The sequence below is a fragment of the Cupriavidus sp. WGlv3 genome (assembly GCF_023952475.1).
In the GTDB taxonomy this organism is placed as follows: domain Bacteria; phylum Pseudomonadota; class Gammaproteobacteria; order Burkholderiales; family Burkholderiaceae; genus Cupriavidus; species Cupriavidus phytorum.
This window is the reverse complement of sequence record NZ_JALHRX010000004.1, coordinates 1-225,991: the sequence shown is the minus strand read 5'-3', so window position 1 is coordinate 225,991 and position 225,991 is coordinate 1. Positions and strand designations below refer to the sequence as shown.

The following is a 225,991-nucleotide window of genomic DNA, read 5'->3' as shown; positions in this document are numbered from 1 at the left end:
TGGCATCCGGCCGTTCGGTAGGCGTTCGCGCCAGTTGGGCTGGCCCTCCAGGTTGGCGCCATGGCATGCAGCGCATTGCTGTGCGTAGATCTTGCGACCCTGCGCGACGCTGACCGCGTCGGTGGCATCGATGCGCAGCTGCCGCATATCGCCTGTCTTGCTGGCATTGGATGGCGTATCGAGATACCGCCTGGTCTGCAGTGCAACGGCAGTGGCAATCACACCACCGAGCACAAGCAGCGCCACGATCCGCCAGCGGGGCTTGCCTGATTTGTTCATGTCGCGCCTGGACCAATAAGCTTCATCACTACACCTGACTCCTGACAAAAACTAGGGTCACCCCGTATCCACCCGTATCCGCCTTACGAAGCAGCGTTCCTGAGACGCAGCGCATTGGCGATGACCGAGGCCGAACTCAGGCTCATCGCCAGCGCAGCAATCATCGGCGACAGCAACAGGCCGGTCACGGGATACAACACGCCGGCCGCCAGCGGCACGCCGAGGGCGTTGTAAATGAACGCAAAACCGAGATTCTGCTTCATGTTTCGAATGGTCGCGTGCGACAGTTGGCGGGCGCGGGCAATGCCGCGTAAATCCCCCTTGACCAGCGTAACCTGGGCGCTGTTCATCGCGACGTCGGTGCCGGTGCCCATGGCGATACCCACATCGGCCTTCGCCAGCGCCGGCGCGTCATTGATGCCGTCGCCGGCCATGGCGACCACCGCGCCGGACTGCTGCAGGGAACTGACAAGTTCGAGCTTGTCGGCCGGCTTGACCTCGCCGTGGAATTCGTCCACGCCAAGTTTTGCGGCCACGGCCCTGGCGGTTGCGATGCCGTCTCCGGTCGCCATGACGACACGGATGCCTTCATCCCGAAGACGCGCCAGCGCCTCGGGCGTGGTGGTCTTGACCGGGTCGGAGACGGCGAGCAGGCCCGCAAGCTTGCTGTCGACGGCGAGATACATGACGCTGGCGCCTTGCCCACGCAATGCGTCCGCCTGCGCAACCAGCGCTTCGGTGGCAACGCCCTCGGCTTCCATGAGCGCGGTGTTTCCGATCGCGATCTTCCTGCCGCCCAACGTGCCCCTTACGCCAATCCCCGAACTCGACTCGAAGCTTTCCGGCTTGTCCAGCGGCAGGCCTCGACTACGGGCTGCGTCGACGATCGCGGCGGCAAGTGGGTGTTCGCTGCCTTGATCCACGCTGGCAGCCAGCCGCAGCACGTCTTCCTCGGTAAAGCCATTGGCGCCGATCGCGCGCTCGAATACCGGCCTGCCTTCGGTAAGCGTCCCGGTCTTATCTACAATCAGGGTATCGACCTTGCGCAGGTTCTCGATTGCCGCGGCGTCGCGGAATAGCACGCCGCCGGACGCCCCCTTCCCGCTTGCCACCATGATCGACATCGGCGTAGCCAGGCCCAGCGCGCAAGGACAGGCGATGATCAGCACGGCGACGGCATTGATCAGGCCGAACACCCAGCTCGGCTCGGGACCGAACAGTCCCCATGCGACAAAGGTCAGCACCGCGATGCCGATGACGCTGACGACAAAGACGCCGGCGACCTTGTCCGCCATCCGCTGCATCGGCGCCTTCGACCGCTGCGCCTGCGCCACCATCTGCACAATCTGCGACAGCACGGTCTGCGAGCCGACCTTTTCGGACTGGATCACCAGGCTGCCCGATGTGTTCATGGTGGCACCGATGACACGGTCGCCGGCGCGCTTGGTGGTGGGAATCGGCTCGCCGGTGATCATCGACTCGTCGACGGCGCTGGTGCCTTCGGTCACGACACCGTCGACCGGCACTTTCTCGCCGGGCCGCACGCGCAGCAGGTCGCCGACATGCACATGGGCCAGGGGTACGTCTTCCTCGATCCCGCCCGCACCGATGCGTCTTGCAGTCTTGGGCGCCAGCCCGAGCAGCGACTTGATGGCGGCCGAGGTCTGGGAGCGGGCCTTCAGTTCAAGCAACTGCCCCAGCAAGGTGAGGGAGATGATCACTGCCGCGGCCTCGAAGTAGACGCCGATGCGGCCATGCTCGGCGAACGCCTGCGGAAAGGCGCCGGGCATGATGGTCGCGACGACACTGTAGAGATAGGCAGCGCCGGTGCCGATCCCGATCAACGTCCACATGTTCGGACTGCGGTTGACGATCGACTGGAAAAACCGCACGAAGAACGGCCGACCTGCCCACAGCACCACCGGCGTCGATAGGACAAGCTCGACCCAGCTCTGCGTTGAGACTTCCATCCATCCAAGGCGATGCCCGAACATCGCCAGCACGAACACCACCCCGGTAAGCGGGAGCGTCCACCAGAAGCGGCGACGAAAATCCACCAGTTCCGGGTTGTCGCCCTCGTCCAGTTCCGGCAACAACGGTTCCAGCGTCATGCCGCACTTCGGGCAATTACCCGGATGATCCTGGCGGATCTCGGGATGCATCGGGCAGGTATAGATCGTGCCCTCGGCGGGAGGCTGCGCCACGGCTGGCTCGGTCCCGGTGCCGGACTGCTCATGAACATGGTGATGCGCATGTTCGTGATGATGGGCTTGGTCATCCTGCGCGCCACCGTGGCGTCCAGGCATCTTGGCATCGCGGTCGCTGCTCGTCCTGTTCATCCTGGTTCCCTTGGTTGTTGGGCCTGCCATCACGGGGGAGTCCGCCATCGCGCCCAAAGACGGCAGCTTAGGCCTTCCCATGGTAGTAAGGTCAAGGACGGCCAGGGCGAAAACCAGCGGCCGTACCGGTCCAAGGTACGGGGCCGTCCCTCACCAGGACGTTACGCAACCATTACATCCCGGTAAGGTGCAACGAGCGTTGTCGGTCGGGTCTTCGCTGTCGTCGACGGCACCAGGGGCCACGCGGCAATGATGGAACAGACCGACGACAAGCTCCTCCAACCGGCCTATGCCGCAAGCAGCCAAACGCTGCTACCATTCCGGCAACCCCAGGTTCTCAAGTGCGTACTACTTTCCGTCGGCTCTGGCTGGCCGCCTTCCTGCTGAGCGCTTTCCTGACAGTGCAACTGGCAGCGGCGGCGTATGCCTGCGAGGGCAGCCGGTATTCGCTGAGCGCGACGGAAGAGATGGCGAGCATGACCGAAGCCTGCCCCGACATGGCAATGGAACGCGCCGGGCCTGGCGTACATGACGGGCTATGCCAGGAGCATTGCCAGCTCGGCTCGAAGTCGGCCGACCATGCCACGCCTCAGATTCCCGCCTTCCATCCGGTGCTGGTCAATGTCGTGGTGCCCGCGCCGATACCGGTCCTGGCACATCGCCTGGCCGCTTCCCGCGATGCGATTCCCCGGGCGCCGCCACGCCCCCTCCCCATCCTTCACTGCTGTTTCCGAACGTAGCCTCCGCAGCAACGCCTGTTGTCGTGCCCTGAGCCATCGGCTCCAGGGTGGTCGTTGCTTTGCGGAGGCTTTATGCATTTGCACTTATCCACCAAGTGCGGGCGCCGGCTGGCGCTCGCGCTCATGCTGCTTGCCGTGATCCGTCCGGCATGGGCGGAGTCCGCGCCAGCCCTTTCCCTGCAGGAAGCGCTCGCGCTCGCCGCGGCGCGTTCGGCCGATGCCGAGACCTCGCGCTCGGCAGTCCAGTCAGCCATCGAGATGGCTGTGGCCGGCAGGCAGATGCCCGACCCGGTCCTGAAGGTCGGCGTCAACAACGTCCCGGCGAATGGCCCGGACCGGTTCTCGCTGGGCACCGATTCGATGACCATGAGGTCGGTCAGCCTCATGCAGGAATTCACACGCCCGGCGAAGCGCCAGGCCCGCGCCGAGCGCTTCGAGGCCGAGGCGTCTTCGGCCGAGGCGCAACGTATGGTGGCGCTGGCCAACGTGCAACGCGGCACCGCCACGGCGTGGCTGGATCGCTGGTACGCTGAGCGCGCTCACGCGGTACTGGCCGAACAGGCGCAATCGATCCAGCTGTTGATCGATGCGGCACAGGCCGCCTATCGCGGCAACCGCGGCTCACGCGCCGAGATCCTGGCCGCCCGGATCGAATCGCAGCAACTGCAGGATCGCGAAGACGAAGCCCGCGCCGCGGTCGCCTCGTCCCGGGCGATGCTGCGCCGCTGGGTCGGCGAGGCGGCGGCGTTGCCGCTGGCCGAGCGCCCCGCGCTCGATGCTCCGGCCTGGCTCGATACCCTGGATGGTGCCGGCGCCACGCACCTGCCAGACATCGCTGCCGCGCAGGCGCAAGCTGGCGTGGCCGAGGCCGAGAGCCGCGTCGCGCGCGAGAACAAGGTGCCGGATGTCAGCGTCGAGCTGATGTACAGCCAGCGCGGTCCCGCCTACTCGAACATGGTGTCGCTGAACGTCTCGCTGCCGCTGCCGTGGGACCAGGAACATCGCCAGGACCGCGAACTGGCCGCCAGGCTGGCGCAGGCCAACGCTGCGCGGGCGCAAGCCGAATCGGTACGCCGTGGCCTGGTCGCACAGCTGCGCGGCAAGCAGGCCGAACTGCAGCTGAACCAGACGCGCCTGGAGCGCTATCGCCATACCACCTTGCCACTGGCGCAGGCACAAACCGAGGCGGCCCTGAGCGCCTATCGCACTGGCGCCGGCAGCCTGGCCGCCGTGGCGGAGGCCAGCCGCAAGGCGCTCGAGCTCTCGCTCGAACGGCTCAGGCTGGAGGCAGCGACCGCCAGGCTGTGGGCCGAGCTCACTTTCCTGATGCCGTTGCCGACTGCCGCGCAAGCCATGCCGTCGCAAGGAGCCCGACCATGAAGCAGACCACGATGGCACGGACCCTGGTGGTCCTGCTCGTGCTGGCGAGTGCAGGCGGTGCCTATTATCTCGGCCATCAACAGGGACGCCGGCAGATCGCTGCGACCGACACGCCGGCCCGCAGCGCCGGCGGGGCGAACCTGAAGGCCGGCGATATCGATCCGGGCACGGGCAAGCGCATCCTCTACTGGCATGATCCGATGGTGCCGGGCCAGCGCTTCGACAAGCCCGGCAAGTCGCCCTTCATGGATATGCCGTTGTCGCCCGTGTACGAGGAAGCGGGTGGCGGCGCGACCGTCACCGTTGACAGCCGGGTGACCCAGAACCTTGGCGTTCGCACGGCAGAAGTCAAGACGGGCCGGCTGGACTCCGCCCTCGAAGTGCCGGGCAATGTCGCGATCAACGAGCGCGGCATCGAAGTGCTGCAGGCCCGTACCAGCGGGTTCGTCGAACACGCGTATGCCCGGACGACGCTGGATCCGGTTCGCAAAGGCCAGCCACTGGCGCAGATCTACTCGCCGGAATGGGTCACCGCGCAAGAGGAATACCTGGCGGTGACGCGCATGGGCACAAGCCTGCACGGCGATTTGCGCGAGGCCGCGATTGCCCGCATGCGGCAGGCCGGCATGACCGAGCAACACATCCGCCTGGTGCAGGACACCGGCAGACTGCAGCCGCGGCTTGCCATCACCAGTCCGGTGGACGGGATCGTCACCGAGATCGGCGCGCGCGACGGCATGACGGTCTCTCCCGGCACCACGCTGTTTCGCCTTGCCGGCCTGGCAACAGTATGGGTGCTGGCCGAAGTGCCGGAGACCCATGTTTCACGGCTACGGCCGGGACAGGCGGTGTCGGCGGTCGCGGCCGCGCTGCCGGGACAGGCGCTGACCGGCAAGGTCGACGCCATCCTGCCGGACATCAACCCCGGCACCCGTACTGTCAGGGTGCGGATCGAACTACAGAACCAGGGCCGTCAGCTGATGCCAGGCATGTTCGTGACGGCCCGCTTCGAGGCCGCAGCTGGCCCGGATCGGCTGCTAGTCCCCACCGAGTCGCTGATCCGCACCGGCACCCGCACCATCGTCATGGTGGAAACCGGTCCGGGCGGGTTCAGCCCGGTCGAGGTCAAGACTGGCGCAGCTTCCGGCGGACAGACCGAAGTGCTCGAGGGCCTCGAAGCCGGACAGAAGGTCGTGGTCTCCGGCCAGTTCCTGCTCGATTCCGAAGCCAGCCTGCGCGGCGCCACGCAGCGCATGACCGCGGCACCAGCCGCGCCGGCAGGCGCCGCCGCAGGCCCGGAGCACGAAGGCACCGGACGCGTGGAGGCGGTCAGCGCGGACAGCATGACGATTTCCCACGAGCCGATCCCGTCGGCCAGTTGGGGCGCCATGACCATGGACTTTGCCGCACCCGCTTCCGGCATGCCACAAGGATTCAAGCCCGGCGACCGTATCCGCTTCCGCTTTCAGCTGGACCGCGACGGTGCGGCGACGTTGTCATCGGTGGAACGCGCAGCTTCTGCCCCGGGAGCCAAGCCATGATCGCCCGGCTGATCCTGGCTTCGATCCGCAACCGCTTCCTGGTGCTGCTGGCCACGGTCATGCTGACCGCGTGGGGCTTGTGGGCCGCGCGCAGCACGCCGCTCGACGCGCTGCCGGACCTGTCTGACGTGCAGGTGATCATCCGCACGCCGTTTCCCGGCCAGGCCCCGCAGATCGTCGAAAACCAGGTCACCTATCCGTTGACCACGACGATGCTGTCCGTGCCTGGCGCCAGGACCGTGCGCGGCTATTCGTTCTTCGGTGACTCCTATGTCTATGTGTTGTTCGAGGATGGCACCGATCTCTACTGGGCGCGCTCGCGCGTGCTGGAATACCTGAACCAGGTGCAATCCCGGCTGCCCGCCGCTGCCAGGCCGGCCCTTGGCCCGGACGCGACCGGCGTAGGCTGGATCTACGAGTACGCCCTGGTCGACCGGACCGGACAGCACGACCTCGGCCAGTTGCGCGCATTGCAGGACTGGTTCCTGCGCTTCGAGCTCAAGTCGCTGCCCAATGTGGCCGAAGTCGCGTCGCTCGGCGGCATGGTCAGGCAGTACCAGATTGTCCTGATGCCGGACCGGCTGCGGGCCTATAACCTGTCGCAGGGCAAGGTGCTGGCGGCGCTCAAGGGGGCGAACCAGGAAACCGGCGGATCGGTGCTGGAGCTGGGCGAAGCCGAATACATGGTGCGCGCCAGCGGCTACCTGAAGACGCTCGATGACTTCCGCCAGATTCCGCTGCTCACCAGCGAGGCCGGCATCCCGGTACGGCTGGGAGACGTCGCCACGATTCAGCTCGGCCCGGAAATGCGGCGCGGCATCGCGGAACTCGACGGCCAGGGCGAGGTCGCGGGCGGCGTCATCGTGATGCGCTCCGGCAAGAATGCGCTGGAGACCATCGACGCGGTCAAGGCCAGGCTCGCCTCCTTGCAAACGAGCTTGCCCAAGGGGGTTGAGGTGGTGACCACCTATGATCGCTCAGCGCTGATCGAGCGTGCGGTGGATAACCTGACGGGCAAGCTCATCGAAGAATTCATCGTGGTGGCGCTGGTGTGCCTGGTGTTCCTGTTTCACTTGCGGTCCGCGCTGGTGGCCATTGTCTCGCTGCCGCTCGGCGTGCTGGCCGCGTTCCTGGTGATGCGCTACCAGGGCGTGAACGCCAACATCATGTCGCTTGGCGGTATCGCCATCGCCATTGGTGCAATGGTCGATGCGGCGGTGGTGATGATCGAGAACGCCCACAAGCACCTGGAACGCTGGCATGCCGACAACCCCGGACGAGAACTGAGCGCACAGGAGCATTGGCGCGTCACTGGCGAGTCCGCAGCGGAAGTGGGCCCGGCGCTGTTCTTCTCGCTGCTGATCATCACGCTCTCATTCATCCCCGTGTTCACGCTGGAAGCGCAGGAGGGGCGGCTGTTCTCGCCGCTGGCGTTTACCAAGACCTATTCCATGGCGGCTGCGGCCGGCCTGTCGGTCACGCTGGTGCCCGTCCTGATGGGCTACATGATTCGCGGCAGGATTCCTTCGGAACAGGCCAATCCGCTCAGCCGTTGGCTGATCCGCGGCTACCAGCCCTTGCTTGCCAGAGTGCTCTCCTACCCCAAGACCACCATTGCGATCGCGGCACTGCTGCTGGCGGCAACCGCCTGGCCCATCATGCGCATCGGCGGAGAGTTCATGCCGCCGCTCGATGAGGGAGACCTGCTGTACATGCCGTCGGCACTGCCGGGTCTCTCCGCCGGCAAGGCGGCGCAGCTATTGCAGCAGACCGATCGGCTGATCAAGACCGTGCCTGAGGTTGCGACAGTATTCGGCAAGGCAGGTCGCGCCGATACCGCCACCGACCCGGCGCCCATCGAGATGTTCGAAACCACCATCCAGTTCAAGCCGCGCGACCAGTGGCGCGCGGGCATGACGACCGACAAGCTGGTGGAGGAACTGGATCGCGTGGTCAGGGTGCCGGGCTTGTCAAACGTCTGGGTGCCACCGATACGCAACCGCATCGACATGCTCGCCACGGGGATCAAGAGCCCGGTCGGCATCAAGGTGGCCGGCACGGACCTGAAAGAGATCGACCGGCTCGCCACAAGGATAGAAGAGTCGGTCAGGACGGTACCCGGGGTTACCTCGGCGCTGGCCGAACGTCTCACCGGCGGCCGCTATATCGATGTGGATATCGACCGTGGCGCCGCTGGCCGGTACGGTCTCAACATCGAGGACGTGCAGAGTATCGTGTCATCCGCGATCGGGGGCGAGAATGTCGGTGAAGTGGTCGACGGACTGGCGCGCTTCCCGATCAACGTTCGCTATCCGCGCGACTATCGTGACTCCATCAAGCAATTGCGTGCCCTGCCCATCGTCACGGACAAGGGTCTGCAGATCACGCTTGCGGACGTGGCGCGCATCGAGGTCGTGCAAGGCCCGCCGATGTTGCGCAGCGAGAATGCGCGCTTGTCCGGCTGGATCTATGTCGACATTCGCGGACGGGATCTCCGTTCAGCCGTGCGCGAGATGCAGGCCGTGGTGGCAAAGGCGGTGCCGATGACCGCGGGGTATTCGCTGAGCTGGTCAGGACAATTCGAGTACCTGGAACGGGCAACGGCCAGGCTCAAGCTGGTGGTGCCGTTCACGCTGCTGATCATCTTCGTGCTGCTCTATCTGATTTTCGGCCGCCTCGATGAGGCGCTGCTGATCATGGGCACGTTGCCACTCTCCCTGATTGGTGGCTTCTGGCTGCTTTATCTGCTGGGCTACAACCTCTCCGTGGCTGGCGTCGTCGGCTTCATTGCGCTGGCCGGCGTGGCGGCGGAGTTCGGTGTCATCATGCTGCTCTATCTGAAACAAGCCTGGAGCCAACGCGAAAGCCGTGGCGAAACCACGCAGTCGGCACTTCTCGACGCGATCCAGGAAGGGGCGGTGCAGCGCGTGCGCCCCAAGGCCATGACGGTCGCGGTAATCCTCGGCGGCCTGATCCCCATCATGTGGTCGCATGGCACGGGCTCGGAAGTGATGCAGCGCATTGCCGCACCGATGGTCGGCGGCATGGTGACTGCCCCATTGCTGTCCTTGTTCGTCGTGCCGGCGGTGTATTGGCTGATGCGCCGACGGCCGACCCGAGTTCCCCCTGTCCCTACCCACCCTTCACTTCAGGACGAATCGCAATGAACCCCGGCAAGACTCTCGCACTCGCGCTCACCATCGTCGCCGCCTCGACCGCCTCCACCGCATTCGCAGCGGGATCCAAGGACGGCCACAATATGCACGGCATGGACAGCCAGGCACCCGCCGCGTCAAAGCACGCCTCCCAGCCTGTGCCAGCCGAGATCAGGAAGATCGATGCGTCGGCCGGCAAGGTGACGCTCAAGCACGGCCCCATCGAGAACCTCGGCATGTCCGCCATGACCATGGCGTTCCCGGTCAAGGACCGCGCCTCGCTGAAGAACTTCAAGGAAGGCGACGCGGTTGCCGTCACGTTCGATACGGTCGACGGCAAGCCGACCGTCATCGACATGCAGCGCAAGTAGGCGCCTTCGCAATGTTGTTCAGTTAGCGGTATCAGACACAACCGTCATTCCCGCGCGGGCGGGAACGACGGTGGTCAGCTGAACGGCCTTAGTGGACCGACCCGGGCTGCAGTTCGACCTTGATCCAGCCAGGCTGGCGCTGGTCGAAGGCCTGGTAGGCCTCGATCGCCGAGGTCATCGGCTCGCGCCGCGTCAGGATGGCGGCCGGGTCGACCGCACCGGTGCGCACCAGTTCGACCAGCCGGGGGATATAGGCGCGGTGGTTGCAGTTGCCCATGCGCACCGTCAGGTTCTTGTTCATCGCCGCGCCGATCGGGAAACTGCGGTCGGTGGGCGGATACACGCCGATGATCGACAGCGTGCCGGCCTTGGCCAGCGCGCGGATGGCCCAGTCCAGCGCCTGCGCCGGCGCGTCGCCCGGGACCCAGTTGCCCTGCTCCGTGGGATGGGCGTGTGGCGCGAGGCGGGCGGCCTCCTGCTCGCTTTCCGGAATGGACGGATCCTGCGCCGCCGGACCCTGGTGCGCGTGCATGGCATCGACGCCGACCGCATCGATGGCCCGGTCCACGCCGATGCCACCGGTCAGTTCCACGATGGTCTGCACGGGATCTTCGGCATCGAAGTTCACCACCTCGGCGCCTTGCGCGCGCGCCATGTCGAGCCGGTCCGCCACCGCGTCCACGGCGAAGATGCGGCCAGCGCCCATCAGCTTCGCCGACGCGATCACGAACTGCCCCACCGGGCCGCAGCCGAACACCGCCACCGTGTGGCCGGGATGGATGCTGGCGAGGTCAGCGCCGAAATAGCCCGTCGGGAAGATGTCGGAGAGCATGATCGCCTGCTCGTCGCTGATGTTGTCCGGCAGCTTGACCAGGTTGACGTGGGCGAACGGCACCCGTGCCTTCTCGGCCTGCAGCCCCTGGAACGGGCCGGTCTGCTCGGGCCCGCCATAGAAGGCGGTGCCGGCCTGCTTGCCGTGCGGGTTGGCGTTGTCGCACTGGGCGTAGTAGCCGGCGCGGCAGTACGAGCAATAGCCGCAGGCGATGGTGGACGGGATCACGACCCGGTCGCCCACGCTGAGGTTGCGCACGCCGTCGCCGAGGGCCTCGACCACGCCCACGCCTTCGTGGCCCAGCACCGTGCCCGGCGCCAGCCCTTCCACGGTGCCGCGCACAAAGTGCAGGTCGGTGCCGCAAATGGCACTGGCGGTCAGGCGCACGATGGCGTCGGTGTCCTGCTCGATCACCGGCTCCGGCACGTCATCCAGCCGGATGTCACCGATGCCGTGAAATACAACCGCTTTCATGGTGTCCTCCACATGAAGCCGGAGCCACCTCCGGCGAGGTCAGTCGGAGTACCGCCGCTGCAAGGAACATTCCCAACGGCTCGGCCCTGCGCCGGCTCAGGGAACGGAGGCCGGGAGCGCACGCCTGGCAATTTCTGCTACGCGCCTTGCAATCCATTCCGGCGCGCGTAGCCACCCGTGGGCAGGCCAGCGGACACGCCGCGCCGTCGGGATGGCGTGCCACGGGCTGCGGCAACCAGGCGGACAGATATGACTTGGGCATGTCGATTGCTAAATCCCACCTGACGTCCTCAAGCTGGCGCACATTACCAAGGAGACACCCATCATGAAGCTGTACTACGCTCCCGGCGCATGTTCCCTGGCGCCACATATCATCCTCATAGAGACCGGCCTTCCCTTCTCCACCGAGCGCGTCGACTTGCGCGCCGAGCCGCACAAAACCGAGAGCGGCACCGACTACAAGACCATCAATGCCAAGGGCTATGTGCCAACGCTGGAGCTCGAGAAAGGCGACCGGCTAACCGAGGCGGCCGTGGTGGTCCAGTACATCGCCGACCAGGCCCCTGAAAAAGGCCTTGCTCCGGCGTGCAATACGCTGGAGCGCTATCGCTTGCAGGAATGGCTGAACTTCATCTCGTCCGAACTGCACAAGGGCTTTGGGCCGTTCTGGAAACCCGGCACGCCGCAGGAGCAGAAAGAGGCGACGTGGGCGCGCCTGTCACAGCGGTTCGACTGGCTGGCTCCGCAGCTTGCGGACAAGGATTACCTGATGGGGGAGTTCAGTGTCGCGGATGCCTACCTGTTCACCATCCTGAGATGGCCGGAGCATTTCAAGTTGTCGCTTGAGCGCTGGCCTGCGTTGCAAGAGTATCGGCAGAGGGTTGGGGAGCGGCCGGCGGTAAAGAAGGCGTTGGAGGATGAGGGGATTGGGTGACCATTGGTGGCGGGAGTACCAGGCCCGGCGCCGCACGCCAGACCTGTGACAGGGTCTCTCCTAGAATTTGTGCCGGAGCCCCACCGCGGCGCCGACCATCGCGCTTTGGCCATTGGCAAGGGCGTAGCTGTTCCCCAGTGAAAGGCTGCTTGCAAAGAAGAATCCGGCCGACTCCATCCCGACACCTGCGTGCCTGGCATAAGCCGTGGTCAGATAGAGATCCGTCCGTTTGGATAACGCATAGTTCGCGAGCAAGGAAATTTGCCAGGGATTGGCAGCGGTGGCATTGCCAAACTGATTTCTGACGTTGTCGTAGTTGTACTCCAGCGTCAACATTATGGACGGCGTCACCTGGTAGTTGCCGCCGATCCAGTAGAAGTCGTCGCGAAAGAACACGGCCCCGTTCTGGTTCTTGTTCTCTCCCCAGCGGTAGCCCGCCATGATTTTCGCCGGTCCCACCGTGTAGCTGGCGGCGACGGCGACCTTCCTGATGGTGCCGTTGCCGGCATTGCCAGGTGCCGCTGCGGGCGCGATGGTGGGATTGAACTGGTCATAGGCAATCGCCGAACTGAACGCGCCCGTGTTGTAGACAAAGCCGACGCCATAGGCGGTGTCGCGCCGGAAGCTGCCGGGCACTTCGCCATTGCCGCCGAGGATGATCGGCGCGCCGACGGTGGGCGGCAAGGCGACGCCCGTGCCGAACGACCAGTGCGCCAGCATGGCCACCGGCCCGAATGCCGCGCTGTACTTGACGGTGTTGTCCTCGCGGAAATTTGGGCCAGCCATCGCCACGACGGGCTCATACTGGGTCGAATAGGATGCCGGCACGAAATTGGCCATGGCCTCGAACAAGGCAGTATATTGGCGGCCAAGCGAAAGTTGCCCGTACTGGCCCTGTAACCCGACATAGGCCTGCCGCCCGAAGAACCGGTTCTGCTGCGTGGTGCCGGTGTCGAGGTTAAAGCCGCTCTCCAGCACGAACATCGCCTTCATGCCGCCACCGATTGCCTCCGCCCCGCGCAAGCCCCAGCGCGATCCGGATACGCCGCCCGAATTCATCCGATAAGCGTGCTGCGCCGGCCCCGGGTCGAACCCGTTGGCCGCCGTCGGCACTGCGCCCAGATGGTTGACGAATTCCACATTCATGTCCGCGACCCCATACAGGGTGACGCCGGATTGCGCGTTGGAATTGCCGGATACCAAGGCGCCGGCAGTAGCCAGCACGAGCTGTCGCCCTTTGCGCCTGGCAAAGTCCTTCATGGAAGTCTCCTCAATTTGTTTGATAAGGGCCGGCTGTTCCGGATCGCGCAAGCGGGTCTTGCGAATCGTTCCCGTGGCGGCCGTGTTGCGAGGATTCGGGACCTAATCAGCGACGCGCCGGATCACCGGCGGCTTCCATGTGCCATCCAGCGCCGTGGGGCCGGGCAGGTAGAGGCGCAGGTTCATGGAAAAATTGCCCGTTGCCGGCGTGGGCAACCAGTTGGACTCGGCGCCCTTGGGCGGGTCGCGCTGGATCAGCAGGTCCAGCGAGCCATCGGCGTTGTACTTGAGCGGGTCTCGATCGCCGATGGCGAAGCGGTGGATCGGATTGGCGGCAAATAACTGGCGATGGGTGTACATCGTCAGGGACCAGAAGCTGCGCGCGGGCGGCAACTGCGCCTTGTCAAAGTGGATCACGTACCTTTCCGCACTGTCCAGGGGCTTGCCATCGGCGTCCGTCATCGCGAGCGGGTAAACGGCGTCTTCGACGGTGTTGGCTCCGAGGCCGGCAAAGGCGATCACCGCACGGCGCAGATAGTCGGTACCGTAGGTGCCAATCGGATTGCCGATCATCCTCCAGCCGTTGCTGACGGCACCGGAGCGCGGCAGCGCCTGCGTCATTTGCTGGCGTGCCTGCGCCGGAGCGGCCTGAAGCGCCGCTTGCACGTCCAAGGCCAGACGGTTCATATCGAAGTCCTGTCCTGGCACCAATCCCAGCCCCGCCATGCGATCGAGAATGGGATAGTCGTTCGCGTGCGGCGGGTTGCGCTTCATCAGCTCGGCGAACATGCCGAAGTAGCGCGCGGCGTCCATCCTCGCCACCTGTTCCACCGGTGCGCTCATGTCCTGCCGCGGGTTCGTCCTGGCCTTCGGTGGCTCATAGCCGCGCCGGCCCCAGGCACTGAGCGGCCTGGCATGGAGGCCGGCCTGGAATTTGTGCACGGCGGCGTAGTCGGCGCTGCCATTGGTCTGCGTTCGGCCGATCATCCAGCCTACGGCCGTCGGCGAGATATAGGCCGGCATGCCAGCGGGCAGTTTGCCCTGCCAGCGCGGGCCGACAATGGCAAACTGCCGCGGGCCGTTACCGGTGGTGCGTGAGCCGGGAGAGGTAAAGACATCCGTCCACATGTCCAGGATCGGCAGCAGATAGTAACGGCCACCGGAGTCCGGCACGGAAATGATGAGCGGCTCGCGAGAGACGTCATACCAGAGCGACGAGTAGAGCGTGTCCGCATTCGGGCGCACCACGGCGTCGAACTTGTCGTCCGGGAAGGCGGGCACATGCGCGAACTGGTTCATGGGCGCGCGGATGCCGCCCCGGGGATCCGGCGCCGCGACGTTGGTCGAGACCCGTCGCGTCACTTCCATCAGCACCATCGGATAAGCATAGAGATAGGCCTCGATGGCAATCTCCTGTGCCTCGGCCAGGCCGTGCGGTGCAGCGCCTGCGCTGCCCTGGAGCGCGGCCATGCCAAGCAGCGCGGCCAGGGCGCGCCGCAACCAGGCAATATGAGTCAGGGTCGGCATGTCTCCTCCTGTTTGAGCCGGGACGATGTGTTGTTGTCGGTGCGCGGATCAGCCCTCGAAGGTGGACAAGTCCCTGGGCTGGATGTCGTTGGCCTTGCAGTAGCCGAGGTAGCGGTCCATCGATGTTTTCCAGTTCTCGACCGCGATAATGTTGTCCTTGTCGTCGAGGTACAGCAGCTCGCCCGAGACGATATTGAAGGTGATGATGTCCGGGCCCTCGGCATACGCCGCCTGAGGCGTATGCCGCGTCGAGGCGGTCTCGTACACCACGCTGCCGGGGTGGGCGGTCCAGTCGTGCTCCTTGTAGCGCCAGCTTCCCTGGACGGTGTAGACAATGACCGTGCCGGTATGGTGGTGGCGCGGCATCTCCATGCCGGCAGGCGCCTTCAGCAGCGTAATGGTTTCCCCCCGTACCGGATCGATCTTGAAGTACTTGATCATCACGTCGTTGCTATACGGCGCAAACGGCATCCACGGCGTATCGTTGCCGTCCAGGCAACCGGTGTTGATGGATTCGAACAGCATGGCCTGTCTCCTGTCGTGCCGCATCCGGGACGGATCCGGCTGATTCAGGCTCCCATTCTGGGGATGCAGACCCGCTGCTGACTTGTCATTTTCAGACAGGGACCTATCATTTTCAGACGCGGCATTGCGCCGATCTCAAGCCTTTTATCCCCTCCCCTTCCAAGATGAAAGCCGCTGCCCGCCCTCTGCTACCGGCCCGCTATTTTTTGCTGTTGGGTGACTACTTCAAGTCCGCCGGCACCTCGCTAGACGAACTGGCGCGCGCAGCGGAAATTGACCCGGACCGCTTCCGCGACACGGACTTCGGACTCAACTCGCAACAGATCGAGCGCCTGCTGGCAGAAGCGGTACGCGCCACCGGACGTAGCGACCTCGGCTTCGAGTGGGGATGCCGCCTGAAGCTGAACTCGCACGATATCCTCGGCTATGCCATGCTCTCGTGCACCACGCTGGACCAGGTGCTGCGGCTGTGCTCGCGCTACTACCAGCTCCTGACGCGGATGTTCAGGATGAGCTACCAGCGCAGCGGCGACCGCGCGGAAGTCATCTTCCGGCCGGCCCTGCCCATGGGCCGGGACACGCTGAACCTGCTCCAGGAGACCATTGCCGTGTCGGCGCACCTGCAATGCAAGTCCTTGCTGCGCAACCCGTCGGCGGTCTACGACATCTACATGGCCATGGAAACGCCACCGCATGCGGCACGCTATCGCGAACTGTCGCCCGCGCGCGTGCATTTTGGCGCGTCGCCACTGCCCGAGATCCGCATGGTCGCCGATACCTGGAGCCTGGACGCGCCGCTGCCGATGGCCGATGCCCACGCGGTGCGCATGGCAGAGCAGCGCTGCCGCACGCTGCTGCAGCGGTATAGCGAGCAGGGCAACTGGACCGGATGGGTGGTGATGATGCTGACCGAAGCCGAGGACAGCCAGCCGACGCTGGAGGAACTTGCCGGGCTGCTCGGCATCTCGGCGCGCACGCTGGACCGCTACCTGAAGAAGGAGGCCAGCAGCTTCCGCGACCTCGCCATCGACGTCCGGAACGGACGCGCGCAGAAGCTGCTGCGCGAAGGGCAATTGCCGATTTCGCAAATTGCCTACCGCCTCGGATTCACCGATGTGGCTAACTTCAGCCGGGCCTTTCGGCGGGCCAATGGGGTCAGTCCTTCGGATTATCGTGGCGGCGACGGAGGCGGGCGGTCGTCGTGACCGCACCGACAAGCGGCGCCACCGCGGCGCAGCGTCGGCATCGTAATCTGTTGCCGCTCGGACTGTGGCGCAATGGGCGCGATTTCACATTTGCAACAACCTTGGCAGCCGCCGGTCTGCAGGCTCTTGTGCGATCTTAGAAGGCCAGCGAATGTGTTACGAGGGAAAGTCATGGTGTCTCCTTGAATATGGCTTGTATGGTGCAGCCGGGTGGTCAGAAGCGGAATGGCCTTTTGCGCACCATCGTCGCGCCTTCTGCTTACCAGCCTTGGTCCGGCTGACTGACGCCATAGACTTCCGAATCTAGCGGCTCGCTAGACGCGAGAATGTCTCGCACGTGACATTGCCGAACGCTACGTCCCCTGCTCGCGCCGTGGAATGCAGCTACTGCTGACACTGGTTCTGCCCAAGGATTCTGATCACGGCCCTGGCGAGGGCCGGCGAAGGCGGCTTGCCCTGATCCGGTGGCATAATTGGCTCAGCGTTATCGGTGACTTCGCACTTTCCTGGCGCGAGCAGAGCGACGAGTAGCCTGGCATGGAAGATCTTCTGAATCCCCAGCGTGTTCGCATCCGGCGCCGCGGCGCCGACAAGCATCCGCTTATTCTTAAAGCTGCGCGGGACCTCGTTTCACGGTCGGGATTTCGCGAGGCACAGATGACGGCCATCGCTGATGCCGCGGGCATCGCCATTGGCACGCTTTACCGCTACTTTCCCTCCAAGACCGAGCTCATGGTCGAAGTCGTCAAGACTACGGCGCAACGGGAAGTAGATGTGGTCGCAGGCATCGCCATGGGCGACGGAACTGCGTGCGAGCGGCTGGGTGCAGCCGCCTGGACCTTCGCCAGTCGTGCCTTGCGAGGTCGCCGACTCGCGCACGCGCTGGTTGCGGAGCCGGTCGAGCCCGACGTGGAGTCTGCAAGGCTGACCTATCACCGTGCGTTGTCCAGGGTATTCAAGACGATCATCGAACAGGGGGTTGCCGACGGCGAGTTTCCAGCCCAGGATGCTGCTGCCTCGGCTGACTGCATCGTCGGCTGCCTGTTCGAAGGGCTCGTGGCGCCGCTGAGCTCCGAAACCCGACTCGATACCGCGCCGTTGATCCCTCAGGCGGCAAGCATTATCACTTTCTGCCTTCGCGGTGTATCTGGTCGCCCTTTGAGTTTCCCGCCTTAAGAATTCAGCGTTCGCGGCTCATGCAACCAGTGCGACACTCCTTTCTTACAAAATGAACCACTGTTTCACTTAAGGCGACCGATGACGTGCATGGTTTGCGTCTCATACGCCTCAATTCTATGAGATAACTCCCTTTATTGAGTACATGCCCTACCTAGGTCGTCCTTGACAGATGATGGGGTGAGCCGTAGCCTTAAGTGAAATTATGATTTCACTTAAGCGCGACAGCCTCACCGCGCTGAGTGCAAGGAGACACGAATGGCCACGCCAAGGCCCGAGATGGCCGCGGAGATCCAACAGCGGGTCAAGGACCGCTACGCCGCCCATGCCTATCCGCGGCAAGTTCATTTCGTTGCCGAAAACACCCAGCGGCAAGATCCAGCGGTTCGTCCTGCGCAAGTGGCGGAAGAACGCAGTGCCGGCGGATTTTCCGGCGTCGCGGTCGTGATCGTGACTGCAGGCAGCGCCCGGCTGTCGGCACGCCTCTCCCATCAAGAAAGGAGGTTTCATGCAAATGATGTCGAACCCGCATCGGCAGCGATCCATTAGCCCAGAATTTCTCCAGCGCACCCGAACTTCCCGCTCCGCCTCGCTAGAATCCTTGGTCGAAAGCTCGACATGGTTTGCTGGCTTGACGGCCGAGGAACAAGCCAGAGTGCAGGCCGACATCTACGAGCGCCAATATCCCGCCGGCGGAGTCGCCTGTCATCGTGGGGATCCGGCCGATCACTGGCTGGCCGTCATCGAAGGCATGGTGAAGGTCGACACTGCCTCGGCTTGCGGACGGGCCATCACGTTCGCCAGCGTCCCAGCCGGATCATGGTTTGGTGAGGGGGCGGTCCTGAAGAGCGAGCCGCGCCCATATTCGGTCGTTGCGATCAAGGAGAGCCGCGTGGCCTTTGTGCCCCGCGCGACTTTCCTTTGGCTGCTTGAACGCAATCCCGCCTTCAGCCGCTATGTCATCGACCAGCTCAATGCCCGGTGCGGCTACTACGTTGGCCTGGTCCACAACCTCCGCCTGCATGAAGCAGCAGCTCGCGTCGCATTCTGCCTGGCCGAACTGTTTCACCAGCAACTCTACCCGTCCACCGACCGGACACTGAGCTTGTCTCAGGAGGAAGTCGGCCGTCTGTCCGGCCTGTCAAGGCAGAACACCAATCGGGCGCTTCGCGAACTGGCCGAGGCCGGCATGCTTGCCATAGAGTATGGTTCCATACAGATCCTCGATCTCGAAGGGCTGCGGCAGTTCGCCCACATCGGTGACTGAAGACTGTCGCAGGGGTTCCCGTGACGCGCACTGGAAAATGTCGGCGCGCCACGTTGCCATGGATGGCATCAGACGAGCTCGACAGCCATAGCGGTAGCCTCACCGCCCCCGATACAGAGACTTGCAATACCTCGCTTCCCACCGATTCTTCGAAGCGCACCAAGCAGCGTGACGAGAATTCGCGCACCCGAAGCGCCGATAGGATGTCCCAATGCGCACGCCCCGCCGTGGGCGTTCACCTGATCCCGATCCAACCCGAGATCATGAATAGCCGCCATTGCGACCACTGCGAAGGCCTCGTTGATTTCCCACAGATCGACATCGGCGGTCGCCCATCCGGTGCGATCCAGGAGCCTGCGAATGGCATCAATCGGCGCCGTCGCGAACTTGGCGGGCTCCTGGGCATGGCTAGCATGACCGACGATCCTCGCGAGGGGGCGTACGCCCATGCGCTCGGCGACGGACTGGCGGGTAAGCACCAGAGCCGCTGCACCGTCCGAAATCGAACTGGAGTTTGCCGGTGTCACGGTGCCATCCTGCCTGAAAGCAGGCCTCAGCGTAGGAATGCGGCTCAGGTCGGCCTTGCGCGGCTGCTCGTCTTCCCGGACCGTCACACTGCTCTTGCGCCCAGCGACGGTTAGCGGCACGGTCTCCCAGGCAAAGTGCCCCGCCTGAATCGCCGCCTGCGCGCGCAGCGTCGAAAGAACCGCCCACTCGTCCTGTGCATCCCGGCTGAAGCGATAGGCGTCGGCGCAATCTTCCGCAAACGTTCCCATCAACCTGCCACGCGTATCATCGCCATAGTGGTCCTCGAGGCCATCGAAGAACATGTGGTCAATGAGCTTGCCGTGGCCAAGCCTGTATCCAGCACGCGCTTTCGGCAACAAGTAAGGAGCGTTCGACATCGACTCCATGCCGCCTGCGACCATGAGGTCGTTCGATCCAGCGACAAGAAGGTCATGGGCTAACATCACCGACTTCATACCCGAACCGCAGACCTTGCTGATCGTCGCGCATGGCACGCCAAGCGGCAGGCCTGCGTTGATGGACGCCTGCCGCGCAGGGGCTTGCCCAAGTCCGGCGGGAAGGACACATCCCATCAGCAGTTCCTGGACCGACGCAGGATCGACCTTTGCCCGCTCCACGGCGGCCTGGATGGCAGCGGCGCCCAGCTCCGGCGCTGTCAACGATGCCAACTCGCCGTGGAAGCCACCGATCGGTGTGCGGGCCGCGGACAGGATCACCACGGGATCGCTTGTGTTCGTCATGCCAATCTCCTCATTTTGCCGCCATGCGGATTGCGCCATCGAGACGAATCACTTCGCCGTTCAGATATGGACTGTTGATGATGTGTTTCACGAGGTCTGCAAACTCCGTTGGCCGTCCCATACGCTGGGGGAATGGCACGGCCTCACCAAGCGCCTTTTGCACTTCCGTCGGCATCCCCAGCAGCATCGGCGTCTCCATGATCCCCGGCGCGATAGTCATGACCCGGATGCCGAAGCGCGCCAACTCGCGCGCCAGCGGCAACGTCATGGCGACGATGGCGCCCTTCGAGGCGGCGTAGGCGGTCTGCCCAACCTGGCCATCGAATGCGGCAATGGAAGCCGTGTTGACGATGACGCCCCGCTCGCCATCCGCCAGCGCCTCCTGACCGGCCATGATCTCGGCCCCAAGTCGCAGCACGTTGAAGGTGCCACCGACGTTGATGCGCATGGTCCGGCTGAACGAAGCCATGGCATGCACCCCGCTCTTGCCAATGACTTTCTCGGCGGGCGCAACGCCAGCGCAGTTGATGACGCCACGCAGTGCGCCCAATCGCGTGGCGAAGGCGTACATGCCTTGCACACTATCTTCATCCGTGACATCAGCCCGCACGAAGGCACCGCCTGATGCTTTGGCGACAGCTTGGCCGGCCTCCGCATCGCGGTCCACGATCACCACTTTCGCGCCATTTTCGGCAAGGGCTTGGACCGTGGCGGCGCCCAGCCCGGAGCCGCCGCCCGTCACTACAAAAACATTGTCCTGAATCTTCATATCGGTAACGGTGGTTTAGTGATGAGTGGACGCCTGCACCTCCAGCGAGGAGAGCGAACTATCTTGTTTCGTCTGCACGGAGGCACTGCGGCGGTGGTCGACCAACATGACGGCAAGCGTTCCAATCGCGCCTGCAATACCGATCGCGAGAAAGTTCTGCTCAAGCGGCAGCTTCATAGCGACAAGCATCCCAATCAGCACCGGTGCCACGATGGCGCCAAGACGGCCAATTCCCGAGGCGAAGCCGACGCCTGTCGACCGAATGGAGCCGGGGTAAAACTCGCCAGCGTAGGCGTACGCGAGCAACTGCGTACCGAGCGTTGATGCGCCGACGACGAAGACAAGAGCGAAGAGCAGTTCGGTAGCCTTCGTGTATCCCATGAGGGTGAGCGACACCGCACCGGTCGCGTAGAAGGCCACCAGCACATGCTTGATGTTGAACTTGTCGCCCAGCCACCCACCGCCAATTGCCCCGCATGCTGCGCCGATGTTGAACACCAGCACAAAGTTCAGCGCGGATCCGAGGCTGTAGCCAGACATCGCCATCAGCTTAGTCAGCCACGAGCTGAGCGAATAGACCATGAAAAGCCCGGTGAAGAACGCCGTCCACAGCATGACAGTGCTCAGCGCACGGCCATTGGCGAACAATGCCTTGACGGGAGCATTGGACGCCAACGCTTCCTCAGGTACAACAACACGATCGTCATCGGCGATGCGTAGCTCCGGTGCGATCTTCTGTACAACACGCCGGAGTTCCTTCTGCCGACTCTTCTTGGCAAGGAAAGCCATCGATTCCGGCATCGTCCACAGGATGAGCGGAATGAAGAGCACCGGTAGGCCCGCTACCAAGAACACGGCCTGCCATCCGTAGGCGCCGATGAGCTGCTTGCTGGTCAGGGCGACCAGAATGCCGCCGATGGAATAACCGGCAAATACGATCGTCACCAATCTCGCCCGCATCTTGCCGGGGGCAAATTCTCCCATCTGGGCCGTGACTACCGGCAGGACACCGCCAATCCCCAACCCGGCGAGAAAGCGCATCACGCTGAAACTGATCGGATCGCTGCTCAAGCCTGCAGCGGCAGTGAACACGCTGAACAGCCCCACGCAGATGCAAATCGACAGCTTGCGACCAATCTTGTCGCCAAGCGTCCCCAGGTAGATAGCGCCCAGCATCATGCCGAACAGAGCCGAACTGGCCATGAATCCAGCCTTGGTGCCGTCCACGCCCATTTCCTTCATGATCGAAGGAAGTGCCGCGCCGACGACCGCCAAGTCATAGCCATCGAGCACGAGAATCAGCACACACCAAAACAGGATGATGCCGTGAAACCCGGAGAACCGGGCGGTCTCCGCAACCTTTTGCACATCGATATCTTTTCTCATCGTCTCCTCCATTCGTGATGGATCAAGTCATTGTTGTGAAAATTTCGCTCATGCGTGTTCCAGGCCGTGGAAGGTGGTGAAGCTAGACGCCGGCTCACGCTCGGACACGAGCGTGTTTTCCACGCGGCTCTCGTCTGCGTAGCCAAGGCTCATTCCCACCAGGAACTTCTCGGTTGGCGGCAACGAAAGCTGTTGTTCGATGATCGTGTGGTACTTCATGAACGCTGCCTGCGGGCAGGTGCTTAACCCGTGCGCACGGGCGACCACCATGATGTTTTGAAGGAACATCCCGTAGTCAAGCAGGCTGCCCTCGCTCATCACTCGCTCCACGGTGAAGAGCAATCCGACCGGCGCATCGAAGAACAGGTAATTGCGGCCGTGCTGCTGCTGCATCCGCGACTTGTTGCCTTTTTCGATGCCAAGCAGCCCGTATAGCTGCCATCCCAATGCACGGCGACGGTCCACATACGGCGAGACCCACTGCTCCGGGTAGTAGTCCCATTCATCGGAATGGCTGGTGGAAAGCGCAGGATCGTCATCGACGCGCTGGATCGCTTCGCAAAGGCGTCCCTTTGCCTCTCCGGCAACCACGTGGACCCTCCACGGTTGAATATTGACGCCTGTTGCGGCGTAGCGAGCCACGTCGAGGATCGCTTCAATCGTTTCGATCGGGACCGTCTTCTGCAGGAAGGCCCGCACGCTACGGCGGGTGACGATGGCCCACTCCACGGCTTGACGAATCGTTGCCAACTCGACAGGCGGCGTCGCTAATCTGTTTGCTTCCACTTTCGCATCCCCTTCTCACTAGCTCACAACGAGCGTGTGGGAAGGAGCGTAGTGCCGGCCCAGATTCCTCACTGTCACGTAGCCGACAATCGCGTCAGATGGCTGCGGATACTTTGAGCAAGGCATTGTCCTGTGCATGACATTGTTTGCTCGCCATGAGCGGTATCGTTAGCCCCTTAAGATCAATCGCTGGTGGAGCACTCGCGCCGGCCTCGAGAACCTGCAGGAGACAACTCATGGACACGAACATCTACCAAGTCGGACTGGCGCGGAAATCCGCGAACCACGTGCCGCTCACGCCCCTCCACTTTATTGACCGGTGTGCCGAGCAGTATCCGGACCGCGCCGCCATCATCCATGGCCCGCTTCGTCAATCCTGGAAGGTGACAAGGGAGCGTTGCAGGCAACTCGCCAGCGCGCTCGTCAAGCGCGGCATCGGCCGCGGCGACACGGTGTCGATCCTCGCGCCCAATACGCCCGCAATGGTTGAAGCCCATCACGGCATTCCGCTCAGCGGTGCCGTGCTGAATGCGATCAACTGCCGCCTGGATGCCGACGGTCTTCGGTTCATCATCAAGCACGGGGAATGCAAAGTGTTGTTCGTGGACCGCGAATTCTCCGCACTAGCTGCCGACGCCTTGCAAGGCATGCCGAATGCACCGCTGGTGATCGACATTGCCGACGCGCTAGCGCCGGCAGGTGAACCGATCGGCGCAATGGAGTATGAGCAATTCCTGCGCGAAGGCGACACCGACTTCCCCGGAGTCTGGCCCGAGGACGAGTGGGACGCGATCGCGCTGAACTATACGTCCGGCACGACCTCCGACCCCAAGGGCGTGGTGCCCAGTCATCGCGGCGCATATCTTATGAGCATGTTGCAGCTGACAGACTGGGGAATGCCGCGCGCGCCGAAGTACCTGTGGACGCTCCCCATGTTCCATGCGAACGGCTGGTGTTTTTCATGGGCCATCACGGCGGCCGCCGGGACCCACGTTTGCCTGCGCAAGGTAACCGCGGCCAACATCTTCCGTGCCATCGAGGCATATGGTGTCGACCATTTCTGCGCCGCACCGATCGTGCTTGCGTCACTTGCCACCGCGACGCAGGAGGAGCGCCGTCCCTTCTCGCACGTTGTGCGCATCCGCACCGCCGGTTCTCCGCCGCCTGCAAGCGTACTCAAGGCAGTGATCGAGCAAGGCTTTGACGTCGAGCACGTGTATGGCATCACCGAAGCGTCAGGAACGCCGGTGAGTTCGTACGCGAATCCCGCATGGAATGAAAAATCCGGGGATGAGAAGGCCCGCCTGATGGCCCGCCAGGGTAACCGCGCCGCTGGCCTCGAAGGCCTCCGTGTGGCCGACCCGGAGACGATGGAATCGGTTCCCTGGGATGGCACGACACAGGGCGAATTGCTCCTGCGCGGCAACATCGTGATGAAAGGCTACCTGAAGAACCCCGAGGCCACCGACGCGGCTTTCGCAGGTGGGTGGTTCCACACCGGTGACCTCGCGGTCGTGCATCCGGACGGGTACGTCCATATTACCGATCGGTCGAAGGACGTGATTATTTCAGGCGGAGAGAACATTTCTTCGGTTGAGGTGGAGGACGTCCTCCACCAGCATCCCGCCGTGCTGATTGCTGCGGTCGTGGCACAAGCGCATCCCAAATGGGGCGAGTCGCCGTGCGCGTTCATCGAACTCAAGAACGGTGTGGCAGCGCCGACGGAGGCTGAGATCATTGCGTTCTGCCGCAGCCGTCTGGCCCATTACAAATGCCCGACAAGGGTCGTGTATGGGGCGTTGCCCAAGACGGGAACCGGGAAGATTCAGAAGTATCGCTTGCGTGCGTTAGCGGGCAGCCGGGAAGCGATCACGGAACTGGCTTCCAATCACACAGATTGAGAGCGCTGTCCGCGATCTACGATAGTTAGCTGCGTCTATTCGGAGCATCAGTTATTCGCCATCTGGCCGGCATGACTGATGCAGATTTTCCCGAAATTTTGGCCAGTAGCCAGGTAATCCATGGCGTCTCGCAATGCTTCGAACGGAAATACTATCGACGACCGGACGCAGTCGTTTTCTGGCAATATGTGCCGCCATGGATTCGAAGTCCGCCCGGCTTCCGACGGTAATGCCTTGTAGCCGAACATGGCGCGTTACAACCTGGCCGAGGGGAATCTTGGGTTTGGAGCCAGAGAGCACGCCGATCATGCTGATGGTGCCCCCGTGCGAACTGCACGCAGCGACTGCTCGAGCGTCCCCACTCCTCCGACTTCGATGACGTGAGCCACCCCAGCTCCGTCCGTCATTGCTTTGACGGACCGTCCCCATTACAGATCCGTGGTGTAGTTGATGGTCTCATCCGCACCGAGCTCTCGTGCCCGCGCCAGCTTCTTGTCACTCGACGAAGTGATGATCACATGCGCACCCAGCGACTTGGCGAACTGCAAGGCGAAGAGAGAAACGCCTCCGTGCCCGGAACAGGACCTTGTCGTCCCCTTCAGTCGCCCTTCTGTTACCAAATCACGCCACGAAGTGACAGCCGCCGTGGGCAATGTGGCCGCCGCTCAGGTGCGAAGGGACATGACAAACGCCTTCGGCGGGCACGACCATGTAGTCGCTCATGGTTCCATCCTGTTCGCAACCCAGGCTTGAAAGCATGCTTTCGTTGCTTGGCGCGCCCGCTATCCAGGTCTGGTAGAAGACCGGACAGGCGCGATCACCCAGCCCCACTCGCGAAACGCCATCGCCAATGGCGTCTACGTCCCCAACGCCGTCGCTGAGCAGAATCAAGGGAAGCTCCTGCATTCGCTTGCCATATCCACGCTGCGGGATAATGAGGTCGCGATAGTTCAAACGCTGCGGCACATCTTCAGCCGCACCTGTCCCGGTCCGGGAGTCGGCAGTGGGCGCGTGATCATCTGAACATGCTCCATAGACCAGCCGTTCTCTACTTGAAATGCGTGCATCGGCTTCTCCTCCTTGTGCTAGCCATTGAGCAAGTCGCCGGAGTCACCTAAACAATATTGCACACATGGGCGATCGCCAGAAGGCGTTGTCTAAACGAAATCTGGCCACGGCATTCGGATCATCAGCAATGTAGCCGAATATCCCGGATATTCCCAGGCCGATCAGGGCGTCTCCTGTACGGCACTGACCGCGTTAGGAGGCGCCGAGGCGTTGCCCGCCTAGTGCGCTGTGGGACTACATTCGTGAAGTAGCCGAAGCGAATGAGGACTTTTTACTCGGTCGCAGTCGACCGCAACATGGGTGACGTGATTTCTTTTCTCTAAGCCCGCCATCCATGTTGATGTCAAAAAGAATATGGTCAGCCGCACATGCATCTGGAACTACTTGCCGCGGCGTCAGGGGTGGGCACTAAATACCCCGGTTACCCCGGTAAGTCGAGTAGCACAAGGGAATCTCACGCCCTCATAGAACCGAACATGAGCGTCGGACGGATTCGGTCTGTAAAAGGGCGGTGTTCATTCCATCTCTTTTGCTTTTGGAATGACCGAAACTGGCGTCATACCGGCCGCCCGAACGTGGCGGGTCGGATGTCTCAGATGGGTCGATTCCGGTCACTGTCGCCGCAGAGAGCAAACCATCCCTACGGCAGGCGATTATGGTCTCTCTGGCGATTGTTTACTCGCATCGATACTGGGACATCTGCGCACCGGCTCGCTGTACAGCCTCGGATGCTTGCTGGATCTGGGCGAAATTATTGGTGAGCATTGCCCGCTCGGAATGCGTGACCGCTGCGCGGTAGGACTGGCGCAGTGACGGGCACATGATGCTTGATGCTAGTCGCTTTTGCCCCTCCGGGTCGAAGATCGAAGACGGTTCAGCCCGGTATTCTGCGTTTCGCTGGCCGATGGACTTCCTCACCACCTCAGTCTTTGCGTCGTGCTGACAAGGGGCGTCCTGCAACGTGACATGCCCGGCGGCGCTTCGACATTGATATATGGTTTGGCTTGCTGCATTTGTGGCCAAGGCGAACATCGCGAGCGTCAGATATCTCCGCATGGCTGACCTCAAGCCATAGGTGTACGCACGACACGCAGCTTTCGTTCGTCTTCTGCCACTGAAGGGCCAACGCCCTTGACGGGCTGAGGCGGGACAACACTGATGTAGTCACTGAGGATAGTGCTCAGATCCACATCTTTGGACTTGTAGCGCATGATTGGAATGCCGGCCGATGCGAGAACGTCATTCTTTTGCTTGTCGCGCTTCTGGGCTCTCGCGCTACTGTGCGAGGCGCCGTCAAGTTCGATGACATAGAGGGGTCGCATCGTCTGGCGCTCGCATACGAGGTAGTCGACATACTTCTGAGCGAAGAGATTCCTGGCGGCGTGTGACCTTCTTTTATGCTCAAAAAACGCGGACATGGCGACCTGCGGAAAGACGTGCGTATCTCTTAGCGCGGCGGTCAGTCGCTCGTAGAGCTGTATCTCATCCTGCCGCAAAAATGGAGACCTGCGTCCAAAGCGAAAATCCCCGGATGAACTTCTGTTGGTCGCTGCCGACTTCAGCATCGCCAGAAGCACGACGGCAACTGCAAAAAAGAACACCAGCCCTAGCATCGCTTTCACACGACCCTCCTAGCTTATTGTTTTTCGCGATGCTAAGCGGTCAGGCAAGCTGAAAGCACCCCTCCATAGGAGGGCTCACTTGGGTGAGATGCGCCAGCCGGTTTTTACCGCGCTTGACGGATCTTGTCAGCGCGTCAAAACGCGCACTGCAGAGGCGGCGTCTCACATGGAATACCGTCGCCATCGCCATCCATCTTCACCGACGGACAGTTCTTCAGGTAAAAGCGGGCTTCCGCGCAGGAAGCCATCTGGCTGCAGTGTTGCTTGCCCTCGCAGCGGAATACTGGTTCCGGCGTTGTTGCCACAACGGAAACCGCGACGGGTTGTGGCTCGGCGTCGGCCACTGGATTCTTGAGCGGCGCGTGCGTTTTGTAGTAGAGAAAAGCCGCCGCGGCAGCTCCGACGAGGAGCAAGCTCTTGTACATGTTGACCCCACCCTTCTTTTTCTTATTCGAAACGCAAGGATGCCACAGTTGCGGACTCTATCCGAACGCCAGCATTCGCCCCGCCAGAATTACCGTAGCCCACAGTCCAAGCGACAGCAGCCCGGCGAACCGGGCATGGCGTCCATTCGACTGCCGGAACGACGCCAACTGCAAGACTATTGCATTGAGCGCCGCCGCGCCCATCAACACCAACTTGGCGGCGAACCATGGATTCGACTGATATTCGCGCGCCGCTGGAGCAAACAGCAGCAGGCCTGTGAGCGCAGCGAGCACGAAGCCGCCAAGCGATAGCGGCACCAGCGTCTCGCGCACTGTTGCCTCCTCGAGCCGCAGCAATCCCCCGGCCAGCCGCAGATCGACGACCGCGATGGTTCCGAAGAGCAGGCCAATTCCTAGCAGATGCAGCCAGCTGACCAACGGATAGGCCCACGTCGATGCGCGCAGCGCCACCACTGGTTGCCATGTCTCGATTGCTGCGAACAGAGCGTCCCACGTTTCCATGTCGTCTTTTCCGCTCAGCCGCGCGGCGTACCGCTGCATCCTGCGGGCAGCACGACCGATTGCTGGCGCACGCCAACGCCGTCCAGAACGATCAACGCGGGTCGCGCGACATGGCGGTCGTTGCAGGAAGGAAACCCGATGGCCTCGAGCCGGTCGCCGGGTCGAGGCTCGCGCGGCATGCCCCATCGTTCGAGCCGGTTGATCGGCGCCAGGTCTAGGGTCCAACGGCCGGGCGGGGCCGATGCGCGCACTGCCGCCAGCGTTTTGGCGAAGTCCAGTTCGGCGAGTTCTGGCGGGATGGGCAAAGTATTCCAGTTACGCGGCAAGGTAACGGCTTCGACTTCGATTGTCACCTGCGGATGCGGGTTGCGCCATGTCACCGTCACCACGCGCCCCGAGAAGTAGAGAGGCGTGGCAGTGTCGTAGTAGCCCCAACCGTGATGCGCCAGTGCAGGCCATCCGAGCGTCATCGCGACGCTCGACACCGCTATCGCCACCCATCGGGTCATGGTTCGCTTCATTTCGATACCTCCTCGACTCGTTGTGGTGACGATAGCCCTCGCCAATCCATGCATCAATAACCGAAAATGGCATCATTCGATACGAAATGAGGTATCAATGGAATTCCAGCAACTGAAGCTTTTCCTGGCCCTTGCCGAAACCCTGCATTTCGGCCGTGCTGCGCAGCAGGTCGGCATGGCACAACCGCATCTGAGCCGCGCGATTGTCAGGCTGGAAGAGGAAATCGGCGTGCGCCTGTTCGACCGCACCAGCCGCCGTGTCGCCCTGACGGCCGCCGGCGAGTGCTTGCGCGAGGAAGCCATCGCCCTGCTACAAGCGCAGCGGCGTGCGCAGGAGCTTGCACGCACTGTGGGACAGCAACGACGGAGCCTGCGCATAGCTTATGTGTCGGCCGCGCTGTATCTGGCGTTGCCTGCGGCGCTGCGGACGCTGTCAGGCGGACAGGAACGGGTCGAGTTTGCGCTGCAGGAAGCGACTACCAATGAACAGCTGTCCCTGCTCGCGGCCGGTGAGATCGATCTGGGTATTGGGCACCCGCCCTTCGAAACGCATGCGCGCCTGGACAGTGTTTTGCTCTCGAATGACCACTTCGACGCCGTGCTGCCTGCTGACCACCGCCTCGCCAACCAGGCCGCCATCTCTTTTGCCGATCTGTCCAGCGAGTCTCTGGTGTTGTTTCCGGAGGCGCAGGGGCCGGCATTATATGCAGCGATACGCGATCGTTGCCGTCTCGCGGGCCATGCAATGCGGGTGGCAGCGACCGCGCCTCGTCTGCACGGACAGTTATCGCTGGTTGCCGCGGGCCTGGGCATCGGGCTCGCCCCAACGCAGTCACGCAGCCTGTCTGTGGCAGACACGGTCCGCATGCCGATCAAGCCTTATCCCGCCGCGCTGGTGCTGACACTGACGGCCCTCTACGATCCGCGTTCGCGTCATCCGGCATTGCCGCTCGCGTTGACGGCCTTGCGGCGCGGCGTCGCGGCAGGTAAGCGGTCCCGTTGATACGGTGACGGGCCATTGTTGACTGGTCGTTCAAAAACCTTCACACTGGCGTTATTGAACAATCGTTCCATAACCGGCGAATGGGTGTCGCATGGCTAGGCCAAGGACGTTCGACGAAGACGTTGTGATCGCCCGCGCGGCGGAGGTTTTCGGTCGTATTGGCTACAACGCCTGCTCGGTCGATAACCTGGTGGAGGCAACGGCGTTACAGCGAGGCAGCCTGTACAAGGCATTTGGGTCCAAGCGCGGTTTATTCGAAAAGGTACTGGAGCGAGCCCTTGTCGGCGAATGGTATCGGGACCCGGCCGTGCTCGACCTGCTCATCACCGCCCTGCGCGAACTCGCGCCAACAGATCTGCCGATCGCCGCCCGTTGCCGCGACGCCTTGCAGACCTATGGAGAGAATGCTGCCGAACTGCTCGGCGCGCGTCTGCTCGATCATCTGCCCACCCACGATCCCAACAAGGAGTAGCGATGCCTCGACTCGAATTAACCGACCGCGAACTCGTTGTCCACCTGACACCATGGGAATCGATCTGGTCGCTGCGCCGCGGCTTTCGCGTGCCGCTTGCGCATGTTCGCGGCGCTACCGAAGACAATGGCTTCGATGGCAGAGCGCTAGGCCTGCGCCTTCCAGGCACCTACTTCCCGGGCCTGATCGCCGCCGGCACGTTTATCAAAGGCGGCGACAGGCAGTTCGTCTACACCTCGCGCAAGCTGCAGACCATCGTGATCGAACTGGCCCGACATGACTGGGCCCGCCTGGTGATCGGAGTGCCCGACGCGCGCGCCGAGGCAGCGCGGATTAACGCTGCGGTCGCTAGACGCCATTAGCGCCACACTTTGGCTTGCAGGAGCGGCGTGCCGGGCACCATCCGCCACTACTGCCGCCCGAGCATCAAATCCAGGTTCTGCACCGCAGCCCCCGATGCCCCTTTACCAAGGTTGTCGAACACCGCGGCCAGCAGCACATGACCGTTTTCGGCATTGTGAAAAACGCCCAGCTGCATATCGTTCGTACCGTTCAGCGCTTGCGGATCCAGATGTGTCAGCGCGCCCGATTCATGCAGCGGCAAGACCCGTACATGAGTAGCCTCCGCATAATGCCGCGCAAGGCAGTCGTGTAACGTCGCGCCATCCACCCTAGGTGCCAGCTGCCGCAACGCCAGCGGCACCGTCAGCACGATGCCCTGGCGGAACGATCCGTACGCCGGGACGAAAATGGGACGCTGCGCAAGGCCGGCGTGCTGCTGGATCTCGGGCGCGTGCTTGTGCGCGAGTGGCAGGCCATAGACCTGGTATGCAGGCGCATTGGCAGTTCCCGGCCCCTCATATTCCTCCACGCCGGCACGCCCGCGTCCGGAGTAGCCGGATACCGCATGGATGCTGATCGGGTAAGCGGCCGGTATCAGCCCGGCCTGTGCCAGCGGACGCAGCAGGCCAACGGCACCGGTCGGATAGCAACCGGGATTGGTGACCCGAGATGCGTTCGCAATCTGCTCGGCCTGCCCCGGCGCCATTTCCGGAAAACCGTAAGTCCAGCCCGGCTGTGTGCGATGCGCGGAACTGGCGTCGATCACCCGGACGGCAGGATTGACAATCGCGCCCACTGCCTCGCGCGCGGCGGCGTCCGGCAAGCAGAGGATGGCGATGTCGCAGGCGTTGATGGCCTCGGCGCGGCGCCGCGCATCCTTTCGCTCCGTAGCGGCAAGGGTGAATAGCCGGATGTCGGTCCGGTGGCGCAGCCGCTCGTGGATCTGCAGCCCGGTGGTGCCTTGGTCGCCGTCGATGAAAACTACGGGAGAGCTCATAGGTGGATGACTCCGCTGACTGTGGGGGTGAACAGGTAAAACCGAGCCCCTATGTTGCGCGGGCGACTAGAATAGGGAAAGTTGAATTTCATAACGACAACATTCATCTTTCCTGAATCCGAACTTCGTCATGCGAGAGATCAGCCTGGACCGCTTGCGCACCCTGGTCGCCGTTGCGGACCGTGGTTCCTTTGCCGATGCGGCGCGCGCCTTGCACCTGGCGCCGCCGACGGTCAGCCTCCACATCGCCGAACTCGAAGACCGCATTGGGGCTCCGCTGCTGCTGCGCAAGCGCGGCCATGTGGGGCCGACGCCGATCGGCGCGGTGCTGGTGGAGCGCGCGCGCCGGCTGCTGGGGGACGCGGAGCAGGCGCTGGACGATATCCAACGCCAGGTAGACGGGCTCGAAGGGCGTGCGCGACTCGGCGCGTCCACGGGCGTGATCGCGCACCTGCTGCCGCAAGCGCTGGAGGTCCTGCGCGAGCACCATCCCGCTCTCGACATCCAGATTGCCGTGCATACTTCGGAAGAAACCCTGTCCCGGCTGGTGGATGGAACGCTGGATATCGGGGTGGTCGCGCTGCCTCAGCCTCCGGTGGCCGGACTGGTGATAAAGCCCTGGCGCCGCGACCCGGTGATGGCCTTTGTGCCGGCGCACTGGCGCTGTCCGGCCCGCGTTACGCCGGAATGGCTCGCCGCCCAACCGCTCATTCTCAATGACGCGACCACGCGCCTGTCGCGCCTGACTACGGAGTGGTTCGCGGCCGCAGGGCACCATCCCGCGCCGCGCATTCAGCTCAACTACAACGATGCGATCAAGAGCCTGGTAGCGGCAGGTTATGGTGTAGCGCTGTTGCCGCATGAGGCCACCACCCCATTGCCCGACAGTCGCATTGTCATGCGTCCGCTGCGGCCAGCGTTGTGGCGACGGCTCGGTATTGCCTATCGTGCGGGGTACGTCGAGCGTTCCACGCAACACGTACTGGATGTGTTGTGGGACTTGCGCTTGCCGTAGGAACGAACGCCGGTCCTCCCCCTTCTCCGCCCGCCAGTAACGCCGCAGCATCTCAGTCTTAAATTAAGTTCATATTGCCTGCCCCGTCGCCGCTGACTAGTATTCTGAGACAAAAAACAAAGGGGGGCTTCCATGCGGCCAATTCAGGTTTCCCTCGCAGGCAGGCGACGCTCCGGCAACTGGTTGCATGCACAGGACTGCCCCGGCCTGACTATCCTCTCCGACGCGTTCACGGCGTCACGCCGCCGACGGCCTCATCGCTACCGACACCCCCAGCCCGCCGCCTGATCCAGGCCGGCAGCTCCGCGGCGCATGGCATGCGCGGATAGCGCGCCCCGCACCGCAGCCCCGCTGCCGATGATCTCCCTTTGTGCGGGGGCAAGATGCGCGTAGTGCTGTATCACGACGATCGTGCCAGGCTCGAGCGCGATTTGCACGAGCATGGACTACCGGACCACCTGCTGCTGGACGAGGACGCCCGCGGCATGCTGGCGGTACTGGTGGTGGCCGACGGCAATCGTGTCACCGAGGCCGCGCAGCGCTGGCTGCGCGCCGAGCCGCGCGCCGACGCCTTTATCGCCGGATGCACCGCCGCCACCCGTTGCCATTGCATTCCCGAGGCATGGTGGCCCACCACCCTCTGCGACCTGGTCTGCGCGCCGGACCATGACGCGTTGCTCACCGAACTGGCCTCGCGGCTGCGCCGCCTGGCCGAGGTCGAGGACGTGCTGGATGCGCAGTGGTTGCGCGAGCGCGCCGTCGGCAACTCGCCGGCATGGCGCGCCACCTTGCGCGCGGTGGCGCAGGTGGGCCGCTATGGCCGCGGCACCTGCCTGCTGCTGGGCGAAAGCGGCTGCGGCAAGGAATTGCTGGCGCGGCTGATCCACGATCTCGATCCGGAGCGCCATCACGCGCCGTTCGTGGTGGTGGACTGCACCACGCTGAGCCCGGAGCTGTCGGGCAGCGAGCTGTTCGGCCACGCCAAGGGCGCCTTCACCCATGCCGTCTCGGCACGCGACGGTGCGGTGGCGATGGCGGATGGCGGCACGTTGTTCCTGGATGAAGTGGGAGAGCTGCAGCTGCCGTTGCAGGCGCGCCTGCTGCGCGTGATCCAGGAACGCATGTACAAGCGCGTGGGCGAAGACACCTGGCGCAAGTCGGATTTCCGGCTGACGTGCGCGACCAACCGCGACCTCGAGGCGGAGGTACAGGCCGGCCGGTTTCGCAGCGACCTGTATTTCCGCATTACCCAGTGGACCGTGCGCGCGCCCTCGCTGGCCGAGCGCCGCGAGGATATCCCGCTGCTGGTGCGGCATTTCCTGGCGCAGAGCCTGGCCGGCACCGGGCCGGGCCTGCCGCTCGTGATGCCGGAGGTCATGCATTACCTGGCGACGCGCGACTACCAGGGCAATGTGCGCGAACTGCGCAATGTGGTGTCGCGCCTGGCCGAGCGCCAGCGCGGCTTCCAGGTGATCAGCACCGGCGGGCTCGACGGCCCCGTGCCGGGGACCGAGCTTGCGGCGGACATCGTCAACCCCTGGCCGGAAGCGCTGCGACATGCCATCGAAGGCGCACTCGACGCCGGGCTCGGCCTGAAGCATATCGGCCAGATCGCCGAATCCATGGCGGTGCAGGTGGCCGAGAGCCGCCATGGCTGCACCAGCCGCGCGGCGGAATTGCTGCAGGTCACGCCGCGGGCGCTGCAGTTGCGGCGGCAAGTGCGGCCCGCGCCGTCGGCGTGATGCACTGGCCGCTGCGCGCATTTTTTCTGAGAGACGTTGGCGGCGGCAACGCAACCCGCGCCAGCAGCCGCAACGCATTACCGCCCGCCATGCGCGCGAATGCCTCCGGCGTGGGACGCAAGGCGCGCAGCTTGGCCAGCTCCAGGCCGGGGTGCAGCCACGGGCCGTCGGAACCGAACAGCAGCTTGCCAGGGCCGGCTCGCCGGAACGCTTCCTCCAGCACGTCGAAGCGCCGCACGCCCGAGGTATCGGCAAACAGGTTGGGATAGCGCGCGATCAGGTCCACCACTTGCCGCTGCGCCGCCCAGTCGTCGGCAAAGCTGCCCAGGTGCGCGAACACGAACGCCACTTCGGGATGGGTCTGTGCCAGCAGGCGCAGCGCGCCGGTCTCGCCGCCGGGGTCGTACAGCACCGGCAGCCGCCAGCGGCGCGCGGCATCGCAGACCTGCCGGTGGATCGGGGCATCGTGCCGGTGCACCTTGATGCCGCGCAGGCCGAGCCGCAGTACCGCTTCCTCGATCATGCGATGCACGCGGTGCCGGTCGCGTTCGGCGTGGATCATGGCAAAGCCGGTGAAGCGCGCGGGATCGACGCGTGCCAGCGCCGCCACGTCGCGGTTGCCGCGCACGTAGTCCGACTGGAACACCGGCAACAGCACCGAATGCGCGATGCCGGCCTGCCGCGCGCGCCGGACATAGTCGGCCAGCGGCGCGGTGGTGTCCCACGGGCCCGTCATGCCGTCGCCCTGTCCGGCATGGACATGGAAATCGACGATCATCGCGACAGCTCGAAGCGCTGGCCGGGGCCGTAGCTCAGGTCATTGCCGGCGGCGAGGATGCCGGCCGGGACCAGGTTGCGGATCGACAGGCCGCTGCCGACGTTGACCGTGCCGCGCAGCTTGTCATTGGCCAGCGCGAAGCCCTTGTTGGCAAGCGTGCGCACGATGGCGTGCTCGACCGCCGCGCGCTCGCCGGCGCTGGCCACGTTGGCCGTCCATACCGTCAGCGGCGGCGCGCAAGTGCACGAGGCGCCGGCGCGCGCGCTGCCCTGGCGTGCGTGGTACCAGCCATGCACGCCCAGCCGCGCTGGCAGGCTGGCTGCCGTGCCGACATAGACTGGCGTCGCGCCGCGCTGGAACAGGTAGACGCCACCACCGCGCGTGGCGCGCGCGGCGGCGTCCAGGCTGGGCCAGCGCCGCCATTGCAGCGTCACGTTGGCGGATTTGGGCTCGGACTCGAACACCAGTTCGGCAAGCGTGGGCTCGATCTCGTACCGGCTTGCCGGCGCGCGCCACCGGTCCAGGCTGAGCCCCACCAGCGACAGGCGCCCCGCCTGGCGCCGGGCCAGCAGGCAGGCGCGGCAGCAAGCCCCGCCATGCGCGCCGCCGCTATCCAGCCGGCTCTCGTACCGCGCCGTGCCGCGGCGCGACGGCGTGCCGATGCGCCGTGCACGGGCCACCAACTGGCGCAGGTCGGTCAGCAGTGCCTGCGGCGGCGTGCCGGCCGGGTAGCGGCGCACCTCCGCCAGCAGCCGCAGCAGCCGGCGCATGCGCCATGGCGCCAGTTCCAGTGTTTCACCTTCCGCAGTCTTGAACATGGAGGCTCTCCCGATAGGCCGGCGGCGCACGCCCGCGCGGCGCGGCCGGCTGGCCCGCCAGCGCGGCAAGCGCCGCCAGCAGGCCGTCAATCTCTTGCGGCGCATGGCTGGCACGCACCACCACCGCCACCGCGCAGCGCCCTTCGGCCTGCCGCAGCAACGCGGTGCGGAAGCCCGCGGCGCGCAGCCCCGCGTGCAGCGCGCTCGTGCGCCCGGCAGACCCCAGCCGCAACTGCTGCATGGGGTGCAGCGGCACGCTGATTTGCAGGTCCGGCAAGCGGTGCTGCGCCAGCCAGCGCAAACCCCGCCGCAGGCGCCGCACGCGCTCGAGCAACGCCGCCCGCAGCGCGTCGCCATCGCAACCGTTGCGTGCCAGCGCGTTCAGGCCGGCCAGCAGCGCGGCCTGCGAGGCAGCGCTGCAATGAGCCTGGGTCGGGCCGTCGCGGGCGATCTCGCCCACCAGCGCGGCGGGGCCGCACAACGTGGCTAGCGGCGCGCCGAAGGCCTTGGCCCACGATGCCAGCAGCAGCACCGGCTCGGCGGGCCCCAGGCCGGCGTAGCGCAGCAGCCCGCCACCGCCGCTGCCCCATGGTCGTCCCGGGCCGGGTTGCGCGCCGGCCAGGCCCAGCAGCTGCGTGTGGTCGACCACCACCAGGCCGCCACGCTCGCGCACCAGCGCGAGATAGCGGCGCAGCGCCACCGGCGCGCCTTCACGGCGCGTGCCGTCGGTCACCACCGCGGGCGGACGGGTGCCGGTGCCCTGGCGCAGTCGCCGCGCCAGGTCGGCCAGGTCGGCATGGCGGAACAGCGTGACCGGGGCGCCGAGTCCGCGCACCCGCTCGAGCCCCCAGCGCATCACCGGATAGAGGGTGTCATCCGCCACCAGCGCATGCGTGCGCCCGAGCCGGTCGAACAGGTCGAGCGACAGGTGCAGCGTCGACGGCCCGGCCAGGCCCGCCTCGCAACCCTGCAGCGCCGCCGCCTGCGCCGCCAGCGTGCCGGCCAGCGGCGACACCGCCAGCGCGGCAGGCGTGCCGGTCGTGAGCGCTGCATAGCTGCCCAGTTGCGCGGCGGGATGCGACATGCCCAGGTAGAGCACCGACGTGAAATCGATCATGGCCGCCTGCCTCTCCTCTCCCCTGTCCTGGCTATCCCTGCCGTTCCCGCTGGGCCACGCTCAGGCCACCCGCGCACCCCGGTGCTCTTGCAGCCGGCGCAGCAGGTGCATGCCCGGCACCTGCACGTCGACCGGCTCGGCGCCGATGTCCACGCCGGTGACGGCCCGGTACGAGTGGATATAGGTCTGGATCTCGGGGCGGAAATACGCTGCCCAGTTCGCCGCGTTGGACGGATCGGTGACCGAATTCCAGTCGCTCCAGCGGATCGACGACACGATCTGTTCGCCGGTGGTGGCCAGCTGCCAGAACTGGTAGGTATTGGTATCGCCCCAACCCTGCAGCTTGCGCATGCTTTCCACCGAGTGCATCCACGGCTCCGGGTACGCGATCATCGAGCGCCGCGGCAGGAACTCGCGGAACTCCGGCCGCGCCAGGATCCACTGCTGCATCATCATCTCGATGCGCGAGGTGGTCGGCAGGTCGCCGAACTGGTTATGCGCGCCCTCCGACAGGATCAGGTGCACCTCGCGCAGTGCGTTCAGCAACGGGAAGCCATCCGGCACCACGGTGGTATCGTCCGCCTGCCGGAAGAACGGCACGCACAGGTTCAGCAGCGTATGGAACGCGCCCAGGAACTTGCTGCGGCTGTCGGCCGGCTGGATGCGCGGCACCGCGCGCCCGAACAGGCGGAAGCCATACTCGTGCAGGTATTCGGCCGCGCGCCGCTCGATCGGCAGGCGATGCTGCTCATCCTGTACCCAGCCCCAGATGATGTTGCTCACCGGCCGCAGCGGATCCAGCTCGAGCTGGTTGAGCGGATCCCTGGGCCCGCCGGACAGATTCTGGAAGCGGCGCGAGATGGCGTTCATGGTCTGCACCAGCTGCAGTTCCTCCATCCAGTAGCTCCAGATCAGTTCGATCAGCGGCGGCGCGCTCAGCTTGGCCGAGATGTCGTTGTTCCAGTGCTGCAGCCACAGGCAGCCGTCGCCGCACGGGCCATCGTCGCGCGGCACCAGTTCGCGCGAGCTCGACAGCGGCTCGCCGAGATGGCCGGCGGGATGTGTTGCGGCATGCGAAGCGGGATGTTCGGCCGCACCGGAGCGCGCGAACGACTCGCGCATGTCGTCGACGGTGCGCCCCGCGTCGGTGCCCTGCAGGCCCTGCACCACGCGCTCCAGGTAAGGCAGCGTCGGCGAGGCGCCCTTGCCGAAATACTGGCCGGCGATCTCCTCCACCTGCGCCGGCTCCAGGTTCAGCCCGAGCCGGTCATTGGCCAGATGGATCGCGGCGACGTCGGTCCTGAGCAGCCGGGCGATGGTGCCGCTGTCGCGCGCGGACGGCACCACCGCGCCCCACGTCACCACGAAGGCCTCGGTGGCCACCTTCAGGGCGCGATAGGCATCGGTATCCGAGAATGGCAGGAAGCGGCGCCGGCTCAGCCGCGCGGCTTCGTCGTACAGCGCCGGGCCGCCGGGTGCGCCCGGGCGCGCCGGCAGCGGGCTGGTGCCGAAGAACAGCAGGTCCACCTGGCGTGCGTAGTTGTCCCAGCTCAGCATGTCGGCGTTGCGCTTGATCAGCAGCCACAGCGCCCAGTCCGCCGTCAGGTCGCGCGAGGTGCGCTTGAGGCTGATTGCCGGCTCGCGGTAGTCCTTTGCTCCCACCGGGCCGGACCGCGCCCCGATCGGGTCGAACCCGGCGGCGCTGGTATCGTCGCCTTGCGGTTCGGCATCGTCACCGGCGTCAGGATGCGGCGGTGCCTTCAGCCGGCCCGTCACGGTGACCTCGCGCCGGCCGCCCAGCTTGGCCGCGGCGGCGAACAGCATCTCGTCCGGAATGCCCAGCGCCGCCAGCTTGCGCATGGTGTGCGCCACCTCGCCGAGCGCCGCGGGCAGCCCCTCTTCCTTTTGGCCCCAGGCGTCCGAGGGCCCGACGCGGATCTCCAGCCTGGTTTCGCTGCCAGGCTTGAGACGCAGCTGCTCCATCTCGCGCGGCTCGCCTTCGCGGGCGTAGACCGCCAGCTTCAGGTATTTGTGGCCTTCGGTCAGCCTGGTGAAGTCATAGTGCCAGTCACCGTCGGTATTGCCTGTCGGCACCAGCGCGTACTCCACGCGACCCGACTCCGTGTTCGTGTTCATCACGTTCTCCTTCAGCAAATCACGCGTAGGCCGCGACTGGCATGCGCAGCGGCTGCCGTCGCTGGTTGAGCGCCTCGCTCAGCTGCGCGCTGCCGGCGCTCCAGGGCAGATAGCCGGCCAGTGCCCAGCGCTGCAGCAAGGCCGAGATGGTGCGCAACTCGACGTCGGGCGCGAGCAGGCCGCTGTAGCGGGCCTGCCCGAGCACCGCGAACGCCAGCGTCGGGGTATCGGCCAGGTACTGGTGCGGGCGCGACCGCACCAGGCGCCACAGCCGCAACAGGTTGGCGGGATCGCGGCCGGGCAGCCGCAGCGCCTGGCCCAGCGTGCGCCCGCCCAGCCGCGGCGCGCGCAACGCGAGCAGCCTGGCCACGAACGCCGGGATCGACTGGTCCAGCTGCGCGAACGCGCGCCGTTGCGCGGCGCTCATCTGCCAGCGCGGATAGAGCCGTTCCCACACCTGCTCTAGCGCATCCCATTGCGGGTGCGGATACAACGCCCGGCCCATCGCCACCGACAGCTTCACGCGGATCCACGGCGCCGGGTGCGGGTCGTCCAGGTTGATACGCAGCACGAAGGCGCGCGGCAGGCTGACCACGCTCATCAGCCCGCAGGTGGCGGTAATGCCCACCCGCGACACCGCCCACAGGTCGGCGACGATCTCGCTGATCCAGCGCTCCCAGGCGCGCCAGACTTGCGGCGGCGCCGTCGCTGCAGGTATCCCGCCAGGTGTTGCCCCGGCGCCGCCGGACACCAGCCGCAGCCGCCGCTGGCCGTCGCCTGCGGCGGCACGGCGGTACGCATTGGCCAGGTCCAGCAGCGCCGCCGCCTGGTGCCCCACCTCGTGGAACAGTGACGCCGCCAGGCCGGTGCCGACCATGCGCTCGCGCGGCATGCGGATCACCGCCACCGGATTGGCGCCGCCACCAGGCAGGCGCGTGCGCGCCCGCCGGATCGCGCCGCCATGGCCGCGCTCGACATAACAGATCACCTGCGGCAGGTCGATGACCACGCCGGGCTGCCGCAGCCCGTCGCGCGCGGCCACATCCAGCCCCGCCAGCCAGACGCCGGTGCCATGCTGGCTGCGTTGCGTCAGCACTTCGGCAAAGATCTCGAAATGCGTCAGTGCGGCATGGAAATACAGCTTGAGCATGGCGTAGCGCCGCTGTGCGCGCGCCACCGCGGCGGGCTCGGGCCGCGCGGCGCGCAGCGCGCCAAGGAAGCGCCCGATGCGCCGGCGCAGCTGGTGCCGCGCCGCCTGCATATGGCGCTCGATGGCGCCCATGGCTTCGTCGCTGATATTGGCGGCGGGGACCATCGGCATCTGCAGCGCGTAGGGCAGCTGCGCGTCCAGGCGGGCGCGGATGCCGAGCACCTCCTGTTCCAGCAACCGCAGGGCGTTGGCGCAAGCGTTCATGACGGCGGCCTCGGAGTGGAATCGCGAATGTCGAAAGCAGACGGTGGATGTTCAGAACATCGGCCGTGGCGGTGCCAGGTACAGGATCAGCGCGCGCCCGTTGCGCGAGCGCCGCCACTGCCCGCCCATCGGCAGCGCCGCCGCGCCCAGGCCGCCTTGCGCGGCCACCCCGTTGCCGCATGACGGGCACGGCGCCGTACCACCGTTGGCATAGCCCGCATACGGAGCGCGCACCGCCGCGGCCAGGCTGGCCACCGGCTGCGCCCCGGCAGCGCCGTTGGCCGCCGGCCCGAAGATCGGCGCCGTGCCCATCTGCCGCGCCGCCGCCACGCCGTTCTGCGAAATCGTGCGCATGGCGGGCAGCAGGCCCGGCGCGACCTGGCGCGCGGCCTGCAGGAACGCCGCGCGCGCGGCGCGCGACGGCGGCACGTTGCGCGGCATGGTCAGCAGGTTGCGGGTTGCCTGCTGGCCGATGCGCACCACGCGGCGCGCCACCTCGAACTCGCGGTCCTCGTTGCTCAGGCCCTCGAGCTCGAGGCCGAGCGCGCTGCCGGCCATGCTGGCCAGCTTGCCGCCGATCGCGCCGCCCGCGCCGGGCACCACCAGGTTGCCGAGCGCGCTGCCCACCACCGGCAGCGCCGCCTTGGCCGCCGAACGCAGGATGCCGCCCAGCGCCTTGCCCGCCGACGACCTGGCAAAACTGCTGGCGGCACGTCCCACCGAACGCACCAGGCCGCCCAGGAACTGCTCCATTTCCTGTTCGCTGTTGACGGCCAGCAGCTCCGCCGCCAGTTCCATCTCCTGCATCTCGCCGGAGACCTCTTGCTCGAACTCGTTCTCGAATTCCCCCTCGCCCTCGAATTCGCCTTCGAACTCGGTCGCCATGCCGCCGAGTTCCTGGCCCAGCTCGCCCGCCTCCATCAGCTCCGAGGCCAGCTCCTGTTCGAGCTCGTTGTAGCCGGTGCCCCAACCGCCCGGCCTGGAAGTCCCGATATCGTGCATTTGCAGCTCCTTTCAGGTTAGGTTGGCGAGCCGCAGCGGAACTCGCGTGCCCTCCTTGTGCAGGCGGCGTGCCAGCGCGCACAGAACGTCTAAGTCCCTGAAAAGGCGAGATATTGGGAAAGTCCCCGGCGGCCGGCGGCGAACCGCGCTTCGCGCGGGGCCGGCCTGGGGTGCGGGATCAGGCGAAGCAGGCTTCGCTGCCCGGGCGCAGCCCGGAATGCAGGATGGGCGCGATCCTCCCGTCGGGTGCGGCGTGACCTGCCCCACGCCTTCGCCGGCTTCACGCCGTCTGCTGTCTGCGCAGAAGATGGCGGCGGGAGACCATGCCCCCGCCGCCGGTCCCGCCTACTTGATGCAGGCGAGGTTCACGGCAAGGCCACCCCAGTCGGTAGCCTGGTTGTTGTCGACCTGTACCTGCAGCTTGTCGCCATGGGTGACCGTCCCGGCCAGCGCCTCCTTGCTGCAGTTCTGCAGGCCATTGGTGATCTTGCAGCTCAGGTCGCTGACCTGTGCGAGCACGACCGAAGCCCCGGAACCGGTCACCTTGTGCACCGAGATGTCGAGCGTGCCCTGCACCTTGCCCAGCGTGCTCGCCGTGAGCGTGACGCGCGTGCAATCGTAGGGAATCACGACCCCGAAGTCCGACGGCAACGCTACCGCCCCGCCGGCGCCGGTCATGGCATAGCGGCCGCGGCTGAGCGTATCCGGCACGTTGAAGTTGCCGTTGTAGACGGTGCCGTTTGCCATGGTCACACCCGTCGTTGGCCACTTGCCGCCCTGCTTGGGCCCGTACATCGTCCACGTGGTGGTATCGAAATAGAAGTCGCCGTCCACGCCGATGTCGTCGGTCGGTGCGCCGCTGCCGTACAGGACATGGCCGCCATTGCCGACCGTGGTGCCACCGGTACCGCCCGTGCCACCGCTGCCGCCTGGCTGGCTGACCAGCGAGACGCCGGCCGGCCAGACACCGTCAGCCTTTGGCCCGTACAGCGTCCAGGTGCTGGTGTCGAGGTAGTAGTCGCCGTTGTTGCCGAGGCTGTTCGCCGGCGCGCCGGTTCCCGACAGCACCGTGCCGCCGCTGGGTGGCGGCGTGCCGGTGGCGCTGCCGAGCGGCACGCCCGCCGGCCACGTGCCGTTGGCCTTGGGGCCGAACAGCGTCGAGGTCGAGGTGTTGATGTAGTAATCGCCGTTGTTGCCGACGCTGTCGGTCGGATCGACCGAGCCGGACAGGATGGTGCTCCCCGCCGCACCGGTATTGCCGCCGGGACCCGCCAGCGAAACCCCTGCGGGCCACACGCCATTGGCCTTGGGCCCGAACATCATCCACGTCACGGTGTTCAGGTAATAGTCCCCGTCCTTGCCGATCTCGGGCCCGGGATCGGTGGTGCCGGACAGCATGGCACTGGTGGTCGCCGCGGCCGGAGCGGGCGACGACGGCGCGGCAGGTGCGGGGTTGGCGGGCGATGTGCCTGGCGAAGTCCCCGGGCTGGCGGTGGCGCTGGTAGAGGCCGATTCGCCCCCTCCGCCACCGCCGCAGCCGGCGAGCGTGATGACAAGGCAGGCGAATGGCACGGCGGCCAGCTTGATGTGGGCGTTTTTCATGGGCTCCCCTTCCTCGGACTCTGCGGTCGTAAAGGTCGACGGCTGCGAAGGCGCCATCGATGAACCCAATCTAGTTGGCGGGAATGGAATGGAAAATCGGCTCGAAGGATGACCCACCAGATCGATGCGATGCCTTTGCGCACTGGTGGCCCTGCACTGCGTCAGCGCTTGCGCAAGGTGTTCGCCGCCACCGCGCGAAGCGAGGAATGAGCGGCGCCACGTTCGCGCGGGAAACCCGCAAAACCTTGTGTGGCAAGGCGCGCCGGCCATCCACATGCCGCTGGCCGAGCGCTGCGGGCGCTAGCCAGGAATGCAAGGCTGACGTTGGAGAAAAGGTCCAGGCTCGCTGGAAATTCTGGCCAACCCAGCGGCAAGCCGGGCCCGTGAGGACGACCGGAAAAAAGTATGTATCCGGGTTGAAACGCGAAGCCGGCTACCCGTGAACAGGGCCAGACTGGTGAATCCAGGATCAGGTTCCGGAACGCCTGGACGGCTTCCGACCGGCTCCGGCACGAATGCCTGCCGCGATGAAGGTCACCAGGTATTCCGACTTGCGCAACACATCGCCGGCCTTGGCCTTGCCGCCGGAAATGCGTTCGATACGACTGTCGAACACGCTCATCACAAGAGACCCAACGGCAAACAGATAGGCCCAGTACGCATAGCCGGAAGTGTTGCCGGGCAGCGCCTTGCGGATCGCCTCGACGAATTCCATGGCAAAGGGGTCGAAGTAGTCGGCAACAATGCCACGCTCCGCTGCCTTCGGATCGGACGCCTCGCGCGCGACCAGCTTGGCGTAGGCAATACCGGCCTCGGTGTTCTGTATCCGCATGACCGGCTGCACGAAGGCCCGCACAAGATGCTCGACCGGATCCTCGCCGCTTCGGCAAGGCTCGCGCAGCGCCGCCAGCCTTGCCTCGAACAGGGTCTTGCGCCGTTCAAAGAGCGCGCGGTACAGGTTGCGCTTGGTCTCGAAGTGGTAAACGATCAACGGCAAGCCCACTTCCGCCGCCGCGGCGATATCCCGCATGGACACGCCGTCGAAGCCGCCTTCGGCAAAGAGGCGCTCGGCTGCATCCAGCACGCGTTCGCGCTTGCTCGCTTCCGCGATGGGCGGCGCCTGCACTGCCTTGCGTGCCCGGCCCTGCGTCGGCGCTGTCGATTTCCGCGCTGTCCTGCCTTCCATACTGCCTCCGCGATAAAGACGCGCCATTGTAGCCAACCTTGCTGTGGCCCTTGCCGGTCCGCGTTTACCCTAGTACAGCGCTGGACTGTACGAGCGTACAGTCCGCTCTGTCGATACACTGAACGCTCGTACAGTCAGTGTGTGTAGCAAGCGCCTCGTCGGCATCGGCCGGGAGATACCTGGACCGACCCTCGATGGCCGCCGAGCTCCGCGCCCCCCCCCCCCTTGTTTGCTGTTTCTCCGCAAAGGATCTGCCACCATGACACGCCGCTTCGTCGACCTCTCGATCTACCTCGAAAACGATGTCGTCTCCGACCCGCCCGGCTATGGCCCCCAGATCGAGTACCTGTCGCATCGTTCCACCGCCGAGCAGGTCACGGCGTTCTTCCCCGGGCTGAAGGCTGCCGATTTGCCGGATGGCGAGGGATGGGCGATCGAGCGCGTCCGGCTCAATACCCACAATGGCACGCACCTGGATGCGCCCTATCACTTCCACAGCACCATGAACGAGTCATTGGGGCAGCGCGAGCGCGCCATCACCATCGACGAGGTGCCGCTGGAGTGGTGCTTCCAGCCCGGCGTGAAGCTGGACTTCACCGGGTTCGACGACGGCTATGTGGTCACCGCCGGCGACGTCGAGGCCGAACTTGCCCGCATCGGGCACGCGCTCAGGCCACTGGAAATCGTGGTGGTCAATACCCGCGCGGGCAGCCGCTACGGCCACTCCGACTATGTCTCGAGCGGCTGTGGCATGGGCCTGGATGCGACCATGTACCTGCTCGAGCGCGGCGTGCGCCTGACCGGCACCGACGCATGGAGCTGGGATGCGCCGTTCGTGCACACGGCCGGCCGGTATGCCGCAACCAGGGATGCGTCGCTGATCTGGGAAGGACACAAGGCGGGGCGCAACATTGGCTATTGCCACCTGGAAAAGCTGCACAACCTGGAGAGCCTGCCGCCCGATGGCTTCTACATCTCCTGCTTCCCCCACAAGATCCGGGGCGCTTCGGCCGGGTGGACCCGCGCTGTCGCCATTTTCGACGATGCGCTGCATGCGGGCTGATACCACGATGGAACTGAACCACACCCATGATGCTTCGCGCAGAAGCTGGCTGGATTCCGCCAACGCCGCCGGCTGCGATTTTCCGCTGCAGAACCTGCCGCTCTGCATATTCCGGCGACATGGCAGCGCCGAAGCCTGGCGTGGCGGCGTGGCGATCGGCGACCAGATCGTCGACCTGGCTGCCTTGCACGGATCCGGCTGCCTGCGGGACCTTGCCGCGCAGGCGGCGCACGCCGCCGTGGCGCCGACCCTGAATGCACTGATGGAGCTCGGCCCGGGCGCGTGGCAAGCCTTGCGCCACGGACTTTTCGCGCTGCTGGCGGCAACCAGTCCGGATGCACCGCACGCACGCCGGACGCTGGTGCCGCAGGCCGCGGCCGAATTCGCGGTACCGGTACGGATCGGCGACTACACGGACTTCTATACTTCGCTCGACCATGCGGTGAACTGCAGCCGCCAGCTCGGCCTCGAGGTGACCCCCAACTTCGACTGGCTGCCGGTGGCCTATCACGGCAGGGTATCGTCCATCGGCGTCAGCGGCCAGCAGGTCTTTCGCCCGAGCGGGCAATACCGCCTGGATGCGGATGGCGTGCCCGCGTATGGTCCCTGCCAGCGGCTCGACTACGAACTGGAAGTGGGCGCCGTGATCGGCACCGGCAACGAACGTGGCAGGCCCATCCCGCTGGCCAACGCGCAGCAGCACATCTTCGGCCTGTGCCTGCTCAATGACTGGTCGGCGCGCGACATCCAGGCCTGGGAAATGCAACCGCTTGGGCCCTTCCTTGCCAAGAACTTCGCCACCACGTTGTCGCCCTGGCTGGTCACGCTGGAAGCCCTGCTGCCTTACCGTACGGCCTGGACGCGCGCGCCCGGGCGGCCACAGCCGCTCGACTACCTGCGCGCCGAAGACAACGCCGCCACCGGCGCTTTCGATATCCGGCTGGAGGTCTCCCTGCTCAGCGCGCGCCAGCTGGCACAGGGGCTGCAGCCGCGCACGCTGAGCCAGACCAGCTTCCGTCACCAGTACTGGACGCTCGGCCAGATGATTGCCCACCATACCAGCGGCGGCTGCAACCTGCAGCCAGGCGACCTGCTGGGCAGCGGCACGATCTCCGGGCCCACGCGTGGCGAGGCGGGCGCGCTGATCGAGCTGACAGCATCCGGGACGCAACCCGCAGACATCGGCCACGGCGAACAACGCGGCTTCCTCGAGGATGGCGATACCGTGGTGTTCCGCGGCTGGTGCGAGCGGGAGGGTTTCGTGCGGATCGGCTTCGGCGTCAACCACGGCACCGTGCTGCCGGCCCCGGTGCCCGACTGACGGTATCCGCAGCGTTGGACCAGGTTAATGGAACGGGTCGCAGCACCAGCATCGGCGCTGGCAGGCTGGACCGACGAGGAGACAGACATGCAGATCGATTGGGATGTCGAGATCACGATGGACGATGGCGTGGTGCTTCGCGCCGACGTCTATCGCCCGGACGAGGCCGGACGCTACCCTGCCTTGATGTCGTACGGACCCTATGGCAAGGGCCTGTCGTTCGCCGAGGGCTACCCCGCCCAGTGGCAGTCGCTGACGACCGAGCATCCGGAAATCCTGAGGGGCAGCAGCGGCAAATATGCGAACTGGGAAACCGCGGACCCGGAGCGATGGGTGCCATTTGGCTACGTCTGCATCCGCGTGGACTCGCGCGGCGCCGGCCGCTCGCCGGGCGTGATCGATTGCTTTTCCCCGCGCGAGGCGCAGGACTTCCACGATTGCATCGAATGGGCAGCACAGCAAGCGTGGAGCAACGGCAAGATCGGCCTTGCCGGTGTTTCCTACTACGGCGCCACCCAGTGGCTCGCGGCGGCCAGACGTCCGCCACACCTCGCCGCGATCTGCCCGTTCGAGGGCTTCTCCGACTACTATCGCGACGCCTGCCGGCATGGCGGCATCCTTAACACGTTCATGCTGAGCTGGTATCCGAAGCAGGTGGAAAACGTGCAGAACGGCCTGGGAAGCCGCGGACGGGTGAACGCCAACACCGGCGTGCCGATCTCCGGGCCGGCAGAGCTCAGTGACGAAGCGCTGCGCGCCAATCGCGTGGATATCAGCACCGCGCAGCTCAACGCCGAACTCATCACCGATCGCTACTTCGAAGGCCGCCGCGCAGACCTGGCTGCAATCGAGGTACCGGTGCTGTCCTGCGGCAACTGGGGCGGCCATGGCCTGCACCTGCGGGGCAACGTCCAGGGCTTCCTGCAGGCCGGGTCGAAACAGAAGTGGCTCGAGTTGCACGGCCGCGAGCATTGGACGGAGTTCTATACGGACTATGGCGTGGCGCTGCAGAAGCGGTTCTTCGACCATTTCCTGAAGGGCGAGGACAACGGCTGGGATCGGCAGCCGCCGATCACGATGCAGGTGCGCCACGTGGACCGCTTCCAGGAGCGCCATGAGCATGAGTGGCCACTGGCGCGCACCGCATGGACACCCATGTATCTCGATGCCGCCGACCATGGGCTGCGGCCGCAGCCCGCCGCGACGGCTTCGCAGCTCGCTTTTGACGGCCTGGCGGGCAAGGCCAGCTTCAGCACCGCGCCCTTCGAGCAAGACACCGAGGTGACCGGCCCGCTGGCTGCCACGCTGTGGATTTCCAGTACAGCCGCGGACGCCGACTTGTTCCTGACGGTGCGGGCTTTCGCACCGGACGGCAGCGAGCATCTGATCGTCGGGGCGGTCGAACCCAACGCACCGCTGGCGCAAGGCTGGCTCAGGGCATCGCACCGGAAGCTCGACCCGCAAGCGTCCACGCCGTACCAACCCGTGCATTCGCACCAGGAGGTGCAGTTGCTCGAGCCGAACCAGGTCTACGCGCTGGAGGTCGAGATCTGGCCCATGTGCTTCGTCTTCCCCAAGGGCTATCGGCTGGTGCTGACCGTCGGCGGTTCGGACTTCGAGCACGACCTGCCCGGGCCCTATCCCCAGATCTATGGCAAATCGATGCGCGGCTCATCGGTGCTGCTGCACGATCACGCCGAGGATCGGACGGCCGAACGATTCGCCGGCCAGACCACGGTTCATACCGGCGGCAAGTACGCGTCATTCCTGCTCCTGCCCGTCATTCCGCCGGCATGCTGAGGGAGACCCGACATGAGCACCACGCGTAGAAATTTTCTCGCCCGCGCCGCCGGCGCGGTGGCCGCGGCCGGTCTGCTGCCATGGCGCGCCGCCGTCGCGCAACCGGCGTGGCCTGCCAAGCCCGTCAAACTGATCAACATGGGGCCTCCGGGCTCCCCGCCGGATACGTACGCGCGGATCTACGCTGCCAGGCTTGCGCAAGCCCTTGGGGTTCCCGTCGTCGTCGACAACCGGCCCGGGGCAGGCGCGAACCTCGCGTCGGATGCCGTCGCCAAGGCGGCTCCGGACGGCTACACGCTGCTGTACACCGTATCGAGCGCGTTCACGATCAATCCGTTCCTCTATCGAAAACTGCCATTCGATCCGGACAAGGACCTCAGACCCGTGTCGCCGCTGCTGGCCCAGGGCTCCTTCATGGTGGTGAACAACGATCTTCCGGTGACGTCGCTGCACGAACTCGTCGCCTACGCCAGGTCCCGTCCCGGCCAACTCGCCTACGCATCGTATGGCATCGGGGGATTCGCCCATCTGATCATGGAACTGCTGTCGCAGGCGGCGCAGGTCCAGATGCTGCACGTGCCCTACAAGGCGGGAGCCATGACTGACCTCATCGCCGGACAAGTCCAGTTGCTGGTCGAGCCGGCGGCTGCCGCGATTCCGATGATCAGGGCGCGCAAGGTGCGGGCCATCGCCTTCACCGGGCCGAGGCGCCACGGCCAGTTCCCTGCGTTGCCGGCTGTCGCCGAAACCTACCCCGACGTCGCCAGCTTTGGCTGGCATGGCGTGTGGGCGCCTGCAGGCGTACACGGAGAAATCGTCCAGCGCCTCAACGCGGAACTGACGCGTATCACGGGTTCTCCCGAGGTCGCGACGAAGATCCGCGAGCTGGGTAGCGAACCACTCTCCGCCACCACGGAAGGGATGCAGGCCATGCTGCGGGCCGAGGCAAGGAAATGGAGCGCCCTGATCCGCGCAAAGCGCATCTCGCTGGACTGAGGTGATGGACATGCTCGAGCACGAGACCGGCGGCATCAGCACAACGGCGAGGCCGCCATCTCACGTCATATCCAAATTCTTCGAAAGGAGCCATCGTGCTTGAGTACTTTCCCGACAACTACGTCTGGAACCTGTCCGCGAACCTGGCTCTCTCCATGGGCGCGCACATCGGCGAGGTCGATGCCATTTGCCGCCAGCTCGTAGAAGCTTCCAGGCGCGGCGACGACGAGGGCACGGAGGCCTTCTTCCGGGCCTGGTGCGAACAGGCGGACCGGCTGGTCGACCTGGCAAGCGAGGACCTCGCCGCCAACCGCCGCCTGAGCGCCGGCGCCAAGCACTGCCGGGCCGCCGTCTACTACCTGACCGCCGAGCGCATGCAGCACCGCGACCATGCCCCACGCAAGCTTGCATACCGCAAGATGCTCGACAGCTTTGCGAAGTTCGTCGACCTGCATGACGAGAACTGCGAGCGGGTCGAGATCGCCTGCCAGGGCAAGGCGCTCGCCGGGCTGTTCGTCCGGGCATCGCGCCCGCACGGCGGCCCGTCGCCTTGCCTGGCGCTGTTCAATGGCCTCGACAGCACCAAGGAGATGATCTATGGCTGTGGCATCCAGCAGGCGCTGGCAAGGCGCGGCATATCGAGCATCGCCGTCGACCAGCCGGGCGTCGGCGAAGCGCTGCGCCTGCACGGGCTGACAGCCGTGGTCGAGGCCGAGACCTGGGCCGGTGCCGTGATGGACTATCTCGAAACGCGCGATGACGTCGACGCCGGCTCGACCGGCATCGCCGCCTGGTCGCTGGGCGGCTACTATGCGCCGCGTGCGGCGGCGCTGGAGAAGCGCTACAAGCTATGCGTCGCCTGGGGCGCCATCTACGACTGGGGTGAACTACAGCGCCGCCGGCTGGCCCGCGAAGGCGACCGGCCCGTTCCTCACTACTGGGATCACGTTCAGTGGGTCTGGGGCAAGAGTTCGATCGACGAGTTCATGGCGCTGGCCGCGCGGGTCACGCTGGAGCCGGTGATCGCGCAGATCACTGTGCCATTGCTGATCGTGCACGGCGCCAACGACCGCCAGATTCCGGTCGCGGACGCACGCCGCCAGTATGAAGGTGCCATCAACAGCCCGAAGCGGGAACTGAAGATCTTCACTTCGCGCGAGGGCGGCGTCGAGCACTGCAGCGCGGACAACCAGGCCAATGCCACGGACTACATCGCCGACTGGGTCGCCGAAACCTTCGCGGAGCTCGGTGCGCCGGCAACGCGCACATGAGGCGGCGCTCCAGCCACTTGCCTTTCGTTGTGCCGCTCCGAGGGGCATGTCTGCCCTGAAGGAGCGCCTGGCCGCGCGGCCGGAGGAAGGGGTCTACTTTTGCGGTGAATTCAAAAGTATTTGACCGATACGAGGCTTACTCAACAAATATAAACCGCGCAAACTTCGGTCTGTTGATGAACGCCCGGGACCCGCGGCCACGTAGCCGGCGGGCCGTGCCCTTCCTGATCGAGGTTCTCCAAATGAGTCTACTGTTCAAGCCCTTCACCCTGGGCGGGCGCCAGCTCGCCAACCGGATCGCCATGGCACCGCTGACCCGTTCCCGCAACCCGGACGGGGTGCCCAACGACCTCAATGCGCTCTATTACAGCCAGCGCGCCGACGCCGGACTGATCGTGACCGAAGGTACGGTGATCTCTCCCAGCGCGCAGGGTTTCCTGTTCAACCCTGGCCTTTACACGCCGCAGCAGGTGCAAGGCTGGCGCAAGGTCACGGACGCTGTCCATGCGAAGGGCGGCACCATCTTCACCCAGCTCTGGCATGTCGGCCGCGTCAGCCATGTGTCGATCCAGCCCGGCGGCATCCAGCCGGTCAGTGCCACCAGCCAGGTCGCGCAAGACACCAAGGCCTGGGGCTATACCGCCGACGGCACGCCGGGTGCGGTCGATGCCTCCGTGCCGCGCGCACTGACGACCGGCGAGGTCTATGGCGTGATCGCCGATTTTGCCGAGGCGGCGGCCAATGCGGTCGCGGCCGGCTTCGACGGGGTCGAGCTGCACGGCGCCAATGGCTACCTGATCGAGCAGTTCCTGAACCCCACCGTGAACGACCGCACCGATGAATTCCGCGGCGACACGCTGGCAAGCCGCACCCGTTTCGCACTGGCCGCCATCGATGCGGTGGCGGCGCGCATCGGTGCGCATCGCACCGCCATCCGGCTGTCTCCCTATGGCGGCCTCGGCGACATGGGCCACTACGCCGATCTCGAGGACACCTACCTCCATCTCGCCGACGAACTCTCGCGGCGCAATATTGCGTACGTGCACCTGATGGACCAGAGCACGCGCGGCAGCTCGGCCGTGCCGGATGATTTCCTCGCCAAATTCCGCCGCCGCTTCAAGGGCGTGCTGATCCTTGCTGGTGGCATGACGCGCGCGCGCGCCGAGAACTTGATCGCCGCTGGCCGCATCGACATGGCGGCATTCGGCGAGCCGTTCATTGCCAATCCCGACCTCGTCGCACGGCTGCAGAACGACTGGCCGCTGGCCGCGTCGAACCGCGCGCTCCACTACGGCGGCGGTGCCGAGGGCTACACCGACTATCCCGCCTACGACGGCCGGGCCGCGGCCTGATCGGGATGCCACGATGAAATCCAATACCGCACTGCTTGCGCTAGCCATCGGTGCCTTTGGCATCGGCACCACCGAGTTCGCGCCGATGGGCTTGCTCCCCGTGATCGCCGAAGGCGTCGATGTCAGCATCCCCACGGCAGGGATGCTGATCACCGCGTACGCGATTGGCGTGATGGTCGGCGCGCCGGTGATGACGCTGCTGTTCAGCCGCTTCGGCAAGCGCGCCGCACTGATGGCGCTGATGGCGATCTTCACCATCGGCAACCTGCTGTCGGCGCTCGCGCCGGGATACGCGACGCTGCTTGCCTCGCGCCTGGTCACCAGCCTGAACCACGGCGCCTTCTTCGGGCTCGGCGCCGTGGTAGCGGCAAGCGTGGTGCCGAAGGACAAGCAGGCCAGCGCCGTGGCCACCATGTTCATGGGGCTGACCATCGCCAATATCGGCGGCGTGCCGGCGGCAACCTGGATCGGGCAGCAGGTCGGCTGGCGCCTGGCGTTCGCCGGCACCGCCGTGCTGGGACTGGTCGCCATCGTCGCGCTCTGGCTGGCGCTGCCGCAAGGCGAGCGTGGCACGCCGCCGGATGTGCGCCGGGAACTGGCCGTGCTCACCCGTCCCAATGTGTTGCTGGCGCTGGCGACAACGGTGCTGGGCGCCGGAGCGATGTTCACGCTCTACACCTACATCGCGCCGGTGCTGGCCGAGCTCACTGGCGCTTCCGGCAGCTTTGTCACCTTCGCGCTGGTGCTGATCGGCGTGGGCTTCACCATCGGCAACCATGTGGGCGGCCGGCTTGCGGACTGGTCGCTCGATGGCGCGACCAGGATCGTGCTGTCGGCGCTGGCCGTCATCATGCTGGTGCTGCCTTTCGCCTTCGCCCACCACGTCACCGCGGCGCTTGGGCTGTTGCTGTGGGGCGCAGCGACCTTCGCCGTGGTGCCGCCGGTGCAGATGCGGGTGATGGAAGCCGCGGCGGAAGCGCCGGGACTGGCCTCGTCGATCAACGTCGGCGCCTTCAACCTCGGCAATGCCCTCGGCGCCGCGCTGGGCGGCGGGGTCATCAGCCTGGGGCTCGGCTATCGCGCCGTGCCCATCGCTGGCGGCCTGCTGGCCGCGGCGGGATTGCTGCTGGTCTGGCGCGGCAGGGCCAGCCGGCGTGCGCTTGCTGCTTCGTAAAGGCCGCTGCTCACAAGAGAAAACACACAGAAAAGACAACGCCCAAAAAAAACGCCGGCCATCCCCGATGGCCGGCACCAAGCTCACAGCAGATGGAGAAATGCGGCCCCGCCGCGCATCGCCGCCGCCGGACAGCGCGAGCGCGGGGCCAGCCTCAATTTGCATCAGCGCGATGGCGTCGCCTTCGTCCACCCGGACTCGTCCGTTCGGGGTATGCGGGGCGCCGGCGGGTGGCTCTAGTGTTTCCCTTCCCAATGACTTTGATGAAGGAGGAGACATGGCCAAGGCCGAGAATCTGGTGACGTCGATCCAGGTAGAAATCGAGGCGCCGGCAGCGCTGGTGTGGGAAGTGCTGACGGACTTTCCTCGCTACGGCGAATGGAACACGTTCTGTCCCGGGCTGGAGACCACCGGGCGCCTCGGCGACATGGTGCACATGCAGGTGCGCATTCCCGGCACCGACCAGGTGATCCCGGTCAACGAGTACCTGGTGGCGTGGGAACCGGAGCGGCTGCTGTCGTGGGAGCAGCGCCCGACCGACGACAACAAGGACGCCGCGCGGCGCGACCAGTACCTGGAAGCGATCGGCCCCGGACGCAGCCGCTACTTCACCACCGACCTGTTCCTGGGCCTGAATGCCGAGACCATCATGCGCGAGCACGGTGCCTGGGTGAAGCAGGGCTTCGACCAGGTGGCACGCGACGTCAAGGCGCGCGCAGAAGCGCTGCAAGCGCAGCGGCAGGCCAGCTGCAACTGAGCAAGCGGCGCGTGGCCGGCCCGGAGCCAGGGCCGGCCGATACTTACAGCGTTACTGCGGCGGGCGCTGGCTCAGCACCACCAGCGCCGCGGCGCCGCGGCTGCGCACGCAGGCGTCGTCGCAGCGCTCCAGGACGGCTTCGGCGGAGTGCAGTGTCACCGTCGGCCGATCGTCCTGGCCGGCATCCATCGCCAGCCCCCAGGCCACGCCCATGGCGGCGCCAGCCCCGACCAGGCCTGCCGCCCAACGAAATCCGAGCCGCTTCATCGCTGTCTCCTCCGCTTGCCCTGCTTTTTTCCGGGCTATGGAAAGCATCGTAGTCAGCGGCGGGCCGGAGCTCTTCGTCCGAGCAGACTAAGGGGTATCCCGCATCAGCGCGGGGCAGGAAGTGGCGTCGGATAGACAGGAAGCGCGCGCGGCGGACAGCGCCCGGCCCTGATACAGCCGGGCCAGCGCCGCGGCGCTGCCGGATAGCCCGGCCGGCGCCAGGTGCATGGCATGCGCGCCCAGCAGGCCCCACAGGTGCGCCACCAGCAGGCCGGCCAGGTCCGGGGTGGGCAACAGCATCGCGAACGTGACGCGCAGCGATTCGACACCGCGCAGCACGCGCTCGCGCAGCGGACACAGCTCGCAGGCCTCGCCGCACTTGTGCTGCAGCAGCGCGGCAATCAGGCTGACATGGCGCGCGAGTTCATCGCCGTGCAGGAAGGCCTGCAACGCCTGCGCCAATGCGTCAGGGCCGGCGCCACCCTGCGCCAGCGGCGCGAGCCGCGCGGCGAAGTCGGCTTCGGCGCAGGCCAGCAGCGCGCCCAGCAGTTCGGCGCGGGAACGGAAATGCCCGTAGACGGCGCCGCGCGTCATGCCGATGGCACGCGCCACGTCGTCGACGGTGACGCAGTGCAGGCCGCGGTCGCGGATCAGCTGCTGCGCGCTGGCGAGGATGCGCGCGCGCGTGACGGCGGCATCCTCGCGGGTGTGGCGGGCCATCGGCGCGGCGCGCTTAGACGAAATGGACGTCGTCCGGGCCCCAGTGGGCGCGCATGCTGCGGATGCGGCCGTCGTCGCCGAAGCTCATGATGTCGGTCACGTCGATGCGCGCCGGCCGCCCTTCCAGCCGCGCATGCACGGCGAAGGTCAGCGCCGCGGCGTTGCCGTGCGAGCCGCGCGGCGGCGCCACCACCTCCAGCCGCGCGCCCAGTGCGGTGGCGTGCTGGTAGAACGCGAGGATGGCGGGCTTGCCGGCGATGGGCTGCGCGCCGACGGGATCTTCCACGGTGGCGTCGTCGGCATAGAGCGCGGCAACGCCCTGCGCGTCGCCGGCATTGAAGCGCTCGACATAGGCGAGCAGCGTCGCTTTCATGGCGGCGCTGTCGGGATGGGCATTGGGTCCCTGGGACATGGGTTGCTCCTGGTGGTGGGTTTCAGCGTGCGGTGTAGCCGCCGTCGATCACCAGCTCGGCGCCGGTGACGTAGCGTCCGGCTTCAGACACCAGGTACAGGATGCCCGCGGCGATGTCGCGCGGCTGTCCCACCTTGCCCGCGGGCGTAAGGCCACCCAGGTAGTCGAACAGCCCTTCACCCTGCCCGGAAACCTGGGCCACGTGTTCCAGCATCGGCGTGCGGATAAAGCCGGGATGGATCGAATTGGCGCGGATGTTCTTGCCCGCGTACAGCAGCGCGTCGGTCTTGGCCATCATCCGCACCGCCGCCTTCGACGCGTGATACGGCGGCACGTCCGGCCCGCCGGCGATGCCGTACATCGACGACACGTTGACGATGGCGCCGCCGCCGGCGCGCTCCATGTGCGCGATGGCGTGCTTGGTGCACAGGAAGGTGCCGGTCACGTTCACCGCCATCACCTGCTGCCATTGCTCCAGCGCCAGTTCATGGGTGGGCGCATTGGGCCCTTCGATGCCGGCGTTGTTCACCAGGATGCCAAGGCCGCCGAAGCGCTCGGCGATCTCGGTGAATACGCGCGCCACCTCGTCTTCGCGGGTGACGTCGAGCTGCCAGAACGCGGCCTCGCCGCCGGCCGCGCAGATCGCTTCGGCGGTGGCCTTGCCGTCTGCTTCCAGCACGTCGAGCACGGCCACCCTGGCACCAGCGGCCGCGAGCATGCGCGCGGTCTCGGCGCCGATGCCGCGCGCGGCCCCGGTGATGGCCGCCACCTTGCCGCGCAGGCCGAACAGGTCATACGGGTATTCCATGATGTCTCCTTGGTATTTATCGTGTGGGCGGAGGCAATTATGCCGCGCCGCCCGGGGCGGTATCGGCCAGGAAGCCCAGGCATTCGCGGTTGAAATACGCCGCGTGCTCGACCATCACCCAGTGGCCGCAGCGGTTGATCATGACAAAGCGCGCATCGGCGCAGCCGCTCAGGAACTTCGCCGCGCCCGCGGCGGGATTGAACTGGTCCTCGGTGCCCCAGAAGCCCAGCACCGGGCAGCGGATCTCGCCCAGCCGCGCGGTCAGGTTGGGCACCTTCATGGTGGCCAGCACCTCGCGCGGCTGCTCGCGGCATACCGCCATGCGCTCTTCGACCAGCGCGTCGGTGACCAGGCTGGCGTCGTGCACCAGCAATTGCAGCAGCTGGCGCATGGTGTCAGGGTTCATGTGGCCGCCGGTGAACAGCGACACCATGCGCTGGATCCCCGCCATCTGGAAATAGGTTTCGCGCTCCTCCACGCCGCCGGGCGCCATCATCACCAGTCGGCTGACATGCTCGGGATAATCGAGCGCGTACTGCAGCGCGATCGCGCCGCCCAGCGAGTTGCCCACCAGCACGCAGCGCGGCAGTTCCAGCGCCAGCAGCTGCTCGCGCAGCGCGGCGACGAAGAAGTCCAGCGTGTATTCGACATCGTCCGGCTTGGACGACAACCCGTAGCCCGGCAGGTCCACCACCACGGTGCGGAAGCCCGCCGCGGCGAACGCCGGCACGTTGTGGCGGAAGTTGCTGTGCCCGCTCGCGCCCGGTCCGCTGCCGTGGATAAAGACCACCGGCTCGCCGGCGCCGGCATCCAGGCAGTGCAGGCGCAGGCCCGTGGCGGTGGTGACGAAGCGTCCCACCGGCAGGTTGGGGTGGAGCGAAGCTGGCTTGGTGGACGTGGACGGAGGTGTCGAGGACGTGTGCTGCGAGGTAGCGGACATGAGGGCGTCTCCCTTGGTTTGCCCAGCATCTTGCGCAGCGCCACCGCCCCGGGCATCGTTCATTCGGACTACGAGCCGCCGCGCCACTTCTCCTACGATGGGCGCTCCATGCAAAACGGGGCAAGCCCAATGACAGGATTCGATTACACCGGCCAGACCGTGCTGGTCACCGGCGGCATGCGCGGCATCGGCCGCGCCATCAGCGAGGCCTTCCTGCGCGCCGGCGCGCAGGTGTTCGTATGCGGCCGCACCGCGCCCGCCGACGACAGCGAACTGCCGGCCGCGGACGGCCGCAGCGCCCGCTTCATTGCCGCGGACATCCGCGACCTGGAACAGACCGACGCCATGCTGGCGCAGATCGCGCAGGTCAGCCCGACCCTGGACGTGGTGGTCCACAACGCCGGCGGCGCGCCGTTCGCGCTGGTCGCCGACGCCTCGCCGCGGCTGCTCGAGTCGGTGATCCGGCTCAACCTGGTGGCGCCGCTGCAGCTGGCCCAGCGCTGCAATGCGCGCATGCAGCAGCAGGCGGGCGGCGGCACCCAGCTGTTCGTCGGCAGCGTCAGTGCGCTGCGCCCGTCGCCAGGCACCGCCGCCTACGGCGCCGCCAAGGCCGGCATCCTCAATGCGGTGCGCACGCTCGCGGTGGAATGGGCGCCGCGCGTGCGCGTGGCCGCGGTCAGCCCGGGCATGGTGCTGACCGATACCTCGCAGCAGCAGCACTACGGCGATCCGGCGGCGTTGCGCAGCATGGCGGCGACGGTGCCGCTGGGCCGGCTGGCGCTGCCGGAAGACATCGCCGCCGCCTGCCTGTTCCTGGCGTCGCCGCAGGCTTCGTACGTGAGCGGCGCCAATCTCGTCATCGATGGCGGCGGCGAACGGCCGGCCTTTCTCGACGCGGCCTCGATCAATCGCACCTGAGTCGCACCTGAGTCGCACCTGAGCCGCTGCCCGTAGGGTAAGCGCCTAGTCCGTTCTGCCGATTTGTGCATGGCTCCCCCTCTCTACGCTTCTCGTCCAGGCGAGCGCCGATCGAAGTGCCAGGCAATGAACCAACACCGATTCCACGGGGAGACCACCATGTACCAACCACCACGCGGGCCACAGCAGCGCCGCAACCGGCTGCGGCCCATCGCCGCAGCAGCGGCCCTGACGGCGCTGGCCGCGCTCCTTGCGCAGCCCGTGCAAGCCGGCGACACCATCGACTTCGGCAACGACACCACGCTCGACTACAGCGTCACCGCGTCCTACGGCGCGGCGCTGCGCACCGGCCGCCAGAGCGACGCGCTGCTGAGCCCGGCCAATATCAACGGCGACGACGGCGACCGCAACTTCAAGCGCGGCGACATGACCGCGAACCGCGTCTCGCTGCTGGGCGAAGCGCACCTGAAGCGCGGCGAATTCGGTGCGCTGCTGCGCGGCAGCGTGTTTTACGACTGGGCCTACAGCGGCACCAACTCCAACAACGCGCCGTTCACGGTCAACCACAGCGGGCCGTTCAACCAGTTCACCGAGTCGGCGAAGGACTACCACGAGCACCGCGCACAGCTGCTCGACGCCTATGTCTACGGCGCCACGCCGATCGGCGGCACACAGCTGAGCTTCAAGCTGGGCAACCAGGTGGTGGCCTGGGGCGAGAGCCTGTTCTTCGCCAACATCGCCGGCGCGCAAGGGCCCGCAGATGCGACCAAGGCCTTCGTGCCCGGCGCCGAGGTCAAGGACATCCTGCTGCCGGTGCCACAGGCCTCGCTGCAGCTGCAGGTGACGCCAACGTTCAGCCTGATGGGCTACTACCAGTTCACCTACAAGCCGAACCAGATGTTCGCCCCGGGCAGCTATTTCAGCACCACAGACGTGGTCGGGCCCGGCGCCGAGTTCATCATCGGGCCTGGCTTCAACATCCCGCGCGGCCCGGATATCCGCCCGTCCGACTGGGGCCAATGGGGTGTCGGTGCCCGCTTCCGCGTGTTCGAGGACACCGAGATCGGCATCTACCAGTTGCGCTACCACGACAAGAACCCGAGCGTGGTCACCGCGCTGTTCCCCACGCTGCAGTACCAGCAGAAGTTCTACGGCGGCATCAACCTGACCGGCGCCAGCTTCTCGACGCAGCTGCTCGGCGCCAACGTCGCCGGTGAAGTCAGCTACAAGGACGGCATACCGATGCTGGTGGACGTGGCGGGGTCGCCCACCGCCTCGCGCGGCAAGGCGCTGCAGGGCAACCTGTCCGCGATCTATTCGGTGGGCCCGTCCTTCCTCGCCGATTCGCAGTCGCTGCTGGGCGAAGTCTCGTACCTGCACGTGCTGGACGTGGATCCGGTCATGGGCTTCAGCAAGCTGTCGAACACGCGCAACTCGGCGGCGTTCCAGGTGGGCTGGTCGCTGACCTACAACAACGTGTTCGACGGCTGGGACGTCACCGTGCCGCTGACCTATGCGCAGCAGTTCAGCGGCAGGTCGGCGGTGGCCGGCGCCTTCGGCACGCTGATGGGCTATAGCGACAAGCGCGCCAGCGTCGGGCTGACCTTCAAGTACCTGAACAATCTTGAGCTCAACCTGACCTACGCCGCGTTTATCGGCGGCGCCAACATCGTCAACCGCCCGCTGGCGGACCGCGACTACGTGGCCTTCAACGCCAAGTATTCGTTCTGACCCTCGTCCCGGTCCGCGCCGCCTGCATGGCCGCGCGGACCGCCCTCTTTTCCGCCATGAATGCCGACCTGATCACCACGCTCAGCAACGAACTCCACCAGGCGCTGGTCACGCGCACGCCGGTGCCGCCGCTCAGCGGCCGCGGCCTGGCGCTGGATGTCAACGCCGCCTACCGCATCCAGCAGGGCTTTGTCGCCCACCGGCTGGCGGCCGGCGACCGCGTCACCGGCAAGAAGATCGGCGTGACCAGCGCCGCCGTGCAGCAGATGCTGGACGTGCACCAGCCCGACTTCGGCATCCTGCTGCAGAGCATGCACTACGCCGCCGGCCAGCCCATTCCCACCGCTTCGCTGATCCAGCCGCGCGCCGAGGGCGAGATCGCCTTCTTCCTGCGGCGCGACCTGCGCGGCCCGGGCGTGACGCGCGACGACGTGCTCGACGCCACCGAGGCGGTGGCGGCCTGCTTCGAGATCGTCGATTCGCGCATCCGCGACTGGCGCATCCGCATCGAGGACACCGTTGCCGACAACGCCTCGTGCGGCGTCTATGTGCTCGGCGACGAGCGCGTGAGCCCGCATGCGCTGGACCTGGCCGCGTGCGCGATGACGCTCGACAAGAACGGCGAATGCGTCGCCACCGGCCTGGGCAGCGCCGCGCTGGGCCACCCCGCCGACGCGGTGGCGTGGCTGGCCAACACCCTGGGCAGCTACGGCATTCCCCTGCTCGCCGGCGAGACCATCCTGTCGGGCTCGCTGGCGGCGCTGATTCCCGTGCAGGCCGGCGACCGCCTGTCCATGCATATCACCGGCATCGGCGGCTGCGCCGCCGTGTTCTCCTGACTGTCTGACCTTGCGATCCCAAACACCATGAACAAGATCCGATGCGCCCTGATCGGTCCCGGCAATATCGGCACCGACCTGCTCTACAAGCTGCGCCGCAGCGACATCCTGGAACCGGTCTGGATGGTCGGCGTGGAGCCCACCTCCGAAGGCCTGGCGCGCGCGCGCGAGCTGGGGCTGAAGACCACCAGCGACGGCATCGACGGCCTGCTGCCGCACCTGGAGGCCGACGATATCCGCATCGCCTTCGATGCCACCTCGGCCTACGTCCACGCCGAGCACTCGGCCAGGCTGACCGCGCGCGGCGTGCGCGTGATCGACCTGACGCCGGCGGCGATCGGGCCGTTCTGCGTGCCGCCGGTCAACCTCGAGGCCCATATCGGCAGCAACGAGATGAACGTCAACATGGTCACCTGCGGCGGGCAGGCCACCATCCCGATGGTGTATGCGGTATCGCGCGTGCAGCCGGTGGCGTATGGCGAGATCGTGGCGACGGTGTCGTCGCGCTCGGTCGGGCCCGGCACGCGCCGCAATATCGACGAGTTCACGCGCACCACCGCGGGCGCGATCGAGGCCGTGGGCGGCGCGCGCCAGGGCAAGGCCATCATCGTGATCAATCCGGCCGAGCCGCCGCTGATCATGCGCGACACCATCCACTGCCTGACCGAAGACGCCCCCGACGTTGCCGCGATCACTGCGTCGGTGCACAACATGATTGCCGAGGTGCGCAAGTACGTGCCCGGCTACACGTTAAAGAACGGCCCGGTGTTCGACGGCAAGCGCGTCTCGATCTTCCTGGAGGTCGAAGGCCTGGGCGACTACCTGCCCAAGTACGCCGGCAACCTAGACATCATGACCGCCTCGGCCGCCAGGACCGCCGAACGCATCGCCGCCGCCATGCGCGCCGGCAGCCCTGAAACCGCCACTGCCTGAGGAGCCCGGCCATGGCCCAACGCATTACCCTGCACGACATGACGCTGCGCGACGGCATGCATCCGAAGCGCCACCAGATCTCGCTGGAGCAGATGAAAAGCATCGCCCGCGGGCTAGACGCCGCCGGCGTGCCGCTGATCGAAGTCACCCACGGCGATGGCCTGGGCGGCGCATCGGTCAACTACGGCTTCCCTGCACACAGCGACGAGGAATACCTGCGCGCGGTGCTGGGCGAGCTGAAACAGGCGCGCGTGTCGGCGCTGCTGCTGCCCGGCATCGGCACCCTCGACCACCTGCGCATGGCGCACGAGATCGGCGTGCAGACCATCCGCGTGGCCACGCACTGCACCGAGGCCGATGTCTCGGAGCAGCATATCGGCATGGCGCGCAAGCTCGGCATGGATACCGTCGGCTTCCTGATGATGGCGCACATGGCGCCGGTGCAGACGCTGGTGCAGCAGGCGCTGCTGATGGAAAGCTACGGCGCCAACTGCCTGTACATCACCGACTCCGCCGGCCACATGCTGCCGCACGACGTCACCGAGAAGCTCACCGCGGTGCGGCAGGCGCTGCGCCCGGAGACCGAGCTGGGCTTCCACGGCCACCACAACCTGGCCATGGGCGTGGCCAATTCGCTCGCCGCGATCGCGTGCGGCGCGACCCGCATCGACGCGGCCGCCGCAGGCCTGGGCGCGGGCGCCGGCAATACCCCGATGGAAGTGCTGGTGGCCGTGTGCGAACGCATGGGCATCGAGACCGGCGTCGACGTCTTCCGCATTGCCGACGTGGCCGAAGACCTGGTGGTGCCGATCATGGACCACCCCATCCGCATCGACCGCGACGCGCTCACGCTGGGCTATGCCGGCGTGTATTCGTCGTTCCTGCTGTTTGCCAAGCGCGCCGAGGCCAAGTACCGCATCCCCGCGCGCGAGATCCTGGTGGAGCTCGGCCGGCAGCGGCTGGTGGGCGGCCAGGAAGACATGATCGAGGACACCGCGATCACGCTGGCGCGTGCGCGCGGCCTGCCCGTCGCGTAAGGACGCTTTCGATCCGGCCCGGTACGCCGGGCACTGCTTTCATCACCAACAAAGAAAGAGGAGACAGGTACCCATGCTCAGACTTCGTGCCCGCCCGCGGCTTGCCGGCTTCGCCTTTGCTGCCACGGCACTGGCCGTCGCGTCCAGCCCGGCCCACGCCCTCAATATCCTGCTGACCAATGACGACGGCTGCGCCGCGCCCGGCATCACCGCGGTGCGCAAGGCCCTGCAGGACGCCGGCCACCGCGTGATCACGGTCGGCCCCGCCACCAACCAGAGCGGCTCGGGCGCCGCCTATGCCACGCCCGACGGCCGCACCCGGCTGGTGGTGGACCCGCTCGCCGGCAGCGCCGAGACCTTCTGCGTGCACCGGGTCAAGCCCACCTTTGTCGCGGGCAGCGCGCTCAACAGCACCAACCCCGACTATATCGGCACCGGCTCGCCGGTCGACGCCACCGCGATCGGCCTGAAGATCGTCGCGCCGGAAAGCGGCTTTACGCCGGACCTGGTGGTGTCGGGGGCCAACTTCGGCGAGAACCTGTCGGATTCCATCCCGCACTCCGGCACGGTGATGAACGTGCTGTTCGCCGCGCGCCGCGGCGTGCCCGCCATCGCGCTGAGCGTGGGCGTGGACTTTAGCGAGGCACGCTCCGGCTTCCCGGCTACCATCGCCGCGTTCCCGAAGGCCGGCGCCTTCCTGGCCCGCGTGGTCGCGACCCTGGAGGCCAGCCGCCCCGCCGGCCAGCCGCTGCTGCCCGTGGCCCACCCGCTCAGCATCAACTACCCGGTCGGCGGCACCCCCGCCGGCGTGCGCCTGACCGTGCCCGGCACCGTGGATTCCTTTACCACGGCCTACAAGCGCAATGCCGACAACACCGTCTCGATCGACGTGGGCGCGGCCGAGACCGAACTGGCCGCGCTGGCAAAGACCGCCGAGACGCCGGCCTTCCTGGCGAAGTACATCACCATCTCGCCGCTCGATGTCGACTTCCGCCCGACGCCGCTGGCGCGCGGCCTGTTCAACCGCTCGCGTCGCGAGCTGGCCAACCTGGCTCCGTGAGCACCGATACCATGGGCAAGCAACTTCGACACTGGCGCCACCTCGTGCTCGCATGCGGGGTCGCAGCCGTCGCGGCATGCGGGGATGAGCCGGCGCAGGATGTGAGCGGCACCGCCGCCGTGGGCGCGGCGCTGGCCGGCGCCACCGTGCAGGTGCGCGACACGCAAGGGCAGGTGCGCCACGCCACGGCCGATGCCAGCGGCGCCTTCCGCCTGTCCGGCGTACCGGACGGCGCGCTGATGGTCCGCTGCGAAGGTGGGCTCGTAAGCGGGCCCACACAGGGCGAGCCGAACCGCCAGCGGCTGCACGGCCTGGTGCTGGGCGGACGCACCGTCAACTGCACGCCGCTGACCGAGCTGGCGCTGTGGAAACTGACGGGCGGCCCGCCGGGCCAGGCCTTCGACAGCTTCGGCACGGCGACCGCCAAGGGGCTGTCAGCCGAAGCGCTGGCCGAAGCGGAAAGCGCCGTACTGGCAGCGCTGGCCGCGGGGGCCGGAGTCGATGTCGATCCTGCCGCGATCCCGCGGCGCTGGCACGACACCCCGCTGCAGGCCGGCAATGCCGGCGATGCCCACGATGCCGCGCTGGACGCGCTGCGCGAAGCCATCTCCGACCAGGCCTCGATGGATTTCATGGGCGAGATGGTGGTGCACGGGCTGTGCGTGGCCGATGGGAACTGCGGGTGAAGCAAGCTTGCGGGGCGCGTGAGAACCACCGCCCCGCAACGCCGCCGCGGTGGCTCTGTCATCGTCCCGCCGCCCCCGGCAACATCTCGCATACCGGCAGCCGGAACATGAACTCGCTGCCGCCGCTGCGCCGGTTGCGCACTTCCAGCGTGCCGCCGTGCGCCTCGATGATGGAGCGGCAGATGGCGAGACCCATGCCCATGCCATCGTCCTTGGTGGTGAAGAACGGCTCGAACACCTGGCCCAGCACGTCCTCGGGGATGCCCGCGCCGTGGTCCTGCACGCTGACGACGACATTGTCCTGCTCGCGGTACGAGGTCACGATCAGTTCGCGCTGCGGGGGCGGAGTCTGCACCATGGCGTCGAGCGCGTTGGTGATCAGGTTCAGCACCACCTGCTGCAGCTGGACGCGATCGGCTTCGACCACGGCGGACCCCGCCGCCAGCCGTGCGACCACCCGGACCTCGTGCGCGTCGATGTCCAGGCGCGCCATCTCCAGCACTTCGCGCAGCACATCGTCGGGATGCAGCGGCGCCAGCACCGCCGGCACCTGCCTGGCCAGCGCGCGCAGCGCACGGATGATGTCGGCGGCGCGCAGCGCGTACTGCTTGATGTCGGTGAAGCCGTCGAGCGCCTCGGCCACCTCCGGCCTGGGCCGGTTCAGCCAGCGCAGGCTGGCGTCGACGGTGGCGACGATGGCGGTGAGCGGCTGGTTGACTTCATGCGCGATCGAGGCGGCCAGGCCGCCCATCACCGTCAGGTGCGAGGTGCGCGCCAGTGCCGAGCTGGCGCTGCGCAGCCGCATTTCGGCGGCGACGCGGCGGTTGCTTTCGTCGATCAGCTGCTGGTACAGGCGCGCGGTCTCGAGCGAGATCGCCACCTGCGGCGCCAGCACCTCAAGCTCCGCGATCCGGGTCGCGTCGAATACCGCCGGCGCCAGGCTGTTTTCCAGGTAGAACACGCCGACCAGGCTGCCGCCGCGCAGCAGCGGCAGGCACAGCACCGAGCGCGGGCCGCCGGCAATGGCGCCCCTGGTGCGGATCGACGGCGCATCGACCATGGCGTCGTCCAGCGCCAGCGTCTGCCGGGTGCGCAGCACGCTGTTGAGCACCGCCAGCGGCAGCGCCTGCTCGCTCGGCACCGCACTGCCCAGCGTCACCGCCACCTTGCCATCGGCCACGCGTGCCGAAGCCTCGATCATGGGCTGCTCGCCGCGCATCAGCAGCAGCAAGCCGTACTGCGCGCCGGCATGGACCACCACATGGGTCATCAGCGTTTCAATCAGCCGGTCCATCACGATCTCGCTGGACAACGCCCTGGCCGCCTTCATGCCCAGCTCCCAGCGCTGCGCGCTGAGCCTGCCATCGGCGCTGCCGTGTTCGTGCCCCGCCACGTCGCGCTGCGGATGGCGCTTCTCCAGCAGCGTCGCCTTGTGGTCGGCGCCCCAGCGGCGGTAGCCGGCATGGGCCAGGCGCCAGTGCTGCGCGGCCGCGGTCGGCAGGCCGCGCGCTTCGCACAGCATGCCGGCCAGCTCGTGCGCCAGCGCCGCCTCATGAACGAAGCCGGCCGCGGCGGCGGCGGCCGCCGCCTGCTCGTAGCCGGCCAGCGCCTGCAGCGGATCGCCGCGCAGGCGCGCCAGCTCCGCATCGACCAGCGCCAGCTTGCCGCGGAAGGTCAGCGGATTCAGCGCCGCCCAGCGGGCAAAGCAGTCACGGTGCGCGGCAAGTTCGGCCATGACATCGGCCATGGCATCGGCCATCACGTCGTCCGACGCCGCGCCGGCGGTCGCGTGCGCCAGCGCAATGGCCAGATACAGCCGGCAATCCGCGACGTTGATATGGGCCGGCGCCGACCAGATCAGCGTCTGCGCCTCGCGCAGGCTGCGCACCGCGTGGTCCCACTCCTGCCGGAACACCGCCGCCATGCCGTCGTAGAGCCAGATCCAGAACCGGGTCGGCAGCGAGTTGGCGCGCGCCAGCCGCTGCGCCGCGCTCATCTGGTGGGCGGCCTCGTCCTGCGGCGGCGCTTCGTCACCGCTGCGCAGCCGGCGCAGGAAATGGTGCTGCGAATACAGGATCAGCTCGATATCCCGGTATTGCACCAGCCGCGTCAGGGCCAGCCCGCGGTCGATCTCTTCCTCCACCAGGCGCAGGTGCTCGCCCATGGCGAGCAGGTCGGACACGATATGGTTGCAGGCATAGCACGCCATGCCGATATCGCCCGAGGCCCGGCCCAGCGTGACGGCGCGCTGCGCATGCGCCAGCGCGTAGGACAGCGGCCGGGTCCAGGCGCTGACCTGGTCGACCGCCACCAGCGTGGCGATGCGCTCGGCCTCGTAGCCATGGCGGTCGGCCAGCTCCATCGCCGCCAGCCCATAGGCCAGTCCGTCCTCGTATTGCTCGTACAGGCTGGCGATAAAGACGCCGAACCACGACAGCCCGTATGGCGATTCCGCGGTGGCGCCGTGTTCCAGCGTCAGCTCCACCATCTTGGCCACGTGCAGGAAGCTGATGCCATCGCGCACGAACAGCGACGAGATCAGCGTCGACAGCAGCCCCATGATGGTCTGGATGCGGCTGTCTTCGGTCGCCGGCAACCGGCCCAGGCTGTCGATGGCGCGCCCGCCCAGCGCCCGCTTCACCGTGTCATAGGCCTCGCGCATGCGCGCCGGGCCGGGCCCGCGTTCCAGGTGGATATCGAGCAGCGCCAGCCCCGACAGCGCGGCGTTGATCGCGCCCTCGTAGTCGGAACGCACGGTCTGCAGGCTGGCCTTGAGCCGGTGCACGGCGGCCTTGTCCACCGGCGGCAGGTCGCGCGCGAGCAGCGCGTCGATCTCCTGCGAGGCCGGCTCCAGCCGCGCCTGCGCCAGCAGGCATTCGCAGTGCAGCATGCTCGCACCGTAGGCCAGCGCGCAGTGCGTGGTCCACCATGACGGCTGCATCAGCGCGAATGCGGCGTCGGTGTAGCGCGTCGCCTGCGCTAACGCCGCGCTGCGCCGGGCGCGCCTGGCGGCGACCAGCAGCACCTGCACGAAGGCCACGCGTTGCGGCTCGGGCAGCGGATGGCCGGCCGCGCGTTCGATTTGGTTGCCGATCTCGAAGGCATGCACGGCCTGGTCGGCCTGCCAGTGCTCGATCATGATGGCCGCGATGCGGGCGTGCGCGGCCGGACGCTCGCGCGGCGCGATCATGGCGTACGCCGCCTCCAGCACACGGTCGTGCTGGAACGCGTAGCCGTCCTCGCTCCGTACCAGCAGGCCGGCATCGACGAAGGGGCGCAGCCGCTCGCCGAGCTGCGCCGCATCGAGTTGCGCCACGCACGCAAGCAGGCTCTGCTCGCAGCGTATGCCCACGCAGGCCAGCTGCCTGAGCAGCTCCGTACCTGCTTCCGGCAGCCGCGCGAAGCGGCGGGTCATCAGGTCGGTCACGCTGTCGGTGTAGCGATGCTGCGCGGCATCGGCCTCGTCCCAGTGCCAGCCGGCGCGCTCGTCGCGGTAGGCCTCGCGGTAGGCCAGCACGCCATCGTCGACCAGCGCGCGCAACAGCTGGTACGAGAAGAAGGGATTGCCGCCGGTCTTCGCATGCACCAGCTGCGCCAGCGCTTCCACGCGCGGCGCCGGCTCGTTGAGGGCGGCCGCCACCAGTTCGGTCAGTTCCCACACGGACAGGGGCCGCACGGCGATGCGCGTGACCGGCAGCGCGCCGGCGCGGCTTGCGTGCATAAGCCACGAGAAGCGCTGCTCGACATCGTTGCCGTGGTCGCGATAGGCGGCGATCAGCAGCAGGTTGGCCGGGCGCTGCGTGGTAAAGGCTTCGAGCAGCGCAATGGTCGACGCATCGGCCCACTGCAGGTCATCGAAGCACAGCACCAGCGGCGCGCCCTGGTCGGCAAAAGTGGCGAAGGTGGCAAGGATGGCCTGCTGCGCGCGCGCCTGCGCCTGCTGGGCCGGCACCTCGGCCAGCGGCGCGGTGCGCCCCAGCACGTGCTCGACCTCGGGCACCAGCACGGCAATGGCCCGGCCCTGGCCCGCGAGCGCGCGCAGCCAGCGCTTGCGCACCGGCGCCAGCGCGGCTTCCGACTCGCCCAGCAGCGGCAGCGTCAGCGCGCGGATCATCTGTGCGACCGGGGCGTACGGAATGTCGAGCTGCAACTGATCGCTCTTGCCGCTGGCAAAACGCATGCCATGCTGCCCCGCCTGGCACGACAGCCACGCCGCCAGCGCCGACTTGCCGGTGCCGGCGGCGCCGGCGAGCAGCACCAGCTCGGACTGGCCGCTATGGCGCACGCGCGCCAGCGCGTCGGCAAGCTGCGCGGTTTCGCGCGCGCGGCCAAAGAGTTCGCCGGAGACGTTCAGCGTCGAGGTCGGGCCGGCGGCATCGAGCCTGAACGGCGCGATCTCGCCGCGTTCGCGCCAGTCCGCCTGGCAGCGCAGCAGGTCGGCAAGCAGCGACATGGCGCCGGCATAGCGGTCAGCCGGGTCCTTGGCCAGCAGCCGGAGCACGATCGCGCCCAGCAACGGCGCGAGGCCGGGTGTGCGTACGTGCGGCGGCTCCGGCTCGACGGCGAGATGGGCGTGCTGCCACGCCGCGGGCGACTCGGCCGTGAACGGCAGCGTGCCGGTCAGCATCTGGTAGAAGGTGACGCCGAGCGAATACAGGTCAGAGCGGGCACTGGTGCGCGCCTGGTCGGCGCGGGCCACTTCGGGCGACTGGTATGCCCACGATGCGGGGCCGGGGCGCGGCACGACGGGCGGCATGGCGTCCAGCGCGGTGGCATGATCGAAGCCGGTCAGGCGCACGCCGGCGCTGTCGTCGGCGCTGTCGTCGGCGCTGTTGTCATCGCTGTCATCAACGAGCAGGTTGTGCGGCCGGATATCGCCATGCAGCAGGCCGTGCGCATGCGCGCCCGCCAGCGCGCGCACGCTGCCGATGGCAAGCTGCAGGAAGCGTGCGACGGGAACAGCGGCGTCCCCCAGTGTCGCGGCGACGGTCGATGCGGGTGCGCCGCCATACACCACCACCATGCGATCCGCGCTGCGCAGCGTGGCGACTGGCACCGCGGCCCAGTCCGCCTGCAAGCGTGCGGCCAGCCGGGCTTCGTCCTGAAGTGGCCCGCTGTCGGCCATCGGCGCGGCCCTGGCGAAGCAGCGCAGCCCGGTGTCGGGGTCGGACAGCTGCAGGTAGCCGATGCCGTCCGACACGTGCAGCACGGTCTGCGCGGCCCGCGCCAGCCAGGTGTCGTCAAAGGCCGGTGCGGGGCTTCGCTGCGCGGGAATGCCAGGCGTCATGGGGGGGGAATGATGTCAGGCTCGGCGCCACGGCGCACTCAGCCGCCGACCTTGCACAGGCCCAGCTGCTGCGCCATCAACACCAGCTCGGCAAAGGTGCGCGCCTTCATCTTGCGCATGGCCTGGCCGCGGTGGATCTTCACCGTCACCTCGCTGATGCCGATCTGCGCGGCGATCTGCTTGTTGAGCAGCCCCGCCACCGCCAGGCCCATGACCTCGCCTTCGCGCGGCGTCAGCGACTGGTAGCTGGCGCGCAAGGCGTCGAGCTGGCGCAGTCCCTGGCGCCGCTGCCGGTCTTTTTCCAGTGCGGCGGCGACCGCATCGAGCAGGTCCTGGTCGCGGAACGGCTTGGGCATGAAGTCTTCGGCGCCAGCCTTCATGGCCGCGACCGTCATGGCGATGTCGCCGTAGCCGGTCATGAAGATGATGGGGATGTGGACGCCCAGCTGGCCCAGCCGCGCCTGCAGGTCGAGCCCGCTCTGCCCGCGCAGCCTGACATCGAGCAGCAGGCAGCATGGCGTATCGGGCAAGGGCGTTGCCAGCAGTTCGGCGGCCGAGGCGAACAATGCCACGTTCAGGCCGACCGAACGGAACAGGTTGCCCAGCGCCCGGCGCAGCGCGGCATCGTCGTCGACCACCAGCACCGTCGCGTCATCGTTCGCACTGGTGTCGGCTGGCTCCAGGCTCGGTGATGTCACGGTCAGATCTCCAGTGCGCTCGGAAAGGTGTTGCGGATTATAACCAGCGGGCATGTCATCGCAAGGACCGGCATGGGGTCACGGCAGTGACGCACCGGGCACCCATACCATGGTGTTAGTCGCGGATGGGAGCGGTGACGACGCGTACGCCGTGCACGGCGCACCACGCCTGGGCATCGGCGCCGCCGCCGGGTAATACGAACATCCGATTTGCGTTGGCGCCCACACCGACTAGTCTTCCCTGCGGCAGCGCTGCGGTCATGCAACCCCGCCGCCCTGCTCCGCCCCCTCCCGCGTTGCGGCCTTGCGCTGAAGCAAGGACCGCACCCGGCTCAACCCTGGTCCCAAGGAACGACACCATGTCCAACCCGAAGCTCGAAGTCCTCACCCCGCAGAACAGCCAGCTGATCATCATCGACCATCAGCCGCAGATGGCCTTCGGCGTACAGTCGATGGACCGGCAGGCCATGAAGAACAACGTGGTCGGCCTGGCCAAGGCCGCCAAGATCTTCAATATCCCGACCACCATCACCACCGTCGAGAGCGAGTCGTTCTCGGGCTTCACCTATCCGGAACTGCTCGACGTGTTCCCGGACCAGAAGACCCTGGAGCGCACCTCGATGAACTCGTGGGACGACCAGAAGGTGCGCGACGCGCTCAAGGCCAACGGCCGCAACAAGGTCATCGTGGCCGGCCTGTGGACCGAGGTCTGCAACACCACCTTCGCGCTGTGCGCGATGCTCGAAGGCAACTACGAGATCTACATGGTGGCCGATGCCTCGGGCGGCACCAGCAAGGAAGCGCACGACTACGCCATGCAGCGCATGGTGCAGGCCGGCGCCGTGCCGGTGACGTGGCAGCAGGTGCTGCTGGAATGGCAGCGCGACTGGGCCCATCGCGACACGTATGACGCCGTGATGAAGCTGGTGAAGGAGCATTCCGGTGCCTATGGCATGGGCGTCGACTACGCTTACACCATGGTCCACAAGGCGCCGCAACGCACCGCCACCCCGCACGAGTCGATCGCGCCGGTGCCGGCGCGCTGAGCCTGCGGCGATCTCGTCGCGTTCTGTCGTCCTCCTCCATCGCAAAGGTTAATCATGAGCTTCATTACTACCCAAGACGGTACCCGGATCTTCTGCAAGGACTGGGGCTCGGGCCGCCCGGTCGTGTTTTCGCACGGCTGGCCGCTCAATGCCGACGCCTGGGACGCGCAGATGCTGTTCCTGGTGCAGCAGGGCTTCCGCGTGATCGCCCATGACCGCCGCGGCCACGGCCGCTCGGACCAGCCCGCGCAGGGCAACGACATGGACACCTATGCCGACGACCTGGCGGCGCTGCTGGACGCGCTGGACCTGCAGGATGCGACGCTGGTGGGCCACTCCACCGGCGGCGGCGAGGTCGCGCACTACATCGGCCGCCACGGCACCAAACGCGTGGCCAGGGCCGTGCTGATCGGCGCGGTGCCGCCGGTGATGCTGAAGACCACGGCCTACCCCAACGGCCTGCCGATGGCGGTGTTCGACGGCATCCGCAAGGGCGTTGCCGACAACCGCTCGCAGTTCTACCGGGACCTGGCGGTGCCGTTCTTCGGCTTCAACCGCGACGGCGCCAAGGCCTCGCAGGGCACCATCGACGCGTTCTGGGCGCAGGGCATGGCCGGCGGCATCGTCGGCCAGTACGCCTGCATCCGGGAGTTCTCGGAAGTGGACTATACCGAGGACCTGAAGAAGATCGACGTGCCGACGCTGATCCTGCACGGCGACGACGACCAGATCGTGCCGATCGGCAACTCGGCGCGCCTGTCGGCCGAGATCGTGAGGGACGCCACGCTGAAGGTCTACCCCGGTGCCTCGCACGGCATGTGCGTGATCAACGCCGACCAGGTCAATGCCGACCTGCTGGCCTTCCTGAACGCCTGAGCTTATGTCAGTCACCCGCCGGCAATTCATCGCCTCCGCCGCCGCGCTCGGCGCGGCCGCCTCCTCGGAGATCTTCGCCATGTCACCGGAAACCCCTGACCTCATCCTCTTCAACGGCAAGTTCGCCACGCTCGACAAGTCCAATCCGCAGGCCGATGCCGTGGCCGTGCGCGACGGACGCTTTGTCGGCGTTGGCACGCGCCAGGACATCATGAAGCTGGCCGGGGCGCAGACGAAGGTCATCGACCTGAATGGCCGGCGGGCCATTCCCGGGCTGATCGACAGCCACATGCATATCATCCGCGGCGGCCTGAACTACAACATGGAGCTGCGCTGGGACGGCGTGCGCTCGCTGGCCGATGCGATGCGGATGCTGAAGGACCAGGTCGCGCGTACGCCCGCGCCGCAATGGGTGCGCGTGGTGGGCGGCTTCACCGAGCACCAGTTCGCCGAGAAGCGCCTGCCCACCATCGAGGAACTGAACGCAGTGGCGCCCGATACGCCGGTGTTCATCCTGCACCTGTACGACCGCGCCATCCTGAACGGCGCCGCGCTGCGCGCGGTGGGCTACACCAAGGACACGCCCAACCCGCCGGGCGGCGAGATCGTGCGCGATGCGCGCGGCAATCCCACCGGCCTGCTGCTGGCCAAGCCCAACGCAACCATCCTGTACGCGACGCTGGCCAAGGGCCCGAAGCTTCCGCCCGAGTACCAGAAGAACTCGACCCGCCATTTCATGCGCGAGGTGAACCGGCTTGGCGTCACCGGCGTGATCGATGCGGGCGGCGGCTACCAGAACTACCCCGAGGACTACAGCATCATCGAGGAACTGCACAAGGAAGGCCAGCTGACGGTGCGGCTCGCGTACAACCTGTTCACGCAGAAGCCGAAGGAAGAACTCAAGGACTTCAAGACCTGGACCTCCCAGGTCCGGCCGGGCCAGGGCGACGACCTCTACCGCCACAACGGCGCCGGCGAAATGCTGGTCTACACCGCGGCCGACTTCGAGGACTTCCGCGTCGAGCGCCCGGAGATGGCGCCGTCGATGGAAGCCGACCTCGAGCCGGTGATCCGCCTGCTGGCCGAAAAGCGCTGGCCGTGGCGGCTGCATGCCACCTATGACCAGACCATCTCGCGCGCGCTCGACGTCTACGAGAAGGTCGCCAAGGAGATCCCGTTCGATGGCCTGAACTGGTTCTTCGACCACGCCGAGACCATCTCCGACCGCAACATCGACCGCATTGCCGCGCTCGGCGGCGGCATCGCCGTGCAGCACCGCATGGCGTACCAGGGCGAGTATTTCGTCGAGCGCTACGGCGCGCGCGCGGCCGAAGCCACCCCGCCGGTGAAGAAGATGCTGGAGAAAGGCGTCAAGGTCGGCGCCGGCACCGATGCCACGCGTGTGGCCTCGTACAACCCGTGGGTGTCGCTGTACTGGCTGACCACCGGCAAGACCGTGGGCGGCATGCCGATGTACCCGCAGGCCAACCTGCTCGACCGCGAGACCGCACTGCGGCTGTGGACCGAGGCCAATACCTGGTTCTCGTCCGAAGTCGGCAAGAAGGGCCAGATCAAGGTGGGGCAGCTCGCCGACCTGGCGGTGCTGTCGGCCGATTACTTCAGCGTGCCGGGCGACGAGATCCAGGACATCGCCTCGGTGCTGACCATCCTCGGCGGCAAGGTGGTCTATGGCGACGGCGACTTCAGCAAGCTGTCGCCGCAGATCCCGCCGGCGATGCCGGACTGGTCGCCGGTGCGGCATGTGGGCGGCTACCAGCCGCGGCCGCAGGCGCGCAAGCTGGCGATGAACACCGCGTGCGGCTGCGCCAGCAGTTGCGGCGTGCACGGGCACGCGCATGCCAGGGCCTGGACTTCCAGCGTGCCGACCTCGGACGAAAGCACCTTCTGGGGCGCACTCGGCTGCTCGTGCTGGGCATTCTGATCTCAACCACTTTCCCAACGCCCCCACCCGGAGACTGGCCATGCCTGAACCCACCACGCTGACGCCGGATTCCTCCGGCGCAGCCACACTGCGCATGCCGCGCTGGCTGCACTGGCTGGCGCTGCTGCTGCTGTGCGCGGCCTACCTGCAGGGCGGCCTGGTCAAGCTGGCCGACTTTGGTGGCGCGGTCGCCGAGATGCAGCATTTCGGCCTGTCGCCGGCGGTGCCGATGGCGATCGCGACCATCGTGCTGGAGCTGGGCGCGTGCGCCATGATCCTGCTGGGCTGGCGCCGCTGGCTGGGCGCCCTGGCGCTGGCGGGGTTCACGCTGGCCGCGACCTTCGTCGCCAACCGCTTCTGGCAGGCGCCGCCCGACGCCAGGTTCATGATGGCCAACGCCTTCTTCGAACACCTGGGGCTGGTGGGCGGCTTCCTGCTGGTGGCCTGGCATGACCTGCGCGACCGGCGCACGCCTGCGCAAACGGAGCAATGACCAGCATGGCCGAACAAACACTCCGTCCCACGCCCACGCCTGCCAACGGCGGCACCTTCGCGCCGCTGGCGCAGGCCACCTTCGCGGTGCTGTGGGCCGCGACCATCCTCGGCAATATCGGCAGCTTCATGCGCGACGTGGCCAGCGCCTGGCTGGCGACCGACCTGTCCACCTCCCCCGCCGCGGTCGCCACGATCCAGGCCGCGGCCACGCTGCCGGTGTTCCTGCTGGCGATTCCGGCCGGCGTGCTGTCCGACATCCTTGACCGCCGGCGCTTCCTGATTGCGGTGCAGGTGGGGCTGGCCATGGTCAGCGGCACGCTGATGGTGCTGGCCTGGCGCCAGGCGCTGACGATCGAGATCCTGATCGGCATGGCCTTCCTCGGCGGCATCGGCGCGGCGATGATGGGGCCCACGTGGCAATCGATCGTGCCGGAACTGGTGTCGCAGCAAGAGCTCAAGCGCGCGGTCGCGCTCAATGCGCTGGGTGTCAATATCGCGCGCGCGATCGGGCCGGCCGCCGGCGGCCTGCTGCTGGCGGCGTTCGGCGCGGCCACGACCTATGGCGTGGACCTGGTCAGCTATGTCTTCGTGATCGCCGCGCTGCTGTGGTGGAAGCGCCCGCAGCGCGCCGCCGATCCGCTGCGCGAGCATTTCCTGGGCGCCTTCCGCGCAGGGCTGCGCTTCACCCGCGCGCACAGCAAGCTGCATATCGTGCTGGCGCGCGCGGCGGTGCATTTCGCCTTCGGCAGCAGCATCTGGGCCTTGTTGCCGCTGGTGGCGAAGCAGCTGCTGCAGGGCGGCGCCAGCCTCTATGGCGTATTGCTGGGCGCGGTGGGCCTGGGCGCGATCCTCGGCGCGCTGGTGATGCCGCGGCTGCAGCGCAGGCTCGACGCCGACGGCATGGTGCTGCTGTCGGCCGTCGTCACCGCCGTGGTGATGGCGGCGCTGTGCATCGCGCCGCCGGTGTGGGTGGCGCTGCCGCTGTTGCTGTTCCTCGGCGCCGCCTGGATCACCGCACTGACGACGCTGGGCGGCGTGGCGCAGGCCATCCTGCCCAACTGGGTGCGCGGCCGCGCGCTGGCGGTCTACCAGATGGTGTTCAACGGCGCGATGGCGGCGGGCAGCCTGGTGTGGGGCTTCGTGGCGCAGGCGCTGGGCATCTCCGGCGGACTGCTGGTCGCCGCGGGCGGCCTGCTGGCCGCGGCGCTGCTGCTGCATCGGCTGCGCCTGCCGCGTGGCGAGGAAGACCTCGCGCCGGCCCAGCACTGGCCGGAGCCGGAGGGCGCCGAAGAGATCGCGCATGACCGCGGACCGGTGATGATCCTGATCGAGTACTGCGTCCGCGCGGAAGACCGCGATGCCTTCCTGCGCGCGGTGCACAAGCTCTCGGAAGAACGGCTGCGCGACGGCGCCTTCAACTGGGGCGTGATGGAAGACCCGGCCGATCCGGAACTGCTGACCGAGTGGTTCCTGGTCGAATCCTGGGCCGAGCACCTGCGCCAGCACCGACGCGTGCCGCACGCCGATGCCGACCTGCAGCGCGAAATCACGCGCTTCCATGCGCGCGAGACGCCGCCGCGCGTGCGGCACCTGCTGGGCGTCGGGCTGCCTGACCCGCACACGACACCGGCAGCGCCGACGGCTTCGCACTGATCCACCAAACTTATCGGAAATCGCCATGAAGCTCTACCTTGTCTCCCTGGCCGCCGGCATCCTCGTCGGCATCATTTACGCACTGATGCAGGTCCGCTCACCCGCGCCGCCGGTGGTGGCGCTGATCGGCCTGCTTGGCATGCTGATCGGCGAACAGGTGGTGCCGCCGATCAAGCGCATGCTCGCCGGCGAACCGGTGACGGCCGCGTGGTTCCACGCCGAGTGCATGCCCAAGATCACCGGAACCCCGGGGCCGACCCTGAACGCCGCCAGCAAGCCGCCCGCCGACGATGCCGCGAACTAGCCGGGCCTGTTGCGCGCTGCTGGGCGCGTGCTGCGCCGTACTGAGCGCGCCCGCGCTGGCGGACGGCAGCGTCACCGTCTACGGCCGCCTGAACACGTCGCTCGAGTACAGCCGCGCCAGCACCGCGACCGACGGCACCGGACTCGGCAGTGTCGTGCGCCTGAACAACAACCGCTCGGTCTTCGGCCTGCGCGGCGAAGAAGACCTGGGCGGCGCGCTCAAGGCCGTGTGGCAGATCGAAAGCGCGCTGTCGCTGGATACCGGCGAGGGCCAGATCGCCAGCCGCAATTCGCGCATCGGCCTGCAAGGCAGCCACGGCCTGCTGTTCCTGGGCCACTGGCACACGCCCTACACCGAGGCCACCATGGGCTACGACCCGTACTACCCGACCACCGCCGGCTATATGGCGCTGATCGGCAACGGCTCGGCCTCGAGCACCGACAATGTCGAGAACACCAGCGCGTTCGACCGGCGCCAGAAGAACATCGTGCAGTACCGCACGCCGCGCTGGGCCGGCGTCAGCCTGTGGCTGGGCTGGGGCTTGCCCGAGGAGAAGACCACCGTCGCGCGCAATCCGGCGCTGTACTCGGTGGCGGCGGTCTACGAGCGCGGCCCGCTCAACGCGACGCTGGCCTGGGAACGCCACCAGCACTACCAGGCCGCCGGCCGCAACGACGACGCGCTCAAGGCCGGCGTGGCGTGGCAGCTGCTGCCCGGCACGCGCCTGGCCGCGGTGGTCGAACACCTGCACTACCGCACCGACACCGGCGACCTGCAGCGCAATGCGTACTACGCCTCGCTGGTGCAGCAGGTCGGGACCGGCAGCGTGCGTGTCGGCGTGGCCTATGCGGCCAACGGCACCGGATCGTCGACGGATACCATCGGCTTCTTCCGCAGCGGCGCGCAGACCCACGCCACGCAGTTCACGGTCGGCTACGACTACCCACTGTCGCGGCGCACCGCGCTGTATGCCTACTACAGCCGCATCGACAATGCCGACAACGCGATCTACGACTTCGCCATCAACGACCTCGGCATCCGCGCCGGCGCCGATCCGCAGACGTTTGCGCTGGGGCTGCGGCACACCTTCTAGTGCCGCCACGCAGCAAGGGGGCGTGCGTGACCCCTGCGACCGCGCACGCCTGTTCGAGGAGTTCGCGTGAATGCCACGCCCGTGATTGCCATCGTCGACGACGACGCCGCCGTGCGGCAGGCCATGGGACGGCTGCTGCGCGCCTTCGACCTGGCCGTGGAGCTCTACCCCGGCGCGGCGGAGCTGCTGGCATCGCCGTCGCTCGACGGCATCGACTGCGTGATCGCGGACGTGCAGATGCCGGGCATGAACGGCTTCGCGCTCTGCGCCGCGCTGCGCGCGCGCGGCCTGCGCATGCCGGTGATCTTCATGACCGCCTTCGACAAGCAGGGCTATGAAGCGCGCGCGCAGGCGGCTGGGGCGGCGTGCTTTATCGGCAAGCCGTTCGAGGATACCGAGATCATCCGGTGTATCGACCGGGCGCTGGGGCTGCCGGGCGACACGCGCTAGGCTGGGCAGTCATTCCGTGTGCGCCGGCTCCCGACGCACCATGCCGGCTGGCGCGGTGCGTTGCCCTTTGCCGCGCGTCGCGAGCCAGCAAAGGATGGAACCGCCACCCACCATCGCAGCACCCTTCCAGAACGCGAACGACAGCGGCGCATGCAGCAGCGCGGCGGCCAGCGCGGCCGACAGCACCGGAATGCAATACGATGCGCCCGCCAGCACCGACACATTGCCGTGCAGGATGCCGACATTCCACGCCGCATAACCGAAGCCCATCGCACCGGCAGCCAGAGCCAGGTAGACCACGCCGGCAACACCGAACGCCATCGCTTCGCCGCCGGTGAACAGGTACTTGGTCCACAACGCCAGCGCCGTCAGCATGAAGAACAGCGTGACTGCGTTCTTGCCCTGCGCGATGCGGGCGGTCACGGTGCAGTAGCCCGCCCAGATCACCGCGCCCGCGAAGGCCAGTCCGTAGCTGAGCGGGTTGTCCCGCACGTTGGCCGCCATGCCCGCCGCATCGAGCCCCTGGTCCCTGCCCAGTACCAGGCAGATGCCGAGCATGGCCACCAGCAAACCCGGCACGATCAGCCAGCTGGCCCGCTGCCGGTTGAACAGGATGGCGGCCAGCAAGGTGAAGCTGGGCCACAGGTAGTTGACCATGCCCACTTCGATCGCCTGCCTGCCGCTGCTGGCGTAGCCGATCGACAGCGACAGGCACAGTTCGTATGACACGAACAGCACGCTGCCCCAGACCAGGTACGCGCGCGGCAGCGCCCGCAGCCGGACACTTCCCACCGTGAGCCACAGCAGCGCGGAAGCCACCGTGTACATCAGCGCCGCGCCACCGGTGGCACCGAAACTTTCGCTGACGCCGCGGATCAGGCCAATCATGCAACTCCAGAGCAGCACCGCGACCAGCCCGACCAGCGTTGCCTGATTTTTCTGCATGACTGCCATGGGATGAAGCTATCGATGGGACGGAAGGGGCATCACTTTACTTGATCGACGGCATGCGCTCACCGCTAGAATGCAGCAACGACGCCGCCTCGCGCGTCGGTTCGACCCCCGGAGCCGGCATGGAACCCCTCTCTTTTGAATTCGTCACCGTCGAGGAAGCCAGGAAGATCCTGGACGGCGTGCCGCCGGTGCAGGCCGCGCCGGACTGGAGCGAACAGCGGCGTGCGCCGTCGCCGGAAGATGCGGCGCTGTCGGACGTTGCCATGCGCTGGCTGGTGTCGCTGCCGGCCCAGGCGCGCCCGCTGGTGCTGTGCCGGCGCTATCCGCGCATCGGCAACCAGCTGGCGGCGCTGGCCGCCAATCCGGCGGCGCTGCATGCCTTCCTGGTCGAGTTGCTGATCGACAAGCGCGGCGGGCGGCAGGGGTTTCCGGAGGGCATCGCGCTGGAGCTGTCGCGCTTGCATGAACACGTGGTGCAGCAACTGCCCGGCGCCAGCGAGGCGCCGGGGTGGCCCGACCTGACCGACTGAAACGCCGGCAGGTTGCGCGGCTTGCCGGGCGGCGCGACAGACGCGCTGGCCAGCCGCGCCCGCGCTCAGATCACCAGTTCGATGACGAACGGTCCCTTGCGCGCGTTGGCCATGCGGAACAGGTCGGCAAAGCCTTCCATGTCGGTGGCTTGTGCCCCCTCCACGCCCATGCCGCTGGCCAGCTTGACCCAGTCCAGGTCGGGGTTGCCGATGTCGAGCATGTCGAGCGCGGTCTTGCCGGGGTTGGCGCCGACACCGGCCAGTTCGCCCAGCAGGATGGCGTACTTGCGGTTGGCCAGCAGCACCACGGTGACGTCGAGCTGTTCGCGCGCCATGGTCCATAGCGATTGCAGCGTGTACATGGCCGAGCCGTCGGCCTGCAGCGCCACTACGCGCCGGCCGGGCGCCGCCACGGCCGCGCCGAGCGCCAGCGGCAGGCCCGCGCCGATGGCGCCACCGGTCAGCTGCAGCCAATCGTGCGGCGCGGCGTGCACGGTGCCGGGATAGAAGGCGCGGCCGAAGCTGACGCTTTCTTCCACCACGATGGCCTGCTCGGGCAGCAGCGCGGTGAGCGTGCGCGCCACCGCCTCGGAGGTGACCGCGCCGCGTGCGGGTTCCACCGGCGCAGGGATAGCCGCGGCGGGCAGTTGCGCCTGACGCGCGCCGAGTTCATCGGCCAGCCGTGCCAGCGCTTCGGCCAGGTCTTCTTCCGGGCGCGCCAGCACATGAACCGCGGCATCTTCCGGGTACGGGCGCGGCGACTTGCCCGGGTAGGCAAAGAACGTTACCGGCGCCGTCGCGCCCACCAGGATCACGTTGCGGATGCCGGCCAGCTTGTCGCGCGCGGCATCGCCGGAATACGGCACGCGGTCCACCGCCAGGCGACCGCGCCCGCGCGCCACGCGCGCATTGGACATGGGCGAGATCAGCCGTGCACCGGTGGCCGCGGCGATGCGGTGCGCGTCGGCCAGCGGCGCCTCGCGCAGCGCGCTGCCGGCCAGCACGATCAGCGTCGGCTGGCCCGAGCGCAGCACGCGCGCGGCCTGCTGCACCGCGTCCGGCGAAACCTTCGGCACCGCCGGTGCCGGCAGCGGCGCGGCCACCACGCCGCCCGCATCCCAGCACACGTCGGACGGCAGGATCAGGCTGGCGACGCCGCCCGGCGCGGCGCAGGCGGCCTGCACCGCGGCCGACGCATCGACCCCGACCGAAGCCGCCTGCGTGGCGGTGCGCGTCCATACCGACACCGGCCGGGCCCAGCCTTCGGTGTCGGCGGTCAGCGGCGCGTCCAGCGGCCGGTGGTAGGTGGCCTGGTCGCCGATGAGGTTGACCACCGGCGTCTGGGCGCGGCGCGCGTTGTGCAGGTTGGCCAGGCCGTTGGCCAGCCCCGGGCCGCAATGCAGCAGCGTGGCGGCGGGCTTGCCGGCCATGCGCGCGTAGCCGTCGGCGGCGCCGGTGACCACGCCCTCGAACAGCCCCAGCACGCAGCGCATGCCGGGAATCCGGTCCAGCGCCGCGACGAAATGCATCTCGCTGGTGCCGGGGTTGGCAAAGCAGGTGTCCACGCCATTGGCCAGCAGGGTCTTGACCAGGCTCTCGGCGCCGTTCATCGGTTGTGCGTTGTCCATCTGGGGTCCGTTGGTTGGAAAGTGGGCTGGAGGGTTGGCTGGGGGCCGGTCAGTCATGCCGGATGCGGGCGCGCGGCCAGCAGGTCGAAATCGAGGCAGACGAACTCGGTGGGGAATTCAATGCGGGCGAAATAGACGATGCGCTCGGCGCCCGCCATCGTGGCCGACGGCACGCAGGCAAAGCGGCGCAGCTCGGCCACCGGCGCGCCGACCGCCAGCGCCAGTGCGGCCGCCGATTCCGCACCCGCCGCGACGATCGACAGCCGCTGCCGCGCGGTGCTGACCGACAGGCCGGGAAAGCGGTCGAGCACCGGCACCGACGCGCCCTGGCGGAAGGCCTCGGGATCGCGCGCGAACACATCCCCCTCGATATAGACCTCGCCCACGGCGAAGGGTCGCCCGTCGAGCCGGTGCAGCCGTCGCAGGAAGTGGTAGGCGGGCGCGCGCTCGCCGGCGCACGGCATGCCCAGGTCGTCCGGCAGCGGCACATTGCCAGCGGACTCGACCATGGCTTCGGTATCGAGCTGCGCGCCGACGGCAACGGCTTCATCCCAGCTGGTCGACAGCGACACCTGCCGCCGCGCCTGGCACGGCGCCTTGACGAAGGTGCCGCGGCCGCGCGAGCGCTCCAGCAGCCCTTCCTCGTCGAGCATCGACAGCGCATGGTGCATGGTCATGCGCGCCACGCCGTACTGGCGGCACAGCTGCTCCAGCGACGGGATGCGCGCCCCCTGGCGCCAGGCGCCGCTTTCGATCTGTCGGCGAAAGATGGTGGCCAGCTGCAGGTAGACCGGCTGGCGGCTGCGGGACAGCAGTTCGCTGGAAAGAGGATCCGGCATGGGCAGGTGCCCGGTACCGGGCGGTTTGAGGCGCTGGCGGATGCCGGCGGGCGGTGGGGAACAGTATAAAAAGTCTATAAAGGTAGACCACTAGGGTTTACCTTGCCCGCTATGGCTCTTGAACCGCACGGGCAAAAAAAAAGCGCCCGCAGGCGCTTTGCAAGACCGTTGTTCGGCGTCTTACCACCGCACATCCCGTTCCCATGCCTTCATCTCTTCCTCGGCCTGCTCCTTGCTGTAGCCATAGCGCTCCTGGATGCGGCCGGCCAGCTGATCGCGCTTGCCATTGATCTGCGTGATGTCGTCATCGGTGAGCTTGCCCCACTTCTCCTTGACCTTGCCCTTGGCCTGATCCCACTTGCCTTCGATCTGATCCCAGTTCATGTCGTGCTCCTTGCTGTCATGGCAAGGGGGCGCTGGCGGCGTCCCCTTGCGAGTGGTGCGGTGGCCGGCCCGCCCTTGCCAGGCAGGCCGTGTTGAACCCGCTTACTTGCCGTACTTGGCCTTCACGTCGGCCTGGCACTTGTCCTTGGAATCGCCGGACATGGCGTCGCAGCGTTCCTTGTCAGCCTTGTAGGCGGCGTCCATGGTGTCCTTCTTCGCATCGGCGCGGGCCTCGGCCACGTCGCTGCGCGAACCGGTCGCCGCGGCCTTGTCGACCTTGGCGGCGGTCAGGGCTTTTTCATGCGCGGCCTTGGCGTCCTTCTTGCAGACGTCCTTGTCGTTGCCGGTCTTGTCGTCGCACATTTCCTTGGCGACGTCATAGTCGCGGTCGGCCTTGGTCTTCTCGGCCTTGGCCATCGACTTTTGCGTGCCGTCGCGGCGCGCTTCGGCCTGGGCCTTGGCCACGTCGCGGTCGCGCTTGGCCTCGGCCTTGCAGACGTCCTTGGCGTTGTCCTTCATGCCATCGCACTTGGCAGAGGCAGCCTTGTAGTCCGCGTCGGACTGCTTCACTGCGGCGTCATAGTCTGCCCTTGCGCCGGTTGCAGCCGTTCCGGGCGTCGTCGCCGGTGCCGTCGTCTGCGCCAGGGCAAAGCCTGCCGGGGCGGCAACCATCATCGAACACACTGCTGCGGTCAGCCATTTCTTCATCATGTCGAGCTCCTTTCCGGGTGATTGCGTAAGGGTACGCATGAGAGGCCGGCGGCTATGCTGCTGGCCATGCCGTATGTACAGAGTAGGCTCGGGGGGATGGGGTCAGCAGGCGTTGGGCTCCGAAAGGAACGTCAGACTATTCCGACATAGCGAATCGCGCACAGCACATGTCTTCCTGCATCGGCTTGCTCAGTGCTTGTGGATTGCGCCTCGCCATGAAAAACGCCGCCCGGTAACGGGCGTCGCCAGGCATCGCCCATGTCTGCGATGCCAGACAGGTGCGCGCGGGACCTGCCCGCGCGGCGCTGTCATCAGCCTGAAATCGCAGGCGTGATCCGGTTCTCGTCGGGCGCTGCGCCCTCCTCGTCCGGCCAGTTGCGACCGACCATCCATTCATAAAGGGTCGGCAGCACGATCAGCGTCAGCACGGTCGCGGTGATCAGCCCGCCGATGATGACAATGGCCAGCGGCCGCTGCGTCTCCGAGCCGATGGCACGCGAGACCGCCATCGGGAACAGCCCCAGCATCGCCAGCAGCGCGGTCATCAGCACCGTGCGCAGCCGGTCCATCGAGCCGGTCAGCACGGCCTGGCGCACCGGCATGCCCTCTTCGCGCAGCTGGTTGAAGTAGGTCACCATCACCACGCCGTTGAGCACCGCCTGGCCGAACAGCGCGATAAAGCCGATCGCCGCCGACACCGACAGCGGGATGCCGGTCAGCAGCAGCGCGAACACGCCCCCGATCAGCGCGAACGGGATGTTCGAGATGATCAGCGTCGCGCTCTTGAACGACTTGAACGCATTGAACAGCAGCAGGAAGATCACCAGCACCGACAGCGGCACCACGATCGACAGCCGCGCCATCGCGCGCTCCTGGTTCTCGAACTCGCCCGACCAGCTGATCTTGACGTCGTCGGCCCTGACGTTCTTTGCCACCAGCTTCTGCATGTCCTTGACCACGCTGCCCATGTCGCGGTCATGGATGAAGATGCCGATCGAGGTGGTGCGCTGGCCGTTCTCGCGGCTGATGTTCATCGCACCGGAGGCGGCGCGGAAGCTCACCAGCTGCGACAGCGGCACCTGCGCGCCGTCGGCGGTCTGCATGAAGATATTGGGCAGGCTGGGCAGCGCGCGTTCCGACGGCTTCAGGCGCACCGCCACGCTGAAGTGCTTCTCGCCCTCCCATAGCTCGGTGGCGGCCTTGCCCGCCAGCGCGGTTTCCATCAACTCCTGCACGTCGGCCACGTTGATGCCGTAGCGTGCGGCCTGGGCGCGGTCGAATTCCAGCACGTACTGCGGCAGCTCGCCGTCGCGGTCGATAAAGGCGCGCATCACGCCCTTGACCGACTGCACGTTGGCCAGGATCTGGTCGGCCACCTGCTTGTTCTGCTCGAGGCTGTCGCTCTGCACCTTGATCACGATCTGGCCCTTGATCTGCGAGATGCTTTCCAGGATGTTGTCGCGCACCGGCTGCGAGAAATTGGGCTCGACGCGGGGCAGCCGGCGCAGGTTGCGGTCGATCTCGCCGATGATGGCGCGCTTGTCCAGGCCGGCGCGCCATTGCTTCTCGGGCTTGAGGTCGACCAGGATCTCGACGGTGTTGATCAGCTTGGGGTCGGTGCCATCGTCGGGGCGGCCCACCTTGGAGATGGTGGTGTTGACCTCCGGCGTCCGGCGGATCACGCTGCGCAGCAGCCGCGCCTGGTCGCGCGCCTCGTCGATCGAGACGGAAGCCGGCAGGTCGAAGCTGACCCACATCGAGCCCTCGTCCAGCTCGGGCAGGAATTCGCTGCCGAGGAACTTGCCCGCGCCCACGGTCACCACCAGCAGGCCCAAGGCCGCGCCCACCACCACCTTCTTGTGGTCCAGTGCCCAGGCCAGCATCGGTTCGTAGAGCCGCTTGCAGTGGCGCACCAGGAAGTTGTCGTCGTGCGCGATGTTCTTGGTCAGCAGCAGGTGGCACAGCAATGGCACCAGCGTCAGCGACAGGATCAGCGAACCGATCAGCGCGCCCGTCACCGTGTACGCCATTGGTGCGAAGATCTTGCCCTCGTGCCGCTGCAGCGTAAAGATCGGGATGTGCGCCGCGATGATGATGACCATCGAGAACACGGTCGGACGGCCCACCTCGGTGGTGGCCTGCAGGATGGCGTGCAGGCGCGCGCGGCTGTCCTGGATCTGCTGCGCTTTCAGTTCGCCCAGCCGCTTGAAGATGTTCTCGACCACGATCACCGCGCCGTCGACGATGATGCCGAAGTCCATCGCGCCCAGCGACAGCAGGTTGGCCGGAATCCCGACCCAGGTCAGGCCGATGAAGGTGGACAGCAGCGCCAGCGGGATGAGCAGCGCGACGATCGCCGCGGCGCGCACGTTGGCCAGGAACAGGTACAGCACCGCCATCACCAGCAGCGCGCCCTCGACCAGGTTGCCGAACACCGTGTGCAAGGTCTTGTCGATCAGCGTGGAGCGGTCGTAGTACGGCACGATCTTCACGCCCTTGGGCAGGATCTGGTCGTCGAGCAGCGCGATCTTCTGCTTCAGCGCTTCCAGCACCAGCGACGGGTTTTCGCCCTTGCGCATCACCACGATGCCCGAGACGATGTCGTCCTCGTCGTCCTGCCCCATCAGGCCCTGCGGCGGCGCGCTGCCGACGCGCACCTCGGCGATGTCCTTGACCAGGATCGGGGTGCCGTTGTTCTCGGCCACCACCACGTTGGCGATATCGGCGGAGGTGCGAAAGCTGCCCAGCGAGCGCAGCAGGAACTGCTGCCGCCCGTGCGCGACCGCGCCGCCGCCCGCATTCGAGTTAGCGCGCTGCAGCGCGGTGAACAGCTGCGACAGCGAGATCCGCGCGTCGCGCATGCGCGCCAGGTTGGGATTGACCTCATACTGCTTGATGGTGCCGCCGATGGTGACCAGGTCGGCCACGCCCGGCACCTGGCGCAGGTTTTTCTCGACCACCCAGTCCTGCAGCGTGCGCAGCTCCTGCGGCGTATAGCCCTTGCCGGTCAGGCGGAAGCGGTAGATCTCGCCGATCGCGGTGGACAGCGGCGCCAGGTCCGGATGCACGCCGTCGGGCAGGTCGACGCTGCGCAGCCGCTCCAGGATCTGCTGGCGCGCGGCCACGTCGGTGGCGCGGTCGTTGAAGGTCACCATCATGAACGACAGGCCGAACTGCGTATGCGAGAACACCCGCACCGCGTTGGGCGTGCCCGCCAGCGCGGTCTCGATCGGGATAGTGACCTGGCGCTCCACTTCTTCGGCGGCGCGCCCCGGGTACAACGTGATGACGTTGACCTGAATGTCGGACACATCCGGGAAGGCCTCGATCGGCAGGTTCTTGAACGCGGCGATGCCGCCGCCGACGAAGAGGATCAGGCCCAGCCAGACAAAGAGCTTCTGATGCAGTGCAAAGGTGACGATGCGCGAAATCATGGGGCAATCGTCCTCAACGTTTTTCCGCCGCGCGCGCCGCGTTCACCGCGGTGGCATCGCGCAGGATGTCTTGCAGGTAGAGGTTGCCTTCGCTGACCACGGTCTCGCCGTCCTTCACGCCTTCGAGCAGCTCGCTGGTGCCGGGCAGCGTCACGCCCACGCGCACCAGGCGGCGCTCGAAGGTGTTGGGCGCGGTGCGCACGAACACATAGTTGCGGTTGTCGGCCAGGAACACCGCCTTGGACGGCACCGCGATGCCCTTGAACGACGCCGCCGGCAGCTTCGCGGTGACGAACATCTCCGCCTTCAGGCGGCGTTCGGGATTGGGCACGCTCAGCCGCACCTTGATGCTGCGCGCGGTCGGATCGACATAGTCGGCAATCTTGACCACGGTGCCGGCAAAGGTTTCGCCGGGCCAGGCCGCGGTGGTCAGCTGCACATCGACACCGGGCTTGAACAGCTTCAGGTCGGCCTCGCCGGCATCGACCTGCGCCCATAGCGTGGTCGGGTCGGTGACGAGGAACAACGGCGCGGCGGGGGGCTGGTCGGGGCGCAACTCCATGCCGAGGTTGAGGTTGCGCTCGACCACCAGGCCGTCGATCGGGCTGCGCAGCGCAAAGCGCTGGTTGACGCCATCCGGCCCTGCCGCGCCCGCGCCGTACTGGCTCAGCGCCGCCCGGGTGCGCTGCAGGTCCGCCGCAGCGCGCGCGGCATCGGCCTGGGCCTGCTCCAGTTCTTTCTGCGCGATGATGCCGGCGCCATACAGTTCGCGCTGGCGCGCCAGCGCCTTGGCCGCGACCGCGCTGTCGGCGGCGGCCTTGCGCGCATCGGCCTGGGCCACGCCGAAATCCGGCGAGGTCAGCATCGCCAGCGGCTGGCCGGCCTTGACGGTGGCGCCGGGCTGCACCAGCACCTCGGTCACGCGCCCGGCAAACGGCGTCGCCACGCGCACGGTCTTGTCCTCGTTCCACACCAGCCGGCCGGGCAGGCTCAGCATGCGCTCGCCGCCGGTGGTGGCGGCCTCGCCGGCGATGCCGGGCAGCGTCTTCACGCTGGCAGGGAACCGGATGGTATTGCCGCTGACGGTCGGATCGTCATCGGCCTTCGTGGCTTCGGACTTGCCGCACGCGGCCAGCGCCAGCGCGCACAACGACACGGCGAACAGCACGGTAATACGTGCCGGCAAGGCAGCGTGGGAGGATGACATGCGACGGGACATGCGTGACAGGAAAGTCATGAGGGGATCGCGGAAACAGCGGTTCAGGGACGCGCGGCGGTGGCGGCAGTGCGGGTGGGCGTAGCGGTGGTCGAGGTCTGCAGCGCGGCGCGGTACGCCGACAGCGCCTTGGCGTATTCGCCTTGTGCGCCGACGGCATCGAGCCGGGTCTGGCGCAGCGCGCGGCGCGCATCGAGCAGATCGAGCACACCGCTTGCACCCTTGCTGTAGGCGAACTCGGCGTTGCCCGCGACGCTTTCCGCGGCGGGCAGCACTTCATCTCGCATCTGCCGCAGCGACTGGCGCGCGGTTTCTAACTGGCTGCGCAGCCGGTCGATCTCGTTGCCGGCTTCCAGCATCACGCGGTTGCGGTCGTCCAGTGCCGCGTAGTAGTCGACCTCGGCGCGGCGCGCCTCGCCGCCGTTGCTGTGGCGCACCGGCAGCGGGATCGACAGGAACACGCCGAAGCTGTTGCCGGAGCCGGAGCTGTTGGATGGCGAGGTCGGATAGTGCTCGGCCTGCGCGCCGATGGTCACGTCGGGGACGCGGCCGGCACGGGCGAGATCGCGCGATGCCGCGGCGGCGGCCAGGCGTGCTTCGGCGGCGGTCACGTCGGGGCGGCGCTGGAGCGTGTCGGGATCCGCCGGCGGCACCGCGGCATCGAGTGCCGGCCAGTCGGCCACCAGCCGGTTGTCGGCAAGCGTGCCGGGCACGCCCATCGCCTGCGCCAGCAGGGCCTTGTCGCGGTAATGGTCGGTGATGGCCTGGCGCATGTCGTTCTGCGCGCGCAGCGCGTCGAGCTGCAGCTTGGTCACGTCGGCGCGCGCCACGTCGCCGGCCCGGAGGCGCGTCTCGCTGGCCTGGCGGGTGCGCTCGTACAGCGCCAGCGTTTCGCGCAGTACGCCGACGCGTTCCTGGCTGGCCAGAGCATCGAAGTAGGCCTGCTCCACCATGCCGGCCTGTTGCGCCACCACGGCCTGCACCACTTCGCCGGCGGCGGTGCTGGCCTTGCGCGCGGCATCGACGCGCAGGTTACCCTTGTTGGCCGTCTCGATCAGCTGGTCCACGCGCACTGTGGAATCCACCGTCTTGCTGCGCAGGTTGCCCGCGCCCACGCCGGCATGCGGGTTGATGTTCTCGACGCCCAGGCTCAGCACCGGGTTGGGCCGCTGCGACGCGATCTGGACGTCGGCCTGGCTTGCTTCCACGCCGCGGCGCGCGGCGATGATGGTGCGGTTGCAACGCAATGCGTCAAGGCGCGCCTGGGCGAGCGTCAGCGCAGCGCCCGCGGGTGGCGGCGTGCAAGGGCCATCGGCCGGTGCGGCTTGCGCGGAATCCGCGGAAGCAAGCGGATCGGTGGGAGGTTCGGCAGCCAGGCTCGCTACGGCCGCCAATACCAGCAGGGAACCTGCGGCAACACGGGATAAGGCAAAAGGCACGGTCAGTCAGGCTCGGTTCGAAAACGGTCTGCGGTGAAACGACCGTGCCCGCCCGCTGTCCTGATGCTGTCTACGTCATCCGGACACGATCTCCCGCCCGCATTCAAACCGAGCCGCTTTACAAACGGCTTTCATTCCCCTGACAAAAGCCTTAACCGCGCGAATTTGCTGAACCGTCGGAAAAAACGACGAACGGCACGGCCGTTGCCAGCCGTGCCGTCAGAACGTTCCTAACTGCGTTTATGCCCGCTTATGCCCGCTTATGCCTTCACCCGGTCATCCAGCCCCAGGCTGCGGCCGATGATCTCCTTCATGATCTCGCTGCTGCCGGCATAGATGCGCGAGATGCGCGCATCGGCATACATGCGGCAGATGCGGTATTCCTCCATATAGCCGGCGCCACCGTGCAGCTGCACGCCCTCGTCGACCATGCGCCCCTGCAGCTCGGAAGTCAGCAGCTTAGCCGATGCAGCGGTCTCCACCGTCAGCGTGCCGGCATTGTGTTGCAGCACGCACTGGTCGACAAAGGTCTGCAGCGCGTCCAGCTGCGCGCGCAGTTCGGCCAGCTTGAAGCGCGAGTTCTGGAATGTGCCGATGGCGCGCCCGAAGGCCTTGCGCTCGCGCACGTAGTCCAGCGTGATATCGAACGCCACCTGCGCCGAAGCCATGTAGCCGCAGGCGCCGATCAAGCGCTCTTCGGCCAGGTGGCGCGTCAGGTAGCGGAAGGCCTGGCCGGGCTCGCCCAGCACGTTGGCCTTGGGCACCTTGACGTTGTCGAAGAACAGCTCCGAGGTGTCCTGCGAGTGCAGGCCCAGCTTGCGCAGCTTGCGCCCGCGCTCGAAGCCGGGCATGCCGCGTTCGACGATGAAGAGCGTCAGGCCATGGCTGCGCTCCGGGTCGGTGCGGGCCACCACGACCACCACGTCGGCCAGCTGGCCGTTCGAGATATAGGTCTTGGCGCCGTTCAGCACCCAGTGGTCGCCATGGTCCTCGGCGCGGGTGCGGATGCCGGCCAGGTCGGAACCGGTCTGCGGCTCGGTCATGGCCACGGCAAAGATCGACTCGCCGCGGGCCGCCGCGGGCAGCAGGCGCTGGCGCTGCTCTTCATTGCCGATGCGACCGATGTAGGGCGCTACCAGGCGCGAGTGCAGCGTGCCGAAGAAGCCCGAGTCGCCGTGGCGCGCGTTTTCCTCGATCAGGATCTGCTCGTAGCGGAAGTCCTGCACGCCGGCGCCGCCGTATTGCTCGTCGGCCCACATCAGCAGGTAGCCCTGCTCGCCGGCCTTGCGGAACACCTCGCGGTCCACGCAGCCCTGTTCGCGCCAGCGCTCGCCGTGCGGGCCGACCTCGCGCTGGTAGAAGCGGCGGGCGGATTCGCGGAAGGCGTCGTGTTCGGCTTCGAAGATCAGGCGTTGCATCGGGGTCTCCAGGGGTTTTGATCGACCAGGCCAGTGTCGGTCGCGCGACGTCGATGAGATTCGTCGGAACGGATGATTTTTCTTACCCTGCGGAACAGCCTTCTGCAGCACTGGAAAGCCGGTTCAATGCAATTTCATTGATATGAAGTTCAAATAACTTTCATTTACCCGCCGGCACGCTTTGTGCCAATACTGGAACCACAGATAACGATTCGATGGAGCGGGAACATGGAAGCCATCCTCTGGATTGGACTGGCGCTGGCACTGGTGGCGTTGGGGGGCAGCGTCACCTGGCTGATCGGCACGCGGGTGCCGGAGCCCTTGTTTGCGCGCGCGCAGTTGCACGGGCGCTTTGCCGGCCTGGAACCGCGCCCGCCACGCCGCGGTGGCGGCGGCCGGACGCGGCGCGTGCGGCAATGGCGGTTAGTGGCCGTGCCCGCGCCGTCGGCCCAGCTGGTGCCGGTGCGGATCTGACAGCCGGGCGCCAACGCCCGAGCCCTATTGCGGGAAGTCCCAGCGCTGCGACCAGTCGGATTCTTCCCGCACGATCTCGCGCAAAATATCAACAGCTTCACGCGCCGGTCCTGCGGGCGCCTCGGCGCACACCAGGAATACCGGATACGAAAACTCCGGCGCGCCAGCGACGCGCGCCAGGGCCCCGTTGTCCAGGTAGCTCTGCGCCACACGGGTGCGGAAATAGCCGCTGCCGCCGTACTGCAGGATGTACTGCAACGCCAGCGGCCCCAGGTTGAAGTACAGCGACGCGCGCGCATGCTCCGGCAGCGCGCTGTCATGCTGGCGGCGGAACTCCGGGCCCCAGTCGACATAGACATAGCCGCCGTCGCGCTGCGTCGAGCGGATCAGCACCAGCTTCTCTTCCATCAGCGCTTCCACGTGCATGCCCGGCGCGTATTCCGGCTGGTACACCAGCGCGGCATCGAGCGCGCCCGACTGCAGCCTGCGCTGCAGCTCCGCCCCCTCGCCCACCTCCGCGCGCACCGCCTGCGCCGGCATGCGCTGGCGCAAACGCGTCGCCCATAGCAGCACCAGCGGATTGCCGAGGCTGATCTCGGTGCCATAGCGGAACAGGCTGGCCAGCCCCGTCGGCAACGGCAGCTCGCGGCACGCCGCCTCCCAGGTCTGCACCAGCTGGCTGGCATAGCCGAGGAAACGCTGCCCGTCCGGCGTCAGCCGCGCCCCGGCCTTGTTGCGTTCGAACAGGCGGCAGTTCAGCTGCGCCTCCAGGCTCTTGATGCGCGCGGTGACGGCGGTCTGGGTGACATGCAGCTTGTCGGCGGCGGCCAGCAGGCTGCCGTCGCGCACGACTTGCAGGAAGGTGCGGGCGAGTTCGATGTCCATGGTGGCAAAGGATACGGGATGACGTGGCGCATTGTAGACAGAGCAGCTGATTGAGAATCGCCCCATACACACAAGGATGTACTTCTGCTGTCATGGTGCTATGCTTTGTACCTACAGGGATGTACATGGAAATCTCAATGCCTTTCACCCGTATCTTCCGCAACGGCAACTCCCAGGCCGTGCGCATTCCGGCGGAGCTGGCCTATCCAGACACCGACATGCAGTTTGAAATCGAGCGGATCGGCGATGAGTTGCGCATCCGACCCGCGCGACGGCGCCTGACCGGGCTGCTCGACGTGTTCGCCGCCTTCCCGGACGACTTCATGGCGCCGGGCCGCGAAGACCAGACCCAGTCCGAGCGGGAGGGGTTCTGATGGCCAGGTATATGTTCGACACCAATATGTGCATCTACCTGATGAAGAACCAGCCGCCCCAGGTTGCCGAGCGCCTTGCCCGGTGCTTCGAGGGGGACGTGGTGTTGTCCGCCATCAGCTTGGCCGAACTGGAATTCGGCGTCACCGTGTCGCGGGATCCGCAGCAAGCCCGGCGCGCCTTGCAGGCGCTGATCGGCCGCGTGCCGGTGCTGCCGCTGAATGCGGCGGCGGCGCGCGCTTATGGTCCGGTCCGTGCCGCCACGCGCGAACGCAAGGCCGATGCGCTGGACAAGCTGATTGCGGCGCATGCCATAGCCGAAGGGCTGACCGTGGTCACGCGCAACGTCCGCGACTTTGCCGCGTATCCCGGCCTGCGCGTGGAAGACTGGACCGGGGGCCAGGGCGTCTGACAGGAACACCGGCGACGCTCGCGCAGCACCGATATCCCATATCACTTCCTGATCGCTGACGGCCCCCGGTCCAGCTTCAGCGCACCGGCTGCGGCCGGACTGCCGCCGGCATGGCGACCGGCACCGCACCGGTCATTGCCGCTGCCGGCACGCTGCGCGCCTCGCGTGGCGGCCGCAACGGTGCGATGCCTTCCGGCTCTTGCCAGGCCAGGCCATTGTCATAGCCGGTGGCCGCCGCCTCGAGGTATCCGGGCGCAAACTTGCGCTCCGGTGTCACCGCCTGCACGGCGGGCGCCGCGGCGGCCTGCGGCGCCTCGGACTGCGCGCAGGCGACGCTGTTGAGGCATAGGCCCAGCACGCGCAGCAGCGCCATGGCCTGGCGCGAACGGTGTCGGATGGCGGACGGGCGCGACGCGGCCTGCCCGTTCTGGCATGGGGATCGGGTATTCATCGGGATTCTCCGGGAAGCCATTGCTGGCAGGTGGCACAACGAGCGGCGCGCCGCGCTCGCGGTCCATTGCGCAATGACCGTGCCACCGGGCCAAGGCCGGCTAATGCCGGCCAGCGCCGGGTTTACGGCACATTCCGGGAATGGAGTGGTGGAACCAGGCCGACGCTAGTCCCGCAGGTGTCGGCCGGCGTCCAACATCCTGGACTCAGGGCTTGACCGCCGCCGCGAGCACCGCCGGCATCGGCACCTCGAAGCCGCTGCCGCGCATATAGCCGGCAACGGTGCCGCGCAGCACCGCGCGGATTTCATCGCGGGCCTTGGGGGTCTGCGCGCGCAGCGTGGCGGCGGCCCGCACGGTGCCCTGGGCCAGCGCGTCGAACAGCTGGTCGGGCGTGGAAAAGCGCCAGACCTGCGGCACGCTGCGGCAGGTCGGCATGACAAAGCCGGCCTGCTGCAAGGCGCTGCGGCAATGGCCGGGATCGCTGAACAGGAAGAAATTCGGCCCGACCGGGATATCGACGTCCATCGAACCATAGGCGCGGATCGCGGCATAGACCGCGCCGAAGCCGACCGCGCGCTCGGGCGTATCCCATACCGTGAAGGCGATGCGCCCGCCCGGGCGCAGGACGCGGAAAGCCTCGGCCAGCGCCGCGTCCGGGTCGGACATATGGCACAGGCCAAAGCCATTGACCACGGCGTCGAAGCTGGCATCGTCGAACGGCAGCGCCTGCGCGTCAGCCTGCTCATACCGGACCTCGGGATGCAGCTTGCGCGCCAGCTGCACCTGCGCCTGCGCGAAATCGATGCCGACCGACTCGGCCCCGCGCTGCACCGCCCCGGCCGCGACGTAGCCGGAGCCGGACGCGACGTCGAGCACGCGCTGCCCGCCGGCCACATGCGCGGCGTCCAGCAGGGCCTCGACCGATTGCCGGGTCACGTGCGACAGGTGCTCCTGGTACCGGCTGACGACTTCCGGGTCTTCCCAGCCAGCCAGTTCAAAGGCGCGAAACGAATCTGCGGTGTGGTCCATGCCTACTCCTCGGCGACGATGTCCAGACGGGCGGGCGTGTATTGGTGATGTTGGTGTGCGGACGCAGCGCAGATGCGTCCTGAGAACCCGGTCAAGCCAAGTATAGACAGCGCCGCGCACAATCAGCGGCCAGGCGCTGGGGCGAGCACCCCGGCCGCCGGGCTTCACCCGTTCAGGCGAAGCGCAGCGTGGCCACGCCGGCGGCGATCAGGCAGGCCGCGCCCAGGCGCACGGCGCCGACGCGCTCTTTGAGCAGCAGCGCGGAGATCAGCGCGCCGAACAGGATCGAAGATTCGCGCAAGGCGGCCACCGGCGCCACCGGCGCGCGCGTCATTGCCCACAGCGACAGCCCGTAGGACGCCAGCGTGCCGCCCCCGCCCACCAGCGCGAACACCAGGTTGCGCCGCACATAGCCGGCCAGTTGCGGGCCGCGCGTCGCCAGTGCCCACGCCGCCAGCGGCACCGCGGTCAGCACGAAGATCCAGAAGGCATAGGCTACCGGCGCGCCGGAGCGGCGCACGCCGGTGCCGTCGATCAGCGTATAGGTGGCGATCACCAGCGCGTTCAGCAGTGCCAGCCACACGCCCTCGCCGCTGCCCTGGAGGCCACGGTGGCCGCGTGCGCCGCCGGCCATGGCCAGGATGCCGAGGCTGATCACGGCGATGCCGCCCCATGCCAGCGCCGAGAGATGCTCGCCCAGCCAGCCCACGCTGGCCAGCGCCACCAGCAACGGCGCGCAGCCGCGCATCAGCGGGTAGGTCAGGCTCATGTCGGCGCTGCGGTAAATCCGCGCCACCAGCGCGAAGTACACCACGTGCACGCCCACCGATGCGGCGATAAAGGGCCAGCTCGCGGGCGCCGGCTGCGGCAGCGCCGGCAGCGCCAGCGCGGCCATCAGGCCAGCCGTCACCGCCACCATCACGGTGGACAGCAGCTTGTCGCCGCCGCCCTTGACCACGGCATTCCACGCGGCATGCAGGAAGGCGGCAAGCAGGACGACGGCGAAGACGGTGAGCGACATGGGCGGCAGCGAAGTCGGCGCCGGCAGGCAGCGCGGGATCGCGCCATTCTAGCCGCGCCGGCGTGCCGCGCCGTGGCCCGACTATCTGGCGCCGCTGACCCGCCAGACCGTATTGCCGACATCGTCGGCCACCAGCAGGCCGCCGCGCTGGTCGATCGCCACGCCCACCGGCCGACCGCGCGCCTTGCCGTCGTCGTCGACAAACCCGGTCAGCACGTCGAACGGCGCGCCCTGCGGCCGGCCCTGGCTGAACGGCACGAAGATCACCTTGTAGCCCGCCAGCGGGCGCCGGTTCCACGAACCATGCAAGCCGACGAACATGCCGTCGCTGAAGCGCGCCGGCAGGCTGTTGCCGGCGGCCGCGGCCAGGCCCAGCGCGGCGGTGTGCGCGCCCACGGCATAGTCGGGCACGATCGCCTTGGCCACCAGGTCCGGTGCCGGCGGCTTCACGCGCTGGTCCACGTGCTGGCCGTAATAGCTGTAGGGCCAGCCGTAGAAGCCGCCGTCGCGCACCGAGGTGATGTAGTCCGGCACCAGGTCGCTGCCGATCTCGTCGCGCTCGTTGACGGCGGTCCACAGCATGCCGGTGACCGGCTCCCACGCCATGCCGTTGGGGTTGCGCAGGCCGCTGGCAAAGATCCGGTGCGTGCCGGTCCTGCGGTCGACCTCCCAGATCGCGGCGCGGCCGACTTCCTTGTCCATGCCGTTCTCGCCCACGTTGCTGTTCGAGCCCACGGTCACGTACAGCTTGCTGCCATCGCGGCTGGCGATCAGGCTCTTGGTCCAGTGATGGTTGAGCGGGCCGCCGGGCAGGTCGACCACCTTCTGCGGCGCGGCGCTGATTTCGGTCTGGCCGGGCTGGTAGGGGAAGCGCAGCAGCGCGTCGGTGGCGGCCACGTAGAAGTCATTGCCCACCAGCGCCATGCCGAAGGGCGAATTCACGTCCTTCAGGAACACCGAGCGCTGGTCGGCGACGCCGTCGCCGTTGCTGTCGCGCAGCAGCGTAATGCGGTTGGCGCTGGGCGTGCCGGCGCCGGCGCGCTTCATCACCTTCTTCATGATCCAGCCCTTGAGGCCCTTGCCGTCGTCGGGCTTGGGCGGGGCATTGCTCTCGGCCACCAGCACGTCGCCGTTGGGCAGCACATAGACCCAGCGCGGATGGTCCAGCTTGTCGGCGAAGGCCGTCACCGCCATGCCTTCGGCCGTCACCGGGCGCTGGCCCGCGGCCCAGCCGATGGCCGGCGCGATCTTGACGGTGGGAATGGCGGTTTCGTGGGGCGGCGGCAGCTGCGGCGTGGGTCCGAAACCGGCTTCGGACGGCAGCTTGGCGGATTCGCCGCAGGCGGCGAGCGTGGCGATCACGGGCACCGCGCCCGCCAGCATGGCGGCGCGCAGCAAGCGTAACGGCGGGCGCAAGGGGGTGGGCATCGGCATGGTCCGGGCTCCTCAGGCCACGCAGGGCCGCGCGCCTGTGCCTGGACTATAGGACGTAGAGCGACCCGCGCTCTGTAGGCGCCGCGGAAGGCACCGTGTAGGACGATGCCCGACCCCGCGCGCGGCCCTGCCGCGGCGCGCTCAGCCTCGATGCGGCGTATCCAATCCCTTCACCACCGCCGGACGTTGCACGAACGCATCCAGCACGCGCCGCACATTGACGAAGTCCTTGAAGCCGACCAGGTCGCCCGCCTCGTAGAAGCCAACCAGGTTGCGCACCCACGGCAAGGTCGCGATGTCGGCAATGGTGTACTCGTCGCCCATGATCCAGGCGCGGCCTTCCAGGCGCTGCTCGAGCACCTTGAGCAGGCGCCGGCTCTCCGCCACGTAGCGGTCGCGCGGGCGCTTGTCCTCGTAGTCCTTGCCGGCGAACTTGTGGAAGAAGCCGAGCTGGCCGAACATCGGACCGATGCCGCCCATCTGGAACATCACCCACTGGATGGTCTCGTAGCGGCGCGCCGGATCGGCAGGGATCAGCTTGCCCGACTTGTCGGCGAGGTACAGCAGGATCGCGCCCGATTCGAACAGCGCCAGCGGCTTGCCGCCCGGGCCGTGGGGGTCGAGGATCGCCGGGATCTTGTTGTTCGGGTTCAGCGACAGGAATTCCGGCGACAACTGGTCGTCGGTATCGAAGCGCACCAGGTGCGGCTCGTACGGCAGGCCGACCTCTTCCAGCATGATCGACACCTTGACGCCGTTGGGCGTGGGCAGCGAATAGAGCTGGATGCGGTCGGGATGCTGCGCCGGCCATTTGCGGGTGATGGGGAAAGCGGACAGATCGGGCACACAGGCTCCTGGTTCGGGCGCTTCCACGCCATGGGAAGCTGCCGGACAACGAAAGAGCCCGATCATAAACCGGTGTCGGCGCGCTTGCAGAGCGCCCCGACCTGCAGGGCCTTGCAAAACAAAAGGGGCCCCGCAGGGCCCCTTCCTCATGCCAATCGGCTACGGCAACTTACACCGTCACGCCGTCAGCCACTTCCTTGAAGTCCTCGATCTGGTCGAAGTTCATGTACTTGTAGATCTTGTCGCCATTCTGGTTGATGACGCCAATATCGGCCATGTACTCGTCCTTGGTCGGGATGCGGCCCAGACGCGAGCAGATTGCCGCCAGTTCGGCGGAACCCAGGTACACGTTGGTGTTCTTGCCCAGGCGGTTCGGGAAGTTGCGGGTCGAGGTCGACATCACGGTCGCGCCTTCGCGCACCTGTGCCTGGTTGCCCATGCACAGCGAGCAGCCCGGCATTTCGGTGCGGGCACCGGCGGTGCCGAACACGCCGTAGTGGCCTTCCTCGGTCAGCTGCTTCTGGTCCATCTTGGTCGGCGGGGCCACCCACAGCTTGACCGGGATGTCGCGCTTGCCTTCCAGCAGCTTCGACGCCGCGCGGAAGTGGCCGATGTTGGTCATGCACGAACCGATGAAGACTTCGTCGATCTTGGCGCCGGCCACGTCCGACAGGGTCTTGACGTCGTCCGGGTCGTTCGGGCAGGCCACGATCGGCTCATGCACGTCGGCCAGGTCGATCTCGATCACGGCGGCGTACTCGGCGTCGGCGTCCGGCTCCAGCAGCTTCGGATCGGCCAGCCAGCCCTGCATCGCCTGGATACGGCGCTGCAGGCTGCGCGGGTCTTGATAGCCCTGGGCGATCATCCACTTCAGCAGCGTGATGTTGCTGTTGATGTATTCGATGATCGGGTCCTTGTTCAGGCGCACCGTGCAACCGGCGGCCGAACGTTCTGCCGAAGCGTCCGACAGTTCAAACGCTTGCTCGACCTTCAGGTCGGGCAGGCCTTCGATTTCCAGGATGCGGCCCGAGAAGATGTTCTTCTTGCCTTGCTTGGCCACGGTCAGCAGGCCTTGCTTGATCGCGTACAGCGGGATCGCGTTGACCAGGTCGCGCAGGGTCACGCCCGGCTGCATCTGGCCCTTGAAGCGCACCAGCACCGATTCCGGCATGTCCAGCGGCATCACGCCGGTGGCGGCGGCAAAGGCCACCAGGCCGGAGCCGGCCGGGAAGCTGATGCCGATCGGGAAGCGGGTGTGCGAATCGCCGCCGGTGCCGACGGTATCCGGCAGCAGCATGCGGTTCAGCCACGAGTGGATCACGCCGTCGCCCGGACGCAGCGAGATGCCGCCGCGGGTGCTGATGAACTCGGGCAGGGTGTGGTGGGTCTTGACGTCGACCGGCTTCGGATAGGCGGCGGTGTGGCAGAACGACTGCATCACCAGGTCGGCCGAGAAGCCCAGGCAGGCCAGGTCCTTCAGCTCGTCGCGGGTCATCGGGCCGGTGGTGTCCTGCGAGCCCACCGAGGTCATCTTCGGTTCGCAGTAGGTGCCCGGGCGGATGCCCTTGCCTTCCGTCAGGCCGCAGGCGCGGCCAACCATCTTCTGCGCCAGCGTGTAGCCGCGGCCGGTGTCGGCCGGGTTCTGCGGCAGGCGGAACAGCGTCGACGGGGCCAGGCCCAGCGCCTCGCGCGCCTTGGCGGTCAGGCCACGGCCGACGATCAGCGGAATGCGGCCGCCGGCGCGGACTTCGTCGAACAGCACGTCGGACTTGACCTTGAACTCGGCGATCACTGCACCGTTCTTCAGGGCCTTGCCCTCGTACGGGCGCAGCTCGACCACGTCGCCCATTTCCATCTGCGACACGTCCAGCTCGATCGGCAGCGCGCCGGCGTCTTCCATGGTGTTGTAGAAGATCGGGGCGATCTTGTTGCCCAGGCACACGCCGCCGAAGCGCTTGTTAGGGATGAAGGGGATGTCTTCACCGGTGAACCACAGCACCGAGTTGGTGGCGGACTTGCGGCTGGAGCCAGTACCGACCACGTCGCCGACGTAGGCGACCAGGTGGCCCTTTTCCTTCAGCGATTCGATGAACTTGACCGGGCCGCGCTTGCCGTCTTCTTCCGGCTGGAACGCCGCGCCTTCGCGCTTGTTCTTCAGCATCGCCAGCGCGTGCATCGGGATGTCCGGGCGGGTGGTGGCGTCCGGGGCCGGCGACAGGTCGTCGGTGTTGGTTTCGCCCGGCACCTTGAACACGGTGATGGTCAGGCTTTGCGGCACTTCCGGACGGCTGGTGAACCATTCGGCGTCGGCCCAGCTCTGCAGCACGGCCTTGGCATTGGCATTGCCCTTGTCGGCCTTCTCCTTCACGTCGTGGAAGGCGTCGAACATCAGCAGGGTTTTCTTCAGCGCGTCGGCGGCGACGGTGCCGACTTCGGCGTCGTCCAGCAGCTCGATCAGCGGCGAGATGTTGTAGCCGCCCAGCATGGTGCCCAGCAGCTCGGTGGCCTTGGCACGCGAGATCAGCGCGCACTTCTCTTTGCCCAGCGCCACGGCGGCCAGGTACGAGGCCTTGACCTTGGCGGCGTCATCGACGCCGGCCGGCACGCGGTTGGAGATCAGCTCCACCAGGTTCTGTTCCTCGCCGGCGGGCGGGTTCTTCAGCAGTTCGATCAGCTCGGCCGTCTGCTTGGCGGTCAGGGGCAGAGGGGGGATGCCAAGCGCGGCGCGCTCGGCCACATGTGCGCGATAGTTTTCAAGCATGGGAACCTGCTGAGTAATTAGGTTTAGAAAGACTCGGTACGTCGCGATTGTAGTCCGAAGCGGCTCCTCGGTCAAATGTCTTATATCTTATATAAGAGTATTCATCAAAAAATCCATGTCTAACAATGACTTGGCAAGTGGGTGAGTTGCGATTCTGCATGGACTGCTACCCGAGTAGCGTAGTAGGGAATGCGGAAAACGGCGCACCGGCCAGCCGCGGCAGGCCGGGCCACAACTCCTGCCCGACCCCCGTGACGACGCGCGTGATCGGCCGTCCCCTGCCCCGGCGCCCTCAAGTTCCGCGGTCAAGCTGCGTTAACCAGCCTGCAGGCGCGCAGCACAACGGCGCCCGCTCGCGTAGCCGTGCCTGCTCCCTTTCCGCTCAAATGGCCAAGCTGAAAGGGTTTCCCCCTTTTTTTCGGCCCTTTGCTGGCCTGCGATTCCGGAAGAATGGCAGGCATTCCGATACAGGCTTCTCATGGCGAACACGGCTTCCCCTCCCCGGACTGGCAACACAGGCAAGCGCGGCCGGCTGCTGCTGATCGGCGCCGGCGTGCTGGTTGTGGCACTGGGTGCCGGAGGCTTCGTGCTGGGCAGCGTGCTGAGCAACCGCCAGCCGGCGGCGCCCGCAGTGCCCGCCGCTCCGGTTGTCCCGCCGCCGATCTTCGTGCCGCTGGACGCGTTCACCGTCAACCTGCGCAGCGAGGACGGCGACCGCTTCCTGCATACCGGGCTGTCGCTGAAGGTGGCTGACGCCGCCACCCAGGCACGCCTGGCCCAGTACCTGCCCGAGGCGCGCAGCCGCATCCTGCTGTTGCTGTCCGCGCGGCAGCCGGCCGAGCTGGCCACCGTCGACGGCAAGCGCAAGCTGGCCGACGACATCCGCGACACCATCAGCAAGCCGTTTGCCAGCGGCCTGCCGGCGCAACACGTGCTGGACGTGCTGTTCACCTCGTTCGTGGTGCAGTAAGCGCAAGCCAGGGCAGCACGTTTCATTCATAACGCCGCACAAGGGGCAGGACACTAGATGGCCTACGACAAGTTCCTCTCGCAAGACGAGGTAGACGAGCTGCTCAAGGGCGTATCCGGCGAGGCCGATACGCCCAAGGCCAGCGAGACTGCGCCCGACGAGGGAGGGGTACGCCCCTACAACCTGGCGACGCAGGAACGCATCATCCGCGGCCGACTGCATACGCTGGAAATCATCAACGAGCGCTTTGCGCGCTCGCTGCGCACGGCGCTGTTCAACTTCATCCGCCGCGGCGCGGACATCTCCGTGGGCAGCGTCAGGATCGAGAAGTTCGGCGATTTCGCGCGCAACCTGCCGATGCCGACCAATCTCAACCTGGTCCACCTGAAGCCGCTGCGCGGCACCGCGCTGTTCGTCTACGACCCCAACCTGGTCTTCCTGGTGGTCGACAACCTGTTCGGCGGCGACGGCCGCTTCCACACCCGCGTAGAGGGCCGCGACTTCACCCAGACCGAGCAACGCATCATCCAGCGCATGCTGGAGCTGACGCTGACCAGCTACGGCAATGCCTGGCGCACCGTGCATCCGATCGAGACCGAGTACATCCGCTCGGAGATGCACCCCAAGTTTGCCAACGTCGCCACGCACAACGAGGCCGTGGTGACCACCGCCTTCCACATCGAGCTGGGCGCCGTCGGCGGCCAGCTGCACGTATGCCTGCCGTACGCGATGATCGAGCCCCTCAAGGACCTGCTGATGAATCCGCTGCAGGACGAGAAGGAGGTCGACAAGGGCTGGGTCACGCAACTGTCGACCCAGCTGCGCGCGGCCGAGGTCGAGCTGGTGGCCGAATTCGCGCACCTGCAGACCACCGTGGCCGAAGTGCTGGCGATGCGCGCCGGCGACGTGCTGCCGATCGAGCTGCCCGAGAAGGTGTTCGGCAAGGTGGACGGCGTGCCCGTGATGCAATGCGGCTTCGGCACCATGAACGGCCAGTACGCGCTGCGGGTAGAACGAATGATCAATCACCAGGACGGCGATTCCCACCTGGATACCGAGGACAACGATTATGACTGACGGCATCGAGGACAAGCCGGTCGACCCGATGGACGACTGGGCCAGCGCGCTGGCCGAGCAGACCAGCGCCACTTCCGCCGAGATCCCCGCCGCTGCCGCGCCGGCATCGGCAGCCGCCACGCCCGCCGCCGCCACGGTCTTCCCACCGCTGGCCAAGGAAGCGCCGAGCGGCTTCCGCAACGATATCGAGATGATCCTCGACATCCCGGTGCAACTGACGGTAGAGCTGGGCCGCACCAAGGTGCCGATCAAGAACCTGCTGCAACTGGCGCAGGGCTCGGTGGTGGAACTCGACGGCCTGGCCGGCGAGCCCATGGACGTGCTGGTCAACGGCTACCTGATCGCCCAGGGCGAAGTGGTGGTGGTCAACGACAAGTTCGGCATCCGCCTGACCGACATCATCACGCCGTCCGAACGCATCCGGAAGCTGAACAAATGACAGCCGCAACCCGCGCCCTGCTGGCTGCGCTTGCCGCGCTTCCCGGCGCCGCAATGGCGGCCGAAGGTACGCCGGCGCCCGCCATCAGCGGCGCGGGCAGCCTGGCGCAGGCCGGGCTGGGGCTGTTCGCCATCATCGCGCTGATCCTGGGCCTGGCCTGGATGGCACGGCGTGCCGGCCTGGTGCGCCACGCCACCGGCGGCGCGATGAAGGTGGTCGGCAGCACCATGCTGGGCGCACGCCAGCGCCTGGTGCTGGTCGAGGTCGGCGATACCTGGCTGGTGCTGGGCGTCAGCCCCGGCGAAATCCGGCCGCTGCACACCATGGCGGCAGGGTCGCCGGCCGCCGGCCAGACCGGCGCGCACGTCGTCGCCGGACCGTCGCAACCGCCCTCCGGCGGCAGCTTTGCCGAAAAGCTGCTGCGCTCGATGCAGGCCCAATTCAAATCATGACTTCTCCGCTTGCCACGCCGTGGCGACTGCTGCCGCGCGCTGGCCGCGCCGCGCGCCCGGCCTCGCGGCTTTCCGCGTTGCTGCCCTCGCCGCTGCTGTCCCGGCTGTCCGTGCTGGTGCTGCTGCTGGCCCTTGCCGCGCTGACGCCCGCGCAAGCATGGGCCCAGGCGCTGCCCGGTGTGATCAGCAAACCCGCCCCGGGCGGCGGCCAGATCTGGTCGCTGCCGGTGCAGACACTGGTGCTGCTGACCTCGCTGTCGTTCCTGCCCGCGGCCATGCTGATGATGACCGGCTTCACCCGCGTCATCATCGTGCTGGGGCTGCTGCGCAACGCGCTGGGCACGGCCACCTCGCCGCCCAACCAGGTACTGGTGGGACTGTCGCTGTTCCTGACCTTCTTCGTGATGGCACCGGTGTTCGACCGCGTCTACAACGACGCCTACAAGCCGCTGTCCGAGAACAAGCTCAGCCTCGAAGCCGCCGCGGCCAAGGCCGCCGAGCCGCTCAAGGCCTTCATGCTGCGCCAGACCCGCGAGAAGGACCTGGCCATGTTCGCGCAGATGGCCAAGGCGCCGGAGATGCAGGGGCCGGAGGAAGTGCCGCTCAGCATCCTGGTGCCGGCCTTCGTCACCAGCGAGCTGAAGACCGCGTTCCAGATCGGCTTTACCATCTTCATCCCGTTCCTGATCATCGACCTGGTGGTAGCCAGCGTGCTGATGGCGATGGGCATGATGATGGTGCCGCCGGCGACCATCTCGCTGCCGTTCAAGCTGATGCTGTTCGTGCTGGTCGACGGCTGGCAGCTGCTGCTGGGCTCGCTGGCGCAGAGCTTCATGAGCTGACGCCGGCCGCCAGCGCCAGCCTTTTCTTCGCAAGAGCCATGACCCCAGAGACCGTAATGACCATCGCCACCCAGGCGATGAAGATGACCTTGCTGCTGGCCGCCCCGCTGCTGCTGGTGGCGCTGGCCGCCGGCCTGGTGGTCAGCCTGTTCCAGGCCGCGACCCAGATCAACGAGATGACGCTGAGCTTCATCCCCAAGCTGATCGCGCTGTTCGCCACCATGGTGCTGGCCGGCCCATGGATGATCAACGCGATGGTCGACTACATGCGCGAGGTGTTCCAGAGCATCCCCGCGCTGGCGCACTGACGGCGGCCATCCACGCCGCCGCCTGCCGCCGCTGTCCGCCACCGTTGCCGCACTTCACCCCGCCTGCCCGCTGACCCGCCGCCGTGATCGAGTTCACCTCAGCCCAGCTCTACGGCTGGCTTGCGGCTTTCCTGTGGCCGTTTTTCCGCATCCTGGCGCTGATCGGCACCGCGCCGCTGTTCGGTGAATCGACCATCCCGCGGCGCGCCAAGATCGCACTGTCGGCGATGATCGCCATGGTGATCTCGCCCACCATCGCCCAGTTGCCGGTGGTGCCGGTGTACTCCTTCGACGGGCTGCTGTTCATCCTCAATGAAGTCGGCATCGGCCTGGCCACGGGCTTCGTCATGCGGCTGGTCTTTGCCACGGTGCAGCAGGCCGGCGAGATCATCGGGCTGCAGATGGGCCTGTCGTTCGCATCCTTCTTCGACCGCACCGCCGGCGGCCAGACCATGGTGCTGTCGCGCTTCCTGAACCTGATCGCGGTGCTGCTGTTCCTGGCGCTGGACGGCCACCTGCTGATGCTGGGCGCGCTGGTCGACAGCTTCAACAGCCTGCCTATCGGTGGCAACCCCGGCGGCACCCCCCTGTCCGCGGGCGGCGCCCTGGCCGTGGCCCGCGCCGGCGGCATGGTGTTCGCCTCCGGCCTGCTGCTGGCGCTGCCGATGATCGCCGCCTTGCTGATCCTGAACCTGGCCATGGGCATCCTCAACCGCGCCTCGCCGCAACTGTCGATCTTCGCGGTGGGCTTTCCGGTGACGCTGTCGGGCGGGCTGCTGGTGCTGATGCTGGTGATGCCGCAGATGGGCAGTTACATGCAGCACATGATCGAGGCGGGGCTGGAGGCGGTGGGGACGGTGCTGGCGCAGTTCGGACGCTAGCGCGCCGGCGTGCCGTTTCCGGCGCGCATAAACTTAGACGTCGAATTTTTCTTGACAGGGCGTGGCGAGGCGCTAGTATTACGCCATGTACTTCGATCTCTAAGATTATTGAGGTACGACACCCACCGCTCAGGAGCCCTCACATGTACGACCTCTATGCCACCGACAAGCTGATCGACCTCTGGCTGACCGAAGACATCGGACTCTGCGACCTGACCGTCCAGACCATGATCGAACCGGGCGAGACCGGCACCTTTTGCATGAATGCCCGCGAGCCAATGATCGTCGCCGGTATCGACGTGGCGGCACGCATCTTCGCCCGCTACGATCCCACGCTGTCCATCGACGTGCGCGTGGCCGACGGCGACAAGGTCGGCAAAGGCGCGGTGCTGCTGAACGTGAGCGGCAATGCGCGCAGCGTGCTGACGGCGGAACGCACCGCACTGAACATCCTGCAGCGCCTGTGCGGCATCGCCAACCAGACCGCCACCTATGCGCAGGCCATTGCGCATACCAGGGCGCGCCTGATCGACAGCCGCAAGACCACCCCTGGTCTGCGCGCGCTGGAGAAGCACGCGGTCACCTGCGGCGGCGGCCTGAACCACCGGCTGAGCCTGGACAACGGCGTGATGATCAAGGACAACCACATTGCCGTTTGCGGCAGCATCGCCGCCGCGGTGGAACGCGTGCGCCGCAAGCTGCCGGTGCTGACCAAGCTGGAAGTGGAATGCGACCGGCTGGAGCAAGTGCACGAGGCACTGGCCGCCGGCGTCGACGTGATCATGCTGGACAACATGTCGGTGCCCAACATGAAGGAGGCGGTGCAGATCGTCAATGGCCGCACCAAGGTCGAGGCCTCGGGCGGCATCCGGCTCGAGACTATCCGGGCGGTGGCGGAAACCGGCGTCGACTACATCTCGACCAGCCGGATCACACAGTCTGCACCGGCCGTGGATATCGGGCTGGACGAAGCCTGACCCCCTGAATCCGGGCCCCTGCCCGCGGCTGGGCCCGCACACCGGTTTCACGCCTTCTACCCGAGGCATTCACCCTCGCCGGCCGCGCCGGCGGGGGCCTTTTCATTGGCAGTGGCCGCCTCGGGCTACAGGTCTGACAGCAGCCGCCCGACTTCCTGCGTTGACGGCACGCGCCGCCCGTTTTCCGCCGAGGCGATCTCGTCGGCGACCAGGCGCTTGGCGATGGTGATCAGGACCCGGCGCGTGGTCGCCACGTCCTGTTCGCTCACGCCCTCGACACTCAGCGCATTGACCTCGGTTGCCAGCGGTTCGAGCTTGCGGCGCAGCGCGCGCCCGGTCTTGCTGAGGAACACATGCACCTTCTTCTTGTTGCCGGGCAGGTGCGTGCGTTCGACGTAGCCAAGCGCCTCCAGCGCCTTGACCGCCGCAAAGGTGGTGGGTTCGGTCACGCCGGCGCGTTCGCTCAGTTCGCGCTGCGACAGGCCGTCATGGCGCCACAGGATGCGCAGGATGGTCCAGTGGCCGTACGACACCGAATGTTCCGCCAGGCGCAGTTGCAGCGCCCGGATATAGGCGCGCGCGGCGTCCTTCACCAGGTGGGCAAGCCGCTCTTCATCGGCTTCTTCCGGGGACGTGATCGTGACCGGGGTATCCGGCTTTCTTGTGGCCATAGTGGTAAGCGGAAAGTGAAACGCATCCATGCGGCACCGGGTCCACGGTGCCCGCAACAGCGCACATGATAGCGCCTCCACCGTGCGCGCGGCGGCGCCGGACCGCGGCACCGCGCCCTCCAATGTAGCGTTCACTCCATCGGTGCGCGATGCGCGCAACCGAAGCACCAGGCACCGCGAACGCGCACGCCGCGCCCCCGTGTTTTCCCCTACGAACGCTCGCATCCCGCGTAACCGCTGGATTTGCGGGCGCTGGTCCGTTGCTTGCATAACCTTAGACATCGAACTTTCCTTGACAGTCGCGAGGCCGGTGCTAGCATTACCAAACAACTTCGACATCTAAGGTATTAGTCATGAACGCGAGCGGCACCTTCTTCTTTGTGGTCGGCCCCAGTGGCGCGGGCAAGGATGCGCTGATGGACGGGGCGCGGGTGGCGCTCGATGACAACTATGTATTCGCCCGGCGTGTCATCACGCGTCCCGAGGGTGCGGCCGGCGAGGCGCATGACGCCGTGTCGGAAGCCGAGTTCGCACGGCGCCAGCGCAGCGGCGAATTCCTGGTGACCTGGGATGCGCACGACCTGCGCTATGGCTTGTCCTGCTCGCTGATGTCGGAGCTCGAGCGCGGGCGCCACGTCGTCGCCAACGGCTCGCGTGCCGTCATCGCGGAACTAGCGCAACGCCTGCCGCGCTTCGTGGTGGTGTTGGTGACGGCCCCGCAGGACGTGCTGGCCCGCCGCATTGCCGCGCGCGGGCGCGAATCTGGCGAGCAGATTGCCCGCCGCGTGTCGCGCACCGGCGCGGCGCTGCCGCCGGAGGTGCCGTGCATCACCGTGTCGAACGACAGCACGCTGGAGGTAGGCAGGGCCCGCTTCGTCGAGGCGCTGCGGCACGGCACGCGCGCAGCCAGTGACGGAGCGCCGGCCAGCCGCACCAACCTGATGGCCAAGCTGCGCGGCGAGCCGCTCGACCAGGCCGCCTACGTCGCGGTGCTGCGGGACGCCATGGCGGGCCGCTACACCGAGGCCGAGCTGACCGAGTTCCTGGTTGCCGCGACCCGCTCGCTGGGCGACCAGGAGGTGGTGGCACTGGCTCGTGCCCGTACGGCATTCACGCCCCGCATCGAATGGGACGAGCCGATCGTGGTCGACAAGCACTCCATCGGCGGCGTGCCCGGCAGCCGCATCACGCTGATCGTGGTGCCGATCGTCGCGGCGTACGGGCTGGCCATGCCCAAGACTTCGTCACGCGCGATCACCTCCGCCGCCGGCACGGCCGACGCCATGGAAACCGTGGCGCGCGTCGACCTGGCGCACGGCGACGTGCGCCGCTGCGTGGCGCAGGCGCGCGCCTGCATCGCATGGAACGGCCGCCTCAACCACTCCGTGGTCGACGACGTGATGAACGCCATTACGCGCCCGCTGCAGCTGGATTCGCGGCGCTGGTCGGTGGCGTCGATCCTGTCCAAGAAATACACCGCCGGGGCCACCCACGTCATCGTCGACCTGCCCTATGGGCCGCAGACCAAGCTGGCCACGCACGCCGACGCCGAGGCACTGGGCGCGATGTTCGAGCATGTCGGCAAGGGGCTCGGCCTGCACGTGCGCGCGCTGGTGACAGACGGCAGCCGGCCAATCGGCCGTGGCATCGGGCCCGCACTGGAAGTGCGCGATGTCCGCCAGGTACTCGCCAACGATCCCCTTGCCCCCGCTGATCTGCGAGAGAAAGCCTTGCGCTTCGCCGGCGAGATCATCGCCTTCGATGCGCGCGTGGGCTCACCCGCGGAGGGCCTGCGCATTGCCACCGCGCTGCTCAGCGAAGGCAGGGCCAAGGCCGCATTCGACCGCATTGCCGCCGCGCAGGGCGCGCGACCCGAGCCCGTGGCGCCCGGCGCGCATACCTGCGTGGTAAGCGCGGCCATGCAAGGCCGCGTGGCCGCCATCGATGGACTGCGCATCTCCGGGGTCGCGCGCGCCGCCGGGGCGCCGCGCGAGCTAGGTGCGGGCGTCGATCTGCTGTGCACGATCGGGGCAAGGGTGGCGTCAGGGCAACCCCTCTACCGCATCCATGCGGGCAGCGAGGCGGCACTTGCGGCGGCCGCGGCACTGGCACGCGCGGGTGGCGAGTGCAGCGAGGCGGTGCGTATAGATCCCGATTGACCGGCTTCCCCCTTCCCTTCACCCTAACCGACGAGGCATATCAATGAGACCCCTAACCGTCGTCCGCAGTCTGGCATCCCTGCTCCTTGTCGCAAGCAGCCTGGCAACCGTGTCAGGCCGCGCCGAAGCGAACCTGGCGAGTACATTCCCGCAGAAGCCCATCCGCATGGTGGTGACGTTCCCGGCCGGAGGCGGGACCGATTCGCTGGCGCGCCTGATCGGGACCGACCTCAGCAAGTCGCTGGGGCAGCCGGTGGTGGTCGACAACCGCCCTGGCGCCAGCGGCAATATCGGCGCGGAGTTCGTCGCCAAGAGCCCGGGTGACGGCTACACCCTGCTGATCGTCAACAGCAGCTTCGCCATCAACCCGAGCGTCTTCAAGAAGCTGCAGTTCAATCCGAAGTCCGATTTCAGCGCGGTCATCACCTTCGCTTCGGTGCCCTCGGTGATCGCCGTGCCCGCGCACTCGAAGCTGCGCACGTTCAACGACCTGCTCACGGCCGGCAAGAGCGGCACGCCGCCCAGCTACGCCTCATGCGGCAACGGTACGCCGCAGCATCTGGCCGGCGAGTTGCTGAAACTCTCGGCGAAGATCGACATGCTGCACGTGCCGTACAAGGGCTGCGCTCCGGCCATCGCCGACGTGCTGGGCAACCAGGCCGACGTCAGCGTCAATACGCTGACCAACACCATTCCCTACCTGAAGAGCAACAGGCTGCGCGCGCTGGCCGTCACGTCGAAGGCTCGCTCACCGTTCCTGCCCGACGTCCCTACGGTAAGCGAGCTGGGCGTGGCCGGCTACGACGTCGACCAGTGGTTCGGCATCCTCGCCCCGGCCAATACGCCTCCCGAGATCGTACAGAAGCTGAACGCCGAGATCGCCAGGGCCATCGCCAAGCCCGAGATCAAGGCATCGCTGACGCAGCTCGGCTTTGCCACGACGACCAGCACACCCGCCGAATTCCAGAAGCTGGTGAACGCCGACATCGACCGCTGGCAGAAATTCACCGCCAAAATGAGCCTGGTCGTCGATTGACCATCCGGGCCACCGACCACCCCCAGCCCTACCCCTTCACGCACACCACCTGGCGCAGCGTATGCACCACCTCCACCAGGTCTGACTGCGCCGCCATCACCGCATCGATGTCCTTGTACGCCATCGGGATCTCGTCGATCACGGCGGCGTCCTTGCGGCACTCCACCCCTTCGGTGGCCTGCTTCTGGTCGGCCACGGTGAAGCGGCGTTTGGCCTCGCTGCGGCTCATGGTGCGGCCCGCGCCGTGGCTGCAGGAGCAGAACGACTCCGGATTGCCCTTGCCGCGCACGATGAACGAGCGCGCGCCCATCGAGCCCGGGATGATGCCCAGTTCGCCGGCGCGCGCGCTGACCGCGCCCTTGCGCGTGACCAGCACGTCGGCGCCGAAGTGATGTTCCTTCTGCACGTAGTTGTGGTGGCAGTTCACCGCCTCGAGCCGTGCCTGGAACGGCTTGCGCAGCACCCGCTGCGCCGCGGCCAGCACCGCTTCCATCATCAGCTCGCGGTTGCGGCGGGCGTAGGCCTGGGCCCATGACACCGCGTAGATGTAGTCCTCGTAGTGCGAGGAGCCTTCCACCAGGTAAGCCAGGTCGCGGTCCGGCAGGTTGGCCAGGTGCTGGCGCATGTCCTGCTGCGCCAGCGTGATGAAGGTGGTGCCGATCGCATTGCCGATGCCGCGCGAGCCGCTGTGCAGCATGAACCAGACCGACTGCGCCTCGTCCAGGCACACCTCGATGAAGTGGTTGCCGGTGCCCAGCGTACCCAGGTGATTGCGATGGTTGGCGCGCGCCAGGTGCGGGTATTTGTCGGTGATGCGGCGAAAGCCAGGCGCCATCTCGGCCCACGCGGCGTCGACATGCGCCGGCGCATTGCCCCAGGCACCCTGGTCGCGCCGCCCGCCCTGCGCGCTGCGGCCATGCGGCACGGCATGCTCGATCGCGCTGCGCAACTGGCCCAGGTTGTCGGGCAGATCGGAGGCGCTCAGCGAAGTCTTCACCGCCATCATGCCGCAGCCGATATCAACGCCTACCGCCGCGGGAATGACGGCGCCGACGGTCGGAATCACCGACCCGATGGTCGACCCCTTGCCCAGATGTACGTCCGGCATCACCGCCAGATGGCGGAAGATAAACGGCATCCGGGCCGTGTTCACCAGTTGCTCGCGCGCGGCGCCCTCCACCGGCACGCCGCGCGTCCACAGCTTGACCGGCTTGCCGGCGCCGGTGTCGATTACGTCGTATTGCGTCTTGCCTGCCATGTTCGTCCAGGCTCCAGTCATGATGTCTGGAGCTTAGAGGGCTGGGTCGGGCAAGGATTCCCCCGAGCACGGTCAAGTTGCCTCGACCTCATCGACCCAAGGCGCTGTGCCCTTCCTTGCACATCCTCACTCGGGCTTGATATTCGCCTCATTCATCCGTGTCGCCCAGCTTTGCAACTGCGCGCGCACGAACTGTTGCTGCGCCTCGACCCCATTCGGGGCGACCTCCATGCCCATGCCCATGAAGCGCTCGCGGACTTCAGGCCGGGCCAGTGCCTTGTTGACCGATGCATTCAGGCGCTGCACGACTTCCGCCGGAATGCCTGCCGGCCCGGCAAGCCCGACCCAGAACACCAGGTCGTAGGACTTGAAGCCCGCTTCCGCGAACGTGGGGACGTTCTTCCACTCGGGCAGGCGATGTTCCGTGCTGACCGCCAGCGCGCGGATCTTCCCTCCTCTCATCAGCGCCGTTGCCACCGACAGGTCGCCGACGACATAGTCGATCTGTCCGCCAGCCAGGTCGGTCAGCGCCGGAGGCTGGCTCTTGTAGGACACGCCAACGGCCTGGATACCGGCAATCCGGTTGAACGCTTCCGCCGCTACCTGGCCACCCGGCGAGCCATAGCCAAAGTTCAGCTTGCCGCTCTTGCCGCGCTCCACAAGCTGCGCCACGGTCTTGATATCGCTGTCGTTGCGAACCAGCAGCAACGCCGGCATCGTGGTGAGGCGCGCAATGTGGGTGAAATCTTGCGTCGCATCGTACGGCAGATTTTTGACGAGCCCGGGATTGATCGAATTGATGGAACTGCTCGAGATGGTCAGGGTGTAGCCATCCTTCGGTGACTTGACTGCGTACTCGGTACCGATCACGCCCTGGGCACCGGGACGGTTCTCGACGACGACCGTTGTCCCCAGGTCCTTGCGCAGCTCTTCCGCCAGGATGCGCGCGCTGGTATCGGTAGCGCTGCCTGCCGAGAACGCCGCGACAATCTTGATGGTCTTGTTGCCTGGGTAGGTGTCCGCCGCAACGACCGCTGCATTGGCCACCAGCGCGGCAGCAAAAAACACGGCTTGAACGATGCGCTTCATTTCTGTCTCCTGTGGTTGTTCTCTGCTTGCTGACGACTCACTTCTTCCACACGTCGTTGGCTGCGCCCGCTACGCCCTTCAAGCTACCCAAGGCGGGCGGACCGCTCCGAACCGACGCCGGCGTCCCGCTCAGCTTGATGGGAACACCGGGACCGACGTAGTCGCCTTGCCTGACCACCATCCGCCGGTGCAGGGTATGGGGCGCCCCGGCAACGTCTGCAATGCTCAGAATGGGCGCGGCAGGAACGTTCTGCGCCAGCAGCGCCTTGCCAAAGGATTCGCCATCCACCGCGGCAAAGGCCCGGGACAACTCGACCGTCAGCGCTTCGCGATTTGCTACGCGCTGGCGATTGGTGGCAAAGCGCTCGTCATCCGGCAGGTGCCCGGCACCCAATGCCTGGCAAAGCTTCGCGAACAGGCGGTCGTTGGCCACCGCGACGAACAGCGGGCAGGTCGCGGTCTGGAAAATGTCGTACGGAACGATATTGGGATGACTGTTTCCGGTCGGCTTCGGCGTCACCCCGGAGGCCAGGAAATTAGTCAGGAACGGATGGGCGACCGATACCGCGGAGTCATACAGGCTCACATCGGCAAGCTGACCGCGACCGGTCTGGTTGCGCGCATTCAAAGCCAGCAGCACCGCCATTGCGGCATTCATGCCCGTGGTCAGATCCACCACCGGCACGCCAAGGCGAATGGGATTGCCTCCCGGCTCGCCGTTGATGCTAAGCAGGCCGGCCATGGCTTGCACTGCCGCATCGTAGCCAGGCAGCTGCCCCAGTGGGCCGTCATCGCCAAAGCCGGTGATCCGGCAGTGGATGAGCCGCGGAAAACGCTCCGTCATGCGGGACGGATTGTCGATGTCCCATGTCCTCAGCGTGCTCGCCTTGAAGTTCTCGATCAGGACATCCGCGGTCTCCAGCAGCTGCCAGAAGGTCTCCCTGTCGGCCTCGCGATTCATGTCGAGGATCATGCTGCGCTTGTTGCGGTTGACGGCGCGGAAGTACGCGGATGCGCCGTCCACGAAAGGCGGGCCGAAGCCCCGGCACTCATCGCCCTCCGGCGCCTCGATCTTGATCACGTCAGCACCGTGGTCGCCAAGGATCTGCCCGCACAACGGGCCCGCCAGCACGCGCGATGCATCGACGACACGCAGCCCGGAGAGCGCCCCTTGGCGGACTTCAACATTGCTTGCATCGGCCATTTCAGTCTCCTTCGATCGCCCACTCAAAGGCATAGCCTTGCTTGCCCTTGTGCCAGCTGGTTTTCAGGGACAGGCGATGGTTGTGCGCTGCCAGCGCGCCTTCGAACAGGCCGCACCATGCGTCGGCCACGCAGGGATGCGCGTCGGCCACCGAATCCATCAGCGTCCAGCCGCGTTGGTAGACCTGGCTGCCGAAGCCGCCGATTTCGCACGCATCATCCTGGGCTCGCGCCAGCGTCTCCATGAACCTGGCGAAGCTGGCAGCGGATTTGTCGACCGGTGTGCCGAGCTGCGCAGCGGTCTCGTGATAGAACTGCATGCCGATCATCCTTGCTGTCAGCCGCAGCAGCCGCTCCGCTTCATGCGGTCCCCAGAGGTTTGCCGCGACGGGAAGCGCGGTGCGCACGTATTCCATCGCGTAGTTGCGCCTGGCCTTGTCTAGCCGTGCCTGCGGCCAGGCGTCGGTAGGCAGGGTCGGTGCCGCGGCAGCATCGAAGTCCGGCGCCACTTCATTGCGCGCAAAACGAAGCCGCTCATGGGGCTCGAGCTCATGGTCGTATTCGTAGTAGTAGCCTTCCAGACCGGATTGCCCGTCTGCTGCCTGCTTGGTGCAGACAAAGCCCAGGCGCGGTTTGCCGAGGGTCACGCCATTCTGGGCATGCCAGCCTGCCAGCATCGCGCGCGAGACTTCGGAAGGAATGCCGCAAAGCGCCGTGCCGGACCAGATCCAGCGCGGCGCGTTGTAGCGGATCCACGCCTTCCGGTCGCTCTCGTGCATGTACTGCACGGCGACGCCGCCAATATGGTTTGAGAGGTAGTGATACTGGGCCGCCGCCACCGCTGGCGGCAGTCCGTCGATGCCAAGCTTGCGCAGTCCGGCCAGGAAGCGCTCGCGGCGCTGGCGGCAGAAGATCTCGTAGACCAGTTCCGCCGCCGCCGGCGTTCCCTTGCGGGTCACGGTCGACAAGACGATACCGGTGAAAAACGCGTGGTAGAGGCCGGCGACGGCGCGCCAGCCAGCCTGCGGCTGGTATGGTTCCGGGTTCGGCATCCCGGCATCCGTTGGCTTCATATGCGTCATTGCGCGGCCTCGATATCGGCGAGCGCACCCTTCTTGACGGCCCGTGCAAGAACAATGCGCTGGATTTCAGACGTACCTTCGTAGATCTCGACAATGCGCTGGTCGCGATAGCATCGCTCCACGACATTCGGTTTCACATAGCCCCGGCCACCAAGGATCTGCACCGCGTCGTCCACGACATCATGGGACGCTTCGCTGGCATAGAGCTTGGCCATGGCGCCGAGCGTTCCGATGTCCTTGCCCTCGTCATAGCGGCGAGCCGCTTCATACGTGAACATGCGCGCCGCCGACAGGTGCATGGCCGCATCGGCCAGCTTGAAGCCGACGCCCTGATGGTCGATCAGGGTGTGGCCAAAGGTCTTGCGGGTCACCGCGTAGCGCCGCGCGGCGTGGTACGCACAGAGCGCGATGCCGTTGGCCTGGGCCGCCACCACCACCCGCCCGACAGTGAGCGTTGCCAGAGCCAGCTTGAGGCCATCGCCTTCGGCGCCAACGATGCTGTCTGCCGGCACCCAGACGTCGAGCCTGAGGTTGGTCGTTGTCGTGCCACGGATGCCCATCTTGTCTTCATAGAAATCGACGACAAGACCCTCGGTATCCCGCGGCACCACGAATGCTGAAATCGCCTTGCGCGTGGCCACGTCGCCGGTGCGGGCAAAGACGATGAAATGCTTCGAGTGGCCACCGTTGCCCAGCCAGCACTTCTCGCCACGAATACGCCAGCCGTCGCCCTCGCGCACCGCCGTCGCCTGGATGGCCGACGGGTCGGAACCTGCTTCGCGTTCGCTGAGGGCAAAGTTCACCGCCTCACCGCGCCGGGCCAGTCCGCCGAGCAGCGCCTGCTTCTGGGCTTCACTGCCGGCCAGCAGAATCGGAAACGCGCCCAGTGCCAGCGCCGCCAGGATCGCCGACGTCGACGCGCAACCCTGTGCCACGGCTTCGACCACGGCGACCACGGCCGTCAGCGATGCACCTTCGCCGCCATATGCCTTCGGCACGAACATGCCGGAGATCGTCGCCTCGAGCAGCCTGGGCAGATGCTCGACCGGATAGCGTTGGTCCCGGTCGATTGCCTCGGCCAGTGGCGCAAAGGCTTGCGCGGTCAAGGCTTGCGCCTGTTGTTGCCACCTCGATTCGGACTCGCCCAATTGCGGGTGCCAAAGCTCATTCATATGCGGTCTCCTGTCATGCCTCTTGGCTAGTCGATGGCGTCATTTCATCTGGAATCTTTGATACGCTCCAGCTAGCATGGAGTAATCTTTGTTCTGCTTTTGCGATTAAACGATGCTCGATGTCCGTCAACTGCAGTGCTTCCTCGCGGTAGCGGAGGAACTTCACTTTGCGAAGGCGGCGGATCGCCTGGGGGTTGCGCAGTCAGGCCTGAGCACGCAGATCCAGCGGCTGGAGAAAGACCTGGGCGTCCCGCTGCTGAACCGCAACAAGCGCAAGCCGGTCACGCTGACCGATGCCGGCCGGCTGTTCTACGCGGAAGCGGAAGCCGCATTGCGCCACATAGCGCGCGCCGACCAGGTCGGCCGGCTGGCTGCCAGAGGGCTTGCCGGGGTTATCCGCATTGGCTACGTCGCCTCCGGCGTCAGCACCGGTCTGTTGTCAAGGATGTTGGGTGACTTCCGCAAGCACCATGAGCTGGTCCGGGTCGAGGTCGTACCCATGGAGACGCCACGCCAGCTCGACGCGCTGAACGATGGCCGGATCGACGTGGGCATCGTCAGGCCACGGCGACTAGGTCCGGCAGGAATCGAGACGAAGATCGTGCAAACCGAGCGCTTGCTGACTGCGATGGCAAGCCACCACCCGCTGGCCAGGCGCGGACCGGTTGCGGCCCGGGAGTTTGCCGATCAGCCGTTCATCATTCCGCAGTTTGCCGACGAGGAAGGATTTGGCTTCGCATTGACCGCGCTGGGAAAGGCGGGAGGCTTTACGCCGCGCCTGGAGTATCGCGTGCAGGACTTTATTTCGGCCGCCAGCCTCGCCTCCGCGGGGTACGGGGTCGCGATCGTGCCGGAGTCGATGCAGAACTTCTCGCAGCCTGGGGTCTTCTACAAACCGGTTGCGGATTTCCGCCTGGCAGTCCATCTCGCGCTGGCCTATCGCCGGCGCGAGATGTCGCCCGCGGTCAGGGCCTTCGTGAAGCAAGCCGTGGACGCGAGCATGGCGGCAAAGAGCTGAGCGCCGGCCGCGCTAGCCGACAAAGCCCGCAAACGCACGCAGGTCCACATTCCCGCCCGACACGATAATACCCACGCGCTTGCCCTTCACATCGAGCTTGCCATGCAGCACCGCGGCCGCGGCCAGGCAGCCGGTGGGCTCGGTGACGATCTTCATGCGGCCGGCGAAGAACTTCATGGTCTCGACCAGTTCGACGTCAGACACGGTGGCGATATCCGTCACCAGTTCGCGGATCACGGCGAAGGTGTGGTTGCCCAGGTACGGCGTCTGCGCCCCGTCGGCAATAGTGCGCGGGGTGTCGATGCGAACGATCTCGCCGCTGCGCAGGCTGCGCTGGCCGTCGTTGCCGGCCTCGGGCTCGACACCGTACACGGCGCATCCGGGCGCCATCGCCTGTGCCGCAACCGCGCAGCCGGACAGCAGGCCACCGCCGCCCAGGCACACCACCAGCATGTCCAGCGGACCGGTTTCCTCGAACAGTTCCTTGGCCGCCGTGCCTTGTCCGGCCATCACATGCGGGTGGTCGTAGGGCGGGATCAGCGTCATGCCGCGCTCCCCGGCGATGCGCCGGCCCAGGGCCTCGCGGTCGTCGCGGTAGCGGTCGTACAGCACCACCTCGGCGCCATAGCCGCGCGTGGCCTCGATCTTGATCGCGGGGGCGTCCTGCGGCATCACGATCACCGCCTGCACGCCCAGCAGGCGCGCGGACAGCGCGATCGCCTGCGCGTGGTTGCCGGAAGAGAACGCCAGCACCCCGCCCGCCTTCTGCTGCGGCGTGAACTGGGCAATGGCGTTGTAGGCGCCGCGGAACTTGAAGGCACCGATGCGCTGGAAGTTCTCGCACTTGAAGAACAGCTGCGCCCCGGTGGCCGCGTCGGCGGTGGCGGAGGTCAGCACCGGGGTGCGATGGGCAGCCGCGCGGATGCGTTCGTGCGCGGCGGCAACGTCGTCGAAGGAGATCGGCAGGGCGGTCATGGCGGTGGCGATGGAAGGGAAGTGGGACAGGCAAGTCTACCCGCCCCGCGCCGCCGATGCATCCGCCGGTTTGCTCCCGGTTTGCTCCCCTCTCCCGGAGGGAGAGGGAGTACGGCGGCGCTACGCCGTTGCCATCGCACCCACCGCACGCTGTGCCAAACCGGGCGCCCCGACACGTCCACTACCCTCACCAGGCAGGCGGAAGAACGCCACCACCTCGCTCAGTTCGCGGCCCTGCTCTTCCAGCGCGCGCGAGGCATTGGCCGCTTCGCTCACCAGCGATGCGTTCTGCTGCGTGACCTGGTCGATCTGCACGATGGCCTGGTTGACCTGCTCGATGCCGCGGGTCTGCTCGGCCGACGCCGTCGCGATCTCCTCGACGATGCCGGTCACGCGCGCCACCGCCTGGGTCACCTCGGTCATGGTCTGGCCGGCCTCGCTGGCCAGCGACGAACCATCCTGAACCTGCCGTCCCGACGCCTCGATCAGGTCCTTGATTTCCTTGGCCGCGCTGGAGGAACGCTGGGCCAGCCCGCGCACCTCGCTCGCCACCACGGCAAAGCCGCGGCCCTGTTCGCCGGCGCGCGCCGCTTCCACCGCGGCGTTCAGCGCCAGGATATTGGTCTGGAACGCAATGCCCTCGATGATGCCGGTGATCTCCGCGATCTTGCTCGAGCTGGCGCTGATGTCCTGCATCGTGCCGACCACGCGCTGCACCGTGGTGCTGCCGCGTTGCGCCACATCGGCGGCGTTGCGCGCGAGTTCGCTGGCCTGGCGCGCATTCTCGGTGTTCTGGCGCACGGTCTCGGTCAGCTCCTCCATGCTCGCCGCGGTCTGCTCCAGCGAGGCCGCCTGCTCCTCGGTGCGGCTGCTCAGGTCGGCGTTGCCGCGGGCAATCTCGCTGGTGCTGATGGCGATATTGCCGCTGCTGGCGCGCACGCGGGTGACGGTGCCGGTCAGGCGCTCGTTCATGTCGCGCAATGCCGCCAGCAGGCGGCCGGTCTCGTCATCGCGGTCCACTTCGATGCGCGCGCCCAGGTCGCCGCCGGCGACGGTGCCGGCCACCTCCACGGCGCGCTGGATCGGGCGCGTGATGGCACGCGTGATCAGCACGCCGCCGGCAAGCGCAATGACCGCGGACACCAGCGAAATCAGCACCAGCAGGTTGCGCTGGCGCTCGTAGTCCGCCTCGAGCCTGCGCTCCATTTCCTTCTGGCGGCTCCTGGTGAACTCGGCGTAGGCATCGGTCGACCTGATCAGCGCCGCCAGCAACGGACGGCATTGCTTGTCGATCCGGCCGATGGCTTCCTCGATCTTGCGCTCGACTGCCAGCCCGACAATGCCGGTGGCGACCGGACCATACTGCGCCTCCACCTTGGCGACCTCCTCCACCAGCTTGCGCGCCTCGTCGCTGACGCCAGGTTGGCGCACCATCTCGCTGAGCCGCGCCAGCCGGGTCTGCACGTCTTCGTGCGCGCGCAGGGCATCGGCCTTCTCGCGCTCCAGCTCGGCGGCGTCCGTCACCAGCACCAGGTTGCGCGCCGCGATGGCGCGCCGGTCGACCGCGTTGCGCACCTGCGCCGCCATTTCCGCCCGGGCATTCAACCCGTTCAGGTAGTCATTGAAACCCGCCGTCGCCTCGCCAAGCGCATGCATCGAATACGCCGATACCACCAGCACCACGCCCGCCAGCATGCCGAACCCGGCCAGCAGCCGCGTGCGGATGGACAGACTCCTGAAAATACTCATGATCACTCCCCTTACCGTCCAAGAAGACGTATGCGCTTCCGTTGTTATGGTTCTAACCCTGTTGCATGCCGACTGCGGCATGCCACTGCGCGCCCGTTCCTGCCGGTCGACACGATATGCGGGATCGCCAGGGCGCATGGCCCTGGCTGGCATCCGTGCTCTTTGTTGCGGGGGCTAACGGTAAGGTTGCGGGGAACTGTTCCCTACGAGAGTGGGGGGGCGGGTGCAATGGGCGCGAGGGAGTGCAAAGGGTGCGCCGCGACTCACACTCCAGCGCTACGCCCGACGGTAGGCGCATCGCGCCGCGCCAGCAGGTCCAGCGCAACATCCACGATCATGTCCTCCTGCCCGCCCACCATGCGCCGCTTGCCCAGCTCGACCAGGATGTCGACCGTGCCCAGCCCGTAGCGCGCCGCGGCGGCTTCGGCGTGGCGCAGGAAGCTGGAATAGACCCCGGCGTAGCCCAGCGCCAGGGTCTCGCGGTCGACGCGGACGGGGCGGTCCTGTAGCGGGCGCACGATGTCGTCGGCGGCATCCATCAGCGTATAAAGATCGCAGCCGTGCTGCCAGCCCAGGCGTTCGGCGGCGGCGATAAAGACCTCGAGCGGTGCATTGCCAGCGCCGGCGCCCATGCCGGCCAGGCTGGCGTCGATGCGGTCGCAGCCTTCCTCCACCGCGACAATCGAGTTGGCCACGCCCAGGCTCAGGTTGTGGTGGGCATGCATGCCGGTCTGGGTTTCCGGCCGCAGCACATCCTTGAACGCGCGAAAGCGCTCGCGCACGTCCTGCATGCCCAGCGCGCCGCCGGAATCGACCACATACACGCACTGGGCGCCGTAGCTTTCCATCAGCTTGGCCTGCTGCGCCAGCGCCGCAGGCGTGGTCATGTGGCTCATCATCAGGAAGCCGACGGTATCCATGCCGAGTTTGTGCGCGTATTCGATATGCTGGCGCGAGACGTCGGCCTCGGTGCAGTGCGTGGCCACGCGCACCACGCGCGCACCGGCGTCGTAGGCGGCGCGCAGGTCATGCACGGTGCCCACGCCGGGCAGCAGCAGCGTGGCCACGCGGGCATGGCGCACGGTTTCGGCCACCGCGGCAATCCATTCCAGGTCCGTGTGCGCGCCGAAGCCGTAGTTGAAGCTGGAGCCCGACAGCCCATCGCCGTGCGCCACTTCGATCGAATCGACGCGGGCCGCGTCGAGCGCCGCGGCAATGCGGCGCACGTGTTCCAGGCTGTACTGGTGGCGGATGGCGTGACTGCCGTCGCGCAGCGTCACGTCGGAGATATAGAGCTTCTTGGTAGGTTGTGCGGTCATGTTGGTCTTCCTGCTTTCGATGCGTTCATGGCGTGGCGCCGCGCTCATGCCGACAGCCGGGTCTCGGCCAGGCGCTCGGCGCAGGCCAGCGCGGCGCTGGTCATGATGTCGAGGTTGCCGGCGTAGGCAGGCAGGTAATGCGCGGCGCCTTCCACCTCCAGGAAGATCGAGGTCTTGAGCCCGTGCATCGGCCCCAGTCCGGGGATGTTCAGCGGCGCCGACGCAGCGATGCGCTCGAACTGCACGCGCTGCTTGAGCCGGTAGCCCGGCACATAGGCCTGCACCGCCTGCGCCATGGCTTCGACGCTTGCGGCAATTTCCGCTTCATCGCCGTCCTCCGACAGGGTGAAGACCGTGTCGCGCATCATCAGCGGTGGTTCCGCCGGGTTCAGCACGATGATGGCCTTGCCACGCGCGGCGCCGCCCACCGAGCACAGCGCCCGGCTGGTGGTTTCCGTGAACTCGTCGATATTGGCGCGCGTGCCGGGTCCGGCCGACTTGCTGGAGATCGACGCCACGATCTCGGCGTAATGCACCCTGGCCACGCGCGACACCGCCGCCACCATGGGGATGGTGGCCTGTCCGCCGCAGGTGACCATATTGATGTTGCGTGCGTCCAGGTGCTGGTCGAGGTTGACCACGGGCACCACGTAAGGACCGATCGATGCCGGCGTCAGGTCGACCACGCGCACGCCGTGCTGCTGCAGCACGCGGTTGTGATGCGCGTGGGCGCCGGCGGAGGTGGCATCGAAGGCGATGCGGATCTCGTCGAAGCCCGCCATGCCGACCAGTCCTTCGATGCCTGCAGCCGTCGTCGGCACCCCCAGGCGCGCGGCGCGCGCCAGCCCGTCCGACGCGGCATCGATGCCCACCATCGCCCCCATTTCCAGATGGCGGCCGTGCCGCATCACCTTGATCATCAGGTCGGTGCCGATATTGCCGGACCCGATGATGGCCACCTTGTGGCGGCCGCTTGCTTTCATGTCCATGTCCCTTCCTGCTCGTTATGTCTGGTTGCTCTGGACGCCGCGTCAGCGGCCCAGTTCCCTGGCAGTCTTGCCGCCGATGCCGAACTGCGTCTTCGGCACCTCGGTGATCATCACGCGCACGGTTTCCACCGGCGCGCCCACTGCCTCGACCGCGGCGTCGGTCAGCGCGCGGATCAGGCGCGCCTTCTGTTCTTCGGTGCGGCCTTCGATCAGGAAGACCTGCACGATCGGCATGTTGTGTCTCCTTGTCAGGATCAGGTGAAGCGCATCGACACGGTGCCCAGGTGCTGGTAGCGCACGGTGATGCTGTCGCCGGCTGCCACCGCGATGGCTTCGGTGACGCCGCCGGTCATGATGAAGGTGCCGGCCGGCAGTTCGCGCCCGCGCGCGCCAAGCATGTTGGCGAGCATGGCGACGCTGTTGGCCGGGTGGCCCAGCACCGCCGCGCCGGCGGCGGTGGCCACCACCTCGCCGTTCTTCTCCAGCACCACGCCCAGGTTCTTCAGGTCCAGCCCTTCGGTGCCGCGGTGCGTGCCGCCCACCACGAAGCGTGCCGACGAGGTGTTGTCGGCAATCACGCTTTTCAGGTCGAAGCGGAAGTTCTCGTAGCGCGAGTCGATCACCTCTACCGCCGGCACCACGAAGTCGGTCGCGGCCAGCACGTCGCCGATATGACAGCCCGGACCCTTGAGCGGCGCCTTCAGCACGAAGGCGATCTCGGCCTCGACCTTGGGATGGATCAGCGTGCCGGTATCGATGGCGGCGCCGTCCATGCAGGCGCCGTAGTCGGTGAGAAAGCCGTACACCGGCTCGCTCACGCCCATCTGACGCATCTTGGCGAACGAGGTCAGGCCCATCTTGAGCCCGGCAATGCGGGTGCCGCGCGCGGTCTTGCGCGCACGGATGGCGTCCTGGATGGCGTAGGCGTCGTCCCAGTCCATCTCCGGGTACTCGTCGGTGATCTTGCGCACCGCCTCGTGCCGCAGCTCTGCGTTTTCCAGGTGTTCGGCGAGATGGGCGATAGTGTCTTCTATCAGGTTCATGGCTGGTTTTCCGCTGGATTGATGAATGGACGGAGGTCAGACAAAGCGCACCCCGGCCGAGCCGATGCCGCCCAGGCTGATGCGCAGCTGGTCGCCGGCGGCCACGGGCACCATCGCGGCGAGCGATCCGGACAAGATCACTTCGCCGCGCTTCAGCCCGATGCCCAGTCGCCCCAGCGTATTGGCCAGCCAAGCCACCGCGTTGACGGGATGCCCCAGCGCGGCCGCGCCGGCGCCGGTGGCGACGATCTCGCCGTTCTTCTCCAGCGTCATGCCGACCGTGGCCAGGTCCAAATGGCGCGGATCCACCGCGGCATCGCCCAGCACGAACACGCCTGACGAGGCGTTGTCCGCCACCGTGTCCTGGATCCGGATGTTCCAGTCGCGGATGCGCGAATCGACGATCTCGAAGCATGGCAGCACCCAGGCGGTGGCGCGCAGCACGTCGGCATTGGTCACGCCCGGCCCTAGCAGGTCTTCCTTCAGCACGAAGGCAATCTCGCCTTCGGCCTTGGGCGCAATCAGCGTATCGGCGGGAATCGCCGCGCCGTCGGCATAGACCATGCCCGACAGCAGATGACCAAAATCGGGCTGGCGCACGTCCAGCATGTCCATCACCACGCGGCTGGTCACGCCGATCTTCTTGCCGACCACGCGTTCGCCGGCGTCGAGCCGGTGCTGCACCATCGCCAGCTGGATGCGGTAGGCATCGTCGATGGTCAGGTCCGGCCAGAATTCGGTCAGCGGCGCCAGCGGGCGTCGCGTGGCAAGCGCCTGGTGCAGGCCGGCGCCGATCTCGAGGATAAGTTCGCTATGCATGTTGGGATCTCACAGGCGGACGCAGACGTTGCGAAGCTCGGTGTAAAACTCGAGCGAATGGACACCACCCTCGCGGCCGATGCCCGACTGTTTGGCGCCACCAAAGGCGGTACGCAGGTCACGCAGGAACCAGGCGTTGATCCAGCAGATGCCGACGTCCAGCGCGCTGCCCATGCGATGGGCGGTGCCGAGGTCGCCGGTCCAGACCGTGGCAGCGAGGCCGTATGGGGTGTCGTTGGCCAGCGCGATCACTTCCGCTTCGGTGTCGAACGGGGCGATGTGGCAGCACGGCCCGAAGATCTCCTCGCGGATCACGGCGGCGCTTTCCGGCAGGCCGGTCCAGATGGTGGGCTGCACCCAGGCGCCTTCGGCGAGCGCGCCCGGCATCTGCGGCACGCCGCCGCCGGTGACCACCGTGGCGCCGGCCTCGGCGGCCTTGCGGTAGTAGGCCAGCACCTTGTCGCGGTGCTCATGCGACACCAACGGTCCCATGTTCACGCCGGGCTCGGTGGGCCGCCCCAGCTTCAGGCCCTCGGCCTTCGCCTTCAGTGCGGCGACAAAGCGCTCGAACACGGGGCGCTGCACGTAGACGCGCTCGGTGCCCAGGCAGACCTGGCCGCTGTTCTCGAAGGCCGAGCGCGCGATGCCGGCCACGGCCTGGTCGAAGTTGGCATCGGCAAACACGATGCCGGCGTTCTTGCCGCCCAGTTCGAAAGATACCGGCCGCACGCCATTGGCCGCGGCCTTCATGATGGCCTCGCCGGTGCGGGTTTCGCCGGTGAAGGTGATGCCGTTGACCTGCGGATGCGCGGTCAGGAACGCCCCGGCCGAATCCGGGCCAAAGCCATGCACGACGTTGTAGACACCCGCCGGCACGCCGGCTTCGTTCATCACCTCGCCCAGCAGCGTCGCGGTGGCCGGGGTTTCCTCCGACGGCTTGACCACCACGGTGTTGCCGCAGGCCAGTGCCGGCCCGACCTTCCACGTCATCAGCAGCAGCGGCAGGTTCCACGGGCACACCACGCCGATCACCCCGCGCGGGCTGCGCACCGCATAATTGATGGCCCTGCCGCCGTCCGGAGTGTCCATGGCAAAGCTCTCGGTCGGCACGTTGCGGATCAGGTCGGCAAAGACCTTGAAATTGGCCGCGCCGCGCGGGATGTCGATATGGCTGGCCAGGCCGAAGGGCTTGCCGGTATCGGCGATCTCGGCCTGCACGAATTCGTCGAAGCGCCGGTTGATGCCGTCTGCCACCCCGTGCAGCAGCTCGACCCGCTGCGCCACGGACATCCGGCCCCACGGGCCGTGCAGCGCTTGGCGCGCTGCCTGCACGGCGGCGTCGACCTCGGCCTGACCGGCCTCGTGCACGTGGCCGATCAGGGTGTTGTCGGCGGGGTTGCGGTTCTCGAACGTGCGTGCGGTGCCGACCCACTCGCCGTTGATGAAGTTCTTGAAGTGTTTCATGTTGGTTCTCGTTGGGGCTGATACTTGCCCGGGCTGTTGGCTTGCCGATTGGTTGCGCCCTCTCCCGCCTGCGGGAGAAGGAGCAAACCAGCGGGAGGCGCGCGCTCGCGCTCAGGTCAGTACATTCAAGAACGCTTCGTTCAGCTTCCTGTCGTGATAGAAAATCGCGCGCCCCAGCTCGTTGTCGGTCCAGGTGATGGTGGGCTTGTCCGGATAGTGGATATAGCCGCCGGAGAAGACCTCGTTGCGGTTGCCGGAGGGGTCGAAGAAGTAGATCGTCGCGCCGCGCGTGATGCCATGGCGGGTGGGACCGATATCGAGCGAGACGTCCTTCTTGGAGATGATGTCGGCCGCCTTCAGCACCTCGCCCCAGTTGTCGAGCAGGAACGAGGCATGGTGGAAGCGGTTCTTCTCCGGGTGGCGGATAAACGCGATGTCGTGGGCCTTGTTCGAGCAGGTCAGGAAGGCGCCGATCAGCGTCTCGCCATCCGGCCCCGCCACCACCTGCTCCGCCAGCGAGAAGCCAAGCACCTCACGGAACAGCTTGACGGTGCCGTCGACATCATCGCCATACAGCAGGCAATGGTCGAAGCGGCTCGGCGCCATGCCACGCAGGTCATCCGGCCAGGGATCGGGATTGAGGTCGCCGGTCTTGCAGCCGGGCTTGTCCTTGTCCGCGAACAGCTCGATCGCATGGCCGGTCGGGATGGTGAAGCGGAAGCGCACGCCGGTGTGCGGGTGCTCGCCGGCGGGTATCCACTGGCAAGCGGTGGCCAGCCCCGATTGCTCGACCTCCCGCGCCAGCCGCTCCAGCGTGTGGCCGCTGTCGACGCGGAAGCCCATGTAGTCCATGCCCGGGCTGTCGGCCTCGCGCAGCACCACGCTGTGGTGGTCGTGCTCGTCCCAGGCCTTCAGGAACACGCGGCCCTGGGCATCGCGCGCGGTTTCGATCAAGCCGAGCACCTCGGTATAGTGTTTCAGCGCCGGTTCCAGCTCCAGCACGCGCAGGGCCACATGCCCCGGGCGCAATACGCCTGTCAATGCCATTTCTGTCTCCTTGTGTTGGGGTTCACTTCCCGGTCATGCGGGTTCGTGCTGGCCGGCATGCCGCTCCAGGCAGCGCTGCAGCAGCGCCACCGGACGCAGCCGGATATCGCTATCCGGATAGGTCTTGCAGGCCAGCACCAGCCCCGCGCGCTGCTCGGCCTCGGTCAGGCAGGCCCGGCTCATCTTGCCGACGTGGTACTGTCCCGCCTCAATACGGACCTTGCACACGCCGCAGCCGCCACCGCGGCAGCCGGCGGGAATGCCACGCTGGCCCAGCACTTCCATGGCACGCAGCAGGTTCTGTCCCGTCGCGCAGGCGTAGCGCTGGCCGCTGCCGGCGATTTCTACGGTATGCATGCATGGCCTCCCCGCTCAGATCTTGAACAGCGGGCTGCGCGCGCTGTTGTGCGCGTCGGCCGCCGACAGGAATTTCTCGGTATGGATATCCGCCTCGAACAGCCGGCCCTGCATCAGCGTGCGGATACAGGCTTCGATCATCGGCGGCGGCCCACACAGGTAGGCCTTGTGCCCGCGGAAGTCGGCGCTGCCGTCGTTTGCGTAGAGCTGGTGCAGCACGTCGTGGACGTAACCGCGCGCGCCACTCCAGCCACTGCCGGCGGGTTCGTCGGACAGCGCCGGCACATAGCAGAAGTTGGGATGGGCCTGAGCCAGCGCCTGGAACTCGTCGTCGTAGTACAGCTCGGCGCGGTTGCGCGCGCCTTGCACCAGCGTGATCGGCAGAGTCTCGCCGGCGGCCAGCAGGTCCAGGATCATCGCGCGCGGACTGGACAGGCCGGAGCCGCCCGCCAGGAACAGCATCGGCACCTGCGCCGACTTGCGCACGAAGAAGCGGCCATAGGGCGCGGAGAATGCCAGTTCGTCACCGACCGCCAGCCGCTCGTGCAGGTAGCCGGTGGCCTGCCCGTCGGGCACGCGTCGCACGTGCAGCTCGACCAGCTCGTCCCCGGGCGCATTGGCCAGCGAGAAGGCGCGCGGCTGGTCGCAGCCCGGCACCTGCAGATTGACATACTGCCCGGCCTGGAAGGCCGCGCGCCGGCCGTCCCTGACGCGCAGCCAGATGCCCAGGATGGTGGGGGTCAGCGCGCGCGTCTCGACCACTTCGGCGCGATAGTCGGCCAGCGGCAGGCCCAGCGCATCGACGTCTTCCTCGATATCGGCCTCGATCACCAGGTCTGACTGCGCGGTCGCGCAGCAGGCCAGGCACTGGCCGTTGTCGCGCTCGAAATCCATCAGCGCGAAGCCGGAGGCGTCGCCCTGCTCGACCTCGCCGTCCACCACCTGCACCTTGCAGGTGGCGCACAGCCCGTGGCAGCAGGCGTGCGGCAGCCACACGCCACTGCGCAGGCAGGCGTCCAGTACGGTCTGCCCCGGCGCGATGGGAATGGTCTGGCCGATCGGTTCAATCGTCAGCGAATACATCTCGGTCTCCTTGCGTACGAACCGTGGCGCCTCAGCTGCCGCTGCCGCCGATGCCGTCCAGCCCCGGCGTGCGGAAGCGGATCACGTCCTTGTGCCCCAGTCCGTTCTGCTCCAGCGTGCGGTCCAGGTCCGGCTGCCAGGGCTGGCCGCCGCGCAGCCACTGCACCAGGCCCCAGTCGATGCGGGCAAAGTCGGGGTGATAGCCGTAGACGCCGGGCAGCACCTGCTCCACCACGTCGCGCAGCGGCATCGACGGCGCGAACGGGAAGCAATGCGGGGCGCAGAACAGCAAGTGGCCGTCCCAGCCGATATAGAGCAGGCGGTTGCCGTGGAACGCATCTTCGCGATCGGCGGGCGCGAAGGTGTAGTCGCCAATGGATACGACGGGCATGGTTGTCTCCTTATCTTGTTATGCGAGCGCTCAGGCGGCCGGCGCGATGCCCTTCCAGGCATTCCAGTTGCGCTGGTCCTGCGAGCCCTCGAAGTCCAGGTTGTCCGCGCCCGGGTTCAGCCGGTACCACCCGAGCACGTCGTCCAGCGTGGTGCCACCGCAGTTGCCCTGGTAGATCTGGTGCACCGGCAGCCACGCCTGCGCGTACTTGGCGGGCTCGTCGTCGAAGATGTCCTTGCAGCCGTCCGAGCAGAAGTGGAACTTCATGCCGTGGTAGCTGCTTTCGCGGTAGCAGGTCTGGGTCGGGTCGTCCGGCTCCGAGAACACCATCGGGATCTGGCAGGTCTGGCACAGCATCGGCAGCGTGGCGTTGTAGAAGCGTTCGCCGGCCTGCTGCCGCGCCTGCCAGTGCTCCAGGCGCGGCTTGTAGTAGCGCTCGAAGGTCTGCGGGTATTTCTCGGCCAGCCATGCCATCTCGTCGGCCCTGGGCACCCAGGTATGGAAGGCGGCGGCACCCGCATAGTTGTAGAACGTGGCCCAGGCCTCGTGCGTGATGCGGTCCTTGGTGCGGGTAGCCACGTCGTGGTACTTGGGCATGCGCAGGCCGTAGCGCTCCAGGTCCTTGAACAGTGCCCCGCCCGCCTGCTCGAAGTACATCTCCCACGCTTCGGCCCACGACATCACGCGCTTGGGCAGCATGTAGTCCATCATCATCCCGACCAGCGTCAGCAGGCGGAAGCCGCGCCAGAACCATTTGTCGAGCCACTTCTGCAGGATCGGGATGTTGCCGGGATCCTGCTCGCACAGGAACTTGACCACCTCCAGTCCCAGCGTCATGTGGCGCGACTCGTCCGACTGCGCCGAGAAGCCGAAGGTCACCGTGGCCATGTCGCCGTTGTAGGCCGCGCCGGACATGAACGGCATGAACAGCAGGTTGGTTAGCACGTACTCGAACGAGAACGAGATCGCGGTGATGAACTCGAACGGCCCCGCGCTCATCGCGTCCTCGAAGTAGGACTTGGGCACCGACAGGTACCAGACCCGGTCGTGCATATGGCGCCACTCGCCAAAGCCGTGGAAGTACTTGTTGTAGACCGACAGCGTGTGCAGCTGGGTCTGGGCGTGGCGCAGCTCGTCGATCGACTGCATCTGCGCCGCCACGCGCGCGCCGGCGCCGCGGAAATGCCGGCCCAGATGCGCGTAGCCGCGATGCGCGGCGTATTCCAGCGGCGTCACGCCGGTCAGGAACAGCCGCAACGCGTTCAGGTAGCGCGGGTCGGATACGTTGAGGTGGCCGTTGTTCTGCACGAACGAATCGATGATCGCGTACAGCTTGCGCTCCTTCTCGGACTGGTATTTCCAGTAGGCATCCATGGTCATGCGGAACGGGTCTTCCCACTTGTCCCAGTCGTGGATCTTGATCCCTTCGTACTTGTCGAAAGGAAAGACCTGGTCCATCGGCTCGTAGGTCGTTTCCCAGGCCAGGTCCCGCGTCATCGAGGCGTACTTCTCGCGCAGGTTGAGCTTCTTGCGTGCGTCCATGATGTCTCCGTGATGTTTGCGATGCCGCGGCGCGGTCAGGCGTTCCAGCGCAGCGTGAAGGCGTCTTCGTCCTCGTCGATGTTTCCGCACAGCGAGATCAGGTTCAGGTGGATCTCCTGCAGGTCCCAGTCGCGTCCGAGCTTGCCGGCCACCAGTTCACGCACGATGGTGAGGTGTCCGGGCGCATCGATCTTGACCATGGCGGGGAACTGCGACACCACCGCATGCGGGTTGGCTTCGGTGATGGCGTCGATGATGGGGCGGGTGTCGTCGTTGTTCTGCAGGGCGATGTAGACGTTGGCGGCGGTGTGCATGGGTGGGCTCCGTGGGTCCGTGGGGTCAGGCGGCAAGGCCAAGCTTGCTCAACCGCACTGCAAGCTGCTCGCGGCACAGCGCGACCATCTGCGCGCCATCGGCGCCGGTCAGTGCGTTGGCGACCGGCACCAGCGCTTCGGCCACCTGCGCGGCGGCGGCATGCGCCCAGCCGGACAGCAGCACGCGGTTGGCATCGGACTCGGCCGCGGCGGCCTGGACCACCGCGTCGACCCAGCGCGCATGCTCGTCGCGCCAGTCGTTCATGAACTCGGTCAGCACCGCCAGCCCGGTGCCGCAGGCGCGCGCGATGACCGCATCGGCGTGCTGGTAGACCAGCGGGTAGAGCATCCCGTCGAGCACCAGGTTCTGGACCACGAAGGTCTCGAACCAGTCCGCGGTGACAAAGGTGTGTTCGACGAAGCGGCGCAGCGGCTGCCACGCGGCGCCCTCCAGCCAGGCCACCCTGGCCCGCTCCAGCGCGACGCCGGTATTGCCATCGAGCAGCATGCCGATGCGCGACAGGTACTGGGCAATGCCCAGGCGATCCATGGCGCAATAGGTGCAGGCCTGCGTGATCGCCGTGCCCCAGCCGTAGTCGGCGCAGTAGAAGTTGTTCATGTTGGCGCCCCACTCCACGTGGCGCAGCGGCAGCAGGCCGGTGGCCAGGCGCTCCTGCCATTCGGCCGGCAGCGCCTGCAGCAGGCCGCGCTTCTCGACGAAGGCAAAGCTCTTCTCGGCGGCGTCCTGCTGGCGCCCGCGCGCGGTCACGTAGGCGCCGTAGTAAAACTGGCGCGGGTCCTTCAGCGCATACCAGTCCTGCATCACGATCGCGGTGCGGCGCTTGTCGTACAGCTCGAAGCCGGGGTCCCAGGTGGGGCGGTAGTGGAAGTTCACCTCCGACTGCACGTCGTAGGTCGCCTCCTGGTAGCGCGACGCCGGCTTGTCGCCGAAACGGCGCGCGACATGGCCGTAGGTCTGGCGCAGCGGCTGGATCTGCTGGGTCTTGATATCGACTTGCATCGCTTGGTCTCCTGTATCCCTTCTCTTTGTGATGCGGTGGCGGCGGGTGGACGAGCCGCTTCAGTCGTCGGCTTCGGGCTGCGGCGAGGCTTCGAGCGCAGGCAGGAAGCGCACGCGGTTGACGCAGCAGAAGGCTTCGAACATCGGCTCCGGCATGATCAGTTCGACGTTGAGCTCGGGGTCGGCCACGCTGAAGGCGAATTGCACAAACCCTTCCGGGGTACGGCCCTCAACCCGCACATAGCGCGGCGTGGCTTCGAACAACGGGACGGACGGGGTGGTCATGGCGCGCTCCTCGGGGTGGCTGGACGCGGGCCTTACTGCGAAGACCGTGCCAGCGGCCGCAAGGCGTTGTGGGACAAGGGTTTCCGGGAATCGGCGGGGGCCAGCGTGCGCGTTTACCCGAAACGGCGGGCACGACAGCCATCGATGAATTGATGAAGCGGTCCGCGCGCCTTGATCAAATGATCAAAAGCCCCGCCGGGCGGGCGTTTGCGGGCAGCATGAAACGAAGGGGGCGATGGCGCTGCGGCGCAGCAGCGCATGCGGGACAGGAGAAGGAAAGGGCTTGATCCGTCAGCGGAAAATCGCTCGCGCTGCGCAGCATCGTGCGGATGCAGGGCGATGCACGGCCCGGGAGCGCATGCATCAAATGATCAAATGGAAAAGCGGAAGGGAAAGGAAGCGCGGCCTCAGTCGCCCTGCCCATTCCCCCCGCGCGCACCCCGCGTCTTCCACCGATACGCCAGCTGCGGCCGCGTAATCCCCAGCAGCCGCGCGGCCTGGCTCATGTTGCCGTCGGCGCGCTGCATGGCGGCCTCCATCAGCACGGTCTCGACATCGCCCAGCGCCAGCTGCTGACTCGACATCTGGTCCAGCAGCGCATGGACCGCGGCCTCGCGCAGGTCCGGCAGCGTGCCGCCCGCGCCCAGCCGTGGCGCGGTATCCAGCGGCGGCGCCACGGTGCCCGGCAGGAACAGGTGGTCGGCGCCGATCTGGCCGCCGTGGCTGGCCAGGATCACGCCGCGCTCGATCACGTTCTCCAGTTCGCGCACGTTGCCGGGCCAGTCATAGTGGCGCAGTTCGGCCAGCGCACGGTCGGTGATGCCGACGATGCGCTTGCCGTGGCGCGCGCCGTAGCGGGCCACGAAGCGCTCCGCCAGCGGACGGATATCGTCGAGCCGTTCGCGCAGCGGCGGTATCGTGACCGGGTAGACGTTGAGGCGGTAGTACAGGTCCTTGCGGAAGGTGCCCTGCTTCACCGCTTCGGCGAGGTCGACGTTGGTGGCGGCCACCAGCCGCACGTCGACCTTGCGCGCAGCGGTGCCGCCCACGCGCTCGACCTCGCCCTCCTGCAGCACGCGCAGCAGCTTGGACTGCGCCGAGGCCGAGAGCTCGCCCAGTTCATCCAGGAACAAGGTGCCGCCATGCGCGCGCTCGAAGCGGCCGGGCCGCGACTGGGTCGCGCCCGTGAAGGCGCCCTTCTCCACGCCAAACAGCTCGGACTCGATCAGTTCATCGGGAATCGCCGCGCAGTTCACCGCGACGAAGGGCTTGTCGGCGCGCGCGCTCACGCCGTGCAAGGCCTGCGCGAAGCGCTCCTTGCCCACGCCGGTCTCGCCCAGCAGCAGCACCGTCACGTTGCTGGCGGCCGCACGCTGCAGCAGGTCCCACGCCGCGCGAAAGCCGGGCGAGGTGCCGACCAGGTCGGCCGGCGTAGCCGCCCCGCCCTGCAGCGCGCGCAGGTGCTCGACCTCGCTCTGCAAGGCGATCAGGGTCTCGATCACGGGGTCGGGCTGGTACAGCGCCAGGGCCTGCGCGCCATCTTCCCAGGCTTCCACCGGCTTGCCGACGATGCGGCAATGCGGATGCCCGCAGGCAATGCACTCGACCTCGCGATACAGGATGGTGCGGCCCATCAGCGCCGAGGTGTAGCCGGTGGCATAGCCGATCTGCATCCAGCAGGCAGGCTGGTCCACGATGCCGAACAGCTGCCGGTGCACGTCTCCCTCGAACGAGTCTTCCCACAGGAACTCGCCGTCGTAGATGCCGGCGGCGATGTCGATATCGACCTTGACCGGCGTGACCCGCACCACCCCCTCGATGGTATGCAGGCAAGGGCCGATCTCGAGCTGGCCGAAGTCGCTGTGGCCCGCGCGCAGTTTCCTGGCCACTTCGGCATCGCGCATGCCCGAATGAAAGCCCATGCGCGTGAACAGCCCGCGCGCGCGCTCCATGCCCAGGGTGTCCACCAGTTCCTTGCGCAGCGCGGCCAGCGCTGCGGTGTGGATCAGGATCATGCGCTGCTCGTCCAGCCAGATCGTGCCCTCCTCCATGGCGAAGCGCAGGCGGCGGGCAAGATCGGCCAGGCCATCGCGCATGGTGGCCGAGAACTTGTCGGTTGAACTGCTCATTGTCTCCCCTCAGTGCCGGCGGATGATCCGCTCGAATGTGCCTTTCGGCTGGCATGCTACGCACATTATGTGCCAGGGAGAGAGATGGCGCGTCGCCGCCGCAGGTGCGGGTTATGGCGTGGTGATGCAGCGGCGCCAATAGACGGCTCAGGTTCCCGTAAACCGTGGCTTGCGCTTTTCCTGCCAGGCCAGCGCACCTTCGCGGATATCCTGCGAGCCATTGGCCGCGCCGATGTCGGCGGCAAGGGCCGCGGCATCCAGCGTGCCGCGGCCGATGGCGTTCAAATGCCGCTTCATGCCTTGCACCGCCAATGGCGCCAGCCCGGCAACGGTGTCGCTGAGTTGCTCCGCGCGTTCGCGCAGGCCCTCGGCGGGCAGCAGTTCGGTCAGGAAGCCGCAGCGGAACATCTCGTCGGCATCGATGCGCTCGGCCGTCAGGAACAGGCGCTTGGCGTGGTTCAGCCCCAGCCGGCTGACATAGCGTTCCATGCCGCGCTGGTAGAAATGCAGGCCCAGCCGCGCCGCGGGCATGAACATGTCGACCGCGTGGGTGCCGAGCCGGAAGTCGCAGGCGAGCGCCAGGTCGGTGCCGCCGCCGTAGACGCCGCCGTGGATCTCGGCAATGGTGACGGCGCGGCAGTCTTCCATCGCGTTGACCAGGGTCTCGAAACCGGCGCCGCGCTGGCCGGCCGCGAGCCGGCCGATATCGAAGCCGCTGCAAAAGTACTTGCCGCTGCTGCACAGGCGCAGCACGCGCACGTCGCTGACATTGACCGCCTCGACCTGCCGCTGCAGTTCTGCCAGGTCGTCCGGCCCCAGGCGGTTGGCCACTTCCGGGCGGCGCAAGGTGATCGTGGCGACATGACCGGCAATGTCGAGCGAAGGCAGGGAACCATCAGTCTGCATGGGCAATTCTCCAGTAGGGGTCTTCAGGGATCAGTGGTCATCGGCGACCGGCGCGCCACGGCGTGCCAGCGCAATGTCGAAGCGTTCCAGCCGCGCCTGCGCAAACGCTGGCCGGGCCTGCGCGCGCTGCCACCACGCAGCCACGGCCGGCGCCGAGGTTAGCGCGGCGGGCGCCAGTTCGGCGATGCGCGCGACGAAAGGCGTCGCGGCGATATCGGCCAGCGTATAGCGCGCGCCGAAGAGCCAGTCGCCGTCGGCCAGCATCGCTTCCATCTTCGGCAGCAGCAACAGCAGCGCCTCGAGCGCGCGGCGTTTCTCCACTTCGGTATAGGGCTGGCGCGCGATGCGCAGCCATGCGTCGCGGCGCTCGGCGGTGGGGACGCGCGCCAGCCGCTCGGCCAGCGTGGCATCGGTCCATTGCGCGGCAACCGGCTGCAGCGCCAGGCTCCAGTTCAGCACCAGCAGGTTCGGCAGCGCCTTCTCGTCGGTCCAGCGCACGAAGTTGCGCATCACCGCGCGCTGGTAGGGGTCATCGGGCCGCAATGGCGGCAACGGGCGGATCTCGTCCAGGTATTCGCAAATCGTGCCGCTCTCGTGGAGGAAGCGGCCATCGTCCAGCACCAGTGCCGGCACCACGCCGTTGGGGTTCATTGCCAGGAACGCGGGCGTGTGCTGTTCCTGCGCCGCCAGGTCGACCGGCACGCTGTCGTAGTCGATGCCCTTCTCGGCCAGGCACAAGCGCACCCGGCGCGACGCGCTCGACAACCAGCCATGGAACAGTTTCATGTTGTGCTCGCCCGGTTCAGGGGATCAGCACGGCTGAACCCGTGGTGGCGCGGCTTTCCAGGTCGCGGTGCGCATCGCGCACGGCGGCCAGCGGGTAGCGGTGCGTGACTTCCAGCCGCAGTCGCCCGGCCGCAACGGCGTCGAACAAGGTGGCCGCTGCAGCAGCCAGCGCCTGAGGGCTGGCGATATAGGTACGCAGCGTCGGCCGCGACACGATCAGCGAGCGCGCATGCAGCAGCTGCAGGTCGAAGGCCTCGACGTCGCCCGACGCGGTGCCGTAGTTGATGGCCATGCCGCACGGCCGCAGGCACTGCAGCGACGACACGAACACGTCCTTGCCAACGGCGTCGTAGACCACGGCCACGCCCGCGCCACCGGTCAGCGCCAGCACAGCATCGACGAACTCGGTTTCACGGTAGTTGATGACATGGTGGCAGCCGTGTGCCAGCGCCACCGCCCGCTTGGCCTCGCTACCCACGGTTCCGATCACGGTCGCCCCTAGCGCGCGCGCCCATTGCGACAGCAGTACGCCCATGCCGCCCGCCGCCGCATGCACCAGCACCACGTCGCCCGGCTGCACGGCATAGAGCCGGCGCAGCAGGTATTCGGCGGTCAGGCCGCGCAGCAGCGTGGCGCCGGCCACCTCCGCGGAAATCGCGTCGGGCAAGGGCACGAGCCGGCCCGCCGGCACGTTGCGGATCACCTGGTACGCCCCCGGATGCATGCAGGCCACCCGCTGGCCCACCTCGAAGCCGTCCACGCCGGGCCCGATCGCCACGACCTCGCCGGCGCCAACCGAGCCCAGCGTGACAGGGAACGGCGCCGCGGCGTGAGGGCCATGCGCGCCTTTGCGCTGGTAGATGTCGGCGAAGTTCAGGCCGATGGCTGACTGGCGCAGCTGGATCTCGCCCTGGGCCGGCGGCGGAACCTCTACCCGGCAGGGCTCCAGCACGTCCGGGTCCCCGATCCCGTTAATACAGATAGCATCTGTCAGCATACAAATCCTGAAGGGTTTCCATGATCGGCGTCAGTCCCGTGCTCGCTGATGTTGGCGTCAATTGCAACGAACTCCGAGCGATTCAGCGGGCAATGTGCGGCGGCTCTGCTCGCTGCTGGGTCCACGAACACCCACACAGCCTACGTGATCCCACGATGCCTCGCATCATGGAAAGTCCGTATACGTATTTTTATATCTATTATTTGTATACTCAAGTCCATTCACTTGCCAAGGATTCCCATGACCTCTTTCCCACCCGGCATCGACCCTGGCGCTTCCGGCGCCGCGTGCGCCGACCTGCCGCTGTCGGGCCTGACCGTGCTGGACCTGTCCATCGCCCGCGCCGGTCCCGCCGCCGTGCGCCTGCTGTCGGACTGGGGCGCTGACGTCATCCGCGTCGAGCCGCCGCCGCCGCAGGACCGCGGCTCGGTGACCGGGCGCCGGCGTGGCTCGGACGAACAGAACCTGCACCGCAACAAGCGCAGCCTGTGCCTGGACCTGAAGACCCCGCAGGGCGCCGAAGTGCTGGCGCGACTGGTGCGGCGCGCCGACGTGGTGGTGGAGAACTTCCGCTCGGTGGTCAAGGAGCGCCTGGGGTTGACCTACGATCATCTGAGCGCGCTCAACCCGCGCGTGATCCTGGCCAGCATCTCGGGCTTCGGCCAGGACGGCCCCTACTGCGAGCGCCCGGGTCTCGACCAGATCGTGCAGGGCATGTCGGGGCTGAGCTCCGTCACCGGCGAGCCCGGCCAGGGGCCGCTGCGCGCCGGCATCGCCATTTCCGACACCACGGCCGGCATGTTCCTGGGCCAGGGCATCCTGCTGGCGCTGCTGCACCGCGCGCGCACCGGCCGCGGGCAATGGGTGCATACCTCACTGATAGAGGGCATGCTGAACAAGCTGGATTTCCAGGCCACCCGCTACACGGTGGACGGCGAAGTGCCGACCCAGCAAGGCAACGCGCACCCGACGCTGGTGCCGATGGGCACCTACCGCTGCCGCGACGGCGTGGTCAATATCGCCGCAAGCACTGACCGGATGTGGGCCAACTTCTGCCGCACCGTCGAGGCCGGCTGGCTGCTGGACGACCCCGCCTTCCAGACCGCCGCGGGCCGCGCCGCCGAGCGCCGGCGGCTGGACGCCGCGATCAACCAGTGCACCGCCGCGTTCACCGCCGCCGAGCTGACCGCGCGCCTGAATGCGGCCGGCGTGCCGTGCGGCCCGGTGCTCGATATCGGCCAGGCCTTCGAGGACGCGCAAGTGCGCCACCTGCGCATGACCCGGCCCGCCGAGCATCCCGTGCTGGGGCCGCTTGCGCTGCTGCGCTCGCCGATCAACCTGTCGGCGGCACCGCACCCGGAACGCTTTGCCCGCGCCGCGCCCGATCCGGGCGAGCACACCGACGAGATCCTGCGCGGGCTGGGCTACGACGACGCCGGCATCGCCGCCTTGCGCGAAGCCAGCGTGGCGTCCTGAAGCCCGCCCGACACCACAGCGGCAGCGACTACAACAAGGAGACAACCATGAACCATGCTCTCGGGCGCGTTGCCATCGGCGCGGCCCTCGCCACCCTGGCGGCCTTGCCGGGCATCGCCGGCGCGCAGGAATATCCGGCCCGGCCGATCCGGCTGCTGGTGGGCTACACGCCGGCCGGCGCCGCCGACTTCGTCGCCCGCGTGTTCGGCGAAGCGCTGTCCAGGGAACTGGGCCAGACCGTGGTGGTGGACAACAAGCCCGGCGCCGGCAGCACGCTCGCCTCCGCGGCGCTGGCTCAGGCCGCGCCGGACGGCTACACGCTGGCACTGGCCACGGCCACGCTGTACGGCATCGACCAGCAGTTGTACAAGGCCCGCTACAAGGCGACCGACTTCACCCCGGTGACGCGGCTGACGGTGTCGCCGCTGATCCTGGCCGTCAACAAGAACCTGAACGTCGGCGACGTCAAGACGCTGGTGGCCAAGGCACGCGCGCAGCCGGGCAAGTTCAACTACTCGTCGTCCGGCATCGGCGGCTCGCCGCATATCGCCGCGCTGCAGTTTGAAAAGGCCACGGGGGCCAAGATGACCCATGTGCCCTACAAGGGCGGCGCCCCGGCGCTGCAGGCCGTGGCCGCGGGCGAGGTGGAATTGTCGTTCGGCACCGCGGCCTCGGTGCTGCCGCTGGGCACGCAAGGCGTGGTGAAGATGATCGGCGTGACCACGCCCAAGCCCTCCGCGGTGGCGCCGGGCCTGCCCGCGCTGGCGGAGATGGGCCTGCCGGGCTTTGACTTTACTTTCTGGTTCGGACTGTTCGGGCCGGCCGGACTGCCCGACGGCATCCGCGACAAGCTCTTCGCCGCCGCGACCAAGGTGATGGCCGACCCGCAATTGCGCGCCAAGCTGGCCGGCAACGGCAGCGAGGTGTCGACTTCGGCGTCGCCCGCGGAGTTCGGCAAATGGGCGGCAGCCGACGGCAAATCCGCGGTAATGCGCATCGAGCAGGCTGGCGTCAAGCTGGACTGAGCCGCGCGCGCGGAGCGCCGGGACTAGCGGCGGCCGCGGCGGCCGCCGCCTTCGTCGTCGGGCATGGCCGCGATCATGTCCGCATAGACGTCGCCGCCGGTGGCGATATGCCGGACCATGGCAGCCGCGGCATCGTCCTCGTTGCCGCGCACGATCGCGCCCATCACCGCCTCATGCTCGGCCAGGGAGGCCAGGATGCGGGCCGGCTTCTCGAAGCGCAGGTCGCGCATGCCGCGCATGCGCGCGCGCATGGTGCGGATCTGCCGCGACAGGATGTCGTTGCAGCAGGCCGCGTAGATGACGTCATGGAAGGCATCGTTGGCCTCGCGGTAGCGATCGGAATCGCCACGCTCCGCCGCCGCGCGGCATGCATCGAATGCCTCCTGCAGCGCCGTGCGCTGCGCCGCGGAGATGCGCCGCGCCGCCAGCCGGGCCGCAAGCGCCTCCAGCTGAACCAGGATCTCGTTCATCGCGACGTACTCGCGCAGCGTGATCGACGACACGATCGCGCCCTGGCGCGGCACCAGGTCCACCAGGCCGGCCGATTCCAGCTGGATCAGCGCCTCGCGCACCGGGGTGCGCGACACGCCGAAACGCGCCAGCAACTGCTGCTCTTCAAGTTGGGTACCGCTGGGCAGCTTCCCGGAAAGAATCTCCTGCTCGATCGCGGCGCGGATGGTTTCGGACAGGCTCTTCTTTTCTTCGGACATGGACTGCAGCACGCAGGAAACGGGGATGGGGGATTCTAACCTGCCCTGCGTATTCACTGGCTTGCGCTCTGTGCACAAGGCTGGCGCCCCGACCTGGCGCCAGCGCTTTCTGACGGCTACGCCAGCATCCGCACCTGCGGCTCCCGGTCCCATTGCCGCGTTTTCGCCGCCGCGATAAAGCGCGCCGCGTCGCTGGCGGGCACGATGCCAGCGTCCGGCTGCAATCTGGCGTGGGTGAGCAGCACGTCTCCGCCCGCATCGGCGGCGATCGCCTTCAGATGGGCATAGGCAAAGCAGACGAAGTCCAGCGCCGCGCTTTCCTGCGCCAGCATGGCGGCACCGTCGGCCGACAGCACCACTGCCACGGCATCGAACATCACCGAAGGCGTCCCGGCCAGCTGCCCATCCGCCGGCAGCTTCGACCCATCGGCCAGCACCGCGCCGCCGACCTTGGGCGCGACGATCTTCACCGTGGCGCCAGCGGCGCTGGCCGCCTGGCGGATCGCCTCGACAGCGGCGCCGTCGGAGCCGTCGGCGACCAGGATGCCGATCTCGCGCCCCTGCAGCGTGTCTTTCATCTTGCCGATGATCTGCAGCGCTGGCGATGGCGGCAGGTCCTGCACCGGCGCGGCGGTGGGCAGCGGCTCGGGCACCTGGTCCAGCGCCAGGCCGTCGGCCACGCGCCGGCCCAGGTCCGGGTCGATATTGAGCAGGTGGGCCACCATGCGCTCGCGCACATGCAGGTGCTCGACCTTCGATAGCTCGAACACCAGCGCCGAGGCGATATGCGCCTGCTCGGCGCGGGTCTGGCTGCGGTAGAACAGGCGCGCCTGGCTGTAGTGGTCGGCAAAGGTCTCGGCGCGGATGCGGCCCTTGTCGCCCTGTTCGGGCACCAGGGCGTGGCGAAAGCCCAGGTCGGGCGCCTCGCGCGGCGAGTCGTCGGACAGCGAGTTGGGCTCGTAGGCGACGCGTCCCTTGGGCCGCTGCATCTGCATGTGGCCGTCGCGCTGGTGGTTGGCGAACGGGCACTTGGGCGCGTTCACCGGAATCTGGTTGAAGTTGGGGCCGCCCAGGCGCAGCAGTTGCGTGTCGAGGTAGGAGAACAGCCGGCCCAGCAGCAAGGGATCGTTGGAAAAATCGATGCCGCGCACGATGTTGGCGGGGCAGAACGCCACCTGCTCGGTCTCGGCAAAGAAGTTATCGGGCCAGCGGTCCAGCACCATGCGGCCGATGATCTTCAGCGGCACGGTTTCTTCGGGAATGATCTTGGTCGCATCGAGATGGTCGAACGGGAACCTGGCCGCATCGGCTTCGGTGAACAGCTGCACGCCCAGCTCCCATTCCGGGAAGTTGCCGGACTGGATCGCATTGAACATGTCGCGGCGATGGAAATCCGGATCGGCGCCGGCGATCTTGACGGCCTCGTCCCACACCGTGGACTGCAGCCCCAGCTTGGGGCGCCAGTGGAACTTGACGAAGGTGGACCGGCCCTGGTCGTCGAGCAGGCGGAAGCTGTGCACGCCGAAGCCTTCGATCATGCGCAGCGAGCGCGGGATGGTGCGGTCCGACATGATCCACATGACCATGTGCATCGACTCCGGCGTGAGCGAGATGAAATCCCAGAAGGTGTCGTGCGCGGTGGCCGCCTGCGGGAAGGCGCGGTCGGGCTCCATCTTGACCGCATGGACCACGTCGGGGAACTTGATCGCGTCCTGGATGAAGAACACCGGGATGTTGTTGCCGACCAGGTCCCAGTTGCCTTCCTTCGTATAGAACTTGACCGCGAAGCCGCGCACGTCGCGCGGCGTGTCGATCGAGCCAGCGCCGCCGGCCACGGTGGAGAAGCGCGCGAACACCGGCGTCTTGACGCCGACCTCGGTCAGGATGCTGGCGGTGGTGAATTGCGCCAGCGAATCGGTCAGCTCGAAATAGCCGTGCGCCGCGGTGCCGCGCGCATGGACGATCCGCTCCGGAATGCGCTCATGGTCGAAGTGTGTAATTTTTTCACGCAGGATGAAATCTTCAAGCAAGGTCGGGCCGCGCGGATTGGCCTTCAGCGAGTTCTGGTTGTCCGCGATCGGCGCGCCCTGATTGGTTGTCAGCGGGACATGCGCGCCGCCGGCAACCTGGTGCAGCTCTCCGCCTGCGCCGCGCTGGGCATCGCCATAGCCGGCCGGAGCCCCCTGGGCAGCGGGGGCGGATGTGGTGTTTGACGTGGGCTTGGCCTTGGCGTCGGACGTGTCGGGCATGGCGATCTCCTGTATCGGGTTGAACGGATGAACGGCTGCAACCCGGCAGTGCCTGCAATTGCCACGCCTGCCCGCTGACACTTTTGGTTACAAAGGCAAAGGGCCGAAAGTGCGCGCTTTGACATCCGCGGGCCCAACGGCTATCACCGCGCCGGCTGCCTGCCCGCGCAAGGCCAGGGCTGTTTCGTCCGCAAGGAACGAAACAGCCCGTCGTTCTCGTTGATACGAGACTGCCTTGCCCCCCGCTCCCCCTCGTTATTCCTCCTGGAACGCCTCTTCGCGCTTGGCCTTGATCGACGGCAGCGCCACCACCGCCACCAGCGCTGCCGCGGCCACCAGCAGGCCCAGCGACAGCGGACGCGTGGTAAAGACCGAGAAATCGCCGCGCGACAGCAGCAAGGTGCGGCGGAAGTTCTCTTCCATCATCGGCCCCAGCACGAAGCCCAGCAGCAGCGGCGCCGGCTCGCAGCGCAGCTTGTGGAAGACATAGCCGATCAGGCCGCAACTGGCCGCGGCAAAGACGTCGAACACCGTGTTGTTGACCGAGTAGACGCCGATGCTGCAGAACACCAGGATGGCCGGGTACAGGAAGCGGTAAGGCACCGTCAGCAGCTTCACCCATACGCCGATCAGCGGCAGGTTCAGTACGACCAGCATCAGGTTGCCGATCCACATCGACGCGATCAGGCCCCAGAACAGCGCCGGATTGCTGCTCATCACCTGCGGGCCGGGCTGGATGTTGTGGATCGTCATCGCCCCCACCATCAGCGCCATCACCGCATTGGGCGGAATGCCCAGGGTCAGCAGCGGGATGAACGAGGTCTGCGCCGCGGCGTTGTTGGCGGATTCCGGACCGGCCACGCCTTCGATCGCGCCCTTGCCGAATTCTTCCGGGTATTTCGACGCCTTCTTCTCCAGCGAGTACGCCGCGAACGAAGCCAGCGAGGCGCCGCCGCCCGGCAGGATGCCCAGCGACGAACCCAGTGCGGTGCCGCGCAGCACTGCCGGTATCATGCGCTTGAAATCTTCGCGAGTCGGGAACAGGTTGGTGACGCGGTCGGTGAAGGTCTCGCGATGCTCCTTCTGCTCCAGGTTGGCGATGATCTCGGCGAAGCCGAACAGGCCCATCGCCAGCGCGGTGATGCTGATGCCGTCGGTCAGCTCCGGCACGTCGAACGAGAAGCGCGCGGCGCCCGAGTTCACGTCGGTGCCGACCAGGCCCAGCAACAGCCCCAGCACGATCATTGCCACCGCCTTGACCAGCGAACCCGAGGCCAGCACCACGGCGCCGATCAGGCCCAGCACCATCAGCGAGAAATACTCGGCCGGGCCGAACTTGAACGCCAGCTCCGACAGCGGCGTGGCAAACGCGGCCAGGATCAGCGTGGCCACGCTGCCGGCGAAGAACGAGCCCAGTCCCGCGGTGGCCAGCGCCACCCCGGCGCGTCCGCGCCGTGCCATCTGATAGCCGTCCAGCGTGGTCACCACTGCCGACGATTCACCGGGCAGGTTCACCAGGATGGCGGTGGTCGAGCCGCCGTACTGGGCGCCGTAGTAGATGCCGGCCAGCATGATCAGCGCCGCCACCGGCGGCAGCGTGTAGGTGATCGGCAGCAGCATGGCGATGGTGGCCAGCGGCCCCAGCCCCGGCAGCACGCCGATCAGCGTGCCCAGCACGCAGCCCAGGAAGGCATAGGCCAGGTTCTGCAGCGAGAGCGCGGTGGAAAACCCCAGCGCAAGATGACTCAGCAACTCCATCCGATATCCCCTAGTTGACGAAAGCGGCCGGCCACACCGGCATCTGCAGGTTGATGCCGTAGACAAAGGCCACGGTGCTGATCAGCACCAGGATCGCGGCGTTGAGGATGGCGCCCTTCCAGGTGAACTCATGGCTGGCCATCGACGACACCAGTACCAGCGCCAGCACCGACAGCACCATGCCGAGCGGCTTGAGCACCAGTCCGAACAGCACCACCGAGCCCAGGATCCACAGCAGCGTCTTGATGTCCCAGCGCGCCATCCGGTCTTCATCGCTCTTGTGCGACAACGATCCAGCCGCGACCACGGCGCCCAGCAGCGCCAGCACGATGCCAAGCCAGAACGGAAAATAACCGGGTCCCATCCTGGCGGCGGTGCCCATCGAATAGCCGCGGGCAACGAAGGAAAAACTGAGGCCGAGGATGATGAACATCAGGCCGGAATAAAAGTCGGTTTGCTTGCGTATGCGCATGCAGGCTCCTTGAAGCGGGGGGCGACGCGACGACACCAGGGGTGGCGTCGGCTTCGGGAGTTCCGAACAATACATCATGTTGTGATATATTTTTCGGCCGCCAAGGGTTATTCCCTACGAATTGGGATCGAGTTGCGGCGCCGGCCGCGCGTGCGGGCCCGGCCGGGCGCGCAGAGCCAAGGATCATTGTCGCCAATGCTTATGCGGCGGCTATCATCAGAATTACCGCGCCACTCCCGCACCAGACACCATGAACCTGTCCGCCGGCATCCCCATCCTCCGCATCTTCTCGGTCGACAAGGCCAGGGAGTTCTACCTGGATTTCCTCGGCTTCACGCTCGACTGGGAGCATCGCTTCGCAGACGGCTTGCCCCTGTACGCGCAGATCAGGCGCAGCGGCCTGACGCTGCATCTCAGCGAGCACCATGGCGATGCCACGCCGGGGTCGACCGTGTTCGTGCCGGTGGCGGATATCGAGGCGCTGCACCGGGAGCTGTCCGCCAAAGACTATCCCTACGCGAAGCCCGGTGTGGAGGATGTGGGCTGGGGCCGGATGCTGCAGGTGGCCGACCCGTTCGGGAACCGGCTGAGGTTCTGCCAGGTGGCCGAGGATTAGGCCACGGCTTCCCACGCTGGCGGATCGGGACGGGTCCGGGACGGACCTCCCGCCATCATCCATCCGCTCCGCCGGCCGCGCCACTGCCCGGGGCGTGTAAACTGCTGCATTTTTCGAATCCAGCGGAATGTTACAAGTGCCCCGGCGCACAGGCCTGAGCGGACCCACGCTGGTCCGCCTGCTAGCCCGCCTGGCTGACGCCGACGCCCCCGCCCCTGCAAGCTCGCTTTCCAGCCAGCTGAGCCAATGGCTTGGCTGGGCGGATGCGATCGCGCTGTCTTCTGCGCTGAAGGCCCATGCCCAGGCCATGCCGGTCACGGCAAGTGCCGGCGGCAGCACTGAAGCGCAGGAATGCGCGCGCGTGCGCGCCCGGCTGGTGGATGCGATTGCCGAAGACACGGCTCCGGCAGCGCGACGGCGCGGCCCGGCGCGACCGTCGGCGCTGCCCGACCCGGTCGATGCGCAGGTCGACTACGCGGTCCATCGCCAGCGTTACCTGACGCTGCAGCAGGCCATGGAAACCGCCATCGGCAACGTGCGCGGACGCCTGCGCGCGGCGATGTCGACCCGCACGCCGGCGCTGGCCAAGCTGGCGATGGTCGACGCGGTGATGGAGCGCGTGCTCGGCATGCGCGAGCAAAGCCTGCTGGGCGCGGTACCAAACCTGCTGGAGCCGCACTTCCTGCGGCTGCGCCAGGCCGAAGCCACGGCACTGGAGACGCAGGCCCAGGCACCAGGACAAGCCGCGGCGGTGCGTTCCGGCGCATGGCTGGGCCTGTTCCGCAAGGATATGCAGAGCGTGCTGCTCGCCGAACTCGAGATCCGCTGGCAGCCCGTCGAAGGCTTGCTGGCGGCGCTGCAAGACAGCTAACCCGGACATCATGACCCGATACCTATCCCATATTGTTGCGTTCCTGGCGGGCCTGGCGGTCGTCTGCTGGATTGGCGCGGGCTATGCCGGCACCAATTTCCTCGCGCTCGTCGTCACCCTGCTGATCGGCGGTTTCTACATCGGCGGCGCGCTGGAACTGCTGCGCTACCGGCAGGCCACTGCCACGCTGACGCAGGCACTGGCCGGCCTGGCCGAAGCGCCGGCCAGCCTCGGCGGCTGGCTGGAACGCCTGCACCCCAGCCTGCGCGACAGCGTGCGGCTGCGGGTCGAAGGCGAACGCGTCGGCCTGCCCGGCCCCGCGCTGACGCCCTACCTGGTCGGGCTGCTGGTGCTGCTGGGCATGCTGGGCACGTTCCTCGGCATGGTGGCCACCTTGCGCGGCACCGGCATCGCGCTGGAAGGCGCGACCGACCTGCAAGCGATCCGCGCTTCGCTGGCGGCACCCGTCAAGGGCCTGGGCTTTGCCTTCGGCACCTCGGTCGCGGGCGTGGCCACCTCGGCCATGCTGGGCCTGCTGTCCGCGCTGTGCCGGCGCGAACGCATCCAGGCCGCGCAGGCGCTCGACGCCCGCATCGCCACCACGCTGCGCAGCTACTCGCGCGGCCATCAGCGCGACCACCAGCGCGACCAGGCCTTGCAGCTGCTGCAGCGCCAGGCCGACGTGATACCGGCACTGGCCGAACAGATGCAGGCCATGATGCGCGCCATGGCGCAACAGCACGAGGCGTTGGCGGAGCGGCTGGTGGCCAGCCAGGACGCCTTCCACGGCAAGACCGAGGCGGTCTATGCGCGCCTGGCGTCATCGGTGGAGCAATCGCTGAAGGACAGCATCGCCGACAGCGCCCGCGCCGCGGGTGCCGCGATCCAGCCCGCGGTGGACGCGACCATGGCTGGCCTGGCCCGCGAGAGCACGGCCCTGCGCGACACCGTCACGCAGGCGGTGGAACAGCATCTGGACGGCGTTTCGAGCCGGTTCGAGCGCGCCACCGCCGGTGTCGCCGATACCTGGAACCAGGCGCTTGCCGGCCATCAACGCACCAGCGAGGCGCTGGCGGCGGACCTGCGCGCATCGCTCGACGGCTTCAGCCAGACCTTCGAACAACGCTCGGCCAGCCTGCTGGACGGCGTCGCCAGCCGCCTCGACTCCGTCGCGGCCAGCACCGCCGAAGCCTGGCGCGAGGCGCTGTCGCAGCAGCAGCAGGCCGGCGAAAAACTGGCCGGCGACCACCTGCAAGCGCTGGCCGCCGCCGCGGCAACGTTCGGCGAGCACGCCGCGGCGCTGGTGCGCAGCGTGGACGCCTCGCATGCCGGCCTGCAGGCGCAGCTGGCCGCGCAGGACGCGCAGCGCCTGTCGGCCTGGGCCGACACGCTCGGCGGCATGACGGCCACCCTGCGCCAGCAACTGGAACAGCTGAACGCACACACCGTCAGCCGCCACGACGAAATCAGCGCCACGCTGGCGCAGAGCGTGCGCGAGGTCTCGGCGCAGACGCAGGCGCATGCCAGCAGCACGTTGGCGGAAATCGACCGCCTGGTGCAGGCCGCCGCCGAAGCGCCGAAGGCCGCCGTTGCGCTGCAGGCCGAACTGGCGTCGCGCGATGAAGCGCGCTTTGCCGCGTGGGCCGATACGCTCGGCAGCATCACGGCAACGCTGCGCCAGGAATGGCAGCAGCTGAACGCGCAGACGGTCGCGCGCCAGGATGAAATCAGCGCGACGCTGGCGCAGAACGTGCAACAGATCTCCGCGCAGACGCAGGCGCATGCCAGCCGCACCCTCGCCGAAATCGACCGCCTGGTGCAGGCCGCCTCGGAAGCGCCGAAGGCCGCGGTCGCGCTGCAGGCGGAACTGGCCGAGCGGGATGCAGCGCGCTTCGCCGGCTGGACCGAAACCCTCGGCGGCATCGCCGCGACGCTGCGCCAGCAATGGGAGCAGTCCAGCACGCAAGCCGCCGCGCGCCAGCAGGAAGTCTGCGAGGCCCTGGCACAGACCGCGCGTGCGATTTCGGCCGAAACGCAGGCGCATACCAGCACCACCCTGGCCGAGATCGATCGCCTGGTGCAGGCCGCGGCGGAGGCGCCGAAGGCCGCCACCGCGCTGCAGGCGGAACTGCTGGCGCAGGACGCGCAACGCCTGGCCGCGTGGACCGAAACGCTGGGCACCATGGCAGCTTCGCTGCGCGGCGAATGGGAGCACGCCAGCGCGCACGCCACCGCGCGCCAGCAAGAGATCTGCGAAACGCTGGCCGTCACCGCGCGCGACATGGCGGCACAGGCCCAGAGCCAGGCCACCGATACCGTCGCCGAAGTCTCGCGCCTGCTGCAGGCCGCGAGCGAAGCGCCCCGCGCCGCCGCCGAGGTCATTGCGGAACTGCGCGAGAAGCTGACCGAAGGCATGGCGCGCGACCACGCCATGCTGGAAGAACGCAGCCGCATGATGGAAACGCTGGGCACGCTGCTTGACGCCGTCAACCACGCCTCCACCGAGCAGCGCACCGCGGTCGATACGCTGGTCGCCACCACCGCCGACCTGCTCGAGCGCGTCGGCACCCGCTTCACCGACCAGGTCGAGTCCGAGACCGGCAAGCTCACCGACATCGCCGCACAGGTCACCGGCAGCGCGGTCGAGGTAGCCAGCCTGGGCGAAGCCTTCGGCGTGGCGGTGCAGCTGTTCAGCGAATCGAATGGCAAGCTGATCGACCACCTGCAGCGCATCGAGGCCGCGCTTGACAAGTCGATGACGCGCAGCGACGAGCAACTGGCCTACTACGTGGCGCAGGCGCGCGAGGTGGTCGACCTGAGCATGCTGTCGCAGAAGCAGATCCTCGAAGACCTGCAGCAGCGCGCAGCGCCGCAGGCGCCCAGCGCAGAGGCGGCATGAGAGAAGAACTCGACGCCGGCGTTGAGCCCACCGTGCCGGCCTGGGCGGTCTTCGGCGACCTGATGTCGGTGCTGCTGGGCGCGTTCGTGCTGGTGCTGCTGGGGGTCATCGGCGTGCAGATGGAGCTGTCGGCGCGGCTCGAAGCCGAGGTGAAGCAGCGGCAAGAGGAAGCCCAACGCCGCGAGACGCTGGAAAAGGCGCTGGCCGGCCCGCTCGCCGCGGGCCGCGTGACGCTGGTGAACGGGCGCATCGGCATCAGCGGCAGCGTGCTGTTCGCGCTCAATTCCGCCGAGCTGCAGCCCGAAGGCCGCGACCTGCTCAAAAGCCTGGCCCAGCCGCTGTCGGCCTACCTGCGCAGCCGCGACGAGATCCTGATGGTCAGCGGCTTCACCGACGACCAGCAGGTGCGCGAGGGCAACCGGCGCTTTGCCGACAACTGGGAGCTGTCGGCGCAGCGCGCCCTGACCGTGACCCGCACGCTGATCGATGCGGGCATCCCGCCGTCGTCGGTGTTCTCGGCCGCGTTCGGCTCGCAGCAGCCGGTCACACCGAATGCCGATGCCGCCGGCCGCGCGAAAAACCGGCGCGTGGAGATCTCGCCGGTGCCCCGCGTGACTACCGGCACGGTGAAGGCGCATGGCTGAGCTCGACGCGGCGGCCGGTGCCCGCGCGCAACTCGACGCCTGGCAGGCCAGCGGCGCCGACCGCGCCGAGCCCGTGCGCTTCCGGTTCATGCAGGCACTGGCCGCCCGTGCTGCCCCACACAACGGCGCGGCGCGGCAGTTGCTGGAGGCGCGCCTGCAAGAGCTGGTCGCCGCCTATGCCGCCATCGTGCAGCGCAACGCCGGTAACGCTGGCGAGACCACTTGCCAGGCGTCCCCCACAGCCGTGAGCGCGCTGGGCGCACTGGTCCACGACCTCGCCGCGCGCGCCAGGCCCGCCATCGCGGCGGCTTCGAACGATGCCCGTCCGCTGTCGCCGGCACCGGCGCAAGCCGCTGCCACGCCGCTGGTCGACACGCTCGCCGATTACTTCCGCGAGACCTGGGCCCGGGTCAGCGTCGAGCAGCAGTTCCGCGAGTCGCTGGAGCGCGTGCCGGAGAACGCCGGGCCGCTCAATACCGACCAGCTCGTGCATCGCTCGCTGTCGCTGATGCGCGAGACCTCGCCCGAATACCTGCGGCATTTCCTGTCGTATGTCGAGGGCATGGCCTGGCTGGAGCAGTTGAGCGCGGCGGCAGCGGCGCAAAAGGAAGCGGCCCGCGCCGCCGCCAGGAAAAGCACGCGCGCCAAGGCCCGCAAGTAGCAACGCGGCGATACCGCTACGCCGCCACGGCAAACCCGTAAAGCGCCGCTGCGTTGCGCCAGCGCAGCGCGGCGGACAACGCCTCGCCCGCCGCCTCGCCGTCGCCGCCCTGCCCTCGCCAACCGGCAAGCTCGCGGCACTCGTCCAGCCGCTGCGGCCCCTCGTGATTGGTCCAGGGCCAGTCGCTGCCCCACAGCAGGCGGTCATCGCCGACGATATCGCGCCAGCGCTGCGCAAACAGTGGCCAATCGTGTGGCGATGCCAGCCGGTAGGGCGCGCTGATTTTCACCCACACCTGGCGGCGCGCGCGCACTGCCTTGGCGGCATCGAAGACTGCATCCGCGATCCCGGCGGTGCCGGGCCGGCCGAAGTGGTCAAGCACGACCGGCGCGCCGGCATCGCCAAGCGCCGCGTCGAGTTGAGCCAGCACCATGGCGCCCTGCCCGTTGCCGGTATGGAGCTCGACGTGCCAGCCCAGCGCGGCAATCCTGCGGAACAGCGCACGCCACGGCGCGGTGGCAACGCGTTGCCATTCCGGATCGCCATACAGGTTCAGGCGCATGCCGCGCACGCCGGCGGCCTGGAGCGCCGTCAGTTGCGCGTCCGTGATGGTCGGGTCGATCACCGCCACGCCGCGCAGGCGGTCGGGCCGCGCCTGCAGCGCGGCCAGCAGCGCGGTATTGTCGGTGCCGAGAAAGCTGGTCTGCACCGCCACCCCATACAGGTCGCCCTGGCCGTCCAGGCTGCCGAGCGCCGCCTGCCAGTCGTGCAGTCCGGCGGCATAGGCCGGCCGGTAGCGCGCCGAAGCCGAGGCCACGCCGGTATCGAAGACGTGGAAATGGGTATCCACCAGCGGCGAAGCGCGCCTGCTCATCATCAAGCCTCCGTGGGGCGGGTATATCCGGATATGGCGTCCAGACCCGCATCAGTATTCTAGTCCTCTAGAGGACATCAGCATTCAAACAATTTAGCACGGCTTCGGCATGCGAGACAACGCACCGCTCCAGACCACCACCGCCACCGCCACTGCGGGGCTGAGCCGCTACGGCCAGATCGCGGCGGCACTGCAGGACCGGATCGTTTCCGGCGCCTGGGCCCCGGGCGATGCCATCCCGGCGGAAGGCGCATTGGCCAGGGAGTTCGGCATTGCGCTGGGCACCATCCGCCAGGCCATCGCCGTGCTGGTCCAGCAAGGCCTGCTCGAGCGCGTGCAGGGCAAGGGCACCTTTGTGCGCAAGGGGCTGAGCGGCGCCAGCCTGATGCGTTTCTTTCGCTTCGGCGGTGCCGATGGCGCGCCCGTGGTGCCCCGCTCTGAAATCCTGTCGTGCCGCGCCGTCCGGCTGGACAAGCCCATGGCGGCGCGGTTCGGGCTAGCGAGCGGCGCGCGCGGGCTGGCGATCTCGCGCCGCCGCTGGCTGGAACAGACGCCGCGGCTGCTGGAGTCGATCTGGTTGCCGCTGCCGCGCTGCGAAGCCCTGCAGCAGCTGGCGCCGGCGCAGTGGGGCGACCTGCTCTACCCGCTGCTGGGCAGCGCCTGCGGCGTCACGGTCCATCGTGCCGTCGACGAGGTGACTTTCCGCACGCTGGCGGCGGACGAGGCCGCGTTGCTGGCGCTCCCCGATGCGCATCCCTGCGCGGTGGTTACACGCCACGCCTATGACCTGGCCGGCCACTGCGTCGAATACCGTCTGACGCGCGGCGACGCCTTTGCATTTCGCTATACCGCCGACGTCCGCTGACGGACCGTCGCCAAGGAGACAGACCCATGCACGCACGCCACGCGATCGCCGCTGCAGCCACCGCTGCGGCCACCGCCATGATCGCCATCGCCACGCCGGCACAGGCCGCCGACAACGCCGCGGCCTGGCCGACACGTCCCATCACCATCGTGGTGACATACCCGCCGGGCGGCGGCGCCGACCTGATGGCACGGCTGATCGCGCCCGGCCTCGGGCGCGAGTTGGGGCAGACCGTGGTGGTCGAGAACCGGCCGGGTGCCGGCGGGCAGATCGGCGCGGCCTATGTCGCCAAGGCCGCGCCCGACGGCTACACGGTGATGGTCGATGCCTCGTCCTATGCCGTGAATCCCAGCCTCTATCCGCGCCTGCCCTACGATCCGGACAAGGCGTTCCGCCCGGTCGGCGTGCTGGCGCGCTATCCCAATGTGCTGGTCGCCACCGCCAGCTTTGCGGCGGGCAAGGTCGGCGATGTCGTCGCCATGGCCAGGCAGAAGCCGGGCTCGGTGGCCTTTGCCTCTTCGGGCAACGGCTCGGCGCAGCATCTGGCCGGCGTGCTGTTCGAGCAGCGCGCCGGCGTCGACCTGCTGCACGTGCCCTACAAGGGCGGCGGCCCGGCCATGACCGATGTCATTGCCGGACAGGTGCCGCTGTTCTTTGCCAATGTCGCCTCGAGCCTGCAGCACATCCAGGCCGGCAAGCTCAAGCCGCTGGCGGTGACCAGCCGGTCGCGCACCCCGGCGCTGCCGGCAGTGCCGACCATGCAGGAAGCCGGCGTGGCCAGCTACGAGGTGTATGAATGGAACGCGGCCTTCGTCCCCGCCGCGACCCCGGAGCCGGTCGCCGCGAAGCTTGCCGACGCGCTGCAGAAGGTCATGACCAGCGCCGAGATCCGGCAGCGCGTGGCCGAGCTTGGTGGCGAGGTCGTGGCGGCACCGCCGGCGCAAGCGCGACAGTTCATCGACGGCCAGGCGCGGCTATGGGCCAAGGTCATCCGCGACGGCAACATCAAACCCGAATAACCACCCGTATCGCCCCGGCCATGCAACGGCCCGGCTACCGCAATCCCAGGAGACATGCATGACCGCAGCCAATCCCTTTCGCCGCCAACTGCTCAAGGCCAGTGCCGCGCTGGGTGCGTGCGCGCTGGCACCAACGCTCGCCCGCGCCCAAGCCTGGCCCGCCAAGCCGGTCCGGCTGGTGGTGCCGTTCGCACCGGGCGGCAGCTCGGAGATCGTCGCGCGCTCGACTGCGGCGGAGCTGACCAAGCTACTCGGCGTGTCCGTGTTCGTCGAGAACAAGCCGGGCGCCGCCGGCAATATCGCGATGGCCGAAGTCGCGCGCGCCGATGACAACCACACGCTGATCCTCGGCCATATCGGCACGCTGGCGGTCAATCCCTTCATCTTCCCGAAGCTGCCGTATGACCCCGTCAAGGACTTCCGCGCGATCTCGCTGCTGTCCAAGGTGCCGAGCCTGTACGTGGTCCATCCCGACGTGCCCGCAAAGAACCTGAAGGAATTCGTGGCGCTCGCCAAAAGCAAGCCCGGCAAGCTCAACTATGGTTCGGCGGGCAACGGCAGTGCCGGCCACCTCGCCTTTGAATACCTGAAGGCCGCCTCCGGCACCTTCATCACCCACGTGCCATACCGCGGCAGCGGCCCGCAGATCACCGACCTGCTGTCCGGCCGGCTCGACGCCGCCGCGGTCGGTGCGCCCGCGATCCTGCAGTTCATCAAGGCAGGCAAGGTGCGCTGCATCGCCACCGGCACGACCCAGCGCATCGCGCAGTTGCCCGACGTGCCCACGGTGGCGGAGCAAGGCTTTCCCGGCTTCGAGATGACGCAGTGGTACGGCCTGCTGGCGCCGGCATCGCTGCCGCAGGCCGCCGCCGACAAGCTGGCCGACGCCACCATGAAAGCCGTGAAGAGCCAGAGCTCGGTCGAACGCCTGAGCGCGGACGCGGCCATCGTGGTGGGCGGCACGCCCGCGGAATTCTCGCGCTTCATCGCGCAGGAGCAACAGCGCTGGAAACCGATCATCGCGCGGGCCGGGATCAAGCCGGACTGATATCGGCCACCAACGGCGGGCGCGTCACGGCTTCTTCTGCCTGCAACGGTGCAAAGAACACGGCACTTGGCCGATGCCAGCGGCCGTCGAGTGGAAGCCGAACCCGCTACACGCACCATTTACAAACGATGCGGCTGACGGGCGGGCGTACCGGCGCCGCAGCAACGCGCCGCGACGGTGGCCCGGAACCTGCAAGGGCTTGCTGCCCCGTTCCACCCTTCAGGAGCCCGCCATGAGCATCTTCAAGGACATCCTCAACAAGCTGCTGGGCAAGGACAAGCCCGCGGCCACCACCACCGCGACCACCACCACCCCACCCGCCGCCGGAACGCCGACTTCAGCGGGCGCGCCGGCCGGCACCGCGCCAACGGCCGGCACCGGCGCGGCGCCCGCGGGCAACGTGCAGGGCACGACCGGTACGCCGGCCGGGGCGCCTGCCGGGTCTCAGGCAACGCCGCTGTCGGGCGTCGATGTCGAGGCCATCATGGACCGCATGGCGCAGCAGAGCGGGCAGACGCTGAACTGGCGCACGTCCATCGTCGATACGATGAAGGCGCTCGGCATCGACAGCAGCCTGGAACACCGCAAGGAACTGGCGCGCGAGCTGCACTACAGCGGCGACATGAACGATTCCGCGGCGATGAACGTGTGGCTGCACAAGCGCCTGATGCAGGAACTGGCCGCCAACGGCGGCAAGCTGCCGAAGGAACTGTCCTGAGTGATGCAGTGAAAGGCGGCGCCGGGCCGGCGCCGCGGCGGTCTCAGTCCGCGATGCCGGCCCAGCGCAGGTGCCTGGCCCAGTCGCCTTCGCTGATCACGCCGGACACGCCCTGCCGCTGGCCGTCGGCGCGATAGAAGTAGGTGCGCGGCATCTCTCCCATCCAGTCGGGGTCGACCGCATAGCGCAGCCGCTCCTGCGGCTCGTGCCCGAACACCCACGCATTGCGCGTGAGCCGTACGCGTTCGAGCATCCTTTGCACCTGCGGCGAGGCGTCGGCACTGTCGGTCGCCAGCGTGACGACGCGCAAGTCCGGATGCCGCGCCCGCAGCTTGCCGAGCGCGTCGAAGTTGCGCTTGCAATAGACGCAATCCAGCGACCACACCACTAGCACGAAGGGCTTGCCCTGCTGGCTGGCGGCGATGCGCGCGGCGCTGGCGGATTCGAACACGGCAACGCGGTCGGCTGCATTGGCGGTGCCGAGCATCAGCGCGCATGTGGCAATGGCGGCGGTAATAGCGGCGGCGAGCAGTTGGCGGCGCGATCGCATCATGCGCCTTCCTGCCCGAGCGCGAACACCTGGAAGCCCTCGGCCTCGGTGCGCCACAGCACGTAGGCGCGGCCGGCGTGCTGCAGCAGGTGCGGCTGGTCGGAATCGCGTTCGGTGCCGGCCAGCTTGCGCGTCTGCCAGGTCTTGCCGCCGTCGTGCGACAGCATGGCGGAAAGCCGCGTCTGCTGGCCGTCGAACGACTTCCACACCACCGCGATGTCGTTGTCGTTCAGCGCGACGATGTCGGCATGCTGTGCACGCGGGTCATCGAGCGGGCGTTGTGCCTGCAGCTTGCCGTCGCGCCAGCGCCCCAGCGACACCGTCGGCTTGCCGTCGCGCACGCTGAACCAGACCATGTGCACCGTGCCGTCAGGCGCCACCGACGCGCCGGGGCCGTGGTGCGGGCAGGCGTCGATGCGCCAGTCGTCGAAGGTGGCGCGCTGCATCGGCGTGGCCTTGCCGTCGGCGCCCAGCAGCGCCAGCGCGTGGTCGCGCGCGTTGGGCGGGAACACATGGCGCCACAGCGCCAGCATCCTGCCGTCGGGCGTGGGCGTCAGCGCGATGCGGCAGCATTCGCACGACTGGTCGGCGATCTTGTAGTCGCCCTGGAAGGTCTTGCCGTGATCGGCCGAGACCGCGTAGTAGATCGCGGCACCGGCATAGGGCTGCTTGCGCGCCTCGGCGGCGACGACGTCGCGCTTGTCGATCCAGCTGACGAAGACGCGCCCGGCCGGGTCCACCGCGAGGGCGTCGAAGCGGTGCGCGATCTGGTCGCGGTTGGCGTGCACCGTCAGCGGTTCGGCAAAGGTCTTGCCGCCATCGCTGGAGCGCGCAAAGCGGATAAAGCCGGTCCATGGCTTGGGCAGCGGCTGGGTCCAGGTGATGTAGACCTGCCCGTCGGCCCCAGTGGCCACCTTGGGGCGGCTTTCATGATCCGCGGCGACGGGCTCTGGCGTGGGGTTGACATGCCGCGCCGCGCTGAAGCTGCGACCGTAGTCCGTCGACGAACGCACCGCGACATGCTGGCCGTCCTTGTAGGCGATCCACAGCTTGCCGTCGCGGTCGAAGGCGGCGCCGGTGCCGAGTTCGCTCATTTTCGGCCTGGCCTGGCCGCCATGGCCGGCGTGGCTGCCGTGCGCCTGCGCGGTAGCGGCGGCCGATGCCAGCGCAACGCAGGCCATCATGCCGGCAGCGATCAGGCGGACTGCGCGGCGGGCGCCTGGCAGGTTACGTGTCAGTGTGTTCACTGGCTCAGAAGGAAAGTTTCGCCTCGGCGTAGAACGTCCGGCCCGGGTACGGGTGGTAGACGTAATAGCGCTGGTCGGTGAGGTTGTCGATGCCAAGCCCGAGCCGCACATTGCGCGCGGGCTTGTAGGTCACCTTGACGTCGAAGGTCAGGAAGCTGCTGGTGCCGCCAAAGGTGTCGGGGTTGGTGTCCGCATTGTCGAGCGTATTGTACTGCCGGCCCGAATAGGTCATCGCCAGCGTGCCGGCCCACGCCGGCGTGAAGCGATAGGTACCCACCAGGTTGGCGCGCCACTTCGGGATGCGGTAGAAATACTTGCCCACCGAGGCCGGGTTGTTGGCGTTCTCCAGCGTCTTCGAATGGTTGTAGGCGCCGCTGGCCGACAGGTCGAAGCCGCGCACCAGCACGTCGCGCCCGTCATAGGCCAGCTCGAAGCCGCGCGTGCGCACCCGGTCGACGTTCTGGAAGCTGGTGACGGTGGGGAATACCGTGGTGTTGGTCTGGCTGACCAGCGCATCGCGGATATCGTCCTCGTACAGCGAGACGCGGAAGTTCGATGCCTCCACCGTGCGTTCGAAGGTCAGGTCCTTCGAGAACGAGCGCTCCGGCCGCAGGTTGGGATCGTTGTTGATCAGCGCGGTGCCGGTGATGCGGCCCTGGAACAGCTCGCTGACGGTGGGGTAGCGATAGGCCTGGCCCAGCGACAGCCGGCCCAGCCAGTCCTGGCCGAACGCCTTCTCCAGCGCCAGCTTGGGCGACCAGTTGGATTCGCTGCGCACCGGATAGCCGATGTCCACGCCGGGCTGGCTGCGGCTGCCGTCATAGGCGCGCCAGTGCTCGTAGCGTACCCCGGGAATCAGCTTCCAGTCCTCGGCGAAGTACCAGGCGTCCTGCGCGTAGAGCGCCTGGGTCTCGGTCTTGCCGGTGAAGGCATTGTTGAACGCGGTGATGGTCGCCGCGCGCCAGTCCGAGGCGTTGTAGGTGGTGTTGCTCAGCCGGTAGTTGTCATAGTGGTAGCCGAAGGTGACCCAGTGCCCGCCGTGCAGGCGCTCCGGGCGGTAGTCGGCCTTCAGGTCGAGCGTGCGCCAGCCGGTGCCGTCGCCATAGGTCACCGTGCCCGGTCCGTTGCCGACGGTGCTGGCGCTGCGGCTCACGTCCTTGCTGACATCGAACAGCGACGCCACGCCGGAAAAATTCCACCCCGTCTGGTTGCGCGTGCGCAGCGACAGGCCGTAGAGCCAGCGCGCATCCTCGCCATTGCCGGGCGCAAACGCGTTAGCCGGAATCACGTACTGGTAGCCGCCGATGTTCACCGGACCGCTGGACACCACATTGCCATTGGCATCGCGCAGGTAACTGCCGGTGGTGTTGGAGCGGTCCTGCTGCCAGTAGGCGGCGGTGAACTGCGCCTGCAGCGTGCTGGTGATGTCGTAGCCGAGCTTGAGCTTGAGCTGGTCCTGCACGGTGTGCGTGACGCCCTCGCTGTTCACGCCCATCACCACGCGGTCGCGGCCGCTCTGGTCCTGGTCGAAATAGGCGCCCGAGACCGGCGTGTCCGTGGCGCCCGCGGGCCGCGTCGAGCGCGATGCGGTATAGAAGCTCAGCGGCTGGCTCTTGCTGTCCTGCCGGTCCACGCTGACCAGCCACGAGAACGCGCCGACGCGGTCGCCCACGTAGGCGTTGGCATGCACCCCGTTGAAGTTATCGTGGGTGCCATACAGGTTGAAGCGCTGCGTGAACAGCTGCACGCTGGCATCGCCCTCGAACTTCTCCGGCGTGCGCGTGGTGATCAGCACCGTCGCGCCCAGCGAATTGCCGGGATACAGCGCCGAATACGGGCCGTACAGCACGTCCATGCGCTCGATCTCGGCGGCATTGACCAGCGACCAGCGCGGCGGGAAGCTGAAGTCCGAGCCCAGCAGGTTGGACAGCAGCAGGCCGTCCGCATAGACCAGCCCGCGCGCCGACTGGCGCGAACTGGTGCTGCGCACCGAGATGATCGAATTCATATCGCCGATAAAGCGCTTGCGCACGGCGAGGTTGGGCGCGTACTTGAGCGCGTCCTCGGTATTGACCACGTTGAAGTCGGCCATGCGCGTGCTGCTGATGCCGTAGGCCGGCGCCGGCGTGTTGGGCGGGATCGCCGGCGTCTCGCCGCGTTCGGGGCGGGCCGATACCACCACCTCCTGCAGCGGCGCGGGCGCCTCAACGGGCGCCTCCACCCCTTGGGAGGCGGCCACGGCGGGGCCCATCAGCACTGCCGAAACGGCCAGTGCAATGCGATTTTTCTTCACTGAATACCTTGTTGTCGTCGTTGTGGGCTCGCAGCGCCTGCGCATCATCAAGCGCTCCTCCCGCGCGTCCCGCCGTCTCTAAATAGCGAGCGCTGACATTTTATGGGCCCGGAAGCCGCTGGCCGATGCGACATAGCGACGCGGCCGGCGCAGCCAAATCCGTATGCATCCGTGTTAACCCGCATATTCAATACGAGGCCTTGTCACTACATTGCCCCGACTGGCGTCAAGCCAGCGTGATGCAGGGAGAGACTGTCGCGGCGTCCGCCGCGCACGGCGCCGAAGGAGCAACCGCCCCGGAAACTCTCAGGCAAAAGGACCGGCATCACCCGTCAGTGCACTCTGAAGAATGCCGGCCGCCATCGTCCGCCCGGCATACCGAAGGAGCAAGCGCGCCCGCCCCGCGGCAAGGCGTCGTGAATCTCTCAGGTCCAGAACAGAGGGGGCGTCCTCCACGCATATTGCGTGCGGACTCCACCCCTTCGACGTTCCCGGAACCTGCAGATCATGAAGACAATCGCTGTCATCGGCGGTGGCATCACCGGTGTCACCACGGCCTACGCGCTGGCCCGGCGCGGATTCTCCGTCACCCTGTTCGAACGGCACCGCTATGCCGCCATGGAGACCTCGTTCGCAAACGGCGGGCAGCTCTCCGCCTCCAACGCCGAGGTCTGGACCCACTGGTCCACCATCGTCAAGGGGATGAAGTGGATGCTGCGCAACGATGCGCCGCTGCTGGTCAATCCCCGGCCCAGTTGGCACAAGCTGTCGTGGTTCGCCGAGTTCATCGCGTCGATTCCCCACTACCGCCGCAATACCATCGAGACCGCGCGCCTGGCCATCGCCGCGCGCGAGCACCTGTTTGCGTGGGCGGCGCAGGAAGGCATCGACTTCGACCTGAAGCGCGCCGGCATCCTCCATATCTACCGCGACCGCGCCGGCTTCGAGCATGCCGGCCGGGTCTCCGCGCTGCTGGCGCAAGGCGGACTGGAGCGGCGCGCGGTGACCCCGCAGGAGATGCGCGCGATCGAGCCGACGCTGGCGGGCTCCTACTACGGCGGGTACTTCACCGAAAGCGATTCGACCGGCGACATCCACAAGTTCACCAGCGGCCTGGCCGCCGCCGCCGCGCGCCTGGGCGTGCGCTGCCTGTATGGCCAGGACGTGCGCGCGGTGCAGACCGACGGCCGGCGCGCCACCATCACCGTGCAGGACGGCAACGATAGCACCACTGCCTCCTTCGACGGCGCCGTAATCTGCGCCGGCACCGCCAGCCGCGCACTGGCCGCCGCGCTGGGCGACCGCGTCAACATCTATCCGGTCAAGGGCTATTCGATCACCGTCAACCTGACCGACGACGCCAGCCGCGCCGCCGCACCGACGGTCAGCCTGCTCGACGACGAAACCAAGCTGGTCACCAGCCGCCTCGGCGACGACCGCTTCCGCGTCGCCGGCACCGCCGAGTTCAACGGCACCAACCGCGATATCCGCGCCGACCGCATCCGCCCGCTGGTGGACTGGGTGCAGCAGTGCTTCCCCGGCGTCAGCACGCGCAGCGTGGTGCCATGGGCCGGGTTGCGGCCGATGATGCCGGACATGCTGCCGCGCGTGGGACGCGGCCGCGCCGCCTGCATCTTCTACAACACCGGACACGGGCATTTGGGGTGGACCTTGTCGGCGGTGACGGCGGAGATGGTGGCGGGGGTGGTGGATCAGGCAATGGGGAGTGCGCCGGCGATGGTGCCTGGGGCGGTTTTGGCGCCGGTGCGGGCGTGAGGCTGCGGGGGTAAAGGGCTCGGCCCGCACGCGCATTTTCAAGAGTCTGCGATTTCTGAATCCGTTTCCCGGATCCAAACTTCGCGCGCCCCTGGAAATGCGACATCTCTCATCGATTCCCCGGTAGCTACAGGAAATACTGGTGGCGTCATCGGAACCACCGATGATCGGGTGTGGAAAGCCCGGATGTTTAAGGTGAACAGGCGTTGCCTTGTAGCAGGCAACGCCTGTGTGTTCGCACGAACCAAGCTGCCCCCCTGGCGGGCCGGGCGAGGCAGCCGCAAGGCTGACCGGTTCCCCACCTCAGACCGGCTTTCCACCCTCGCCGTCTGGCCCGCCGCCCTCATGTGGAAATGAGTGGCGCGCTTTTACGAGTGGGGAATTTATGGCAACGATCGATGAAATCACAAACGACTGTCTTCAGCAGGTTCGCGCGGGAATTGAAGGAGTTCTGGTACTGCTGGATCATGAAAGCGAAAGCTCGGAGGGCTGCTTCAGTGCGCTGTGCCTGCTCGGCATGGTGAAGATGCAGCTGGATGGGCTGATGGTTGAGCGAGAGCGGTTGCAATAGCGGCTCAAGGGTGTGACAGGGGCTTTGGGCTGTCACACCTCCTGGCAACCCTTGGCCGCAGCATCGGGCGGAGATGCTCAGTCAGCCTTGATGTTTGCTTCCTTGCTCACCTTTGCCCACCGTGCCACCTCGTCATTGATTTGCGAGCGCGCCTGATCGGGCGTCGTGTAGACCGGCATGGCACCTTGACTGATTAGCGCGGTCTTCACCTCCTGCTGGGCCATGACATCTTTGAGAGCCGTGCTGAGCTGGTTGATGATCAGTAGTTTCCGGGCTATCCACTTGTATCGGAACCGTCGCTCGCCTCGCTGACTTGGCACCGTCCGACGGCACGCGCTTCGTCTATCCGCCATGCGCCATACGTTCGAGATTGACCAGCGCGTCATACTCATCGCCGCGCAAAATCCCGAGCGCAATGGCTGCCTCTCGTGGCGCAATGCAATGGGTCCTGGCGTAGTTCACGATGTGCGCCGCCTGGTCGTAGCCAATATGCGGATTCAGCGCCGTCGCGGCGAGTAACGGGCTGTCGAGCTGGCGCGCCAGCCTGTTCCGGTCAGGCTCTAGTCCGGGGATCACCCGCTCTGCCACCGTGCGTGCACTGTCCGCGAGCAAGCGAACTGACTGCAGGACGTTGTATATAAGCACGGGCTTGGCCACATTGAGTTCGAAGCTGCCCGAAGCCCCTGCCATGGTCGCGGTCACGTGGTTGCCCGCGACTTGCATGCCAGCCTGCACCATCACTTCCGCGATGGTCGGGTTGCGTTTGCCTGGCATGATCGACGACGTCAGACCGTCATCGGGCATCACCAGTTCGCCAATGCCACAGTGCGGCCCGGAGCTCATCCAGCGCAGGTCGTTGGCGATCTTGATGAACGACACGGCGATCACGTTCAGTGCGCCCGAAAGTTCGAGCAAGGCATCGTGCGCAGCCATGCCTTCGACCTTGCACGGATTGGGCCGAAAAGACAGGCCGGTGAGGCGCCTCGCCTCCCCGCAGAATGCCTCTGCGAAGCCCATGGGGGCGTTGAGCCCCGTGCCTGCCGCCGTGCCGCCCTGCGGCAAGGTGAGCAAGCGTGGCATCGTAGCCTCGACTCTCTCGATGCCGTGCCCTACCTGTGCCGCGAAACCCTCGAAGCTGCGTCCCAGCGTGGTGGGCACCGCATCCATCAGATGCGTCCGGGCCAGCTTGAGGATGTCCGCGAAGGCCACCGCGCGGGTCTGGAGGCTGTCGCGCAGCGCTGACAGTGCAGGCAGCAGCCGCTCCTCGAGCTCGATCACGGCGCTCAGGTGCATCACCGTCGGGAAGCTGTCATTGGAGGACTGCGAGCGGTTCACGTGGTCATTGGGATGGACCGGGCGCTTCGTCCCCAGCGGCTTGCCAAGCCGTTCGTTGGCGCGATTGGCGATGACCTCGTTGGCATTCATGTTGGTCTGGGTGCCCGACCCGGTTTGCCAGATCGTCAACGGGAAGTGCGCGTCGAACGCACCGCTGCGCACCTCCGCCGCTGCGGCAACAATTGCTTCAGCGATAACCGGCTCGAGTTGGCCGCACTTCAGGTTCGCCATCGCCGCCGACATCTTGTGCAGGCCGAACCCATGAATCAGGCACTCGGGAAACCGCTCGGTACCAATATCGAACACGGCCAATGCGCGCTGGGTCTGGGCGCCCCAGTACCGGTCAGCCGGAATGCTGACCGGACCAAATGCGTCGTGCTCTACGCGGGTCTTTGTCATCGCTCAATCCAGCGAGATATTTGCCTTGGCCGCCAGAACCTTCCAGCGCGCGACCTCGCTCTCGGTATGTTTGCCGAGCGCACTGGCCGTGTACTTGTCCGCCGGCAGCATCTGGATGGCCTGCGCCGACAGGCGGTCGGTGAAAGCCTTGTCTTTCATCACCTTAAGGTAGGCGGCCTGCACCTTGTCGATCACCGGTTGCGGCGTTCCTTTCGGGGCGTAAATGCCGTACCACGTGGCGGCCTCGAACCCGGGGGCCACCGTTTCCGCCAACGTCGGCACGTCTTTTAACTGCCCCACCCGCGTTGCCGAGGTGACGGCGAGGGGACGGACCTTGGCTTCCGTGATTTGCGGCAAGGCCGTGTTGGTCTGGTCGAACATGCCATCGACCTGTCCCCCGATCACATCGATCAGCGCGGGTCCCGCGCCCTTGTACGGCACCAGCGAAACCTTGATACCTGCCGCCGACGCGAACATCGCCGCGATGAGGTGTGACGTGGAGCCCATGCCCGCATTGCTGATAAACAGCTTGCCCGGGTTCTGCTTGCCGTACTCGACCAGCGCTTTCACGTCCTTGGCCGGATGGTCCTTGCGGACCATCAGCACCATCGGCGTATCCGGGAAGCGAAATACTGGGGCAAAGTCTTTCACCGGATCGTAGGGCAGCTTCTTGTACAGCGCGGGGGCGGCGCCCATGTAGCCCATGTGCCCGACCAGCATCGTGTAACCGTCGGCCTGAGCGCGGGCCGCCTTGGCCGTCCCTACCGTACCGCCGGCGCCTGGCGAGTTGTCGATGACGATCGACTGCCCCACCTCGCGCGACACGCGTTCGGCAATATTGCGTGCCAACGCATCCGTGGGGCCACCGGCTGCGAACGGGACGATCCACGTGATCGGCTTGGTCGGCCACGCCTGGGCATGGACCGAGGCTGTGGCGGCGAACGTAGCGACGGCGAGTGCAGCGCGCACGAAGTTGGTGAAAGGTTGCATGCTTTGTCTCCTGTATGAGTTTTGTCCTGCAAGAGCTGGGCGCTTGCGTTCAAGCCACTTCGCCGGACAGCGCAACGGCGCGATCCACCATTTGCGGAGCCAGGCCGAGGTAGTTCACCGGGTCCACCATGTGTTCGATGGCAGGGCGATCGAAGTGCTGCGTCACCGCGGGCAACGCCAGAAGCGCTTCTGCCAGCGTGCCGCCCTTCTCGTTCACCGTGCGGCAGGCGTCGTAGACCACGTCATGGGCCTGCTGCCGGCCGATATGCGGAGCCATGCCCATCATCACCGCCTCGGCCACGATCAGGCCCTTCGAAATGCCGAGGTTCTGTGCCATGCGCGGTGCATCGACAATCAGCCCTCCCAGCGCGAACTTCGCCTGGTGGAGTGCGCCGGCCGTCAGGATGAAACTCTCGGGGATGGCGATCCACTCTGCATGCCAGGGGCCGGTGGCGCGTTCGAAGTCCTGCACCATCGCATCCACCATCAGGCCGGCGTGTTGACGCACCGCCTTGGAAGCGGCGAGCATCAGTTCGCTCGAGATCGGATTGCGCTTCTGCGGCATGGTGCTGCTTGCGCCTCGCCCCTTGACGAAGGGCTCGTAGACCTCGGCGAACTCGGTGGAGGCCATGATCATGATGTCCAGCGCAATCTTGCCGAGCGAGCCGGTGATCAACGCCAACAGGTTCACCGATTCAGCAAAGCCGTCGCGCGCGACATGCCACGGAGTGGCCGGCACACCGAGATCCAGTTCCTGAGCCAGGGCGCGCTGCACGTCGAACCCCTTGTCGCCCAGCGACGCAAGCGTGCCGGCGGCGCCTGCAAATTCCACGACGGCCACGCGCGGGCGCAACTCGGCCAAGCGCTGCTGATGGCGGTCGAACATCGCCAGCCAGATCGCTACCTTGTAGCCGAACGTCACCGGCAATGCTTGTTGAAGGTGAGTGCGGCCGGCCATCGGGGTGTTGCGATGCTTGACGGCGAGATCCGCGAGAATTCGCCGCAGTTCGCGGATATCGGCATCGATGCTGTCCAGTGCGTCGCGCACCTGCAAGGCCACGGCGGTATCCATGATGTCTTGCGTGGTGGCGCCCCAGTGGACATACCGACCGGCTTCGCCACACATTTCCACCAATTGGTGTACCAGCGGCAAGATCGGATAGCCGACAATGTCGGTTTCCTCGCGCATATGGTCGAAGTCGATACGCTCGATGCGGGATTCGCGGGCAATGGCCTCGGCGGCGTCCGCGGGAATGACGCCCACGCGAGCCTCCGCCTTGGCCAGAGCAACTTCGACGTCGATGTAGCGTTGAACCAGCGCACCATCCGAGAAAATCTCGCGCATGGCCTTGGTGCCGAAGGCATCGCGGAACAGCGCGGAATCGACGACGGTACTGGCGGCAGGAATCGAGTAGTTGGGCATGGATGTGACCTTATGGCAATCAGGCGGAAATTCGGGTATGTTCGAACATATCCATCATTAAATATGTTCGAACATATCTTGGAAATACGCGTTAACCCTGAACCAGGGACGCTTTAGGTGACGGTTAGAGTGCTGTAAAAGGCAAATGAGCAAATCAAATTCCGCAGAGATCAAGGGCCAATTGCTGGACGGGATCACCTCAGGGCGCTTCGCGGTGGGCACGCTGCTGCCAACAGAGTTCGAGCTATGCGAGCAGTACCAGGCCAGTCGCTACACGATCCGTGCGGTGCTGCAAGAACTGCAGGACCTGGGGTTGGTATCGCGCCGCAAGAACGTCGGCACCCGCGTGGAAGCCATGCGGCCAAAGGCGGTGTTCAAGCCGACGCTGGCGTCCGTGGAAGACCTGATGCAGTTTGGTGAAACGCACCGCCGCGTGGTGCAGTCGGTGGAAACGGCGACCGCGCCGGCGGAAGTAGCAGCGGACCTTGGAGGTGCGCCCGATACGTTGTGGCTGCGCATTTCAAGCGTACGACTTGACGAGGACGCCAGCGCTGCACCAATGGCCTGGACCGACATCTATATCGACGCAAGCTATGCCGACATCGGGCCCATCGTCCGCGACACACCGGACGTCCTGGTCAGCGCCTTGATCGAGTCACGCCACGGCCGACGGATAGCCGAGATCGAACAGGACGTACGAGCCTCGACGCTGCAGGATTCGCGCATCGGCCATGCACTGGGCCTGGAGTTGGGATCGCCTGTACTGAAGATCGTGCGCCGCTATTTCGACGAGGCCGGCGAAACATTCGAGGTGTCCGTGACCATTCATCCCGCGGAAACATTCTCCGTTACGACTCGCATGAAACGCACGGCGGGCTAATACTCTAAGCGAATCGGGCGTCGGCTCAGCGTTCCAGCCAGGCGTGCTTCGCTGCGAAGCGCTGCACGACAGAAGTCTGTCCATTAAACTAGTCAAAATTCGAACTTTTGCCTAGAATACTGGACATATGCCTGCCTTTACCGATACCACCTCAGTCCTTGAGCGCCACTTGCTCCTGCAACTCGGCGACCGCATCAAACGCCTGCGGAAAGCCCAGGGCCTTGGCACGGTCGAGATGGCCAAGCGCGTCGGCATCTCCCGCACGACTCTCGCTGCGGTTGAGGCAGGCGACCCCGCGCCAACCATGGGCACATATCTGCGTGTCATGTCCGTGCTGGGGGTTGCCGGTGACCTTGCACTGCTGGTCAGCGACACGTTCCAACCGGCGCCGGCTAACTCTGCGGCCGCCTCATCCAAGCGAGCCATTCCGCAGGTTCAGATTCGGGTCAGGACTGATCCAGGCCGCCATGAAGCTCAAGACTTGCAGAGCATGGCGCTGCACAAGGAAGCGATCCGCCTGATTCAGGATGACCCCGCGCTACTGGAGCGGGCCCGGGAACTACTCAGGCGATGGCGCGCGCAGGGAGACTCGCGGTCTGATTCACTCTGGTCCGAGTGGGAAACGATTCTTGCGAACCGGTCGTGGCGCAAAGCACTTGGACGAACGCGGCGTGCCCAGGAGCTGCGCCAAGCGTCTCCCCTGCCCACGCTGTTACCGGATGCCCTTCGGCAGCAAGTGCTGGCAGAGATTCAGGCGCTGAAAAAAGGCGTTGTCCTTGGGGATCAGGAATGAAGCGGGAAGATCTGGAGCACATCATTCGAGCTGCTGCCGAGATCACGAACGAATATGAGTTCGTTGTCGTTGGCAGCCAATCCATCCTGGGGCTCATCCCTAATCCCCCGGCGGTTTTCACGATGTCCGCGGAGGCCGACATATACCCGCTTAACCTATGCAACTGAACCCGCGCCAACTCGAAGCCTTCCGTAGTGTCATGGTCTCCGGCAGCATGACCGTTGCCGCGGAACTGCTGAAGATCAGTCAGCCCGCGGTCAGCTCGCTCATCAGGGACCTCGAGAAGAGGCTGGAAATTCGCTTGTTTCGAAGGGAAGGCAATCGCCTCATTCCGGCAGCGGAAGCCCAGCGGCTGTTCCGCGAGGTGGACCGGTTCTATCAGGGCATGGAGCAGATCGAGCGCGTGGCGATGGATCTCAAGTCTGCGCGCATCGGTACGTTACGGGTCGCGTCAATGCATACCTTGGGCCTGAGTTTGCTCAGCGAAGGAATCAAGGAATTTTCGCTTTCTCGCCCCGATGTGGCCGTATCGCTGGACGTGCGCAACTCTCTGGCAGTGCTGGAGCTTGCCGCCGCACATCAAATCGACATCGGCTTTGTGCAGATGTCCGGCAACGAGTACCCGGGGGTGGATGTTTTCCCCTTGCCCAGCGTCGCGGCGGTCTGCGTGCTTCCCCGTGGGCACGCTCTGGCCCGCAAAAGATCATTGAAGATAACTGACCTGCAAGACGAGCCGCTTATTTCTTTGAGTCGCAATAGCCCGGTACGCATGCGTTTGGAGATGGAACTCGAAGCCGCCGGCGTGACCTGCAAACCCGCGGTGGTCACCTCGCTCGGTCACGTGGCGTGCAGTCTGGTTGCTGGGGGCCTTGGCCTGACAGTCGTGGACCCCTTCACCGCTCGCAGGGTGCGCGAACCGGGCGTGGTTTGGCGCCCTTTGTCGCCGCCTGTGGAGTTCCAGTTTTCCATCGTTCTGCCTTCCCATCAACCGAGGTCAAAGGTGGTCGACGATTTCATCAAGGTGGTCAAGGCGCTCTTCAAAGCCAACGCGGCTCTGCCCTAACCCTCTCACGCTGCACCTTCCGCATGTCCGCAACAGCGGACCACGGCTGGGCCTTTCACACCAAGAACTGGACGGCAATCGCACCAAGCCTTTGTCCGAGCACAAGAATTCCTTATGCGCGTCCAACCCCGTCTGTAGTTGTGATGGCCTGACCAAAAATTCATCATCTCGTCATGGAATCGGACTGGCAGGACTGAGCCGTGCGACGTTCTTGCACGCACACGTTGAGGTCCCTTCCGATTTGTTCTTTAGCTGGCTAGAGACGCTCCGCCTCACGGCGCGCGCCTACTGCCTCACTTAATGCCATGACCTCATCCACTTCCCACGAAACACTACTTGCCGAGGCTCGGCTAAGCGCGCCCCCCGCCCCTCGCCTTACCAAGCACTATGCCCTGCCCGGACTAGAGCGTGAGCGCAGGCAATTTCACGAGTTCGTCGCCGTTGATCTTGCCCATACCACCATGCTTGTGGAAGAAGGCATTGTTTCGGCGGACACCGGGCGCGCAATCCTGGAGCAGTTGCTGGCCATCCGGCACATGGAGCCTTCGGAGTTTCCAGTTGATGTGCGCAAAGGTAGCTTCCTGTTACAGGTGGAGTCGTATCTCTTCAGCGCGATCGGGGAGGATGTCGGTGGACAGATGCACACCGGCCGCAGCCGGATTGATCAAGGCGCTACCGTACGCCGCCTGTACAAGCGCAACCGCATTCTGGATGTGATGGACCGGCTCAACGAGTTCCAGGCTGCAGTCGCCGAGCAGGCGCGCCGCCATGCTCACACAATCATGCCTGGCTACACCCATATGCAGCAGGCGCAGCCGTGGGTCTTCGGACATTATCTCCTCAGCTTCAGCTCTCGTCTGCATGACAGCTTTGAGCGTCTGGCTCAGGCCTACCGGCGCGTCAACCGCAATCCGTTGGGCACAGTTGGTCTGGCCGGCACGTCGTGGCCACTTAACCGCGCGCGGACCACGGAACTGCTTGGATTTGATGGCCTGATCGAAAACTCCAAGCTTGGTCGCGAAGCCTTTGACGCGGCGGATGCCATTGGTGCACTGTCCTTCATCATGGCCGACCTGAACGATCTCGCTACCGATCTGCATATCTGGTCCAGCACCGAATTCGGATTGGTTGAATGCGATGACAGCTACTGTGGCACGAGCAGCATCTTCCCGCAAAAGAAGAACCCCGTAGCCCTCGAGACCATCAGAAAGGCCGCCGGCCCTGCAGTAACGTGGCTGGGCGCCGCGCTTGCCACGTTCCGTGCCGAGGGCACCGGCGACCAGGCAATGCGCATCGTCTCTCACATCGATGAAGCATTGTCAACGACCGAGAGCATGCTCGATTTGTTTACGGGGGTAATCGAGACGCTGATCGTGCACCAAGACCGCATGGCGGAATCGCTGAAGGGTAGCTGGTGCACGGCTAGCAATCTTGCGGACGTCATCGTGCGCGAGCGGGGCCTTTCCTTCCGCCAGGTGCACCACATCGTCGCCCGGGCCGTCCGCAACTGCGTGACCCGCGGACTGCGCCCAGACCAATTGACCAGTGCTCGTCTTGACGAGGCTGCGCTCGAAACGGCGGGTATCGCCCTGGTTTTGGGCGACGCCACCGTACAAGAAGCGCTCGATCCGCGTCGCTTTGTCGAAACCCGGATTACCGAAGGAAGCGTCGGGCCGCATCAAGTCGCGCGATTGCTCGAGCGGGCTGCCCAGGAGCGCGCTGCAGACCAACAATGGATAAGTATGGCGCGAACCCGACTGGATCGTTCGCAGCAGATGCTCACCGAAGCCGTCGTCAAGCTGGTTGCTTAAGGCGTTTCGCCAAAGATAATATGCCTAAGGAGAACAGGCTATGTTGAAGTCCGTCGCAGTGTTCATATCCGTCGCAGCACTTTCCGTGTGCGTACGCGCCGAGACCTACCCTTCGAAGCCAATCATGCTCGTTGTGCCCTTCGCGGCGGGCGGTACGGTGAACATGATGGGCCGCCTGGTCGCCGAGCATATGAGCCAAAAGCTGGGCCAGCCAGTTGTCGTGGACAACAAGGCCGGAGCCGGTGGTGCGATTGGTGCCGGGTTCGTGGCCAAGGCTTCCCCCGACGGCTATACCTTGTTGCTGGGCTCGATGGGACAAGCGGTTCAACCTCTGCTTACCAAGAGGCTGTCGTACGATCCTAAAAAGCTCATCCCCATTGCCACGTTCTCGACAGTGTCGAATGTGCTTGCGGTGTCCAGCAAAGCGCCCGCCAAGAGCGTCTCGGAGTTGATCAGCTATGCGAAGGCGAATCCTGGACAACTGAATATGGCCTCGGCTGGGACGGGTTCCATCAATCACCTCATCGGTGAGTTATTCATGGCCCGCACGGGAGTCAACTTCGTCCACGTACCATACAAGGGCGCTGGCCCTGCAGGTGTCGACTTGCTCTCTGGCCAGGTACAACTGATGTTCGCGAATCTGCCGAACGTGCTGACTTTTGCGAAGGCGGGCAAAGTCCGTCTGTTAGCTGTCGCTAGCGAAAAGCGGGACCCAGCTATTCCCGACGTACCGACCTTCGCTGAAGCAGGTGTAAAGGACGCGGTCGTCGAATCATGGTACGGCCTCATGGCACCTGCCGGTACCAAGCCGGATGTCGTGAAGACACTGCAGGATGCGCTGCTGAGTATGACCAGAGACAAGCGCTTCATTTCACAACTAGCGGAGCAAGGCGCCCGACCGTACCCCGGGTCCAGTGCGGACATGATTCAGCTTATTCAGAAGGAAGGGAAGCGCTGGGGTGAAGTGATCGACTACGCCAGGATTTCGCTGGACTGAATCCCGCATTGCCGAGAGGAACGGCGTATTATCGGTGGCATTCCGCCTGTGACTGCCGGAACGCCTGCGATGACCAACGATCCTCACCTGTCTCCCAAGCTTCACTTGACCGCCGAGCATGGATTCGCCCTGCATGACAGCCGACAGCCTGCTTTTCGCCGAGCGTGGCACCTCCACGACTGCGGCATGCTGTTGTGGCCGCGCATGGGCAGGCTCAAGACGGTTTGGAACGATTCGTCCGGGGAGCCAGACGCACTGCATACCGCTTCGCTGGTGCGCGGTACTGCTGTATTGCTGGATGCATCGACGTCCCACCTGACGGCATCCGAGCACGGCCTTCAGCAGCACGGGGAACTCTATCTGCCGCCCGATCGACTACCCGTGTGCCTACGGTTCGGCGCCATGCACCTGGACGCCGCGACGATCGCGATGCTTGAGGCACTGCTCGCCCCTACGATCTCATGCAACAGCGCGTCCTGGCTCGTGCGCGCCATCGTGGCGCAGATCATGACGAGCCGGCCGCTGGCGATGCCCGAAGAGCCGGCGTCCGTCGCACTGCGCATGGTCCAGCGCTTCCATGCGGCGCTCGAACGCGACATGCCCTTGCCATCGATCGATACTGTGGCCGGCGAACTGGGTATCTCGATCCGACATTTGCAGCGCGCCTGTCAGATCGAGTTCGGCGCGACGCCCGTGACGATACGGCGTCGTATTCTGGCCGAGCACGCACGCAAGCTGATTGCAGGAGGCCGGTCCGCCGCCTGCGTCAGCATGGACCTCGGCTTTGCCTCCAGCGGGCATCTGCACCGGCTGCTGCGCGAGGTGCCGGCGCCGTCGTAGCCTGGCGGCCGACGCCTTCAGGCCGTCATCACAATGGCGTCGACCTCGATCTCCGTCCAAGCCCGGTCCGGTAAGCTCGCCACGCCAAGCGCGCTGCGTGCCGGCAGCGGCTGACCGGGGAATGCTGCGCGCATGACCGCCGAGGCCGCATCGAGCACTGCCGCATGTCGTGTAAAGTCCGGGGCCGCGCGGATGAAGCCACGCAAACGAACGATCTGGACCACGCGCGACAACTCGCCATCGCAAGCCTGCCGCAATATGGCCAGTGCATTCAGCACCGATACTTCGGCGGCATGGCGGGCGAGTTCCAGATCAGCGTCGGTCCGGCATTGGCCGGCCATGGCCACGCCGTTACGCCGGCATACCTGACCGGCAATCGACACCCATTGCGATGTGCCGACCTGGATCGCGCAATACGGCGCATAGCTGCCACGTGGACTTGACACTTCGGGCAACGTGAATCCGGCTGCGGCAAGCCGCGCCTCGGGGGAGCTGTCCGTCATGCATTGCTCCAAGTCACGCTGCCGCTGAGCCAGCATCCGTCAGGCTCGCCCGAATCCGTATGGCGCGGCGCCACGAGAATTTCCGAGGGGCTGCCCATGGCATCGCCTTGCCAGACCGCGATGGAAGACACCTTTCCATCAGGGCCAGCCAGTTCACCCGCCTGGTTCAGAAAGCCCCATAAGGCAGCCGCCGCTATGCCGGTGGCGGCATCCTCTGGATAGCCGGACGACTTTGGAAATTGCCGCGCATGGATTACGGGTCGGCCGTCCGCTTTCGATACGCCAAATGCATAGGGATAGAGCCCGGTCGAGCCGATCGATGCGCAGAGCGACTCCATCGTCGAGAAGTCCGGTTGCAAGCTGTCGAGCACCGCCACGGAAGGCAAGGCGATGAGCGTCTTGACGCGACTCGTCGCGGCATTGGTGGCCGCATACGTACCGGCCGGAAGACCAAGTTGCGCCGCCACTCGGCCCGATGCCCCGGCGTCCAGCGCGTGGGTACGCACCGCCGGCTGCGAGACCCAAACGGATTGCTGTGCATCGTCCCAGTACGCCAGCACGATGCCACTCGGCGTCTCGATGCGCACCGCCGGGGTCGTCCAGCGGCCCCATTGGCGCAACGCCCACAGCGTGCCCACGGTGGCATGGCCGCACATCTCCATCTCGTGCTGCGGAACGAAGAATCGGAAACGCCAGTCGCAACCGATATCACTCGGCAATACAAAGGCGGACTCGTGCCCATATGCGGCAGCAACCCTTCGCATTTCCGCCGCGCTCATGCCGCGGGCATCGGCGACCAGCGGCACCGGATTGCCGCCTCGCCCATCGCGTACAAAGACCCGGATCAGACTGACATTACTCACCTGTAGCTCCCACGGAACCGGCAATCTTGCCCCAGTACGGGATGTCTGCTTGAACCGCGGCCTGCAGTGCGGCGGGTGTACCAGCGCGCGCCGTTACACCTTTGCTCGACAGATCGGCCACGACCGCATTGTCAGAGAGCACCTTGTTCAGTGCTGCATTGAAGCGATCGACGATCGCAGCGGGCGTTCCCTTGGGAAAGGCGATGCCATACCACAGCTGCTGCTGAAAGCCTGGTATGCCCTGACTGGCGAACGTCGGTACATCGGGCAGCAGCGGTGTCGGAGCCGTTACGGCAATGGCGGCAATCTTGTGTGCCTTGATGTATGGCGCCAGTCCCACCGGATTGTCGAACATGATTTGCACCTGTCCACCAATCAGATCAGTGTATGCCGGCGCCGCACCGCGATACGGGACGTGAACCATCGGCACGGCGACGAGCTTCTGAAACTGCTCGCCCATCAGGTGCGACACGGTGCCAACACCAACCGAACCGAAGCTGTGCTGCGCCTTGTCGGCCTTCAGTCTGCTGACAAGCGCCTTGGCATCCGCCACCTGCAAGGTGTTGTTGACGGCCAGCACATAAGGCGACGTGCCAATGAATCCGGCATAGGCGAAGTCCTTTGTCGGGTTGTACGTCAGCTTTGGATACAGCGCGACGCTTACCGCGTGCGTGCTCGTCGTGACCACCCCGGCCGTATAGCCATCGGCCGCAGCCCGCGCGACATAGGCAGACCCAAGCGTGCCGCCCGCGCCGCTGCGATTGTCGACCACGACGGGGCGACCGAGCTCACGCTGCAACCGCGGCTGGATGGAGCGAACCACCAGATCGGTACCGCCGCCAGCCGGAAATGGCACGACCACGGTAATCGGCTTTGATGGCCAGGTCTCCGCATACGCGGCGACGCAACTTGCTGCGGCCGCGGCCGCAAGAACGGCGCAGCTGGCCTTGCGCGTTGAAATGGACAGGATGGACATGTGCACTCCGCTTGTTGGAATGCATGGAGTCTACGAACGTGTCGGGCGGGCTACGAACCGGCATGCGACGTTCAGCCATCCGAAATGCGCATGCGCCGGGGCTTGGAATGACGGCTGGCGCTTGGCGGCCATTCTGCGACAATCGTCGGTCAACGAATGAATGACTCATTTGCGGAGTACACCGGCCATTAGGAGCGGTAAGCGCCCACGCCTGTTTTACGTATCAGGTCCTAATTCGAGCTGCTCAATCAGCCATTGCACGAATGTCCCAACCTTGGGAAGGTGCTTTTCGTTTTGCCGGTATGACAAGAAATGCGTTTCGCGAGCTATGTGAGTGAACTGATCCTCACCAATGGCCATCAGGTCACCGCGCGTCAGTTCGCGCTCAGCGAGACGAATGCTTTCGAGGGCAATGCCCATGCCATCCACTGCCGCGGAGATCGCTAACGCACCGCGGTCGAACGAAGCGCGCGGTCGGTTCGGGCAGATCATGCCGTTGGCGCTGAACCAGTCTGGCCAGCTTACGCGGCTGAGTTGCGAATCGATCAGGGGAAGCTTTTCCATCTGATCCCGCAGCGACTCACCAGTCCGGATCAGCGAAGGCGAACACAACGGAACAATGCGCTCCTTGCCCAACGCTCTCACGATAAGACCCGCCCTAGGGGGGGCAGAGCCATAGGTGATGGCAACGTCTACCTCGCGCGCCTGGGTCAGGTCGATCGCGTCGGCACCTGACGACAGGCGGATCGTGATGTCGCCGTGCGCCTGCATGAACTGCGGCAGCCTTGGGCCAAGCCATTTCACGGCAAAGCTTGGCGCACAGTAGACCGCCAGCACCTGGGATTGCGGTGCCAGTGCAACCTCATTGCAGGCAGCCTCAATGACATCGAAAACGCGGGACAGGCTTTCCTGCAGGCGCTTGCCTTCCGATGTCAATTCCACGCGCCGGGTGCGGCGGTCGAACAGCTTGCGGCCGAAGTACTCCTCCAGTTCCTTGACCTGATGGCTGATGGCGGATTGCGTAAGGTGCAATTCCTTGCCGGCCAGCGTGAAGCTCTCCAGGCGAGCGGCCGCCTCGAACGCACGCAACAACACAAAGTTCGGGACACGTCTCATACGGGTGAACTTATGCATGAACCCAGTTCATGCTTTCATGAACACCCATCGTTTGTCAACACACTTCCCTGCGCCGACTATAAAGCCGTACCGCAGACGGCAGGAAGCGTCCCGCGAATACCAATAGTCCCTAACCTGATTCTCACCGTGGAGTTGACATGGCAGCCGTACTCGAACGCGCCCCGCAGGTTTTCAATACCCAGGAGCGCACGTCCATTTACCAGCCTGAACAGATGGGGCTGATCTACCCGTCGGTCCAGACCTTTGCAACGTTCGCGGAGGAGCGGCAGCATCGCAAGGAACGGCTGGTGGCCGCCTGCCGCGCGTTCGCACTTGAACGTCTCGACTATGGCTTTGCCGGTCACCTGACCGTGCGTGACCCGGAGCACCCCGAGCTTTACTGGACCAATCCCATGGCTGTGCATTTCGCGCAAGTCAACGTCTCGAACCTGATTTGCGCCGACCACGAAGGTCGTGTGGTCGAAGGCGAGTACGCGATCAACCGCGCCGGCTTTGTGTTGCACGCTGCTGTGCACGAGATGCACCAGGACATCGTGGCCATGTGTCACGCCCACACGGAATATGGCACCGCATTTGCCGCGCTCGGCAAGCCCATCGAACCGATCACCCAGGACGCGTGCGCATTCTTCGAGGACCATGTGGTGATTGGCGAGGAAGCCGGCAAGGTAGCCGTCGAGGTCAAGGGTGGGCACAAGGTGGCCAACGCGTTCGCCGGCGTCAAGGCGGCCATCCACCAGAACCATGGCCTGCTGACCGCCAGTCGTCACAGCATCGAGGCAGCCGCCTTCTGGTTCATCGCGCTGGAACGCTGCTGCAAGCAGCAACTGATGATCGAGGCGACCGGCATCAAGCCGCACCTGGTGACGCCTGAACGCGCGCGATACAGCCGCGAGCACGTGGGCAGCGACTACATCGGCTGGCTGCATTTCCAGCCCATCTGGGACCACCTTCGTCTCACCCAGCCCGACATGTTCGACTGACCTTCACCGTTGCACAGGCCGCGCCCTCGCGGTCTCGAAGCGGGCCGCCATCGTCGACGGCGACAGCCACCAGCGGTCCGCTCTCCCATATCCATAACTAAGCCCTAGGAGACCCCCCATGCAAACACCAGCGAGCGTGGTGACGCCCTTCGTCCCCACCGAATCCGAAACCTATTCAAAGGTCATGTGGCGGCTCTTGCCGTTCCTCTTCCTCTGCTACATGTGCGCGTACCTCGACCGGATCAACGTCGGGTATGCGAAGCTGCAGATGATGCAGGACCTTGGCTTGAGCGACGCCGTCTACGGCCTGGGCGCCGGCATCTTCTTCGTGGGCTACCTGCTTTTTGAGGTGCCCAGCAATCTGATCTTGCTGCGCGTGGGCGCACGGCGATGGATCGCACGGATCATGGTGACATGGGGGCTTATCTCTGCCGCGATGATGTTCGTCACGACACCGACGAGCTTCTACATCATGCGCTTCCTGCTCGGCGTGGCTGAAGCCGGTTTCATTCCGGCCATCCTGCTCTACCTGACGTACTGGTTCCCTGCCTCGCGCCGCAGCAAGGTCACCGCCCTGTTCCTGACGGGTATCCCGATGTCCGGCGTCATCGGTGGCCCGCTATCGGGCTGGATCATGAGTTCGATGCACGGCTCACACGGTTGGGCGGGCTGGCAGTGGCTGTTCCTGCTGGAAGGCATTCCCACCGTGCTGATTGGCATCGTGGCCTACTTCTATCTCGACGACAAAGTCGCCGATGCCAAATGGCTCAGCAGTTCGCAGCGATCGATGATCGAGGCGAATCTGGCAGCGGAGAACAAGGGACACGCACTGCACTCCGTGCGCGATGGCCTGACCAATCCGAAAATCCTGCTGCTCAGCGTGATCTACTTTTTCTTCACCATGGGACTTTACGGCGTCAGCTTCTGGCTGCCGACGATCGTCAAAGCCAGTGGCGTATCTAACCCGCTCGACATTGGCTTGCTATCTGCCATTCCCTATGCGGCCGCTACGGTCTCAATGATCCTGGTAGGCCAGAGCTCGGACAGTCGCGGCGAACGGCGTTGGCATTTGACCGTGCCAGGCGTACTCGGCGCGGTGGGCCTCTGCGTGAGTGTCGCCTATGCCAACAACACGGCCGTCGCGATGCTGGCACTGACGATTGGCACGATGGGCATCATGACGACGATTTCCCAGTTCTGGACACTGCCGCCCGCCATTCTCGGGGGCGCTGCCGCAGCGGCCGGCATCGCGCTGGCGAACTCGGTCGGCAGCATTTCGGGGGTGATCAGCCCATACCTGATCGGCTGGGTGCAGACCTCCACAGGTACCACGGGCAATGGCGTGCTGGTGCTTGCTGCAAGCCTGGTCATCGGCGGGGCGCTGGTGTTTGCCGTGCCAGCCAAGCTTGTCAACCCTGACAAGGCCAGCCGTCGATAAGCCGAGGCACTTACGCGGCCGTCTGGCGAGTATCCGAGAAATACTCGTCCAGCCGGCGCGTCAGATTTTCCCGGGCCTGGGTCGTGTGCACATCGGTCAGTTCGGCTGCGCGCGCAGCGTCACCAGCGGCAATGGCCTCGGCAATGGCTTCATGTTCGTCCCAGATGGTCTGACGCTGTTGAGCGGACGACTGCAACACCGCACCCATGGCACGGCGCAGATGCATCCAGTAGTTCTGAGCGCTCTGCTCCAGGAACGGATTCCCCGCCGCACGGTAGATCGCATTGTGGAACTCCATGTCTGCATCCATCATCGCCTTGACGTCCTTGCCGCGAGCGGCGCGACGGCCATTGGCGATGATCTTGGGATCGACCCGGAAGTGGCGCTTGGCTGCCAGCCGGGCAGCCAGTGCATCCAGAGAACCGCGGATTTCGTAGAGTTGGCCCACTGCCTCGGCATCGAGAGGCGTGACGAGAACTCCCCGCCCCGGCGCGTCTTGGACGAAGCCGTCCTTCTTCAGCATGCGCAGAGCCTGAATCACGGGCGAGCGAGATACCTGCATCTGGTCAGCGATCTCTTCCTGGGTGAGGCGTGTGCCAGGCGCAAGCGTGCCATCGCTGATCGCATCGAGAAGCATCTTGTAGACCTCATCGACATAGTCAGGACGGGTCTGAATTTTCGGAAGGGTGGTTGCCATGGTGACTGCCTTTGCACTCTGTATTCAGAGCATTGTGGTCGAGCGGCGCGCCCATTGCAATCTCGGCGGCGAAATGGATTTCCCCTTGACTTTGGGAACGGTCACGCCAACAATCTGAACTCTGAATACAGAGTTCAGAAGACAGTATAGGAATTGGAGATGCCGCAATGAGAGTTTTCTACGACAAGGATGCCGATCTATCGCTGCTGCGCGGCAAGAAGGTCGCGGTTATCGGCTACGGTTCACAGGGCCATGCCCACGCGCTGAACCTGAAAGACAGCCAAATCGATGTTGTGGTCGGCCTGCGTGAAGGAGGGGACTCCTGGCGCAAGGCCCAGGCCGCCGGCCTTTCGGTGGCCAGCATGAGCGAGGCGGCGGGGATGGCAGACTTCGTGATCGTGCTGATTCCCGACGAAACAATTGGCAAGGTCTATCGGGAGTCCATCGCGCCGGCGATCCGCGAGGGGGCGACCCTCGCCTTCGCTCATGGCTTCAACATCCACTATGGGCAGGTTTCGCCTCGTGCGGACCTCGATGTAGTGATGATCGCTCCCAAAGCGCCCGGTCATACGGTGCGGTCGACTTATGTCGATGGCGGCGGTGTTCCCGGGCTCATAGCGGTGGCACAGGACCGTTCGGGACAAGCCCGGGATGTCGCACTGGCTTACGCCTCTGCAATCGGGTGCGGGCGCTCCGGCGTGATCGAGACAAACTTCCGGGAAGAGACGGAGACCGACCTGTTTGGCGAGCAGGCCGTGCTATGTGGCGGCGCAGTCGAACTGATCAAGGCAGGCTTCGACACGCTGGTCGAGGCTGGCTACGCACCGGAAATGGCCTACTTCGAATGCCTGCATGAACTCAAGCTGATCGTCGATCTTATCTACGAAGGCGGAATCGGCACGATGAACTATGGCATTTCCAACAATGCCGAGTTTGGCGAATACCTGACCGGTCCGCGCATTGTCACTGCCGAAACCCGGGCCGCCATGAAAGCCGTGCTGGCTGACATCCAGACAGGTGAATATGCGAAGGCCTTCATCCTGGAAAGCCAGGCCGGCGCGCCCACACTGCAATCGCGCCGGCGGCTGACTGCTGCGCATCCCATCGAAACCGTCGGGGCGAAGCTGCGCGACATGATGCCGTGGATCCAGCGTACGGCGCTGGTCGACAAGACCCGCAACTGACTGATTCCGAGCGCGGCTCACAGGCGTTAACCCGTACTTGCAACGCCCTGGTCCGCGCCTATACTTTGGATACAGAGTTCAGAATCCAGTAACCAGAAAACTACGACCCCCAGGAGACTTATGATGGCAACGCCTTTCGACAAGCACGACGCAGGACAAACCGCCGGCGGCAACACCGCTACGCCCACGGCAAAAAAGCTGATTCCCTATGGCGGCTACTACACCAGCCGCGTGCCGGGTCACGACCCGGAGCTCACCGAAACCGGGCCGGGCACGCCCACCGGCGAATACATGCGCCGCTTCTGGCATCCCGTGTGCATGTCGATGGAACTGACCGACACGCCGCGCTTCCTCAAGATCCTGAGCGAGGAACTGGTTGCGTTCCGCGACGGCAGCGGCCGTGTGGGCGTGCTTCACGCCCATTGCGTGCATCGCGGTGCTTCGCTCGAATACGGCGCCATCCAGGAGCGCGGCATCAAGTGCTGCTATCACGGGATGGTGTTCGACGTGGATGGCGCTTGCCTCCATGTCCCCTTTCCTGCCGGGGAGGAGAAAGAGGCGGAGAAGTACTCCTGCTCCATTCGCCAGGGCGCCTACAAGGCCATCGAGCGCAATGGCCTTGTATTCGCGTACATGGGCCCGCCCGAGGAGGAGCCGCCCTTTCCCGAGTGGGAACAGGACTTCACGGTCATGCCGGGCGACGAACTCGTGCCCTATAGCAACTTCCAACACTGCAATTGGCTTCAGGTACAGGACAACGCGGCGGACAACTTCCACCCAACCGCACTGCACGCGGCCAAGAATGTCGTTGGCGGGCACTTCCAGAGCACAACATTCGACGAAGTTGGCGCGGCCTCCATGGAAGTGGCGCCCGACATGCAATTCATTCCCGTCCACCAGGGACGCGGTCTGGCCTGTGCGGGAGCGCGTCGCGTGGACAAGGACAAGATGTTCCTGCGCATCCAGCATCAAGTGCTGCCGAATCTGAGCCTGCACGCCTACACCTCGGAAGATGGCTCGACAAAGAAGCTGTTCAGCCGCTTCCATATCATCCGGTGGACGGTGCCCGTCGACGACGAGAACAGCAAGATGATCGGCTGGCGCGTGATGGGTCCCGGTATCGACACGCGCGGCGTGGGCAACAAGGAACTGGTCGGATACGAATCCATCGACTTCCTGGACGGCCAGGTGGCAATGCGTCGCCCTGAACGTTTTGGCAAGTACAAGCTAGAGGACATGCCGCCGATCCCGCCGAACCACCGCGAGCGCGCCAACTACAAGGATGCGCAGTACGCCCCGGGCGACTACGAAGCCATTATCAGCCAGCGTCCGATCGCCGTGCACGCGCTGGAGAATCCCACCAAGTTCGACGCCGGCCTCTACGCCTTTCGCAAGATGCTGCGCGAAGCAGTGCGTGGCTCCAACGCCGCGGCTGCCGCCCACGGCTTCGCGCAATGGCTGCGCGATGTGGGCGGTGCGCCGAACAGCTACTGCGCTGGAAACGTCTTCGAGCTGCCGCAGGCGGACTCCATGGAGCAGGAGGTCGCAAACCGCCGCCTGTTGGCCCGCAAGGCGGTGGCCATCATCACAGAAGCCGATGGCCTCAAGGGTGCGGAACGTGCGGCCTTCGTGAAAGCCAGGTTCGAGGAACTGGAGCAAAGCCTCAAGGCCTGAAGCCGCGGAAGACAATGCCGGGCGGCACTGCATCGCCCGGCCGATGTCCCTGGAGACCACATCATGAACGCCCCCCTCGCCGAGCGCGATGCGCTCACGCATCTTGAACTCGTCCTGCGGCAAGTCCGCATGGAAGCCACAGGCATCAATTCCTATGAGTTTGTGGATGCCGATGGCAACGACCTGCCCGCCTTTACCGCAGGCGCTCATATCGATGTCCATATCGCACCGGGCGTGATTCGCCAGTATTCCCTTTGCAACAGTCCTGAAGAACGCCACCGCTACGTGGTGGCAGTGCTTCGGGACGAAGCCGGGCGCGGCGGATCACGGGGTATGCACGAAGCGTTGCGCGTTCCCAACCGCGTCAAGGTCAGCGTTCCGCGCAACAACTTCCCACTGGCCGAAGGCGCGGAAAAGATCATCATGCTCGCCGGTGGGATCGGCGTGACACCCCTCAAGGCGATGGTGCATAGGCTGGAAGCAAAATCGGTGGCCTACGAATTGCACTACTGCGCGAAGGGCCCTCAATACGCTGCCTTCGAGGCTGAACTGCGAAACATCGCGTGCATCGGCAAGATCCACTGTCACTTTGATGGTGGAGATCCGAAGAAGGGGCTGAACATCGCCAAGCTCCTGAAGCACCCCGAGCCGGATACGCATATCTACTACTGCGGCCCGGCTGGATTCATGCAGGCCTGCGCGGATGCTGCCGCTCATTGGCCGTCGGAACTTGTCCACTGCGAGCACTTCAAGGCCCCGGCCAAGCCCGCGTCGCCAGAAGGCGAGACACCCGCCGTAGGGTATAGCGTGAAACTCGTACGCACGGGAACAACGCTGACGGTCGCGTCGGGCGAAAATCTCGCCGAAGCACTGCAGGCAGCCGGCGCACCGCTTGAAACGTCGTGCAATTCGGGACTATGCGGGACGTGCAAGGTGCGGCATCTGGGAGGCGCCATCGACCATCAGGATTTCATCCTCGATGAAAGCGAGCGCGAGAACTACATGACCCCGTGTGTGTCTGGGGGATGCGGTGGGACGCTGGTGCTTGATCTCTGAACCGAACGGGAGACCGGCATGCAAAGCGCGACCAGTCCCCTTCTGCTCAGTCTGGGTCTGTTCGGCATCATTGCATTGGCCTCGCCTGACATATTCCGCGTGGCGGGCGAGGCCAACGATGCGATGCAGGTTCGCATGCAGGCTCTCATTGCTGAACAGCGACACCATTGCCGACAGGAACAGTGCACCAGGCTACACCTTCTTGAGACAGCCCTGCGGGCCGATCAGTGCCATATCAACGTTCCCGCTATCGTCGTTTCGGCGTCCATCGGCTCGACATGGTCTCATGAAAGGACAATACCGCAACTCGAACGGCGCGCAGTGTGTTCATGACGCTGGGCACCCAGCGTCGGATAGTCTGGCGGAGCATTGTGCAGGGATCGGACGCCCAAGGAAACCGTCCGCAACAAGGCTCATGCCAGACGGACAGTGCGCAAGTCGCTATGACTCAGATGGGTCGCAAGCAGCCGATCCGTGAATTTCCAATCAGGTTCAGACGCCCGCTGCTTGCCACTTATCCGGTAACCTTCCGCAGGCATTCCAGAAACCACTGCGCCAGCGCCGGCACCGGCCGCTGCGGATTGAACAGGATGTGGCTCTCGAAAGCGATGACCGGCTCGAACGGAATCGCCTTGACGCCCGCCGGCTTCAGGCTGCGCACCACCAGCGGGTTGACCACGCTGACGCCCAACCCCATGCCCACCATCGTGCAGATGGTGGCCGCATAAGGCGTCTCCAGCGTCAGCACGCGCCGGTCACCCGGCACGAATGCGGCGTCGACGGTGGCGCGGGTGCCGTCGCCATGCGTCAGCGAGATAAAGCGCTCGCCATCGAGGTCGCTGGCGTGAAGGCGGCGCTTGCGCGCCAGCCGGTGCGTCGCCGGCACGATGCACACGCCGTCCTCGCGGCGCAGCAACTTGCTGCGGATGCCGGTGGTATCGGCCAGGTACGACACCAGCCCGATATCGCAGAAGCGCGCCGCGGTCCATTTGGCCACCGTGGGCGAATCGTTCGTATGCACGGCGATCGGCACGTCCGGATAGCGCTCGCGGAAGGCCAGGATGGCCTGAGGCATCACGCTCATTGCGATCGACGGCACGGTGCCGATGCGCAGCGTGCCCACGCCCGACTCACGGATCGACCGTGCCGACGCGCGCAGGCTGTCGAGGCCGACGAAAGAGCGCTCCACATCGAAAAACAAGGCCTCGGCTTCGTCGGTTGGCGCGAGCCGGTTGCCGACGCGCTCGAACAGCCGGAAGCCCGCCTCGCGTTCCAGTTGCCCGATCACGCGGCTGATGTTGGGCTGCGAGGTATGGAGCTGCGCGGCGGCTTCGGTCATCGAGCGCGTCAGCATGACGGCACGGAACGCTTCGATCTGCTTGTAGTTCATGGCTGGCGACGGTTGGGGTCAGCGGCTTGCACGCAGCATATCAAATCCGTATAGACATGGTAAGAATGCTGATTTGACGATATAGACAGCGGATTTCCATACTTGCTCCATCGTTTCGGAGATCACACAGCATGGAATCCAAAGTCAGCCGACGCCTGACCCAGCCCACCGCCGCCGAGGTATGCGAGCACATCTACCTGCCACGCCTGATGCGCGAATTCGGCAGCGGCTTTCGCTACCTGACCGATGTCAATCAGGCCCACCTGCTGATGCTGCATGGCACCGGGCTGGTCCCGGCGGACGTGGCCGCGGTGCTGGCGCAGTCACTGCTGCGCATCGAAGCCGAGGGTCCTGCCAACGTACCGCTGGATCCCGCGCGCGAGGACGCCTACTTCAACTACGAAGCGCACCTGATGCAGATGGCCGGCGCCGACGCCGGCGGCAGGTTGCATGTCGCGCGCAGCCGCAACGACATCCTCGCCACGCATGACCGGCTGCGTGCACGCGACCTGGCGCTGGATATCCTGGAAGCGATGCTGGCGGTGCGCAACGTGGCGCTGGAGCAGGCCGACGCCCATGCCGCGTTGGTGATGCCCGGTTATACGCACCTGCAGGCCGCGCAGCCGATCACTTATGGCTATTACCTCGCCGGCTTTGCCGAGTCGCTCGGCCGCGATATCGCGCGCATGGAACAAGCGCTGGCGCGTCTGGATGCCTGCCCGCTCGGCGCCGGCGCACTGGCCGGCACCGCCTTCGCGATCGACCGCGCGGCCACGGCACGCTGGCTGGGGTTTTCCACCCACGCGCCGAACTCGCTCGACGCGGTGGCCTCGCGCGACTTTGCCTGGGAGATGCTGGCGGCGATCACCATCGGCGCGGTGAGCTGGGGCCGCGTGGCGCAGGACCTGTACGTCTGGGCCACGCCCGAGTTCGGCCTGATCGACTTCCCGGACAGCATCGCGGGCACCTCCAGCATCATGCCGCAGAAGAAGAACCCGGTCGTGCTGGAATACCTCAAGGGCAAGGGCGGCCATATGATCGGCCTGCTGACCGGCGCGCTGGCGGCGCTAAAGGGCAGCCATTTCACGCACTCGGGCGACGGCAACCGCGAGAGCATGCGCGGCTTCTGGGAGGCCGGCGACGAATGCCTGCGCTGCCTGTCGCTGCTGCGGCTGGTGATCGCCAACGCCACGCCGCAACGCGCCGGCATGCTGGCGCGCGCGCGCCGCGATTTCTCCACCGCGACCGACCTGGCCGATGCGCTGGTGCGCGAGGCCGACATGTCGTTTCGCCAGGCGCATCACATCGTCGGTGCCCTGGTGCGCGACGCACTCGACCAGCACTTGCCCGCCGACGAGATCAGCGCCGACATGGTCGATGCCGCCGCGATGCGCGTCGCCGGCCGCGCGGCCGGGCTGGATGCCGCCGCGGTCGCCCGCTGCCTCGATCCCGAACAAGGCGTCGCCGCGCGCATGGCCGCCGGCGGACCCGCGCCGGTACTGGTGCGCGACAACGTCGCCGCGCAGCGCGCCGCCACCCGCCACGCGCGCGAACACCTCGACGCCACCCGGGCCCGCCTCGACGCCGCGCGCGCGGCCCTGAAGCGCTCGCTCAACCACCTTGCATCACAAAGCTGAGCCGTGCCGCGCATCGCAGCCGGCATTGCCCTTATCCTTGTCCCACGGAGACCCTGCCCCCATGAAAACCATTGCACATGCCCTGGCTGCCACATGTCTGACGCTGGCGACGAGTCTCGCCATGGCCGGCCCCTACCCCGACAAACCCATCCGCATGGTGGTGCCCTTCCCGCCCGGCGGCACCACCGACCTGCTCGGCCGCGTACTGGCCACCCGCTTGTCCGAAACCCTCGGCCAGCAGGTGGTGGTGGACAACCGGCCGGGCGCCGGCGGCACCATCGGCTCCGACCTTGTGGCCAAGGCGCCGGCCGACGGCTACACGCTGATGTTCGGCACGGTGGGGACGCAATCGATCAACGCCACCCTCTACAAGAGGCTGCCGTTCGATCCGCAGAAGGATTTCTCGGCGGTGGCCTTGTTCGCCGGCGTGCCCAACATCCTGGTTGTCAATCCGAACGTGCCGCCGAAGAACGTGCGCGAGCTGGTCAGCTATGCCAGGGCCAATCCCGGCAAGCTCAATATGGGCTCGGCCGGCAACGGCACCACCAATCACCTGTCCGGCGAGTTGTTCAAGTCGATGGCGGGCGTCGAGATCGTGCACGTCCCTTACAAGGGCAGCGGCCCGGCGATGGCCGACCTGCTTGCCAACCAGGTGCAACTGATGTTCGACAACCTGCCGGGCTCGCTGCCGCATGTGAAGGCCGGCCGGCTGCGCGCACTGGCCGTGACCAGCGCCACGCGCTCGCCGGCATTGCCCGACGTGCCGACCATGGCCGAGGCTGGCATTGCCGGCTATGAGGCGGATGTCTGGTTCGGCGTGGTGGGTCCGCGCGGATTGCCGCCCGAGGTCACCAGTCGCTTGTCGCAGGAAATCACGCGTATCGCGCAGGACAAGGCGATGCGGGACAAGCTGGTGCAGGCCGGGGCCGCGCCGCTGACCGCGACCCCGGAGCAGTTCTCGGTGCTGATCCGCCGCGATACGGACAAGTGGGCGAAGCTGGTGCGGGAGTCGGGGGCGGGTATTGACTGAGGGTGTGTGGGGGTGCGCTGCTGCCGCGCTGGGCGCCCGTGCCACGTGCGGCTCGGGCACCCGCAAAAACCCTGTTGTAAGCGGGCGCTCAATTTCAATCTGAATCGCTTTCCCCCGGCCTGATGTCCGACGCCAGTTCCTGTGTCAATGTTTCGACGCTTGGCAGACTTTCCTGCAACTCAGCCCATGCCGCGCAGTGCATATTCCACCACCAGCCGATTGTGCTCTTGGCACAGCAGAAGACCAATGGTTGGATGGTCGTCGTCGGTTCTCATTTGCGCGTCGACTGCCGATAGATAGAAGCTGATTTGACCAGCATACTCAGGCCTAAAAGCGCCCGTCTTCAGCTCAATGACGATATAGCAGCGTAGCTTGAGATGATAGAACAGCAGATCTAGATAGAAATCATCGCCTCCAACTTCGAGGTGAACTTGCCTGCCGACATAAGCAAAGCCGGCTCCCAGTTCGAGAAGGAGGCGAGTTATATGATCGACGAGGGCCGCTTCCAGGTCTCGTTCGCTCGTGTCAGCACGCAAACTCAAAAAATCGAAAACGTAAGGGTCCTTGAGCGTGGCGCGCGCCAGGTCCGACTGCGGGGAAGGCAACTGAGCAGCAAAGTTATTCGGTGCTTGCGCGGCGCGGTCGATCAGCTTCGTCTCAATCTGCGCGAGCAGTACTGCTCGGGACCAGCCATGTGTTAGCGCCTGCCGTGCATACCATTCACGCTGCTCGACCGACTTTAGTTTCTGCAACAGCACTTGGTTGTGCCCCCAGGGCAATTGTCCAACAAGCTGTTGGACAATTGCCCCATCCGGCCATGCCTCGGCAAAGGACCGCATCGCCATCAGGTTGGAGCGCGACAGCCCGCTCATGTCGGGGAACGCTTTCCGCAGGTCTTGCGCCAGCCGTTCGATGACTTTGGCGCCCCACCCTTGCCTCGCCTGCCGGTCGAGAATCTCATTTCCGATCTCCCAGTAAAGGGCACGTGCCCACAAGGCGCGGAAAGTAAGACAGCTTCGCTTCGGGCTGGCAGGCTGGCCCTTTGATACGTTCAGATTCCTGTCACGGCGGGCGACTCGCCCAACCCCTCAAACCACCCCCTCCCCCCGCAACCGCGCCAACTCTTCCTCCCCGATCCCCAACTCCCCATAAACCTCCCCATTGTGTTCCCCCACATCCGGCCCGGTACGCGGTAACGGCGGCGCATAGCCCGAAAACCGCGGCACCACGCAAGGCGCCGGCACCGTGCCCAGGTCCGCATCGGGCAGCCGGACGATGGCCTGGCGCGCCACCATCTGCGGGTCCTCAACGATATCGGCGATGCTGAACACCTTGCTGAACGGCACCTGGCATTGTTCCAGCCGCGCCGCCGCGGCGGCATAGGGTTGCGCGGCGAACCACTCGGCGATGCAGCCGTCGAGGGCGTCGATATGGCGCACGCGGCCGGCGTTGGTGGCGTACTCCGGTGCCTGGGCCAGTTGCGGCGCGCCCATGGCCTCGGCCAGGCGGCGGAAGGTGGCGTCGGACGAGGCCACCACGGTGACCCAGGTATCGTCCGCGGTGCGGTACATGTTGGAGGGCGCGGCGTAGGTGGTGCGGTTGCCGGCGCGCTGGCGCACATGGCCGAGCTGTTCGTATTCGATGGCGAGCGGGTCCAGCAGGCGGAACAGTGCCTCGGTGGCGGCCAGGTCGATCTCGCGGCCGGGCTGGGCGGGTCTGGCGCGCTGCTCCGCCACCGCGGTGGCGATGGCGAAGGCGCCGAACAGGCCGGCGATCATGTCGCCCACCGGGTAGTTCATGTGCATCGGCCCGCTCTGCGCCGTGCCGGCCAGGTTGGTGAAGCCACTGCGGGCTTCGAAGATGCGGGCAAACCCCGGGCGCGTCGCATCGGGCCCGGTCTGGCCGAAGCCGGTCAGCCGCAGCACGATCAGCCTGGGGTTGGCCGCGTGCAGCGTTTCAAGATCGAGCCCCCAGCGCGCCAGCGTGCCGGTGCGGAAATTCTCCACCAGCACGTCGAAGCGCGGCAGCAGGCGCAGGAAGATCTCGCGGCCGCGCGGCGTGCGCACGTCCAGCGAGATGCCGCGCTTGCCGCGGTTGGTGACCTTCCAGTACAGCGCGTGCTCTTCGGTGACCGGCTCGAGTCCGCGCAGCGGATCGCTGCCGTCGGGCAGTTCCAGCTTGACTACCTCGGCGCCCATGTCGGCGCACAACGTGGCGGAAAACGGTGCCGCCACCACGGTGGCCATGTCGAGGATGCGCAACCCGGCGAGCGGGCCGTTGCCCGGTGCTTCGGGCGATACAGGCTTGGCGTTGGTGTCTGGCATGCGGGTCTCCGGCGGCAGGTTGGTCCGCTGCAAGGTGGCAGGCGGCCGGCCCGGGCGCAAGTACGGTTTCGCTGTGCGGAACGGTCGTGCTACAACATTGACGCCCCCTTTTCCGGATCCCAGCATGGAACCCAAGCAACCACCGCACAGCATGGACCGCAACCCGGAAGCCCTGCCCCTGCCCGGCCTGGCCAGCGAAGACGCTCTCGCCACCGACCGCCAGTTCGCCACCAACCTGGCGCGCGGGCTGGAGGTGCTGCGCGCCTTTACGCCGTCCAGCCCGGTGCTGGGCAACCAGGACATCGTGGCGCGCACCGGGCTGCCCAAGGCGACGGTGTCGCGGCTGACGTACACGCTGGGGCTGCTGGGCTTCCTCAGCCGCGTGCCCGGCAACCAGAAGTACCGGCTCGGCGCCGGCGTGCTGGCGCTGGCCTATCCGATGCTGGCCGGGCTGGCGATCCGCCAGGTAGCCCGGCCCTATATGGAGGCCATCGCGCGCGAAACCGGCTGCACCGTGAACCTGGGCATGCGCGAGCGGTTGTCGGTGGTCTACGTCGACAGTTGCCGGCTGGACCCCGGCAACTTCTACCAGCCGGACATCGGCAGCACGCGCCCGCTGCTGGCAAGCGCGATCGGCCGTGCGGTGCTGCTGGCGTGCAGCGCCGACGAGCGCACCGCGCTGCTGAACCGGCTGCGGGTCGAAGACCCGCAGCGCTTCGGCCAGGAGCGCCAGATGTGGACGGAAGACCAGAAGCATTTCCGCGCGCACGGCTATTGCCTGAGCCGCGGCGAGTGGCGGCCGGAGATCCATGCGATCGCGGCGCCGTTGCGCCAGTCGCTGCACGAGGACCCGTTCGCGCTGAACTGCACCATCGCGGCATCGCGCAATCGCGACAACCTGCTGGAGCGCGAGGTGGCGCCCCGGTTGCGCGAAGCGGTGCGGCAGATCGAACTGAGCTGCGCGCGCTGACCCGCTAGGGGACAGTGGCGTGCCAGCGCAGCCTGCCGGCAATGTCGCCGGCAGGGCCATGACAGCGGCCCGACAGAGGCCTGCATGAGACCGACCTCGCGCCTGGCAACGTCCCGGGCGTAGGCAACCAAGGAGACAAGATGGATGCCTTTTACCCATGGCGCCGGCTCGCTGCCGGCATGCTGGCCTGCGCCGCGCTGGCGCCTGCGGCAACGCTGGCCGCCGCCGATGCGGCGCGCTTCCCGGACCGCCCGGTGCGGATCATCGTGCCGTTCTCGGCGGGCGGCGTGGTCGATTCGGTCACCCGCATCACCGCCGAGAACATGGCCAAGGTGCTGCAGCAACCGGTGATCGTCGAGAACAAGACCGGCGCCGGCGGTGCCATTGGCGCCGACCTCGTCGCCAAGGCGCCCGCCGACGGCTATACGCTGCTGGCGGTCAGCCCCAGCTTCGTGGTCGGGCCGCTGCTCAATCCGTCGATCCAGGGCAAGGGCGGCAAGGATTTCCGCGCCGTGGCCGGCATCGGCGCGGTGCCCAACGTGATCGTGGTGCCGGCGTCGTCGCCGCTGCGCACTTTGCCGCAGCTGCTCGACGCCGCGCGCAAGCAGCCGGGCACGCTGACCTATGCCAGCGCGGGCATCGGCACGTCGAACCACCTGTCGGCGGAATTGCTGGCGCAGATGACGCACGTCAAGCTGACCCACGTGCCCTACAAGGGCCAGCCCGAGGCCCTGAGCGACCTGCTCGGCGCGCGCGTTTCGATGATGGCGCTGACCTCCGCCATTGCGCGCCAGCAGGTGCAAAGCGGCAAACTGCGCGCGCTGGCGGTGACCTCGGCCAAGCGCACCGCGGTGCTGCCGGACGTGCCGACCGTGGCCGAGGCGGCGCAGCTGCCGGGCTATGAAGTGGGCGCATGGTTCGGGCTGGTGGCGCCGCAGGGCACGCCGGACGCGGTGGTGCGCAAGCTCGCCGACGCCGCCGCGCGCGCCACCGCCGACCCGGCCACGGCGCGCCGCCTGGCCGAACTCGGCATGGACCTGGCCCCGCAATCCGCGGCCGCGTTCGACCGCTTCCTCGATGCCGAAACCAAGAAATGGACCGGCGTGCTGAAGACCGCCGGCATCACGGCACAGTAGCCGCGCCCCCACCACCGTCAACCCACCACCGGAACCCTTCATGATCCGCGACTCCGCCCGCCAGCAAGCGCTGCTTGCCGAACTCCGCCGCTTCGTGCTGGAAACCTGCATCCCGCTCGAGGCGCAGATCGACCGCACCGATGTCATCCCCGAGCCCGTGGTCGAGCAGATGCGCCGCCTCGGCCTGTTCGGCCACAGCATTCCGGAAGCCTATGGCGGCGCCGGGCTGACCACCGAAGAGCTGGCGCAGGTGAACATCGAGGTGTCGCAGGCGGCCACGGTGTTCCGCGCCCGCTTCGGCGGCAACACCGGCATCGCCTCCGAATCGCTGGTGGCCGACGGCACCGAGGCGCAGCGCCAGCGCTACCTGCCGCAACTGGCTTCCGGCCAGGTCACCGGCTGTTTTGCGCTGACCGAACCGGAAGCCGGCTCCGATGCCACCGCGCTGCAGACCACGGCCAGGCAGGACGGCGATCACTACGTGCTGAACGGCAGCAAGTGCTTTATCACCAATGCGCCGATCGCCGACCTGTTCACCGTGTTCGCCCGCACCGACCCCGGCACGCCGGGCGCGCACGGCATCAGCGCCTTCCTGATCGAGCGCGGCACGCCGGGCCTGAGCACCAGCGAGCCGGAACGCAAGATGGGCCAGCACGGCTCGCCCGTGGGCGACGTCTACCTGAAGGATTGCCGCGTGCCGGCCAGCGCCATCGTCGGCGGCAAACCCAATGTCGGCTTCAAGACCGCGATGAAGGCGCTGAACAAGCAGCGCATCAACCTGGCCGGCCTGTGCGTGGGCCCGGCGATCCGGCTGGTCGACGAGATGGTCCGCTACGCGGCGCAGCGGCGCCAGTTCGGCAAGCCGATTGCCGACTACCAGCTGGTGCAGCAAATGATTGCCGACAGCAACACGGAACTGCACGCGGCCCGCGCGCTGGTGCTCGAAACCGCGCGCCAGCGCGATGCCGGCGAGGACGTGACCATGGAGGCGTCGATGTGCAAGCTGTTCGCCTCGGAAATGGCCGGCCGCGTGGCGGACCGGGCGGTGCAGGTGTTCGGCGGCAGTGGTTACATGGCGCGCACCGTCGCCGAGCGCTTCTATCGCGATGTGCGGCTGTTCCGGCTGTATGAAGGCACCACGCAGATCCACCAGCTCAATATTGCGCGCCGCACCCTGGAAGCGCGCGGCGCTGCGCTGGAGGTCGCCGGCGCGGGCTGATGCCGGATCGATGCACTACGGCGGGGCGGCGGTGCGTGCGCACAGCCGCCCCCCCACCCGATGCGCGGCCGCCAGTGCCGCGCCGCGGCACACCTTACCTTCCATCACAGCGCACCGGGCCGTCCCGCGCCCGGCTTCGCAAACCCCGCACAAGTGCTCAATAGAGCATATTCTGTGCAAAAAATCCTCCCTGAATACCCGCAGCCTTGCGCTGCCGCGTGACCGTTTTATCTGGCCAACCTAGTCTGCAAGCAGACGTTGGGATTGGTGGAAGTCCCGTCACAATCCTTGGCTAAGACTGGCACAGTGGTCGCTACATGAACCGGGCCCCTATGGCATGCCGGCACACGGCGCGCCATGGGGAGACGTTGCGCGCGGCACCCCCCACGCATGGGCGGCTGGCTTTGGCGCAGGCGCCATGCAAGCCTTGCCGATTCCCTCCGATTCTCATCCGACCTGTTGAAGGACTACCGATGTTCTCCGAAGCCCAGCCTGCGCAATTCCGACACCATGCCTCCCGCCCCAAGGCGCCCACGCTGCCGTCCTGGATCACCACGCGCATGGCACAACATTTCGAAGAACGGATGGGCAAGCTCTGGGGCGGAGACCACCTGCTGCACGGACTTACTCCCGGACCCGACGCGCTGCACCTGAGCAGCAACGACTACCTGTGCCTGCTGGGCGAGGCCTCGCTGGTGCAGGCGCAGGCGCGGGCCTTTGTCGATGACGCGCCGGAGTTGCTGATGTCGTCCGTGTTCATGCACGGCGATACGCCCCAGCGCCGGGTCGAACGCAAGATCGCCGACCTGATGCAGGCCGAGGACGGCCTGATCGCGCAGTCCGGCTGGGCCGCCAACGTGGGCCTGGTGCAGTGCATCGCCGGCCCCGGCATTCCGGTCTACATCGACATGAACGGGCATGCCTCGCTGTGGGAAGGCATCATCGCCGCGGGCGCGCAGGCGGTGCCGGTGCGCCATAACGATTGCGAGCACGTGCGCCGCCAGCTGGAGCGCTTCGGCCCGGGCGTGATCATGGTGGATTCGGTCTACAGCACCACCGGCAGCGTGGCGCCGCTGGTGGACTATGTCGAACTGGCCGAAGCGTCCGGCTGCGTGCTGGTGGTGGACGAATCGCACTCGCTGGGCACGCATGGCCCGCGCGGCGGCGGCCTGGTGCCGGCGCTGGGGCTGGCTGAGCGCGTGCATTTCCGCACCGCGTCGCTGGCCAAGGCCTTTGCCGGGCGCGCCGGCTACGTGGCCTGCTCCACCGCCTTCAAGGATTTCTTCGCGGTGGAATCGCGGCCGGCGATCTTCAGCTCCGGCCTGCTGCGCCACGAGATCGCGTGGTTCGACGCGGTCACGGACTTCATTGCCGCCGCGGACCAGCGCCGCGCGCGCCTGCATGCGATCACCCGCGAGACCCGGGGCGCGATCGCCGCCCTGGGCTACAACATCAGCGAGGGCTCGGAGCAGATCATCGGGCTGGAGGCGGGCTCCGAGCCGCAGGTGAAGGTGCTGCGCGACGCGCTGCAGCGGCGCGGCATCTTCGGCGCGGTATTCTGTGCGCCGGCGACGCCAAAGAACCGGGCATTGATGCGACTTACGCTGCATGCGAAACTTGGCGCCACCGAAATCGACCGCCTGGTCGGCGTGCTCGCCAGCATCCGCGATGAAGTCCGGCTGGAAGAGTGGTCCTCGACGCGCCGGGCCCGGCGCAAGTCCTGAAAATCCCACAAGCGGGCCGATCGCAGGCATCCGCGAGGAGTAGTCCTGGAGATGGATGCAAAGGTAGCGCAAGCGGAGGACGGCCGCCCCACCCTTGCCGGGCTGGCCCGCCAGGCATGGCAGGCCGTGTTCGAGACCGCCGCGCGGGCCACGCTGCTGGACGAAGAGAGCGTCATCCGCCTGCGCCGGATCCAGATGGTGGGGGCGCTGGGCGTGGTGGGCCATCCGCTGTACTTCGTGATCTGGTCCTATGTGTTCCCGCAGCCCTATGAAAACCTGTGGCTGCGGCTGGCCTGCACCGCGCTGTTCGTGCCGCTGCTGTTCGCCTCGGCGTTCTCGGGCCGGCGCTGGCTGCCGCCGTATGCGCTCTTCGCCATTACGGTAGGCCTGCCGTTCGCCTTTATCTTCTTCTACCTGGAGAACGGCGGCTCGATGGTGTGGGCCGAATCGGTCATCATCGCGGTGGTGATCCTGTATCACTTCAACACCGCCTTCGCCACTATCGCCCTGTTTTCGGGCGCCGCGGCGGCGATTGCGCTGTTCGTGCTGGCGGGCAATTCCATGGGCGGCATCCCGTGGGAGCCGGTGCTGCTGCAGTTGCCGGTGATCGGCTTCGTGATCGCGGTGCTGGTGGTGATCAAGATGGACCGCCAGCTGCTGGCCGAGCAGAAGCGGCGCGGCATGGCCGCCGCGCTGGCGACCGTCGCGCATGAGCTGCGCACGCCGCTGACCAGCCTGGCCATGACCGCGCGCGGCCTGAAGGCCCGGCTGCCGGCGGCGCTGGACCAGGACACGCCGCAGCGCGACGGCCTGATGCAGGCCGTGGCCCGGATGGAATCAGACCTGGCCCATATCAGCAACAGCATCGAGCTGCTGGTGGCCAACTCCAAGAACCCGGAAAACGCCACGCAGGCACTGTTCGAAGTGGGCGAGGTGATCCGCGACGCGGTCGGCCGCTTTCCGTTCGAGCCCGGCGACCTGGAGCGGGTCACGGTGGACCTGCCCGGCCGCGCCTACGTGATGGGCAACGCGCAGCTGTTCGGCCTGGTCACGACCAACCTGCTGAAGAACGCGCTGGAAGCGATCCGGCGCGCCGGCAAGGGCACCATCCATATCCGCTGCGAGGTCGAGTCCGACGCGGTCCACGTGGTGTTCCGCGACACCGCCACCGGCGTGCCGCCGCAGGTGCTGGCGCGGATGTTCCAGCCCTTCTTCTCCTACCCCGCGCACCGCGGCACCGGCATCGGGCTGGCGTTCTGCCAGAAGGTGCTGGGCAGCTGGGGCGCGGGCATCAGCTGCCGCTCCGAGGAACACGTGTTTACCGAGTTCGACATGCGCTTCCCGCGCAAGGGCAAGTGGCCGGAGCCGCAGCAGCCTGACGCGCCGTAGCCCGCGCCGGCCCTTACACCACCCCCGCAGCCTTCAGCGCGGCCACCTGCCCGGCATCCATGCCGAGCAGATCGCCCAGCACGCGCTCCGTATCCTGCGACAGCAGCGGCGGCGCGGCGCGCACCGGCACGCGCTCGCCGTCGAGCCGGTACGGCGGCGCCAGCACTTCGACGCGGCCGGTTTCCGGATTGGGCAGTTCGGCCAGCAGGCCGGCTTCGGCCGAGCGCCGCGAGCGCAGCGCCTCGAGCAGCCCCAGCACCTCGCCGCACGGAATGCCCGCGGCGCTAAGGCGTGCCAGCAGCAGCTCGCGCGGACGGCGTGACAGCTCGGCGCGCAGTTCGGGCAACAAGGCCTGGCGGTTGGCCGAGCGGCCGGTGTTGGTGGCGAAGCGCTCGTCGGCGGCCAGGTCCGGGCGCTCGATCACCTCGGTGCAGAAGCGCTGGAACTGCGCGTTGTTGCCGACCGTGATCACCAGCGGACCATCGGCCGCGTCGAACACGCCGTAGGGCACGATCGACGGATGGGCGTTGCCGTACTTGGGCGGGTCCTCGCCCATCAGCAGCGCCTCCAGGCCATAGTAGGCCGTGACCATCAGGCCACAGTCGTACAGCGCCATTTCCACGTGGCGGCCCTGGCCGGTGCGTTGGCGGTCGTACAGCGCGGCCAGTACGGCCTGCGCCGAATACATGCCGGTGAACATGTCCACCACCGCCGTGCCGAACTTCAGCGGCCCCTGCCCTTCCTCGCCATTCAGCGCCATCAGGCCGGCCTCGCCCTGCACCACCAGGTCGTAGCCGGGACGGGTCGCCTCGGGGCCGTTGCTGCGGTAGCCGGTGATGGAGCAATAGACCAGCCCCGGGTTGATCGCCTTCAGCGCCTCGTAGCCCAGCCCCATCTTGTCGATGCCGCCGAACTTGAAGTTCTGCACCAGCACGTCGCACTTCGCCGCCAGCTCGCGCACGATGCGCTGGCCTTCTGGCTGCTGCAGGTCGATGCCGATGGACTGCTTGTTGCGGTTGGCGCTGTTGAAGTAAGCCGTGTTGCGCGTGCCCACGCGCAGGCCCCAGTCGCGCGTATCGTCGCCGCGGCCGGGGTGTTCGACCTTGATCACCTCCGCGCCCAGGTCGCCCAGCGCCTGCGTGCACATCGGTCCGGCCAGCACGCGGGACAGGTCCAGCACGCGCACGCCGGCCAGCGGCAGGCGCGGGGAATTAGTGGTGTCAGCCATGCGGCGATCTCCTTGTGTGTGTCTCTCGGGCCTGCGATGGATCGGCCCGGGCTTCGCCCGGATTTTGCACTGTCAAGGCGTGATCGACAATTCCATGGATCGTTGACACGGTGTCAATCAAAAATTAACACTGCGCCGATCCTGGACTGATGGCCGGGAACGACAGCGGGTTTACCTTAGTGCGCGGCTACACAAGAGTTTGGGGGGAATCGCCCTACTGTCCGGGCCCGCGCCATCCCTAGTATTGACTCACCGCGCGGCAACGAAGCCTCGCCAGCGGTACAGGCCACAAACGCCTGCCACGCATCGCCAGTATCCCGGACCACCTCCACCAAGCCAGCCGCTCATACGCTTAGCGGCTGCGGATGCGGTCGTGGATACGGCGGCAAAAAACCAAGGAGACAACCATGCTGCACGACCTGCCCGCCCGCCCCGAGACCATCCACTGGGGCTACTTCGATGCCACCCAGGCGCCCGCGCTGACCGTGAAAAGCGGCGACCTGATCCGCGCCGAAGCGGTGACCCACCACGCCGGCGACGCCCCCGACCTGATGATGGACGACGCCATCCGCGAGATCTACCGCAAGATTCCGCACGACGACCGCCACCCGGGCGTGCACATCATGACCGGGCCGATCTATGTCGAAGACGCCAAGCCGGGCGACGTGCTCGAGGTGCGCTACCTCCAGATGATTCCGCGCTTCCGCTTCGGCGCCAATGTCGCCGCCAACTGGGGCCAGCTGTACAAGGAGTTCGAGAAGGAACGCGTCACCATCTACGAGCTGGACCAGGCCTCCAACACCGCGCATGCGCTCTACGCCTATGACTATCCCGGCAAGCTGACCATCCCCGGCAAGGTGGTCGACGAGCGCGAATGCTGTCGCCAGCCTGCGCTGGCCGGCGTGCGGGTTCCGGTGCGCCCGCACCTTGGCACCGCCGGCGTCGCGCCCGACGCGCGCGGCCGCGTCACCACGGTCGAGCCGGGGCTGCATGGCGGCAATATCGACAACTGGCGCATCGGCGCGGGCGCCACCATGTACTACCCGGTGCAGGTCGACGGCGCGCTGTTCTCGATCGGCGACCCGCATATTTCGCAAGGCGACGGCGAAGTCAGCGGCACCGCGATCGAGGCCTCGCTCAACGTGCTGTTCCAGATCGTGCTGCGCAAGGACTTCCATTTCCCCTCGCCGCTGCTGGAAACGCCGGACTGCTGGGTGGTGCACGGCTTCCACGAAGACCTCGATGAAGCCGGCAGGAACGCGGCCCGCGACATGATCCACCTGCTGACCGAGCAACAAGGGCTGTCGCGCGACGATGCCTACTCGCTGATGAGCGTGTCGGCGGACTTCGGCGTGACCCAGGTGGTCGATGGCACCCAGGGCATCCACTGCACCATGCCCCGCACCATCTTCCCGCCCAAGGCCAAGGGCTGAGCCCGCGGCTGCCACGGAGAACGCGCATGCAATACGTCTACATAGGCCGCAACGAACTGGTGGCGCTGGTGGTCGGGCTGGTCACCGGCACCCTGTATTCCTGGCTCAACCTGCCGATTCCCGCGCCGAATGTCACCGGCGGGATCTGCGCGATCCTGTTCACATACATCGGCTACCTGATCGTGCACGCATGGCGCCGGACCATCGCTTTCGGGCGACCGCCGGCCAGCCACTGAATCATCGCAACTCATGCGTTGGGGGAATGACATGGTGGAAATCGCATTGGGCAGTACCGAACTGCAGGCCGCGGCCGTTGGCCTGGTGACCGGTCTTCTTTACACTGCGGTACGGGCGCCGATACCGGCCCCGAACGTGCTGGGCGGCATCTTCGCCATCTTCGGCACCTTCGCCGGCTTTGTCCTGGTAGCCGCGATGCGGGGGCAGCTGCTGATCGGCTAAGGCAAGCGCCGGCCTGCGCCAGCAACGTTGCGCAGCGCGGCGGACCGCCGTGTCCGCCGCGCCTGCGCTGTGGCAGCCTGAACCAGGGAGGCTCAATTGCATCTGCAGCGTTTTTCCACCGAAGCGTATCCGCGCAACCGTCGCGGCGCCGCATGGCGCGACGAGCTCAGGGCCGCGCGCCTGCAGTGCGAAAGCCTGTGCGCCGACCACACCCTGCACGGCACGATCCAGTCGCGCATCACGCCCGCCGGCATCGGGCTGACCTGCATCGCGTCGGTGCCGCAGACGCTGGCGATCACCGCCGGCGACGGCCGCGGCCTGATGCTGCTGATGCTGACCGAGGGCGAAGCGCACCTCGCCAGCCCCGACCTGCGCGAGCCGCTGCATCCCGGCCAGGTGGTCTGCGTGCCCGAGCACGCGGCGCGCAAGGTGGCGCTGATCACCGGTTTCCGCCTGCTGATCGTGCATATCGGCCAGGCCCTGCTGAACGCGCGCATCACCGCGCCGTTGCCGCGCTCCGCGCTGGTGCTGGGCGGCGACGCGGCGGAACTGTTCGCGCGCCTGCTGCAGTCCATGGCGGCCAGCATCGACACCCTGGTGTCCGCCGACGACCGGGCGGTGCAGCCCTTCGACAGCACCATCGTCGCCTGCCTGGGGGCGGCCCTGGCGGACAACCAACCGAGCGCGCCGGCGGACATGACGCCGTCGCGCGCGGCGGTGTTCGCGCGGGTCTGCAGCCGCATCGACGCGCGCCTGGCCGAGCCCGAGCTGAGCCTCGCCGCCATCGCCGCCGACGAACACATGTCGGCCCGCTACCTGCAGAAGCTGTTCGAGAAGTCCGGCAGCAGCTTTTCCGCCTACCTGCGCACCAGCCGGCTGGAGCGGTGCCGCGCCGACCTGGCCAATGCGCAGTACGACAAGCTGTCGGTCTCCGACATCTGCTATCGCTGGGGCTTCAACGATCCTTCGCACTTCAGCCACGCGTTTCGCGAGCAGTTCGGGATCTCGCCGCGCGCGTACCGCGAGCAGGCCGCGGGCACGACCGCGCAGCGCCCGCCGCTGAACGTGTCGCGCGGGCTGCCGGCCGATGCCAGGCGTGGTCCCGCGCCACAGCGCGTCCCGGCCGACGACGGTGCGCGCGCACGCGCGCTGCCCGCGCCGTCGGTGGTGCCCATCACCCAGGCCCGCTCGCACGCGGCGCGTCCGGAAGGCCGGCACCACTGGCTGCAGGCCACCGACAAGACCGTGCACTGGGGCTACCTGAGTCACGAACTGCCGCCCGTGCTGGAAGTGATGTCGGGCGACACCGTCACCATCGAAACGCTGACCCAGCACGCCTCCGACGACCGCGAGCGCATGATCGACGGCGATCCCGGCGCCGAAAGCGTATTCCACTGGACCGCCGAGCAGAAGAACGTCGACCGCCGCGGCGCCGGCCCGATCGACGCCTCGGTCTACGGGCGCGGTGCCGGCGAGGGTTTCGGCGTGCATATCTGCACGGGCCCGGTCGCGGTGCGCGGCGCCATGCCGGGCGACGTGCTCGAGGTGCGCATCCTCGACGTGCGCCCGCGCCCGTGCGCCAACCCGCGCTTTGCCGGCCGCGCCTTCGGCAGCAACGCCGCCACGTGGTGGGGCTTCCACTACCGCGACATGCTGACCGAGCCGCGCGAGCGCGAAGTGGTGACGGTGTTCGAGATCGATTGCGAGCGCGCCGACGGCTGCGCCCGCGCCGTCTACAGCTTCCGCTGGACACCGCAGCGCGATCCGTTCGGCGTGCTGCATCCCACCATCGACTATCCCGGGGTTCCGGTCGACCACGACACCATCGTCAAGAACCACGACGTGCTGCGCGATATCGAGATCCCGATCCGCCCGCACTTCGGCGTGATCGCCGTCGCGCCCGCGCAGGACGGGCTGATCGACTCGATCCCGCCCTCCAGCTTCGCCGGCAACCTCGACAACTGGCGCGTCACGCGCGGCGCCAGCGTCTACCTGAAGGTAGCGGTGCCGGGCGCACTGCTGTCGATCGGCGACCCGCATGCGTCGCAAGGCGATTCCGAGCTGTGCGGCACCGCCATCGAATGCTCGCTGACCGGTGACTTCCAGCTGATCCTGCACAAGAGCACCATGATCGAACGCGGCGCGCCCTTCGCCGACCTGAGCTACCCGCTGGTGGAAACCGCCGACGAATGGATCCTGCATGGCTTCAGCTCGCCCAATCACCTGACCGAGCTGGGCCAGATGGCGCAGAGCCACATCTACCTCAAGTCCACGCTGGACGACGCCATGCGCGATGCGTTCCGCAAGACGCGCCGCTTCCTGATGACGGTCAAGGGGCTGAGCGAGGACGAGGCGGTGACGCTGATCTCGGTGGCGGTGGATTTTGGCATCACGCAGGTGGTCAACGGCAACTGGGGCGTGCACGCCATCATCCGGAAGGCGTTGTTTGTGCGGTCGTGAGGGTCTGCGGCGGAGGGCACCCGGGCCTGCTGCCGGGCCCTATAGTATTCTCGCGGGTTCCCCGACCCGTACCACGAGATTGATGCCACACACCGAAGACGCGCTGCCCGAGCACGAAGCCTCAGCCATTCATGAACCGCGCCTGTGGCGCGACAAGGGCTGGACCGCCCGCGTGATCAAGAACGAGGATGGCGAAGGCTGGGCGGTCGAGATGATCCGCGACGGCAGCGCCGAGCCGGCGCTGGTCGGCCCCTGGACCATGGGGCGCAACAAGGTCGATCCCAAGCCGCTCGATGCCACCGCGCACCAGACCCTGGTCAAGACCGCGTCGGAAGTGATCCGGCGCCACGAGCAGCAGCTGCACGCGCAGCTGAACAAGCAGGTCAGCATCGAAGCCGAAGCCGGCAGCGTGACCGTGAAGCTGGCGATCACGCCCGATGAGTTCGAGCCCTTCGGCACGCTGACCGCCGAGGACGCCTTCGGCGAGGTTGTCGCCACCATCAAGGTGCGGCCAGACTTCCGGCTGACGCGCGACAGCGCCGAGCGCTGGGCCGCCAGCGGCTTCGACAAGATTCGCTAGCCAGCGCGGTTACTTGCGCAGCCGCAACAGCTCGGCGTAAGAGACCAGCTTGCTTTTCTCCTTGGCCAGCGTTTTGGTCTTGGCAGCGGGGCGCTTCGGCTGGCCGCGCTCGAATTTGGCGGCGGCGCGTTCGTCTTCGCGCGCATAGGTGCGCGCGGACCTGGCTTCGGCCTTCAGCCGTTCCGCTTCCAGCCGCGCGGCGCTGCGTTCCTCGCGCGCGATATCCTGCGCGGCCGACATGATTTCGGCCCTAAGCAGGTTGCGCCTTTGCCTGGCGGCGGCACGGGCCGCCTGCAACTCTTCCTTGCGCTGCCGTAGCCAGTCCCTGCGGTTTACCGGCGCGGGCCTGGCTTCGGCCGGCACGCTCAGGCGCAAGGCACGGCTAAGGGAGACCTGGTCGGTCCGCCGTGCGCGCGGCGGCTCTTCCTTCGCTTTACTCACGCTGCATGACTCTCCTGGCACCACACGGGTGCCGCCTGCGTCTCGTCCCTGGATGTCGTTGAAACTAATCACCAACCTTACCACAGCGACAAAACGCGCTTGCCCGGTTTCCATGTTTCGAATATATTCGAAACATGGAAACCGATGACGCCCTCACCGCCCTTGCCGCGCTCGCCCATTCGATCCGCCTGGCCGTGTTCAGGCTGCTGGTGCAGGCGGGCCCGGCCGGCTTGCCCGCCGGCCGGATCGCCGAACGGATGGAGATCCCGGCGTCCTCGTTGTCGTTCCACCTGAAAGAACTGCACCGCGCCGGCTTGCTGAGCAGCCGCCAGGACGGTCGTTCGATCATCTACATGGCGCATTTCGACACCATGAACGGCCTGCTGGCCTACCTGACGCAGAACTGCTGCGGTGGCAATCCTTGCTCGCCGGTGTCGCCCTGCTCGGTCGCTTCACCGTCCTGATACTTCCCGACCCGGCCTCATGACTACCAACGTATTGATCCTTTGTACCCACAACTCGGCGCGCAGCGTGCTGGGCGAAGGGATGCTGAACCACCTGGCGCGACACGCCGGCCGCGATGTCCGCGCCTATAGCGCGGGCAGCGCGCCCAGCGGCCGCATCAACCCGTTCGCCATCGGAGCACTTGGCAACGCCGGCGTCGAGGTGGGCCACCTGCGCAGCAAAAGCTGGGACGAATTCGCCGGCGACAACGCCCCGCCCATGCGTATCGTGATCACGGTGTGCGACAGCGCGGCGGAAGAAGCCTGCCCGTACTGGCCCGGCAGTCCCGTAAAAGTGCATTGGGGCTACCCCGACCCCTCCCGCACGGAAGGCAGTGACGACAACAAGCGCCAGGCCTTCGAGCTGACCCGGCAGGCCATCGCCTACCGCATGCTGCAGCTCTTGCTGCTGCCGCTCGACGACATGAGCAACGCCGAGCTGGAACAGGCGCTGCAGCGCCTGGCGCGGAGCTGAACCATGGCCAGCCAGCAAGTCGCCGCATCGACCCCGGCCGCCGCCGCGCCGGCCATCGGTTTCTTCGAGCGCTACCTGACCATCTGGGTGGCACTGTGCATCGTCGCCGGCATCGCGCTTGGGCAGATGCTGCCCGGCGTATTCCAGGCGATCGGGCGGATGGAATACGCGCAGGTCAACCTGCCGGTCGGCCTGCTGATCTGGGTGATGATCATCCCGATGCTGGTCAAGATCGATTTCGGCGCGCTGGCGCAGGTGAAATCGCACTGGCGCGGCATCGGCGTGACGCTGTTCATCAACTGGGCGGTCAAGCCGTTCTCGATGGCGCTGCTCGGCTGGGTCTTCGTGCGCCACCTGTTCGCGCCGCTGTTGCCGGCCGACCAGATCGACAGCTATGTGGCCGGCCTGATCCTGCTCGCCGCCGCGCCATGCACGGCGATGGTGTTCGTCTGGAGCCAGCTGTGCAAGGGCGACCCGTACTTCACACTGTCGCAGGTGGCGCTGAACGACGCCATCATGGTGGTGGCGTTCGCGCCGGTGGTGGCGCTGCTGCTCGGCCTGTCCGCGATCACGGTGCCGTGGGATACGCTGCTCACCTCGGTGGCCCTGTACATCGTCGTGCCGGTGATCCTCTCGCAGGCGCTGCGCAAGCTGTTGCTGCGCCGCGGCGTGGCGCATTTCCAGCGCGTGGTCCGGAGCCTGGGGCCGTACTCGATCACCGCGCTGCTGCTGACGCTGGTCCTGCTGTTTGCGTTCCAGGGCAAGGCCATCCTCGAGCAGCCGCTGGTCATTGCACTGCTGGCGGTGCCGATCCTGATCCAGGTCTTTTTCAACTCGGGGCTGGCCTACCTGCTCAACCGCAAGCTCGGCGTTGCGCATTGCGTTGCCGGTCCGTCCAGCCTGATCGGCGCCAGCAACTTCTTCGAGCTGGCCGTAGCCACCGCCATCAGCCTGTTCGGCTTCCAGTCCGGCGCGGCGCTTGCCACGGTGGTGGGTGTGCTGATCGAGGTGCCGGTCATGCTGCTGGTGGTGGCCATCGTCAACCGGTCGCAGCGCTGGTATGAGGCCGGGGCCCGCTAGGCAGCCAACCACGAGGCCAACCGTGGCGCGGCGTGCGGACCTTGCTTGCGCCGGTTTCATCACGCCGCGTCGCGTCCGGCCCACGGCGCTCCACCGGACATGCGTGCGATGACGCACAGACCAGAATCTGCCAGCCATTAATCTCGATGCCATGAACACGCCATCACTTCGAATGGCGTGCACCGGTCTCTCAGGAGCATCGGATGGATCGATTTTACTTGTTGGACGCCTCGTTCTGCCCGAGCGTCGACCAGGGTCGCACTCCCATTTACGTCAGCTCGCCCGAGCGCGCCGTGGCGTCGCAGATGACCGCATTCACCGCGGCGCTGCAAGCGTGTACCGGCCAGTCGTTCCATCGTTACGGCGCGCTGCACGATTACTCGGTACGGGAATACCAGACCTTCTGGCGCTGCTTCCTGCAGTGGTCACAGGGGCTGGCGTGGTCCGGCAGCCCCGAGCCGGTCTGCGTCGGCGACGATTGCGAGCATGCCCGCTTCTTCCCGAACCTGCTGCTGAACTATGCGGACAACCTGCTAGGGCTGGAAGTCGCGGGCCCGGACGCACCGGCGCTGACCGCCTGCCACGCCGATGGCCGGCGTGAACGCCTGACCCGCGGCGAACTGCGCGAGCGTGTCGCGCGCGCGGCACATGCCTTGTCGCAGCTGGGGCTACGCGAAGGCGACCGCGTGGTCGGCGTGATGCGCAACGACGCCGAGGCCATCGTCGCCGCGCTGGCGGTGACCGCGCTCGGCGCCACGCTGTCCACGGCCGCGGCCGAGATGAGCATCGAGACCCTGCTCGATCGCTTCGCGCCGCTGGCGCCGCGGCTGCTGCTCGCGCACACCGCGCAGCGCGCCTTCGACACCGGCGTCCCGCTGGCGGACAACGTCGCCGGCGTGGCTGCCGCGCTGCCTTCGCTGCAGGGCATCGTCCAGCTCGACGACGGCACCTTGCCGGACACCGTCAGCCTGCCGGTCCATGCGCTGGCGGACCTGATCGGCCGTGGCGATGCGGAGCAGTTTTCCTTCCAGCGCTTTCCGTTCAACCATCCGCTCTTCATCATGTTTTCGTCGGGCACCACCGGCAAGCCCAAGTGCATCGTGCACGGCGCCGGCGGCAGCCTGCTGGAGCACGTGAAGGAGCACCGGCTGCACTCCGACCTGCGGCCCGGCGACCGCATGTACTTCCACACCACCTGCGCGTGGATGATGTGGAACTGGCAACTGTCGGCGCTGGCGTCCGGGGTCGAGATCGTGACCTATGACGGCCCGATCGCCACGGTCGACGCGCTGTGGCGCCTGGTCGCGGACGAGCGCGTCACGGTGTTCGGCACCAGTCCCGCCTACCTGAAGATGTGCGAGGACGCCGGCCTGGTGCCCGGCCAGCAGTTCGACCTGGGCGCACTGCGCGCGCTGATGTCGACCGGATCGGTGCTGTTCGATGCGCAGTTCGAATGGGTGCGCGATCACGTCAAGGCGCTGCCGCTGCAGTCGATCTCCGGCGGGACCGACATCCTCGGCTGCTTCGTGCTGGGCAATCCAAACCTGCCGGTCTATGCGGGCGAAGCCCAGTGCAAGAGCCTGGCGCTCGATGTGCAGGCGTGGGAACACGGCGCGCCCACCAGCGGCATCGGCGAGCTGGTGTGCGCCAACCCGTTCCCGTCCCGCCCGCTGGGCTTCTATGGCGACGCGGACGGCCAGGGCTTCCACAAGGCCTACTTTTCGGCCAATGCCGGGGTCTGGACCCACGGCGACCGGATCGAGTTTCCGCCCGAAGGCACGGCGCGGCTGCATGGCCGGTCCGACGGCGTGCTCAATGTGCGCGGCGTCAATGTCGGGCCGGGCGAGATCTACCGGGTGCTGCGCGATATCCCCGAGATCCGCGAGGCGATGGTGGTCGAGCAGCGCGCGCGCACGGCACCACCGGACCGCACCCATGCGGAGCGGTACGACCAGCGCATGGTGCTGCTGCTGGTGTTGCAGGACGGCGTCGCGCTGACCGGCGCGCTGGCCGCGCGCGTGCGCCGCGACCTGGCGCGCCGCGCCTCGCCAACCCATGTGCCCGACCGCATCCTGGCCGTGCCGGCGCTGCCGGTCACGCACAACGGCAAGTTCTCCGAAGCGGCGGCGCGCAATGCGGTCAACGGACTGCCGGTGGGCAATACCGCGGCGTTGCGCAATCCGGACTGCCTCGACGCCATCCGCAGTCATCCGGGCCTGAACCTGGCCTCGCGCGAATTGCCCACCCCCGGCACGTCGCGCGAGCAGCTCGAACGCCATTTGCAGGCCCTGTGGGAGCGCTTGTTCGACTTCGCCCCGATCGGCCGCGACGACAACTTCTTCGACCTCGGCGGCCATTCGCTGCTGGCCGCGCGGTTGCTGGCGGACGTTCACCAGTCGACCGGCCGCACGATTCCGCTGGCGACGCTGCTGTTTGCGCCCACCATTGCCGGCCTGGCCGCGGCGATCGACGAAGCCGCGTCCCCGCGGCCTTCGCCCAACCTGGTGCCCGTGCGCAGCGGCACCGGCTCGCCGCTGTTCCTGGTGCACGGCGCGAGCGGCTCGGTAATGGAGTGCTGGGCCATGGTCAACGCGCTGCGCACCTCGCGCCCGGTCTATGGGCTGCAGGCGCGCGGCCTCGATGGCGAACAGCCGACGCAGCGGCGCGTCGAGGACATGGCGGCGAGCTACATCGAGCAGATCCGCACCTTGCAGCCGAGCGGTCCATACGCGCTGGCCGGCTATTCGTTCGGCGGGCTGGTCGTGTTCGAGATGGCGCAACAACTGACTCGCGCCGGCGAGCAGGTGGAGCTGCTGTGCCTGCTCGACACCTATGTCTGCGAGCATTTCCTGCCATGGCGCACCTGGATGCGCTACTGCTGGAACTATCCCGGCTGGCAGCTGCGCAAGCTGCGCGCGGTGCCGGCGGCACAGCGCGTGCGCTATCTGAAGTACGCGCTGCGCCGGGCCGCAGAAGGTGTCGGCATGCGCCGCGGCGGCATCACCTGCAAGCCCGACGCGTTTACCGACTCGCTGCCGCCCGCACTGCGGCTGGTGCGCGAGACCATGGTGCGCGCCATGACGACGTATCGACCGCGGCCGTACCACGCGGGCCCGGTGCTCTATCTGCGCGCCGCGGTCAGGCAGCAACAGCGCGGCGATCCGCTGTCGTTGTGGCGGCGCGTCGCGCTGGGCGGCCTGACCATCGCCGAGGTGCCCTGCAGCCATTTCGACCTGGTCGTCGAACCCAACCTGCAAGCGGTGGCGGCGATCCTGGACGAAGGGCTGGCGGGCGCGTGACGCCGCGGACATGGCACGGCATGCAGCATGATGGCCTTGCAGCACAGGGCGCGGGAGCTACCGCGCCGCTCGTGCTGCCGCAACCGGAGCGCCTCGCGTTGCCGGCCGGCGCGGTACAGGTATGGAGGCTGGATGACGCGCAGGTCGATCCGGCATGCACGCGGCTGGCCCAGACGCTTGCGCCGGACGAGCGCGCACGCGCCCTGGCCTACCGGCACGCCAGGCATTGCAATGGCTATATCGCCCGGCGCGGGCTGCTGCGCTGGCTGGTCGGCGGCTATCTGCACTGCCGGCCCGAGGCGCTGCGCTTCACGGTGTCGGCCTTCGGCAAGCCGGTGCTGCAATGGCCGCAGGCAAGGCTCGCTTTCAGCGTGTCCCACACCGACGGCCTGGCGCTGCTGGCCTTCGCCCGGGATTGCCGCGTCGGCGTGGACGTGGAGCGGCGTGCCGGTGGCCTGGACATTGCAGAGATCCCGGGATTTGGACGCGGCATATTTTCCGCGCAGGAAGCGCAGCTCCTCGCGCGCGCGCGGCCCGCGTCGGCCGACGCGCTGCTGGGCATCTGGACGCGCAAGGAAGCGCTGCTGAAAGCGCTCGGCACCGGCCTCTCGGCCGATCCCACCGCGTACACGACGGAAGACGACTGGCGGCGCGGCGCGGGCCATTGGCTGGCTTCGCACCTCGGCACCCCCATATCCGGCTGGACCTGCCTGGACCTGGATGCCGGTGCCGGGTTCCGGGCGGCGCTGGCCGTATCGCTGCCGGACGCAAGTGTCACGTGGCACCGCTGCTGACCAGTCCTGCGGCTCGGCAAGGGTCGGGCCACGTAACGCGTTACGTTACACGTAACGCCTGCCGCCCTGATGCCAGCCATGCGCGCGGGCCGGTCCGCATGGGCCGTCCTGCCGCAAACCCGCGGCCCGCCTGGGTCGCGGCGCTGACCGGGAGCGCACGCCCGGGGCCCGCCGGAGTTGGCATCCCCTTTGCTGATTCCGGTGAAAGGCGTTGGCCACGAAGCCAATGCCGGACCAACCGGAGCAAGGAATGAGCTGGACTAACCGTGGAACGCCGGCCTCGACGCAGGTGCTGGAGTACGGCGGCGAGGCACATGCCGTGGTCATCGACGACATGCCGATGTACCGGCACGGCATCACGCGCCTGCTTGGCGAGATGCCAGGCATCGGCCGGGTGGAACCGGTGGAGACCGAGGCCCTGGCGGCGCGCAACCTGCGCTTGCCGGCGCCGGCGCTGCTGGTGTTCGGCATGCCGCCGGACCTGGCCGAGGGCTGGAACCAGCTGCGGCTGGCCAGCCGGGTGCTGCGGCCGCGGCGCCTGCTGCTGATCTCGGACAATATGTGGCTGCGCCTGCCGCCCGGCCTGGACCCGCGCTTTGCCCGCACCCTGTGCCGCTCGGCATCGTCGGCAACGATCGAACGGGACGTGCGCGCGCTGCTGGACCTGCCGCTCGCCGCGCCAGCCCGGCCGGAGCCGGACGCGGTGCCCGCCGGCTTCCGGCGTCCCTTTCACGCGTTCGCATAAGCCGGCGCTAGTCGGACCTATCGCGCCGGCGAGATCCTGTGCACCTGCGCCGTGGCACCGCCGCGGCGCGCGAACGTGCCGGCGTTCTCGTTCTCGCCGTAAAAGAAGGTCGGAGCGGGAGCGAGATGCCTCAGGAACGGCTGGAACTCGCGGCTGCCGATGCAGATCTTGGACCGTTCCGAGGCCGCGCCCAGCAGCACCTCGCGTGCCGCGTGGTCGGCCCGGTCCATGCCCACGGCGCGTGCGCGCTGGTCGGTCAGGTCATCGTCGACCAGCACATAGCGCCCCGGCAGCAGGTGCGACAGCATGAAATCGCTCAGCGCTTCCTGGACCGATATCGACAGGCCGAACAGGCGCCGGGGCATGTTGGCGGGATTGATGCCGCCCCAGTCATAGGTGCCGCCGTCGCGGTTGCGGCGCGGGTTCACGGTGAATTTCGACGACATCGTTCCGATCGCCATGACGTGCACATCGGCGAGCGAGCGCAGCAGGGAATACTGCGCCTCGTGCACAGCCAGCAAACCCGGCGCATTGGCGTAAAGGCCGCCATCGACGAACTGGTTGTGGTTGAACGTGTAGCGCGCGAAGTAGGCCGGCGCGGCACTGGTCGCCATTGCGATATCCGCGATGCGGAACTTGTGGTCGCGCTTGAAATTGACGTGGTGCGGCGTCTTGAATATCTGCGGCCGCCCGGTGGAATAATTGATCGCGGGAATGACTACCCGGTGCGCGCAGGCGCCGAGCAGGCGTTCGCCGAACAGATGCTCGGCGCAGAGCAGTTCCAGCAGCCGGCGCGACCCGAACGGCGCGCGCCAGATGCCGGCAAGCGACCAGCGCCGCTGGAAGATCTGCTCGCCATGCCGCGTCAGCAGGTCGACGATGCGGCTTGCCGGCAGCTCCAGCGCCAGGGCCAGTGCGATGACCCCGCCGATCGAAGTCCCGGCGATCAGGTCGAACCGGGTCGCAATCGGGGCCCCGATCTCCTCCTCGAAATCGGCAAGCAGCCTGGCCGTGTACAGCCCGCGAAAGCCGCCGCCCGAGAGCGCGAGAATCTGAAACCGGTCCGGAGCCGACTCGTCCAAGGATTCCCCCCCGCTGCCGTATGAACTGTCGCCGCACGGCCGCAAACCTTTGTGAGGTCGCGTGGCAATGCAGCATCCATACTAGGCGACGGCAGCGTGTTTTTACAGAAACGCCGTGGGCGATGTAGCCCCATCATGCAGGCATTTAGATGGCATTTCATTCTGATTTGCACGACGGCACTGTCATGCGCCATCGGGTCCGCTCCGGCCGCGTCGCGCCGCGAACGCCAGGCCTGGCATGCGAGACCATCCATGCGATGATGGGCAGGTCCCGGCCAGCCTAGCCCCCCATGCCCGACCGCATTCCCCGCTCGTCCCCGGTGCAACGCGCGCTCTCCATCCTGCGCGCGCTTTCCGATCCACAGGTGCGGCGCCTTTCCGATGTCGCGCGCGCCACCGGACTCGACCCGGCAACGACATCGCGCCTGCTGGAAATGCTGGTCGCGGAAGGGTTCGCCACGCGCGATGCCCAGCGGCGCTTCGGCATCGGCGCCGAAGTCTTCCAGCTTGCCGACGTGGCCCAGCGCCGCGTTGACCTGCGCGCGCTGGCCCGGCATAGCCTGGAACGGCTGGTGGAGGAATTCGAGGACACCGCCGTGCTGACGGAAGCCAGCCGCGGCGAATCGGTCTGCACGCAGATCGAGCTCGGCACCTTCGCGATCCGCGCCAACTATGTCGAGGTCGGTACGCGCCGGCCGCTGGGCGTGGGCGCGGGCAGCATGGCGGTCCTGGCCTGGTTGCCGCCGACAGAGCGGGCCAGGCGGTTGCAGCAGACCTCGCGCCGGCTCGCGGCCTATCCGCGGCTGACGCCGGAACTGATCGCCAGGGAGGCGGAAGCCGCGCGCGAGCGCGGCCATGTGATGTTCCTCGACTGGGTGGTCGAGCACATGGGTGGCATCGCGGTGCCGATTCTCGACTACGAAGGCCAGCCGCTCGGCGCGCTCAGCATTGCCGCGCTGAGCGAGCGGCTGCGCGCGCGCGAAGCCCGTCTTGCCAGGCGCCTGAAGGATGAAGCGCGCCGCATCAGCAGCGCCTGGACCCGGCGCGCCGGACCGCGCTAGCGCTTCAGGCCGCCGGCCCGCGCAGCAGGCCGGCGAGCGCATCGGGAAGGTCCAGTTCGAAGCGCAGCACCGCGCTGGCCAGCGCCTTGCCGTAATTGTCGAGCGCCAGGCTGCGCGATACGCCGCCGCCCAGCGCGCCGTGCGCGACAAAGTTCAGCACCTGCAGGCCGTCGACGGCATAGCGCTCCACCTCTCCCGTAATCACGCCGCCGAACAGTGCCTTGAACGCCGACGCGGTGAGCTGCGCTTTCAGGTAGGGATAGAACGCCGGGTCATAGGCGATCACGGCCGTATTCGAGGTGTTGCCCTTGTCGCCCGACCGGGTATGCGCGACGCGCCGCAAGCAAACGATCATGGCTGGCCCTCAGAGAAAGTGGATGCGGGACTCGACCTGCGCGCGCGGCACCAGGGCCGACCACACGCCGATGATCTCGCGCGTGCGGTCCTGGTGCGGCACGCGCTTGCCGGTCGACGCCAGTCCGCAGACCGCCATGCTGTCGATCTCGCGGCCGACCTTGGCGGCCTCTTCGCGCGTGCGGGTGCGCGCGGCCACGCGCACGGCAATCTCGTTCGGCTCGCACGGTGGCATCGGCGACGCCGCGCCATGGATGGCGTTGACGCCGAGGAAGTCGATGCGCAGTTCTTCCGCCTGCAGGTTCGCCAGCGCAAAGCGCTGCTCCAGGATGACGCGCGCCAGCTCGGCCTTGGCCAGGCAGCCGGGCCCGGCATAGAAGAACATGTCCTCGCCGATAAAGCCCTCGGTGCAGCCCAGCGACACCTTCAGCGTGCCGGTGCGCGGCGCGCCGCGTACGCCGCCGATGCGCACCTGGTCCGGCCCGACCTGCTCGAGCACGGCGGTGGTGAAATCCACCACCACGTCCGGCGTGATATAGCGGGCCGGGTCATGCACCTCGTAGAACATCTGCTCCTTGATGGTCTGCAGGTCGATGCGGCCACCGGTGCCGGCCACCTTGCCGATCACCGCATTGCCGCGCGCATCGACCTCGGCGATGGGAAACGCCAGGTTCCAGGGCTCGGGCACATCCTTGTAGCCGGGATCGCCGAAGTACCCGCCCGTTGCCTGCGCACCGCATTCCAGCAGATGGCCGATGGCGCTGCCGCGCGCCAGCAGGTCCACGTCGCGCGCATAGTCCCAGCCAAAGGCATGGATCATCGGCGCCAGGAACAGCGACGGGTCTGCCACGCGACCCGTCACGACGATCTGCGCGCCCTGCTCCAGCGCCCTGACGATGGGCAGCGCGCCCTCGTAGGGCTCGGCGGAAATCAGCGTGCCGCGCAGCGACGCGACCGGCGCCCCGCTCTCGAGCAGCGCCAGGTCCTGGCCGCAGATCGTCGGCGTGAGGTCAGTGGTGGTGATGGCGGCGATGCGGGGCCTCGGCAGCCCCAGTTCCTCGCAGATCTCTGCGATGCGGCGGGCCGCGCCAAGCGGATGGATCCAGCCCTGGTTGCTGATGATGCGCGTGCCATTGGCCAGGCAATGCGGCAGCACCGCGCGCATGCGCTCGTCCAGGTAGGTGTCGTAGCCGGCGAAGGTGGGATCGCGCCGCTTGCGCACTTGCGCCGCCGAGACTGTCGCCTCGGCCATGGTTTCGAAGCACAGATAGTCGAGCCGGCCCAGGCGCGCGCTGAGGGCGGCCGGTTCGACGCGGTCGCCCCACCAGCCGGAGCCGGAGCCGACGCGCAGCGTGGTCTTGGTCATTGGCATTGTCAGGAAGTCGGAGGACACCCTTACTGGGGCTGGATACCGGCCTGGCGGATCACGCGCGACCACTTGTCGTGGTCCGCGCGGATAATGGCCGCGAAGGCAGCCGGGTTGTCGCCGCCCGGCATGGCACCGAGCTGCTCGATGCGCTGGCGCACCGCCGGCTCGGCCAGCACGCCGGCCGCCGCCTTCTGCAGCCGCGCGACGATCTCCGGTGGCGTGCCGGCCGGCGCGAGCAGGCCAAACCAGGAATTCACCACGTAGCCCGGCAGGCCGGATTCCTGCACCGTCGGCACGTCAGGCAACACGGGCGAGCGCTGCGGGCTGGTCACGGCGAGGGCCCTGACCTTGCCCGCCCGGATCTGCGCCAGCGCTGAAGGCAGGTTGTCGAACATCAGCTCGACCTGCCCGGCCAGCAGGTCCGTCATCGCGGGCGCCGCGCCCTTGTACGGCACATGCTGAATCCTGATGCCGGCCATGCTGGCAAGCAGTTCGCCTGACAGGTGCGGCGAGCCGCCAGCGCTGGTCGACGCGTAGTTGATGCGACCGGGCTCCTTCCTGGCCAGCGCGATCACGTCCGCCACCGATCGCACCGGCTGCGCCGCATTGGTCAGCAGCACATTGGGCGAGTTGGCGACCAGCGTCACCGGCGCGAAGTCCCTGGCGGCGTCGTAGGGCATGCGCGCATACAGGTAGGCGTTGGTTACCTGCGTGCCAAGCGTGCCCATCAGCAGCGTATAGCCGTCGGGCGCGGCGCGCGCCACCGCTTCCGCACCGAGGTTGCCGCCCGCCCCGGGACGGTTCTCCACCACGACACCCTGTCCGAGCACCTCGCCGAGCCGGGCACCGACCACCCGCGCCAGGATATCGGTGGTACCGCCGGGCGTGAACGGCACCACCAGCCGCAATGGCCGCGCCGGATATTCCGCCGCGCCTGCCGCCGGCGCCCATGGCAGGCAACACACCGCAACCACCAGCGCCAGCCGGCGCAGTCCTTTGGTCCGCATTGCTGTCTCCTCGCACTGCGCCGCAGCGCCAGCGCAGTTTCGCCTGATGAAGGTCTTGTGCGAGCGATGTTAGGCAGCCGGCGAAAATGCCGTCAAACTTTTGCAGCTTATTTTCATTGAATGAAAATCCGCGATCCGGAACCGAAGCGTCGAGGTGGCACCGATGCGCTCCACCGCGAATCCAGCCGGCCCGAGGTGACGCCCGCGCCGCAGCGGCAGGCAGCGATTTTTCTAAGCTCGCCGCCCAAAAAGTTTCACTTCCGCTCTAAATCGCAAGCTGTAACCATGCACCCAACTCTGTCCCCGGCCCGCATGGATGGGGAACGCGCGCGGCGGTGGCATCGCCGTTTCCCAAATCACGCGAGCGACGGATGACATGGTGTTCTTGCTGATGCGGCGGCTTCCCGTGCTGGCCATCCTGCTGTGGCTTGGCATCGCCGCGGCCCGGGCAGCGCCGGATCCCGTCGCCGACGCCGAGGTCGCGCCGGTCGAAGTCCGCCTGATGAACCGCCCGATCATGGTGCTGCGTGCAACGCTGGCCGGTGTCACGCCTGAAGTGCGCGCCCGGCGCGCGCGCGACCGCTTCGAAGCCATGACCCCGTCGGACCTGCGCCAGCCCGTGCGCACCAGCCCTGGCGAGCTTGCCGGCCAGCGTGGCGAAGCCATCTATATCGGCGAGCGGCTGCTGCTGGCCGTGGTCGAAGGCGACCTCGATCCCGAGGACAAGGCCGCCTCGCTCGAGACGCTGGTCCGCCAGACGGTCGACAATGTCGGCCAGGCCGTCGCTGCGCGCCGCCAGCAACAGCACTGGCCCACGCTGATTCGCGGCGCCTTGCGCACGGGCGGCGCGCTGGCGGTCGCGGTCTTGCTGGTCTGGGGGTTGACCAAAACCCGGCGCTTGCTGGGGCGCGTGGTGGACGCCTCGCTGCAGCGGCACCTGAAGGCGCGCACCGCCAACGGCTTCGACTGGACCGCCGCGCTCTACCAGCTGACCGACCGCATCGTGCGCATCCTGGCGGTGGCGCTGTTCGCGCTGGTCGCCTTTGTCTGGCTGGAATTCTCGCTGCTGCAGTTTCCGCTGACCCACCCGCTCGGCGCGCGCATGGGTGCATACCTGTGGCGGCTGCTGGAAGGCATCGGCGGCGCCGTGGTCGGCGCCATCCCAGGCCTGCTGGTGGTCGCCATCATCCTGTTCATCACGCGTGGCGTGCAGGTCGTGGTCTCGAGCGTGTTCACGGCCACCGAGCGTGGCAACCTCACGGTGCCGGGCCTGCATCCGGAGACGGTGCCGGCGACACGCCGCCTGGCCGCGGTACTGGTGTGGGCGCTTGGCTTCACCTTTGCCTACCCGTACATTCCGGGATCGCAGAGCGATGTGTTCAAGGGCGTGTCCGTGCTGCTCGGTTTTATGCTGACGCTGGGCTCGGCCAATGTCGTGAACCAGCTGATGAGCGGCATGGTGCTGGTGTATGCCCGCGCGCTGCGCGTGGGCGACATGGTCAGCATCGGCGATACGGTGGGATGGGTCGAGAACCTGGGTCCGCTTTCCGTCAGACTGGTCAACCTGCGGCAGGAACAGGTCACGCTGCCGAACGCGGTGGTGGTCGGCAGCGCCGTGCACAACTATTCGCGCTCCGGGGACATCAACCAGGGCAGCGCCGCGCTGTTGTCGTCGGCGGTGACGATCGGCTATGACACGCCCTGGCGCCAGGTCCATGCGATGCTGCTCAATGCCGCGCGCCAGGTGCCCGGGCTGGACCCGGCAACGGCACCCTTCGTGCTGCAGCGCGGGCTGTCGGACTTCTACGTCGAGTACGAGCTGTTCTTCGCCATCGAAGACCCGCGCCGCCGCTTCTTCGCCCTGTCCACGCTGCATGCCGCGATCCAGGACGAGTTCAATCGCCACAACGTGCAGATCATGTCGCCGCATTTCGTGCTGCAGCCGAAGGAACCGGTGATGGTGCCGACCGAGCAATGGCATGCGCCCCCCGCCACGCCGGCCACACATCAGCGCGGCGAGGGCTGAAGCGCCTGCGCGCGGGGACACGCAATCATCGTTGACGATTCACGCAAGCTTAATGAGCTTATAAGCTGCGCTAATCAGTTCGGCACGTCAAACTTGACGACAATGATGGCTTTATCAACAAGCCGAGAATCCAGGCTTATTGGCATGACGCCATGGTCTTCACAAGGAGTTCCCCCATGACAAGATTCCAGGTCAATGGCCAGCCCCGGGACGTCGACGTACCCGACGAGATGCCGCTGCTGTGGGCATTGCGCGATGAGCTTGGCATGACCGGCACCAAGTTCGGCTGCGGCATGGCGCTGTGCGGCGCCTGCACCGTGCATGTGGACGGCACCGCGATCCGGGCCTGCGTGACGCCGGTCTCCGCCGTGGCGGGACGAGCCGTCGCGACCATCGAAGGCATGGAAGGCGACCGCGTGGGCCAGGCGGTGCAGCAGGCGTGGATCCAGCATAACGTAGCCCAATGCGGCTACTGCCAGGCCGGGCAGATCATGACCGCGGTGAGCCTGCTCAAGACCACCCCGGCGCCGACCGACCGGCAGATCGACGAGGCCATGAGCGGCAATATCTGCCGCTGCGGCACCTATCCGCGCATTCGCGCCGCGATCCGGCAGGCGGCCAGCCGCCTGGCACAGGGGGGCAAGTAAATGGACAACATCGCCCGACTGTCCCGCCGCGGATTCCTGCGCGGCAGCCTCGGCCTGATGACGCTGGCCGTGACCACCGGTGGCCTGGTCACCGTCGCCCGCGCCGCGGATCCAGCGCCAAAGAAGTTCGGCGCCGACTCCATGCCCGGCAGCACCGTCGACAATCCGCTGGCGTTCGTCTCGATCGCCGCCGACGGTACCGTCACGATCGTGGCCCATCGCGCCGAGATGGGCACCGGCGTGCGCACCAGCCTGCCGATGGTGGTGGCCGACGAGATGGAGGCGCGCTGGGATCGCGTCAAGGTGGTCCAGGCCGAGGCCGACGAGACCCGCTACGGCAACCAGAACGTCGACGGCTCGCGCAGCGTGCGGCATTTCCTGATGCCGATGCGGCGTGTCGGTGCCGCGGCGCGCCAGATGCTGGAGGCCGCTGCGGCGGCGCGCTGGTCGGTGCCGGTGTCCGAGGTCCGCGCCGTGCAGCATGAAGTCGTGCACCAGCCCAGCGGACGCCGCCTGGGCTTTGGCGAGCTGGCGGCCGACGCAGCGCGCCAGCCGGTGCCGAAGGGCGATGCGCTCCGGCTCAAGCCCCGCACCGAATTCCGCTATATCGGCAAGAACGCGGTACGGCCGGTCGACCAGGAAGCCATCGGCTCGGGCCGCGCCGTCTATGGCATGGACCTGCGCCTGCCCGGCATGGTGTACGCGGTGGTGGCACGCCCGCCCGTGGTGGGCGGCAAGCTGCGCCGGCTGGACAGCCGCAAGGCGCTGGCGTTGCCAGGCGTATTGAAGGTGGTGGAGATTCCGGCCTTCCAGGGCGCGCCGGCGTTCCAGCCGCTGGGCGGCGTGGCGGTGGTCGCGCGCAACACCTGGTCGGCCATGCAGGGCCGCGCCGCGCTGGAGATCGAATGGGACGACGGCCCCAACGGCAGCTATGACTCCACCGTGTATCGCCGCACGCTCGAGGCGGCTTCGCGCGCGCCGGGCAAGGCGATGCGCAACCAGGGCGATGCGCAGCAGGTTTGGAACAAGGCGCCGCCCGCCGAGCGCCTTGCCGCCGACTACTACGTGCCGCACCTGGCCCATGCGTCGATGGAACCGCCCGTGGCCACCGTGCGCATTCGCGGCGGCAGCGCCGAGGTCTGGACCTCGATCCAGAACCCGGTTGCCGCACAGACTGCCGTGGCCAAGCGCCTCGAGCTCAAGCCCGGCAATGTCAGGGTCAACGTGCTGCTGCTGGGCGGCGGCTTTGGCCGCAAGTCCAAGCCCGACTTTGTCGACGAGGCCGCCATCGTCGCGCAGGCGATGCCCGAGGGCACGCCGGTCAAGCTGGTATGGACCCGCGACGACGACATCCACCACGACTACCTGCACACCGTCTCGGCCGAGCGGCTGGAGGCCGTCATCGACAGGCAGGGCCAGGTAAAGTCCTGGCTGCACCGCAGCGCCGCGCCGACCATCGCCTCGCTCTTCACCGAGGGCGCGAAAGGCCAGCAGATGTTCGAGTCGGCCATGTCGGCGATCAACATGCCCTACCGCATCGACAACGTGCGCGTGGAAACCGCCGAAGTGCCGGCGCATGCGCGCATCGGCTGGTTCCGCTCGGTGGCCAATATTCCGCATGCGTTCGCGGCGCAGTGCTTTATCGCCGAGCTGGCGCACCGCGCCGGCAAGGACCACCGGCAGTTTGCGCTCGACCTGATCGGGCCCGCGCGCAAGATCGACCCCGGCACGCTGGCCGATACCTGGAACTACACCGAATCGCCCGAACGCTATCCGTATGACACGGGGCGCCTGCGCGGCGTGATCGAGGCCGCCACCCGCGGCGCGGGCTGGGGCCGCAAGCTGCCCAGGGGCCACGGGCTGGGCATGGCTTTTTGCTACAGCTTCATGAGCTACACCGCCACCGTGGTCGAGGTGGCGGTCGACGCGAAGGGCGAGGTGCGCGTGGTGTCAGTCGACATGGCGATGGACTGCGGCCCGCAGATCCATCCCGACCGCATCCGCGCGCAGATGGAAGGTGGCGCCATCATGGGCCTGAGCCTGGCGCTGGCCAGCGAGATCACCTTCGACAAGGGCCGCGTGATGCAGAGCAACTTCCACGACTACGAAGTGCTGCGCCATCATGCGTCACCGCGCGTGATCCGCACCCACCTGGTCAACGACAACCACGACCTGCCACCGGGCGGCGTGGGCGAGCCGCCGGTGCCGCCGGTCGCGCCCGCGCTGTGCAATGCGATTTTCGCCGCCACCGGCAAGCGCGTGCGCAGCCTGCCGGTGCGCAAGGTGGCATAGGCAAGGCGCGCCGCGACCGTGGTCGCGGCGCCTTTCAAGCAAGCGCGTCAGGCAGCCCGCGCGGCTTCGGCGCGCGCGGTCAGCCAGGTCAGCAACGCAGCGATCCCCAGCAGCGCAGCACTGGCGACGAAGGTGCTTTGATAACCGCTGCGGTCAAACAGCAGGCCACCCACGGTGGAGCCCAGCGCGATGGCAAGCTGGACCACCGCCACCAATAGGCCACCGCCGGCTTCGGCATTATTCGGGAAGGTCCTGGCGATCCAGGCCCACCAGCCTACCGGCGCCGCCGTGGCAACGAAGCCCCACAGCCCCAGCAACGCAACCGCAGCGGCAGTCTTGGCGCCGAATGCGACCAGTGCCAGCGCAATCGCCGCCATCACTACCGGTATGGCAATCATCGTCGCGTAGAAGCCGCGCCTGAACACCGCGCCGATGGCCATGGTGCCGATGAAACCCGTAACCCCGATCACCAGCAGGATCAGCGACAGCGACGACACATTGACCCGCGTCACCGTCTCGAGAAACGGCCGCACGTAGGTGAACAGCGTGAACTGCCCCATGAAGAACACGCTGGCACCGAGCATGCCCAGCACCACCAGTGGCTGGCGCAACAGTCGCAAGCCGTTGGACGAGCCGTCGAGGGAGCCGTTGGGGGAGCCGCTGCCGCGCGCTGCCACCGGCATCGCCTGCAGGCTGATCCACTGCCACGCAAAAGCGACCAGCGCCACCGGCACCAGGCAGAAGAACGCGCCGCGCCAGCCGATCACCGCGCCCAGGTAGCTGCCCAGCGGCGCCGCCACCACCGTGGCCAGCGCGTTGCCGCCGTTGAAGATCGCCAGCGCGCGCGGCACCTGGCCGGGCGGAACCAGCCGCATCGCCGTTGCCGCCGACATCGACCAGAAGCCGCCCACCACTATGCCGATCAGCGCACGGCCCGCCATGTAGGCAAGGTAGTTGGGCGCGAGCGCAATCACCGCGCCGGAAACCGCCATCAGCGCTGTCAGCCCCAGCAGCAGCGTCTTGCGGTCCATGCTGCCGGCCAGCGCGGAGATAAACAGGCTGGTCACCACGGCAAAGGCGCCGGAGATCGCGATCCCCTTGCCCGCCAGGCCTTCGGTGACATGCAGGTCGGCGGCCATGGGCGTCAGCAGGCTGACCGGCATGAATTCCGAGGCGATCAGCGCAAACACGCACAGTGTCATCGCAAAGACGCCGCTCCAGTGGGCGGGTTGGCGGTCGGCATCGTGCGCGGGGAGTGTCGCGCCCACGGGGGCGTCACAGAGTGGGGTTGTCATGCAGTTCAGGGAGCTCTGGAGGCGCGCACGACGCCCCCGCAGCTCCGTTATCGTCCGGAGCGGCGTGGCCTGAGCGCGGTGTGTGGAAAAAAGTGCCGGAAGCAGCAATGGCGAGGCCGGGTGCCCGGCCTCAGCTTCCCACCCATCTTCGCGCGTGGAGGGGCCAATGACTAGCTAATGAGTACTTAAAGAGGTTATAAGTAACACTAATCAATATGCCGATGGAGACCGACGCATGGTCCGACGCAATCTCAACGACCTGCTGGCTTTCGTGACGGTCGCGCGCGAAGGCAGCTTTACGCGGGCCGCCGCGTCGCTGGGGGTAACACAGTCAGCGCTGAGCCAGGCCGTGCGCGGCCTCGAGGAACGGCTGCGGATCCGGCTGCTGACGCGCACCACGCGCAGCGTCTCGCCCACCGCGGCGGGCGAACGGCTGATGCAGGCCATCGGCCACCGCTTCGACGAAATCGAGGCCGAGCTCGATGCCCTGACCGCCTTGCGCGACAAGCCCGCCGGCACGGTCCGCATCACCTGCGGCGACAACGTGCTGCACACCATCCTGCTGCCACGGCTCACGCCGCTGCTGCACGAATACCCGGACATCAAGCTGGAGTTCGACGTCAACTACGGCTTCCGCGACATCGTGGCGGACCGCTTCGACGCCGGCGTGCGCCTGGGCAACACCATCGACAAGGACATGATCGCCGTGCCCATCGGCCCGCCGCTACGCATGGCGGTGGTGGCGTCGCCCGCCTACTTCGCGGCCAATCCGCCGCCCAAGACCCCGCAAGACCTGATGGCGCACCGCTGCATCAACCAGCGCATGCCCACCTCCGGCGGGCTCTACGTCTGGGACTTCGAGCGGCGCGGCCGCCAGGTGAACGTGCGTGTGGACGGGCCGCTGATCTTCAATACCACGCAGCCGCAGGTCGATGCAGCACTTGCCGGGTTGGGGATCACGCTGCTGCCCGAGGATGAGCTGATGCAGCATATCGAAGCCGGCCGGCTGGTGCGCGTGCTGGAGGACTGGTGTCCGAAGTTCGATGGCTATCACCTTTACTACCCGAGCAGGCGGCAGCCGTCGCCGGCGTTTGCGTTGGTGGTGCAGGTGTTGCGGGGGTAGGGGGGATGTGCTGACGCTTACAGAGGCTTCTCTTTTAGTTGACCCTGCCGGCAATCCACCGGGCCTTCTTCAGTTCTTGGCGCCAGCACCTTTCATACTTCTGGCAACCCACATTCCGCCCCAACAAAAAACCAAGGCTCACCACTTTGTTCTCGAGCGGCAGGACCAATGTATAACATTGCCCCCCAACCGGCATGTTCACGCCGTTTGGATTCCAGGCACATAGGTGAAATGCTTCGAAGGCACGCCGTCCCGAGAGCGAAATCTCACGCACAGTCTCGGTGGCGCCCCCAATCCGCAGAATGCCATTGACATCAAGCCAGTAAGGCACCACTCCTCGGCCGATCGATTGGCAAACCGCAATGGTTTTGCGGCAAACGGTCCCGGTGTCTGATTCGTTGCCTCCTAGCGCGCGCCGTCTTGTCAGCACGATATCGAACAACGCGCCACTATGCTCGGCATCGGACCCAGCAGCCGATATGCTTTCGGCAACCCTCGTATAGTCCCGAGTTGGCACCTCTATTTGGATCGAGTCTCCAGTGAACATGACTACATCTGGTAACGCGCTAGCATTGCCGAGCCCCATCGTCAGCAATAGCGTCAGAGCAACCATCCTCCTCATTCATTCACCTCATCGCCAATGACACAATAGATTCTCTCCGCATGGAGCGCTCGCGCCCACTACTCTTACAGCTTGCTTGGCTGCCGCTTCCGGGAATTCTGCGATGAGATTCTTGTCATTTCCCGTACACCCAACGCTGGCGAAAATACCCGCCGCCTTCGCGTCGGGTGCTTGTTGCGAGCCGGACACCGGCAACGCGTAGAGCTGCAGCGTCGTCATCGGTCATTACCGGAAAAATAAACGGATCGTCGGCGTCGGCGACTGGCGCGCCGGCTTTGATCGCCTCGACCTCTTGGTCCGCGCGGGCGGGATTCAGCTGATACATCCGTTGCTCGAAGCTATCCAGCGACCGGCCCTGCGCCAGTTTCCTGCACATCTGCTGAAAGGCTTCTTCCTGATCGAACCTCGTAATGGCCCCCGCAAGATAGAACCCGGCAAAGGAATCGTGCACATAGTCTTCCAGCAGCACGTCTTCACCCTGTTGCGACAACGCTCCCGAGTGCGACTGGCTACGGAATATGTCCAGGGCCCAACGTTCCCAAGGGTTCAAAGGCAGCCCAGCTTCGGCGTAGATTACCGGGAGCTGGTTGCCACCCGCCCGCTCCTGGGGCGAAAGTGCCAGTCCGCCGCGGTCGGTTCGCATCGCATTGGGCGAGTCGCGCAACTCTAGAAGATGCACATCCCATTTCATGCTCGATTCGGACTCTTCCAGATCCTGCTTTTCCTGTTGATCCGTCGCTGCAGCTGAAATCGCCTTATCGCCTCGATAGGCTATCCGCGAACGCCATCCGTAGTAGAGGCCCATATGCTTGCGCACCAGAGCCTCATAGTCGGTGCAGTCTCCGGCCTGCAAGGTCCGCAAGTAGTTGGTGAAGGCGGACATCAGGGCGGGGTCGACCTCAAAGTCGTCGCGCACCACTTGCTTCATCTTATCTAGGCGAGCTAGCGGGACTCCGGCAACGAGAGCGGCGCGATACATATGCAGGAGTGGAACTTGCGACAGCAGCGCAGCGTAGCCATTGCGCGAACGGCCTTGATTACCGGGCGCGTAGCCGCCACCGACATCGGAATGCACCCCCGGAAACATCCACTCCTCGACATTGCCGCCCACGACCCGTGTCACGGGGAAGTTCATTCGCACCTCATGTGCTGCGATGATGTGCACGGTCTTCTTTACCAAATCCGGCAGCGGTTTGAGAATCTCGGCCGCCCAGCTTGCATGACCGCTAGCCATCCATATACCGAATTGCTCGTGCAGGGATGCAGGTGGCCCCACGGATGCCACCGAGTCAAACAGACCAAGGAATTTGATTTCGGTGTCGATGCCGGCAAACTTCCCGTTCCGCAATGCGTCCTGATACCAGTAGCAGAAGGCCCGCGCTTCCACTGCGCCGCGAGAGAACCCGAATACCGACAAGGTGACCAGCGGGACGGTGGGTAGCCGCTTTGCAATCAGGCGCTCACGCAAAGTCTGCGACAAGCGATCGGTCAGGGGCTTGAACCAGTCGCGTCGCAGGATGGGGGGATCTTCTGGATCCGGCCTGCGGTTGAAGTTGACCTTTTGTTCGTAGTCACGAATCAAACCGGACATCTCTTCGTTGGAGTACAGAGGAAAATCATCGTAGACAGCACGGTGCACTGCGTTATAGACCTGCAGCACCGCCCACAAGATGCGCGCCTGGCCACCCTTGGCGAATGCCTTGCCATCCTCCGTCTCCTGTTCTTCGCCGACTTCGGGAAAAGGTGTACCCACGCCCGGCATGTAGTATCGGAAGTACTGATTGCTAGTCTCCGGACGGTTATCAAGTGCGGGAGGATAAGCCAAATACAACCTAACAACGTTGCTGTGCGAGCGGACCGGCGGGGGTCTCCAGCGACGATTCAAGTGATAGTCCCTCTCCATGTTGTTATTGGTCCCATCGAAAAACAATCCGACATTCACAACGTTGTGGCAGTTCGGAGGAGCGCCGTATTTGAAATGTAGGCAGGACGGGCGATGATCGTCCAGGTAGGTCTCCTCCTCTGATGTCAACTGGCAGTGCTCCGTTGCTGGCGAATAGCTGGTATCCAAGCGCGGAGTTTTGACAGGCTGTTTCATTGACGCACGCCTCCACGTCGTTCACCAGGATCTACCGGGCGCGGGATGGGGTGTTGGCTGCTTCCCGGCCCCGCCCGGGACACCACCACCCTAATCTGATCGTTCGGGAAGAAGTGCACATAGACATCACCCGGCTCGGTGTAAGGATCGACCGGCACGGCTTTCCTGGTTTTCCAGTTGTGCTTGCTGCCGTCGTCGAGGGTCAGGTCGTAATCGATATCGACAGTCAGGCCGGGACGGTATAGCCTGGGTAGGCGAACACAACAGGTGCCAGCGATATCTCCGCCGTAGGCACCGGCGTTTGCGCCAAACGCACCATTTACCTGGAATCCATAAAGATACTGGCTTGTGTGGTTGACCGGGCCGATTGATGCATTGAAGTAGTCCTTGTTCTTGTCTTTGGTAGACAGGTCGCTGGAAGCGCAAGCTGTCAGCGCGGCCATCGCCAGGTTGGTAATAATCACGGTAAGTCGCATCATGGGGATATGCCCTTCGGTTGCGGTCAATCGACGCTCAGGCCGGGGCGATATACCTTTGGCAAACGCACGCAACAACTGCCAGCGTTGCGCCATCCATATGCCCTCGCCCCAGCGCTTGTCGCATTCTCGATGAAGAACATGTATAGGAACTGATCGGTGTGATTCACTGGACCGATCGATGCATTGAAATAGTCCTTGTTCTTGTCTTTGGTAGACAGGCCAGTGGAAGCGCAAGCGGTCAAGGTTGCAATCACCAGGCTGGCGGCAAGCACGGCAAGTCGTCGCATCATGGGCATATGCCTTTTGAGAGAGTGTCTACTTGACTATGATTTTCCCGGATTATCGGCTGTGTGGCTGCCGCTGAGACGCCTGGCTCGTGCCGACACCCGACCAAGGGTTCACTCTGCACGGCGTTGTCGCAAGGCTCTCTCTGCAGTAGGGCGCGGCGAATGCATTGATATCGGTGCTGTTCGTCCGTGACCCCTAGCTGATCGAGCGTGGCAAGGCATTGGCTGGCAATATCGTATTGCTCGATAGGCCTCCGTAACGATTGCACACTGGCCCATGTGCCGGCCAACCTGGCAAGATGGGCATCTGCCTCGCCCCACATGCACATGCGGCTGAACTGAGAAGGGGAAATGCGGAAATCCGTGACGAGTACGTTCGGGCAGGCTGGATCAGTGTCCGGACTGCCGTCGAACGTTTGTAGTTGGCCGTAACGATTTACGATCATCCACGTATCGAGTCCAGCGAACGCGTGGGCGTGCTGTTCCGGCGTTAGCCATTTTTCCGCCGGAGGCCACACTCGCGTATCGCCGAACCGGACCAACCAGCGGCTGCCGTCACCATCTGCAACGCAAGCCAGGCGCAGCAGTTGGGCCTTTACCACTTCAATGGGATAGCGGCTGGCAATAAAGCCGAGGGCGGGCTTGCTGCTGCAGTGCTGTCCTATGCTGGTGACCTGCTGATGCAGGGACGCCATTTCTGCCGACAATGCCAAAAGCGAAGGTGACCACATCCGGCCACTGTCCAGGCCGATCTGATCGGCATAGATGGATGTGGGAGCCTGCCATCCCTCGCGCACGCAGAAATCGACGAAATCCGGCGCGATCAGGCAATCAACGAGTGCATACAGGTGTAGCCGTGGCTCCTGTGCCAGCCGGCGCTGCCATTCTTCCAGCACTTGGTCGGCCAACCGGGGCGAGGTAGGTGCGACCGCGAAATAAACCGAAGGGCTCGTTACGCTGCGATTTCTTGCCATTGATTGCTCCATGAGCAGCAACTAGTCGGTCGATAGCGCATTGGCTTCGTGCATTCACGCCGGCACAAGGGCAGCCCCTGATGCCATGGCTTGGCGCATGCAGTCGAGGCAGAAGTTCGTTGGGAAGGCTGGCAGCTGGTACGGAATATTGGTGTTCCCCTCAAAGATTCTCTGCGCCGCCTTATAGGTAATCGGTCCCGGACATTCGAAGGTAATATTGCCGCCCTCAATCGTGATGGCAGCTCTGCCAGCCGTGGCAATGCGAATCCGCTTGGCCGCGGCAAAGTCCACATTCATGTTGGCCGACACAATGGTCAGGTCCTCCCGCGCCGCCAGCTTCAGCAGATCATGCTGCGACTGGAGATCGATATCGCCCTGACCTGCCGTCAGTTGCAGACAGGCGTTTCCGTCGCCGGCCGAAGACAATCCCGCCGCCACGCCGATCGCCTGACCGGCATGCACGCGCGCCTGCCCAGCGACGGCGACATTGTTGTCCTGGCCGCTGGCCATCACGACGCTTTCCCCACTGGCGATTTGCAAATCCTGTCCCGCCACGATCGCCACGCCAGCCCGGCCGTTGAGGTGGACCATCGGCTCGCCTTGGTGCGGCACCTTTCCCGGCGTGCTGGTATTGCCGCTAGCCGCATCCTCCTTTGCCGCTTC

209 protein-coding genes, 2 pseudogenes and 2 riboswitches (1 of these 213 cut by a window edge) are annotated in these 225,991 nt (G+C 66.6%); of the genes and pseudogenes, 103 read left to right on the top strand and 108 right to left on the bottom strand.

Features of this window, described 5'->3' with window-relative positions; translation table 11 throughout:
* Nucleotides 1–279, bottom strand: the 5' portion of a protein-coding gene (locus tag MKD38_RS09970) for a c-type cytochrome (RefSeq protein ID WP_252676375.1). The gene continues 264 nt to the left of window position 1, outside the view; the window shows 279 of its 543 coding nt (coding positions 1–279); the start codon lies at nucleotides 277–279; the stop codon falls past the left edge of the window.
* 83 nt (nucleotides 280–362) lie between these two features.
* Nucleotides 363–2,441, bottom strand: coding sequence for a copper-transporting P-type ATPase (locus tag MKD38_RS09965; protein WP_252676724.1), 2,079 nt, complete (start codon nucleotides 2,439–2,441; stop codon nucleotides 363–365).
* Nucleotides 2,442–2,959: 518 nt separating this feature from the next.
* On the opposite strand from MKD38_RS09965, the gene MKD38_RS09960 reads away from it, so the two are divergent.
* From MKD38_RS09960 to MKD38_RS09940, 5 genes are all read left to right on the top strand, one after another.
* Nucleotides 2,960–3,358, top strand: coding sequence for a copper resistance protein (locus tag MKD38_RS09960; RefSeq protein ID WP_252676373.1), 399 nt, complete (start codon nucleotides 2,960–2,962; stop codon nucleotides 3,356–3,358).
* A gap of 72 nt (nucleotides 3,359–3,430) precedes the next feature.
* Nucleotides 3,431–4,738, top strand: a complete 1,308-nt coding sequence (locus MKD38_RS09955) for a TolC family protein (RefSeq protein ID WP_252676371.1) — start codon at nucleotides 3,431–3,433, stop codon at nucleotides 4,736–4,738.
* A complete protein-coding gene (locus MKD38_RS09950; RefSeq protein ID WP_252676369.1) occupies nucleotides 4,735–6,279 on the top strand; it encodes an efflux RND transporter periplasmic adaptor subunit in 1,545 nt (514 codons plus the stop codon). Before MKD38_RS09955 ends, MKD38_RS09950 begins: the two co-directional genes overlap by 4 nt.
* Nucleotides 6,276–9,446, top strand: a complete 3,171-nt coding sequence (locus MKD38_RS09945) for an efflux RND transporter permease subunit (RefSeq protein WP_252676368.1) — start codon at nucleotides 6,276–6,278, stop codon at nucleotides 9,444–9,446. The genes MKD38_RS09950 and MKD38_RS09945 overlap by 4 nt, the downstream gene beginning before the upstream one ends.
* A complete protein-coding gene (locus MKD38_RS09940) occupies nucleotides 9,443–9,805 on the top strand; it encodes a copper-binding protein (protein ID WP_252676367.1) in 363 nt (120 codons plus the stop codon). The genes MKD38_RS09945 and MKD38_RS09940 overlap by 4 nt, the downstream gene beginning before the upstream one ends.
* 88 nt (nucleotides 9,806–9,893) lie before the next feature.
* On the opposite strand, the gene MKD38_RS09935 is transcribed toward MKD38_RS09940, so the two are convergent.
* Entirely contained in the window at nucleotides 9,894–11,111 is a 1,218-nt protein-coding gene (locus MKD38_RS09935; protein WP_252676366.1) for a zinc-dependent alcohol dehydrogenase, read from the bottom strand.
* A gap of 325 nt (nucleotides 11,112–11,436) precedes the next feature.
* Here MKD38_RS09935 and gstA point away from each other — a divergent pair, with 325 nt between their 5' ends.
* Nucleotides 11,437–12,045, top strand: coding sequence for a glutathione transferase GstA (gstA, locus tag MKD38_RS09930; RefSeq protein ID WP_252676365.1), 609 nt, complete (start codon nucleotides 11,437–11,439; stop codon nucleotides 12,043–12,045).
* Between the two features lie 60 nt (nucleotides 12,046–12,105).
* Here gstA and MKD38_RS09925 read toward each other — a convergent pair whose 3' ends face one another.
* From MKD38_RS09925 to MKD38_RS09915, 3 genes are all read right to left on the bottom strand, one after another.
* Nucleotides 12,106–13,305 carry a porin gene (locus MKD38_RS09925; protein ID WP_252676363.1) on the bottom strand — a complete coding sequence of 400 codons (1,200 nt, stop codon included), beginning with the start codon at nucleotides 13,303–13,305 and terminating at the stop codon, nucleotides 12,106–12,108.
* A gap of 102 nt (nucleotides 13,306–13,407) precedes the next feature.
* A complete protein-coding gene (locus tag MKD38_RS09920) occupies nucleotides 13,408–14,832 on the bottom strand; it encodes a DUF1254 domain-containing protein (RefSeq protein ID WP_252676362.1) in 1,425 nt (474 codons plus the stop codon).
* A 48-nt stretch (nucleotides 14,833–14,880) separates the two neighbouring features.
* Entirely contained in the window at nucleotides 14,881–15,357 is a 477-nt protein-coding gene (locus MKD38_RS09915) for a 2,4'-dihydroxyacetophenone dioxygenase family protein (protein WP_252676360.1), read from the bottom strand.
* A 206-nt stretch (nucleotides 15,358–15,563) separates the two neighbouring features.
* On the opposite strand from MKD38_RS09915, the gene MKD38_RS09910 reads away from it, so the two are divergent.
* The 4 genes from MKD38_RS09910 to MKD38_RS09895 all read left to right on the top strand — a co-directional run bounded on the left by MKD38_RS09910 (nucleotide 15,564) and on the right by MKD38_RS09895 (nucleotide 19,005).
* Complete coding sequence (locus MKD38_RS09910) at nucleotides 15,564–16,562, top strand: AraC family transcriptional regulator (RefSeq protein WP_252676352.1); 999 nt, start codon at nucleotides 15,564–15,566, stop codon at nucleotides 16,560–16,562.
* A gap of 537 nt (nucleotides 16,563–17,099) precedes the next feature.
* Nucleotides 17,100–17,738 carry a TetR/AcrR family transcriptional regulator gene (locus MKD38_RS09905; protein ID WP_252676350.1) on the top strand — a complete coding sequence of 213 codons (639 nt, stop codon included), beginning with the start codon at nucleotides 17,100–17,102 and terminating at the stop codon, nucleotides 17,736–17,738.
* A gap of 258 nt (nucleotides 17,739–17,996) precedes the next feature.
* Nucleotides 17,997–18,287 carry a hypothetical protein gene (locus MKD38_RS09900; RefSeq protein WP_252676348.1) on the top strand — a complete coding sequence of 97 codons (291 nt, stop codon included), beginning with the start codon at nucleotides 17,997–17,999 and terminating at the stop codon, nucleotides 18,285–18,287.
* On the top strand, nucleotides 18,247–19,005 hold the full coding sequence (locus tag MKD38_RS09895; RefSeq protein ID WP_371925670.1) for a Crp/Fnr family transcriptional regulator: 759 nt from the start codon (nucleotides 18,247–18,249) through the stop codon (nucleotides 19,003–19,005). Before MKD38_RS09900 ends, MKD38_RS09895 begins: the two co-directional genes overlap by 41 nt.
* 68 nt (nucleotides 19,006–19,073) lie before the next feature.
* On the opposite strand, the gene MKD38_RS09890 is transcribed toward MKD38_RS09895, so the two are convergent.
* From MKD38_RS09890 to MKD38_RS09875, 4 genes are read right to left on the bottom strand one after another with little or no spacing between them, the layout of a single operon-like run.
* Nucleotides 19,074–20,273: an acetyl-CoA C-acyltransferase gene (locus MKD38_RS09890; protein ID WP_252676346.1), complete on the bottom strand. Its 1,200-nt coding sequence runs from the start codon at nucleotides 20,271–20,273 to the stop codon at nucleotides 19,074–19,076.
* A gap of 10 nt (nucleotides 20,274–20,283) precedes the next feature.
* Nucleotides 20,284–21,042 (bottom strand): SDR family NAD(P)-dependent oxidoreductase, encoded by a 759-nt coding sequence (locus tag MKD38_RS09885; RefSeq protein ID WP_252676344.1) that lies wholly within the window; start codon nucleotides 21,040–21,042, stop codon nucleotides 20,284–20,286.
* Between the two features lie 15 nt (nucleotides 21,043–21,057).
* A complete protein-coding gene (locus MKD38_RS09880; protein WP_252676342.1) occupies nucleotides 21,058–22,428 on the bottom strand; it encodes an MFS transporter in 1,371 nt (456 codons plus the stop codon).
* A 48-nt stretch (nucleotides 22,429–22,476) separates the two neighbouring features.
* Nucleotides 22,477–23,214, bottom strand: coding sequence for a nitroreductase (locus tag MKD38_RS09875; protein WP_252676340.1), 738 nt, complete (start codon nucleotides 23,212–23,214; stop codon nucleotides 22,477–22,479).
* A gap of 236 nt (nucleotides 23,215–23,450) precedes the next feature.
* On the opposite strand from MKD38_RS09875, the gene MKD38_RS09870 reads away from it, so the two are divergent.
* A complete protein-coding gene (locus tag MKD38_RS09870; RefSeq protein WP_252676338.1) occupies nucleotides 23,451–25,115 on the top strand; it encodes an AMP-binding protein in 1,665 nt (554 codons plus the stop codon).
* Between the two features lie 428 nt (nucleotides 25,116–25,543).
* Here the strand turns inward: MKD38_RS09870 and MKD38_RS31015 are convergent, their stop codons facing one another.
* The 7 genes from MKD38_RS31015 to MKD38_RS09840 all read right to left on the bottom strand — a co-directional run bounded on the left by MKD38_RS31015 (nucleotide 25,544) and on the right by MKD38_RS09840 (nucleotide 29,273).
* On the bottom strand, nucleotides 25,544–25,735 hold the full coding sequence (locus MKD38_RS31015) for a zinc-binding dehydrogenase (RefSeq protein WP_256504780.1): 192 nt from the start codon (nucleotides 25,733–25,735) through the stop codon (nucleotides 25,544–25,546).
* Between the two features lies 1 nt (nucleotide 25,736).
* The gene (locus MKD38_RS09860) at nucleotides 25,737–26,069 is read right to left on the bottom strand and encodes an alcohol dehydrogenase catalytic domain-containing protein (protein WP_252676336.1); all 333 of its coding nucleotides are present in this window, start codon (nucleotides 26,067–26,069) and stop codon (nucleotides 25,737–25,739) included.
* 789 nt (nucleotides 26,070–26,858) lie between these two features.
* Nucleotides 26,859–27,215 (bottom strand): DUF4124 domain-containing protein, encoded by a 357-nt coding sequence (locus MKD38_RS31135; RefSeq protein ID WP_371925675.1) that lies wholly within the window; start codon nucleotides 27,213–27,215, stop codon nucleotides 26,859–26,861.
* A gap of 32 nt (nucleotides 27,216–27,247) precedes the next feature.
* Nucleotides 27,248–27,796, bottom strand: coding sequence for a DUF2726 domain-containing protein (locus tag MKD38_RS09855; protein ID WP_252676718.1), 549 nt, complete (start codon nucleotides 27,794–27,796; stop codon nucleotides 27,248–27,250).
* 143 nt (nucleotides 27,797–27,939) lie between these two features.
* Nucleotides 27,940–28,230 (bottom strand): excalibur calcium-binding domain-containing protein, encoded by a 291-nt coding sequence (locus MKD38_RS09850; RefSeq protein WP_252676334.1) that lies wholly within the window; start codon nucleotides 28,228–28,230, stop codon nucleotides 27,940–27,942.
* Nucleotides 28,231–28,287: 57 nt separating this feature from the next.
* On the bottom strand, nucleotides 28,288–28,752 hold the full coding sequence (locus MKD38_RS09845; RefSeq protein WP_252676332.1) for a hypothetical protein: 465 nt from the start codon (nucleotides 28,750–28,752) through the stop codon (nucleotides 28,288–28,290).
* Between the two features lie 14 nt (nucleotides 28,753–28,766).
* Nucleotides 28,767–29,273, bottom strand: coding sequence for a DUF6152 family protein (locus tag MKD38_RS09840; RefSeq protein ID WP_252676330.1), 507 nt, complete (start codon nucleotides 29,271–29,273; stop codon nucleotides 28,767–28,769).
* A gap of 97 nt (nucleotides 29,274–29,370) precedes the next feature.
* Between MKD38_RS09840 and MKD38_RS09835 the strand changes: the two genes are divergently transcribed.
* From MKD38_RS09835 to MKD38_RS09825, 3 genes are all read left to right on the top strand, one after another.
* Nucleotides 29,371–30,276 carry a LysR family transcriptional regulator gene (locus tag MKD38_RS09835; RefSeq protein ID WP_252676328.1) on the top strand — a complete coding sequence of 302 codons (906 nt, stop codon included), beginning with the start codon at nucleotides 29,371–29,373 and terminating at the stop codon, nucleotides 30,274–30,276.
* Between the two features lie 124 nt (nucleotides 30,277–30,400).
* Nucleotides 30,401–30,748, top strand: a complete 348-nt coding sequence (locus MKD38_RS09830; RefSeq protein WP_252676326.1) for a helix-turn-helix domain-containing protein — start codon at nucleotides 30,401–30,403, stop codon at nucleotides 30,746–30,748.
* Nucleotides 30,749–30,750: 2 nt separating this feature from the next.
* Complete coding sequence (locus MKD38_RS09825) at nucleotides 30,751–31,110, top strand: hypothetical protein (RefSeq protein WP_252676324.1); 360 nt, start codon at nucleotides 30,751–30,753, stop codon at nucleotides 31,108–31,110.
* 47 nt (nucleotides 31,111–31,157) lie between these two features.
* Here the strand turns inward: MKD38_RS09825 and argC are convergent, their stop codons facing one another.
* On the bottom strand, nucleotides 31,158–32,087 hold the full coding sequence (argC, locus tag MKD38_RS09820) for an N-acetyl-gamma-glutamyl-phosphate reductase (protein WP_252676322.1): 930 nt from the start codon (nucleotides 32,085–32,087) through the stop codon (nucleotides 31,158–31,160).
* Nucleotides 32,088–32,217: 130 nt separating this feature from the next.
* Between argC and MKD38_RS09815 the strand changes: the two genes are divergently transcribed.
* Together MKD38_RS09815 and MKD38_RS09810 are read left to right on the top strand one after the other, a co-directional pair.
* Complete coding sequence (locus tag MKD38_RS09815) at nucleotides 32,218–33,102, top strand: LysR family transcriptional regulator (RefSeq protein ID WP_252676320.1); 885 nt, start codon at nucleotides 32,218–32,220, stop codon at nucleotides 33,100–33,102.
* Nucleotides 33,103–33,485: 383 nt separating this feature from the next.
* The gene (locus MKD38_RS09810; protein ID WP_252676317.1) at nucleotides 33,486–34,844 is read left to right on the top strand and encodes a sigma 54-interacting transcriptional regulator; all 1,359 of its coding nucleotides are present in this window, start codon (nucleotides 33,486–33,488) and stop codon (nucleotides 34,842–34,844) included.
* Here the strand turns inward: MKD38_RS09810 and MKD38_RS09805 are convergent.
* The 8 genes from MKD38_RS09805 to MKD38_RS09770 form a co-directional block, all read right to left on the bottom strand.
* A complete protein-coding gene (locus MKD38_RS09805) occupies nucleotides 34,789–35,622 on the bottom strand; it encodes an amidohydrolase family protein (RefSeq protein ID WP_252676315.1) in 834 nt (277 codons plus the stop codon). The two genes, MKD38_RS09810 and MKD38_RS09805, sit on opposite strands and share 56 nt — an antisense overlap.
* Nucleotides 35,619–36,440 carry a hypothetical protein gene (locus tag MKD38_RS09800; protein ID WP_252676313.1) on the bottom strand — a complete coding sequence of 274 codons (822 nt, stop codon included), beginning with the start codon at nucleotides 36,438–36,440 and terminating at the stop codon, nucleotides 35,619–35,621. Before MKD38_RS09800 ends, MKD38_RS09805 begins: the two co-directional genes overlap by 4 nt.
* Nucleotides 36,418–37,557, bottom strand: a complete 1,140-nt coding sequence (locus MKD38_RS09795; RefSeq protein ID WP_252676311.1) for an aminotransferase class I/II-fold pyridoxal phosphate-dependent enzyme — start codon at nucleotides 37,555–37,557, stop codon at nucleotides 36,418–36,420. Before MKD38_RS09795 ends, MKD38_RS09800 begins: the two co-directional genes overlap by 23 nt.
* Nucleotides 37,558–37,617: 60 nt before the next feature.
* Nucleotides 37,618–39,693, bottom strand: a complete 2,076-nt coding sequence (locus MKD38_RS09790) for an 8-amino-7-oxononanoate synthase (protein WP_252676309.1) — start codon at nucleotides 39,691–39,693, stop codon at nucleotides 37,618–37,620.
* Nucleotides 39,694–39,712: 19 nt separating this feature from the next.
* Entirely contained in the window at nucleotides 39,713–41,107 is a 1,395-nt protein-coding gene (locus tag MKD38_RS09785) for a hypothetical protein (protein WP_252676307.1), read from the bottom strand.
* Between the two features lie 51 nt (nucleotides 41,108–41,158).
* A complete protein-coding gene (locus MKD38_RS09780; RefSeq protein ID WP_252676305.1) occupies nucleotides 41,159–42,109 on the bottom strand; it encodes a hypothetical protein in 951 nt (316 codons plus the stop codon).
* 345 nt (nucleotides 42,110–42,454) lie between these two features.
* Nucleotides 42,455–43,711 (bottom strand): hypothetical protein, encoded by a 1,257-nt coding sequence (locus tag MKD38_RS09775; RefSeq protein ID WP_252676303.1) that lies wholly within the window; start codon nucleotides 43,709–43,711, stop codon nucleotides 42,455–42,457.
* Between the two features lie 469 nt (nucleotides 43,712–44,180).
* Complete coding sequence (locus tag MKD38_RS09770; protein ID WP_252676301.1) at nucleotides 44,181–44,897, bottom strand: TetR/AcrR family transcriptional regulator; 717 nt, start codon at nucleotides 44,895–44,897, stop codon at nucleotides 44,181–44,183.
* 259 nt (nucleotides 44,898–45,156) lie between these two features.
* Here MKD38_RS09770 and MKD38_RS09765 point away from each other — a divergent pair, with 259 nt between their 5' ends.
* The 8 genes from MKD38_RS09765 (at nucleotide 45,157) to MKD38_RS09730 (ending at nucleotide 54,631) form a co-directional block, all read left to right on the top strand.
* On the top strand, nucleotides 45,157–45,960 hold the full coding sequence (locus MKD38_RS09765; protein ID WP_252676299.1) for a cyclase family protein: 804 nt from the start codon (nucleotides 45,157–45,159) through the stop codon (nucleotides 45,958–45,960).
* Between the two features lie 7 nt (nucleotides 45,961–45,967).
* The gene (gene fahA, locus MKD38_RS09760) at nucleotides 45,968–47,281 is read left to right on the top strand and encodes a fumarylacetoacetase (protein WP_252676297.1); all 1,314 of its coding nucleotides are present in this window, start codon (nucleotides 45,968–45,970) and stop codon (nucleotides 47,279–47,281) included.
* Nucleotides 47,282–47,368: 87 nt separating this feature from the next.
* Nucleotides 47,369–49,081 carry a CocE/NonD family hydrolase gene (locus tag MKD38_RS09755; protein ID WP_252676295.1) on the top strand — a complete coding sequence of 571 codons (1,713 nt, stop codon included), beginning with the start codon at nucleotides 47,369–47,371 and terminating at the stop codon, nucleotides 49,079–49,081.
* 12 nt (nucleotides 49,082–49,093) lie between these two features.
* Nucleotides 49,094–50,077 (top strand): Bug family tripartite tricarboxylate transporter substrate binding protein, encoded by a 984-nt coding sequence (locus MKD38_RS09750; protein ID WP_252676293.1) that lies wholly within the window; start codon nucleotides 49,094–49,096, stop codon nucleotides 50,075–50,077.
* A 95-nt stretch (nucleotides 50,078–50,172) separates the two neighbouring features.
* A complete protein-coding gene (locus tag MKD38_RS09745; RefSeq protein WP_252676291.1) occupies nucleotides 50,173–51,348 on the top strand; it encodes an alpha/beta hydrolase family protein in 1,176 nt (391 codons plus the stop codon).
* 242 nt (nucleotides 51,349–51,590) lie between these two features.
* Nucleotides 51,591–52,700, top strand: coding sequence for an alkene reductase (locus tag MKD38_RS09740; RefSeq protein WP_252676289.1), 1,110 nt, complete (start codon nucleotides 51,591–51,593; stop codon nucleotides 52,698–52,700).
* Nucleotides 52,701–52,713: 13 nt separating this feature from the next.
* Complete coding sequence (locus tag MKD38_RS09735; RefSeq protein ID WP_111520080.1) at nucleotides 52,714–53,874, top strand: MFS transporter; 1,161 nt, start codon at nucleotides 52,714–52,716, stop codon at nucleotides 53,872–53,874.
* A gap of 277 nt (nucleotides 53,875–54,151) precedes the next feature.
* Nucleotides 54,152–54,631 (top strand): SRPBCC domain-containing protein, encoded by a 480-nt coding sequence (locus MKD38_RS09730; RefSeq protein WP_252676287.1) that lies wholly within the window; start codon nucleotides 54,152–54,154, stop codon nucleotides 54,629–54,631.
* A 51-nt stretch (nucleotides 54,632–54,682) separates the two neighbouring features.
* Here MKD38_RS09730 and MKD38_RS09725 read toward each other — a convergent pair whose 3' ends face one another.
* From MKD38_RS09725 to MKD38_RS09705, 5 genes are all read right to left on the bottom strand, one after another.
* A complete protein-coding gene (locus tag MKD38_RS09725; protein WP_018005122.1) occupies nucleotides 54,683–54,898 on the bottom strand; it encodes a hypothetical protein in 216 nt (71 codons plus the stop codon).
* An 87-nt stretch (nucleotides 54,899–54,985) separates the two neighbouring features.
* Nucleotides 54,986–55,618, bottom strand: coding sequence for a TetR/AcrR family transcriptional regulator (locus tag MKD38_RS09720; RefSeq protein ID WP_252676285.1), 633 nt, complete (start codon nucleotides 55,616–55,618; stop codon nucleotides 54,986–54,988).
* 13 nt (nucleotides 55,619–55,631) lie between these two features.
* Entirely contained in the window at nucleotides 55,632–56,030 is a 399-nt protein-coding gene (locus tag MKD38_RS09715) for a nuclear transport factor 2 family protein (RefSeq protein ID WP_252676283.1), read from the bottom strand.
* Nucleotides 56,031–56,052: 22 nt separating this feature from the next.
* On the bottom strand, nucleotides 56,053–56,838 hold the full coding sequence (locus tag MKD38_RS09710; RefSeq protein WP_252676281.1) for an SDR family NAD(P)-dependent oxidoreductase: 786 nt from the start codon (nucleotides 56,836–56,838) through the stop codon (nucleotides 56,053–56,055).
* Nucleotides 56,839–56,875: 37 nt separating this feature from the next.
* A complete protein-coding gene (locus tag MKD38_RS09705; RefSeq protein WP_252676279.1) occupies nucleotides 56,876–57,778 on the bottom strand; it encodes an alpha/beta fold hydrolase in 903 nt (300 codons plus the stop codon).
* Nucleotides 57,779–57,907: 129 nt separating this feature from the next.
* Between MKD38_RS09705 and MKD38_RS09700 the strand changes: the two genes are divergently transcribed.
* The 7 genes from MKD38_RS09700 (at nucleotide 57,908) to MKD38_RS09670 (ending at nucleotide 64,982) form a co-directional block, all read left to right on the top strand.
* Nucleotides 57,908–58,696, top strand: a complete 789-nt coding sequence (locus tag MKD38_RS09700; RefSeq protein WP_252676277.1) for an SDR family oxidoreductase — start codon at nucleotides 57,908–57,910, stop codon at nucleotides 58,694–58,696.
* Nucleotides 58,697–58,855: 159 nt separating this feature from the next.
* The gene (locus MKD38_RS09695; protein WP_252676275.1) at nucleotides 58,856–60,427 is read left to right on the top strand and encodes a DUF1302 domain-containing protein; all 1,572 of its coding nucleotides are present in this window, start codon (nucleotides 58,856–58,858) and stop codon (nucleotides 60,425–60,427) included.
* A gap of 56 nt (nucleotides 60,428–60,483) precedes the next feature.
* Nucleotides 60,484–61,266 carry a 2-oxopent-4-enoate hydratase gene (gene dmpE, locus MKD38_RS09690; protein ID WP_252676716.1) on the top strand — a complete coding sequence of 261 codons (783 nt, stop codon included), beginning with the start codon at nucleotides 60,484–60,486 and terminating at the stop codon, nucleotides 61,264–61,266.
* 27 nt (nucleotides 61,267–61,293) lie between these two features.
* Nucleotides 61,294–62,199, top strand: a complete 906-nt coding sequence (locus MKD38_RS09685; RefSeq protein WP_252676273.1) for an acetaldehyde dehydrogenase (acetylating) — start codon at nucleotides 61,294–61,296, stop codon at nucleotides 62,197–62,199.
* Nucleotides 62,200–62,210: 11 nt separating this feature from the next.
* The gene (gene dmpG, locus MKD38_RS09680) at nucleotides 62,211–63,236 is read left to right on the top strand and encodes a 4-hydroxy-2-oxovalerate aldolase (RefSeq protein ID WP_252676271.1); all 1,026 of its coding nucleotides are present in this window, start codon (nucleotides 62,211–62,213) and stop codon (nucleotides 63,234–63,236) included.
* 73 nt (nucleotides 63,237–63,309) lie between these two features.
* On the top strand, nucleotides 63,310–64,296 hold the full coding sequence (surE, locus tag MKD38_RS09675; protein ID WP_252676269.1) for a 5'/3'-nucleotidase SurE: 987 nt from the start codon (nucleotides 63,310–63,312) through the stop codon (nucleotides 64,294–64,296).
* Between the two features lie 101 nt (nucleotides 64,297–64,397).
* On the top strand, nucleotides 64,398–64,982 hold the full coding sequence (locus MKD38_RS09670; protein WP_252676267.1) for a hypothetical protein: 585 nt from the start codon (nucleotides 64,398–64,400) through the stop codon (nucleotides 64,980–64,982).
* Between the two features lie 58 nt (nucleotides 64,983–65,040).
* Here MKD38_RS09670 and MKD38_RS09665 read toward each other — a convergent pair whose 3' ends face one another.
* Both MKD38_RS09665 and MKD38_RS09660 read right to left on the bottom strand, forming a co-directional pair.
* The gene (locus MKD38_RS09665) at nucleotides 65,041–70,269 is read right to left on the bottom strand and encodes a trifunctional serine/threonine-protein kinase/ATP-binding protein/sensor histidine kinase (RefSeq protein WP_252676265.1); all 5,229 of its coding nucleotides are present in this window, start codon (nucleotides 70,267–70,269) and stop codon (nucleotides 65,041–65,043) included.
* Between the two features lie 38 nt (nucleotides 70,270–70,307).
* A complete protein-coding gene (locus MKD38_RS09660) occupies nucleotides 70,308–70,967 on the bottom strand; it encodes a response regulator transcription factor (RefSeq protein WP_252676263.1) in 660 nt (219 codons plus the stop codon).
* A 359-nt stretch (nucleotides 70,968–71,326) separates the two neighbouring features.
* Between MKD38_RS09660 and MKD38_RS09655 the strand changes: the two genes are divergently transcribed.
* The 8 genes from MKD38_RS09655 to MKD38_RS09620 all read left to right on the top strand — a co-directional run bounded on the left by MKD38_RS09655 (nucleotide 71,327) and on the right by MKD38_RS09620 (nucleotide 78,826).
* Nucleotides 71,327–72,013, top strand: a complete 687-nt coding sequence (locus MKD38_RS09655; RefSeq protein WP_111520068.1) for a hydrolase — start codon at nucleotides 71,327–71,329, stop codon at nucleotides 72,011–72,013.
* Between the two features lie 54 nt (nucleotides 72,014–72,067).
* Nucleotides 72,068–72,889 (top strand): alpha/beta fold hydrolase, encoded by an 822-nt coding sequence (locus MKD38_RS09650; protein WP_252676261.1) that lies wholly within the window; start codon nucleotides 72,068–72,070, stop codon nucleotides 72,887–72,889.
* 79 nt (nucleotides 72,890–72,968) lie between these two features.
* Nucleotides 72,969–74,831, top strand: coding sequence for an amidohydrolase (locus tag MKD38_RS09645; protein ID WP_252676259.1), 1,863 nt, complete (start codon nucleotides 72,969–72,971; stop codon nucleotides 74,829–74,831).
* A 40-nt stretch (nucleotides 74,832–74,871) separates the two neighbouring features.
* Nucleotides 74,872–75,324, top strand: a complete 453-nt coding sequence (locus MKD38_RS09640; RefSeq protein WP_252676257.1) for a DoxX family protein — start codon at nucleotides 74,872–74,874, stop codon at nucleotides 75,322–75,324.
* 5 nt (nucleotides 75,325–75,329) lie between these two features.
* Nucleotides 75,330–76,979, top strand: a complete 1,650-nt coding sequence (locus tag MKD38_RS09635) for an MFS transporter (protein ID WP_252676255.1) — start codon at nucleotides 75,330–75,332, stop codon at nucleotides 76,977–76,979.
* Nucleotides 76,980–77,004: 25 nt separating this feature from the next.
* A complete protein-coding gene (locus MKD38_RS09630) occupies nucleotides 77,005–77,283 on the top strand; it encodes a XapX domain-containing protein (protein WP_111520063.1) in 279 nt (92 codons plus the stop codon).
* A complete protein-coding gene (locus MKD38_RS09625) occupies nucleotides 77,270–78,376 on the top strand; it encodes a porin (protein ID WP_252676253.1) in 1,107 nt (368 codons plus the stop codon). The genes MKD38_RS09630 and MKD38_RS09625 overlap by 14 nt, the downstream gene beginning before the upstream one ends.
* A gap of 66 nt (nucleotides 78,377–78,442) precedes the next feature.
* Nucleotides 78,443–78,826 (top strand): response regulator transcription factor, encoded by a 384-nt coding sequence (locus MKD38_RS09620; protein WP_252676251.1) that lies wholly within the window; start codon nucleotides 78,443–78,445, stop codon nucleotides 78,824–78,826.
* Nucleotides 78,827–78,835: 9 nt separating this feature from the next.
* Here MKD38_RS09620 and yddG read toward each other — a convergent pair whose 3' ends face one another.
* Nucleotides 78,836–79,780, bottom strand: a complete 945-nt coding sequence (gene yddG / locus MKD38_RS09615) for an aromatic amino acid DMT transporter YddG (RefSeq protein WP_305882512.1) — start codon at nucleotides 79,778–79,780, stop codon at nucleotides 78,836–78,838.
* Between the two features lie 119 nt (nucleotides 79,781–79,899).
* Between yddG and MKD38_RS09610 the strand changes: the two genes are divergently transcribed.
* A complete protein-coding gene (locus tag MKD38_RS09610; RefSeq protein WP_252676241.1) occupies nucleotides 79,900–80,310 on the top strand; it encodes a hypothetical protein in 411 nt (136 codons plus the stop codon).
* Between the two features lie 65 nt (nucleotides 80,311–80,375).
* Here the strand turns inward: MKD38_RS09610 and MKD38_RS09605 are convergent, their stop codons facing one another.
* From MKD38_RS09605 to MKD38_RS09570, 8 genes are all read right to left on the bottom strand, one after another.
* The gene (locus MKD38_RS09605) at nucleotides 80,376–81,920 is read right to left on the bottom strand and encodes an acetolactate synthase large subunit (protein ID WP_252676714.1); all 1,545 of its coding nucleotides are present in this window, start codon (nucleotides 81,918–81,920) and stop codon (nucleotides 80,376–80,378) included.
* A 71-nt stretch (nucleotides 81,921–81,991) separates the two neighbouring features.
* A complete protein-coding gene (locus tag MKD38_RS09600; protein WP_252676239.1) occupies nucleotides 81,992–82,777 on the bottom strand; it encodes a GntR family transcriptional regulator in 786 nt (261 codons plus the stop codon).
* Between the two features lie 180 nt (nucleotides 82,778–82,957).
* On the bottom strand, nucleotides 82,958–83,161 hold the full coding sequence (locus MKD38_RS09595) for a CsbD family protein (protein ID WP_115699716.1): 204 nt from the start codon (nucleotides 83,159–83,161) through the stop codon (nucleotides 82,958–82,960).
* A 102-nt stretch (nucleotides 83,162–83,263) separates the two neighbouring features.
* Nucleotides 83,264–83,872, bottom strand: coding sequence for a hypothetical protein (locus MKD38_RS09590; protein ID WP_252676237.1), 609 nt, complete (start codon nucleotides 83,870–83,872; stop codon nucleotides 83,264–83,266).
* 311 nt (nucleotides 83,873–84,183) lie between these two features.
* The gene (locus MKD38_RS09585) at nucleotides 84,184–87,306 is read right to left on the bottom strand and encodes an efflux RND transporter permease subunit (protein ID WP_252676235.1); all 3,123 of its coding nucleotides are present in this window, start codon (nucleotides 87,304–87,306) and stop codon (nucleotides 84,184–84,186) included.
* A gap of 13 nt (nucleotides 87,307–87,319) precedes the next feature.
* Nucleotides 87,320–88,513 (bottom strand): efflux RND transporter periplasmic adaptor subunit, encoded by a 1,194-nt coding sequence (locus MKD38_RS09580; RefSeq protein WP_252676233.1) that lies wholly within the window; start codon nucleotides 88,511–88,513, stop codon nucleotides 87,320–87,322.
* Nucleotides 88,514–88,566: 53 nt separating this feature from the next.
* Entirely contained in the window at nucleotides 88,567–89,961 is a 1,395-nt protein-coding gene (locus MKD38_RS09575) for a TolC family protein (protein ID WP_252676231.1), read from the bottom strand.
* A 260-nt stretch (nucleotides 89,962–90,221) separates the two neighbouring features.
* On the bottom strand, nucleotides 90,222–91,379 hold the full coding sequence (locus tag MKD38_RS09570; RefSeq protein WP_252676230.1) for an acyl-CoA dehydrogenase family protein: 1,158 nt from the start codon (nucleotides 91,377–91,379) through the stop codon (nucleotides 90,222–90,224).
* Between the two features lie 228 nt (nucleotides 91,380–91,607).
* On the opposite strand from MKD38_RS09570, the gene MKD38_RS09565 reads away from it, so the two are divergent.
* Complete coding sequence (locus MKD38_RS09565) at nucleotides 91,608–91,853, top strand: hypothetical protein (RefSeq protein ID WP_252676228.1); 246 nt, start codon at nucleotides 91,608–91,610, stop codon at nucleotides 91,851–91,853.
* Nucleotides 91,854–91,877: 24 nt separating this feature from the next.
* On the opposite strand, the gene MKD38_RS09560 is transcribed toward MKD38_RS09565, so the two are convergent.
* Nucleotides 91,878–92,738, bottom strand: coding sequence for a LysR family transcriptional regulator (locus tag MKD38_RS09560; RefSeq protein WP_111520050.1), 861 nt, complete (start codon nucleotides 92,736–92,738; stop codon nucleotides 91,878–91,880).
* A 137-nt stretch (nucleotides 92,739–92,875) separates the two neighbouring features.
* Here MKD38_RS09560 and vapB point away from each other — a divergent pair, with 137 nt between their 5' ends.
* On the top strand, nucleotides 92,876–93,112 hold the full coding sequence (gene vapB, locus MKD38_RS09555) for a type II toxin-antitoxin system VapB family antitoxin (RefSeq protein ID WP_025583220.1): 237 nt from the start codon (nucleotides 92,876–92,878) through the stop codon (nucleotides 93,110–93,112).
* Nucleotides 93,112–93,522: a type II toxin-antitoxin system VapC family toxin gene (locus tag MKD38_RS09550; protein ID WP_252676226.1), complete on the top strand. Its 411-nt coding sequence runs from the start codon at nucleotides 93,112–93,114 to the stop codon at nucleotides 93,520–93,522. Before vapB ends, MKD38_RS09550 begins: the two co-directional genes overlap by 1 nt.
* Before the next feature lie 76 nt (nucleotides 93,523–93,598).
* Here MKD38_RS09550 and MKD38_RS09545 read toward each other — a convergent pair whose 3' ends face one another.
* The 6 genes from MKD38_RS09545 to acnB all read right to left on the bottom strand — a co-directional run bounded on the left by MKD38_RS09545 (nucleotide 93,599) and on the right by acnB (nucleotide 101,065).
* A complete protein-coding gene (locus tag MKD38_RS09545; protein WP_111520048.1) occupies nucleotides 93,599–93,973 on the bottom strand; it encodes a hypothetical protein in 375 nt (124 codons plus the stop codon).
* Between the two features lie 205 nt (nucleotides 93,974–94,178).
* The gene (locus tag MKD38_RS09540) at nucleotides 94,179–95,003 is read right to left on the bottom strand and encodes a class I SAM-dependent methyltransferase (protein ID WP_252676224.1); all 825 of its coding nucleotides are present in this window, start codon (nucleotides 95,001–95,003) and stop codon (nucleotides 94,179–94,181) included.
* A gap of 172 nt (nucleotides 95,004–95,175) precedes the next feature.
* On the bottom strand, nucleotides 95,176–96,024 hold the full coding sequence (locus tag MKD38_RS09535; protein WP_252676222.1) for an EamA family transporter: 849 nt from the start codon (nucleotides 96,022–96,024) through the stop codon (nucleotides 95,176–95,178).
* 81 nt (nucleotides 96,025–96,105) lie between these two features.
* A complete protein-coding gene (locus MKD38_RS09530) occupies nucleotides 96,106–97,458 on the bottom strand; it encodes a PQQ-dependent sugar dehydrogenase (RefSeq protein WP_252676220.1) in 1,353 nt (450 codons plus the stop codon).
* Between the two features lie 141 nt (nucleotides 97,459–97,599).
* Nucleotides 97,600–98,304 carry a glutathione S-transferase N-terminal domain-containing protein gene (locus MKD38_RS09525; RefSeq protein ID WP_252676218.1) on the bottom strand — a complete coding sequence of 235 codons (705 nt, stop codon included), beginning with the start codon at nucleotides 98,302–98,304 and terminating at the stop codon, nucleotides 97,600–97,602.
* A gap of 169 nt (nucleotides 98,305–98,473) precedes the next feature.
* Nucleotides 98,474–101,065, bottom strand: coding sequence for a bifunctional aconitate hydratase 2/2-methylisocitrate dehydratase (acnB, locus tag MKD38_RS09520; protein ID WP_252676216.1), 2,592 nt, complete (start codon nucleotides 101,063–101,065; stop codon nucleotides 98,474–98,476).
* 478 nt (nucleotides 101,066–101,543) lie between these two features.
* Between acnB and fliL the strand changes: the two genes are divergently transcribed.
* The 8 genes from fliL (at nucleotide 101,544) to nadC (ending at nucleotide 107,011) form a co-directional block, all read left to right on the top strand.
* Nucleotides 101,544–102,035 carry a flagellar basal body-associated protein FliL gene (gene fliL, locus MKD38_RS09515; RefSeq protein WP_252676214.1) on the top strand — a complete coding sequence of 164 codons (492 nt, stop codon included), beginning with the start codon at nucleotides 101,544–101,546 and terminating at the stop codon, nucleotides 102,033–102,035.
* Nucleotides 102,036–102,092: 57 nt separating this feature from the next.
* Nucleotides 102,093–103,112, top strand: coding sequence for a flagellar motor switch protein FliM (gene fliM / locus MKD38_RS09510; protein WP_252676212.1), 1,020 nt, complete (start codon nucleotides 102,093–102,095; stop codon nucleotides 103,110–103,112).
* Entirely contained in the window at nucleotides 103,105–103,551 is a 447-nt protein-coding gene (gene fliN / locus MKD38_RS09505) for a flagellar motor switch protein FliN (protein WP_111520041.1), read from the top strand. The genes fliM and fliN overlap by 8 nt, the downstream gene beginning before the upstream one ends.
* A complete protein-coding gene (gene fliO, locus MKD38_RS09500) occupies nucleotides 103,548–104,003 on the top strand; it encodes a flagellar biosynthetic protein FliO (RefSeq protein ID WP_252676210.1) in 456 nt (151 codons plus the stop codon). The genes fliN and fliO overlap by 4 nt, the downstream gene beginning before the upstream one ends.
* Nucleotides 104,000–104,845, top strand: coding sequence for a flagellar type III secretion system pore protein FliP (gene fliP / locus MKD38_RS09495; RefSeq protein ID WP_252676208.1), 846 nt, complete (start codon nucleotides 104,000–104,002; stop codon nucleotides 104,843–104,845). Before fliO ends, fliP begins: the two co-directional genes overlap by 4 nt.
* Nucleotides 104,846–104,883: 38 nt before the next feature.
* Nucleotides 104,884–105,153 (top strand): flagellar biosynthesis protein FliQ, encoded by a 270-nt coding sequence (fliQ, locus tag MKD38_RS09490; protein ID WP_012355210.1) that lies wholly within the window; start codon nucleotides 104,884–104,886, stop codon nucleotides 105,151–105,153.
* An 83-nt stretch (nucleotides 105,154–105,236) separates the two neighbouring features.
* Complete coding sequence (gene fliR / locus MKD38_RS09485; protein WP_252676206.1) at nucleotides 105,237–106,034, top strand: flagellar biosynthetic protein FliR; 798 nt, start codon at nucleotides 105,237–105,239, stop codon at nucleotides 106,032–106,034.
* Between the two features lie 143 nt (nucleotides 106,035–106,177).
* Nucleotides 106,178–107,011, top strand: coding sequence for a carboxylating nicotinate-nucleotide diphosphorylase (gene nadC, locus MKD38_RS09480; RefSeq protein ID WP_252676205.1), 834 nt, complete (start codon nucleotides 106,178–106,180; stop codon nucleotides 107,009–107,011).
* Between the two features lie 125 nt (nucleotides 107,012–107,136).
* On the opposite strand, the gene MKD38_RS09475 is transcribed toward nadC, so the two are convergent.
* The gene (locus tag MKD38_RS09475; protein ID WP_252676203.1) at nucleotides 107,137–107,682 is read right to left on the bottom strand and encodes a MarR family winged helix-turn-helix transcriptional regulator; all 546 of its coding nucleotides are present in this window, start codon (nucleotides 107,680–107,682) and stop codon (nucleotides 107,137–107,139) included.
* 353 nt (nucleotides 107,683–108,035) lie between these two features.
* Here MKD38_RS09475 and phnN point away from each other — a divergent pair, with 353 nt between their 5' ends.
* Together phnN and MKD38_RS09465 are read left to right on the top strand one after the other, a co-directional pair.
* On the top strand, nucleotides 108,036–109,841 hold the full coding sequence (gene phnN, locus MKD38_RS09470) for a phosphonate metabolism protein/1,5-bisphosphokinase (PRPP-forming) PhnN (protein ID WP_252676201.1): 1,806 nt from the start codon (nucleotides 108,036–108,038) through the stop codon (nucleotides 109,839–109,841).
* Nucleotides 109,842–109,884: 43 nt separating this feature from the next.
* On the top strand, nucleotides 109,885–110,877 hold the full coding sequence (locus MKD38_RS09465) for a tripartite tricarboxylate transporter substrate binding protein (RefSeq protein WP_252676199.1): 993 nt from the start codon (nucleotides 109,885–109,887) through the stop codon (nucleotides 110,875–110,877).
* Between the two features lie 28 nt (nucleotides 110,878–110,905).
* On the opposite strand, the gene MKD38_RS09460 is transcribed toward MKD38_RS09465, so the two are convergent.
* The 5 genes from MKD38_RS09460 to MKD38_RS09440 all read right to left on the bottom strand — a co-directional run bounded on the left by MKD38_RS09460 (nucleotide 110,906) and on the right by MKD38_RS09440 (nucleotide 116,681).
* Nucleotides 110,906–112,135: an RtcB family protein gene (locus tag MKD38_RS09460; RefSeq protein ID WP_252676197.1), complete on the bottom strand. Its 1,230-nt coding sequence runs from the start codon at nucleotides 112,133–112,135 to the stop codon at nucleotides 110,906–110,908.
* 126 nt (nucleotides 112,136–112,261) lie between these two features.
* On the bottom strand, nucleotides 112,262–113,224 hold the full coding sequence (locus MKD38_RS09455; protein WP_252676195.1) for a Bug family tripartite tricarboxylate transporter substrate binding protein: 963 nt from the start codon (nucleotides 113,222–113,224) through the stop codon (nucleotides 112,262–112,264).
* Between the two features lie 37 nt (nucleotides 113,225–113,261).
* Complete coding sequence (locus MKD38_RS09450) at nucleotides 113,262–114,428, bottom strand: CaiB/BaiF CoA transferase family protein (RefSeq protein WP_252676193.1); 1,167 nt, start codon at nucleotides 114,426–114,428, stop codon at nucleotides 113,262–113,264.
* Nucleotide 114,429: 1 nt separating this feature from the next.
* Entirely contained in the window at nucleotides 114,430–115,479 is a 1,050-nt protein-coding gene (locus MKD38_RS09445; protein WP_252676191.1) for a hypothetical protein, read from the bottom strand.
* A 26-nt stretch (nucleotides 115,480–115,505) separates the two neighbouring features.
* Nucleotides 115,506–116,681, bottom strand: coding sequence for an acyl-CoA dehydrogenase family protein (locus MKD38_RS09440; RefSeq protein ID WP_252676189.1), 1,176 nt, complete (start codon nucleotides 116,679–116,681; stop codon nucleotides 115,506–115,508).
* Nucleotides 116,682–116,793: 112 nt separating this feature from the next.
* Here MKD38_RS09440 and MKD38_RS09435 point away from each other — a divergent pair, with 112 nt between their 5' ends.
* On the top strand, nucleotides 116,794–117,699 hold the full coding sequence (locus tag MKD38_RS09435) for a LysR family transcriptional regulator (protein ID WP_252676187.1): 906 nt from the start codon (nucleotides 116,794–116,796) through the stop codon (nucleotides 117,697–117,699).
* A 12-nt stretch (nucleotides 117,700–117,711) separates the two neighbouring features.
* On the opposite strand, the gene MKD38_RS09430 is transcribed toward MKD38_RS09435, so the two are convergent.
* The 20 genes from MKD38_RS09430 to MKD38_RS09335 all read right to left on the bottom strand — a co-directional run bounded on the left by MKD38_RS09430 (nucleotide 117,712) and on the right by MKD38_RS09335 (nucleotide 136,915).
* On the bottom strand, nucleotides 117,712–118,674 hold the full coding sequence (locus tag MKD38_RS09430; RefSeq protein ID WP_252676185.1) for a threo-3-hydroxy-L-aspartate ammonia-lyase: 963 nt from the start codon (nucleotides 118,672–118,674) through the stop codon (nucleotides 117,712–117,714).
* A 120-nt stretch (nucleotides 118,675–118,794) separates the two neighbouring features.
* Nucleotides 118,795–120,423, bottom strand: a complete 1,629-nt coding sequence (locus MKD38_RS09425; RefSeq protein WP_252676184.1) for a methyl-accepting chemotaxis protein — start codon at nucleotides 120,421–120,423, stop codon at nucleotides 118,795–118,797.
* 263 nt (nucleotides 120,424–120,686) lie between these two features.
* Entirely contained in the window at nucleotides 120,687–121,742 is a 1,056-nt protein-coding gene (dmpG, locus tag MKD38_RS09420; RefSeq protein WP_252676183.1) for a 4-hydroxy-2-oxovalerate aldolase, read from the bottom strand.
* A 44-nt stretch (nucleotides 121,743–121,786) separates the two neighbouring features.
* Entirely contained in the window at nucleotides 121,787–122,731 is a 945-nt protein-coding gene (locus tag MKD38_RS09415; protein WP_252676182.1) for an acetaldehyde dehydrogenase (acetylating), read from the bottom strand.
* Nucleotides 122,732–122,773: 42 nt separating this feature from the next.
* Nucleotides 122,774–122,965, bottom strand: a complete 192-nt coding sequence (gene thmT / locus MKD38_RS09410) for a 2-hydroxymuconate tautomerase (RefSeq protein WP_252676181.1) — start codon at nucleotides 122,963–122,965, stop codon at nucleotides 122,774–122,776.
* A 20-nt stretch (nucleotides 122,966–122,985) separates the two neighbouring features.
* On the bottom strand, nucleotides 122,986–123,774 hold the full coding sequence (dmpH, locus tag MKD38_RS09405; protein ID WP_252676180.1) for a 2-oxo-3-hexenedioate decarboxylase: 789 nt from the start codon (nucleotides 123,772–123,774) through the stop codon (nucleotides 122,986–122,988).
* A 36-nt stretch (nucleotides 123,775–123,810) separates the two neighbouring features.
* Entirely contained in the window at nucleotides 123,811–124,593 is a 783-nt protein-coding gene (dmpE, locus tag MKD38_RS09400) for a 2-oxopent-4-enoate hydratase (RefSeq protein ID WP_252676179.1), read from the bottom strand.
* Nucleotides 124,594–124,602: 9 nt separating this feature from the next.
* Nucleotides 124,603–126,057, bottom strand: coding sequence for a 2-hydroxymuconic semialdehyde dehydrogenase (locus MKD38_RS09395; protein ID WP_252676177.1), 1,455 nt, complete (start codon nucleotides 126,055–126,057; stop codon nucleotides 124,603–124,605).
* 111 nt (nucleotides 126,058–126,168) lie between these two features.
* Nucleotides 126,169–127,104, bottom strand: coding sequence for a catechol 2,3-dioxygenase (locus MKD38_RS09390; protein ID WP_252676175.1), 936 nt, complete (start codon nucleotides 127,102–127,104; stop codon nucleotides 126,169–126,171).
* Between the two features lie 33 nt (nucleotides 127,105–127,137).
* Nucleotides 127,138–127,461 carry a 2Fe-2S iron-sulfur cluster binding domain-containing protein gene (locus MKD38_RS09385; RefSeq protein ID WP_252676173.1) on the bottom strand — a complete coding sequence of 108 codons (324 nt, stop codon included), beginning with the start codon at nucleotides 127,459–127,461 and terminating at the stop codon, nucleotides 127,138–127,140.
* Between the two features lie 15 nt (nucleotides 127,462–127,476).
* Nucleotides 127,477–128,544, bottom strand: coding sequence for an NADH:ubiquinone reductase (Na(+)-transporting) subunit F (locus MKD38_RS09380; protein ID WP_252676171.1), 1,068 nt, complete (start codon nucleotides 128,542–128,544; stop codon nucleotides 127,477–127,479).
* A gap of 31 nt (nucleotides 128,545–128,575) precedes the next feature.
* Complete coding sequence (locus tag MKD38_RS09375; RefSeq protein ID WP_111520028.1) at nucleotides 128,576–128,935, bottom strand: phenol hydroxylase subunit P4; 360 nt, start codon at nucleotides 128,933–128,935, stop codon at nucleotides 128,576–128,578.
* Between the two features lie 30 nt (nucleotides 128,936–128,965).
* A complete protein-coding gene (locus MKD38_RS09370) occupies nucleotides 128,966–130,477 on the bottom strand; it encodes an aromatic/alkene/methane monooxygenase hydroxylase/oxygenase subunit alpha (protein WP_252676169.1) in 1,512 nt (503 codons plus the stop codon).
* Between the two features lie 35 nt (nucleotides 130,478–130,512).
* On the bottom strand, nucleotides 130,513–130,791 hold the full coding sequence (locus MKD38_RS09365) for an MmoB/DmpM family protein (RefSeq protein ID WP_252676167.1): 279 nt from the start codon (nucleotides 130,789–130,791) through the stop codon (nucleotides 130,513–130,515).
* Nucleotides 130,792–130,816: 25 nt separating this feature from the next.
* Nucleotides 130,817–131,812, bottom strand: coding sequence for an aromatic/alkene monooxygenase hydroxylase subunit beta (locus MKD38_RS09360; RefSeq protein WP_252676165.1), 996 nt, complete (start codon nucleotides 131,810–131,812; stop codon nucleotides 130,817–130,819).
* Between the two features lie 60 nt (nucleotides 131,813–131,872).
* Nucleotides 131,873–132,097, bottom strand: a complete 225-nt coding sequence (locus tag MKD38_RS09355) for a phenol hydroxylase subunit (RefSeq protein ID WP_252676163.1) — start codon at nucleotides 132,095–132,097, stop codon at nucleotides 131,873–131,875.
* A gap of 407 nt (nucleotides 132,098–132,504) precedes the next feature.
* A complete protein-coding gene (gene poxR, locus MKD38_RS09350) occupies nucleotides 132,505–134,226 on the bottom strand; it encodes a phenol degradation transcriptional regulator PoxR (protein ID WP_252676161.1) in 1,722 nt (573 codons plus the stop codon).
* A 147-nt stretch (nucleotides 134,227–134,373) separates the two neighbouring features.
* The gene (locus MKD38_RS09345) at nucleotides 134,374–135,132 is read right to left on the bottom strand and encodes an enoyl-CoA hydratase/isomerase family protein (protein WP_252676159.1); all 759 of its coding nucleotides are present in this window, start codon (nucleotides 135,130–135,132) and stop codon (nucleotides 134,374–134,376) included.
* 30 nt (nucleotides 135,133–135,162) lie between these two features.
* Nucleotides 135,163–135,918, bottom strand: a complete 756-nt coding sequence (locus MKD38_RS09340) for a glutathione S-transferase family protein (protein WP_252676157.1) — start codon at nucleotides 135,916–135,918, stop codon at nucleotides 135,163–135,165.
* Between the two features lie 16 nt (nucleotides 135,919–135,934).
* Nucleotides 135,935–136,915, bottom strand: coding sequence for a quinone oxidoreductase family protein (locus MKD38_RS09335; protein WP_252676155.1), 981 nt, complete (start codon nucleotides 136,913–136,915; stop codon nucleotides 135,935–135,937).
* Between the two features lie 240 nt (nucleotides 136,916–137,155).
* On the opposite strand from MKD38_RS09335, the gene MKD38_RS09330 reads away from it, so the two are divergent.
* Complete coding sequence (locus MKD38_RS09330; RefSeq protein WP_252676153.1) at nucleotides 137,156–138,391, top strand: CaiB/BaiF CoA transferase family protein; 1,236 nt, start codon at nucleotides 137,156–137,158, stop codon at nucleotides 138,389–138,391.
* Nucleotides 138,392–138,438: 47 nt separating this feature from the next.
* The gene (locus tag MKD38_RS09325) at nucleotides 138,439–139,416 is read left to right on the top strand and encodes a Bug family tripartite tricarboxylate transporter substrate binding protein (protein ID WP_252676151.1); all 978 of its coding nucleotides are present in this window, start codon (nucleotides 138,439–138,441) and stop codon (nucleotides 139,414–139,416) included.
* Between the two features lie 23 nt (nucleotides 139,417–139,439).
* Here the strand turns inward: MKD38_RS09325 and MKD38_RS09320 are convergent, their stop codons facing one another.
* The 4 genes from MKD38_RS09320 to MKD38_RS09305 all read right to left on the bottom strand — a co-directional run bounded on the left by MKD38_RS09320 (nucleotide 139,440) and on the right by MKD38_RS09305 (nucleotide 144,605).
* A complete protein-coding gene (locus tag MKD38_RS09320; RefSeq protein ID WP_252676149.1) occupies nucleotides 139,440–140,126 on the bottom strand; it encodes a GntR family transcriptional regulator in 687 nt (228 codons plus the stop codon).
* A 116-nt stretch (nucleotides 140,127–140,242) separates the two neighbouring features.
* On the bottom strand, nucleotides 140,243–142,375 hold the full coding sequence (locus tag MKD38_RS09315) for a catalase (RefSeq protein WP_252676147.1): 2,133 nt from the start codon (nucleotides 142,373–142,375) through the stop codon (nucleotides 140,243–140,245).
* Between the two features lie 255 nt (nucleotides 142,376–142,630).
* Nucleotides 142,631–144,133: a tripartite tricarboxylate transporter permease gene (locus MKD38_RS09310; RefSeq protein ID WP_252676144.1), complete on the bottom strand. Its 1,503-nt coding sequence runs from the start codon at nucleotides 144,131–144,133 to the stop codon at nucleotides 142,631–142,633.
* Nucleotides 144,134–144,143: 10 nt separating this feature from the next.
* Nucleotides 144,144–144,605 carry a tripartite tricarboxylate transporter TctB family protein gene (locus MKD38_RS09305; protein WP_252676142.1) on the bottom strand — a complete coding sequence of 154 codons (462 nt, stop codon included), beginning with the start codon at nucleotides 144,603–144,605 and terminating at the stop codon, nucleotides 144,144–144,146.
* A gap of 250 nt (nucleotides 144,606–144,855) precedes the next feature.
* On the opposite strand from MKD38_RS09305, the gene MKD38_RS09300 reads away from it, so the two are divergent.
* The 5 genes from MKD38_RS09300 (at nucleotide 144,856) to MKD38_RS09280 (ending at nucleotide 150,296) form a co-directional block, all read left to right on the top strand.
* A complete protein-coding gene (locus MKD38_RS09300) occupies nucleotides 144,856–145,221 on the top strand; it encodes a glyoxalase superfamily protein (protein ID WP_252676140.1) in 366 nt (121 codons plus the stop codon).
* Between the two features lie 127 nt (nucleotides 145,222–145,348).
* Nucleotides 145,349–146,092, top strand: coding sequence for a DUF3348 domain-containing protein (locus tag MKD38_RS09295; RefSeq protein ID WP_252676138.1), 744 nt, complete (start codon nucleotides 145,349–145,351; stop codon nucleotides 146,090–146,092).
* A gap of 10 nt (nucleotides 146,093–146,102) precedes the next feature.
* Nucleotides 146,103–148,991, top strand: a complete 2,889-nt coding sequence (locus MKD38_RS09290) for a DUF802 domain-containing protein (protein WP_252676136.1) — start codon at nucleotides 146,103–146,105, stop codon at nucleotides 148,989–148,991.
* On the top strand, nucleotides 148,988–149,635 hold the full coding sequence (locus MKD38_RS09285) for an OmpA family protein (RefSeq protein ID WP_171514927.1): 648 nt from the start codon (nucleotides 148,988–148,990) through the stop codon (nucleotides 149,633–149,635). The genes MKD38_RS09290 and MKD38_RS09285 overlap by 4 nt, the downstream gene beginning before the upstream one ends.
* The gene (locus tag MKD38_RS09280; protein ID WP_252676134.1) at nucleotides 149,628–150,296 is read left to right on the top strand and encodes a DUF2894 domain-containing protein; all 669 of its coding nucleotides are present in this window, start codon (nucleotides 149,628–149,630) and stop codon (nucleotides 150,294–150,296) included. The genes MKD38_RS09285 and MKD38_RS09280 overlap by 8 nt, the downstream gene beginning before the upstream one ends.
* Nucleotides 150,297–150,312: 16 nt before the next feature.
* Here MKD38_RS09280 and MKD38_RS09275 read toward each other — a convergent pair whose 3' ends face one another.
* A complete protein-coding gene (locus tag MKD38_RS09275; protein WP_252676132.1) occupies nucleotides 150,313–151,173 on the bottom strand; it encodes an amidohydrolase family protein in 861 nt (286 codons plus the stop codon).
* A gap of 106 nt (nucleotides 151,174–151,279) precedes the next feature.
* Between MKD38_RS09275 and MKD38_RS09270 the strand changes: the two genes are divergently transcribed.
* The 4 genes from MKD38_RS09270 (at nucleotide 151,280) to MKD38_RS09255 (ending at nucleotide 154,820) form a co-directional block, all read left to right on the top strand.
* The gene (locus tag MKD38_RS09270) at nucleotides 151,280–152,035 is read left to right on the top strand and encodes a GntR family transcriptional regulator (protein WP_252676131.1); all 756 of its coding nucleotides are present in this window, start codon (nucleotides 151,280–151,282) and stop codon (nucleotides 152,033–152,035) included.
* A 26-nt stretch (nucleotides 152,036–152,061) separates the two neighbouring features.
* Nucleotides 152,062–153,054: a tripartite tricarboxylate transporter substrate binding protein gene (locus tag MKD38_RS09265; protein ID WP_252676129.1), complete on the top strand. Its 993-nt coding sequence runs from the start codon at nucleotides 152,062–152,064 to the stop codon at nucleotides 153,052–153,054.
* A gap of 58 nt (nucleotides 153,055–153,112) precedes the next feature.
* Complete coding sequence (locus MKD38_RS09260) at nucleotides 153,113–154,102, top strand: Bug family tripartite tricarboxylate transporter substrate binding protein (protein ID WP_252676127.1); 990 nt, start codon at nucleotides 153,113–153,115, stop codon at nucleotides 154,100–154,102.
* Between the two features lie 232 nt (nucleotides 154,103–154,334).
* The gene (locus MKD38_RS09255; protein ID WP_252676125.1) at nucleotides 154,335–154,820 is read left to right on the top strand and encodes a DUF3597 domain-containing protein; all 486 of its coding nucleotides are present in this window, start codon (nucleotides 154,335–154,337) and stop codon (nucleotides 154,818–154,820) included.
* 43 nt (nucleotides 154,821–154,863) lie between these two features.
* Here MKD38_RS09255 and MKD38_RS09250 read toward each other — a convergent pair whose 3' ends face one another.
* The 3 genes from MKD38_RS09250 to MKD38_RS09240 all read right to left on the bottom strand — a co-directional run bounded on the left by MKD38_RS09250 (nucleotide 154,864) and on the right by MKD38_RS09240 (nucleotide 158,910).
* A complete protein-coding gene (locus MKD38_RS09250) occupies nucleotides 154,864–155,373 on the bottom strand; it encodes a TlpA family protein disulfide reductase (protein ID WP_252676123.1) in 510 nt (169 codons plus the stop codon).
* Entirely contained in the window at nucleotides 155,370–156,554 is a 1,185-nt protein-coding gene (locus MKD38_RS09245) for a sialidase family protein (RefSeq protein ID WP_252676121.1), read from the bottom strand. The genes MKD38_RS09250 and MKD38_RS09245 overlap by 4 nt, the downstream gene beginning before the upstream one ends.
* A 67-nt stretch (nucleotides 156,555–156,621) precedes the next feature.
* Entirely contained in the window at nucleotides 156,622–158,910 is a 2,289-nt protein-coding gene (locus tag MKD38_RS09240; protein ID WP_252676119.1) for a TonB-dependent receptor, read from the bottom strand.
* 233 nt (nucleotides 158,911–159,143) lie between these two features.
* A riboswitch (glycine riboswitch) is annotated at nucleotides 159,144–159,242 on the top strand.
* A riboswitch (glycine riboswitch) is annotated at nucleotides 159,243–159,360 on the top strand.
* 57 nt (nucleotides 159,361–159,417) lie between these two features.
* On the opposite strand from MKD38_RS09240, the gene MKD38_RS09235 reads away from it, so the two are divergent.
* Both MKD38_RS09235 and MKD38_RS09230 read left to right on the top strand, forming a co-directional pair.
* Nucleotides 159,418–160,686: a D-amino acid dehydrogenase gene (locus tag MKD38_RS09235; RefSeq protein WP_252676117.1), complete on the top strand. Its 1,269-nt coding sequence runs from the start codon at nucleotides 159,418–159,420 to the stop codon at nucleotides 160,684–160,686.
* Nucleotides 160,687–161,071: 385 nt separating this feature from the next.
* On the top strand, nucleotides 161,072–161,257 hold the full coding sequence (locus MKD38_RS09230; RefSeq protein ID WP_252676108.1) for a DUF1484 family protein: 186 nt from the start codon (nucleotides 161,072–161,074) through the stop codon (nucleotides 161,255–161,257).
* Between the two features lie 77 nt (nucleotides 161,258–161,334).
* On the opposite strand, the gene MKD38_RS09225 is transcribed toward MKD38_RS09230, so the two are convergent.
* The 4 genes from MKD38_RS09225 to pcaB all read right to left on the bottom strand — a co-directional run bounded on the left by MKD38_RS09225 (nucleotide 161,335) and on the right by pcaB (nucleotide 165,404).
* Nucleotides 161,335–161,481, bottom strand: a complete 147-nt coding sequence (locus tag MKD38_RS09225; RefSeq protein WP_252676106.1) for a hypothetical protein — start codon at nucleotides 161,479–161,481, stop codon at nucleotides 161,335–161,337.
* Between the two features lie 118 nt (nucleotides 161,482–161,599).
* A complete protein-coding gene (locus MKD38_RS09220) occupies nucleotides 161,600–162,991 on the bottom strand; it encodes a class II fumarate hydratase (RefSeq protein WP_252676104.1) in 1,392 nt (463 codons plus the stop codon).
* 3 nt (nucleotides 162,992–162,994) lie between these two features.
* Nucleotides 162,995–163,981, bottom strand: coding sequence for a tripartite tricarboxylate transporter substrate binding protein BugD (locus tag MKD38_RS09215; RefSeq protein ID WP_252676102.1), 987 nt, complete (start codon nucleotides 163,979–163,981; stop codon nucleotides 162,995–162,997).
* A 49-nt stretch (nucleotides 163,982–164,030) separates the two neighbouring features.
* A complete protein-coding gene (gene pcaB, locus MKD38_RS09210) occupies nucleotides 164,031–165,404 on the bottom strand; it encodes a 3-carboxy-cis,cis-muconate cycloisomerase (RefSeq protein ID WP_252676100.1) in 1,374 nt (457 codons plus the stop codon).
* Between the two features lie 145 nt (nucleotides 165,405–165,549).
* Here pcaB and MKD38_RS09205 point away from each other — a divergent pair, with 145 nt between their 5' ends.
* The 7 genes and pseudogenes from MKD38_RS09205 to MKD38_RS09180 all read left to right on the top strand — a co-directional run bounded on the left by MKD38_RS09205 (nucleotide 165,550) and on the right by MKD38_RS09180 (nucleotide 171,788).
* Nucleotides 165,550–166,284, top strand: a complete 735-nt coding sequence (locus MKD38_RS09205; RefSeq protein WP_252676098.1) for a GntR family transcriptional regulator — start codon at nucleotides 165,550–165,552, stop codon at nucleotides 166,282–166,284.
* 127 nt (nucleotides 166,285–166,411) lie between these two features.
* A complete protein-coding gene (locus MKD38_RS09200; RefSeq protein WP_252676096.1) occupies nucleotides 166,412–167,077 on the top strand; it encodes a helix-turn-helix transcriptional regulator in 666 nt (221 codons plus the stop codon).
* Nucleotides 167,074–167,232 (top strand): annotated as a pseudogene (locus tag MKD38_RS31220) (DUF6036 family nucleotidyltransferase); the annotation flags it as partial. The gene MKD38_RS09200 and the pseudogene MKD38_RS31220, both read left to right, overlap by 4 nt.
* 2 nt (nucleotides 167,233–167,234) lie before the next feature.
* Nucleotides 167,235–168,140: a LysR substrate-binding domain-containing protein gene (locus MKD38_RS09195; protein ID WP_252676094.1), complete on the top strand. Its 906-nt coding sequence runs from the start codon at nucleotides 167,235–167,237 to the stop codon at nucleotides 168,138–168,140.
* A 305-nt stretch (nucleotides 168,141–168,445) separates the two neighbouring features.
* The gene (argH, locus tag MKD38_RS09190; RefSeq protein ID WP_256504772.1) at nucleotides 168,446–169,951 is read left to right on the top strand and encodes an argininosuccinate lyase; all 1,506 of its coding nucleotides are present in this window, start codon (nucleotides 168,446–168,448) and stop codon (nucleotides 169,949–169,951) included.
* A gap of 40 nt (nucleotides 169,952–169,991) precedes the next feature.
* Nucleotides 169,992–170,948, top strand: a complete 957-nt coding sequence (locus MKD38_RS09185; protein WP_252676090.1) for a Bug family tripartite tricarboxylate transporter substrate binding protein — start codon at nucleotides 169,992–169,994, stop codon at nucleotides 170,946–170,948.
* 69 nt (nucleotides 170,949–171,017) lie between these two features.
* Entirely contained in the window at nucleotides 171,018–171,788 is a 771-nt protein-coding gene (locus MKD38_RS09180) for a helix-turn-helix transcriptional regulator (RefSeq protein ID WP_252676088.1), read from the top strand.
* Nucleotides 171,789–171,805: 17 nt separating this feature from the next.
* Here the strand turns inward: MKD38_RS09180 and MKD38_RS09175 are convergent, their stop codons facing one another.
* The 4 genes from MKD38_RS09175 to MKD38_RS09160 all read right to left on the bottom strand — a co-directional run bounded on the left by MKD38_RS09175 (nucleotide 171,806) and on the right by MKD38_RS09160 (nucleotide 175,246).
* Entirely contained in the window at nucleotides 171,806–172,291 is a 486-nt protein-coding gene (locus tag MKD38_RS09175; protein ID WP_252676086.1) for a RidA family protein, read from the bottom strand.
* Nucleotides 172,288–173,154, bottom strand: coding sequence for a PhzF family phenazine biosynthesis protein (locus MKD38_RS09170; protein WP_252676085.1), 867 nt, complete (start codon nucleotides 173,152–173,154; stop codon nucleotides 172,288–172,290). Before MKD38_RS09170 ends, MKD38_RS09175 begins: the two co-directional genes overlap by 4 nt.
* Nucleotides 173,147–174,130 (bottom strand): Bug family tripartite tricarboxylate transporter substrate binding protein, encoded by a 984-nt coding sequence (locus tag MKD38_RS09165; RefSeq protein ID WP_252676083.1) that lies wholly within the window; start codon nucleotides 174,128–174,130, stop codon nucleotides 173,147–173,149. Before MKD38_RS09165 ends, MKD38_RS09170 begins: the two co-directional genes overlap by 8 nt.
* Before the next feature lie 216 nt (nucleotides 174,131–174,346).
* Nucleotides 174,347–175,246 (bottom strand): LysR substrate-binding domain-containing protein, encoded by a 900-nt coding sequence (locus tag MKD38_RS09160; RefSeq protein ID WP_252676712.1) that lies wholly within the window; start codon nucleotides 175,244–175,246, stop codon nucleotides 174,347–174,349.
* 158 nt (nucleotides 175,247–175,404) lie between these two features.
* On the opposite strand from MKD38_RS09160, the gene MKD38_RS09155 reads away from it, so the two are divergent.
* Nucleotides 175,405–176,247: a class II aldolase/adducin family protein gene (locus MKD38_RS09155; RefSeq protein ID WP_252676081.1), complete on the top strand. Its 843-nt coding sequence runs from the start codon at nucleotides 175,405–175,407 to the stop codon at nucleotides 176,245–176,247.
* Nucleotides 176,248–176,365: 118 nt separating this feature from the next.
* Nucleotides 176,366–177,685, top strand: coding sequence for an MFS transporter (locus MKD38_RS09150; RefSeq protein WP_252676079.1), 1,320 nt, complete (start codon nucleotides 176,366–176,368; stop codon nucleotides 177,683–177,685).
* A 10-nt stretch (nucleotides 177,686–177,695) separates the two neighbouring features.
* On the opposite strand, the gene MKD38_RS09145 is transcribed toward MKD38_RS09150, so the two are convergent.
* A complete protein-coding gene (locus MKD38_RS09145) occupies nucleotides 177,696–178,382 on the bottom strand; it encodes a GntR family transcriptional regulator (RefSeq protein WP_252676076.1) in 687 nt (228 codons plus the stop codon).
* Nucleotides 178,383–178,549: 167 nt separating this feature from the next.
* On the opposite strand from MKD38_RS09145, the gene ilvC reads away from it, so the two are divergent.
* From ilvC to MKD38_RS09125, 4 genes are all read left to right on the top strand, one after another.
* The gene (gene ilvC / locus MKD38_RS09140) at nucleotides 178,550–179,566 is read left to right on the top strand and encodes a ketol-acid reductoisomerase (RefSeq protein ID WP_252676074.1); all 1,017 of its coding nucleotides are present in this window, start codon (nucleotides 178,550–178,552) and stop codon (nucleotides 179,564–179,566) included.
* 123 nt (nucleotides 179,567–179,689) lie between these two features.
* A complete protein-coding gene (locus MKD38_RS09135; protein ID WP_252676072.1) occupies nucleotides 179,690–181,240 on the top strand; it encodes a Rieske 2Fe-2S domain-containing protein in 1,551 nt (516 codons plus the stop codon).
* Nucleotides 181,241–181,303: 63 nt separating this feature from the next.
* Entirely contained in the window at nucleotides 181,304–182,296 is a 993-nt protein-coding gene (locus MKD38_RS09130) for a PDR/VanB family oxidoreductase (RefSeq protein ID WP_252676070.1), read from the top strand.
* Between the two features lie 18 nt (nucleotides 182,297–182,314).
* Nucleotides 182,315–182,629, top strand: coding sequence for a hypothetical protein (locus MKD38_RS09125; protein ID WP_252676069.1), 315 nt, complete (start codon nucleotides 182,315–182,317; stop codon nucleotides 182,627–182,629).
* A 181-nt stretch (nucleotides 182,630–182,810) separates the two neighbouring features.
* On the opposite strand, the gene MKD38_RS09120 is transcribed toward MKD38_RS09125, so the two are convergent.
* Nucleotides 182,811–183,686, bottom strand: a complete 876-nt coding sequence (locus MKD38_RS09120; RefSeq protein ID WP_252676067.1) for a LysR substrate-binding domain-containing protein — start codon at nucleotides 183,684–183,686, stop codon at nucleotides 182,811–182,813.
* A 131-nt stretch (nucleotides 183,687–183,817) separates the two neighbouring features.
* Between MKD38_RS09120 and argH (MKD38_RS09115) the strand changes: the two genes are divergently transcribed.
* On the top strand, nucleotides 183,818–185,323 hold the full coding sequence (argH, locus tag MKD38_RS09115; protein WP_252676065.1) for an argininosuccinate lyase: 1,506 nt from the start codon (nucleotides 183,818–183,820) through the stop codon (nucleotides 185,321–185,323).
* Between the two features lie 61 nt (nucleotides 185,324–185,384).
* A complete protein-coding gene (locus tag MKD38_RS09110; protein WP_252676063.1) occupies nucleotides 185,385–186,353 on the top strand; it encodes a Bug family tripartite tricarboxylate transporter substrate binding protein in 969 nt (322 codons plus the stop codon).
* A gap of 94 nt (nucleotides 186,354–186,447) precedes the next feature.
* Here the strand turns inward: MKD38_RS09110 and MKD38_RS09105 are convergent.
* Together MKD38_RS09105 and MKD38_RS09100 are read right to left on the bottom strand one after the other, a co-directional pair.
* Nucleotides 186,448–187,333, bottom strand: a pseudogene (locus MKD38_RS09105) (PDDEXK nuclease domain-containing protein); the annotation flags it as partial.
* A 108-nt stretch (nucleotides 187,334–187,441) separates the two neighbouring features.
* Entirely contained in the window at nucleotides 187,442–188,677 is a 1,236-nt protein-coding gene (locus MKD38_RS09100; protein WP_252676061.1) for a CaiB/BaiF CoA transferase family protein, read from the bottom strand.
* Nucleotides 188,678–188,801: 124 nt separating this feature from the next.
* Between MKD38_RS09100 and MKD38_RS09095 the strand changes: the two genes are divergently transcribed.
* The 5 genes from MKD38_RS09095 to MKD38_RS09075 all read left to right on the top strand — a co-directional run bounded on the left by MKD38_RS09095 (nucleotide 188,802) and on the right by MKD38_RS09075 (nucleotide 195,115).
* The gene (locus tag MKD38_RS09095; RefSeq protein WP_371925667.1) at nucleotides 188,802–189,647 is read left to right on the top strand and encodes an IclR family transcriptional regulator; all 846 of its coding nucleotides are present in this window, start codon (nucleotides 188,802–188,804) and stop codon (nucleotides 189,645–189,647) included.
* 140 nt (nucleotides 189,648–189,787) lie between these two features.
* A complete protein-coding gene (locus tag MKD38_RS09090) occupies nucleotides 189,788–190,783 on the top strand; it encodes a tripartite tricarboxylate transporter substrate binding protein (RefSeq protein ID WP_252676059.1) in 996 nt (331 codons plus the stop codon).
* A gap of 40 nt (nucleotides 190,784–190,823) precedes the next feature.
* Entirely contained in the window at nucleotides 190,824–192,002 is a 1,179-nt protein-coding gene (locus MKD38_RS09085; RefSeq protein WP_252676057.1) for an acyl-CoA dehydrogenase family protein, read from the top strand.
* Between the two features lie 473 nt (nucleotides 192,003–192,475).
* Nucleotides 192,476–193,726, top strand: a complete 1,251-nt coding sequence (gene cqsA / locus MKD38_RS09080) for an alpha-hydroxyketone-type quorum-sensing autoinducer synthase (protein WP_252676055.1) — start codon at nucleotides 192,476–192,478, stop codon at nucleotides 193,724–193,726.
* A gap of 51 nt (nucleotides 193,727–193,777) precedes the next feature.
* A complete protein-coding gene (locus tag MKD38_RS09075) occupies nucleotides 193,778–195,115 on the top strand; it encodes a sensor histidine kinase (protein WP_252676053.1) in 1,338 nt (445 codons plus the stop codon).
* 13 nt (nucleotides 195,116–195,128) lie between these two features.
* On the opposite strand, the gene MKD38_RS09070 is transcribed toward MKD38_RS09075, so the two are convergent.
* Entirely contained in the window at nucleotides 195,129–196,343 is a 1,215-nt protein-coding gene (locus MKD38_RS09070) for a CaiB/BaiF CoA transferase family protein (protein ID WP_252676051.1), read from the bottom strand.
* A gap of 407 nt (nucleotides 196,344–196,750) precedes the next feature.
* Here MKD38_RS09070 and MKD38_RS09065 point away from each other — a divergent pair, with 407 nt between their 5' ends.
* The 5 genes from MKD38_RS09065 (at nucleotide 196,751) to MKD38_RS09045 (ending at nucleotide 201,275) form a co-directional block, all read left to right on the top strand.
* The gene (locus MKD38_RS09065; protein WP_252676049.1) at nucleotides 196,751–197,776 is read left to right on the top strand and encodes an acetamidase/formamidase family protein; all 1,026 of its coding nucleotides are present in this window, start codon (nucleotides 196,751–196,753) and stop codon (nucleotides 197,774–197,776) included.
* A gap of 26 nt (nucleotides 197,777–197,802) precedes the next feature.
* A complete protein-coding gene (locus MKD38_RS09060; RefSeq protein WP_092312193.1) occupies nucleotides 197,803–198,012 on the top strand; it encodes a XapX domain-containing protein in 210 nt (69 codons plus the stop codon).
* Nucleotides 198,013–198,043: 31 nt separating this feature from the next.
* Nucleotides 198,044–198,235 carry a DUF1427 family protein gene (locus tag MKD38_RS09055; protein WP_012355164.1) on the top strand — a complete coding sequence of 64 codons (192 nt, stop codon included), beginning with the start codon at nucleotides 198,044–198,046 and terminating at the stop codon, nucleotides 198,233–198,235.
* A gap of 96 nt (nucleotides 198,236–198,331) precedes the next feature.
* Nucleotides 198,332–200,695, top strand: a complete 2,364-nt coding sequence (locus MKD38_RS09050; protein WP_252676047.1) for an acetamidase/formamidase family protein — start codon at nucleotides 198,332–198,334, stop codon at nucleotides 200,693–200,695.
* Between the two features lie 82 nt (nucleotides 200,696–200,777).
* The gene (locus MKD38_RS09045; RefSeq protein WP_252676045.1) at nucleotides 200,778–201,275 is read left to right on the top strand and encodes a hypothetical protein; all 498 of its coding nucleotides are present in this window, start codon (nucleotides 200,778–200,780) and stop codon (nucleotides 201,273–201,275) included.
* 9 nt (nucleotides 201,276–201,284) lie between these two features.
* Here the strand turns inward: MKD38_RS09045 and MKD38_RS09040 are convergent, their stop codons facing one another.
* The gene (locus tag MKD38_RS09040; RefSeq protein WP_252676708.1) at nucleotides 201,285–201,716 is read right to left on the bottom strand and encodes a hypothetical protein; all 432 of its coding nucleotides are present in this window, start codon (nucleotides 201,714–201,716) and stop codon (nucleotides 201,285–201,287) included.
* A gap of 134 nt (nucleotides 201,717–201,850) precedes the next feature.
* On the opposite strand from MKD38_RS09040, the gene MKD38_RS09035 reads away from it, so the two are divergent.
* The 6 genes from MKD38_RS09035 to MKD38_RS09010 all read left to right on the top strand — a co-directional run bounded on the left by MKD38_RS09035 (nucleotide 201,851) and on the right by MKD38_RS09010 (nucleotide 208,612).
* Nucleotides 201,851–202,180: an ArsR/SmtB family transcription factor gene (locus MKD38_RS09035; protein ID WP_252676043.1), complete on the top strand. Its 330-nt coding sequence runs from the start codon at nucleotides 201,851–201,853 to the stop codon at nucleotides 202,178–202,180.
* A 19-nt stretch (nucleotides 202,181–202,199) separates the two neighbouring features.
* On the top strand, nucleotides 202,200–202,694 hold the full coding sequence (locus MKD38_RS09030; RefSeq protein ID WP_252676041.1) for an arsenate reductase ArsC: 495 nt from the start codon (nucleotides 202,200–202,202) through the stop codon (nucleotides 202,692–202,694).
* A 3-nt stretch (nucleotides 202,695–202,697) separates the two neighbouring features.
* Nucleotides 202,698–203,774 (top strand): ACR3 family arsenite efflux transporter, encoded by a 1,077-nt coding sequence (arsB, locus tag MKD38_RS09025; protein ID WP_252676039.1) that lies wholly within the window; start codon nucleotides 202,698–202,700, stop codon nucleotides 203,772–203,774.
* A 203-nt stretch (nucleotides 203,775–203,977) separates the two neighbouring features.
* Nucleotides 203,978–207,073 (top strand): acetoacetate--CoA ligase, encoded by a 3,096-nt coding sequence (locus MKD38_RS09020; protein ID WP_252676037.1) that lies wholly within the window; start codon nucleotides 203,978–203,980, stop codon nucleotides 207,071–207,073.
* Nucleotides 207,074–207,093: 20 nt separating this feature from the next.
* Nucleotides 207,094–207,867 (top strand): 4'-phosphopantetheinyl transferase family protein, encoded by a 774-nt coding sequence (locus MKD38_RS09015; protein WP_252676034.1) that lies wholly within the window; start codon nucleotides 207,094–207,096, stop codon nucleotides 207,865–207,867.
* A gap of 250 nt (nucleotides 207,868–208,117) precedes the next feature.
* On the top strand, nucleotides 208,118–208,612 hold the full coding sequence (locus MKD38_RS09010) for a helix-turn-helix domain-containing protein (RefSeq protein WP_252676032.1): 495 nt from the start codon (nucleotides 208,118–208,120) through the stop codon (nucleotides 208,610–208,612).
* 17 nt (nucleotides 208,613–208,629) lie between these two features.
* Here MKD38_RS09010 and MKD38_RS09005 read toward each other — a convergent pair whose 3' ends face one another.
* On the bottom strand, nucleotides 208,630–209,694 hold the full coding sequence (locus tag MKD38_RS09005) for a CBASS cGAMP-activated phospholipase (protein WP_252676030.1): 1,065 nt from the start codon (nucleotides 209,692–209,694) through the stop codon (nucleotides 208,630–208,632).
* 290 nt (nucleotides 209,695–209,984) lie between these two features.
* Here MKD38_RS09005 and MKD38_RS09000 point away from each other — a divergent pair, with 290 nt between their 5' ends.
* On the top strand, nucleotides 209,985–210,755 hold the full coding sequence (locus MKD38_RS09000) for an IclR family transcriptional regulator (protein ID WP_252676028.1): 771 nt from the start codon (nucleotides 209,985–209,987) through the stop codon (nucleotides 210,753–210,755).
* A 4-nt stretch (nucleotides 210,756–210,759) separates the two neighbouring features.
* Here MKD38_RS09000 and MKD38_RS08995 read toward each other — a convergent pair whose 3' ends face one another.
* Genes MKD38_RS08995 through MKD38_RS08985 form a run of 3 tightly spaced genes read right to left on the bottom strand, consistent with a single transcriptional unit; the run spans nucleotide 210,760 to nucleotide 213,485 of the window.
* Nucleotides 210,760–211,110, bottom strand: coding sequence for an AtuA-related protein (locus MKD38_RS08995; RefSeq protein ID WP_252676026.1), 351 nt, complete (start codon nucleotides 211,108–211,110; stop codon nucleotides 210,760–210,762).
* A gap of 9 nt (nucleotides 211,111–211,119) precedes the next feature.
* Nucleotides 211,120–212,475 carry an acyclic terpene utilization AtuA family protein gene (locus tag MKD38_RS08990; RefSeq protein WP_252676024.1) on the bottom strand — a complete coding sequence of 452 codons (1,356 nt, stop codon included), beginning with the start codon at nucleotides 212,473–212,475 and terminating at the stop codon, nucleotides 211,120–211,122.
* Between the two features lie 29 nt (nucleotides 212,476–212,504).
* Entirely contained in the window at nucleotides 212,505–213,485 is a 981-nt protein-coding gene (locus MKD38_RS08985; protein WP_252676022.1) for a Bug family tripartite tricarboxylate transporter substrate binding protein, read from the bottom strand.
* Between the two features lie 376 nt (nucleotides 213,486–213,861).
* Here MKD38_RS08985 and MKD38_RS08980 point away from each other — a divergent pair, with 376 nt between their 5' ends.
* The 3 genes from MKD38_RS08980 (at nucleotide 213,862) to MKD38_RS08970 (ending at nucleotide 218,450) form a co-directional block, all read left to right on the top strand.
* Complete coding sequence (locus tag MKD38_RS08980) at nucleotides 213,862–215,511, top strand: mechanosensitive ion channel family protein (protein ID WP_252676020.1); 1,650 nt, start codon at nucleotides 213,862–213,864, stop codon at nucleotides 215,509–215,511.
* Nucleotides 215,512–215,687: 176 nt separating this feature from the next.
* A complete protein-coding gene (locus MKD38_RS08975; protein ID WP_252676019.1) occupies nucleotides 215,688–216,158 on the top strand; it encodes a (2Fe-2S)-binding protein in 471 nt (156 codons plus the stop codon).
* Entirely contained in the window at nucleotides 216,159–218,450 is a 2,292-nt protein-coding gene (locus tag MKD38_RS08970) for a xanthine dehydrogenase family protein molybdopterin-binding subunit (protein WP_252676017.1), read from the top strand.
* Between the two features lie 47 nt (nucleotides 218,451–218,497).
* Here the strand turns inward: MKD38_RS08970 and MKD38_RS08965 are convergent, their stop codons facing one another.
* A complete protein-coding gene (locus tag MKD38_RS08965; protein WP_252676014.1) occupies nucleotides 218,498–219,745 on the bottom strand; it encodes an MFS transporter in 1,248 nt (415 codons plus the stop codon).
* A gap of 235 nt (nucleotides 219,746–219,980) precedes the next feature.
* Between MKD38_RS08965 and MKD38_RS08960 the strand changes: the two genes are divergently transcribed.
* Nucleotides 219,981–220,868: a LysR family transcriptional regulator gene (locus tag MKD38_RS08960; RefSeq protein ID WP_252676013.1), complete on the top strand. Its 888-nt coding sequence runs from the start codon at nucleotides 219,981–219,983 to the stop codon at nucleotides 220,866–220,868.
* 34 nt (nucleotides 220,869–220,902) lie between these two features.
* On the opposite strand, the gene MKD38_RS08955 is transcribed toward MKD38_RS08960, so the two are convergent.
* The 6 genes from MKD38_RS08955 to MKD38_RS08930 all read right to left on the bottom strand — a co-directional run.
* Nucleotides 220,903–221,415 carry a hypothetical protein gene (locus MKD38_RS08955; RefSeq protein ID WP_252676010.1) on the bottom strand — a complete coding sequence of 171 codons (513 nt, stop codon included), beginning with the start codon at nucleotides 221,413–221,415 and terminating at the stop codon, nucleotides 220,903–220,905.
* 190 nt (nucleotides 221,416–221,605) lie between these two features.
* On the bottom strand, nucleotides 221,606–223,588 hold the full coding sequence (locus MKD38_RS08950; RefSeq protein WP_252676007.1) for a T6SS phospholipase effector Tle1-like catalytic domain-containing protein: 1,983 nt from the start codon (nucleotides 223,586–223,588) through the stop codon (nucleotides 221,606–221,608).
* Nucleotides 223,585–224,094: a DUF3304 domain-containing protein gene (locus MKD38_RS08945; RefSeq protein WP_252676005.1), complete on the bottom strand. Its 510-nt coding sequence runs from the start codon at nucleotides 224,092–224,094 to the stop codon at nucleotides 223,585–223,587. The genes MKD38_RS08950 and MKD38_RS08945 overlap by 4 nt, the downstream gene beginning before the upstream one ends.
* The gene (locus tag MKD38_RS08940) at nucleotides 224,091–224,357 is read right to left on the bottom strand and encodes a DUF3304 domain-containing protein (RefSeq protein WP_252676002.1); all 267 of its coding nucleotides are present in this window, start codon (nucleotides 224,355–224,357) and stop codon (nucleotides 224,091–224,093) included. Before MKD38_RS08940 ends, MKD38_RS08945 begins: the two co-directional genes overlap by 4 nt.
* Entirely contained in the window at nucleotides 224,354–225,328 is a 975-nt protein-coding gene (locus tag MKD38_RS08935) for a DUF4123 domain-containing protein (protein WP_252675999.1), read from the bottom strand. The genes MKD38_RS08940 and MKD38_RS08935 overlap by 4 nt, the downstream gene beginning before the upstream one ends.
* 54 nt (nucleotides 225,329–225,382) lie before the next feature.
* A partial coding sequence (locus MKD38_RS08930; protein WP_252675997.1) for a DUF2345 domain-containing protein occupies nucleotides 225,383–225,991 on the bottom strand: 609 nt, incomplete at its 5' end.

Bases quoted from the DNA above. Each gene is read 5' to 3' on its own strand.
- MKD38_RS09965 (WP_252676724.1), bottom strand. From the start codon at position 2,441: ATGCATCCCGAGATCCGCCAGGATCATCCGGGTAATTGCCCGAAGTGC.
- MKD38_RS09955 (WP_252676371.1), top strand. From the start codon at position 3,431: ATGCATTTGCACTTATCCACCAAGTGCGGGCGCCGGCTGGCGCTCGCG.
- MKD38_RS09950 (WP_252676369.1), top strand. From the start codon at position 4,735: ATGAAGCAGACCACGATGGCACGGACCCTGGTGGTCCTGCTCGTGCTG.
- MKD38_RS09945 (WP_252676368.1), top strand. From the start codon at position 6,276: ATGATCGCCCGGCTGATCCTGGCTTCGATCCGCAACCGCTTCCTGGTG.
- MKD38_RS09940 (WP_252676367.1), top strand. From the start codon at position 9,443: ATGAACCCCGGCAAGACTCTCGCACTCGCGCTCACCATCGTCGCCGCC.
- MKD38_RS09935 (WP_252676366.1), bottom strand. From the start codon at position 11,111: ATGAAAGCGGTTGTATTTCACGGCATCGGTGACATCCGGCTGGATGAC.
- gstA (WP_252676365.1), top strand. From the start codon at position 11,437: ATGAAGCTGTACTACGCTCCCGGCGCATGTTCCCTGGCGCCACATATC.
- MKD38_RS09925 (WP_252676363.1), bottom strand. From the start codon at position 13,305: ATGAAGGACTTTGCCAGGCGCAAAGGGCGACAGCTCGTGCTGGCTACT.
- MKD38_RS09920 (WP_252676362.1), bottom strand. From the start codon at position 14,832: ATGCCGACCCTGACTCATATTGCCTGGTTGCGGCGCGCCCTGGCCGCG.
- MKD38_RS09915 (WP_252676360.1), bottom strand. From the start codon at position 15,357: ATGCTGTTCGAATCCATCAACACCGGTTGCCTGGACGGCAACGATACG.
- MKD38_RS09905 (WP_252676350.1), top strand. From the start codon at position 17,100: ATGGAAGATCTTCTGAATCCCCAGCGTGTTCGCATCCGGCGCCGCGGC.
- MKD38_RS09900 (WP_252676348.1), top strand. From the start codon at position 17,997: ATGGCCACGCCAAGGCCCGAGATGGCCGCGGAGATCCAACAGCGGGTC.
- MKD38_RS09895 (WP_371925670.1), top strand. From the start codon at position 18,247: ATGCAAATGATGTCGAACCCGCATCGGCAGCGATCCATTAGCCCAGAA.
- MKD38_RS09890 (WP_252676346.1), bottom strand. From the start codon at position 20,273: ATGACGAACACAAGCGATCCCGTGGTGATCCTGTCCGCGGCCCGCACA.
- MKD38_RS09885 (WP_252676344.1), bottom strand. From the start codon at position 21,042: ATGAAGATTCAGGACAATGTTTTTGTAGTGACGGGCGGCGGCTCCGGG.
- MKD38_RS09880 (WP_252676342.1), bottom strand. From the start codon at position 22,428: ATGAGAAAAGATATCGATGTGCAAAAGGTTGCGGAGACCGCCCGGTTC.
- MKD38_RS09870 (WP_252676338.1), top strand. From the start codon at position 23,451: ATGGACACGAACATCTACCAAGTCGGACTGGCGCGGAAATCCGCGAAC.
- MKD38_RS31135 (WP_371925675.1), bottom strand. From the start codon at position 27,215: ATGTTCGCCTTGGCCACAAATGCAGCAAGCCAAACCATATATCAATGT.
- MKD38_RS09855 (WP_252676718.1), bottom strand. From the start codon at position 27,796: ATGCTAGGGCTGGTGTTCTTTTTTGCAGTTGCCGTCGTGCTTCTGGCG.
- MKD38_RS09850 (WP_252676334.1), bottom strand. From the start codon at position 28,230: ATGTACAAGAGCTTGCTCCTCGTCGGAGCTGCCGCGGCGGCTTTTCTC.
- MKD38_RS09845 (WP_252676332.1), bottom strand. From the start codon at position 28,752: ATGGAAACGTGGGACGCTCTGTTCGCAGCAATCGAGACATGGCAACCA.
- MKD38_RS09840 (WP_252676330.1), bottom strand. From the start codon at position 29,273: ATGAAGCGAACCATGACCCGATGGGTGGCGATAGCGGTGTCGAGCGTC.
- MKD38_RS09835 (WP_252676328.1), top strand. From the start codon at position 29,371: ATGGAATTCCAGCAACTGAAGCTTTTCCTGGCCCTTGCCGAAACCCTG.
- MKD38_RS09825 (WP_252676324.1), top strand. From the start codon at position 30,751: ATGCCTCGACTCGAATTAACCGACCGCGAACTCGTTGTCCACCTGACA.
- argC (WP_252676322.1), bottom strand. From the start codon at position 32,087: ATGAGCTCTCCCGTAGTTTTCATCGACGGCGACCAAGGCACCACCGGG.
- MKD38_RS09815 (WP_252676320.1), top strand. From the start codon at position 32,218: ATGCGAGAGATCAGCCTGGACCGCTTGCGCACCCTGGTCGCCGTTGCG.
- MKD38_RS09810 (WP_252676317.1), top strand. From the start codon at position 33,486: ATGCGCGTAGTGCTGTATCACGACGATCGTGCCAGGCTCGAGCGCGAT.
- MKD38_RS09805 (WP_252676315.1), bottom strand. From the start codon at position 35,622: ATGATCGTCGATTTCCATGTCCATGCCGGACAGGGCGACGGCATGACG.
- MKD38_RS09800 (WP_252676313.1), bottom strand. From the start codon at position 36,440: ATGTTCAAGACTGCGGAAGGTGAAACACTGGAACTGGCGCCATGGCGC.
- MKD38_RS09795 (WP_252676311.1), bottom strand. From the start codon at position 37,557: ATGATCGATTTCACGTCGGTGCTCTACCTGGGCATGTCGCATCCCGCC.
- MKD38_RS09790 (WP_252676309.1), bottom strand. From the start codon at position 39,693: ATGAACACGAACACGGAGTCGGGTCGCGTGGAGTACGCGCTGGTGCCG.
- MKD38_RS09785 (WP_252676307.1), bottom strand. From the start codon at position 41,107: ATGAACGCTTGCGCCAACGCCCTGCGGTTGCTGGAACAGGAGGTGCTC.
- MKD38_RS09780 (WP_252676305.1), bottom strand. From the start codon at position 42,109: ATGCACGATATCGGGACTTCCAGGCCGGGCGGTTGGGGCACCGGCTAC.
- MKD38_RS09775 (WP_252676303.1), bottom strand. From the start codon at position 43,711: ATGAAAAACGCCCACATCAAGCTGGCCGCCGTGCCATTCGCCTGCCTT.
- MKD38_RS09770 (WP_252676301.1), bottom strand. From the start codon at position 44,897: ATGGAAGGCAGGACAGCGCGGAAATCGACAGCGCCGACGCAGGGCCGG.
- MKD38_RS09765 (WP_252676299.1), top strand. From the start codon at position 45,157: ATGACACGCCGCTTCGTCGACCTCTCGATCTACCTCGAAAACGATGTC.
- fahA (WP_252676297.1), top strand. From the start codon at position 45,968: ATGGAACTGAACCACACCCATGATGCTTCGCGCAGAAGCTGGCTGGAT.
- MKD38_RS09755 (WP_252676295.1), top strand. From the start codon at position 47,369: ATGCAGATCGATTGGGATGTCGAGATCACGATGGACGATGGCGTGGTG.
- MKD38_RS09750 (WP_252676293.1), top strand. From the start codon at position 49,094: ATGAGCACCACGCGTAGAAATTTTCTCGCCCGCGCCGCCGGCGCGGTG.
- MKD38_RS09740 (WP_252676289.1), top strand. From the start codon at position 51,591: ATGAGTCTACTGTTCAAGCCCTTCACCCTGGGCGGGCGCCAGCTCGCC.
- MKD38_RS09735 (WP_111520080.1), top strand. From the start codon at position 52,714: ATGAAATCCAATACCGCACTGCTTGCGCTAGCCATCGGTGCCTTTGGC.
- MKD38_RS09730 (WP_252676287.1), top strand. From the start codon at position 54,152: ATGGCCAAGGCCGAGAATCTGGTGACGTCGATCCAGGTAGAAATCGAG.
- MKD38_RS09725 (WP_018005122.1), bottom strand. From the start codon at position 54,898: ATGAAGCGGCTCGGATTTCGTTGGGCGGCAGGCCTGGTCGGGGCTGGC.
- MKD38_RS09720 (WP_252676285.1), bottom strand. From the start codon at position 55,618: ATGGCCCGCCACACCCGCGAGGATGCCGCCGTCACGCGCGCGCGCATC.
- MKD38_RS09715 (WP_252676283.1), bottom strand. From the start codon at position 56,030: ATGTCCCAGGGACCCAATGCCCATCCCGACAGCGCCGCCATGAAAGCG.
- MKD38_RS09710 (WP_252676281.1), bottom strand. From the start codon at position 56,838: ATGGAATACCCGTATGACCTGTTCGGCCTGCGCGGCAAGGTGGCGGCC.
- MKD38_RS09705 (WP_252676279.1), bottom strand. From the start codon at position 57,778: ATGTCCGCTACCTCGCAGCACACGTCCTCGACACCTCCGTCCACGTCC.
- MKD38_RS09700 (WP_252676277.1), top strand. From the start codon at position 57,908: ATGACAGGATTCGATTACACCGGCCAGACCGTGCTGGTCACCGGCGGC.
- MKD38_RS09695 (WP_252676275.1), top strand. From the start codon at position 58,856: ATGTACCAACCACCACGCGGGCCACAGCAGCGCCGCAACCGGCTGCGG.
- dmpE (WP_252676716.1), top strand. From the start codon at position 60,484: ATGAATGCCGACCTGATCACCACGCTCAGCAACGAACTCCACCAGGCG.
- MKD38_RS09685 (WP_252676273.1), top strand. From the start codon at position 61,294: ATGAACAAGATCCGATGCGCCCTGATCGGTCCCGGCAATATCGGCACC.
- dmpG (WP_252676271.1), top strand. From the start codon at position 62,211: ATGGCCCAACGCATTACCCTGCACGACATGACGCTGCGCGACGGCATG.
- surE (WP_252676269.1), top strand. From the start codon at position 63,310: ATGCTCAGACTTCGTGCCCGCCCGCGGCTTGCCGGCTTCGCCTTTGCT.
- MKD38_RS09665 (WP_252676265.1), bottom strand. From the start codon at position 70,269: ATGACGCCTGGCATTCCCGCGCAGCGAAGCCCCGCACCGGCCTTTGAC.
- MKD38_RS09655 (WP_111520068.1), top strand. From the start codon at position 71,327: ATGTCCAACCCGAAGCTCGAAGTCCTCACCCCGCAGAACAGCCAGCTG.
- MKD38_RS09650 (WP_252676261.1), top strand. From the start codon at position 72,068: ATGAGCTTCATTACTACCCAAGACGGTACCCGGATCTTCTGCAAGGAC.
- MKD38_RS09645 (WP_252676259.1), top strand. From the start codon at position 72,969: ATGTCACCGGAAACCCCTGACCTCATCCTCTTCAACGGCAAGTTCGCC.
- MKD38_RS09640 (WP_252676257.1), top strand. From the start codon at position 74,872: ATGCCTGAACCCACCACGCTGACGCCGGATTCCTCCGGCGCAGCCACA.
- MKD38_RS09635 (WP_252676255.1), top strand. From the start codon at position 75,330: ATGGCCGAACAAACACTCCGTCCCACGCCCACGCCTGCCAACGGCGGC.
- MKD38_RS09630 (WP_111520063.1), top strand. From the start codon at position 77,005: ATGAAGCTCTACCTTGTCTCCCTGGCCGCCGGCATCCTCGTCGGCATC.
- MKD38_RS09625 (WP_252676253.1), top strand. From the start codon at position 77,270: ATGCCGCGAACTAGCCGGGCCTGTTGCGCGCTGCTGGGCGCGTGCTGC.
- yddG (WP_305882512.1), bottom strand. From the start codon at position 79,780: ATGGCAGTCATGCAGAAAAATCAGGCAACGCTGGTCGGGCTGGTCGCG.
- MKD38_RS09610 (WP_252676241.1), top strand. From the start codon at position 79,900: ATGGAACCCCTCTCTTTTGAATTCGTCACCGTCGAGGAAGCCAGGAAG.
- MKD38_RS09605 (WP_252676714.1), bottom strand. From the start codon at position 81,920: ATGAACGGCGCCGAGAGCCTGGTCAAGACCCTGCTGGCCAATGGCGTG.
- MKD38_RS09600 (WP_252676239.1), bottom strand. From the start codon at position 82,777: ATGCCGGATCCTCTTTCCAGCGAACTGCTGTCCCGCAGCCGCCAGCCG.
- MKD38_RS09595 (WP_115699716.1), bottom strand. From the start codon at position 83,161: ATGAACTGGGATCAGATCGAAGGCAAGTGGGATCAGGCCAAGGGCAAG.
- MKD38_RS09590 (WP_252676237.1), bottom strand. From the start codon at position 83,872: ATGATGAAGAAATGGCTGACCGCAGCAGTGTGTTCGATGATGGTTGCC.
- MKD38_RS09585 (WP_252676235.1), bottom strand. From the start codon at position 87,306: ATGATTTCGCGCATCGTCACCTTTGCACTGCATCAGAAGCTCTTTGTC.
- MKD38_RS09580 (WP_252676233.1), bottom strand. From the start codon at position 88,513: ATGTCATCCTCCCACGCTGCCTTGCCGGCACGTATTACCGTGCTGTTC.
- MKD38_RS09570 (WP_252676230.1), bottom strand. From the start codon at position 91,379: ATGCAACGCCTGATCTTCGAAGCCGAACACGACGCCTTCCGCGAATCC.
- MKD38_RS09565 (WP_252676228.1), top strand. From the start codon at position 91,608: ATGGAAGCCATCCTCTGGATTGGACTGGCGCTGGCACTGGTGGCGTTG.
- MKD38_RS09560 (WP_111520050.1), bottom strand. From the start codon at position 92,738: ATGGACATCGAACTCGCCCGCACCTTCCTGCAAGTCGTGCGCGACGGC.
- vapB (WP_025583220.1), top strand. From the start codon at position 92,876: ATGCCTTTCACCCGTATCTTCCGCAACGGCAACTCCCAGGCCGTGCGC.
- MKD38_RS09550 (WP_252676226.1), top strand. From the start codon at position 93,112: ATGGCCAGGTATATGTTCGACACCAATATGTGCATCTACCTGATGAAG.
- MKD38_RS09545 (WP_111520048.1), bottom strand. From the start codon at position 93,973: ATGAATACCCGATCCCCATGCCAGAACGGGCAGGCCGCGTCGCGCCCG.
- MKD38_RS09540 (WP_252676224.1), bottom strand. From the start codon at position 95,003: ATGGACCACACCGCAGATTCGTTTCGCGCCTTTGAACTGGCTGGCTGG.
- MKD38_RS09535 (WP_252676222.1), bottom strand. From the start codon at position 96,024: ATGTCGCTCACCGTCTTCGCCGTCGTCCTGCTTGCCGCCTTCCTGCAT.
- MKD38_RS09530 (WP_252676220.1), bottom strand. From the start codon at position 97,458: ATGCCGATGCCCACCCCCTTGCGCCCGCCGTTACGCTTGCTGCGCGCC.
- acnB (WP_252676216.1), bottom strand. From the start codon at position 101,065: ATGCTTGAAAACTATCGCGCACATGTGGCCGAGCGCGCCGCGCTTGGC.
- fliL (WP_252676214.1), top strand. From the start codon at position 101,544: ATGGCGAACACGGCTTCCCCTCCCCGGACTGGCAACACAGGCAAGCGC.
- fliM (WP_252676212.1), top strand. From the start codon at position 102,093: ATGGCCTACGACAAGTTCCTCTCGCAAGACGAGGTAGACGAGCTGCTC.
- fliN (WP_111520041.1), top strand. From the start codon at position 103,105: ATGACTGACGGCATCGAGGACAAGCCGGTCGACCCGATGGACGACTGG.
- fliO (WP_252676210.1), top strand. From the start codon at position 103,548: ATGACAGCCGCAACCCGCGCCCTGCTGGCTGCGCTTGCCGCGCTTCCC.
- fliP (WP_252676208.1), top strand. From the start codon at position 104,000: ATGACTTCTCCGCTTGCCACGCCGTGGCGACTGCTGCCGCGCGCTGGC.
- fliQ (WP_012355210.1), top strand. From the start codon at position 104,884: ATGACCCCAGAGACCGTAATGACCATCGCCACCCAGGCGATGAAGATG.
- nadC (WP_252676205.1), top strand. From the start codon at position 106,178: ATGTACGACCTCTATGCCACCGACAAGCTGATCGACCTCTGGCTGACC.
- MKD38_RS09475 (WP_252676203.1), bottom strand. From the start codon at position 107,682: ATGGCCACAAGAAAGCCGGATACCCCGGTCACGATCACGTCCCCGGAA.
- phnN (WP_252676201.1), top strand. From the start codon at position 108,036: ATGAACGCGAGCGGCACCTTCTTCTTTGTGGTCGGCCCCAGTGGCGCG.
- MKD38_RS09465 (WP_252676199.1), top strand. From the start codon at position 109,885: ATGAGACCCCTAACCGTCGTCCGCAGTCTGGCATCCCTGCTCCTTGTC.
- MKD38_RS09460 (WP_252676197.1), bottom strand. From the start codon at position 112,135: ATGGCAGGCAAGACGCAATACGACGTAATCGACACCGGCGCCGGCAAG.
- MKD38_RS09455 (WP_252676195.1), bottom strand. From the start codon at position 113,224: ATGAAGCGCATCGTTCAAGCCGTGTTTTTTGCTGCCGCGCTGGTGGCC.
- MKD38_RS09450 (WP_252676193.1), bottom strand. From the start codon at position 114,428: ATGGCCGATGCAAGCAATGTTGAAGTCCGCCAAGGGGCGCTCTCCGGG.
- MKD38_RS09445 (WP_252676191.1), bottom strand. From the start codon at position 115,479: ATGCCGAACCCGGAACCATACCAGCCGCAGGCTGGCTGGCGCGCCGTC.
- MKD38_RS09440 (WP_252676189.1), bottom strand. From the start codon at position 116,681: ATGAATGAGCTTTGGCACCCGCAATTGGGCGAGTCCGAATCGAGGTGG.
- MKD38_RS09435 (WP_252676187.1), top strand. From the start codon at position 116,794: ATGCTCGATGTCCGTCAACTGCAGTGCTTCCTCGCGGTAGCGGAGGAA.
- MKD38_RS09430 (WP_252676185.1), bottom strand. From the start codon at position 118,674: ATGACCGCCCTGCCGATCTCCTTCGACGACGTTGCCGCCGCGCACGAA.
- MKD38_RS09425 (WP_252676184.1), bottom strand. From the start codon at position 120,423: ATGAGTATTTTCAGGAGTCTGTCCATCCGCACGCGGCTGCTGGCCGGG.
- dmpG (WP_252676183.1), bottom strand. From the start codon at position 121,742: ATGACCGCACAACCTACCAAGAAGCTCTATATCTCCGACGTGACGCTG.
- MKD38_RS09415 (WP_252676182.1), bottom strand. From the start codon at position 122,731: ATGGACATGAAAGCAAGCGGCCGCCACAAGGTGGCCATCATCGGGTCC.
- thmT (WP_252676181.1), bottom strand. From the start codon at position 122,965: ATGCCGATCGTGCAGGTCTTCCTGATCGAAGGCCGCACCGAAGAACAG.
- dmpH (WP_252676180.1), bottom strand. From the start codon at position 123,774: ATGAACCTGATAGAAGACACTATCGCCCATCTCGCCGAACACCTGGAA.
- dmpE (WP_252676179.1), bottom strand. From the start codon at position 124,593: ATGCATAGCGAACTTATCCTCGAGATCGGCGCCGGCCTGCACCAGGCG.
- MKD38_RS09395 (WP_252676177.1), bottom strand. From the start codon at position 126,057: ATGAAACACTTCAAGAACTTCATCAACGGCGAGTGGGTCGGCACCGCA.
- MKD38_RS09390 (WP_252676175.1), bottom strand. From the start codon at position 127,104: ATGGCATTGACAGGCGTATTGCGCCCGGGGCATGTGGCCCTGCGCGTG.
- MKD38_RS09385 (WP_252676173.1), bottom strand. From the start codon at position 127,461: ATGCATACCGTAGAAATCGCCGGCAGCGGCCAGCGCTACGCCTGCGCG.
- MKD38_RS09380 (WP_252676171.1), bottom strand. From the start codon at position 128,544: ATGTATTCGCTGACGATTGAACCGATCGGCCAGACCATTCCCATCGCG.
- MKD38_RS09375 (WP_111520028.1), bottom strand. From the start codon at position 128,935: ATGCCCGTCGTATCCATTGGCGACTACACCTTCGCGCCCGCCGATCGC.
- MKD38_RS09370 (WP_252676169.1), bottom strand. From the start codon at position 130,477: ATGGACGCACGCAAGAAGCTCAACCTGCGCGAGAAGTACGCCTCGATG.
- MKD38_RS09365 (WP_252676167.1), bottom strand. From the start codon at position 130,791: ATGCACACCGCCGCCAACGTCTACATCGCCCTGCAGAACAACGACGAC.
- MKD38_RS09360 (WP_252676165.1), bottom strand. From the start codon at position 131,812: ATGCAAGTCGATATCAAGACCCAGCAGATCCAGCCGCTGCGCCAGACC.
- MKD38_RS09355 (WP_252676163.1), bottom strand. From the start codon at position 132,097: ATGACCACCCCGTCCGTCCCGTTGTTCGAAGCCACGCCGCGCTATGTG.
- poxR (WP_252676161.1), bottom strand. From the start codon at position 134,226: ATGAGCAGTTCAACCGACAAGTTCTCGGCCACCATGCGCGATGGCCTG.
- MKD38_RS09345 (WP_252676159.1), bottom strand. From the start codon at position 135,132: ATGCAGACTGATGGTTCCCTGCCTTCGCTCGACATTGCCGGTCATGTC.
- MKD38_RS09340 (WP_252676157.1), bottom strand. From the start codon at position 135,918: ATGAAACTGTTCCATGGCTGGTTGTCGAGCGCGTCGCGCCGGGTGCGC.
- MKD38_RS09335 (WP_252676155.1), bottom strand. From the start codon at position 136,915: ATGCTGACAGATGCTATCTGTATTAACGGGATCGGGGACCCGGACGTG.
- MKD38_RS09330 (WP_252676153.1), top strand. From the start codon at position 137,156: ATGACCTCTTTCCCACCCGGCATCGACCCTGGCGCTTCCGGCGCCGCG.
- MKD38_RS09325 (WP_252676151.1), top strand. From the start codon at position 138,439: ATGAACCATGCTCTCGGGCGCGTTGCCATCGGCGCGGCCCTCGCCACC.
- MKD38_RS09320 (WP_252676149.1), bottom strand. From the start codon at position 140,126: ATGTCCGAAGAAAAGAAGAGCCTGTCCGAAACCATCCGCGCCGCGATC.
- MKD38_RS09315 (WP_252676147.1), bottom strand. From the start codon at position 142,375: ATGCCCGACACGTCCGACGCCAAGGCCAAGCCCACGTCAAACACCACA.
- MKD38_RS09310 (WP_252676144.1), bottom strand. From the start codon at position 144,133: ATGGAGTTGCTGAGTCATCTTGCGCTGGGGTTTTCCACCGCGCTCTCG.
- MKD38_RS09305 (WP_252676142.1), bottom strand. From the start codon at position 144,605: ATGCGCATACGCAAGCAAACCGACTTTTATTCCGGCCTGATGTTCATC.
- MKD38_RS09300 (WP_252676140.1), top strand. From the start codon at position 144,856: ATGAACCTGTCCGCCGGCATCCCCATCCTCCGCATCTTCTCGGTCGAC.
- MKD38_RS09295 (WP_252676138.1), top strand. From the start codon at position 145,349: ATGTTACAAGTGCCCCGGCGCACAGGCCTGAGCGGACCCACGCTGGTC.
- MKD38_RS09290 (WP_252676136.1), top strand. From the start codon at position 146,103: ATGACCCGATACCTATCCCATATTGTTGCGTTCCTGGCGGGCCTGGCG.
- MKD38_RS09285 (WP_171514927.1), top strand. From the start codon at position 148,988: ATGAGAGAAGAACTCGACGCCGGCGTTGAGCCCACCGTGCCGGCCTGG.
- MKD38_RS09280 (WP_252676134.1), top strand. From the start codon at position 149,628: ATGGCTGAGCTCGACGCGGCGGCCGGTGCCCGCGCGCAACTCGACGCC.
- MKD38_RS09275 (WP_252676132.1), bottom strand. From the start codon at position 151,173: ATGATGAGCAGGCGCGCTTCGCCGCTGGTGGATACCCATTTCCACGTC.
- MKD38_RS09270 (WP_252676131.1), top strand. From the start codon at position 151,280: ATGCGAGACAACGCACCGCTCCAGACCACCACCGCCACCGCCACTGCG.
- MKD38_RS09265 (WP_252676129.1), top strand. From the start codon at position 152,062: ATGCACGCACGCCACGCGATCGCCGCTGCAGCCACCGCTGCGGCCACC.
- MKD38_RS09260 (WP_252676127.1), top strand. From the start codon at position 153,113: ATGACCGCAGCCAATCCCTTTCGCCGCCAACTGCTCAAGGCCAGTGCC.
- MKD38_RS09255 (WP_252676125.1), top strand. From the start codon at position 154,335: ATGAGCATCTTCAAGGACATCCTCAACAAGCTGCTGGGCAAGGACAAG.
- MKD38_RS09250 (WP_252676123.1), bottom strand. From the start codon at position 155,373: ATGATGCGATCGCGCCGCCAACTGCTCGCCGCCGCTATTACCGCCGCC.
- MKD38_RS09245 (WP_252676121.1), bottom strand. From the start codon at position 156,554: ATGATGGCCTGCGTTGCGCTGGCATCGGCCGCCGCTACCGCGCAGGCG.
- MKD38_RS09235 (WP_252676117.1), top strand. From the start codon at position 159,418: ATGAAGACAATCGCTGTCATCGGCGGTGGCATCACCGGTGTCACCACG.
- MKD38_RS09230 (WP_252676108.1), top strand. From the start codon at position 161,072: ATGGCAACGATCGATGAAATCACAAACGACTGTCTTCAGCAGGTTCGC.
- MKD38_RS09225 (WP_252676106.1), bottom strand. From the start codon at position 161,481: ATGGCCCAGCAGGAGGTGAAGACCGCGCTAATCAGTCAAGGTGCCATG.
- MKD38_RS09220 (WP_252676104.1), bottom strand. From the start codon at position 162,991: ATGACAAAGACCCGCGTAGAGCACGACGCATTTGGTCCGGTCAGCATT.
- MKD38_RS09215 (WP_252676102.1), bottom strand. From the start codon at position 163,981: ATGCAACCTTTCACCAACTTCGTGCGCGCTGCACTCGCCGTCGCTACG.
- pcaB (WP_252676100.1), bottom strand. From the start codon at position 165,404: ATGCCCAACTACTCGATTCCTGCCGCCAGTACCGTCGTCGATTCCGCG.
- MKD38_RS09205 (WP_252676098.1), top strand. From the start codon at position 165,550: ATGAGCAAATCAAATTCCGCAGAGATCAAGGGCCAATTGCTGGACGGG.
- MKD38_RS09200 (WP_252676096.1), top strand. From the start codon at position 166,412: ATGCCTGCCTTTACCGATACCACCTCAGTCCTTGAGCGCCACTTGCTC.
- MKD38_RS09195 (WP_252676094.1), top strand. From the start codon at position 167,235: ATGCAACTGAACCCGCGCCAACTCGAAGCCTTCCGTAGTGTCATGGTC.
- argH (WP_256504772.1), top strand. From the start codon at position 168,446: ATGACCTCATCCACTTCCCACGAAACACTACTTGCCGAGGCTCGGCTA.
- MKD38_RS09185 (WP_252676090.1), top strand. From the start codon at position 169,992: ATGTTGAAGTCCGTCGCAGTGTTCATATCCGTCGCAGCACTTTCCGTG.
- MKD38_RS09180 (WP_252676088.1), top strand. From the start codon at position 171,018: ATGACCAACGATCCTCACCTGTCTCCCAAGCTTCACTTGACCGCCGAG.
- MKD38_RS09175 (WP_252676086.1), bottom strand. From the start codon at position 172,291: ATGACGGACAGCTCCCCCGAGGCGCGGCTTGCCGCAGCCGGATTCACG.
- MKD38_RS09165 (WP_252676083.1), bottom strand. From the start codon at position 174,130: ATGTCCATCCTGTCCATTTCAACGCGCAAGGCCAGCTGCGCCGTTCTT.
- MKD38_RS09160 (WP_252676712.1), bottom strand. From the start codon at position 175,246: ATGAGACGTGTCCCGAACTTTGTGTTGTTGCGTGCGTTCGAGGCGGCC.
- MKD38_RS09155 (WP_252676081.1), top strand. From the start codon at position 175,405: ATGGCAGCCGTACTCGAACGCGCCCCGCAGGTTTTCAATACCCAGGAG.
- MKD38_RS09150 (WP_252676079.1), top strand. From the start codon at position 176,366: ATGCAAACACCAGCGAGCGTGGTGACGCCCTTCGTCCCCACCGAATCC.
- MKD38_RS09145 (WP_252676076.1), bottom strand. From the start codon at position 178,382: ATGGCAACCACCCTTCCGAAAATTCAGACCCGTCCTGACTATGTCGAT.
- ilvC (WP_252676074.1), top strand. From the start codon at position 178,550: ATGAGAGTTTTCTACGACAAGGATGCCGATCTATCGCTGCTGCGCGGC.
- MKD38_RS09135 (WP_252676072.1), top strand. From the start codon at position 179,690: ATGGCAACGCCTTTCGACAAGCACGACGCAGGACAAACCGCCGGCGGC.
- MKD38_RS09130 (WP_252676070.1), top strand. From the start codon at position 181,304: ATGAACGCCCCCCTCGCCGAGCGCGATGCGCTCACGCATCTTGAACTC.
- MKD38_RS09125 (WP_252676069.1), top strand. From the start codon at position 182,315: ATGCAAAGCGCGACCAGTCCCCTTCTGCTCAGTCTGGGTCTGTTCGGC.
- MKD38_RS09120 (WP_252676067.1), bottom strand. From the start codon at position 183,686: ATGAACTACAAGCAGATCGAAGCGTTCCGTGCCGTCATGCTGACGCGC.
- argH (WP_252676065.1), top strand. From the start codon at position 183,818: ATGGAATCCAAAGTCAGCCGACGCCTGACCCAGCCCACCGCCGCCGAG.
- MKD38_RS09110 (WP_252676063.1), top strand. From the start codon at position 185,385: ATGAAAACCATTGCACATGCCCTGGCTGCCACATGTCTGACGCTGGCG.
- MKD38_RS09100 (WP_252676061.1), bottom strand. From the start codon at position 188,677: ATGCCAGACACCAACGCCAAGCCTGTATCGCCCGAAGCACCGGGCAAC.
- MKD38_RS09095 (WP_371925667.1), top strand. From the start codon at position 188,802: ATGGAACCCAAGCAACCACCGCACAGCATGGACCGCAACCCGGAAGCC.
- MKD38_RS09090 (WP_252676059.1), top strand. From the start codon at position 189,788: ATGGATGCCTTTTACCCATGGCGCCGGCTCGCTGCCGGCATGCTGGCC.
- MKD38_RS09085 (WP_252676057.1), top strand. From the start codon at position 190,824: ATGATCCGCGACTCCGCCCGCCAGCAAGCGCTGCTTGCCGAACTCCGC.
- cqsA (WP_252676055.1), top strand. From the start codon at position 192,476: ATGTTCTCCGAAGCCCAGCCTGCGCAATTCCGACACCATGCCTCCCGC.
- MKD38_RS09075 (WP_252676053.1), top strand. From the start codon at position 193,778: ATGGATGCAAAGGTAGCGCAAGCGGAGGACGGCCGCCCCACCCTTGCC.
- MKD38_RS09070 (WP_252676051.1), bottom strand. From the start codon at position 196,343: ATGGCTGACACCACTAATTCCCCGCGCCTGCCGCTGGCCGGCGTGCGC.
- MKD38_RS09065 (WP_252676049.1), top strand. From the start codon at position 196,751: ATGCTGCACGACCTGCCCGCCCGCCCCGAGACCATCCACTGGGGCTAC.
- MKD38_RS09060 (WP_092312193.1), top strand. From the start codon at position 197,803: ATGCAATACGTCTACATAGGCCGCAACGAACTGGTGGCGCTGGTGGTC.
- MKD38_RS09055 (WP_012355164.1), top strand. From the start codon at position 198,044: ATGGTGGAAATCGCATTGGGCAGTACCGAACTGCAGGCCGCGGCCGTT.
- MKD38_RS09045 (WP_252676045.1), top strand. From the start codon at position 200,778: ATGCCACACACCGAAGACGCGCTGCCCGAGCACGAAGCCTCAGCCATT.
- MKD38_RS09035 (WP_252676043.1), top strand. From the start codon at position 201,851: ATGGAAACCGATGACGCCCTCACCGCCCTTGCCGCGCTCGCCCATTCG.
- MKD38_RS09030 (WP_252676041.1), top strand. From the start codon at position 202,200: ATGACTACCAACGTATTGATCCTTTGTACCCACAACTCGGCGCGCAGC.
- arsB (WP_252676039.1), top strand. From the start codon at position 202,698: ATGGCCAGCCAGCAAGTCGCCGCATCGACCCCGGCCGCCGCCGCGCCG.
- MKD38_RS09020 (WP_252676037.1), top strand. From the start codon at position 203,978: ATGGATCGATTTTACTTGTTGGACGCCTCGTTCTGCCCGAGCGTCGAC.
- MKD38_RS09015 (WP_252676034.1), top strand. From the start codon at position 207,094: ATGCAGCATGATGGCCTTGCAGCACAGGGCGCGGGAGCTACCGCGCCG.
- MKD38_RS09010 (WP_252676032.1), top strand. From the start codon at position 208,118: ATGAGCTGGACTAACCGTGGAACGCCGGCCTCGACGCAGGTGCTGGAG.
- MKD38_RS09000 (WP_252676028.1), top strand. From the start codon at position 209,985: ATGCCCGACCGCATTCCCCGCTCGTCCCCGGTGCAACGCGCGCTCTCC.
- MKD38_RS08995 (WP_252676026.1), bottom strand. From the start codon at position 211,110: ATGATCGTTTGCTTGCGGCGCGTCGCGCATACCCGGTCGGGCGACAAG.
- MKD38_RS08990 (WP_252676024.1), bottom strand. From the start codon at position 212,475: ATGACCAAGACCACGCTGCGCGTCGGCTCCGGCTCCGGCTGGTGGGGC.
- MKD38_RS08985 (WP_252676022.1), bottom strand. From the start codon at position 213,485: ATGCGGACCAAAGGACTGCGCCGGCTGGCGCTGGTGGTTGCGGTGTGT.
- MKD38_RS08980 (WP_252676020.1), top strand. From the start codon at position 213,862: ATGGTGTTCTTGCTGATGCGGCGGCTTCCCGTGCTGGCCATCCTGCTG.
- MKD38_RS08975 (WP_252676019.1), top strand. From the start codon at position 215,688: ATGACAAGATTCCAGGTCAATGGCCAGCCCCGGGACGTCGACGTACCC.
- MKD38_RS08970 (WP_252676017.1), top strand. From the start codon at position 216,159: ATGGACAACATCGCCCGACTGTCCCGCCGCGGATTCCTGCGCGGCAGC.
- MKD38_RS08965 (WP_252676014.1), bottom strand. From the start codon at position 219,745: ATGACAACCCCACTCTGTGACGCCCCCGTGGGCGCGACACTCCCCGCG.
- MKD38_RS08960 (WP_252676013.1), top strand. From the start codon at position 219,981: ATGGTCCGACGCAATCTCAACGACCTGCTGGCTTTCGTGACGGTCGCG.
- MKD38_RS08955 (WP_252676010.1), bottom strand. From the start codon at position 221,415: ATGTTCACTGGAGACTCGATCCAAATAGAGGTGCCAACTCGGGACTAT.
- MKD38_RS08950 (WP_252676007.1), bottom strand. From the start codon at position 223,588: ATGAAACAGCCTGTCAAAACTCCGCGCTTGGATACCAGCTATTCGCCA.
- MKD38_RS08940 (WP_252676002.1), bottom strand. From the start codon at position 224,357: ATGATGCGACGACTTGCCGTGCTTGCCGCCAGCCTGGTGATTGCAACC.
- MKD38_RS08935 (WP_252675999.1), bottom strand. From the start codon at position 225,328: ATGGCAAGAAATCGCAGCGTAACGAGCCCTTCGGTTTATTTCGCGGTC.